We start from the raw sequence: 230,686 nt of genomic DNA on the forward strand, positions 1-230,686 counted from the left end.
TTTTTCGTCGTGGTTTTGATTTCCTGCGTCACTTCATCTTTGACCTTCATCTCAATTCCGAGGCTTTCTTCAACTCCATTAAATTTTTGTCCTGTACTTAGCATCCTAGGTTAAAAAGTCGTTCTGTTTTTTGACCAAGTATTCTTCCTTCCGTTGTACCACTGATAGTCACAATATCCTTCCCAATCAGCTGGATATCCACAGCACTAATTGAAGAACGATTAGTTTCTAAAGTTTTACCATTAATATTACTGGTGCGTTTGCCATTGGCAGTTAAAGCCCACAGCTTCGTTTGTCCATCGTCACCACCACTAACTAAATAGCAACCTTGCGAACTGAAGGCAACCGATCGCACAGGTTTAGAATTATGAGCATCTTTCCAGCCATCAACTAATTGACAAGGACGATCGCCTTGCAAACAGGTACTGAGATCCCAAACTGACATATAGCCCTGATTGTCGGCTGTAGCCAGTAAATTGCGCTTGAGATCTGGTACAGAAATACTTTGGATATAGTCATCCTGTCCACCGACATTAGGATAGGCGATTTGCTTAACTGTATTGTTGACCCAATTCCAGAGGACAAGTTGGTTATAACGACCAGCGATCGCCAAAGTGCTGTCATCTTGTCCAACTAGAGCGATCGCAATAACCGCAAAATCAAATTTCTTAATCTGACTCGGTTGGGTGGGCGGATTGGTAAATAGACTTTGAAGATCCCACCGTAATACTGTGCCACTCCCATGACCACTAAATAAGGTTCTCGCGTCGAGGGTGTACTCTAAACCAAATACGCGATCATCCGACTGATTAGTAAATGTAGCGATCGGACGTTTATTGTCGGCTTGACTATCCAAAATCTGGATTTCCCCATTTTCTAGTCCAGCCGCTACAAAATTATTATTAACAGGACGATAGCGAACTGTGCGAATAGCTTTTTGAGCTTCCGTCAAAGTACCTAGATCAAAACCGCCAAAGGGTCGATAAAATCCTGATACATTCCACTTACGGATTGTGCGATCGTTAGAACTACTAATCGCATGACTACCAATACCATCATATTGAACAGATGTAACAGCTCCCTGATGCGGTGGAAATGGATTATTAGGATTAAAGCCAGACAACCAACCCATGACAAAGAGAATGATTGCTAAAATCAGGATTATTAAGAAAAGTGGAACTACTGGCTTAACAACAACTTCAATAGCTTGGACTTCATCAATGGTGTTAACCCTTGTATCTAGCCAGTTTGCCTTAATTAAAAGATTTAATTTCTGAGATGCTCCTAGCCAAGGTCGCGGTTTATCAACTTGAAGCTGAAGATCATTTTTACTGAATGGTTCAATTTCTGCATCATTGGGTGACACTTCAAAGGAAAAGTCTTCATAATCACTAGAGCTAACATTCTCTAGATCAAAACTAATTTTTTGCGGAAGGTTGCTGGCATTGTCGGCTGTGAGCGTAAATATGGCTGGTGATGATTGCCAAAACTTCCACCACAATTTCCACGATCGCTTAGCAGGAATAGTCTGTGATCTTGGTGAACAGACTACTGCTAATTCACCTTTTGGCAATACTTCTAAGCTCGATGTTAATTGCGAAGGTAAGCCATTGGTATGGGAAATATCGATGGTAAAAGGATAGGATTTGGCGATCGCATCATGATCAAATGGCAAATTACATATAAAGGAAGCCCGAAACTGCGCCCCAGCCTTGACTGTAAACTGTTGAGTATTGCCCCTAGGAAACCATGAATCTGGCAGATCACGGCAGGTTAAGGTTACATTTGTATTTTGCTGACTGGGATTTCCAATTAAGATGGGAATTTCTAGTTCATCAAGGGGCATAGCTTGAAGTTTTTGAGCAGGTATTTCAGCCTTTAAAATTGATCGCCCTGCTCCTTCTTGGAGATTGATGCGTAATACTTCACGATTTTCTTCACGTAACTCGATTGAAAAAGCCCGAACTGTAATATTCATAATCCCCGTAAATCCTGAGATCGGGGTTTCAATAATCGAAACCACAAACTCGACCAAATCTCCTGGAGGGATCTTCACACTCACATCGGGTGAAATCGTATACCACTCATAGCCAACTTCTTGAATGTCTGCACCTGCGGCAATGAGTTCAATCTGAAAGCTAGAAAACTGATTGCTATCATTAACGACAACTACAGGAAAAGAATTTTTTGCTGAACCAATTTTAAAATTTAGTTCTTTTTGAGGTATCTCTAAGCCGATTTGATTTGCGGACATCGCCGTATTCTCCTAGGTTTCTCTGATAGCGTTTGGCAAATGCGTACTTGTTCATTTGCTAAATCTAAAAATAACTACAGTAAAGGTTTGCAATTTTCATTTTGTCTACGACAAAATGAAAATCGTTATAGTTTGGGACTAAGAACGACGCGAAGCATCGCCCATCCTTAATGCTCTAGCACGGCTTAGAAGTGATTCTACTGAGTTAGACTGTCCCATTTGGGATGCGATCGCCGCTTTTTTAGCTTCATCCTTTTCGGCACGCAGTTTACTGAGTTGATTCTTCATCCCATTTTGGCGTTCCGCAATGGTACTTCCCATCTCTTGAAATACTCGCGCCATTTGCCCTAGTTCATCTTGACGCTGAGCAACTGAATCTAATTCTTCAGCATTAAAAGATTCTTCTTCGATTCCTTTTGCCGCAGTCATCAGATCTTTAATTGGTCGAAGTAGCCATGAGGCGATCGCCAAACCGATCAAAATATTTACCCCCAACATAATCACAATAATAATTAAAGTAACTCGGTTATTGGTATCAATCTCCTGCATGAAAATTGACTTTGGCACGATAATCCCCACTGACCAATCTAGCTGTAAGCCCTGATTCAATTTATGCGTGCTAACAATATATTTCTCACCATTTAACTCAAATTCAATTACTTGAGCATCTTGAAGACTTTGAAAGCCTCCGTACTGTTTTTGAATAGCTAGCCCAGCATTCTGTAGCTTTGGATCTTGACTTTGAGAAGCCTCAAAACGCTTAACTACATTGCCATTTTTCTCAAAGACTGGAGCTTCGGAAGTAGATGCAACCAATGTACCGTTGCCCTCAACTAAAAACACATTCCATCGATCGGAAGGGCGAGTTTGTAACATGAACTGCTTAATTTGTTTTAGTGAAATGTTAATGCCTACTACGCCCTGTATACCTCCACTAGAATTATAAATTGGGGTAGCTTTGGTGGTAGTTAGTTCGCCATCAGTGGTACTAACAAAAATCGAACTCCAAATTGCTTTGCCAGACTGTTTAGCGGCAATATACCACGGACGGGTTCGATGGTCATATACTTCATTTGTGACCAATTTCCCTCGTACTCCATCACTACTTAGCACATAGGTCGGACGATTAAGACTATTAGCTTCCTCGCGAATACGCAGCAAAAAATTGGAGCCAGTATAGCGCTCAATACCAACCATCGTTCCACTTTCATTGCCATAAAACAAAATGTTTTGGATATTTAGTTCCCTTGCTTTATTAAAGACATCTTTTTGAACTTGACTAATATCATTGGGGTTAATACTGCCGTTGCTAAGGGCGGTAGTCAAAGACTGATTGATTCGTACTGACTCTTCTAGATAGGAAGTAATTTGTTGTTCAACCCGTAAATTTAAATTGTCACAAAGTTGACGAGTTAGCTTCTGGATAGCTCGTTCACTACTATTAAATGAAATCCAACCCGTGATACCAACTGCTACCGTAATTTGAATGCTCAAAACAATGGGAAAAACTTGACGAATCGAAGACATAGATAAATAACCTTGGATAAATGTGAATGTCTAGATGCTTTATGGGAGGGTGTCAACCATATTGGTGATGCGGCGTTGATCAGATTCTGGTTGCAGATTAAGATTGTTTTGGTATTGAGGATTTACTTGCATGGCTTGATACATTCCAGAACGTTGAGCAGCATAGTTGAGAATATTAATCCCCAATTCTTGGCAATTGCGAATGGTTTCTCTCGTCAGGGCTTGATCGGATTGACCACTCCAGATCGGTAATAGCTTGCCTAGTATGACAATTAAACCTCCATTCGTGACTATCTGCATTGGTTGCTCAGTGATTGCTGATAAATTTGGAAATAGAAATGGCTGGCTACGGAGAGGATGAGTTCTCTCTAAATCGGAAAATGCTTGCATCGGTGTTTCCATGGGAAGCCGACTGCGAAGGGAATCAAGAAAATCTTGGGTAGAGGAATTGATCTCAATGGCGATCGCTTCTAACTCAGACAGTAGTTCTGATTGAATACTCGACTGATCAGCTTGTTGAGCCATTGATAGCGATTGGCTAGTTTTTTTGAGCTTATTGCTAGCATTTTGGAGTTCATTATAAATTCCTAATAGATTTTCTAACTGGCTATTACGAATTGAGGCTTCGATTAGTACGACCCCACCCATAGCAATGTATTCTCGTAAAGCTAATTGTGTAGCATCATTAATGGTTAAAACTTGGGCATGGGTCAAACAAATGAGATGGTAGGTACTGAGATGACTCAATGTCAGTTCAGCATTAATATCTAGCTTACTGATTGGCTCAATTATGCTCAAGCTCGGTGCAAGACTGGATAAGGATTGTCCGAGAAAATGGAGATTTTCTTGAATGGAGTTTTGTTGATTGTCGCTGAAAGTTGCTACTCGAACCAAGTTTTTGGGACGAATTTGAGCTTGTAAGCGGTAGCGCATATCTAATTGCGATACTTGGGGAGAAAATATATCTATTGGTTTCTGGATTTCCAACTTCCCTTCAGCGATCGCTATCCGACAGATTTCAATATCCGTTTCAAGTGGTAAGTCAGTTTTCTCATTGACTCGAAAGGTTTCTACCAGTATTTCATTGCCATTGGCTCGCTTGAGTTTAGCAGGATCGACATAACTAAGAACTAGATAAACGATCGCAATCTCAACATCATAAGCAGTCGTGGAAATCCGAAAATCGAGAGGAGTTGGCACAACAATAAAATTACCTTGCAGATCGATCGCCATGCCTAGCTGAATTTGCACCCAACGCCCATCCCGAAATTTGGCGGGTAAGTCATCAGGCGCAGCGATCGGAGCAACGCCTAAACCACAAATTATCCCTGGTAAAAATAGAGACTGATACTGCACATTTTGGCGATGCTGATGATATTCGTGAGCGAGTCGCCATCGTTCACTATTGATCATCAATCCATCTGATACTTGTAACCTTTCAAAGGATTTAATTATGGGATAGGGAAAGTCATTCATAGGTTTTTAGTGATTTTTTCTCAATTATTTTTATCAGTACATTTTTAGGATTTAAAGATATCGGCGCTTCGTAACGAGATCTTTAAATGACTTCTAGATCGTAGGTACAACAAACAGGCTTTTCACGTTCGATAATTCGATGGATCAGCGGCAGGTCAAGACTATTCTGTAAATCGTTACGAATTCTCACCACAAAATGAAAGGGTCTACCACCACCCGTGGAGGCACTTTGTCCGAGGATTGCTTCACTAAGCACAAAACCCCGTCCTGTGATTTCAAAAATACTAATGTGTTTTTCTGTCTCAGGTAAATGTTCGTCGAGGGGTAATCCTGTAAACAAATGGATATAAAAGCGTAGCCCCCGACGAGTTCCCCGCCAGCGATAAATCTGCATGGCTTGCTTGATCAAGTAGCGTTGTCGCTCAACATCAAGATTTGTTGCTGTTTCCCATCCCACCCAATGGGCAAGAAACGGCAACATAGTTTCAGGAGCTAGCATTGGGTCGAGATAAGCCCAGAGTGAGTCTAAGATCTGCACATCGGGTTCTAGGGCTTCTTCAAAGATCTTTAGCAAGCGTCCTACAAAATCTACTTCACGGTAAGTATCAGGTAAGAAGTCCAGATATAAACTAGGCGGACGCACATACAGCCGGAATGGCTCAACATCAAATAATTCTAGTCTGGGAGAGAATTCTGAATTAGAACTCGCATAACCACCATAAATTTGTAACTGCCCCTGATAATTAATCGTGAGGGGCTGACCTTGCACGATCGCCTCTTGTTTCTCAAAAAAGTCCGCAGGAACTTGGAAATAAAGAACAGCTTCCATCTCTGCATAGGGCGGCAACTCATTCCCTTCCATCCCAATTTGCAGCCAATCCGTTGGGAAGTCCCCTTCAACACGCAAGTTAGTCAGTAGCGATCGGTTACTGGAGTTTTTGAGCTTGACTACAATCTCACTCGGTTCATGGGGATGGATCAGCAGTTTGCAATTAGTAGGCGATCGCACACTATCACCCGTGGCTCGCAACAGATTGTCCTGTGGACTACCCAAATTATCGGCACTGGCTAAAGTCTCTTCAATGGCATCAGGAGACTTCATCGAAATTAGGCGAATGCTTAGTGCTTGGAGCTTACTTTTTTGAGTCATAGGAGGTGGTATTTAGATGCTGTCATGCGGGCTTAACTGACTATATTAATCACATGGCTAGAGCGTAATCTAGGACTGCGCCAAGAGCAGATCAATCCAACTGAACCGGGGTCAATCATTGGTTGTGGCGCAAGTCTTCTCATCCATTCGCCGTTTTCATAGCGCAACTCAAATAGTTGTACTGTACCTAAAAAGCGCACACCTTGAAAGTTTTGTAACAGTTTGACAATATCAGACGGATAAACAGGACGACCAAACTCCCAACCTTGTCCGCTAACTCCACCCGTAATCGGATTAAGAAACCGATAGAGCATCACCTTAAGCTGTCGCACAATATCTTGCTGCACCTGTGGATTACTGTAGGAAGCTTCGAGAGCAATCTCAGTCTGTACACAGACTCCCACATATTCGGGTTGGTCTAGTTGAATTTGGATGCCTAGCATTTTCCGTTCATCAAGATAGCCTAAGACTCGGTCAATGAGGGGCTTGGTTAAAATGAACTGATCAGGAGCAATTCCTTGACCTTGCTCAACGCTTTCCGTGCGGACTCTAGGGACAACTAGCAACTTCACAGTTCCTGCTTCTTGTTTCCTCCGAGTGGGCGCACACATGACGCGAGCTACTGCACCATCCCCCGCAATCAGAGTCAAATATTCAAAATCAGTTTGGGTAATTGCGCGATCGCGAGTTCGGAGCATCTTAGGAACTCGCACAGCCACATCATCAAGGGATTCTGCGTCAACACCATTACTTGCCGAAATGTGATTGGTTAAACTAGCTACATAGGGGATAGCATTTTTGGCTATTCGCAAACTTCCGCGCTGCACATTACCGCGAAAGCCTCCACCTGTGCGATATTTCACCATTTGGATAATTGCGCCTTTAGGTGGAACTGCTCCATATTGAGTACCAGTTGACTTCGTATTCATAGCGATCGCCTTAGTTTGATCCGCCACGACTCTTTGCATTGGTTCACCTTGAATCCGTAGACGTTGCAATGTATGCTGACTCTGATAATTAGGCGTTTGCACAAAGGGACCAAATTGAACTTGTCCTGAAGTGGAATCGATAATATAGTGCAAATCACTTTCCGTAGATTCGGAAAAATCGGCAACTTCCTGCCATATTTGTGGCAGTCCGACGGGTGGGGTGATTAGTAAATATTCATCTGCTTGGCGCGGCAATATTGGTTGGTGCATTAGCTGAAAGACCTGTCCTGATTTGCCATTGCTCTCTCCCAAAACCTCATTTACTAAAGCATGACATTGAGTAGCCTTAACTGTCCCACCGATCGCTCTCGCACCCATGCCAATAATATGTGGCGATCGGTTATAGGCTAACTGATTAGCTGTTGGTTCGACATAGCTACAGCGTAACCACCGCCCTCGATAAGTCGAAAACTGTGTCACTTCCCATGTAAGTGGTAAATGAAAGATAACTTCTGCACCCTGTAAAGGATTTGTCCCCTCATTGGCTAATTCACTAAAACTAAATCCTTTCGTGCGATCGTCACTCTCTTTTTGGAGTACAGGTTGCCATGCATTGCCATTCCATGCTTCCCAAAATCGAGGTGGATTATTCGGATTAATCCCTGTGGTTGTTGCCGATTCTCCCTTCAAGTTGAGGGCTATTACATTGCCATTGATCGGTTGTTCTCCATCAAACACCACATAGAAACAATTATTTGGTTGAGGCGGTTCACTAAATAGAGCTATTTCCTGTCCTGACCATCCCTCTTCACGATCTTCTGTCCATACATCTAAGAGTAAATCACGTAAAAATTCAGGGTTTTCTTCGGCTCTAGGTGCAGCAAGTAAATGTAAAATTCGGGGATTCCCAATTATCAGAGGTTGATCGGTACTAAAGACGATCGCCTCTTCAGTTTCAGTTCGCAGTGTAGCAACCTCAATCCCCGCAGGAATTGTGTAGGGTTCTGGCAAAGACGCACTCAGATAAAAAGTTACCTCTGTTTGAGCAGGTGCTGGTGGCTGTAAGCGAATCCCTAACAATTCTAAAAAAGCAACATAATTACGTCGCGGTACTTGGTTAAACCGCATCAACATCTGATCGGTCAACCAAGCAAATAATTCAATTAGGGTAACCCCTGGATCGCTAGGGTTATAATTTGTCCATTCTGGACAGTAGCGCGGGATTCTGAGAAGACACTCATTCACCAATTCTGCAAAGGTGCGATCGTCAAGATCCGATTTGGGCAAATTGGGAAGAAAATCAAACTCTTTCGTCATTACACAATGCTCGCAAGTGAATTTGGCGATGTTTTGATTTTACTAGCTATGTTTACCCTTCGCGATTAAATACCAAATTATTTCAAAAAGTTAAAGCTAATTTTTGTGGCACGTCTTTGCCGTGCCACAAAAATTGCTTCTTTAATTGCCATTGGGTGGTAGTAAATAAAACGGATAAACCATGCTACGACGGTCATGGCTTTCTTTTATTTCATAGAGAATTTTTAGATCTAAACGTCCTCTAATGGGATCAGGCTCTGCATAAACGCCCGTAACTTTAATCCTAGGTTCCCATCTATTCAATGCTTCTTCAACATAGATTCTGGCTAGCAAAATTGTTTGCGGATTCATCGGCGCAAAAGTGAGATCCGATAAGCGACTGCCAAAATTAGGGCGATACACCCGCTCGCCTAATTTGGTATTCAAAATTGTAGCGATCGACTCCTCTAAATTGCGATCGCCGTCTTCAGTTTTTAGTTCACCTTGAACATTAATTCGCAAAGGGAACGAAATTCCCCTACCCAGATAATCGCGATCTAAGTTACTCATAGTTAGTAATACATACTTATGGAATTTGTCCCGTTACTTGTCCAGCAAAATTAATGGAAATCACACCGCCCCAAGCACACATACATTTTGAGGAGTTGTTAAGCGCAGGAAAGTTGTTGATTAATACAGTTGGAGAGCCTGGAACCCAAGGGGCGACGGTCACAGGGATACAAGGCATAGGTGTAAATACACCTAAAGCTGCGGCTGTGGCGGCGATTACCATTGGATTAGCAGGCGAGTTACACATCCCAAAAGGAGGGATATTTACGATTGGGGCAAAATCCATAATTGACGCGGCGAAAGGTCCTCCTGTCATTACAGGCATCCCCTTAGGGATCACAATCAATGAACTTGGTGCAACTCCAAAACTACATTGAAGCATTGCTCCCATAACAACTTGCTGTCCCATACCTGATCTCCTCCAATTTTTTAATTTTATAGCGACTTGCGGTAGAGGTAAACCCAGACTCGATATCATCAGCTATTCTCATTATAAAAATCGTTTTTTTGAAAGTCCGCCGTTGGCGGACTTTCAAAAAACCGATTTTGGTGTTTCCAGCGCCGAAGGCGCTGGAAACACCAAAATCGGTTTCATAATGAGAATTGCTGCGATATCATACTCCTTATCCAGTGAATAATTAGTGGTGCTCAGCTTAGCTGAGCACCACTAATTATTCACTGGGCGATCAATTAATCTTAACTAAACTACCTTTAATCACAGCTATTCCACTTGCATCCACATTAACCATTGCGCCTTTAATTGTATTAGCTCCAGTCGCCTCAACATTGATCAAGGGTGCTTCCATTTTGGCTGAACCAGTACCTTTTACCTGTACTTGCGCTCCTTCAATTACTACACCTGTGTTAGAAATCACTATTTTGCTACTACCTACTTTAAGCGTAATGTTGGTAGTTGCGGTTAAGGTCATATTAGCTGCATTAATCATTAGATCTTTAGTTGTACCAGATGTCCCAGTTTTAATCGTGATGTCTCCTGTGGAAGTTAGGCTAATTACCTTAGAGGTGTCATCAGCACGAAATTTATGCCCACCTGTTGTTTCCAGTTCCGCAAACTTGTCGCTGTCATTTAATCGGAGATTATGACCACCGATTGTATTCAAGTAAACTCCTTTTTTTGTAGGCGCTTTATCTTCTTCAACAAACTGCAATTTATGACCGAGGCGAGTTTTAAATGTCCGTAAACGCACCTTACCGTTAACGACGCTGTCAGTTACCACTTCAGGAGGTGCATCTGTTCCATTCCATACACCACCTATCACATAGGGGCGATGAATATCCCCATGCTCAAAGGCTACTAAAACTTCGTCATTAACTTCTGGCAAACAATCAAAGCCTCTAGCTGCACCTGCTCCAACACTCACGACTCTCGCCCAATTACTTTCATGCTCTTCTGTGAGCGTGGGAAATTTAACCCTAACTCTTCCCCATTTCTTGGGATCGTTGTTATTGCTCACTACTCCCACCATCATCGTTTGTCCAGGTTGTAGATGAGTTTTAGATGACAATATGGAGAATAAATTTCCTCCACGCAAACCACGCACACTGAAATGAGTAACGTACTTGCGCTCCTGAAAAGAGTGATGGGTTTCGGTCACATAATAACTGCCACTATAGTTACCGATGCCAGACAAAGTGATTACTTTTCCCGGTCTAATCGCAGGGTTGCCTTCTCCTTTAGCATCAGCATTAACAAACTCACCACCTAACTCTTTATATAATGACTGAGCCATTTTTAAAGCTTCATTAGAACTAAAAACTGGCTGATCAACCACGATCATTTTTGGTGAGCCACTAAATTTAGTGCTGGAGGCTTTCCCTGTACCGCTATCAGTTGACGTAAGTATTGTTGCTGTTGATGCTGTAGAGACGATCGCTTGTTTTTGCTGATAGTCCCAACCTCTCACTTCCACAGAGCTAACCTGCTCAGCACTCGTAACCCTCACTCGAAAACTATGGATATCCTCTAACCAAGTGAGTGTCAGTGCTGCATCTTGAGTTGGTTCCCGAAAGTTTAGCTTTCCATTCTGAACATATAATTCAAAGCCATTGCGAGCAGCCCTTTCTTGCAAAAATTCCATGTTGGTCTGATTTTCTTGGAAAGCGTATTCATGGACAACCGTAGTTGCAGTGATAGTCCCTGACGCAATACCCGCTTCACCAATTATTTGGGAGACCATATCGCTATCTTTAACATTTTGGAAAGATCGGTTATAACGTCCTCGATGTAAACGATGCGAGACATCGTAGCCACGAACGATGATCGGAGCCTGAGATTTTTCGTTAAGCTCTGTTTCTATAGCTGTAATTTCACCTTCTAAGACATACCCAGTCGCTTCTTGTGAAAAATCAGTATCTTCAGTGGTACTAGAAGTGAAACCAATATTGATTTTCTTGCCGATCGCAAATGTAGCTTGATGCTTCCAAGTTGTATCTGAGTTCCCAGGAAAGTAATCATTATTGATAATGAGAGTGAACATCCCTGGCTGATGTAGACTTTCCTCAACAGATATTTGCAAAATATCATTAAGCAAATCTGCGGAAGCGGTAACTCCATCAATTTTAAGTAATGGTGCGGGTATATATTTCGGCATTAGTGACTCTAGCTAGTTTTTTGTATGTCAGTAAAAGTGGCACTTCGCAATGCTTTTACTTATTTTAGAGTTGTGTGGCATCAACTTCTTCTAGGGACATATCAACGATCGCTCGAACAGGTGTACCATCAGCCAAAAACATGGTTAGTTTATAGCTAACAGATTTGACAAAGCATTTAAGATACTGGTTCTGTCCCCAAGCAAAAACATAGACTGGCGGTCGTTCTAATGATCCTGTAAAGTCTGTAGATTTAATAATTGGGTCAATCAATGTTAGAACGCTTGTTCCAGCTTCGTAAGTATCAAACGTTAAATTGCTAAGAGAGAGACTAACAGGCTCTGGATAGGCGAAAGTAACTTTGGGTAACCCTGAGGCAGTCCGCGCACCTGCGGATCGGTTGAGACTTACTGATCGCTGAAATTGAAGCTCGGTGGGGTTAAACTGAAAATTTATGGCTGCTGCTCCTGCATCAGTGGTAGTGAGCATTGCTTTAACCATTGGGCCTGCTGTCATAATCTATCCTCCATAATAATTTTTGGATGTTTTGGATAATAAAGTGCTGCGCGGAGCGCAGCACTTTATTACTTATATTCTGCACTATATATAATCACCAAGGTAATCGCCCTTGATATTTACCTCCCTGTCGTTCTTTTTCTATTTCTAAACGTTGCCTCAATAAAATATATATCTCTTGAGCAAGGGTTTCAAGATTTTTATCAAAGTTCTCTTCATCATAACTATCATTATTTTGACTGGGATTGACGGAGACTTTAGCTTCTGGCAAAGTATCGGAGGTAAGTTCGCGTTGAATTGTATTAGATCGAATATTTGTATTTGTAATTTTGTTGGGATTTCCTTTTTGCAATCCTAATGGCGTTAAGTATAAGTCTTGTTCAATATCATTATCCGCATAGGTAGTTTTATCTGGCGATCGCTGAATGGTTGTTTGATTGCTAGAAGAACTTGTGGATGGATTTGAGGAGCTAGTTGCTAGAGAGCTGCGATCGCTAGTACTAGATGTTTGTTTGTTAAGAGAGCTTGTGGTTGAACTAGCCTTTGGAGGCGGCAAGTTAGCTAACAATTCGGATATATTTGACCAGCCCATAGAATTTGTCTGGCTATTGTCAGAGTTTTTGTCTTGCTTAGGTTGAATTGCTTTAGCTATGTTATTTAAACTATTGGGAAAATTGCTTTGAGCTGGTCTATCTTGTCGATCTATTTGCGATCGCTGGACTGTTTGCGATGTCATCATAGCGCTAGAGATTGGAAGTGATGGCAGCAATGAAAAATTACCTAAGTAATCACTATGAGCAAGATTTTCAATAGTTTTGGGAAGTTGTAAATCTTTGGTATTACTAGGATCAGCTAGCATTTGAATAATTGTTTGATTGTCATTTTGCTCTAAAGAAGCTTTTTTATTGATAGCATCATCTTTTTTTGGATCAGAATTCGGGTCAGATTTTTTCTGTATTTGCTGAGAATTATTATGCTCTAAATCATCTGATATCTGAGAACTTACTTCAAAATCTAGAGCAACTAAATCGGTGTCTCTTTGGATGACATTATTATGATCAATTGCTAAGGTACTATCGATATTTTCTGAAGCATCTAAATTTCTTTGAATTTGTTGAATGGGTTCAGGTGGAGAGATATTACCTATTGTCGAATCACCAGTTTCTCTTTGTAATTTACTCTGTATGTCATTATTTACAGAAGATTGTGTAACATCAATAATTGATAAATCAGGTTCTCTTGGGATAACAGAATTGTTTTGATAAACGTTATCTACTGATGAAATATCAGGATCAAATTGTCTTTGGATTGTCTCATTTTGAGGGGAACTTGTAATATCACTTTTATTAATAATCGTTGACCCATCAGATTCTTGTGGAGAAATGTGAGCGCTCTGAGAAATATCTATTGCTGAAATATCAGATTGTCTCTGTATTGCATCAATAGATGAATCAGTTTGCTGGATTTGTTGGGTAAGATCTTCTTGAGCGATATTACCATCTACAGAAATATCTGATTGTCTCTGTATTTCATTAGTTTGCTGTGACTGTTTTATATCAACAGGCGACAAATCGGAATTAATATCTACAGCAAAAATGTCATCATCACCAAATCTTTGAATTTGTTGTGACGCTCTATTTATAGAAATATCAGAAGTCGATATATCCGCTTTTGTTTGAATTTGTGAGGTGTGCTCGCCTTCAGAGATATTAGCGTCTAATGTAGAAATATCAGTTTGTCTCTGGTTACCCTCAGTTTGAGGAGTTTGTGTAATATCAGCAGGTGATTCAGAATTTCGTTGAAGAGTGTGATCGCTTTGAGAAATACTATTTGCCAAAGAAAGATCAGGTTGTTTCTGGACTTCATTAGTGCGATCGCTTTGATAGGTATTATCTACAAAAGATTCTCTCTGAACTGATTCAACAGCTTTGCCGATAGGATTACCATCAGAAATAGATGAATCAGTTTGTTTTATTTGTTGAGTCAGATCTCCTTCAGTAAGACTATTTAATGACACACCAGATTGTTTCTGTATTTCATTAGTTGGGGGTGATTGTGTAACATCAACATTATTGAATAAGTCAGCTTCTCTCTGAACAGTGCGATCGCCTTGAGACATATTATCTACGGCAGAAATATCAGATTCTTGTTGTATAGCATCAGCGATGCTATCTACAGTAGAAATATCAGCATCACCAAATCTCTGAATTTGTTGTGAATCACTATTTATAGAAATATCAAATATTGATAAATCAGGCTTTGTTTGAATTTGTTGCGGGAAATTATCTTCAGCACGACTATCTAAAACAGGAGATTCATCAGATTGTCTCTGGATACCATCAACTTGAGGTGGTTGTTTACTATCAGCAGGTGTTAAACCAGAGTTATTTTGAATTGTTAGACGATCACTTTGAGCAATCCTATCTATATCTGAAAAGTTAGGTTGTCTCTGTATTTCATTAGCCTGTGAATCTTGCTTAATATCTAACGCAGATATATCTAGTGAACTAGATATATTGCGATCGCTTTGGGAAATATTATCTACTAAAGATTCTCTCTGAATTGATTGAGCAGAATTATTTGTAATAGCTCTATCAGGAACAGATGAATTAGCGGGTTGTGTCTGTTGAACAAGATTTCCTTGAGAAATCATTTCAGCAGCATCTACTGGAAGATTAGATATCTCTTGGTTGTCAGTAGTTTGAAACAATTGAGGGCTATCAATATTATTGAATAGGTCAGTCTCTCTCTGAATATTTTGCTCAGTTGGTGAAGTATTATCTGCCAACGCAATATCAGGCTGTCTCTGGATTGTGTCAGGTTGAAATTGTGTAAGTTCAACTGGAGATGAGTTGGTTTTTCTTTGGATGTTTTCAGAATTAATGTCTACATCAGAAATGTCAGCATCAACAAATCTTTGAATTTGTTGTGATTCTCTATTTATAGAAATATCAGCAGTTGACAAATCAGATTTTGTTTGAATTTGTTGCCTGCTGTTATCTGCTAAAAGTCTATCTAAAGGTGATTCAGTAGCTATGTCAATTTGCTGGGTGTTACTAGAAGCATCACTATTCGAGTTAGGTAAATCAGATGTTCTTTGAATTTGTTGAGTGTGATTATCTCCAGCAATATTATTGTCTACTGTAGAAACATCAGATTGTCTCTGTAGTTCATCAGACTGAGTGTTTTGCTGAATGTCCACATTAGAAAAATTAGTCTGAAGTGACTGAACAATATTTTTGCCAGCGTTACTATCAGAAATAAACGGAACAGTTTGCTTTATTTGTTGAGAAACATATCCCTCAGTAAGACTATTTAATGACGCATCTGATTGTCTCTGTATGTCATTACTTTGTGGCGATTGTTTAATATCAACATTATTGAATACGTCAGGGTTTCTTTGAATAGTGTGATCGCCTTGAGAAATAGTATCTACATCAGAAATATCAGATTCTTTTTGTGTGGTATCAACGACACTACCTACAGTAGAGATATCAGCATCAACAAATCTTTGAATTTGTTGTGAATCTCTGTTTGTGGAAATATCAGAGTTCGATAAATCAGATTTTGTTTGGATTTTTTGTGTGCGATTTCCCCCAAAAATACTATTGTCTACTATAGAAATATTAGGTGTAGAAACATCAGGTTGTCTCTGGATATTCTCAACTTGAGAAGCTTGTGCACTATCAGCAGATGATAAATCAGGATCTCTTTGAATAGTGCGATCGCTTTCGGCAATACTATTCACCTCCGAAGTATCAGTTTCTCTCTGTATTTCATCAGTATGGAGAATCTGCATACTGTCAATAGGAGATAATTCTGATGCTTTTTGAATGGTGCGATCGCCTTCGGGAAAGTTATCAAGAATAGGAGATTCAGAAAATCTTTGAATGGACTGAATATCGTTGTCAATAAAACCGCCAGATTGCTTCTGAACTTCATTAATTTGAGCATCTTGCTTATTATCCACAGCAGATAAATCTGGTTCTCGTTGAATAGTGCGATCGCTTTGAATAGGACTATCTAGTAAATTAAGATCAGGTTGTCTCTGGACTTCATTGATTTGAGCATCTTCGCTAATATAAGGAGGAGACAAATCAACTTCTCTCTGAATTTGTTGAATATCGTTACTTGCAGTAGCCTTATCAGTAAACAATGCATCAGTTTGTTGTATTTGTTGAGCAAGAGATTCTTGATTAATACCATTGACAGAGACATCACCTTTCCTCTGTATAGCATCAGTTTGGGCAGATTGTGGAACATCATCATCTGATGTATTAAATTCTTTCTGAATAGTATGATTGCCTTGAGAAATGTTGTCTACTGCCGTAACATCATCAGTTCGTAGAGTTTGGGTAAGATCGGGAGACAAGTTGGATTTTCGTTGAATATCTCCAGAGATACTATCTACTGTAGAAATATCAGCATCACCAAATCTTTGTTGTGGTGAATTTCTGTTGCTAGAACTATCAGAAGTGGATATATCAGGTTTTGTTTGAATTAATTGAGGGCGATCGCTTTCAGAAAAACTATCTAAAACAGGAGATTCAGATTGTTGCTGTAAAGAATCGGGTTGAGAAACTTGTGAAACATCTTTATCTAATGAATTAGATGCTAGCTGAATAGAGCGATCGCCTTGAGAAGGGCTATCTATTGGGTTAATCTCAGTTTGTTTTTGGACTTCATTCGTCTGAGCATTTTGCTTAATATCAACAGGAGATAAATCTGGTTCTCGTTGAATAGTGTTGCTTTGAGAAGTACTCTCTACTGCTGCAACATCGAATTGTCGTTGTATGGGATCAATTTGGGGAGATTGTGCAATATCAACATTATTGAATAAATCAGGCTCTTTCTGAATAGTGCGATCATCTTGATCGATATTATCTAAAACAGGAGATTCAGAAGTCTTTACAATTGGTTGAATCTTGTCATTTGTAGAAGTGCTATCAGGGACAGATGGAGCAGGTTGTCTTTGAATTTGTTGAGTGAGATCGCTTTCAAAGATATTATCGACCACTAAAACATCAGGCTGTCTCTGGATTTCATCAGTCGGGGGTATTGCTCTATCAACAGGAGAGAAGTCAGAAGGAGCCAAGTCAGATTTCCGTTGAATAGAGAGATCGCCTTCAGGAGCATTTTTTAAGATCCCAGATGCCAAAGAGCTTCTAATTTGCTGAGAGTTATTACTTGTAGAAGAACTATCCGAGTCAGGTAAGTCTGCAATATTAGCTTGATCCGGTTGCCTCTGAATACTATTAGTCTGGGGTGATTGACCAATATCAATATTTAAAAAAGTAGATGATTGTTGAATAGAGCGATCGCTTTCAGACACAATCGTAGTTTCAGAAGACCTTTGAATTGATTGAGTGCTGTTGATTGCAGGCGTACTATCTACCGTAGAAAGATCAGGTTGTCTTTGGATTTCATCAGTCTGAGCAAGCTGTGTAGGCTCAATAGTAGTTAATTCAAATTCTCGTTGAATAGGGCGATCGCTTTCGATAAAATTATTCGCAATAGAAGATTCAGAAGATCTTTGAATTGGCTGAGTATTGCTGATTGTAGAATTGCTGCTGTCTATGGAACTATCAGCAGTAGCAAGATCAGACTGTCTTTGGATTTGTGGAGTGTAGTCTGCTTGAGAAATACGATTAACATCTGTTTGGCTCTGTACTTCATCAGATTGGGTAATATCGGTAACTGTTCCTAAAGGTTCTCTTTGAAGAGTGCGATCGCCTTGAGAAATATCATCCACTGAAATATTAGGTTGTGTTCTTATCGCGTCAGTTTGAAGAGATTGGGTAATATCAGTAGCTGCTAAATTAGGCTTTCGCTGAATAGCAGGATTAATTTCAGGAATAGTATTCTCATTAGAGATACTAGATTGTGTCTGTAATGGATCTAATTGAGAAGATTGTGTATTATCGACACTAGATAAACTAGGTTCTCGCTGAATAGTGCGATCGCTGTCAGCAACACGATCTAAAACAGGAGATTCAGCAAATCTTTGAGTTTGTTGTGCGTTAATACTTGTACTAGTATTTTCAAGGAGAGATGAATCAATTTGTCTATGAGTTTGTTGAGTGAGATCACCTTGAGAAATACTATCTACTGAAGAAATATCAGGTAGCCTCTGTATTTCATCAGTTGGGGGAATCTGTATTCTATCGACAGAAGATAAATCAGGTTCTTGCTGAATAGTGCGATCGCTTTCAGCAATATTTTCTAAAATACTAGATTCAGAAGATCTTTGAATTGGCTGAGTATTTTTGTCTGTAGAAATCCTGCTATTAGAGATAGACAAATCAGGCTGTCTTTGGATTGGCTGAGTAAGATCTACTTGAGAGATATTATTTACAGGATTATTTACAGGATTATTTACAGGTGCAGTATTAGCTTTTTTCTGTAAAGCATCAACTTGAGGAACTTGAGACACTTGAGGAATATTATCGGTATCAACAAGATTAGATTCTTTTTGAATAGTGCGATCACTTACCAAAGAATTACTAACTGTATCAATGCCTGTAACTGGTAAATTAGAATTTAATTGAATTTGTGGATTTTGAATATTGGTTGTAGAACCATCAGAAATTCTTGGGGTTTTCTCAAAGTAATCGCCCTGAGAAATATTATCTGCGACAGGAGATCTTTGTATTTGTTGAAAATTATCACTGGTTAAATTGACAGCAAGATTAGGCAAATCAATTCCCGAATAGTTTTGCTGAAGGTCTTCACTCTGAGTAATATTGTCTACATTAGAAATCTCAGACTGTCTTTGTAATACATCAGTTTGAGCAGCTTGAGTAGTATCAACCGTAAATAAATTAGATTCTGTTTGATTAGAGCGATCGCCTTCTAAAAGATTATTATTTGCAAAAGCTAAATTAGCTTCATCTGTCTGCCTTTGAAGTGGCTTATCTGGATTACTTTGATTACTTTGCTCAATACTTGTTTCTAAAACAGGCGAATTAGAATTTAATGGCAGTTGTGGGTTTGGGGTGTTTGCTGAAGAATGATCAGAAGTTCTTTGAATTTGCTCAGGGCGATCACTGTTTGAATTATTACTGTCAATAATCGACAAATCATCAGATCTTTGAATAGCTATATTTCCTGATGTATCTACTTCTAAACTTGGCTGAAAATCATGATTGGGTGAGGGATTTGCACTCAATTCTTGACTGGATAAATTCAGTGGAGAATTCTGAGGCTGTGCTTGAGAAGAATCGACAGTTTTCCTTTGTATTGAATCATTTTTAGGAGAATCAATTGGCGATCGCTCAGTTTGTACTTGCCTCTTTAGATCGTTTTTAGAAGCAATAGCCTTTGTTTGGATATCAGGTTGATTTGTTGCTTGACTATCAAACCCACTTAGAGAATCTGATTGTAAAGGTTGATCAAAAAAAGAAAAATCATTAAAAGCATTATTCAGTGGCTCAAAATCATTTTCAGCCGCTAAATTATCGGGATTGACTAATGAGATGGCTCCTAGGGGATATATGAATTTTGGCTGTAAAAATGACTGCCCAAGCGATGGCGGCACAAGCAAAGGAGTGTAATTACCTAATGGAATATCATCAGATAAATCATCACCACCAGCATCAAAAGGAGTTGAAGTATTTTCTGTCACTGTTTAAGAACTAGGGAAAGAACCATTTGTTGTATCTCTTGTCACTACGGTAGCAGCACCACCACCTGTCGCCGCTACGGTGAGTCCTTCAATTGCCAACGACAACTCCTCGATCGCCACAGCATTACCATCAGCTTGCAGGGATGGAGCTTGCCAGCTAACAGGAATTGCCCCGATTAGAGTCCAGCATTGCCTCGTTTCACCTGCTTGGTTAAATAGCAAAATCCGAATATTGCGTCGCCGCGATGTCGTAGCTGTAAACCAATTCCAGAAGCTCAGATCATTAGTTACCCCACGTTTAAGCGTGACTTCGGAAAACTCCGTGTGACCTAAAAGAATTTTTTGCTGATTGTTATTGCCACCCTCAAAATAGGTGTCATACTTTACCTTGGCGCTCAATCCTCCACATTCAGTAAAACACGCCACAATTGTCGAATCAGGTGACATTTCTACATAGAAATGATTGGTGGTGACATAGGACTCGGCTCTTGTAAATCCACTAGCGGTCATAACCTACCCTCATAATTTCGACCCGCCCGTTCTTTTTGTTGTCGCAGATCGTTGCTCAGGAGTTCATGAACCCTCTCGCTTAATAATCTAAGCTGTAAAGGCTCCTGTAACACTTGAGCCGCAAACTTGGCAAGTTCAGCACGTTCTTTTGCTTCGTCAGAGTGATTAGCCATAAACGTTTTGCCACGTATATGTACATGTATAAAATGTATATTTAAGTGTATATCTAACCTACAGTATAGCTCTAGTCAAGTTTATTAAAATCCACAAAGCAGTGACAATATATAAATTGTCACTGCTTTGTTAAATAGCCAATAGGCTATTTAACGTGAGTTCAGGATAAGCTACAAAATTCTAAAAGCCAAAACAGTCAAATCCTCGCTTCGCGAGGATTTGACTGTTTTGGTATTAGAGAGAGTTCGCGTCGCGAACTCTCTCTAATACCAAAACACAAAATGGCTACGCCATTTTGTGTTTTTAAAACTCTTACTGGGTTTGGTTTTCAATTCACAAAAGTGTTGCCACACTTTCGAGAATTGGTATAAAAGCTAGTTTAAAATCAACTCGAACTAAGGTTATTTAATTGGGAATTTTAAAGGGATTAGCCCAGTTTGCTTTAGTAAATTTTGAGCTTCCTCAGTTCGCATGATCGAGACAAAACGCTCAGCGATCGGTATTCGGCGGTTATCGCGGGTATAAACCACCGAAATGGGATAGGCAAGGGGATAAACTTGATTGATAAAAGCACTGTAGTTTTGGCTATAGCTACCTTTCTCATTACAAAGATCAACGTCGGGAGTAATATTCTTGCCAGTTTGCCAAACTAGTGGTGCAACAAAGGATTTATTATCATCGGCTAAGGTGAGTGGATAGACGGAGCATTGCCCAAAAACCTGACTAATTGAGCCAAAGGAAATACTGCCAATGTTGCGCTCCTCAAAGTCTTGAATTACCCGCCGCAGTGAATCAAAAATAGATAGTGAAGTAATGCCATTATTTCCTTCTTGAGCAAGTTGGCGGAAAGCAGCGATCGCGGCTTCATCTTTTAGCACCCGTTTCTCAAAAATTCTGATTGATTCATCATCTAGGGGCATGTAGAGTTTTACAGGCAAGTTAGGTCCTCCCAACTGTCGCCAATTAATAATCTCTCCTGTATAGAGTTGGTGTAATTGGGCGAAGGTGATTTTACCTTGCAGTGCCGTTGGTAAGCTGTTATCGCGTTGGGCATAACTAAAAGCGACAAACACCGATAAGCCATCATAGGCAATATCTTGAGTTATAAAGTTACCACCAAGATTATCAGGCAAACTAGAAATAGCAAAATCGGCTTGGTTAGATTGTAATTGAGCGATCGGAAATCGATTAGAAGTCTTATCGATACTCTTATCAACAGTTACGGGCTGATAGTTAAGCTGTAGTTTTGGCTGACGTTTTTGCAATTCTTCTTCGAGAGTTGAACCCTTAGCAATCAAGTTATTTTGTAAGAGTGTGTAATTCCAAGTGCCATTCTTATCAGCCGTATAGGTAAACTTACCTTCAGGAATGTCAGATATTTGATTAATGCAGCAAGGAAAATTGAGATTGGCGGCTTTTGGTGGTTGAGTCAACCAGAAATATAGCAAGAAAAGCAGTAGCAATAATAGAATCACCCCGATCGCGATCGCAATTACTTTCTTGGTTAGCCATCCCCACCAATTTTTCTTAACTGGTGCAACTTCCTCTTGGTCAATAAATTCTAATAGATCCTCGCGTTCTATTGGTATACGCAATAACGCTCGCCTTGCCACTTCTGCACTGTTATAACTAGTTTCGCCAAAACCAATTAAGTTTTGGATAAACTTTTTCAGTCTTAGATTAACCTTGTCACCCCAATGATTGAGGTCATGGGGATTTAAACAAGTACGATTTTCTAAATCGATGACCCCGCCTTTTAAGAGATAGAAAGCGATATAGCCCAAGTCTTCAAGATCGCGATTGATAGAATAGGCAGGTGTTTGCACATCGGGTGGATAAAAGCGATCTTCCCAAAGCGCCATATCATTGAGATAGACCGTAAATCCCTGAAAATCTGTTCGGATTGCAATGCTATAAAAAGTTAAGTTCCCGTGAGGCAAGTCTGAAGTTACCACCCCAGAACGCAATCGATATTTTTGTGAATGTAATGACTCAAGGGTTTGTAAAGCTTGATTGAGAAAAGATTTGACCTGCCAGTTACTCATCGCACCATGTATAGCCAAATATTCCGCTAGGGCGATCGCTTCATCATTTTTTTGCAGGATCACATAACAACGCTCTTCACGAGCATCTGCGATCGCCTCTATTGGGGTAATCAACCGCGAGTCTTGTTTTCTTCCGTCTGAGAGTTTCAGTTCTGACGAGGTTTCAAAGTTACGTTTGCAAGCTCTAGTTTCCTGCTCATTAAAATATTTTTTGGGAATTACATATTCTTTCAATAAAAATGATTCCCCGTCTGTGAGTTTAGTCGCACTATAGATGCGACCAGTGCCACGAATGCCAATATAGTTATCTACTTCATAAACACCGTTTCTACCACGAATTTTGACTTCAGGTGGTAAGCTGGCTGGGAATTGACATTTTTTACAATATTTATTATTAGGGTTATCGGTGACGGTTTCGTGGGGATATTCGCACCGAAATGGATTTGATTCTTGACATTGATAGCGCAGAAATTGTGGCTTAATCTGCCAAATCGTCCCTACCCTTTGATCAACTGCAATTTCTTTTAAGACTTCCTTAGTCTCAATCTTTTCTGGCAGTCCTATACCTTTAAAAGAAGTAATTGAAGGTGGCTCAATGCCCAAATCATCCTTCAGAAAAGGAATTAGAAATCGTAAGGGCGTAGGAACGTTTTTGTTTAAAAATTCAACAAATTTATTACCAATCAGCCCATCAATAGTGCTAAGAAACTGCCCCCAAACGTCAGTGATGCGTTTCCAGAATTTTTGCCAAACATTTGGAGCTTTCCTAGCCATAGATTGCTTGCCTTATTCTTGCTAGACTATTATCGATTACACAGGTGTGATTTGTGGCAAAGTTTGCATTGTTTATACATTCTTGTCCAAAGCATATCCCACCACTTTACTCCTAATCAAGGTTATGGCAAGAGAGCAAGTGGCTCGTCTCTATCGAGCCGCCAAAACAGATTCACTCCTCAAAGCAAAGCTAAATCAAGCACCTGATCTTGAAAGTTTTGTGGAAATGGCAAAAGCCGAAGGGTATGACTTCACAATCGAAGAATGGCAACAGATGACTAATTTTGAGGTCGAAGAATTAAAGTGTCATCTTTCAGAAATCCCAGGTATTTAGCTTGTAGCGCGTTGCGATCACAGGTATAGATGGGGCGCGAAGCGCCCCATCTATACGCTATGGCTTTACTGGCTTAGGTTTTAAACGCTCGATCGCGATCGCCTTATTGATCGTGGCTTGAGTTTGATTAGGATTAAGTTTAAGAGCTTGATCAAAGGCAACCAGTGCATCCGCATTACTATTTAGAGCTAGTAAAGCCAATCCTCGACCTGTCCAATAGTCTGAATTTTTGACATCGATCGCGATCGCCCGACTATAGGCATTAGCTGCTTCAGCATTGCGACCAAGTGACATAAGCGCCAAGCCACGATTAAACCAAGCTGTGTCTGATTTAGGATTGATCCCCAATGCTTGTTGACTTGCCATCAAGGATTCCTGAAACCGATTGAGCCGCCATAGTAAAGCTGATTTATTCGTCCAAATATCAGCCAGAAAGATTTGACTACCAATATTGGCATCGCCTTCGATTGCTTTGTCATAGGCTTTTAAAGCTTCTTCGGTACGTCCTAGGGAAGCCAGAATGCGCCCATGATTGAACCATGCTGTGGATGAATTTTGATTGAGGGCGATCGCTTGATTCGTCGAGGAAAGAGCTAGGTCAAAACGTCCCAACGCCCAAAGAGTAGCCGCCCGATTGCCCCAAAAACTAGCTTGACTGGGCTGAAGTGCGATCGCCCGATTTGCGGAAGCAAGAGCCTCTTCATACTTGCCTAGCCCATTAAGAGCATTAGCTCTCTGATCCCAAGCCCAAGCAGGACCCAGATAGTCCCACTGTTGATCACCTTCTTGGAGCGCTGAGTTACAGGCTGCTAGAGCCTCTTTATATTGGCGAAGTTGGTTGAGTGCTGCACAGGAATTAGCCAAGGCGAGGGAATATTTCTCTTTAGCCTTAAGCGCCCATTCCTGTGAAGCCAAAGCTTCGGCATAACGTCCCAATCTCCATAAAATCATCCCCTGCTCAGCCCATGCCTGAGCATTGGTTGGCTCGATCGCCACAGCCTTATCGTAGGAAAAAAGGGCTTCATCAAAGCGTTTTAACTGATTCTGGACTTTCCCCTTAGTTTTCCAAGCGATCGCAGGTGTCGCCTTGCCCCAATTAGCATTTACCTTGATGGCGCGATCGCAGTCTTGGATCGCATCGGCAGCTCGATCAAGCGAGACAAAAATATCACAGCGTTCGGTTAAGGCTAGCGAATAATTAGGATTTGAGCGAATGGCTAGTTCAAGGGATTCTAGAGCCTCAGCAAGTTTTCCTGCCCGTTTTAATAAAGCCCCTTGGATATACCACACCATTGCGGGTGAAGCATCAGCCCAGTTTTGATCAAGACGTAAAGCCAACTCACAGGAGGCGATCGCATCTTCATAGCGTTCTAACTCATTCAAAGCGCCACAACGCTTGGCTAAGGCTCCTGAATTATCTGGTTGCAACTTAATAAAGCGATCATAGGATACGACTGCTTCGGTATACATCGCTAAACCAACCATCGCATCACCACGTTCTAGCCACGCGATCGGCTCATTAGTATTTAAAGTAATCGCCTGATTGCATGCCTCAACCGCCTCCTTATATTTACGCGACTTGACCAAAGAACTACAAAGCGAAGCCCAATAGTCAAAGTCCTGTAACTTTTCTTGGGCGATCGCTTTTGGAGCAATAAATACAGAGGCGATCGGTAAGTTTAGCAGCACAATCATGAGCAACCAAAAGCGTTTACCTTGCTTGACTGACTGAAAGAAAGAACGCAAAATCATTGGTAATCCCAAGTTTTCAATCACAGATTAAAAAAAGCTGCCATAGAATACATGAAGTAAGTACTTGGGCAAAATAAATTACCAAAGCCCATAAAGTTGAACCCCTGCGGGGTTCAACTTTATGGGCTTTGATTCGTAGTTAATTATGCTCATTTACTTAATGTGATGACAGCTTTTCATATCTACATTAATTTATCATTATATTTTGATGGATTTCTTGCTGTTTAGAATAGGTCATAAAAGCCTAAGCAAATGAAGGCAATGCTTAGCGCTGCCTTCATCTGCTTAGGCTTAGTGGCATTTCCAAAGAATGCGCTAGCAAAAATTCGCGATCGCTAAGAACTTGTTTCGTATTTCCATCATAAACAACTTTCCCCTCACTCAATATGATCGTGCGATCGCACAATTCCAACACGAGATCAAGATCGTGGGTGGCAATTAACTGGGTTTCTGGCAAGGTTTGCAAAAGCTGGATTAATTGCCGACGCGATCGCGGATCGAGTTGGGCGGAGGGTTCATCGAATACTAAGACCTGTGGTTGCATCGCTAATACTCCAGCGATCGCCACCCGTTTTTTTTCCCCACCAGAAAGATTATGGGATAGACGTTCAGCATATTTAGTGACATCAAGCCCGACTGACACTAGGGCTTCCGATACGCGAATTTTTAACTCAGTTCCTTTCAGTCCCTGATTTATCGGACCAAAAGCAACATCTTCCCAAACTGTAGGCATAAATAGCTGATCGTCTGGATTCTGAAACACCAGACCAACAAAATTCCTGACTGCCATTAAATTATGTGGTGTTACCAGCATTTCACCAATCACAATTTCTCCATGCTGAGGCAGGAGAATACCATTGAGATGTAGTAATAATGTTGATTTTCCCGAACCATTCGCGCCCACGATCGCCACTTTTTCGGTTGCCTTAATCTGGAGATCGATCCCATTTAAAGCTTGAATACCATCAGGATATGTATAACTGAGGCTTTCAATAGAGATAGGATTATGGTGCATATTATGTTTTATCTAGAGCACGCATTACTCCAAGTAATAGACAGATTTGAGCATAACGTATCCAATAGTAAGGCGATCGCACTAGATTTTTGGGGTTTAATGATAGTGGCGATAGAATGTCACTACTTAAGATTGGGAGCCTAAAAATGAGTATTGCCTCTACAACATTATTTTCAGGAGTGTTTATACTAATTGGGGTTGCATTTTCCTCATCATCATTGGCTGATCCTAGTAGCGATCGTATTCAAACTTTGAATCGTCAACGCTTGATTGAAACCAATCGTTGTCAGGGTTGCAATTTACAAAATACAGATTTGAATGGGCTGAAACTAATTGGTGCAGACTTAAATAAAGCCAACCTCCAAGGTGCAAATCTTCGCAGTGTCGATCTTAGAGGAGCCAATTTACAAGAAGCAAATCTTACCTATGCAGACCTTAGTTATGCAGATTTACGCCTTGCTAAATTTGGGCAAGCAAATTTGCAGGGTGCAAACCTTAGCAATACACATTTGCTTGAAGCCTCCTTTAAGCAAAGTAACCTTCAAGAGTCGAACCTTACTGACACATATGCTGAGGGCTATGTTGATCCCTTTACTTCAGTTCGTCAACTTGTCAATCTTGAGGGAGCAAATTTACTCAAAGCAAATTTGACTAATGCCAAGCTAGGTTTTGCCAATCTCGATGGCGCAAATCTCAGCGAAGTAAATTTAGTTGATGCAGATCTCGAAAATGCCTCGTTAATCAATGCAAATTTAACAAAAGCAAAGTTATGTAACACGACTCTGCAAGATGGATCAGTAAATGATCAAAATTGTCGCTAAATTTTTTTGATTATGCGAGTATATGTAGTATCAAATCCATATGATGTCTCAGTAAGTAAATTTAGGGGTTAGTGGCATGTCGCGTACTTTCGATAACGAAAAAAAGCCTTCTCAATCCACGGCTTCTGTCCAACCCAAAGCAACATATTTACAAACTAGAGGCTTTGCCTCACTTCAGACGGACTTGGATGAAGATGCTCCAGTTCGACCATCTGGATACAGTGAGAATTTCCTAGAAAAAATAATTAATGAGGGCAGTACTGCGTCGTCTAATACACCAGTCCAAGCAAAACCAATGAACCGCTTGATGAAGCCGCTTCAAACTAAGCGAATAGCGATCCAAGCCAAGCTGAATATAGGTGAGCCGAATGATAAGTATGAGCAGGAAGCAGATGCCACTGCTGCTAAAGTCGTTCAAAAAATTAATTCACCAATACAGAATCAATCTGTCCAAAAACAAGAGTCTTTACAAACAAAATCTTTGGTACAGAGACGTGAAAATGTTGGTGGGGGAGAAGCATCAACTGATTTAGAGTCATCAATCCAAAGTGCGAGGGGTAGTGGTCAGCCTCTAGATGCTAACTTACAAGCCAAGATGGGGCAGGCAATGGGGGTGGATTTTAATGGAGTGAGAGTACACACGGACTCAAAGGCAGCCCAATTAAGTCAATCTGTCCAAGCCAAAGCATTTACAACAGGAAATGATATTTTCTTTAATAATGGTGAATATAATCCCAAAAGCCTTGGTGGTCAGGAGTTGTTAGCTCACGAGCTAACTCATACTATTCAGCAGGGAGCAAGTGGAACGAAACCGATACAAGCAAAATTTTCAAGTTCTCCAAATAATATACTCATTCAACGTAAATGGATGGGACTTGGCAATGAGCTATCCTCTTTGAAATCTAAAGCTAGGGTTGGCATAGGAGGTGGGCAGGTTAAAGCAGGTAAAACAGTGGATGAAGTCACTAATCCTGTAAATCCTATTTCAAAAAGGCTTAAAGAAGTGCTCAAAACACTAGGGCGTTATAACTTGCTTCAAGCTCTAAGAGATTATAATAGCTTGATTGCAGGCAATCAAAATGTAATTGACTTTCCACTTGTAGACAACTTTTTGAATTCCCATGCTGGAAACTTGAACTTTGAGCGTGACAAATTACCTCCAGGCATCAAGAGTGGAATTCCAAAAGCCGACGACAAAAACAAGAGAGATGTTAGAACTGCTGTACTAACATCTCGAATGCAAGGTTTTGTCGATACAGGGAAAAACATATTAAAAGGAGCGTTGGATGTCTACAACCAACAACATGCTCGACAGAATGTACCTAATCCCATCGTAACAGCTCCACAGACAGATGATGAGATTTTTGAGTCCCATGGAGTTGATTCTACAGACTTTAAGAGCCAGAATCTAGAATCAAGTAAAGTACTTGGGTCGGGCAGTGTAAATACAGTTTACAAGAACAAGTACAAGAATGATGACAAAGACTATGTCTTTAAACCAGATGATGAAGTTAATACTGCCTATGACCTTGATGCAGGAACGCAAGTTGGAATCCCTGAAGTTAATCCCGAATTTGCAAAGAGGGCAGTAGCCGCATCCAGAATTGACCAGCTTCTAGATGCCAATATGCTTACTAACACTGATTTTGCTGTTCAAGATGGTCAGTTTGGAACTGTTAGCGCCTTTGCGGATGGTGACCCGATGGAAAAAATTGACCCTAAGCTAAGAGACGGTATAAAGAGTGATCCTAAGTTTCAGCTAGCTTTATCTAAGCTACAACTTTTAGATATCATTTGTGGTCAAGTTGATCGTCATATTGGAAATTATCACATTGAGCTTGACACAAACGGGAACTTTGTCAAACTCACAGGCATTGACAATGATATGGCCTTTGGTTCTGAACATACAGATATTGATCAAAAAATTGGCAAAGGACGTAATGTATATGATTCTGCTACGCGAGATAAAGGAGGTAGTAATCCTAACCTAGGAAGGATGGGGGGATCGAAGCATCTTGAGCAGATAGGACGTATTGATCCCCAGTTTGCCGAGGTCATTATTAAATTGAATGTTCAATTAATCTCTGACGCTCTTAAGGATTTATTGCAGCCTAAAGAGATTCAGGCAACTATTATGCGCGTCAACCAACTCAAGCAATTCTTAAAAGATGCACAAAGACAAGAACTTGCTACAACCCTAAAGGCTCTGAATTCTAAAGACCCCCTAAAAGGTAAAAAGAAACCTAAAAAAGGTGAAAAGCAAACTATAGAGAATGCTAACAATTTAGTTGATCAATATAGAACTTTGAAAAAAGCTGGGAAGTGGGAAGAAGCATATGAGATATTACTTGATTTGAGAAAGCGGTTGAATCGTTTTGAATCTTCCGATCTAGATGACAAAGTTAAGACAGCAGCTATCGGAGACATGAAAAATGTCGATAACCTAACAAAAGAAATGCTATTTGTTAGCCAGAAGATGAATATCCCTGACTCTGTTGATGTTGTTTTAGATGTTAAGACTAGTGACTCAGCCGATAAGGCGAAAGTTTTATGGGCTTATCTTAATAAACCTTCTAAGGCAGGCGGTAATGTTGACAATGAAAAGCTGATTCTTAATCGTATTTGGAAATATGGCGATGCCACAATTAGACAGAATCTCATATCTGCTTTGGGTACTAGACAAGATCAGTTGAAGATGAGCACTTTTGCATACATCCTCGAAGCGATCGATCCAGATCATAGAATGCCTCTGAACGGTAAAGCAACTGAGTGGTATGGACAAAATAGTACTGAAAACTTCTTTACTTGGGTAAATTCAAACTCACCTACGAAAGATAAAGTTGCATACATGGACAATAATGCTCGTACATCTGCCAATGTCAAGTTTGAAGGAGGCAGGCTCTTTCAAATGGGCAAGCCAATCAATACTGGCAGTGAGGATTGGATTGTTGTTCAATCGTCTGACAACCAATTCTATAGCAAGCCTAAAGTTAGAGCCAGCGGTGGTAAAGACGGAACTCAGCATTCTAGTTTTTTGGAAGGCTTGCCAGTACAATCAGCAGGTATGCTCAATGTTAAGTCTGGTAGTCTAACAAAGGTTAAAAATCATAGCGGTCACTACGCTCCTCAGACTCGTCACCTACTAAAAATGTACTTAACACTGGAAGCTTTTGGAGTGAATATGTCTAATGTTGAAGTAGAGGATAGTGATAAATTGAAGGGAGTTAATGGTAGTTTGGGTGCTGGAAAATTTAAGGGTCAAGAATTTGTGGGTGAGGCTAAGAAGGTTATCTAGTAATTTTAGATCTAGATTAATGTCCGTTCGACGAAAGCTGAAAGTGGTGAAAATCGCAGAGCGATTTTCACCACTTTCAGCCATTTGTGCCTGTTAGGGCTGTAGCTAGCCTAATATATCTGTGGAATTGGAATATTAGAAGACAAGGGGATTAATCCCCTTGTCTCTAGGTATAAAAGCTAAATCTAGTTTGTTGATAGAGATGATTTCCATTGTACAAGACTGGGTGCATAGGGCAGTATTGTGGTTGTCAAGTCCATCTTCAAGAGAGAAAATGGGTTGTGGTCTGTGCTAGCAAGACAACTTTCTATCTCTCCAAGTTTTTTCTCCAAAAAAGGACGATTAACACTTGATAGTCTATTACCGCTAAGAATTGAATTCAACCTATTTTTGGATGATAAAATCCCTTCGCCATTAATTAAATTAGCTAAAATATTGTGCTTTACAATATCGTCTGGATAGTTTAGCCATCGAGACATTCTATCAAGTTCATGAGCTTCTTGGTATTGTGATAAAGCGATCGTACACCTTTGAACAATGATCAAAACTTCTGTTTCCATACATCCCAACAAAGCTTCAAAAACCTCAGATCGAGTTTCTTCTGACAATGAGTTAGGGGCAACTTTCTCTAAACCTAAGATAGCAGCTAAAGGATAGTAATCAACTTCAGGTGATTGTAATGCCCTAAACAAAGATGATAATCTAGAGTTCTCAGGAATTAGATTGGGATACATCAGCAAATTCGCAATTGCTTGAGGGGGCTTCCAACCCTGTAAAATTTCCTCTATTTGTTTTTTATCAGCATTTGATAAATCTAGTAAAGAAGAGTTGATTTCCAGTAGATCATCAAAGTCTTCGGCTCTCAAAAATTCACATAAATTGGTAGTCACTGGTTTTCCTACTGAACTAAAATGTCAAGGCTGTAGTTTAAGAATTCAAGTATTATTTTTTATCTTAAAGTATATATGTCATACAGCCTATTAATGCTTATCTAAAGATTAGATAAGCATTAATAGGCTGTAGCTATTTCCTCCAAACATAATTATTAATTTAGCCCGTTCGCCGCTTGTCTAGACTGTGATAAGAATATTAAGTAACTGGAGAGTAAAAGATGTATATCAAAAAGTATTGGCGAAGTCTTTTCATTTTTAGTGTTGCTTTACTCACTGCGATCGCAATCCCGACATGGCTTGACATATCTGCACAGGAAAACTGATTTGCAATACTCATTAAACTACAATAAACTAAACATACGTTGCACCTGCAAAGATTGATCTCAGGCAATTTATGGAATCTATTGCGATCGCTAGTATCCTAGAAACTTTTTTTCAGCAACCTAACGAGATTAAAATGCATTCTTATAAATTTCTTCGTTTACTTTTGCTGAAGCAAAAGTAAACGACAAGACGCATACTAAAAAAAGAAGCACCCAAAGGGTGCTTCTTTTTTTAGTATGCGTCTTGTAACTCGTAGAAGTCTGGTGTGACGTAATCCTTACGCATCGGATAACCGATCCAGTCTTCAGGCATGAGAATCCGTTTGAGATTGGGATGCCCTTCGTAGATGATGCCGTACATATCGAAGGTTTCGCGCTCTTGCCAATCAGCAGTTTTCCAGATCCAGTAGACCGATGGACAACGCGGATCAGTGCGTGGAAGAAATACCTTGATACGGACTTCTTCGAGGCGATCGCTTTTGTTGATACCCTCATCACTGAGTTTAGCGAGATGATAAACACTCACCAAACTATCACCAGCACCAGCATCATAACCACATTGCATCATCAAGTAGTTAAAGCCGTATGCATAAAGCGCAGTCGAAAATGGAAGTAAAAATTGACGATCAATTTTGAGAATGGGAACGCCTTGCTTATCCAAGCCCAAAAACTCATGATCAAAGCCATTACTCGTTAGCCATTGTGAAACTGGGGCAGTTACCTCAGTCGTAGCTAAAGCCGCTTCTTGATTATCTGCCAACGGTTTCTACCTCCTTCTGAGCCATTTGTAATGCAGGTAAAGGAATACCAGACTCAACTAATTCCTTAGGTGGAGCCATACGGCTAGGCATTTCTAGATATTGTCCAGTCAAAATTGGGCTAACTACCTTCATTTCATGCTTTACCGCATAGTAGCGATGGGTGCGATCGAGTGTAGCCCTTTCTTTAAATCCTTCAGTACCGATTTTTTTACGCAATTTAATGATCGCGTCCATGATTGCTTCAGGACGAGGAGGACACCCTGGGATATACACATCAACGGGAATCAGCTTGTCTACACCGCGCACTGTGGTATAGGAGTCGGTGCTAAACATGCCACCTGTGATGGTGCAAGCACCCATGGCGATTACATATTTCGGTTCTTGCATTTGCTCATAGAGACGCACTAGCGCAGGAGCCATTTTCATGGTGACCGTCCCTGCGGTGATGATCAAGTCAGCTTGACGAGGGCTAGAACGTGGCAATAGACCAAAGCGATCGAAGTCAAATCTGGAGCCAATCATGGCAGCAAACTCAATGAAGCAGCAGCTAGTACCGTAGAGCATCGGCCAGAGGCTAGACATTCTCGACCAGTTGTAAAGGTCATTGAGGGTGGTCAAAACGACATTATTAGATAAGTCTTGGGTGACTTGTGGGGTAGCGGCGGGATTGATGAGGCGTTGTGTTTGTTCTTCGATGCTGAAGTCCAGACCAACGTTTTCGGATTTCATGACCATTCTAAGGCTCCTTTTCTCCAAGCGTAGACTAGACCTAATACAAGAATGCTAATAAAGATTAATGCTTCTACAAAAGCAAGTAATCCTAGTTTACTAAATGCGACTGCCCAAGGGTATAAAAATACCGTTTCTACGTCAAAGATAACGAAGGCAAGTGCAAACATATAATAACGAATATTAAACTGTATCCAAGCTCCCCCAATGGGTTCACAGCCAGACTCGTAGGTGGTACGACCTGCGGCTCCAGACTGTTTTGGACTTAACAGTGCCGATAGTGCTAGCCCCGATAGTGGGACTAGCGTACAAACGATGATGAATACCAGTAAGTATTCGTATCCGCTTAAAACCAAAATTTATTACCTCTTCAAGCTAGCTTGACTAAATTCTAATTTGTCACGGTCAGCTTTCGCGATCGCTTCAAATTAGGAGATCCTAACTACATTATATGGGTGCAAGGGTAGATGAAAATTTGTAACAGACTAGAAATTTTTCTATACATTGACTTATATACTGGGATAAGGTCTCAGATGCAGTTGATTTGAGGCTTTAGCGGTGATCGCAGTTTTTTGGCTGACCCGCAATTATCCCGCAATTATATTTATTTATCCCAGCATATATTTCCATAATCGCTTTTATAGCTGTTTTTACTACTAATTTCAAAGTTCATGCTAAGTTGCCTTCGCAGTTACCTAGCGTGAGTGATACCACTATTTTTATTTAAAAAAGTTTAGGAGAATCCATGAGTCAAGGTTTAGCAACGCTTTTGCGTGTAGGTACACAAAAATCACACTCCGCAGCAGAGAGTACAGATTTTATTAAATGTTTTTTAAAGGGTGTAGTTAACAAGACAGCCTATAGCAGACTCGTCGGCAACCTTTACTTCGTTTACAAAGCGATCGAAGAAGAGTTTGAAGTTCACAAAAATGATCCTGTTCTCAGCAAGCTCTACTATCGTGAATTATGGCGTGAAAAGAGTCTTGAACTTGATATGTTGTTTTACTTTGGCTCCAATTGGCGCGAACAAGTGAAGCCTACTGCTGCTTGCGAAAAGTATCTTGCCCGTATCCGCGAGATTTCCGCTAATGACCCCGTATTGCTAGTTGCTCATGCCTATACGCGCTACATGGGTGATCTCTCGGGTGGTCAAATCCTCAAAAAAATTGCCAAGGAGTCGATGGGCTTGAATGAAGGCGATGGAACTGCCTTCTATGAGTTCGATGACATTCGCAATCATGGTGAATTCAAAAAACGCTACCGTGAAGCTTTGGATACCTTACCTGTGGATGCAGCTACGGCTGAGCGCATTGTTGAGGAAGCTAATGCTTCATTCCACATGAACATGGCAATGTTCCGTGAGCTAGAAGGTAACTGGCTACTTGCTCTAACTAAGTTTGGCTGGAATTCTCTAGTCACGAAGATTAAGGGTGAACCCACAAACACCTCTGTGCGTCGTGAATCTAAGGCGGCGAGCTAAGTATCAATAATAAAAAAGGGCGGCCCTTCGGGCTGCCCTTTTTTATTGGAAAATTTGTCCACGTCCTAGCCATAGCTCTAGTAGCAAAATTAGAAACCCTAGCATCGCTAAGCGTCCATTCCAAACCTCAGCAGATTGTGTCATGCCCCACTCCCAACGCTCTTGAGGATAGAGCTTGGTATTCTTTTGAGGCTGGATAGTTTCAGCAAAGGCTATGGGGCGATCGCTTAAAGCTTTCATCACTACGTTGGCTAAGGCTTGGATAAAAGTGGGGTCAGTGTCAGGGGCGGGAACTCGCGCAAAGGTCTCAATGCCAGCATGTTCAGCGATTTCACGATATTCCATGTCGATTTCTTCGAGGGTTTCGATATGCTCCGATACAAAACTAATCGGAACTACAACTAATTCCTTGACACCTTGTTGAGCAAGTTCCTTGATCGCCACGTCGGTATAGGGCTGCAACCATTCAACTGGCCCCACACGACTTTGATAGGCGAGCTTATAAGGATTGGAGCGATTAAGCTTCTGCATAATCAGCGCCGCACAATTTTCAATTTCCTTTTGATAGGGATCACCTGCTTCTTCGATGTAGCTGACAGGTACACCGTGGGCGCTAAAGAAGATATAGGCTTCGCTAGGATTCTTAACTTGATCGAGTTTAGTGGCAATGAGATTCGCCATCGCTTGCAAGTAGCCTGAATTGTCATACCAAGAAGGTACAACTGTATATTTGATTTTTTGTAGGTCTGGATCATTTTTCCAGATGCGATCAAGTAATCGGAAGCTAGAACCTGTAGTACTAATTGAAAATTGTGGATACAAGGGCAAAATCACTAATTCTTCGATCTGATCGCGTTTGATTTGGGCGATCGCTTCTTCTGTGAAAGGATGCCAGTAGCGCATTCCCAAATACACATGGGCTTCGTGACCATTTTGCTGAAGCTGCGATCGTAGGGCTTGCCCTTGAGCTTCAGTAATGCGCCGTATTGGTGAGCCACCACCAATTTTTTTGTAATTTTCTTGAGATTTTTTTGCACGTAGTGTTGAAATTAACCAAGCTAAAGGTGCTTGCAGTAATGGTGAAGGCAAGCGAATAATTTCTGGGTCAGCAAATAAGTTATATAAAAATGGGCGGACATCTTCTAATTTGTCTGGCCCGCCGAGGTTCAGCAGTAAAACGCCTAGTCGCCCCATATCAATCGCTATATCCCTTTATAATTTTGGATTTGTTATTAAGATCAAGTTTCATTAATTATAGCTAGGGTCAGGATCGTTATACCGTTTTGCGCTGATCTTAAACCTATATAGCAAAGCAAGTTTTGCTTAGGACATAAAACCCAAGAATCGAGTGGCGGCGCTTCGCGCCGCCACTCGATTCTTGGGTTTTGGTTTGTACTAGCTAACTACATAAAACCCAAATAAATGAAGGCAGCGCGAAGCGCTGCCTTCATTTATTTGGGTTTTATCTCTACTATAGGTTTAAAAAAAGTGTCTTCCCAAGACATTTTCAAAAATCTAAAGCAGATTTAACCATGCGATCGCCTCTTTGATACTGGTGACCTTTTCGCCTTCAGGCATGGCTGGGCGTTGCACCATCACTATCGGAATTCCCAATTCCCTTGCGGCGATAATCTTGGCATAGGTAGCATCACCGCCGCTATTTTTACTAACGATCGCCTGAATTTGATAGTCTCGCAATAATTGCCGTTCCTGTTCTAAACTAAATGGTCCACGATCAAGCAATACCTTGCTATTAGGTAATTCCAGATCGGGCGGATCGATGGAGCGCATTAAGTACCAAATATGCGGGCTAATATGCGATCGCTGTAAAAAAGGCTCTAGTTGTTGTCTCCCTGATGTAATAAATACTCGATTTACAGATTCAGGAATTTCTCTTGCTGCGGCTTCTACACTTTCTACTTCAATCCAATTGTCGCCAGTTGTCTTCTCCCATTGGGGACGAACGAGCATTAAGTGAGGAATGTTAACTGATTGTGAAGCGATCGCGCCATTAAGAGTAATTTGTCCCGCACAGGGATGTGTAGCATCAATGAGAATATCAATAGAATTTAACTGTAAATATTGCGCTAATCCCTCTGCACCACCAAATCCACCAATGCGAAATTGTCCAACTAGTGCGGCTGGTTTTTTGGTGCATCCTGCAAGGGAACTAATTACTTCTATTTCAGGAATAATAGCTAGGTTTGCGGCGAGTTTCACCGCATCGCCAGTGCCACCCAAAATGAGAATTTTTTTCATAGTTAGACCTTTTGCAGAACCGAAAGTTAAGGCTGTGAAGCCAAAGTATAGCAATGTAAGAGATAGCTAGGACATAAAACCCAAAAACATTCTAATCACAAGCATATTGTAGTAGTTGGAACAATAGCGGCTTGTGCTGTTAGTTGCAAATCATTCTAACTTTGTGTAAATAAAGCTGCAAGTTTGGCGATCGCAATGCCATACCATTTTTGCATTCTCAGCAACTCTCCATCAAGTGGTAATGTCGGTGGAAAATCGCAGATGTAGCCAAGTTCGCGCAAAGCCGAAACGATCGCACTAGGAGAAATCCACCATTGCTGAGAGATATCTAACAGGTTTAATTTTTCTATATTCTCTAAATCAAGAGATTGAACTTGAGCGCGAAATTGATCAATGGAAGGAACGGGTGGAATATGAGAACCAAGATAAATATAGTCAGGTTTGGCTGTGGCAATTAACCATTGCAGATGGGTGAAAGATGGCGGTAAAGTCCATAACACAACTGCATGATAATCTCGATCTCGAATGGGGCGATCGCAATCAACATCACCTTGAAACTTATCGGCAGGGCGATCGCATCCGTATAGCAATAATGGACGAGGCAATGGTCTGGGTGCTTCGCTGAGTTTTTGCCATTGGGGAATCTTGGTAATTACGGGCGCAGATTTATACTGCAATTGCAAATGCTTAGATGAATTTTGAGAACCTTCCATTGCTGTACCTGTAGCTTCGCGAATGCCAACTACTTCTAATTCTACTGAAGTTGTATCTTGCCACTGATTAGCGCGTAATTTGTAAGCAATATCCACATAATCGGGCACAGGACAATATTCTCCCCATCGCCATGCGATCGCTTTAATTTTGCCGTTACCTGTATCCAGTTCTAGAGAAAGATGTTTGACTTTATCTCTACCGCGAGTTTGTTGAGAAAGTACGCGCACATTTTCACTATAAAACACAGGATCGGGATTGCCGAGTCCACAAGGTTGCAGGCGATCGCATTGTTGTAGAAGTGTCATTGAGATATCACTGAGGTCAACACGCACATCAATATTAACTAGGGGCATGATGTGACTAGGTAAGATATTCTCGCGATCAGCAAATTCCCTTAGTCCATCTCGCAGTTTTTCTATATTTTCCGCAGGAAGTGTAAACCCTCCCGCCGCCTTATGTCCGCCGCCTTTGTTGCGAATAGTTTTAATCGGTTCATATTCAAGGGCTTGGAAAACATGAAATTCAGGAATCCCCCGCACTGAGAAGCGCACAGTGGCAACTTGTTCAGAATCATCATGAGCATCTTCATAACTGCCAATAAATACAGGTGCGCCATAACGTTCCACCAACCGCGAAGCGACAATACCAATCACCCCATGATGCCACCCCTCTCTCTTACTCTTCTCTCTCTTCTTGGGAGAAGGGCTAGGGATGAGGGCTTTTTCCTCTTGTGGATCATGCTCGCGCAAAAAACTAAAATTCGCTGACTGTATTTCCATTTGCTTCTAACTTAAGTTGCATATTTCTAAACTGACAAACTTCTCAATCTATATCGCTTGTTATCTCTCGTTAGAATTGCTTCATTAGCCATGCGGTGACGGTTGATTGATTTTCTTGGCGACTGCGTTCGAGAACTTGTTCTAAGATTTCAAGTTTGAGTCCAGATAGCACTAAAGATTGACGAATATGATGGCTGCTGCCATCTGGGGCGATCGCAAAGGCGTAGATTTTCATAGTTTGAACATTGACAATCCAATATTCTTTGATGCCTAGTTCTTCGTATTGCAGGCGTTTTGTGCCTAGGTCATCGTTGAAGGTGGTGTCAGATATTTCGATGACGAGATCGGGTAAGGGATATTGATCGAGGTCAATGATGCGCGTTCCCCAAGCGATCGCATCGGCATTGTCACCAATGTAATAGGAGACATCGGGCTGAAATTCAGTTTTTCCGCTTTGGCGATAGGAACAGCCATCTTTGGCAGTCATGGGAATTTGCTTTGTGGCAGCATAAAAGGAGAGGGCAAATAGAATTAATGCGTGATCGTTGGCATGATCGGAACCTGTGGACATATCCTCAAATCTCATCTGTTGTTTGTAATAGTAGCTTTTGCGTTTGTCGCTATCGGTTGCATCGGCGATCGCTACAAATTCTGACCAAGGTGCGCTAATCCATGTGTTTAGTTGGTTTGAGGCTGGTTTGAGTAATGTGTTCATAATGACTTTACCTAACTTAAACTTTATAATACCAATTCACAAAAGTGTGACTACAATGTTTGTGAATTGAAAACTAAACCTAGTAAGGGGTTTCAGATAAAGAAATGTCTACGACATCTCTCTATTTCCCTTGGAAGAAGGATAGAGAGTATCCTGCACCTCCCGATCAACTATTACTAAAACTCGCTCTTGGGTAATATCAAAACCCTCTGATTTGAGCTTTGACATATAGGCGATCGCTTCTTGTTCGATCTCTTTACAAAGATCTTGACGCTTGCGATTAGTTGCCTCGCATTCTTGTGCTAAAGCGATCGCTTCACCCATTTCCTCGCAGGTTAATAGATCGATAATTACTTGGGGATTGCCAATCCGCCCGATCGCATTAATGCGAGGACCCAGACCAAATCCGATCGCTTCAGGTTTTAGCCCAGTTTGTTTATCTTTAGCAATTCCTGTTTCGTTAATCAGCGCAATAATGCCAATTACTTTAGATTGAGATAACAAGCGCAAACCCTTTTTCACCAATCGACGATTGATACCAGTTAACGAGGCAAGATCAGCAATCGTGCCAAGGGTAAAAAGTTCTAATAAAGGATTTTCTAATTCGGCACGTTTGCCGAAGCGATCGCTTAATTCCAATGCTAAGACATAGGCAACACCGACACCCGCGATCGCTGCGTAGGGTGAATTGGGATCGACACGATATTTAGGATTGAGGATTGCGGTTGCTGGTGGAATTTTGGTGGGGTCTTCGGGGACTTCGTGATGATCGGTGACAATTACAGAAATATTTAAGGATTCGGCAAGAGCGATCGCATCATAGGCCGCAATGCCATTGTCTACTGTGATGATTAATTTCACATCGCGATCGCGACAATCCTGCACAATCCGCGCATTAATTCCATAGCCCTCCGTCATCCGACTCGGAATTTCATATTCCACATTGCCGCCTAGTAATCGCAAGGTACGAATTAATAGAGCCGTGCTAGTCATGCCGTCAACATCATAATCACCGCAGATCGTAATGCGATCGCCATTTTTAATGGCAAGCTCAATACGGTCAATACTCGCAATTAAATCTGGAAATTCTTGTTTGGGATCAGGCAGATCTTCCAGCTCAGGATCGAGAAAAATCTTTGCAGCTTCAGGCGTATCAATACCGCGATTTAGCAAAACCTGAGCAATTATGGGCGAAAGTCCCGTAGAATTAGCGATCTCTGCTGACAAATCTGGTTGTGGAGAGAAAATCTGCCATCGCTGTTGAGGTAAAAGCATGAGAACAATAATATAATTATTAAGAATGTCTTAAAAATCCGTTGCGAGTCCTAAAACCAATGAGGACTATTCCAACATTACCTGAATCAACACTACAACTTTTACTATTTATTGACGATCGCCCTAAGGCAAAGGATTTAGTCAAGGAGGTAGAGGAATTTTTGCAACGAGAAAGTGATTGCCGTTCCGAACTGCAAATAATCAATGTTGCTAGCCAACCACAACTTGCCGAACTCTTTAAAGTCGTCATGTCCCCAGCTTTACTCAAATTATCACCTTTACCACGTCAAACGATTGCGGGGAAAAACATACTCAAGCAGCTAGATAACTCTTGGGATACTTGGAAACAACAAGTATTGGACCAAACAACCAACCATCCCCCCGAACTTGCTCAAAATATTGACTATATGAACGAAGTTGCACATCTTGCTGATGATGTGTTTCGGTTGTCGCAGGAAAAAGCTGAAATTGAGGAGCAAATTCGTTTCAAAGATCGAGTGCTGGGAATGTTAGCCCATGATTTGCGAAATCCTTTAACTGCGATCTTGCTAGCGATCGACACCATCGAAAAAAGCGGCGACAAAATCGATCCCCAAATGGTTTCTCGCTTGCTCAAACATGCTCGTAATAAAGCGCGTGATGCTGACAGCATGATCACCGACATTCTCGAAGCAGGAAGGGGAGCTAATGCCCAATTTCGTACCCAACGCCAAAAAATTCAACTCGATCAGCTTTGTCATAGTGTCGTCAGCGATTTTTATTTTCACAAATGTCTAGAGGGGAAAATGCAAAAGTTAGTTAAAGACATCCCCACTGATCTCCCACCTGTATACATCGATCAAGAAAAAATTCGTCAAGTTTTAATCAACCTTTTGGGGAATGCCACAAAATACACACCCGAAGGCGGCAAAATCGAGCTAACAGTCATGCATCGCACTGCTCAAAAAATCGAAGTTAGCATTACTGACAACGGACCGGGAATTCCTGCGGAAATGCGCGATCGCGTATTTGAGGAGAGATATCGTCTAGAGCGTGATGATGAAGCTGATGGCTATGGAATTGGTTTATCCCTATGTCGCCGCATTATTACCGCCCATTATGGTCGGATCTGGGTCGATGACGCGATCGGCAAAAAAGGCAGTTGTTTTCGATTTACGTTGCCTGTGTATTAGACTCCAAAGGAAATCTGACGCTTCGCGTCAGATTTCCTTTGGAAAATAGAGATCGCTACAAGTTGCTAATTGCACTTCACATTGATGAAAAATGTAATTTACTGCTGCCGCCAACTTATCGATTTCTTGAATGCTGTAAAAAGTGCTGTTCTTTGTGAAAATATTCTGATCTAGCTTGCCAAGTTGCCAACGATCGCCATTAGATGCAATCCCAAAAACAATTACATTCAATTCAGCATTTAAACGCTGAGCAGCAATCATCTCCGCAATACATTGTCCCCAAGCCGCCTCAAAATTATCTTGCTTTGCCTCAACTAGCATGAGGTAAGGGCGATCAAATACAACTTTTCCCAGTGGCGATCGCCTCGCTAGAATATATTCAGGAAATCCTGATAGCTTTTCATCGTAGTTAAGAGACTGGTGACTCCATAGTAAAAACTTACTACGATAGTGTTTCCAAATTTCCTTGAGAACTGGATAGATTAAATTCTCACAGATTGCAAATTCGGAATTATCAACCACTCCTTCTCTCATCATTAGCAAGAGATCTTCACGAAAGTAATCAGAAATCTCAAATGGCAAAGTTTCCACAAAATCAGCTTCAGTATAGGTAATCTGAAACTCCTTGACCACTGCACCAATTGTCTTGTAACTGCCAAAAGCCATTTTTCTTGCCTCTTACATTTTGATGTATTCGTGACCTCTCGCTTACCAATTTACATTTGCAGACGCAGTAATCACGATTGGGTGTAACCAACGAAATAACACAATTGTGATGGCAACGCCTATATAAGCGGGGCGCACGAATTCTTGTAAAACTAATTGCTGGCGACCTTGGGCGATCGCCACAAACGGCCATATCGAAGTGCGTTCCTTAACCGCTAAGAAAGCATCGCCGTAGCGTTTAAATAAACGTTGATCGCCATGCCATACCGCAAATAAATGATAAACAACTAAAGCGATCGCCGTAACCAATGTAAAAGACGTTCCTAACCAAAGCGCATGGGCAATTCCCCATAAACATTGACCAATCATTTGAGGATGGCGACAAATACGGATGATCCCCGTTTCAAATAAATGGACTTCTGGCTTTTTGATCGCGGCAACTTCAGTTAAGTTAAACGTCGCAGGATAAAGGAAGAGAAAAGAAATTGCGGAAAGAATCAAGACAAACTCACTTACGCCTGTAACTCCCTTGACATCCCACAACTGCACACCGTCATAGCGATGGTTAAAGAAATAGATTAGTAACACTACGGCAAGCGGAATGCTTACTAATGCAAAAATCACACGATATAGCCTTGCTCCAATTCGTTCTTCAGCCCACATCCGTAATTCGGCAAGCCCACTATGGGCGATCGCAAAGGTCAAAATTAAGCCCAGCATTACAAAATGGGTAAAATAGGTCGAGAAAAAGGAGCTAAAGGAGGTCATATTAAAACTATTAACTTGATTGAGATTGCGGCAACGCAACACTCTCAATAGTTTAGCCATACTTGAGCTTGAAGCGCAAAATTGCCAGATTTAAACCCAGCGTAATCGCATTAGCCATATAAATTGGCGCAGCATTAACGAGTAACCCATAAATTAACCAGAGTGTAATCCCCGCAATAAAAGTAATTAACATTGGCAAAGAAATATCTCTTGTTGATCGCGATCGCCAAACTTGGATTACTTGCGGCAAAAAAGCAAGTGTTGTTAGGGATGCAGCCGTAAATCCAAGGAGATTAGTAAAGTCCATAGGGTACACAAATAAGCTAATTTGGGGATGTTTTGCTTAACAAGGCATCCCCAAATTAGAATTAAAACACATGAAACAACGCATCATCGGCATCACAGGAGGCATTGCTACAGGAAAAACCACGGTTTCCGATTATTTACACCATACCTATGGCTTGCCAATCCTTGATGCCGATCTTTATGCTCGCCAAGCTCTAACAGGCGATCGCATAGCAAAACTCCGCGATCACTATGGCAAATTAATTTTTGATGATCAAGGTAATCTGGATCGCCGCAAGTTGGGGGCGATCGTGTTTGATAGTGATATTGAGCGTCAATGGCTCGAACAGCTAATCCATCCCTATGTCCAAGAATGTTTAATTAGCGAAGCCAATCACCTCGCACCATCAACCGTAGTTATGGTGATCCCTTTACTTTTTGAAGCAAGAATGGAGAGTTTAGTGACCGAGACTTGGGCGATTGTCTGCGATCCCCAGCAACAATTACAAAGACTAATGAACCGCAATCATTTGTCAGAATCTGAAGCACTGCAAAGAATTGCTAGTCAAATGTCTCAATCTGAAAAAATAGAACTTGCCGATATAGTAATTGTTAATTCCGATAACACTGAAGAGTTATTCTTTCAAGTTGATAATGCACTACTTAACTCACAGTCAGGAGTTTTCTTGAATATGATGTGAGGTTGCCCATGCACGTACTTGCCTAATCAAAGCATTTTCCTTTAAGGTACTTTTAAATTCTAGAAAGTTCTGGAGATCGATTGTTCTTAAGATAGGGAAAGCAATGCTGCGATCGCTTGGAGAATAGTGATCCCCAACAAGTTGATGAATCGTAATCGCTTGACCGTCATAGCGCCACACTTCAGGAACTCCTAATTTGGCATAAATGGCGAATCGATTTAGCGAACTGCTTGTAATATCGATCTCAATTGCTAAATCTGGCGGTGGATCGATTTGTAAGTCTATTTTTTCCTTACCCCAAACCTGCCCCTCGTTTTGGATGTAATAGCATTGATCAGGTTCTAATCCTCGCGCTAAATCTTGGCGATCGCAGGTCATAGAACCTAAACTACGAATTTCCATCTCCAATGCCTCTGTTAAAGCCTCGACAATCCGACCTAAGAGCTTTTTATAATTTTCGTGTAGGTCAGAGGGCATCCGAATTTCTAAAAGTCCATTGTCATAGGTAAGTCGTTTACTGGGCTGTGCTTCTAAATCATCTGCGATCGCCCGATATGTTTCCCAACGTATTGATGGGAGTAATATCTGATTGCTAGTGCGATCGCTAAATTTAGTAACAGTAACCGTCATTTTATTAATGCGTAGTCTAATCTAACTAAATAGGCATATGTGACACTTAGTGTCGCATATGCCAATACCTATTGCTGAGGTTGTTCAGGAGTTGTCGCAGGTAAATTTAAGGGAATTGGTTGCGAATTAGGTACAGCATTAGTTGCAGGTGCTACTTGGGCTGGTGGTGGAGCCGTCACAGAGGGCGTTGTAAACCAACCACCACTAAGAACTACAGTTAATCCCAAAAAAGCAGCCGTTAAAAACCAAGTCACCCGATTTAGGGCTGTTTCTGCACTCTTGGTACTGGAGAATAGCTGAGCTTGACCACTAAAGCCACCTAAACCATCACTTTTAGGACTATGTAACAAAATTAAGACCACTAAGCAAATGGCAACAATAGACCAAACTATTTTTAAAGTTTCGTACATTTCAGATATTTTTCTTTATATGTTTTTTCTATAAACAGCTTAACGCATCAACAATTAGATTAGAAAGTAGATGTGTTGCAAATCAACACATCTGCTTTCTTTAAGCAAATTGTTGACCTAACTCAATCGGGTTATGGACTGTAATTCGTTTTTTGGAGATGGCGATCATTTTTTGCTTTCGTAAATCGCCAAGCAATCGTGTCACTGTCACTCGCGTAGAGCCGATCGCTTCAGCGATCGCCTGATGGGATAACTTCAAATCAATCGTCACCCCATCCGTTGAAGGCGTACCAAAATCACGACAGAGAATCAACAAAAAGCTGACTAGCCTTGATCCCATGTCTCGATGGGCTAGAGTCTCAATCATCATCTCCGTCTGTAAAATCCGCGATGACAATCCACGCAATAAGACCATTGGTAATTCGGGATCTTCTTTGAGAGCCTTCTCTACTTGATCGATAGGGACAGAGAGCAACTCCACAGGCGTAAATGCTACTGCATGATAAAAGCGATCGGAGCGATTGCCCGTAATCAACGACAAAACACCAAAAACACTATTTTCTCGTAATAGGGCAACTGTAATTTCTTCACCTGCTTCATAAACTCTAGAAAGTTTTACTGCGCCTTTAACTAGAAAGTAAAAACGTTCCGCAGGATCACCAGGGAAAAAAATTGTCTTACCGCGTTCAAACGTTTCCGTCATGGGTGGAAACATTCCCCCATTCATTTCGCGAAAGACTTCAACAAGAGCACGGTCTGCCAATCTTATATATCCTCTTTAACCAAAAATAAAACAATATATAAAGCATCATTTAGTGCTTATAGCTTTTATCAGTCTAGTGAAGTAAGGGTTTGTATCCTCGCCAAAGGTGGGGAAACAAACCTTTGTACCTCGCTTGCTTGAAAAGCGCCATATCAGCCTAAAGATATAGACAAACTCTCAAAAATTTAGATCACCAGTTCTCAAGAAAGTATGCCAGCACACAATCAATTTGAGAGACATATGTTAGCTTTCACGTAATGTACAAAATAAAAATATAAAAGCTTTACAGATGTACATTGCCTTCAAAGTTGTGACCTTAGAAGGCAATGAAAACTCTTTTAATACGTCAGAGCACATCACAATTTAGAAAGTTTGCCTAGAAATAGAGACGAGTATTCTCACTTAAACTTACTACATAATTGCAATTTGTATCATAGTGTACATTTTGTTGAATTAAGTATAAATGCGAAAATAATCACGAAGTGAAAACTGACTTGTTTAAGACTTGCAAGTATGCTCCCTACCGAAACATGCTGCTTACAGAAGTATCTTCGTGAACTCGCCAGATTGTCTCTCCTAGGAGGTCAGCAACCGATAGCACCCGTAACTGAGGAAAATAGTTTTCTTGCCTCACAGGAGTCGAGTTAGTCACAATTACTTCTTCAAATACGCCACTAGATAAGCGATCAATTGCTGGAGGCGAAAAAATAGCATGGGTTGCACAAGCATAAACCTGTCGCGCCCCCTCTTTTCTCAAGAGTTTTGCTGCTTCATAAATTGTGCCAGCTGTATCAATCATGTCATCAACAAGGACAGCAGTTTTACCAGACACATCTCCGATGACATTCATCACTTCAGCCACATTATGGCTTTGACGGCGCTTATCAATTATGGCTAGAGGAGCATCATCAAGTTTCTTGGCAAAAGCCCGAGCCCGAGCTACTCCCCCTACATCTGGTGAAACCACCACCAAGTCAGGTAACTTCTTCTCATTGAGATAGTCAAATAAGACTGGAGAGCCATAGACATGATCGCAAGGAATATCAAAATACCCTTGAATCTGAGCTGAGTGTAAGTCCATCGCAATCACGCGATCGGCTCCAGACTGCACGATTAAGTTAGCAACTAATTTTGCAGTAATGGACTCTCGTCCTGCGGTTTTGCGATCGGCTCGTGCATAGCCGTAATAAGGCATAACTGCGGTGATCTGTCTTGCCGATGCACGACGACAGGCATCGATCATAATTAATAATTCAGTCAAATGGTCATTAACAGGGCGACAAGTAGGTTGAATCAGATAAACATCACAACCCCGAATCGATTCCTGTACTTGCACATAGACTTCCCCGTCAGCGAAATTTTTTCGCACCATAGGCCCTAGTTCTATACCTAAATAACGGGAAATCTCTTGGGCAAGTGGCAAATTTGCTGAGCCAGCAAACAGCCTAAGTCGATCTTCACCGCTATTTAAAGAAGGTAGTCGGTGAAGTCCATGCCTAGTAGTCGTTAAGTGTGTCACTGCAATTTATCAGGAGGTAAGATAGCCATCATCATTCTATTGTCAGGCTTAATCCGCTATTCGTACTATCTGTTTATGATTAAATTAGATATTTTTTCAGTCAAAACAAAATAAAAGCCACAGATTGGAAGCATAGCCTCTAATCTGTGGCTTTTATTTTGGTGGACGGCGGCGCTGTAAAAAATCTGGAATATCTAGTCCTGGCTTACTAAGCTTGATCTCAGACTGAGACGTAGTGGGCATAGCAGAGGTTGAGGCTCTAGTTGTCGGGCTAGGGGGTAGAGGCTGAACTTTTTTAGAAATTTGGGGTGGGATCGCTGGATGCGTTTTAGGAGCAAATCCTGTAGCAATCACTGTAATCCGAATCTCTCCATCTAACTTGGGATCAATTACTGCCCCAAAAATAATATTGGCATTTTGATCCACTACCTCATAGATAGTCTCGGCAGCAGCATTTACCTCATGTAGAGTCATGTCTTCACCACCTGTAATGTTAAAGACAACCCCACTTGCTCCTTCAACAGAGGTTTCTAGTAAAGGTGAGGAAATCGCGGTCATCGCTGCTTCTCTGGCTCGGGATTTGCCTGAACCGATGCCAATACCCATCATGGCTGAGCCTGCATCTGCCATAACGGCGCGAATATCGGCAAAGTCAACATTGACTAAACCAGGGATCATGATGATGTCCGATATGCCCTGTACCCCCTGACGCAGGATGTCATCAGCGACTCTAAAAGCTTCTTGGACTGGGGTTTGCTCAGAAATTACGGAGAGTAGCTTATCGTTGGGGATCACAATCAGAGTGTCAACGCGACTCTGTAAACCAGCTATACCCTCTTCAGCTTGTTGTCCCCGTCGTCGTCCTTCAAAGGTAAACGGACGTGTAACTATACCAACTGTTAATGCGCCTGCTTCTTTGGCGACCTCAGCGATGATTGGTGCGGCTCCAGTGCCAGTGCCACCCCCCATACCTGCGGTGATAAATACTAAGTCGGCTCCTTCAACGGCCGCAGCGATATCATCACGCGACTCTTCGGCGGCTTTCTGTCCGATCGCAGGATTACCGCCCGCACCTAAACCTCTGGTCAGTTTTTGACCCATCTGAAAGCGTTTAGAAGCAGATGATTGAAGTAGTGCTTGAGCATCGGTATTAAACGACCAGAACTCCACACCCACTACATCACTCGCAATCATGCGATTTACAGCGTTGCCGCCGCCACCACCAACACCAATTACCTTAATTTTTGCAACACTGCCCAACATGATATTATCCGCTTTTGTATCAACGCCTAACTGCTGCTTCATACGATTGTGAGAGTGACTTAGGTGTAGTCTAGAGTTATTTGAAAACCCAGAAAGTTCATCCATTTGCAAGTCTACTTCTCCGTTTTCCGAACCATTTGAGTCCAAATCTGACCAGTCATTTTGAGATGTCATTTATCAAGGGATGTCATAAATAGAATCGTTTTACTGATGCTCTCTAGATTTTGCTAAGCTTAAACCTCATTCGAGTCAGTAGTTCGAGTAACAGTTTAAACCTACCAGAAAAAAATAATAATAGCCTTAAAACGACAATTTAGGATTTTGTTTCTGAAGATTTATCTTTTGTTGGCATGTTCATTTCTAAAATTGGATTGCTAGGTTGGCTGATATCGATGTGTCTAAAACTTTTGGATTTCAGCTTTTCGGGCAAAGTCCTGAGCCGATCAAGTGTCTCTAACTGTGTAGTAAAGACTGTTGGATTGTATGTGCCAAAATATACCAGCCCTAGCTCTGTAGTCAAAATTAGATTTGATTCATCGCGGGCATCAACTTGGGAAATTTTGATCTGACTCTGACTAATTTGGCGATACAGCGTTGACCATTGACTAATTGATCGATTATTTGGTTCTAAGATCACGAGGTTAGGTTTAGTAATATTTGACGGATAAGCCTTCGTAGGAACCCATATACCTTCGGCATCTAGGAAACCTTGCTGACCCTTGCGTGTAGAGTTCGCGATCGGCAAGCGCTCTTGGACTTGGATAGTTAACTTGGACGGAAAAATAGTGCGAGAAACCAAAACTTTAGAAACTGGGGCATTGGCTTCTAATTGGGTAGCGATCGCTTGGGGTTGAATTTGAAAAATCAACTGGGGATATTGAATCGCCAAAGATCTCTTGATGGTTTCTTTAGAGAGCAGATTATTGCCCTCTATTTCAATTTGATTGGCACTGCGTAATTGCCACTCTGGGAGCATGGCAATCCAAAGCATCGCGCCCGTAAGCCCCGTGATAAATGTTAACTGCCAAATACGTTGAAAGATGCGAAGGCGGCGTTGTTTTCGCAGTTGTTTGCGGCGGGCCACATAGTCTGCCTCTCCAGCGGAGATAGGGAATTCAACCGTCATCTTTGCTCCTACCTGTTCATAATGCTAGGAGTCAGATGATGGGCTACTAGCAAATTGTCGTTCCAGCATAGCAATGATTTCTTCGCGTCGGTTGGAAATAGCTAAAGGATCGTTGGATGTGGGGCGCAAAAACATTACTTGCTCTGTACGCTTGTAATTTGATGGTTGTTTTTTGTCTATTAAAGACTGGATAGCCTTAACAAAAAATATACCTGCACTTATTACTAAAAGTACAGACACTGAGATGTAGATAACTGCTGCGATCGCCATATCTGTAAATGTTTTGATTCAAAAGTGCTGATATCACAATAGAGGAGCAAATCAGGTTTTTCAACTAGAGTTACAAAAATGTATAGATTTGCTTTGCAAACCTTCATAAACCCATGTAAAAAGTAACCCCTTTGCGTCGATTTTTTACAGCAAAGGTACGGAGAACGCGACAACCCTATGAGATTTGTTGTTGCTATTGGTTCTGTATAATCAGGCTTGATTAACAATTCAGCAACATTTAGCAACACATTTAGTAATAATTAGGAGCTTTGCGCGATATGCAAGAGCAGGGAACGATCAGCATTCATACCGAGAATATCTTTCCCATTATCAAGAAGGCTTTATATTCAGAGCGAGATATCTTCTTGCGGGAATTGATCTCTAATGCCGTAGATGCCATTAGCAAACTCAAGATGGTTTCTTACGCTGGCGAGACTAATCACTCCGCCGATCCCGAAATTGTGGTCACAATTGATAAAGAAAAAAAGACGCTAGCGATCGCCGATACGGGCATCGGCATGACTGCGGATGAAGTAAAAAAATATATTAATCAAGTTGCCTTTTCTAGCGCCCAAGAATTTGCCACTAAGTACGCTAGTAGTGGTACAGGTGATCAACAAATTATTGGTAACTTTGGTTTAGGTTTTTATTCGTCATTTATGGTGGCGAGTAATGTTGAAATTGATACGAAATCCTATAAAGAGGGTGCTGAAGCAGTCCATTGGTCCTGTGATGGCTCGACCACATTTACACTTGATGACAGCGATCGCTCAGGTGTAGGTACAACGATCACCTTGACCTTGCAAGAAGATGCTGAGGAATATCTAGAAGAAGCATCGATCAAGCGGATGATTCGCAACTATTGCGACTTTATGCCCGTGCCGATCAAGCTAAATGATGAAGTCATCAACAAGCAAACCGCACTTTGGGACAAGTCTCCAAAATCAGTTACTAATGAAGAATATTTAGAGTTCTACCGTTATCTCTATCCTTACCAAGATGATCCACTGTTTTGGATTCATCTAAATACAGATTATCCATTTGTGATTAAGGGAATTCTGTATTTCCCCAAAATGAAGGCGGATATTGATCCCAATCGTGGACAAATCAAATTGTTCTGTAATCACGTTTTTGTGAGCGACAATTGCGACGATGTGATTCCTAAGTTCTTGATGCCTTTACGTGGGGCGATCGATAGTACTGACATTCCTCTGAACGTATCACGCAGCTTTTTACAAGGTGATCCTAAGGTTCGCAAGATCCAAGACTTTATTGCGAAGAAAGTGGGCGATCGCCTAACGGCTCTTTACAGCGACTCCCGTGAAGAATTTCTAAAGTGTTGGCAAGATATCAGCATCTTTATGAAGTTTGGCTCGATGAATAGCGATAAGTTCTATCAGCAAGTGAAGGAAATCCTAGTGTATGCCACCACTAGCGAATCTGAGGAAGTCAAGAGCGAAAGCGGTAACTACACAACCTTGCAAGCTTATCTAGAGCGTAACAAGGCAGAACACGAAAACCAAGTGTTCTACACTTCTGATCCGATCGCCCAAGGTACTTATGTGGAATTGCATAAAAATCAAGGGCTAGAAGTACTGACTTTTGATGCATTTATTGATAGCCACTTCATTAATTTCCTTGAGCGCGAATTTAAAGATATTAAATTTGCCCGTGTTGATGCTGAAATTGACGATCGCCTAGTTGACAAGGAATCAAAAACCGAAATTGTCGATCCGAAGACCAATAAAACTAAGAGCGATCATCTCCAAGATATCTTCCGTGATGCATTGAATAAACCTAAATTGGTAATTCGCACTGAAGCTATCAAAGCGGAAGATGTGGCTTCTGCCCCACCTGCAATCATTCTGCTGCCAGAATCAGCACGTCGGATGCAGGAGATGATGGCGTTGATGCAACAAGGTACGGTGAGCTTCCCTGAAGATCATGTGTTGCTGGTAAATACGGCTCATCCGCTTATGCAGAAGTTGATTGAGCTTGATAGCAGTCAAGTTTTAGTTGATGGTAAGTCAGAATCTGCGGATCTCGCTAACTTGATTTGTACACATGTCTACGATTTGGCTCTGATGGCTCAGAAGAGCTTTGATGCTGACAGCATGAAGGGCTTCTTACAGCGCTCTAATCAGTTGCTTACTAAGTTGACTAGCAAAATCTAATCTAAAAAAGAAAAGACGCAAAGCGTCCTTTCAAATATAAAAAGGAGATAGTGGCGCTTAGCGCTGCCATCTCCTTTTTATGGTTTGAGTTGTCTTGATACAAGTTGTGGCTATATAGCGCTTTTCAAGCAAGCGAGGTGCAAAGGTTTGTTTCCCCGCCTTCGGCGGGGAAACAAATCCAGCAAGGGTTTTCAAAGCACAAAATGGCAAAGCCATTTTGTGCTTTGGCATAAATCTAATTTATGGGATGTAAAACAACTATTGGTTGCATCGCAGCTTCGACAACTTCGCTAACACCTAGAAAATTCTGATTTGGGTCGCACATTCGTAAATAAATATTTTCTGCGCCTAAGTTAGAAAAATTATCGGGAATCGTGATCGCCTGTCCCATACACCAAAGTTTTGTTTTATTCTCGTCAAGAGTCACCATTGGTAAAAAATGCAAGCCATGATCAGGTGCAAGTACTTCGAGACTATGCGATCGCAAAAGCTCCTCAACCTGATCAAACGTCAAACTAGAATCTAAGTCAAAACCATTGCTATAAGTGCGAACTAGCCCCGATAAAGTCGCCCCACAACCCAGCTTTTCTCCTAAGTCCCGCGCGATCGAGCGAATATATGTACCTGACCCACAGGCGATCGCTACATCTAATTCTGGATATTCCCCTTCAGCCCAATTTAAGATCCGAATTTCGGTGATTTCTACCTCACGCATTGGTACGTCATCTAATGTGATCTCCCCTCGACGCGCCAAATCGTAAAGACGTTTACCATTAACTTGAATTGCACTAAAAGCGGGTGGACGCTGAGTAATTTTGCCTTGAAATGAAGGTAAGAATTTTTGAATTTCGGTAAGCGTTAAAGTTGGACAGGGGCGATCGCTAATTACTTCACCTGTAATGTCATCGGTATTGGTAACCAACCCAAAGCGAATTTTGGCAACATAGGCTTTGCCCTCTGGTAAAAATCTTAAAAGTCGTGTGGCATTACCAACGGCGATCGGTAAAACTCCTGTTGCCATTGGATCAAGAGTACCACCATGACCAATTTTCTTTTGTTTGAGTAACTTGCGTAACCGACTCACGCAATCATGAGCCGTAATAGATGCTGGCTTATTGATACTAATAAATCCATTGAACATAAAAATAAAAAAACTGTGCCGCTTGTTAATTAAACCCTACAAATTAGAAATAAGTAGCATGTCGCTCACAAGACCTACTTATTCCAGCAGACGAATGGCGGCGCTTCGCGCCGCCATTCGTCTTCTAATTTTTAATTCACAAAATAGCTACTCCCCTTCTATAGCAAAGCTTAAATTGCTATATAGCAATCCTAAATGGTTTGTGGAAGCGCACCCCTTCGGGGTGCGCTTCCACAAACCCCAAAAATCTACAAATGATTTAGGACTGCTATAGGCTAAAAATAAACATTAAAACTCAAGTATTAGCAGTGTGGCGCGAAGCGCCGCACTGCTAATACTTGGGGAAGGGAGTAGAACAAATCAAAACCCAAAAGAGGCGGCGCATTGCGCCGCCTCTTTTGGGTTTTATGTATTAAGCAAAACTGACATTGATATAGTAATTACCTCACAAAGCTTTATATGTCATAGATTGTGATAAATTACGAAATTCCCGATTATGACAAGAGACAAAATGAAGCGAAAGCAAGGAAAATCTGTCCTAAAATATAGACAGTAGATGTGAAGATAAAGTTTCTTCTAAGTTGTATCTGTCTTGAAAAAAATGCTAGACCGCTACATCTCATGCATACCAGTCGCTAGACTTCAATACTATGTGTTTTTAGCTTCACCATTTGTGATATGGGGTGAGATAAGTTGACTCGATTTGTATTCGGCGATATTCATGGTCAATTTGATGGCTTAATGAAGTTAATTGACTTTATTAAGTGCAGTCATACTGACAAATTGTTTTTTTTGGGCGACTTAATCGATCGCGGCGAGCGCAGCGCCGATGTTGTCAACTGGGTAATGAGCAATAATCACATTTGCCTCAAGGGAAATCATGAGCAAATGTGTCTTGATGCTTTTGGCAGTAGCGAAGAATCTTTGATTTGGAAGGGATGGATACTGAATGGTGGTTCTAAAACCCTAGAAAGTTATGGAGCTGCTAATCTGCCAGAAGCACATTTGGCATGGATGCAGCAATTGCCACTTTATATGGATTTAGGTGACGTATGGCTAGTTCATGCTGGCTTAAATCCAAGTTTACCGCTTGAATTACAGGGTGCGGCTGAGTTTTGTTGGATTCGTGAAGAATTTCATAGTGCGACAGAACCTTTCTTTGAAGACAAAATTATTATCACTGGACATACGATTACCTTTGTTTTTCCAGGAGTGAAACCAGGGAATTTAGTGCTAGGTAAGGGATGGCTAGATATTGATACTGGTGGTTATCACCCTAAAAGTGGATGGTTATCGGCTCTGGATATCGATACTGCCACGGTCTATCAATGTAATACCTTTACCCATGAGTTGAGGGTCAATTCACTATCAGATATTACGACTGTGATTGAGCCAATGCCGACGCGATCACAAAGACTGGAAATTGGTAAGACCAACGCTCAAAAGCGACGTTGGTCTTGGGTTTAAAAATAGAGATGTCGCAAAGCGACATCTCTATTTTTAGGGGGACAATAAAACCTGATATAAATCTGGGCGGCGATCACGGAAAAATCCAAAGGATGCGCGATTAAGTCGGACTTGATCAAGATCAAAACTAGCTAAGATCACACCTTCTTCAGTGTCGTTTAACTCGGCAACCTTATCGCCGCGATGGTTAGCAATAAAGGAATGACCATAAAAAGTTTGATTTCCCTCTAGCCCAATCCGATTTGCCGCAGCTACAGGAATTACATTGCTGACGGCATGACCGATCATCGCTCTCTGCCAAGGATCTTTCGTATTTAGATTTGGCTCCTCTGGCTCGGAACCGATCGCCGTGGGGTATAACAAAATTTCGGCTCCCATCAATACCATTGCTCTGGCACATTCGGGAAACCACTGATCCCAACAAATGCCCACGCCAATTTTTCCAAAAGCAGTGTCCCAAACTTTAAAGCCTGTATCGCCACCACGAAAATAAAACTTTTCTTCGTAACCAGGTCCATCGGGAATATGACTTTTGCGATAGACTCCCAGCAATGAGCCATCAGCATCAACCATAGTGAGACTGTTGTAATAGACCTGTCCTGACTTCTCAAAAAACGAGACAGGTATGACTACATTTAGTTCTTGAGCTAGCTTTTGAAAATGGGCGATCGTTGGATGGTTTTCTACAGGTTGCGCCCAATCAAAAAAATAATCGCGCTCTTCCCGACAAAAGTATGACCCTTCAAATAATTCTGGTGGCAAAATTACCTGTGCGCCTTGATAGGCTGCTTTGCTAACTAAGTCGGATATTTTAGTGACGTTAGTAGCGATATCAGCATTGAGAGATGCTTGAATAACAGCGATCGTGACAGTTTTAGAGGATGACATCAGAATATTAGGATAGAAACGTTAAAATGGAGCTACATAGCTGCTGTGCTAAACCCTAAGAAGCGTGAGGCATTGTATAGCGCCGCATCACGCTTCTTTGAAGTTGGGTGGCGACAGCTTTATCAATAGCCTAACGCAGTCACGAAAACATTCATGAAAAAACTTGTCATTTTATTGATTCAGTTTTATCGATTATTTATTTCACCATTATTTCCGCCGAGATGTCGGTTTCAACCTACTTGCTCGCAATATGCTTTGACAGCGATCGATCGCTTTGGTTTATTTAAAGGTGGTGGACTGACTATTAAAAGAGTATGCAGTTGTCATCCTTGGAATATGGGCGGATACGATCCTGTACCAGAACTACTAGTTCATCAAGATAATCCAACATCATTGCCTTGATGCAGATTGACATAACAATAAGTCTTGTACAATCGCCACAACATTATGCAAAGTAATATCATTGCGTCCTAATAAAGTCCGTAAATCTAAAATTGCTTGTTCGTATTCTTGAGTAAAGCGATAAGCAGCGATCGGTTGCAACTCTGTATGAGGAATCTTCAGGACTTTCATGATGCCAGTCCGCACATTGCCAATGAGTTCGCGAGAAAGCTCAGAAATAGCTTTTTGTCTTAAATGCTGAAATCCACGGACACTGGTAGCATACATAACTGGCAGTCGATTGAGTGCGTAGGCAGCTACCTCGCCTTTGTTAAATTGTTGATCTAGGTCGGGAGGTGTGGCTTTCCCTATTATTAGAAACACAAGATGTTCTAATACATTTATTATTCCTAATTGAGCACCTAAAGTATAGGATTCTAAAGCTCTATATTCCATTTCTAAAGCATCCTTAGCTCGTTTATCGCTAGACCATGAACCTTCGGAGGTTTTTAGATGAGAATCCCAAGCTTTTTCCAATTCTAGGCGAAAGGCTTCCTGCTGCTTTTGAACAAGCTGCTTTTGCATAAACCGTTTTGAGCTAGAAAGTACCGCTCGATGTTGGTGATTTAAATGACTAACATCTTGTAATCGAGTTTCTTCAAGCCCTTGAATTACTGTTTGATCCTCTGAATTATTAATTTGGCTAAAGTGCGAACATTGTTCAGACATTTCTCTAACAATGATGGGGACATCACGCCATCGTAAATATTTGCGCTTGAGTAGTTGATTAAGTTGATGTAATACTCCTGCGCTATTTAGGAATAAATGCTTAGGTAAAGGCGTAGAGTCATGTAATGGATCGCCAAATAAAATAGCCTTAATACCATGCGTGACTGTTTGAGAAATTTGAGGATGGAGTTCATTTAAAGCATAGTCATATTGATATTTCCAGCCAATCATTGACGTGGCAAATAAAGGTGGAAGTCGATTAAGTGTGTAGGCTACAGCTTCGGCAACTTTGACTTTTGGTTGTATCTCTGGGCGTAGTTCTTCGATTTGAATTCTAACTTCTTTAACAATTATCTCTTCTAAGACATTGATAAATATATGCATAACTTTCTACTTACTTAGAATTCATACTAAATTAGGGTCTTAGCACTTAGTAAACAACAAAGTTTTTAATTTAATTTTCTGGATTAATTAATATGATTATCGCTAAAAAAAATCAATTACCATATTAATGATATTTTTGGTATTCCCCTCAGCCATAATATGTTATATATTTCAGAAAATTTGCTGATTAGACTTCATTGTTAAGGTTTAATTTATCAAACAACTATTGATAAACTAACCGTACAAATCGCTTAACTTGTTTAGTAGAATAAGAGCTTAAAAAGTCAGGAAAGCCACAAAAAAGTAGAAAAATTATAAATATTTTGTATTTAATTAGTTAGAAAATCAAACAGCAAAAAGAGAAAGGTGGCGCAATGAACCACCTCTCTCTTTTTAGTGTAGTTATACCAATTCACAAAAGTGTTGCCACACTTCTGCGAATTAAAAAACAAACCCTGTAAGGGTTTTAAAAGCACAAAACAAAATGTCTACGCCATTTTGTGCTTAGGTATTACTTATTGAAAACGAGTGGCGGCGCATTGCGCCGTCACTTGTTTCTTAGGTTTTATAGCAACGCAAGTTTTGTTTAGGACATAAAACCCAAGAATCGAGTGGCGGCACTTCGCGCCGCCACTCGATTCTTGGGTTTTGGTTTGTACTAGCTAACTCTTTTTTTGCTATATAACCTACAGTTAGTTACCAATCAAACGAACCACAAGAAACTATTTGAAAGCGTTGCTTTCAAATAGTTTCTTGTGGTTCGTTTGAGCGCAAAACGTAGGAACAAAGACTGGCGACAGCTATAAAATAAAGGGAAGGGAGTCAAAGACTCCCTTCCCTTTATTTACCCTAAACGATAGCCAAAGCCTCTGACAGTCACAATATGCTTAGGATCACTAGGATCAACTTCGATTTTTTCACGTAACCAACGGATATGTACATCAACAGTTTTGCTATCACCCACAAAGTCCACTCCCCAGACTTTTTCTAGTAGCTGCTCTCGTGACCACACCCGACGCGGATGACTCATAAATAGATCAAGCAACCGAAATTCCTTTGGAGAAAGATTGATTTCCGTTTCGTTAATCGTAACCCGACACTCATCGGGATACATGGTGATATCTCCAAACTTATAAACCGTGGCATTAGTTGCCACAAAGTCACGACGGCTACGGCGTAACAAAGCGCGGCAACGGGCTACGAGTTCTCTCATCCCAAATGGCTTACTGAGATAATCATCAGCTCCAACCTCTAAGCCGACAATCCGATCAGATTCATTACCCCTAGCACTAATCATCAATACAGGAACATTATTGCCTTCGTGACGCAAAATGCGGCAGAAGTCTAATCCATTTATTGATGGCAACATCACATCCAAAATCACTAAATCCAGTCTTGCCGCAGTCTTCGCAACTTGCAAAGCACTGTAACCATCTTCAGCCAGTAAAACACTGTAACCTTCTTCACGCAAAGATAATGCGATCGCCTCTTGAATAATCGCTTCGTCCTCCACCACTAAGACACAACCGAGAGTATTTTTAGGAGTCGAGGGAGCTTGTTCTGTTAAGAGCATAAAAAAGTTTTATTAGGTTGGTCTAACCGTATCCAATTTTACATTGATTACAAGCTAATTATGTAGGCAGGTTTGAATTTTGTTGCACCTTAGGCACAGCAAAATTCAAACTTAATTATGGCAGTGAGAAATTAGGAATCAAGGATTTTGCCATATTTCTTAGGGTTTGATTGAGCGATCGCGCAATCTGGATATGAGGTTCATCGGATTCAATCGGCAAAATCTTAGTCATGTTGCCATGACTAAATTGTTGAATCACTAGATTTGCTGCTTCTAAACCTGTGACATAGGCTTTTTCCTGTGACCATGAGCCATGATTGGTAATTACCCAATCCCCACTCATATATAAATTTGGGAAACTGGTAATGGCTCTAAGCAAATGCTGATAACTGCCAGGGGCAAAATGGGTCACTGCACGAGGCAAGCGAATTACACTGCTATCGATAACTTTAGCTGTTTCAAATTCTGGTAAACAGGAAACAAGATATTTCTGGACGATCGCCACAATTTCTTGATTATCGAGGGGCAAGAATTGATTTGCATGATAAAAATCGACTTCGATCACGGAGCCAGTTTCGTCAGCATATTCATCTTGCAGCGCATTGAGATCAAAAAATGTCCAGCCTGTAGTCACATCAAAGCCAAAGCAGGCATTGGATGGACGGGGAATATTGATTTTGCGATCTAACCATAGCCTTACCGCCAATACATCGATCGCACCTAAGTTCATCAAGTTACGGAATTCTCTACGTTTTTGTAAAGCAGGGCTACTAGAGACAATTTTCTGCATTCCCGAAATGCCTACGGAAAAGATTACAGCATCGGCTTCAAAGCTTTCATTGCCACAAATTACCCCTGTAACTTTGCCAGAATCATCAACTTGGACATCACTGACGCGGCGATCAGTGAGGATTTTGCCACCAAGACTTTTAATGCGATCGCACCAAGGTTTAAAGATTTTTTCGCCAACTGTGCCACGACACCAAACCACGTCAAAATCTGCTTGATGCGCCAAGATGAAGTAATACAGCATTCCTAAGGCTGCTGCTGCCGAGCATTGTTCTCCTGGAGCAAATAAACCAACTAACAGCATTGGCTCAAAGGATTCGCGATAAAGCCGTTCCGATACGCCATATTGACGGAATAGTTCGCGGGCAGTGATACCGTCGTAACGCTTCCATGCATCGTCAGAGTTATCAAAATCTACAACTGCATACATTAATGGCAGTGCAGAAAGGCGATCGCTTAATGGCAATCTTTTAAACTGCGTATAAGCAAATGTGCCAAGGGGTGAAGGTAATCGTGGTAAGTCTTGAAAAATTGGGGATTCAACTTCTAAACCTGCGGGAGAGTATTGCGCTGATCGCGTCCAAGGCGTGAAGGGATCAAGCTCTAATTCTTTGACTAGGGAAAAAATATTACGGTAGGGATACCAAAATCCATGAATTCCTGCTTCGACCGATCGCCCCTTTTCGGTTTTCCATCCTGCAACCAATCCCCCAGCTTGCGATCCCGCCTCTAATAAGGTTACGTCATAGCCTTGTTTGGTGAGTTGATAGGTTGCGCCTAGTCCCGCCCAACCTGCACCAACGACGATTACTTTTGGTTTTTCGGTCATTTTTCCCTTAACGATAATTCTGATTGTTTTGCTGTCGCCTGTCTTTTTAGTATACAAACCCAAGAAGCAAGTGGCGGCGCGAAGCGCCGCTACTTGCTTCTTGGGTTTTGATTTGTCCTAGTAGTTATACTTTAGCCATAGGGGAAAAGCAGACAATGCAACAAATAAGAAGCCCTGCTTAGCAGGGCTTCTTATTTAAAGTCTTTTACTAATTTTAAACCCGTGGGAGTCAGTTCCACAGGTATGCATTAATCCGTGAGATTCAGCAAGATGACGAATTTCTTCGGTCTGGCGCGGACTTGGTTTCCAAGGATCACTATTGTCATAGCCATAATAAGTCTCTACACCATCAATGCCTAAGGCGGCGGCTGCTGGGATCAAGTCCTCAGGCGATCGCCGATATCGTGCAGGGTGAGCTAATACTGCTAAACCTCCAGCCAAATGCATTGCCTTAATTACACTAATTGCTTGATAGTCTAAACCTGCGGTAGTTTTACCCTGCAAATAGGGAAGCATCGCCTTATGTTCGGGATCAAACCCATAGCCCAGAATATGCACTTGTGTAAAAATTAGGCTGGCATTTACCTCAATACCTGACCAAAGTGTTGGCAAAGACTGGGGATCGCTAGATTGACTGATTGATCGATCAAGATATTTTTTGGCAATGTAATATCCTGCGATCGCATGGTGATCGGTAATGGCAAGATCAGAGACCCGTAAAGCGATCGCCTGCTGAATCAAATCCACTGGCTGCATTTTTCCGTCAGAATGCACCGTATGCAGATGAAAATTCAGCCTATGCGGACAGCTCATGGCATCAACGGACGCAAAAATATTTCGCAGCCTTTTAGTTGCGCTCGACTCTGATATCAACAGGGGAGTTTGAATCACCATGGCAAATCTCTACATAAGCAAATCTTTAACAATTCTTAATTTCTTGATCACAATTTTACCCAGAACAGGGCAAGCATCTTAACTTTATTGAAATAAATTCTCAAACTAAAGTAATTGGCTTGCCAATTACTTTTACCTGTGAGTGCCTCAATCATTGCTATCGAGAAAGTTCGCAAGACTCAAGCAGTAGGTAAATTCAATAAGTTTTAGAAAACATTTAGGTTCACTAATACAACCTAAATAGCACACGTATCTACAGCAAATTAGGGTAATTGATCATACTGAACTTGCTCGATCGCATTGCGGTCAAGATTTTGTCCAGAGGTCTCGTAATAACTGGATAATAATTGGCGAGTTTCGACTTTCCCTAAATTCGACTCAATTTCAGCAGTGATTGCAACGCATTCACTGCCAGATATGTCAATCGCTCGCTCAACGATTTTGCCATCTTTCCCGATTAAGTACTCGATACGTTGATACTGCGACATAATCTATATAATTTTCTCAACAATAACAATTGCTAATATTCTAGCGTCTCTATATCAAAAATTGCAAAATGAAAAGCGTGGCTTTTCATTTTGCCCAAAAGCAGGATAGCGGCACTTCGCGCCGCTATCCTGCTTTTGGAGTTGCACTGGAAATGTAGCAATGTAAGTTTTGCTAAGGATGTAAAACCCAAATAAACTAAGGCGGCGCTTTGCTCCGCCTTAGTTTATTTGGGTTTGGACTTGATACGTGAGATATAGACGAAAGCGAAAAATAGGAAGAATCGCTTAGCGATTCTTACTTTTTTTCGCTTTCGTCGTGATGCGCCACTAATTCTTGGGTAAGAGGGTAGTCAAATAACTAACTGACCAAGAGATTTTAAAATTTGTAGTACCTCGTATAACTGATTTTCTGACTCAGACAAGGAAAAAACTTTGGATAGGGTATAAATTGGTTCAGCTTCAGAATCTAGCTTGATAAAGCGAAATTCTCGTCCATTAGTAATCAATCCAAATCTTGTCTTGGTAGCGTTAGGACTAGAAATCATATAAGTTAAAGCCTGCGGCAAAGCCACCATCACATCATATTGAATGCTTTTAGCTTCGATTACCAATATCCAGATTGATTGTTGTAGTACTAAGACATCAATTTGCCCTCGCACCACTTCCACTCCATCCTGAGACACTAACTCGATCGATTCTTCTAAGGTTGTATAGAAAGGCGGATCATAAAAACCTGCAAGGGAAAGCAATGGAGACAAAGTAACCATCTTGACTGTTACTTCTAGCAGTGGTCGATCCGCAAGATAAAGGTATTGTTGCCTTGTGCGATCCAGTTGTTGTTTCTCAAATTCACTAAGCGCAGGAGCCGAAACTAATAAGTCAGTAAAAAATGTATCGTTTCTATCTTGATGTAAGTGAAATTTGTTTTTGACATCATATAAGCTGAGCTTTGAAGCCTGTAAGGTTTGAACCATCGCTTTTCTCCTGTGTCCATAATTTTAATTATCTATCAGTTTCTAAGACCTTACTAACTGAGAGACCATCCACCGCAGTACCAAAATACCAGAGTGAGGCAGCCGCCTCAGCGCGAGTAACGGGTTTCTGCGGTTGTAATAAGGTCGTAAAGCCAAAGCTACGTCGAATGTTAGAGAGATCGCGGAGTTGAGCATCGGCAAAAATTGCATTCAAAGCATTTTCACTAATGCGATTGCTATCTTTAAATCCCCATGATTTGCTGACAGACTCTAAGGTCGCGATGGGCAATGGTTGTCTCAGATCGAGGGGGATTTTCCATTGCACCAGTTCTTCACGGAGCAAAGGATCATTGGGACGAAAACTATCGCCTATTCCAACAATTAGCCCTGCATTGGCTAAACCTTGAATGATGCCAAAGTCAGGATGATTATTAGGAATATCAGTAAAACTAGCGCTATCGGTTGGTTGTGCAAGACGAATTTGGCGACTAGGTTGATTTTTATAGAGACGATTATTGGTTTCTAATAACCATCGTGCATATTCACGACGAGCTACTAAAATATTTGGCTTAAATTGTTGTCCAGTTTTGGGAGTGATTGTTCCTAATTTATTTAAGTCTTTAATCCAATTCTTAAGTGGAGCAGGTGCTGCGTCCAAATCACTAAATTCACCAGATTGCTTTTGGGAATTAGTAAAGTTTATAAAAAATAGTTCTTTGAGGGAGTTTGTCTCTGAGGTTGCTTTTTTCGGTAAGGATTGTAGAGCGATCGCCTTCATTGGACTAGACCAACGATCACTATTAACAGGATTAACTAAACTATTAGGAGAATTAGTTGGTTTTATTTCAGGTTTTGGTTCAGAGTTTGTAGTTGGGGTTGGACTGGGTGATGTGGCGATCGGTGTTGGTTGATTGGGATTTTCGGCGATCGCCTCAGAAGAAGATGGACTAGCGGGAGCGATCGCATTTTCCAATGAACTGCCAATATATGAACCTTGGCAAGCCGTAAGGAAATAAGTGGTAAGACCAAGCAGCAAAAATTTGAAATTTTTAGCAATTAATCGAGAATTGAACTTTATCAAAATTCCACACCAATATCATCAGGAAAACTCAAGTCAAGCAACTGCTCAAGGCTATAGGGACATTCATTGGGCAAGATACTTTTCTTGATTGGGGTTTCCGCCAAAATTAGCGCTAATCCTAAGCGATATCCCTTAAGCAGGGCTTTATCTAAGTAAGATTTTAAGCTAGGGTTATCCGCTAACAGATCTTGAATTTCTTCTCTTTGTAACTGAATTGTGACCTGCCAACTGCGAGATCGCTTTGTGGGTTGATACTGCCATTTCAAAAGATGTCCAATCAATACCCCCAATCGATTCGATAATTCTTGCTGCTTTAGCTTACCCAAAGCCCCTATTTCCTCAACCAAATTCAACAAATCCAAACTATCTAAATGCCCTAAGGACAGAAGCTTGGACTGCTCCAAAGTCCAGCCATAAAAGTCTGTCTCATATAATCCTGTGTTCATAGCATTTCTTTATTTGTGTTTTTTAGCTGTTAGTTCAAGAAGCATTGCCATCAATCTCAACAAGATTGGTGGTAGGTGGCAATAGAGGGACTATTGGTAATGCACAGGCAATTTCAGGACGGAAATTTGCATATCGGCTACGACGTACCGCAATAATTTCTGTCTGGATATCTTGAGTACTTTCACCTAGACATAGGAGTAGATGTGTAGTCAACTCCAAACTTGTCTCAAAGGTGGGATGCACTACTTCCTTCGCACCAAGTTGGTAAAGAGTATCGATATCAGCATCTTTTTCAGCTCTGACTACAATATCAATTTCTGGAGAAATAGATATTGCTCTCTGCACAGCCAATCTCGTCGCGATCGGGTCAGAAATTGCGATTAACATTGATCGCGCATGGTCGATTTCTGCTTTTTCGAGAACGAACGGACTGGCGCAATTACCGTATAGATAGGGAATATTTCGCGATCGCAGAATTTCCACCTTAGATTCTGCATCTTCAATTACCAGCACAGGATAGCCCTTAGACTGCAACAAAGTGACAATCCCTTGACCGATCCGACCGTAACCACAAACCACCACATGATCATGGAGTTCCGCATTTGCCGCAAGTTCTTGGGGCATATCCAACTTATTCATCCAAGCTTGAAGAAATGGCACTTTTTCGAGCAATTCTAAGATCTGTGGTGTTGCCTTGAGCAAGAATGGCGTAACCATCAAAGTTACGGCAGTTGTTCCTAAAATTAGTAGATATACCCGACGCGATACTAAGCCTAATTTCTGTCCTTCACTAGCTAGTACAAACGAGAATTCTCCAATTTGGGCTAAACCTAATCCCGCAAAAATGGCGACTCGTAAGGGATAGCGGAAAAAGCTTACTAAAGGTACGACGATTAAAAATTTACCGATCATCACGATCGCCACAAGGCTGAGAATTAATTCCCAGTTTTGGATCAGAAATACAGGATCGATCAGCATCCCGATCGCTGCAAAAAATAAAGTCGCAAACACATCTCGCAGTGGTTCAACATAGGTGAGTGCTTGATCGGCATATTCCACCTCAGAAATCATCAAACCTGCAACGAACGCGCCCATCTCAATCGATAAGCCCAACTGCTCAGTCAGAAGTGCAATCCCTAAGCACAGCACGATCACGCTTAGCAAAAATAATTCGCGGCTCTCGGTACTCGCTACCCACCGCAAAAACGGAGGAATCACCCAGATCCCTGCGGCGATCGCGCCACCAGCAAATAAAGCTGTTACCGACAAAGCTTTGATTACTTCGATCCCCACTGACTCAGGATGATCCAATGCGGGCAACACCGCCAGCATCAAACCGAGTGCTAAATCTTGGATGATCAACATCCCCAGTGTTACCTGTCCCTGTGCGGACTCAGTGGCATTGGTTTCCATCAAACTGCGTAGCACCACTGCCGTTGATGACAGCGACAAAATTCCACCGAGGAAGATTCCTTGGGTTGGGGTATCCACCCATCCTACAAATACTGATACGGCTGTAGTGAGAGCGATCGTCAACAAAACTTGTAAGCTACCACCACCAAGGGCGATCGCTCTCACCTTATTTAATTGCTTCAGCGAAAACTCAACACCAAGGGCAAACAGCAAAAAGGCAACCCCAAACTGGGCAAGGGTTTCTACCTGAATCAATTCTTTGATCAGCCCTAAACCCGTTGGACCCACAACAATGCCACCAAAGATGTAGCCCAACAAAACTGGTAATCGCAGAGCCGCCGCCAGTAATCCGCCAAACGAGGCTGCTGCAAGAACAGTTACTAAATCAACAATTAACCGAAAATCTTCTTGCACAGAAACCAACTAAAGAACGTTGCCATCTATACTTTAGCTTGGATTTTGCTAAACCTAAAAGAGAGTTCGGCGCTCCGCACCGAACTCTCTTTTAGATAAACTGGCAAGTGTCATCATCGCTGCTGCGGAAGAGTAAACTTGGTTGAGTAAAATCAGTATCATCGGATTGGGATAGGTTACCTTCCGCAGGATGCAACATTGATTTAGCCTCAATCTGGTCATATAAAGTCTTGACAGCCTGAAGAATATAACTAGCTGACTGATCGTAAGCACTGGGTTCACTTAGCGATCGCGCTGTTTGCCAGATCTCTTTTTCAGCTTTCTCGTAGGATGAATAAGCATAAAATAACTGTCGTAGCAGTCCATCAAGCCCATGAGTTCTCAAATCATGCCAATTATCGCGATCAGGATCGAAGGGATAGTACAGCACAGAAAAAAGTAAAATCTTTGCCCGCATAGAACTTGTAAATCGCATCAGTTCCAATCGCAAGTCAAATAGATCAACTGCAATTTGAGGATCAAAGGGGATTTTACTGCGGATTTGATGATTAGGTTGGCTGCTAATGGGGGCGCTTGGTGGGGCGATCGCAGGATTGACTACTGCCAAATTATTTTCATAACTGCGATCGGGATAAAGAGGCTCTAACTTGCTAAGTAGCAAATTACCGATAACAGCATATTCCGCAGGTTTGGAAACCCTCTGAACTGACTCATGGAGTAGAGCTGTCAATTGCTGAAAAGTAGGCATGAATGAAACTAACTCTCTCAAAAGACTTGCCCAATCAACGCTATTTAATTGACGCAGATCACTCTCCCAAACATCTTGATAGGTATAAAACAAGAGTTTTTTTAGACGCATTTGCTGAGCATCTGTATCAATGCTATGGGACACCCATGCATAAATATCAGAGTCATCGTTGAGGTATGGATCTGGTAATTCATCTTCAGTAAAGCTGAACTGTTGATCCGAGGAGGCTTCTGCAATAAGTGAGTTGAGAGGTTCTTGAATGGAGCTATGTGGAGAAGAATCAATCGGCGCAATCAGTTGTGCGGAGCCTGCATTAATTACTAGATGGTTTACTGAATAAGCGACTGGTTGACTAACTGTTTGAGAATTTGGTTTGAATTGAGAAGAACTTATTGGTTCTGCAATTACTGATGCTGGTGTTTGTTGGTAAAGTTTAGAGGCTGCATTAAAAACTATTTTGGCAACAATCAAGTATTGACGCTGTTTTTGGACAGCGATCGTCCTCACAGATTTTACTAAGTTCTCTTTTAGAGCATCAATACTTGGATATTGTTTATATAAGTCTTCCAATAGTTCTACAAAACTAAAATTATTGAGACGAGTGAGATCGTTTTCCAGAATACCAGTACATACCAGACATACTAGCTTCTTAGCTCTTACAGGATCTTCGCTCATTTCCAGATCATCAGATACTTCATCAATTAGCTGTTCTAGATGACTCTTATTAGTTTTTTCAGGAGGATGAGGAACTGGTGGTAATTCAGAAAGAATTAGGGGTATAGCTTCGCTAAAAACAGTCTGGGCTTGGGACTGCATTAGTAAAGGTTGTAGTGCTTCCAATACATCATTTGCTGATTGATAGCGTTGGCGAAAATCAAAGCGAACCATTTTATCAATTACATCTGCCAATGTAGGCGTGACTTTTGCGCGATCGCGCCAACAAAACTCGCTAGTACGTGGATCTTCAGGAATCTGATTCGGTAATACTCCCGTAAGGGCTTGGATGGCAATTACACCGATCGCATAGATGTCACTGGCAAACATGGTTTTGCCACTATATTGCTCATTTGGCATATATCCAGGAGAGCCAATTACCAAGCTGGAAGTATGTCCTAGCTGACTAATTGGCTGAGTGCTAACTTCTTTAACTGCCCCAAAATCAATTAAGACAATTTTTTTGTCACTAGCCCGACGGATCAGATTACTGGGTTTGATGTCACGGTGAATTACTTGTTGATGATGGACAAAATCGAGGGTCGGCAAAATATCAGTGAGAAAATCAATCGTATACTGCTCTCCCAAACATTGACCACGCTTAATTTCTTGGGTCAAGACATCGCCTTCAATCAATTCTTGAGCGAGAAAAAATTCTTCGTCTTCTTCAAAGTGCGCTAATAAACTGGGGATACATTCATGCCGTCCCAATTTATAAAGCACTTTTGCTTCTTTATCGAATAGTTCACGGGAGATTTTTAAAATTTCTGCTTGTGATGACGCAGGCTTAAGCTGCTTGATCACACAGGTAGGGCGATCGGGCAGATATCCATCTTCTGCAATAAAGGTTTGGCTAAAGCCGCCGCCGCCAAGTTGTTTGACGATTTTATAGCGCCCAGTCAAGGTTTTACCGAGCATAATCATTTCAGTCACTGCTAACGTCAATATTTTTGCATTTCCTTAACGTCCTAGCAAGTTAATTTTCGTCTTCTCGCAAAATAAGCAATGAGTGGCGGCGCTTCGCGCCGCCACTCATCTTCTGGTTTTAAGCAGTTTTGTTTAACCAAGCCGCTTAGAACGATTGGCTTGCAACTCTTGCTTTCTCTTTCTCACTTGAGTGCGGCGCTCACTAGGTGTGGGCAGTCCGACAGGAGGCTCAACAATTTTGACCTCATTGATGAAAACCAATCTGGCATCAACGGGTTGGTTGAGCGTGTCAGTAATTTTCACAGCTTCAAAATCAGCATCGATCGCTGCAAATTCTGTCTCATTTAACCAAGCATGGTATTTCTTGCGAAATTTGGGTTGTTGCTTCAGTTCCTGTTGCAACTGTTCGAGAGAACCTTCTGTCCATTGGTAATAGAGGTTTTTGCTGCGGATTTGGGTTTTGGATTCGGAAGTTTGTTGAGCGAGGGGATTATTTGCCCAAGGAATGCGGTGATCCCATGTAGCAAGTCCACCAGCGCGATCGCTTTCGAGCAATCTCTCTAAAATTTGTAGATCAGAATGCTCAGTTACCCGTTCAGGGAAACGACAAAAGCTGTTGGTGAGATCGGTTTGCGAAGCACGCAACAGATTCATGATATTGCCTTGGGCATAGCCGATCGCTGTTTGGTGATCGCGTAAAGTCTCAAGCAAGCTATGTAATTCACGTTGCAAAGTATCAACGCTGCCATAGTGCGCCAAGAGACGATTGGTTAGAGGTTGCAAGATGTGGCGAATCTGGGTTTCTCGAATATAGTCTTCGGCACGGTGTTGGACAAGGGCATAGCTCATTAGGAATTCGGGACTACGCTCAATCGCCGAGTTGTAAGCCATATCGATCAAGCGATCGGTCATATATTCCATTACCACAGGCTGCTGTGTGAAGCTATTGGCATTCTTCTCAATTAGCGATCGCCAGCGTAGAGAAATCACTGATTCCAGAATTTGGGACTTAGAAACCATTGGTACGATGTCTTGACGTAGATTGTCGGTGGTGATCGGTTCGCGCTCAATCGCTAGCCAATACATGACCTGTTGCTCACGTTCCGAAAGGCGACCATATTGTTGATCGAGAAGATAACGAATATCGCCGAACACATTTGCATCTTGATCGAGAAACTCTTGAATATCACCATCGAACATGCTGTTAATCGAACGTGATACCACTGTCAGAGCGAGAGGATTTCCGCAGTAGAAATCGATCAGCTTGCGAGTTGCAGGGGCAATCGCCAATTCTGGTTGAAACATTTGCCGCGCTTCTTCCTTCAATCCAGCCAATTGCAGAGAACGTACCATGCGATCGCTACTATCGGGAGGCAAAACATCATGGGGTTTTTCGCGACTGGTCAAAATCAAGCAACTTTGATGACGTACTTCACCAACTTGACGGAACATTTCACCATAGCCTTCATAGCCTTCACTATATTGTCCTGTGGTTTCACCACTGCGAAGGATTGATTCCACATTGTCCAACACGATCAAGCAGCGTGATTGTTTTAGGACAGGAATGAACATACCCAAGAGACTGTTTAAATCTGGAGGCAAAGTGGCGATCGCTTGGTTGGTCAAAAAGCTGACCAATTCGGCAAGCATTATTTCTACGGTGGGCGCATTGCGTAGGGATTTCCAAGCAATCAATGTAAATTCTGATTGCACCTGTTCAGCGAGTTTAGTAGCAAAGGCGGTTTTACCGATACCGCCCATACCAAATACTCCCAACAGACGGCAGCGATCGCTAATCACCCAATTTTTAACTGTGGCTAGTTCTTCGGTACGACCATAAAAAATTGAAGTATCGATCGCATTACCCCAGTCACAGCGTTTGATATTGAGATCCGTAGCCTCAGGATTGTGAGGATTGACGAGACTCAGTAGATTGTGAGCGCTCGGCTGATTTGACTCCTGTTGAGAGGGCTTAACCTGAAAATTATTGGCTTGAGTCCGCACCACGACTTGGAGATTATGCTTAGTCACTCGCTCATTAAAAGCATCGGACAAGATCTTCCAAAGACGATAACCCACGTCACGAATATAAGAAGAATCGTATCCGCAAGTCTCAGCAATCTCAGCGTAAGTCTTGCCATTCCATGTTTGGCGAAATACTTGCTCCTGAATATTACTCAATCGCTTGTGCTGTAGGACTGCATCAACAATTGCGATCGCATCTTCAATAGTCATCGTAGTCATGGTCGTAACTCCTCTCAATGTAATGTCTCGGTATCGGATTAGTAATGCAAAAGTTGGGATTAACTTTAGGATTCAAATTTTAGAATTCAAATAAATGTTTTGCATTTGTTTGAATTTGTCTTGCGATCTACTTGCTATCTAAATTTATCTAGCAAACTAATGAGTCACATTTTTATAATGACTAATTACAGCAATTGCAGATAATTAAATCAACATATTCTTGTTTTTTCACGTTAGATAAATAACATATATTTTTGTATTTGCAATGGATTTATCCAGCTTTTTTCTAAATCCTGATTTAGTCTGACATTGGCTTGGATATGTACCAATTTTTTCTTGTCTTTTCTGATATATCTACATAAATAAAGGCTTTCAGGTATTAGCTAATCCATACTCGCAGACAAACTCATCTTAAAATCTTGTTTTTGCAAACAAAATATTTAAAAATCTTGTTTTATTTTTTTGCAACATACTAGCGACTTCATCAAGGTCTTTTAAATGAAAATAATTTTCAGCCTAATACAATTTGAATCTCTAAATTACTAAATAAGTAGTGAACTATCTTTGTATTTAACTAATGCAAAGAATTGAGTATCTTACTAATTAGTATTCTTGGTTTTATTCATGTATTTACTGACAAAAAATACTATTTTTTCTGGTGTGCAAATTGAAATTTGAATTGTATTGTGTTTGTCAACAAGGGCTATTGCAGTTGATTTATACAACTTCAAGCGACCTGTGACCGCTAAACTCACTTACCCTCACATAAAGAAATATTTAACTCTTGTATCACTGGTAAGTGCATATAGCAATAGGGAAATAATGTTTTCCGACAAAAAACGACTTTTCCTCATATAACCTCACAAACAGAGGCCTTGAAACATGAGCGCACCCCATCATTTGCCCCAACGTCACCTTAAATTAATACCGAGTCACCCAAACGAAAGATCACCCCTAAGATCACAGTTTGCGATTCGACCCAGTATTGCCGATCGCTTTTCGCAACTACTGCACGAAATCGAAGCATTTTTATTGGCTTGTACCTATGAGGAAATGTGTAGCTTTTGGAATGCGATCGCCAATCTGCGTCAATACTTACAAAAAAGCTCCAATTCATCGGAAATGCCGCATTTCCTCAATGGAAGAAGGCAGCAGCGAGATTTTTGCCGCATTTTAGAGGTGCTAGCGGATTTACCGTACCCCAAGCTGCACTTATCTAAGCATTTGGCTGAACGTGTAGGCGATCGCCGCACGCATCATGTTTATCCACACTTAGTAACACAGCGATAAGGGAGGAAATATGCAAAGTGATGCCTTCCCCACGCCACCGATCTATGTCCATCATTTTCAGCCTCGGTTGGTGCAGCAACCTGAAGACGATCAACAGCAAGACAGCGATCGCCCTCTAAATCATTTACTGGATAAGATCGAACTGTTGATGACTGACTGCTCGATTGAGGAGTCTCAATCCTTTTGGTCAGCCACTGATCGGATCAAGATCAAACATCGCGTCATTGAGTCAATGCAGATGATCGAGAGCTTGTTTCTGGACTTAGCAAAAGTCTCAACTCAAGACCCAGAACTAATCTCTGCTGTTTCTGAAAGTCTTCTCTACACAGGCCATTCGCAGGATATAGGCAATTCGCAGGTTACTCATCAAGCTGGGCTTGAAATCCCAAATTTTCTGAAACAACGAGCTTGTTGATTTCTCTAAATATTTAGACTCTATTCCAATTAATTCATTTATAACTAAGGCTAATCCCATGAAGTTTTTACTCTCTGTTCTTTCTGCTTCCGCTTTGCTAATTCCCTTTGCTTCCAGTGCATCAGCCTACTCTCAAGATCCCCGCAGTTGCAATGACCCCAGAACTCAATATCCGTCAAATCCCCCTTGTCAAAAACCACTAAATTTACTTAACGTTTATTACAACAAGGTCAACTATTAATTTAGATAGAGCAGAACAGTTATGAGAAGAAAGCAGTTTCTTCAATTTGGGGCTGGGGCGATCGCATTGTTTACGTTGGATCGTCTCGATCAAAATTCTGTTCAAGCTCAAAATGCTTTAGGAATTGCCCAAGTATCTGGACGCGAAAAATTATGTTCTCGTGTCCTCACGGGTAGCATTGATCGGATCATGGGCGATGGGGCTACCTCCGAAGTCCAACTTTTACGACTCCTAAGGCTCAATAAAGCACCTCTAAATCTCTATGGTGACTTACCAGCGATCTATCGCGAAGAAGCCGCGATCGAGGGCGTTAACTATGACATCGCATTTTGTCAGATGTGTTTAGAAACTGGGTTTCTCCAATTTGGTGGGGATGTTAAACCTGAACAAAATAATTTTGGTGGTATAGGGGCGATCGGTAATGGCGTTAGGGGTGATAGCTTTAGCGATCGGCGCATTGGGGTAAGGGCGCAGATCCAACATCTCAAAGCCTATGCCACCACCAAACCCTTAGTACAGCCGCTAGTTGACCCAAGGTTTAGTCTTGTCAAACGTGGTACTGCACCATTACTGAGCCAGCTTTCAGGACGATGGGCCGAAGATACCAATTACGACAAAAAAATTATGGCAATTCTTCGCCGTCTCTATGATTTGTCAGGATTCTTCACATAAAAAAGGTTAGCGCTGTAATATAGCAAAAAAAGAGTTAGCTAGTACAAACCAAAACCCAAGAATTGAGTGGCAGCACGAAGCGTCGCCACTCAATTCTTGGGTTTTATGCCCTAAGCAAAACTTGCTTTGCCATATCAAAAGCAAAAGCAAGGCGCAGGTATCTCGTTATGTAGCGGCGGATAACTGCGCCTTACGACCTGCTTCATTTTCATGGGGGAGCATGAATAATGAAGCATTTTTAAAATATGCAGAGGTAATGCGATCGCCAAATTCAATCTATAAAATAGTTGGCTGTGAAATCTGATACGCATATTCCCTTGCATATATATTTTTTTGTGCAAAACATTACATTGAGAAAATAGTCACAAAAGACTACTTCTGAGAACATATTTGTTCGATTTGTGAAATTTTTTACCTATTCCCACAAACACAATACCATACAGCGCAAAGTCCACCAGATATTTTTTGAAAGTGTTGCAAAGCAACACTTTCAAAAAATATCTGGATTCGGACTTTAACGATTAGGTGCGCCCCAATGATAGCCATTTTAAGAGCTTGGGTTGGCAATACAAGGACTGATTCTTACAGTATGTAAGCGATTCTTTGTTGTAAGCAATCACAGAATCGGGATTGATCGGAGCTATGAACTTCAAATTTGCTTTGACGTAGCATTCTCCTAATTGCTCAAAACTTGCTGGTTTGACTGGATAGGCTAATTCATTCTGTGACCCTTGAACACGCAGCCAAGGAGAACCTTCGCTATCTAAAACGATCGCATCGGTAGCAGCATCAGGAGGCTCTGCTCGACCTAAATTGATCGGTTCCTTAAAAACCGCAGTCATGATCGCTCCTCTGAGGATTTGCGATCTAATTTGTCCATTCGGTGTATAGCGACAATTTAAGGCATAGTCTTCTGCACCAGATCCTGCTGACTGCACGACTAACCATTTATTAATCGTATAGAAACCTCGATTACCACGTTGAAAGGCTGTGCTAAAGTCGCCATTGGACTTAGGGTTGGGGACTTCGGCAACTTGAGCGATCGCAGGATGAGCCAAAAATACTGAGCTAAGAGAGCTACCAATCATCGACAAGAGAAAGAGTTTACACGAATTTAATCTCATGTTTTTTATCCTGTTTAGCGTTTACACCAGTTCACAAAAGTGTTTTCACACTTTTATGAACTAAAAAACAAACTTTATTCCCAAGAATTAGCGGCGCGAAGCGCCGCTAATTCTTGGTTTTTGTAGTCATTTTATGTTTTGAACTAAGACGAGCATCGATAGAGCGTAACCATGCGCTCTAAATTTTTGTTGGGATCGCGTAGTAAAAATGGCAGATGACCAACGGGCGGAGACTTGAAATTAGGTTGACGACCTTCGATATATTCCCAACGCGCAGTTTGGCGATCGTAGGCTGTATCGATCGCAAGTTCACCCGTCGGACTCAGCCAACCAATATTTTCGTATGTTTTACGAATATCTTTAGCAAAATCTTCGTAAATCTTTTTCTGAGCAGTTAATCCCTGCTTGCCATTACTTGCCTGTGTCCATAGTTGATCGACTAAAACCAAATCCGCGCAACTAATCCGATTAAATTCATCGGGGTGAAATGTCCCATCACGATCAGATTGACTGCCAGCAGCCTTGAGAAGCAATAGATAGGTTTCTTGATCGGCAGCTTTCCAATTTTTTGCTTGGAGATAGTTACTTAGTTGAGCATAGCTGATTTTGCGATCAGGAACAGGGGCGACAGAAGGCTGAACTAAAACAGATGGGGAGGGAGTGATCGTCGGTGCAGTGTTAGGTGTGGAGATAGAAAGACTAGGGGGGGAGCTCGGTAGGATATTGCTTTTAAAAGGATTCCATCCTGTAATCAACAAATAAGTCCCGCCAGCTAATGCGAATAAAGCGATCGCTGATGGCAACAACCAAGGATTGGGCTTAACATCTCTATCGTCAGTAATTCTAGGAGAATCTGTACTTAATTTCGGGAGTTTTGCCATATCCCTTAAGACTTCATCAACAGTCTGATAGCGATCGCGAGGATTGCATCGGGTCATGCGATCTAAAACTGAAGCAAATTCGCGGCTGACTTTGGCATAGCTACGCCAGTTAATCTCATAATCACGATCCCTCGGGAATTGACTAGGATGTTTGCCTGTCAGAGCTTGTAGAGCCACCATTCCCAAAGAATAGATATCACTACAGGATACGGATTGACCCCGCTCTTGTTCGTAGGACATATATCCAGGCGTGCCAATGGGTAAGGTTACCCTTGCTTTGTGGTGAGCGCTAGCAACTTCCATTTGTACTTGTTTGACAGTACCAAAATCAATCAACACTAGCTTGCCATCACTATGACGACGGATTAAGTTGCTAGGTTTAATATCTCGGTGAATGACATTGTATTTATGGACAAATTGTAGGATTTCTAGAACTTCTTTGACGATTTGGGCAACTCTCGCCTCTGCCATTTGGCTACCTGGGGACATTTCCTTACTGAGTGGATGTCCTGCAATAAATTCTTGAACAAGATAGAATTCTTTGTTCTCTTGGAAATATGCGTAAAGTTGCGGAATTAGATCATGCTTTCCCAATTCTTGCAAGGTTTCAGCTTCAGCTTTAAATAGTTCTAGAGCCTTTTGGGTAAAAACAGGATCGTCAATGGTGGGATTAAGATGTTTGACGACGCATTGGGGATTTTTGATCTTCCGCAAGGTAAGTTTGCGAAAAACCTCCTTCAGCGAGTTCTTTGACAATGCGATAGCGGCGATCGAGTAGCTTGCCTAACATATTGGCATTATAAGTTTAGAGAGTCTTTAAAACACGTTCACTATTTTAACGTCAGTTCGCCGAAAGCGAAAAATGGTAAGAATCGCTAAGCGATTCTTACCATTTTTCGCCATTTGCGTCGTGCAAATCATGATTTAAACCCAAGAGAGAATAAGCAGCACGAAGTGCTGCCATTCCCTCTTGGGTTTTAGAGTCTTAAGATTTTGCGAAAGCTTCTAGTGATAAATTTAGGTCATGGTAACCAAACTAAGAAGCCAAGTTCTTGGCTAAAAGCTCAAGTCCTGCTGAAGCAGACTCAAGGATATTTTTTAAGCTTTATAAATAACCCATTACAAAGGGTTTGAGTTTTTAGCTATGCCAACAATTCCAGACTATCAGTGTGTAGTCTTCACTACAGGAGTAGACGAGCATGGCATCACTTCATCAACCACTATGGGCTTTGTCCTTTGAAGAGGTATATCAATCTTTAGGTACTACTGCTAATGGACTATCCCAAAACGAAGCACAACAGAGACTAGAAAAATTTGGTGCAAACGAATTGCCTGAACCTGTACAGCGCCCATTGTGGCTAAGGTTTGCCGATCAATTGACGCATTTTATGGCTCTGTTGCTATGGGTAGCAGGAATTCTTGCCTTTATTTCGCGTACCCCTGAATTGGGCTGGGCAGTATGGGCGGTAATCTGGATTAACGCGATATTCAGCTTTTGGCAAGAGTTTCAAGCAGAGAAAGCACTATCAGCTTTGAAAAAAGTCTTGCCGATGCAAGTAAAAGTTTATCGAGATGGAGAACTCAAGCAAATTCCTGCGAGAGAACTGGTGCGCGGCGATGTCATGCAATTGGAAGAAGGCGATCGCATTTCCGCTGATGCACGGTTAATCTCTGTCGAAAGTTTATATCTGGATGTCTCCGTGATGACAGGGGAATCCTTGCCTGTGGCTCGAAGTCCTTACCCTGTGAGACTGCGTGAAGCAGTTTCCATTCGTGGCGGTAAAACCATGCTGCGTCAAGGCGAACAACCGATGCAAGAAAAGGTAAATCCCTCGGAAATCGCTAATCTTGTGTTGGCTGGCTCGACCGTAGCCGCAGGTCGGGCTGTCGCCGTGGTTTATGCGACAGGTTCCGAAACTGAGTTTGGACAGGTGGCGCATTTAACTACGGTCGTAAAGCGCGAACCCAGTACGCTAGAAATCCAAGTGGCGCGAATTGTAAGGCTGATTACCGCGATCGCCCTCGGCATGGGAGCAACTGTATTTGCCCTGAGCTACTTGCTGATTGGCATGGATGTGACTGAGAGCTTTATCTTTGCGATCGGGATTATCGTCGCGAATGTCCCTGAAGGTTTATTGCCGACGGTAACCCTTGCTCTAGCCCTTGGTGTAAAGAGAATGGCGCGACGTAATGCTCTTGTCAGAAGACTTTCGGCTGTTGAGACTTTGAGTGCGACTACTGTAATTTGCACTGACAAGACTGGGACATTAACTAAAAACGAAATGACCGTGCGCTATCTGTGGCTACCTACAGAACCAACGCAAGCTGATCATCCAAATCCCAAGCCTGATGATGCTAATGATGTACTCACTAACAGGCTAATTGAAGTTACAGGTGCTGGTTACGATCCCAGCAATGGCAAGGTGAATATTCCTCCCGATTCGGAAACTGCTTGGAAAGCCAAGGTTTTATTAATTGGTTCGGCGCTTTGCTCTAATGCCCGTCTGGTACATCTCAACGCGCCGAGTCGTTGGCAAGAAATTGGCGATCCCACCGAGGCAGCTCTCCTAGTGGCGGCAGGAAAAGCAGAACTAAACTTAAAAGAGTTACAAAAGCAATATCCACGCTTACGGGAACTTCCATTTGATTCGCGCCGCTTAATGATGACCGTGGTTTTGCATTGGCAAGATTCAGAACTATGGTCAAGTCCATCTCCCAATCTTGCTTTTACTAAGGGCGCACCATTAGAAGTTCTCAAACATTGTCATTGGATTTTGCGCGATGGCAAATCTCAGGAATTGACCCATGACTATTGGGATGAAGTTGTTAGAGCCAATGATGACTTGGCAAGGCAAGGATTTCGAGTGTTAGGTTTGGCCGCACGTCAGGGAGGACAGGAACTGCTTGATCTCAAGGCTCAGGATTTAGAACAGGATCTGATCTTCATCGGATTAGTTGCTATGTTCGATCCACCGCGTGACGAAGTACCCAAGGCGATCGCCCAATGTCATCAAGCGGGGATCAAAGTAACGATGGTCACTGGTGACTATGGACTGACCGCCGAAGCGATCGCCCGTCAAATCGGATTAGTCAGCGATAAAGTGCGGGTGGTCACGGGTGAAGTCATGGGACATCTCTCGGACGCACAACTAAAACAGGTAGTGAAATATCGCTTTGGTTTGGTATTTGCGCGGATGTCGCCTGAGCATAAATTGCGATTGGTGCAAGCGTATAAAGATATAGGTGAAATCGTGGCGGTAACAGGGGATGGGGTGAATGATGCTCCTGCCTTACGAGCCGCGAATATTGGCATTGCGATGGGACAAAATGGTACGGATGTGGCGCGGGAAGCTGCGGATATTGTATTAACCGATGATAACTTTGCGACGATTGTGGTGGCGATCGAGCAGGGGCGGGCAATTTATCAGAATATTCGCAAGTTCATGACCTATATCCTTGCCTCAAACGTGCCAGAAATTGTGCCGTTTCTAGGAATGGTCGCCTTTAAGATTCCCCCTGCGCTCACGATTTTACAAATTCTGGCGGTGGATTTGGGTACTGATATGGTTCCTGCTCTCGCGTTAGGAGCAGAAACTGCCGAAGCAGGAATTATGGATCGTCCACCCCGTCCTAAACAGGAGTTTCTGCTCAATGTTCCCTTACTAATTCGCGCCTATCTATTTCTGGGCGTAATTGAGGCAGTTCTCTCAATGTTGGGTTTCTTTATTGTCTGGTGGAGTTATGGCTATTCGCTAGCAGATTTACAACAAGTAACTCCGATGATTCTCAACCATACTGCTGATCCGACGGTGACAGGCATCTATCGCCAAGCAACGACCATGACTCTAGCGGCGATCGTCGCTTGTCAAGTAGGTAATTTATTCGCGTGCCGTTCGTCTTGGGGTTCTATCTTCCGTCAGTCTTTAGCAAATAATAGTTTGATCTGGTTAGGAATTAGTGTGGAATGCGTTGCACTCTTTGCTTTTATCGACTTCCCTCCCTTTAGACAAGTATTCGGAACTGCTTCACTAACTAATTGGCATTGGTTGTTGTTGCTAGCCTGTGCACCTATTTTGATTGGTTTGGAAGAATTGCGTAAGTTGTTCCTGCGTGCTAGAAGGCGGAAACATTTGCGATCGCTATGATTTGGAATGCGAACGCCTATTGGTTAAGCACATAGGCGATCGTAATGGCACTCATGGCTAGTCTTTGCCAAGGTTGAATAGTTGACGAAGAAATGCACCTAGCCCTGCGAGGACAATCACCGCAGCTAAAGCGTAGCTGATTGGGATTAGTAGGCTAGCCATTGGTGTTGATTGATGAGAGAGATTTGTGGGTTGGCTAGTGACTTGTTGTGTTTCCATGTGTTTGTTTGGTATTAGGTACATATTTAGATTGACATTAACCATCAGAAAGCAAGTCACAGTATGATGTTCTGTTAATGTAAGGGTTATGTAATAGTTACAAATACATGGCTAAACCAACACTTTGCGCTTCAGAAATTGGTAAGAGTAAGGCAAGTAATGCTTTTAGGTTTTCTGGGAAAACGCAGGAGTTTATTGCAGGCAAAGCAGGCACAACGCGCCAAAGAGTTGCTAATTTTTTAGATGGGGCTAATGTCGATAGGCAGATTTTCATTGATATTTGTGCTGCGTTGGGACTTGATTGGCAGGAGATTGCGGGAATTGAAGATGAGGTAAATAAAGATGATTTACCTAAAGATATTGAGGCATTTGTAAAACTGGCGCGGGAGCGATGTGCGGAGGATATTCAGAAGCGGTGCGGGACGATGCGGGTGTTGGATATGGAGCAACCTGTCGCTTTGAGTGATATTTATACGGATGTAAATATTTTGGAGAAGATAACCCGCAATCAAAGGAAAGAACTCGCAGAGTTAAGGGCTGTATGTGGATTTGAAGAGTTTGATCGTTGGGGATTGTCAGGAATAAGACAAAAACGGGTTGAGGGGATCGAAGCAGTTAGAAATCATAGTAAGTTGATGATTTTGGGTAAACCGGGGGCAGGGAAAACTACGTTTTTGAAGTTTCTGGCAATGTCCTGTATTAACGGAAATTTGTTTACAGATCGTGTACCTGTATTTGTAACCTTAAAAGATTTTGCTGACGCAGAAAATGTAACAAGTCTATTTGGTTTTATTTCACGACAAGCTGAACAATATGGCATTGCAGAAACGACTCAAGTAAATAGAGGATTTCTTGATTCATTAATCAATAGTGATGAAAATGCGGCAGAAACTTTGTTGCGAAAGGGAAAAATGCTGGTTTTGTTGGACGGGTTGGATGAAGTAAGAGAAAAGGATGATGAGAGGGTATTACGTGAGATTAAAGAATTTTCTCAACGCTATAGCCAAAGTCAGATTGTAGTGACTTGTCGGATCGCTGCAAAGCAATATATTTTTGAGCAGTTTACTGAGGTAGAAGTTGCAGATTTTGCCCAGCAACAGATTGTTACTTTTGCTGGGAATTGGTTCCGTAAGAAAGAAATTAAGGCTGAGGATTTTTTAGAAGAACTGAAGAAATATCGTGGTGTGCAGGAATTAGCAACAAGTCCGCTATTGCTAACCTTATTATGCTTGGCTTTCGAGGAGTCGGGTAGTTTTCCTACAAATCGGGCGGAGCTTTATAAGGAAGGCTTGGATGCGTTATTACGCAAATGGGACTCAAAACGAGGAATTAGGCGAGATAGTGTATACAAGGATTTGTCGGTGCAGAAAAAGGAGGATATGCTCTCGCAAATTGCTTTGACTACCTTTGAGAAGGGAGATTATTTCGTTAAGCAACGGCAACTTGAGGACTATATTTGTGACTATATTCGTAATACTGCCAATGCAAAAACTAATGATGAAGAGTTGTATTTAGATAGTGAAGCTGTACTGAAATCAATTGAGGCACAGCATGGTCTATTTGTGGAACGTGCTAGAGGAATTTATTCTTTTTCCCATTTAACTTTTCATGAATATTTTGCGGCGCGACAGATTGTGATATCTAATAGTCCTAGCAAATTAGAAACTGCTCTGCAAAATCTAATGACTCATATTACTGATAAACGCTGGCGAGAGGTGACTTTGCTATCGGTTGAGATGGCAAGAGAAGCAGATGAATTATTGCTTCTAATGAAAAAAAAGATTGATAGTTTATTAGAAGGCGATGTGGAGTTACAGAGCTTTTTAGGATGGGTAGAAGAAAAATCACGATCAATAAATATCTCCTATAAACTTGTTGTCGTTAGAGCCTTCTACTTTGACCGCACGTATGCTTTGACCCTGCCTGTCCTGCCCCGTTCCAATGCCCGCCCTCGTACCTTTGATAACGACCTCACACGCTATAGTGATCTCTCCCGTGACCTCGCTCCTACCCACACTCTCGAACGTGAGAGTGATCTTTCTCTCACTTCTAACCTTAAACGTACTCACGCTCTAGCCCGAAACCTCACCCAAGAGCTTACCCAAGACCGCGTTCACGACTTGGACTATGACCTTATCAAAGTCTTCGTATTCGCCATCCTGCTCGCTAGCCCCTTCTACTTAAAACACTTCTTCGCCCTCAAACATGCTCGTGATTGCGAGAGCGACCTTGCACGCACTCTCTCCAACCCTCGCCCTCGCCTTCGAGCTCGCGAACTCGCAAGCGAATTCACACTTGATCTCGAACGTGCTAAGGAAATCGGTGACGAGAAACTATACCAACGTCTGCAAGATCTAAAAGAGCGTTTTCCCGACCCTGATCTCAATTGGAGTAATTTTAAAGAATGGTGGAAACAGAATGGGAAAGAATGGATTGAAGAATATCGCCAAGTGCTAATCGAATATCGCAATATCGGTCATAATTGGAAATTTACTAATGAGCAGCACAAAAAAATGGAGCAATATTATCAAGCGAATCGGCTTTTAGTGGAATGTCTTAAGAGTGACTGTTATGTGAGGCGTGAGACGAGACAAGAGATTGAGGAAAGTATGCTGTTGCCAAGCGTGGCAAGTAAAAGGTAAAAAGGAAAAAGAGATTTATTTTTAATGATTTGGTGATTTGATAGCCAAAATTGAATCGACTAACTAAAATAGGCGATTTAAGATGAGGCGCGATCGTTGGTTTGTGGAATGAGAGAGCGATCGCTTTGAACGTTTATTGTGTCTGAGAAAATAGGCGATCGTTGTTTGATTTGAGGTGATTTGCGATCGCTGGCTTGTGGAATGAGGGGGCGATCGCTTTGAACATATAGCGTGCCTGACAGAAGTAGGCGATCGCTGTTTGACTGGGGATGAGATGCGATCATTGGTTTGCGGAATGAGAGGGCGATCGTTATGAACATTTAGTTTGTCTGGCGAAAATAGGCGATCGCCACAAAACAAACATTGAAAATATTCCATGCATAGAATACAATGAAGCTATGGAATGGAATATCATATTCGACCCAGATTTTAAAATCTGGTTTTACCAACAAGAACAAGGACTTCAAGACGAAACATTTGCAGTGCTAAGTGTATTGGGAGAATTTGGACCAAAACTTGGTAGACCGCGAGTTGATACCCTTGAAGGATCTGCATTTCAGAATATGAAAGAACTTCGTATTCAATATCAAGGAGAACCTTGGCGTATTTTATTTGCCTTCGATCCTAAACGACAAGCCGTGTTGCTGGTTGGTGGCAACAAAACAGGAAACAAACGCTGGTACAAGGAAAATATTCCGATCGCAGATAAACGGTACAGAAAATATCTGGAAATACTGAAGGAAGAACACAAATGACCCAATATACAACCCTATCCGAAGAATTAAACAAACTTCCAAGAGAGCGTCAAGAACTTATTGAAGCAAGAGCCTCTCAAATTCATCTTGAAGAAATCACGCTTAGACATCTGCGTGAAAAGCTTGGTTTATCTCAATCAGAACTAGCCGAACGTCTTGAAGTACAACAGCCAGCCATATCTAAGCTTGAACGCAGACAAAATCTAGAACTCAATACACTTAGAGCAGTAGTAAACGCTTTAGGTGGAACCATTGAAATTATCGTCAGAGTACCTAACAAAGAACCGATCCTTCTTAGTGATTATCAAGAATCGTGAAATGTGTTGTTTTGGAGAAATGTCTCACTGATTACAGCGATCGCTGGTTTGTGGAATGAGGGGGCGATCGCTTTGAACATTTAGCGTGTCTGATAAAATAGGCGATCGCTGTTTGATTTGGGATGAGTTGCGATCGCTGTTTGATTTGGGATGAGAGGGAGATCGCAAATTTGGGGATCTGTTAGAATTGCTTAGCAAATAGTCTTAAGCCATAGTTCCCATACACAAATAGTTAGATAAAAAACACCATGTTTTATCCACGACTTCGCGGCGATCGCTATATCAACCCACTCACGGACTTTGGCTTCAAGCGACTATTTGGAACAGAGCCAAACAAAAATCTATTGATTGACTTCCTTAATGTAATATTGCCACCCCAACATCGGGTCAAAGAACTCACCTACCGCAGTACCGAAAATCTTGGCAATACCCCAAACGATCGTAAAGCAGTCTTCGATCTTTACTGCCAAAGCGAAAAAGGCGAAAAATTCATTGTCGAAATGCAAAAAGCCAAACATAACTACTTTAAAGATCGCAGCATTTACTACGCCTCCTTTCCCATCCAAGACCAAGCAGAAAAAGGAGATTGGAACTATAAGCTTGCTCCAATTTATACCATCGGTATTTTAGATTTTATTTTTGATGAAGATAAAAACGATGACACTCTCTTACATATCGTTGAACTAAAAGATCAAGATTGCAAAGTTTTCTACGAAAAGCTGAAGTTTATTTATGTGGAATTACCAAAGTTTAAGAAAACAATTGAGCAACTAAACAACCATTTTGATAAGTGGTTATTTTTGCTGAAACATCTACCTGATTTAGATGAACCGCCTCTACCATTGCAAGAGAATGTATTTATGCAACTGTTTGAAGTTGCACAGATTACAAGCTTTTCCCAAGATGAGAGAGATGCTTACGAAAATAGCTTAAAGTACTATCGAGATATGAAAGGAGTTATAGAAACAGCACGACAAGAAGGCAGGGAAGAAGGCAAACGCTCGCTTTTGCTGAAACAACTTTCTCGGAAACTAGGAACCATCCCTGATGAAATTAAAGTTTTTTTGCATCAGCTAGTGCCAGAACGATTAGATGTATTGAGTGAAGCCTTATTTGATTTAGAAAGTTTGGAAGACTTACACAATTGGCTCAATAATATTAACGATTAGCAATTGATTAAAGGCGATCGCTATAAACTCTGACATTGAGCGCAAAAGTGCGTCGATCGCCCACCGAGCTTAATCCGTGAAATAACAGTGCCACAGACATTACAAGGCTGTCCCGTGCGCCGAAATACCCAAGCCGTATCAATGTAGTTTCCCTTCAAACCTGCTACATTTTGGAAAGAACTAAAAGTTGTTCCACCTTTGGCAATCCCATCACTAAGAGAACGAATAATTCCTTGATGCAGAGCCTTAACCTGTTCCGAATTAAGAGAATTTGCTGCTTTTTGAGGATGAATTTTACCAAGAAATAACGATTCATCAGCATAGATATTCCCAATTCCAGCAACAGTTTCCTGATCGAGTAATACTGTCTTAATCGGGCGACCACTTCGGCTAAGTCTTGCCCCCAAATGCTCTGGTGTAAACTCAGCGTCAAAAGGTTCCAGACCTAACTTCTGCAATCCTGTAATGATCGATTCCTTTGCTTGTTCAGATGGAACCCACCAAAGTTTACCAAAGGTTCGCTGATCATCAAACCTTAACTCCTTCAATCCTCCCTTTTTTTCCTTTTTCCCTTTTCCTTTTTCCTTTAAAAACAATCTCACTCGCGTATGCTTACCCACAGCCATATCGCGATCGCACCAGAGCAAACTCCCCGTCATCCGCAAATGCACACCTAATTGATGACCCTGTGAAAGCTGTGCAATTAAATATTTTCCTCGTCGCTGCCACTCGGTAAAATCTGTCCCAATCAGAGCATCTAAAAAAGCCTCTGGCTGATCAGGATAAGCGATCGCACGGGGCAGCAATACCTCACCCCCCTCAATCTGCCAACCTAACGTATTTTCATTTAAACCGATACGAACTGTCTCAACTTCTGGTAATTCGGGCATTATATGTAACGCTTTACGCTAAAACTAAAAAATTGCTAAAATCCACAGCGCTTTGCACTCAAATCCAAACCACAAGAAATTTTTTGAAAGTATTGCTTAGCAATACTTTCAAAAAATTTCTTGTGGTTTGTTTGTTCGGTAATTGCTGTAAAAAAGGAGAAGGGGCGCATTACGCCCCTTCTCCTTTTTGGTTTTTGAAGAATCTAGGCGACTTCTTCGACTTCATCGATCGCAAAGTTGTTGGTTGCGATGTTGGAGTAGTTAACGCTGTCGAAACGAACGATCACTGGGTAAATGATGCCGCTCTTATCAACGGAAGCCACAGTACCGACTTCGCGATACCAGTAGGACTCTTTACGCAAAATGCGAACCTTAGAACCACGTGCAACTGCCATAGTTTTATCCTTATTCCTAAAGACTGTAATGTGAAAAATAAAATGATTACAGATACCGTCTCTAGGTTACTGTGAGGCGATCGCCTCTGTCTATTTCTAGCTCGTTAAGTTTTATTTAGCAAAACCAAAAAAATGTATCGCCCGCGAAGCGGGCGATACATTTTTTGGTTTTGCTAACGCACAACTACGGGTGTACCCACAGAAGCCCATCGGTAAAGCCAAGCAGCGTGATCAGGCGCGACATTAGTGCAGCCATGACTGATCGGAATCCCAAAGCTACGATGCCAATATGCCCCATGAATGCCATAGTTGCCACTGTAGTACATCACATGAGGAACATCAGGTACGTTGTAGTCCTCACCTTGCATTCTCGCCGTAGGATGTTTAGTCTGAATGTTAAAAATACCTGTAGGAGTTGGTGTGGCGCTTTTACCAGTGGAAACCACTACTGCATAAACGAGTCGATTTCCTTGCCATGCTAATAGTCTCTGACTACGCAAACGAATTTCAATCCAGCGCTGACCTGATCGCTTTAGACGTTCAATGTCTTGAGTGCGTACAGAACGAGATGATGTTTGCGCGATCGCCACATCTGAGTTAATTAAGTTAATCCAGCCACTAAATGCCGACAGAAATAAAGTGGTTACGAAAACGCTGGATATAGTTTGCCAATACTTAAACATTTTGATTGCAAGTTGATTGCAAGGTTGCTTATCAGCAATTATGCCCAAGATTTGAGTTAAATACGCCAAAAGGCGGTAGATACTTGTCTTAGGATAAATCAAAACCCAAGAATTGGCTGGCGGCGCGAAGCGCCGCCAGCCAATTCTTGGGTTTTATGTCCTAGTAATTTGGCGACAGCTATAAAAGCTATTTGTTATAAAAATAGGCAATATCTTTTTCCTTCAATGGGGCAAAGCCTGCATCCAATAATTTTTGATTGAGTTCATCTTGAGGAATATGCTTTGCACCAATACGGACAATGCGCGATCGCATGGTGTTCGTTACGCCACTGCGCTGACGACCTGCTTCAAGAGCCATGACACTGCTATAGAGATCAAGCTTTTTAGGATCAATGGGTGTGCCATCAAAATCAATCCCTTGGGCGATCGCTACATCAATCGCATCAGCACCCGTTGTTTGAGAATTTTCAGACATAAATAAAAACCAAATACTTGTTGAGAGTGGCGCATTGTGCCACTCTCAACAAATTACCACTGAACGCGATACATACAAAATAGCAACCCATCTTTTTTGGCAGTAATTTTGCCACTCATCGACTGCACCAGCTCCGTAATTTCACTAAGTGGCGTAAGAAATACCTCAGCACCAAGATAGGTTTCTAAAATTGCCCAATTTTCTGCAAATTCTAAATCAGGGGCGATCGCATCAAAAATTAACATCCCATTTGGTTTTAATAACCGCTTTACCTCACGTAAAACCAGCTTCCAATACTCAATCGGATAATAACAACTAAACCCAGTGGCAATTATGCGATCAAAAAATCCATTCTCATAACCCAACTGGTGGGCTGCTCCATGCTGCACACCTTTAAATAATTTGGAGTTAAGCTGTGACCCTCGCGAGTTAAGCGCTTCCTTAGCCACAAAGCTAATTTCCTGTCCATAAAAGAATACGTCCCAATCACGCCAAGGATAGATTAAAAAGCTAACTCCACAGCCAATATCTAAACAACGCTGATTTTTTTGAAATTGGGCAAGTTCCCAAAACGGCGAGGCAATTTTACTAGACAAAGTATGGCTCACCCATTCTCGAAACAGTGGCATTGATTCCACCTCTGCTGGCAAATCAAATGCCTCATTACGATATTCGCGATCGTAGCGCTTCTGTACTGTGGCGATCGCCTCTGTCCATTCATCAGCATGAGAAGTAAAAGCTTTATTCATTATTTAAGGTCTATAGAAAATTAATGCCTGCTTGTTTCTCGATCGCTTTCAAAGTACCTATTGGAATCATTTTGCTGCTATGAACTGGAACAATAACAGTCCGCCGAGTTTCAGGATTAAATAATTTGAGATGCGATCCATTTTGAGACACTTCTAAAAATCCTGCTAATTTAAGTTGTTTAATAACTTGACTAGCCGTTAATCGTGGTGATTTAGGCATAAAAACTTACATAGCTAACTCAACTTCCCGCAAAATAAAGCAGAGGTCGTTTTTTGGCAAGTGATTTAGGCATAGAAATTTACAGTGCCAACTCAACCATTTCAGAACGAGGCTTTTTAAATAATAGATGATCTGGTAATGGCTCCAGCATTAAAGCAATGGCTTCTTTAAGGTTAGATATAGCTTCCTCACGACTATCACCACAAGAAGACACAAAATTTAACTCTGGGCAAGTTGCCGAATAAGATTGCACTTCCTCATCCCATTCTAAAATCGCACGAACTATCATAAATTTATTTTAAAACTCAATATTTTCGTATAGATCTGCCAAGCAAATTTCAACACCAATGGATGACAGCATAAATCGATCTTCATAAATTGTCATACTCGATAAACAACCATTGATGTTCCGATTGCTTAATATAACGCTCTACATGGGGTTTTACCTGATCGATTAACAAATTAGACTGCTTGTTGCTTTTGAGCTTTGAGATAGGCAAATACTGATTTATCTCCAATATCTGAGGGGATTTCTTGGCTTAATTTGCGAATTGCAAAGATCATAAATAAAACTGCCCAAGCACCCAAGAAAACCTGCTCGATCGCCAAAGTTAAAAAATTCACTAAATGTCCCAGAATTAGCGCAGGTACTAAAGGTACTAAAAACTTAGTTTCAAAGCGGTTAAAACAAAAAGTCTCTTTAAAAAATATGCCTGTTAGTGCAGCAAAACTAAAGCCAACACCAATCAATGCAATTGGATGCTCATAAACAGCGATCGCCAAAGGTTCGGGAAAATAAAGTGCTACACCTACCGAAGCGATCGCGCCGATCGCCCAAAAAATTTGTAAAACTCGATGTAGTAACTCCAGATAAATATGAATTGTCCAAAGCGCGACACCTAAGCCGATGGAAAACCCGAAATACAGCCAAGTCAACCAATTTAAAATACTAGGATTGTTGGGTTGCAATAGTACTAACATCACTCCTAGGCTAAAACATAAAGCAGCGATCGCTAAAGCACTGCGATAAATGATTACCCCAAGGCGATCGTCCTTCGTAATCTTAAACTCACCAAATTGACCTTGATACACTTCAGATGTAATTTCCACAAATTTCTCCACAAATTTCTCCACCAATGGCTATTACTAAAAGTATAGAGGACACAAACTGACTACTTATTTTACGGTTTTTTAAAAGCACTCCGTAGGCGTGCTTTTAAAAAACTGATTTTGGTGTTTCCAGCACCAAAATCAGTTTCATAACGAGAATAGCTGCTGGGGCTATAGAACCTATAGCAAAAAAAGAGTTAGCTAGTACAAACCAAAACCCAAGAATCGAGTGGCGGCGCGAAGCGCCGCCACTCGATTCTTGGGTTTTATGTCCAAAGCAAGACTTGCTTTGCTATACAATGCGACAACTCGTGCAGTTATGATGAAACTTGATGTTATCTCTTGTTAATGATTGCCAAAATTACCATAATGCTTTAATATCTTGCAGTCAAAATCGACAAAATTCGGATGACGCTGTACCGAAAACCAAGTAGGCAGCAGAGGAACTTTAATTATGCGTATTTATTACCTAGCTGGCGTGATTCTTAGCGTTACTACAATCCTTAGTGCTTGCGGTGAGGGTACACCAGTCCAATGTACGATCAGCACAGCAAGAGAAACCAGACAAGGCATCATTAAAACAGGTATGTTTGCTTCTGGGACAGATTGTGAACAAATGAGGTTACTTGCCGAATCAGGGCAGCCCTTGCCTACTCTTGCTGGTAGTGCGCCTATAAGTACTGCCCCCAAGGTTGCTGAAACCCCTGCCGCACCGACCTTTAACACTCCATTTGTGGCTGGGCAAAAAACACAGGAGCTTATTGCGATAACTGATAAACAAGCAAGAGTTGATGAGCTAGAGCAGAAAATTGGTGTTAATTCTAAGCAATCTCGCGATCCTTTCACTAGTACCGTAATTAATCCAGTACCAAAATTAGAAACTTTGCTGGAGAAGCCCAAAGCTAAACCTAATCTTCGTGCTGCCGTAGTCGTGAGAACATCAACCCGTCCGACTAGAGTAGTTATAACTCCACCTGATACCAAAGCTGCCGAGGGCACAAAAATCACTGGTACGGTTGAAGTCTCAGGTACGATTTACGCAATTATTGATGCTTTTGGTGAACCAACATCCCGTTATGTCAGAGCAGGTCAGATGATTTCTAACGGTAGAGTATTAGTTAAGCGAATTGACACCAACGCTGAGCCACCTATCGTAGTCTTGCAGCAAAATGGAGTCGAAGTTTTACGTGCTGTAGGCGCTCCTGTTGTTGGTGCTGTAGATACGAATCAACCTGCTGACTCCGCAGCCGCAGCACCTGCTGCAACTACACCTACCCCCCCTCAACAAACCACACCTCCATTTACGCTATTGCCTCCTGCTCCCTAGTTGATTCTGCCAATATAGCAATGCAAGTTTTGCTTTATGATCAAATCCAAAAGAGTAATGGCGGCACAAAGTGCCACCATTACTCTTTAGAAAAAATCAAAAGATAAGTGGCGGCGCTTCGCACCGCCACTTATCTTTTGATTTTTGGTATAAAACCATTACTGGGTTTGGTTTTCAATCCACAAATGGTAACACTTTCGTGAATTGGTATTATGTCCTAAACAAAACTTACATTGCTATATCAAAGCAAGTTTTGCTTAGGACATAATACCCAAGAATCGAGTGGCGGCGCGAAGCGCCGCCACTCGATTCTTGGGTTTTGATTTGTACTAGCTAACTCTTTTTTTGCTATATAATTTCTAAAAATTAGGATAAAAAAACAGGCAGTGAATAGATTTGCTATTCACTGCCTGTTTTGAGTTTTAAAAAGCCTCGTTTGACGAGGTTTTTTGGCTATTTTTTGGGAGCCATCAACATCGTGATGTTTCTTCCTTCGCGTTTAGGATATTGCTGAATCTCGGCAACAGACTCTAAATCGCTAGCCATGCGGTTTAACAAAACTTCTGCAAGATCAACGTGCTGAATCTCTCGACCACGGAACATCACGGTAGCTTTAACCTTGTCTCCTTCTTTTAAGAAGCGTTCAGCATGATTGATTCGCACTTTGTAGTCATGTTCTTCAATCTTGTAGCGCATCTTCACTTCTTTGACATCAGAGGTATGTTGCTTTTTGCGAGCTTCACGCGCCTTCTTCTCTTGTTCAAACTTGAATTTGCCGTAGTCCATGATCCGACAAACAGGAGGATCAGCTTTATCGCTGACCAGCACAAGGTCTAGCTCTTTTTCTTCAGCCATTTTCAAGGCTTCTTTGGGGGTTAGGATGCCGAGTTGCTCCCCCTCCATATCAATGACTCGAATTTTTGGATATCTGATGCGTTCGTTGATTTGGGGAAGGTCTTTAATTGGCTTTTTAGTCATGAAATCTCTGTTGTCTAGACTCTTGGGGGTATTGGTTTAAATTACTAGTGGTTTACAAATATATGCCTATGCTAAGCAATATATGCAAATTAAGTTTTGGATATATTGCTTAGCAGTTTTTTGCTTGACATAAACGTTTAAGTATAGTACGAACTACCACTTGATGTGTCAAGTGTTATGCCATCATTTTTCGTAAATTTTGGTTAACCATAGCTGAGGTTACTCGATCGCTAAGCGTTACTGATCCGATCGCCGTTGGTAAAATGAAGCGAACTTGACCAGCTTCGACTTTTTTATCAGTCGATAGGGACTCAATAATTGCATCTAAATCAATATCCGCAGGTAAAGTCTGTGGTAGTCGAGTTTTGGTGATCAGTGCAACCTGTTGAGCTTGATCTGATTCAGTCCATAGACCCAGATCGACAGCGATCGCACCAGCAATGACCATGCCTAACCCGACGGCTTCACCATGATTGTAAAGGCGATAGTTGGTAACTGACTCGATCGCGTGACCGACTGTATGACCATAGTTGAGAATGGCGCGAAGATTTCCCTCTTTTTCATCCTTAGATACGACTTCGGCTTTGGCTTTGGCACAACGATACAAAATAGTTTGCAGCAATTCTGATGAAATATAGCGTAACTGATCGAGGCGATCGCTTTGGGCTAATAAATCAAATAATTCACGATCCCAAATTACGCCGTACTTAATTACCTCAGCCATCGCTGAGCGAAATTCACGAGCAGGTAAAGTTTTTAACACTTCAGGATCAACCCAGACGAGCCGTGGCTGATAAAAGGCTCCGATAAGATTTTTGCCCTGTGGATGGTTGATCCCCGTTTTTCCACCGATCGCGGAATCCACCATCGCTAGAAGTGTAGTCGGCACTTGGACTAGATCGATTCCTCTCAACCAAGTCGCCGCCGCATAGCCTGACATATCGCCAATTACCCCACCACCAAGAGAGACAATCATCGATGAGCGTTCTAAACGATGAGTAAGTGCTGCATCATAAATTTTTTGGAGTGAATTAGCAGTTTTAAAGCGTTCACCTGCGGGCAATATTAAATGAGCAACATCAAAACCTGCATTACTTAGGGATGTCTGGACAGTATCGCCATAGTGCTTATAAATGACAGGATTCGAGACAATGAGGATTTTTTTGCTTTTTTTGCCTAAACCAATTTCTACTAATTTATCGCCTAAGTTTTTGAGACTATGCGATGCGATCGCAATGTCATAACTGCGATTAGGTTGGCTATCACTATTGAGTGCAACGGTAACTGTTGCGTAATGTTCGGACATACTTCTGATTAAAGGATCTATTTGTCATGTTAGCAGCGATCATGTTTTCAAATCTCGCAAATAAGAAAAATCAGCGCTTCGCGCTGATTTTTCTTATTTGGTCATTGCTTGGCATAACTCAATGATGGCTGTTTGCAATGTCGCAGTTTCATCTTTGCCATGTTTCAGATCGGCTTCTAGTCTCAACAAAATACTGAGCGATCGCATTAGCTTTTGACTATTTAACCCCTGTACTTCTTGCTTCAAGAAATATACGCGCTTAGGATTACCAATCTCCGCAGCATCGGCGATCGCCTTATCATCTCGCTCGCCCGATTCTTGCATCAGTTTAATCCAGAGCCATGTGCGAAACTGCCCTACCAAAGTTGCACAAATCCGCAAACCTACTTCATTATTTCGCAGTAGTTCTGCAATCAATGAGAGTGCTTGACTAGTATTAGCTGAGCGAATAGCACTTGCTAATTGCAAACTATTGTGAGCCGAAGCTTGCACTAATGGGGAAATCTCTTTAGCAGTAAGTGGCTTCGTTTTTCCATAATGTGATAATTGCAACTTTTGCAATTCCATTGTCAGGCGACGAGTATCATTGCCAATTGCATCAACTAGTAAATCTATGCCATCTGATGCTATTTTTAAGTCAATTTCTGCGGCAGCTTGTTTCACTAATTGAGCGATCGCATCGGTTTTCCAAGGAGGGATTAACGAAAACTCTAACATCTGGGCATACTTCTGCAATAACTTGGTAGATTTGGCTCTCCCATCAGGCTTATTTGATGATGTAAACAAGATGTAGGAGTCTACAGGTAAATGATTAAAAGTTCTTTCTAACTCTGCTAGTAATGATTCCGCGCATCGTTGGGCGATCGCAGTATCGGCAAGCCAAGTTAAACGACTACCCATACCAAAAGGCGAAGTCACAGCTTGGTTTAATCCGTCCATTACCTCAAGATCCCCCGTAGCATTGATTTTTGCATAATTAAAATCTCGCCACATCGGATCGGTATGGGTGTCTATCAGTTTTTTAACTGCTTGAGAAATTTGATAGTCGTCATCGCCCCAATAAAAGTAGACAGGCATTGTATGATTAGTTCAACTATGTGGTGTGGTGTAGAGATTTGATGATTACTAGAAGCAAAGCAAATAGTCAAGTTAGCCTCCGTACAAAGAAATCGGTTACAGATCGTACAGATCTCTATGCAACTTGGGGAAAAAGAGTCTTTGATATCGTATTTGCATCAATTGTTCTAACTGTGTTTTCGCCAATTTATCTGGCAATTACGTTATTGATTTTCATCAGTTCTCATGGCTCAGTTTTATATATTCATCCTAGAGTTGGTTTAAATGGTTCTCAATTTAATTGCATTAAGTTTAGAACCATGATTAATGGGGCAGATCAAGCACTAGAAGATTATTTAAATGCTTGCCCAATTAGCCGAGCTGAATACGAAGCATCTTTTAAACTCAAGCATGATCCTCGGATTACTAAAATTGGTAAGTTCTTAAGAACAACCAGTTTGGATGAGCTACCCCAATTTTGGAATGTGCTCATAGGCGATATGAGTGTTGTTGGTCCAAGACCACTAGTGCAAGCTGAACTTAGTAAATATGGCTCAGCAATTGATCGAGTCCTCAGCGTTCGTCCTGGTATTGCAGGGCTGTGGCAAGTTTCGGGTCGTAACGATATTCCCTATGCAAAGCGAGTCCAGATGGATGCCAGTTATGTCAAGCGCATGAGCTTTTGGCTCGACTTACATTTAATCTTTAAAACTATTTTAGTTGTGATTTTTCCTAAAGGAAATGGCGCATACTAAAAGAAAGGGTTGCTTAGCAACCCTTTCTTTTTGGGCTTAAAAACTTAAACATAATTGAATTGGTTAGAATTGCTTAGATTTAGTAATGTTGGTGCAACATTTTGGACAACCGCAATTAATTCGTTGTATTGAGTTTGCATTATACCCGTGGAAAGCTTTGCATAGATACCGATGCCAGAAATACCATTGTTGTTATAGTTCATCAAACTATAGTTACCGCTTGCACCTTTAAGTTCAATTTTATCTCCTGAGTTAAAGTCTGTAATTTTGGCAAATCCTTCAACAGAACCTGATAGACGCATATAGCCATCGTTGTAGTAGATTGCATTGGCATCTCCCAAGACAAACACATCATTCCCACCATTACCAGTAAGGATATCTACTTCTCCTAAACCCGGTTTTAAAAGACCACCAGTGATATCAACACCCGTCAAACGGTTATTGCCACCACTACCCACCAGAAGATCACTTCCAAAGCCACCAACTAGAATGTCAGAAGTTAACTGAGTAGCACTACCAGCATAGATTTCGTCATTGCCTGCACCACCAAAAATTGTATCAGTGCCACTACCGCCTTGCAGATTATCGTTGCCTGAACTACCTTTAATCGTGTCATTGCCGTCACTACCAAATAGAGTGACTCTCGCTCCAGCCAAGCCTCCTCCAGTAAAAGCACTAGCGTCTAAAATGTCATCACCACCACCACCAATGATAAACGCAGCCTCAATACTGGTGAGTGTGTCGGTTTCTTGATAGCTAGAAACAAGCTGACTGTTGGTTAAGGTGAAGCTACCACCATTAGCATACAACGTGTCATAGCCCCTGCCTCCGTCAATAAAGTCATTACCGCGACCTCCTGTAAGACTGTCATTCCCATCTTCACCATATAGCTCATCATTACCAGTACCACCATTTAGAGAATCATCGCCAATACCACCAACTAAGACATCATGTCCTCCTTCACCAAAGAGATAGTCATTGCCTGCACCACCATATAGTTGGTCTTTAGCTGGATTTATCGAACCTTCATCCTCATTACCACCGTAGATGACATCATCACCATCTTCGCCATAAATTCTGTCTACCTTTCCAGAAATAGGTGATAAACCTGTTATAGAATCACGTCCATCACCCCAAATAATATCGTTACCTGCGCCAGCATAGATTAAATCTACATTCAAAGAGCCAAAGATATCGTCATTCAGACTAGTTCCTTGAATAAAGCCATTACCGAAAATTGGATTAGGATTTTTTGCCATTTTTTTGCTTGATTAGGTTTGCTAAGTTGTTGAACAATTTTGATGATTGGATTTTAGCGTTCCCCAAAATTATTAGAACTATCGTTACCATTTTTGTAACTACAGCCTATTGAGGCTTTGAGTATAGCTATAGCCACCTGTATCAGGACAAATCAAAACCCAAATAGTGTGAGGCGGCGCTTCGCGCCGCCTCACACTATTTGGGTTTTATGTCCTAATAAGAATGGCAACAGCTATAGTACAGAGAAATTTTTGGAAGCTTTGCTCCGCGACGCTTCCAAAAATTTCTCTGGGGTTTAATTGAGCGCAAAGCGCTGTAACGTAAGTCCGAGATAAGCTACGAAATTTTAAAAAGCCAAAACAGTAAAAGCCTCGCGAAGCGAGGCTTTTATTAGAGACGATTAGCAGCGCTGCTAATCGTCTGTAGAAGATAGTTTGAAATTAACCCGAACTGATGTTGTTTAATTAAACTAGTTTCTACGGCTACGAGATGTGGGGCGTGAAGATAGATCAAACTCCAAAGCAGCAGCCATTCCCCAGAGAATAAAGGCAAGAATCCAGAAAAATTCGGCAGGTTCGCCGCTTTGATATTGCTTGCCTTCGCAAACTTTGCTGATACCAGTATTTATGCTGTAGTTAAACCATAAGTCACCAAAAAACATGGCAATACCAGCACTGCCGAGTAAGCGCCAAGATTGAGCTGCCTTACCACCCCAAAAAGCTAGTAATAGAATGGTCGCGACAATTAATAACCAAATATCACCAAGGGCATAAATAATATTGAGAATTTTCCCAGTATCTAGAGAAACCTCTCCACTTACGCCAAAAGTAACATAGGCCGCCACGACAATCCCCACAAATCCAACAGCACCAACGATCGCCCATTGTTTTGGATACAGATTTAGTCTTCGACCAATCACAGACATCGCCATTCCCCATGACAAAAACACGTAGGTTGCTGTGAAGAAAATATCGGCGATCGATGGAAAGGTTTGCACTAGATCATTAGCACCTTTGGCTCCACCCGCAATTAATCCACTTTGATATTGAAAATCTAGATAACCAAAAATTAAATTGCCGATACCCCAAGATAAGATCCCGATGCCTAAACCTAGCCAAACATTACGACCGCTAATGATTTTGGAGCTACGCCAGTTACGTAGACACAATAGCCCTGAACAAGCGATCGCCACAGTTTGAAAAATGTACGTTCCGTATCGATACCAGTTAGGTCTTACAAATAGATCTTTTACTGCCTTGGCGCATTCTTCAGGCTTGATTGTGTGTGGTCCATCGGTTGGGGCGTTAAAAAATAGGTAGAACATTAGAGCTAGGGCTGCCCATCCGATCGCTGCCCAAACAATAGATTGCGTGGAAATCCCTGATGGTGAGGGAGATTTAGCTCTACTCATGAATCTTGCACCTTAGCTACAACCATAAGAAATAAAGTATTTAAAGAAAGAAAATAACAAGTATTGTGCTACAAGCCATAACTTTAGAGGAAAACATCGAAATAATTTATTTAGATTACTTCCAGAGTTTACCCTTAGGAGTTTTTGCCAGCCAAGCTGTTACGGATGACGATTCAGGTAGTTCATTTAGAGCCTCGATCGCACTATCGACAAAACTATTATTTCCAAAATAGGAGGAGGCTAGTCGATGGACTTCGCCTAGAAGAAGTTGTAATTTGCTTTCATCCCAGTTGGGAATTTGCACACTATTAAGTGGATTAATTGACAAAACTTCTTCTAGGGCGGCGATGTTTTCGCTTTGGGCAAATTTACCCTGTTGCATAAACTTCAGTAAATCTTGCTTAAAAGAACCTGCTTGTCTAACGCCAAGGAGATCTTCAACCTCGATATATACAGCCTGCAATATCAGTAAACAACCTTGGACAAGGTGTGTACCTGCTGAAGAACTCTGGGTAGGTGCTGTAGGGAGTTGATCTAATTTAACTCGACCCCAAACGCTAAAACGTTGAGGCTCTTCTAATAATACGCAAGCTTTGCCTTTGTTATCAGTTAAGTCACGCCAAAGCGCTAAAGCCTCATCTCGATTATCGCCAAACATGTTGAGTAACCGAAATGTTTGCCCCTGATATTGCAAAATCGGTATTTGTTGATCTTTGTTTTGTGGGTTTTGGACGTTGACGATTTCAACGTCTTGGCGCTTCAGGATGAACATGTCTCTACTGCTGACTTAACTGATGTTACCAGTAGCAACAAATCGTGGCTACCTAATGCCAAGGTTAATGATAATCCCAAAATCACATTAAAGTCTTGAAAATTTAAAATAAAACATTAATTAAACTGCGGATACATTGTTAACACTCTCTATTTTTCTAAATTAATAATGACAAAGATGTTGCTTTGTAAATCCTTTAGCTTTATTACAGAACTTTGCGCTGACTTAAAACCCAGATTCATTTTTGAAAGCGTTGCTTCGCAACGCTTTCAAAAATGAATCTGTACTACTCAAAGACTCAATAGGTTGTAATTCATGTGGGTACAGGATAAGCAGCCTATTTGTCTTGTCTTCATAACAAGAGAGATTTTGGTATAGGCAGGATGATCAGTAAAGCGATCGCAATTAAAATCATGCCAATTAGATCGCGAGCCTTACCAATTTCAATACTTTCGTTCAAAATAAGTGGGCGTGGGGTGGGTAATAGAAATAATAAAAGACTATAAATTCTCAGCCAAGGCTGTGTAAGTACAGCGATCGCAAGTAATACTAGTCTGGAGATACGAGCAATCTGGACAGCTTGACGATGACCAAACATGGCGATTACCAAATTTCCTCCATCCAGTAAGTCAAAGGGCATTAGCTGTAAGGCACTAATTGCTAAGCCAGACCAACCAGCTAGAGTGAGGGGTGAAAAAGAGGTAATTGGGGCTGTAAGATTTGCTGCTTTGCCCATAGAAAAAATTGTTTGCAGTAAAGTTACCAAAATTGAATTTTTGAAGTCAAAGGCTGCGAGATTAGGAGTTAACAAGGATGGGGCGATCGCAGAGCCAGCAACCATTGCAGTTGAAGGAACTAGCAACCAGTTACCTAAAATTAATAAAACGATGGAAATTGCTAAGCCCACAATTGCGGGAATTACAGCTAGATCAAATAGGATGCGGCGTTGATGTGGGTGTCCTTGACCTGTAGGAAAGTTGGTGTTTAAGCTACCTAACAAACCAAAACCACCTAAGACTGGAAGGAAAAGTGGGCGAGCAAGTTGCACTCGATAATGTCTGGAGATGTAGTACTGCGCGATCGCCCTTGCGATAAAGATGCTCACTAGGCAAAGCAAGTAAGGAATTCCTTGCTGTAAGTTGCTAAAGTTTAAGTCTTCAAGTCGCTGATTTGCACCGACCACTAGCACTGTGAAGGTTGTGACTAAGATACTAATTGCGCTGGTTAACCAGCTTTGGTGATCTCTTGAAGCTGGTGGTGATTTGGCGAGATAGTTGGGGATCAAATAAAAGCAATAGTTTGTTGTGTTGTCTTGGCGATCTTGAGCATCGCCAAAACCTAAACCTAGGTTTTCTAAAGGGCTTTCTTGTAAATAACAAGTAAAGCGATCACCAAATACTTTTTGAATATTTTGGTTAATCGTTTCGTAAGCATATTTTGGGTTTTGTGATCGCAGATTACCCCGACAGAATATTTCGTGAGGTCGATATTCTAAACCTGTCAGATGATAAATATTTGAGAAAAAGCAGTCTTTGAGTTGTTTTTCTTCGGTGGGATCAAGGTTGATGGTTGCTAGATTAGAGTTGGAAGAGGCGATCAAGTTGCTATATATCCATACGGAAAGCAAAAATATTACAGCAACAAAAGTTAATGGTAAAACGGCGCGATTGATTGTTGTCAATGCGATCGCCAAGCTTGGCAAAGCAACTGCTAGAATCCACAAAACAAATATTTGGGTCTGCTTGTTTGCTTGTTGTTGCGAGCGCTGATGGTAGATTGCGACGCACCCCGCTACAGCAAAAACAAATACTTCCTCAAATCCCATATCAATTGCTCATTACTAACAGCACTATAGCAATCCTAAATGGTTTGTGAGAGTGTGTCCCAAAATAAGCACACTCTCACAAACCTCCCCAAATTAATTGATGGCGCGAAGCGTCACAGCAATTCTCATTATGAAAACGATTTTAGTGTTTCTAGCGCCTTCGGCGCTAGAAACACTAAAATCGTTTTTTTGAAAGTCCGCCAACGGCGGACTTTCAAAAAATGATTTTAATAATGAGAATTGCTTGAAGCGCCATCAATCACTTTTTTGGGATGTTCTTTCTAGGTTTTTGCAAATTTAAACCTAGAATTATGAATGCACTCAAACCTAGCCTCAAAATTTCTAGGTGCTTTTCCTAGGAAACAAACTAGTCAAAATTTATATGAGCAAAGACTTTGAATCTATCAGTGATCGCTTGCCACCCCAGAATATTGAGGCTGAGGAGGCAGTCTTAGGGGGAATCTTAATCGATCCAGAAGCAGTGTCGCGAGTTTTGGATACTTTACGTCCCGAAATGTTCTATGTTGCGGCGCATCAGGAGATTTTTCGAGCTTGCTTAATGTTGCATAACCTGTCCAATCCTACGGACATGATGAGCCTGACTACATGGCTCAGCGATCGCGATATGCTCGAAAAAATTGGTGGTCAGACAAAAATTGCCCAACTTTGCGATCGTACCGTTAGCGCAGTAAACATCGATTTTTATGCCCAGCTGGTGGCGGATAAATATGCAAGGCGTAAGCTTGCCGAAGCCGCTAGAGGTGTAGTTGAGATTAGTTACAGTAACGAAGTTGAATTAGCGCAACTCCTCGATCAATCGGAACAAAAGATTTTTGCGGTTACGCAATCTCGCGCCCAACAAGGACTTACTCCTGCTGCCGATATTCTCACGAAAACTTTTTACGAATTAGAAAATCGCTTTAATTCTCTTGGTACTGGTAACTCCACCGCTACAGGTTTAATTACAGGATTTTATGATTTTGATGCGATGACCAATGGCTTACAGCGATCGGACTTGATCATCCTCGCTGGTCGGCCGTCAATGGGGAAAACTGCCTTCGGTTTAGAAATAGCCCGAAAAATGGCGGAAATTCACCGCTTGCCTGTGGCTATTTTTAGCTTAGAAATGTCGAAGGAGCAGCTAGTTTACCGTCTCTTAGCCAGTCAATCCAAAGTTCGCTCCAGTGATATGGGCATCGATAGTAATCGCCTCCGCACTGGACAAATTAGCGAAAATGAATGGGGAACGGTGGCAATGGCGATTAGTGGACTTTCGGAATTACCCCTATTTATCGATGACACTCCCAATCCTCCTATCACAGAACTACGCTCTAAGGCTCGTCGGTTGCAGTCAGAAAAGGGAGGCGTGCTGGGTCTAATTTTGATTGACTATTTGCAATTAATGGAAGGATCTGGATCTGATAATCGGGTGCAGGAAATATCGAGAATTACGCGATCGCTTAAAGCTTTAGCCCGTGAATTAAATGTGCCTGTAATCGCGCTATCCCAATTAAGTCGTGGCGTAGAAGCGAGAACTAACAAACGTCCGATGCTTTCCGACTTGAGAGAGTCAGGCTGTCTCAGTGGAGACTCGTTAATTACAATGGCTGACACAGGAGCCGAAATACCGATCCGTGAACTTGTTGACAAGTCAGGTTTTGCAATTTGGGCGGTGAATCCTCAAACGCTAAAAATGGAACGTGCGATCGTCAGTAATGCTTTCTGCACGGGATCTAAACCTGTATATCAATTACAAACTCAATTAGGTCGTTCTATTAAAGCGACTGCAAATCACAAATTTCTGACAATTCAAGGATGGAAAAGACTTGATGAATTACAAATAGGCGATCGCATTGCTATGCCTCGATATATTCCCAGTTCAGAATCACAAACAATCGGTGATGCGGAATTAGGATTACTTGGACATTTAATTGGTGATGGTTGCACCTTGCCCCGCCATGCCATTCAATACACAACTAGAGAGTTAGATTTAGCAGAATTAGTATCTAATTTGTCAACTGAAGTATTTCGCGATCACATTATACCGAGAATTAAAAAAGAGAAAGATTGGTATCAAGTTTATTTGGCATCCTCCTGTCATCTAACTCACGGTGTTAAAAACCCTATTACTAAATGGCTAGAAAATCTTGGTGTATTTGGTTTGCGATCGCATGAAAAATTTATTCCCAATCAAATTTTTGAACAACCTCAAGAGGCGATCGCTATATTTCTACGTCATTTATGGGCTACAGATGGCTGTATTCTTTCGAGTAAAAAATCCTACTACCCAGCAGTCTACTATGCTTCTAGCAGTGAAAAGCTATCAAGAGGCGTGCAGTCTCTGTTACTCAGACTAGGCATTAATGCAACTTTAAGAATTGTCTCCCAAGGGACAAAAGGTCGTGACCAATATCAAGTTGTCTTAGGAGGTAAGCCAGATTTAGAAAGATTTATTAATCTTGTGGGTGCGGTTGGTAAATATAAGCAAGAAGGATTAAAAGCTGTCAACTTATATATAAATAACTCTGGAAAAGCTAATACTAATCGAGATGTTATACCTAAAGAAGCTTGGGCAGTATACATTAATGTCGCCAGAGAAAAAATAGGATTAACTACTAGACAAATGCAAGCTAGCCTCGGCTCGAAATACTGTGGCACTAGCTTGTATAAAAATGCGATTGGTAGAGATAGAGCTTATAAACTAGCTGAGATTCTTAAATCAACAGATATCCTCAATCTCGCTACTAGTGATATTTATTGGGACAAGATCGAAGCTATCAATTTGCTAGAGGAGGAAATGGTATATGACTTAACTGTTCCCAGTTTGTCCAACTTTACAGCCAATGGATTTTATGTTCATAACAGCATTGAGCAGGATGCAGATTTAGTAATTAATTTATATCGTGATGAATATTACAATCCTGAAACTCCCGATCGCGGTGTTGCTGAGATTATTATCGCTAAACATCGTAATGGGCCCGTTGGTACGGTTAAATTACTGTTTGAACCACGCTTAACTAAATTTGAAAATATGGCTTCTAGTCGCAATTAAGGGACGCACAGTAAAATTAATAAGAGCTTTTATGTGTCGAGGCTTCACCTCGACACATAAAAGCTCTTATTAATTTAGTGGTAAATCTATGCAGCCATTTGGACAACAAAGCGATCCAATTACCTTAGTCATATCCGAAGTTGTTGAGCCAAACCTCATAGAAGAATATGAAGCTTGGACAAAAGGGATCAATTATTCCGCCCAACAATTTGAGGGATTTATAGGGGTTGAAGTCATTCGTCCTCGCGATCATCAATATCCTGAATATGTGGTCATCGTTAAGTTTGATAACTATGCTCATTGTAAAAATTGGCTTGCTTCACCTGTATATCAACAATGGATGCAAAGATCTCAAGAATTTATATCTAGGCGATCGCAACAACATCAACCAAACGGATTAGAACTATGGTTTACACTGCCTAAAAGTAAGATCGGAACTCCTAAAGAACCTCCATATTACAAACAGGTAATTATTGGTGTGATTACGGTATATCCCTTGATCTTGCTCGCTAACTTGATTCTGACTCCATTTCTACAGGGACTACCTGCGTTATTGGGCTTACTCATTTCTGTAATCTTTGTATCTGCTTTACTAACCTATCCAGTTATGCCATATCTAACCAAAATATTAGGCTTTTGGCTCTACCCCTCACCATCTAAACGAACTAAGAAAGCCAGAAAGTAAGGGCTAACTAAAAGATTAGGATTAGGGTAGGCGGCGCAAAGCACCACCCACCCTAATCAAGGGGTTGTATGCTTCATTGACTTTCTTATTTTTTATTAGCGATCGCTATATTTCGGCTTTATAATTGCGATGTAATAATCATTAAATTGCGATCGCGATAATTTCAAGAGAAATAAATGGTAAATATTGGTTATCATTCAGCAAAACTTCAAGGTAATTTTTTTCGATCGATCTACAAATCTAGTCTTCCAAGTTTAGTCAGTTTTCCGATCGCCCAAGAGCGTCAAGTCCCGATCAAAGTTTATGCGCTATCCTGCGAAAGAGACCTGCCTGAGCAAGTGGCAAGTCTGCGCTCCTTCCTTCGTTATGTGGGAATTCCTAAAGCATTTACGATCATGTCTGATGGAAGTTACACTGAAAAGAGTATTCAGTTACTTAAACGAGTTCATCCCTGTGTAGATGTCCAGCTATTAACTAAATTTCAAAGAGATGATTTACCTCAATCAGTCTATGAATACGCATCACAGCAAGCTATGGGCAAGAAGTTAGCAGCCCTGATGTCCATTCCCATTGATTACGCAACACTTTACACAGATTCAGATATTTTGTTCTTTCAAGGGGCTTCTGATTTAGCTGATTTAGCAACTTCTGGAGATACGCATACGTATTATTTGCCTGACTGTAAAAGCTCCTTAGATAAGCGACTTATTTATGAGGATATCGAACAGCAGGAGCCAATTAATGCTGGATTTATTCTATTCAAGAAACCTTTAGATTGGGATGAATCTGTACAAAGATTGGCAAAACTACAAGAACTTCCCAACTATTTTTCTGAGCAAACCATTGTTAATTTGACCATCAAACGCAATCATGGCAATGCTCTTGCTCGTGACAAATATATTATGAATGTTGACGATCAGTTTATCTATCCAGACAAGTTTGCATCAAAGCAAATTGCTATGCGACATTATGTCAGCGATATTAGACATAAATTTTGGCAGTCAGTTTTCTCTAAGCCATAGCTGCCAATTTTTTGATAGCTTAGCAAATCCGTGTCATCAAAAAAGACGGATCTTTGATCCCTTAACCAATTAACAATTCTTTATCTCATTTTTTACATGCCACAAATATCTAGCTTTGATATCTTTGATACTCTGCTCACCAGAATAGTAAGCGACCCTTCAGAAATTTTTAGAATCTGTGGTGATCGCGCTGTGCAGTTTGGTTGGATTAATTTTTCGTCTGAAACTTTTCGTATAGTCAGAATTGAGGCTGAATGGCGATCTCGGATGTTTTATGAAGATGGTGAGGTTAGACTAGACGAAATCTATCGAGAGATGGCAAATACTCTAGAAATTGAGATAGAGACTATCGATAAACTCAAGAATTTAGAATTAGAGGTAGAAACGGAATACTTAATTGCTGTTCCTAGAGCTTATCAATTGATAGAACAGGCAAGGCGATCGCATCCCCATATTTTGTTCATATCAGATATGTATTTGCCTGAAGTCTTTCTGGAGGATCAACTAAAAAAGCATGGCTTTTGGCAAGAAGGCGATCGCTTATATGTCTCTTCACAATGGCGTAAGTCTAAAGGGATAGGGGATCTGTTTTTAAAGGTTTTGGAAGATCTGCAACTGAGTCCTCAAGATCTAACTCACATTGGTAATAATCATTCCTCTGATGTTGCTATGCCTAGTTCATTAGGGCTTAATTCTATCTATTTTCAGGATGCTAATCCTAATCGCTATGAATTAATACTGCAAAAGTATGCCAATGCTACAAATGGAGTTACTTCTATTTTGGCAGGTATATCTCGCTATACACGCCTAACCAAAGACACCAAAACAACAAAAGAGACAATCATTCGGGATATTGCGGCTTCAGTTGCTGCACCCATTTTAACAGCCTATACAATTTGGATTTTGCAACAGGCTAAAGCGAAACAACTTGCTCGGATCTACTTCTTAGCTAGAGATGGTGAAATGTTGCTGCAAATTGCCAAGGAACTTGCTCCGAAGATCTATCCAGAATTGGAACTACGCTACCTCTATGTCAGTCGTCAGGCTCTGAGAATGCCTGGGTTAACAAAGGTTAACAAGGCTTTTTGGGAATGGATGTTTGATGATACGACTATTTTTACGATTGAGGCTCTCATAGCTCGAATGTGTCTTGATCGCCAATCTGCCCAGCCAATTTTTGAGCCACTGGGGTATCCCGTTGAAACTTGGCAAAAAAATTTATCGACGAAAGAAAGAAGCTCACTACGAAATAAATTAGAAAAGAATGAATCTTTACAAGAATTAGTTCTCCAGATTGCTGAGCGAAAGCGCGAAGTTTTAAAGGCATATTTACAACAAGAAAAAATGCTTGATGGACTAGCCTTTGGTTTAGTGGATGTGGGTTGGCGTGGCAGTTTACAACTTTCTTTAGAAAATGCCTTTGAGAGCTTTGGCACGAGAATGCCTGTTGGTTTCTACTTTGCCTTGGACAAACCGACGGGCGGACTCAAGCATAAAGGAGAAGTACTCGCTTTTTTCTTTAACTTAAATAACTCTGTAGGACTTCGTGATGACATCGACTATCGCTATGTATCAGCGATGGAAGTTTTTTGTGCAGGTTGTGAAGGCACAACTCTTGACTATGCTTTGCAGACAGATGGTTCTGTGGTTCCCATGCTCAAGCATAATCACAATCAACCTGCTCTAGATTGGGGACTCAAAGCTTTTCAACAATCTGTAATTACTTTTGTGCGGCATCTGGTAGAGCGATCGCCTACAGATTTATCTTGCAATATTTCTCCAAAATTATTGCGGGAAGCCTTAGATGAGATGTTCCTAACTTTTAACAATTCACCAACTCAACAAGAAGCAGAAGCATTTATGGATTGTCCATTTTTCGATGATCCTAATGAGCTTTATCATTTTTATTGGGCGATGCCTGTGCGTTTAGTCGATGTTGTTAAATATGCGATCGGTAAAGGTGACGGCTTTAATAGACATCGCAACGCATGGAGTGAGGCAAGTCTGCAAGTCAGCTCTCCACTGGTCAAAAAATTAATACCCTTAGCAATTATCCAGCGCAAGCTGCTGAAGCGTTTAAAAAAATTGTTAAAACCCAATAAGTAAGGTGGACGTAGCCAACCTTACTTATTGGGTTTTAGAAACCATTTAAGAATTACTTTCTGCGGTCAAAAGCTCTAAGAGATCCCCCTCAATCCCCCTTAAAAAGGGGGGAGAATTCAAATCCCCCCCCTTTTTTAAGGGGGCTGGGGGGATCTAGACAATCCTTACATGGTTTCTTAGACAGAAGCATTGTAAAATTTGATTATGAGTGTATTGAGTCAAAATAAAACTATTGAACCAGCCCTTGCTGCGGTAAAGCATCGCCTAGAATCAGGTGGTGCATTGCTTCCAGATTCTCCTGAAAACTTGCTAGAGGTTGTCGGTATCCTCAAAAGCTATGGTGTGGTGCTGGGTGAATATTATAGGAATCTTACCTATATTTCTGAGCATCAGTTTCTTGCTTTTTTACCATTCTTTAAGTTCTTTAATGGAGACTTCTCCTTAAATAAACTTGGTCGTCATTGGTGGCACGATCGCATCAATTTTGAATTTGCTGAATATTGTATGAAAGCGATGTTTTGGCATGGTGGCGGTGGTTTAGATGCCTACTTGGACTCCGCAGAATTTAAACAACGCGCTCAATTAGCGATCGCTGCCAAGTCTGCACGTAATCCATTGATGGCGGTAATGCATCCACTATTCCCAGATTTCTTGGTAGAGCAGGTGCGTCTGATGACCTACTACAGCGCTCTAGGATATTTCTGGTCGTTTATGTCGCCAATGTTTTTAGAATTAAGCGATCGCTATGATCGTGGTGAAATTAAAAGCATTCCTGATGTTGTCAAACATGTTCAAGATGGGCTAGTTGCTGCTGCTGGCGTACCTTATGTCTATAAAGTCACGATCAATGCTGAAGATTACGAAATCGTTCCTGCGTCGGCAAACCTCACCTTCTTAATGGATACGGCTGTTCCCTATGTGGAGGCGGTATTTTTCCGATCCTTCCCATTCCGTGGCACAGTTTCCTACAATGCACAGGAACATCAAATTTCTACAGAAATTTCGCAATTTAATTATGGTGTTCTCTATGCCGATCCTTTGCCCGTAGGTGGTGCAGGGATTCCACCTACATTACTCATGCAAGATATGCGACATTTTCTGCCCAACTATTTGCATGAGGTTTATCAACAAGGCGATCGCGGCGAAGAGGATTTGCTCGTCAAGATTTGTCTGTCGTTTCAAAAGTCGATGTTTTGCGTAACTACAGCCGCTCTGCGTGGTTTAGCGCCTCATCCTTTTGAAACTGAAGATCCGCAAGAAAGACAAGCTAATGATAAATTTCTAGCTCCTTGGTTAGCACGTCTATCGCGATCGCAGTTATATACATTGCAATAAATCCAATTTCTGCAATAAATCCAATTTCAAAGATGCACGGCAAAGCCCCGCAACTTAAAAGATAAAAGCATCGCTTCGCGATGCTTTTATCTTTTAAGTTTGTATAGGTAACAAAGCAGGCGATCTCATGATCTCTTGACCTTCGATAATTGTATGTACCTGCCAACTCGGATCAGGATCAGGAAAATCAGAACGAAAATGTGCGCCACGACTTTCGGTACGAAATAGAGATGATCGCACCAATAGATAAGCATAGTCAGCCAAGTTTCGGGTTTCAATCCATAAACGTGACGGTTCGGCAAGTTGAGTTAACTCAGCTTGCCATGAGCAGATTTGAGTTAAGGCGATCTCTAAGTCCGATTGAACTCGACTGATGCCCGCTGCTTGCCAACTTAGATTTTGAATTGCCGATTTAATATTTTGAATAGTTGCTGAATTGCCACGATCTGCTAATTTAGGAGCGATCGCCTTTGGAGCCTTAAAAATCTGAGTTGGTTGAGAACACACCTGTTCAGCTAAGCGTTCACCAAAAACAAAGCATTCTAATAGAGAATTACTTGCCAATCGATTAGCACCATGTACGCCCGTACTAGCGGCTTCCCCGACTGCATATAGCCCCTCAATGGAAGTAGCTCCATAAGAGTCCACAACTATACCTCCCATGCAATAGTGAGCAGCGGGAGTGACAGGTATTGGTGTGGAGAAAATATCAATTTGCCACTGTTGACAGATTTTGATGATATTTGGAAATCGATGGGCAATCCTCTCTCTAGAAATTGACTGTAAATCCAGAAATACTGTGGGTTCTTTGGTCTTCTGGAGATGGTTAAATATGGCGCGACTGACCACATCACGAGGTGCAAGTTCACCTTGAGGATGATAATTAAAGGCAAAGCGATCGCCTTGATGATCAATCAAATGCGCTCCTTCACCCCTTACCGCCTCACTGATTAAAAACCTTGGAGCATTGGGTAAAGCAAGGGCAGTGGGATGAAACTGCACAAATTCCATATCTCGGATTAAAGCTCCTGCTCGCCATGCGATCGCCACACCGTCACCTGTACTTGAGGGCGGATTAGTATTTTGTGAAAACACCTGAGCACCGCCGCCTGTTGCCAAAACCACTACTGGCGAAATTAAGCAGCCTATTTCTTGATTTTCTTCTAGATAAAAAACACCACCGCAGCGACCCTGTTCCATATAGAGATCTAAAACTAGGGTTTGGCTTAAAACCTGAATACTGGGATTTTGTAATACGGCTGCTGCAAGCTTAGATACTAGCGCTCGTCCTGTAGTATCTGCTGAGTGCAATACCCTGCGTTTGGAGTGAGCCGCTTCTAAAGTTAAGGCAAGGCTACCGTCTTCTGTGCGATCAAAATCCACACCCAAGGCGATCAGGTTCTGAATTTGGCGAGGAGCAGCATTAACTAATACATCTACTGCCTCGACTTCACACAAACCCACACCAGCCATTAAGGTATCTTTGCCATGAAATTGGGGAGCATCATCTTTATCTACGACTGCCGCAATTCCACCCTGCGCCCAATCACTAGCTGAAGTTGACAAGTTATCTTTAGTCACTAAACCAATCCGCCAGTTTGGTGCTAAGTCAGCAAGCCGCAAGGCAGTATAAAGTCCAGCAGCACCGCTGCCAATGATCAAAGCATCAAACCTTGTTTGGTTCATTAAGTAAAGCCAACTTATCAATTAATGAATATTATCCCATTAGATCTCGGACTTACGCAGTTCTGCACTCAAGTGCAACACCAAGCTCAAATGAAGCAAGAAATTTTTAGAAAGTATTGTGAAGCAATACTTTCTAAAAATTTCTTGCTTCGGGTGTCATTCTCTAAATCCACCAAGTTGGTAGGATGCTATAGGCAGAATAAATTACCCAAACCCATAAAGTTTCGCTCCTGCGAAACTTTATGGGTTTGGGTAATTTATTCTGCAAAGTTACTTATCAGTTGTTTTTCTTCGAGAGTAGCAGATTGTAAATCAGGTAGGGGAATAGCTTGGGAATTGTCAGCGATCGCAGGGACAACATCTTTTGTAGGTAGCGTTATTTCTGTGACTGGATATAGCCACCATGCAAATAACCTCGTCATTTGCGGCATGAGGAGATAAGTCATAGTTGGCACAGCGATCGCTGTCACAAAGGCTACGCGCAAAACTAAAGGCAATACCCCCAAAAAATGTTGAAAAACCACCGAAATACCCGTAATTAAAGGGAACACAGCCAACCAACTTACTAAAGCCATTTTGTACCTAGGCGGCGGCGTAATCGTGGGTTTTCCTGGTAGCGTAAACCAAGTTTCTAAACCAGTTAACACCTGAATTTGAGGCAGACTAATCGTAAGCGGTTCGGCGATCGCAAACCAGTACTGACGCTCGGCTGAAGATTCCCATAGTCGTAAATTACTCAGACGATCAAACTTAAAAATGATGCGATACTCTGGATCATCAGCATTAACAGGACGAAAAATATTACTGCCGAGATAGCCAGAAAATTGTCCACAAGCATTGGTAACTCCAGTTAAAAAGGCTTCAAATTCTGCCCTGCATTCTGGTTTAACTTGTCGAGCGATCGTTACAGTAACGGAAGGATCAATAAGTTTTTGCTTAATTTCCGACACGATCAAACTTCTCCTTTCTATGAAATCTTATACCAAATCACAAAATGGCTTCGCCATTTTGTGATTTTAAAACCCTTACTGGGTTTAGTTTTTAATTCCCGAAAGTGTAGCCACACTTTCGGGAATTGGTATTAGTAGCAAAACATATAGCTGTAGCCACTTGCCTTAGGGAAAATCAAAACTAGAAGGTGAGTGTCGGCGTTTCGCGCCACTCACCTTCTAGTTTTATGCCCTAACAAGGCTGACTAATGCTATAAATATGAGTTTTGATTTGCCGAATCCTACTATCCACAATAATTAAGTTGATATTTCCGGCCATAAAGACTGACTTTTTTGTTAAAAAACTGTGATCCCAAATTGCTAAGGAGCTAGGTGCAATTAAATATAATCCCCCAAAAACTGTGGCGATCGCAGCGCGATCGCCACAGTTTTTGACTCTGGATTTTAATTATGCCCAGCTACTTATCGCGCAATATTAAGTTTTGCTTAGGACATAAAAACCTAAATATAAATGACGGCACAAAGTGTAGTAATTTATATTTTGATTTTTCTTAGCTATCTCTTGTATTGCCCTAACAAGTTTAGTTATTTCATTCAATCATGAATGTTTTAAAAATGCATTATCTCAGAAAAGCAATGGTCAAAAAAAGTATCCTGTGATACAACCCGTTGAGGTTAACTATATCAGGATTGTGAAGCTATCATCTTTGATTGATTAGTGTGAGAGGAGTGAGGTTCAACCTCCATCCCAAGATTGTTAAGTCAATTTTTTAAATAGAATTCAATAGTTTGGAGGCGTTAAAGGTTAATGAGTAAGAGAATGAATCGTCGTAAGTTCATCGTTTATGGCTCTGCTGCACTTGGAATTAGTAGCCTAATCAAGGCTTGTGCCCCAGCTACCCCAACAGCCACCCCAACCACCGCTGCAACTACTGCTGCAACCACTGCTGCATCACCCACAGCCACAAGCACAGCCGCAGCTAGTGGTGGCACAATTAAGGTTGGTATTTTGCACTCTTTGAGTGGCACCATGGCGATCAGTGAGAAGAGCTTAGTTGACTCAACTCAACTTGCGATCGAAGAAATTAACAAGGCTGGCGGTGTACTAGGCAAGCAAATCGAAGCGATCGTTGAAGATGGAGCTTCTGACTGGCCTACATTTGCTGAAAAAGCTAAGAAATTGATTGACCAAGACAAGGTTGTAGTTGTCTTTGGTTGCTGGACTTCTGCAAGTCGCAAGGCAGTATTGCCTGTATTTGAATCCAAAGATCATTTACTATTCTATCCTGTCCAATACGAAGGACAAGAATGCTCGAAGAATATCTTCTACACTGGTGCTGCACCAAACCAACAGATTGAACCTTCTGTAGAATGGTTACTCAAGAACAAGGGTAAAGAATTCTTCTTGGTTGGCTCTGACTATGTATTCCCTCGTACTGCTAATACAATCATCAAGGCTCAATTAGAAGCATTGGGTGGCAAGGTAGTTGGTGAAGATTATTTGCCACTGGGTAACTCAGAAGTAACCCCTATCATTTCCAAAATCAAACAAGCTTTGCCAAATGGTGGCGTAATCTACAACTCACTCAATGGTGATAGCAACGTTGCCTTCTTCAAACAGATGCAAGGTGCTGGTCTAACTGCGGATAAATATCCATCAATGTCCGTCAGTATTGCTGAAGAAGAGGTCAAGGCAATCGGACCTGAATTCCTGAAGGGTCACTATGCAGCTTGGAACTACTTCATGACCGTTGACAACCCTGCCAACAAGAAGTTTGTAGAAGCATTCAAGGCTAAGTATGGTGCAGATCGTGTTACCAATGACCCAATGGAAGCTGGCTATATTGCCGTTAATATCTGGGCTCAAGCTGTCAAAAAAGCTGGTAAAGCTGATGATCTTGAAGCGGTAAGAATGGCTGCTCTAGGTCAAACCTTTGACGCTCCAGAAGGCAAGGTGACTATGGAAAATAGCCATCACCTTTCCAAGTTTGTACGTATTGGTGAAGTTACAGCTGATGGTCAGTTCAAGATTGTCAACGAGACCAAGGAAGCAGTTGCGCCATTACCTTGGAACCAATTTGTAGCTGAAACCAAAGGTTACTACTGCGATTACTCTGATAAAGCTAAAGGTGGCAAATTTAAGAAGGCATAAGCTTCTGTTTGCTTAAGTTTTTGAAAGCTTAAGAAGTATGCATTAAGTACAAAGTGTAGAGGCAATTCATGAATTGCCTCTACACTTTGTACTATTGATTTTGATACCAAATACCGATAAATAATGTTGATAGAAACATGACAGAGAATCTTCTCCAACTTCTTCAAGGAGTATTTAACGGCATCAGTACAGGTTCTGTTTTGTTGCTAGCTGCACTAGGTTTGGCGATCGTATTTGGTTTGATGGGCGTAATTAATATGGCTCATGGCGAACTGATGATGTTTGGAGCTTATACAACTTTTGTAGTGCAGAATGGCTTCAAAAAGTTGGGAGAACCTTGGACAGATTTCTATGTTTTTGCCGCACTAATTGCTGCTTTTCTGGTAACCGCAGGGATTGGATTTCTTTTAGAAAAAGGAGTGATCCGTCATCTGTATGGACGACCGCTTGAGACGCTTTTAGCGACTTGGGGCGTGAGCCTGATTTTTCAACAATTTGTCCGTAGCGTCAACTGGGTAATCCTAGTTGGTCTAGTAGTTTTTAGTATTTTGTATTTCGTCGGTGTCTGGATTCTTCAGAAAAGACCAAATTGGGAATCAATTCGTAACTGGGCGATCGCGATTCTCTTACCTCTATCTCTAGCCATTTCAGTTACTGTAGCTGTATTAATGGCTCAGACCTATAAGATTGCGGTAACTCAACCTTGGTTTGGAGCGCAAAACGTCGATGTAACTGCTCCGAAATGGTTGCGTGGCGGTATGGAGATTGGCTCAATCCAGTTTCCTTATGTGCGTCTATTTATCATCGCCTTAACCATTGTTTGTGTAATTAGTATTTATCTGTTTTTAGAGAAATCGCCTTGGGGGTTACGCATCCGTGCTGTTATGCAAAACCGCCAAATGAGTTCTTGTTTAGGAATTCCCACTAAAACTGTTGATGCACTTACTTTTTCCCTTGGTTCGGGACTTGCTGGGGTCGCCGGCTGTGCAGTTAGTTTCCTTGGATCAGTGGGTCCTAATACTGGTCAAAACTACATTGTTGACACTTTTATGGTGGTTGTGGTTGGTGGTGTTGGTAAGCTTGTTGGTAGTATTGCAGCAGCCATGGCGATCGGCATTACTAGCTATCTATTTGGATCGCAAACCTTTGTTACTTTGTTTGGTCCACAAAGTCCTGTGGCAGGATTTTTCACTTTCTTTGGTACTACCAGCATGGCAAAAGTATTACTTTTCCTTGCGATTGTTGCCTTCTTACAGTACAAGCCTGCGGGCATGTTCCCTCAAAAGGGGCGATCGGTAGAGTTGTAAGTGTTCTGAACATCAGTATGTAATAGACAAATGAGCATGATAGAAGATATTTCTCAAAATATTCCAACTCCATCGATATCTCAGAAAAATTGGCGATCGCTAGGGATTGAAGTTGGTGTCGGCTTAGCGATCGCCGTGATACTGATTTTTGTGATCCCCCAAATTTTTAGTGCGACGGGACAAGCTTTTAGAATCACGATGCTAGGTCGATTTTTAGCTTTGGCGATTGTTGCCCTAGGGATTGATCTGATCTGGGGCTTTACTGGACTTTTGAGCTTGGGACATGGAGTCTTTTTTGGTTTGGGTGGATACGCCCTTGCGATGCACTTAAAGCTGCAATTTCCTGCTGAGTCCACCCAAAAGTTGCCTGAGTTTATGCCTCTCTATGGCATTAATAAACTTCCTGCTCTTTGGGAACCTTTTTACTCTTTCCAATTTACAGTTTTAGCGATCGTGCTGATCCCTGCGATTGTGGGCGCAGTCTTAGGTTACTTAGTATTTAGAAATCGCATTCGTGGAGTGTATTTCTCAATTCTTACTCAAGCCACCACGATTATCTTCTTTAACTTTTTCAACGGTCAGCAGCAACTGATTAATGGCACAAATGGACTGACTGATTTTAAGACCATTTTTGGCTACGATATCAATGCTCCTGAAACCCAAAGAGTTTTTTACATCTTAACTGTAATCTTTTTAGGATTAGCCTATGCTCTATGTCGCTGGCTGACTAGTGGTAGATTCGGACGCTTATTAGTTGCTTTAAGAGATGATGAAAACCGCGCTCGATTCTCTGGCTATGATCCCACAGGCTTTAAGGTATTGGTATTTGCGATATCAGCTGTTTTGGCTGGTATTGGTGGTGCATTATTTACACCTCAAACTGGAATCATTTCTCCAAAATCAATGGATATTGCTCTTTCCATTGAAATGGTAATTTGGGTAGCTGTGGGTGGTCGAGCTACACTAATCGGTGCATTAATCGGCACAATTTTAGTCAACTTTGCTAAGAGCTTACTGAGTGAGCAATTCCCCGAAATTTGGCTATTCTTTCAGGGTGCGATGTTCTTGATTGTCGTCATGGTACTGCCCGATGGTCTAGTTGGTTGGTGTCGCACTAGTGGCGTATTGCTATTTAAGAGAATCTTTTTTGGCAGACCAACGGTTACATATCCCAGTCTTGAGTTAGATCCAGAGGTACAAAGTGAAAGGGAAAATCCTAGAAATTGAAAATGTCACGGTTAGTTTTGACGGCTTTAAAGCCATTAATAACTTGAACTTTGATATGGAACAGGGTGAGCTAAGGGTAATCATTGGACCTAATGGTGCGGGTAAAACAACATTCTTAGATGTGATTACGGGCAAAGTGAAACCCACCGAAGGACAGGTGAAATTTAAAGGTAGAAATACGCGATCGCTTTCTGAGCATAAAATAGCCAGAATGGGAGTAGGACGCAAGTTTCAAACACCGCGTGTATACCTCAATCTCACACCAAGGGAGAACTTAGAGTTAGCGAGTAATCCTAATAAGAATGTCTTTTCTACATTGTTTAAGCCACCAACAGTGGTAGAGAAGCAGAAGGTCAACGATCTTTTGAAAACCATCGGACTCAGCCACAAATCAGGAATGAAAGCAGAGTTTCTCTCCCATGGAGAAAAGCAATGGTTAGAAATTGGTATGTTAATTGCTCAGTCTCCAGATCTGTTATTAGTGGATGAACCCGTAGCAGGTTTGACTGATGAAGAAACTGAAAAAACTGGTGAGCTCTTGATGTCTTTGGCAGAATCCCATTCTATTATCGTCATTGAGCATGATATGGAGTTCGTGCGTCAAATCGCACGGAAGGTAACCGTCTTACATCAAGGTAGCGTTCTTTGTGAAGGCAATTTTGAAGAAGTGCAGAACGATCCAAGAGTAATTGAGGTTTATTTGGGGCAGCAGGAAGAGGAGCATTAGCGATTGGCGATTAGCTTTTAGCAATTAGCTTTTAGCTTTTGGTGATTGGTAATTGGTAAGTTTGAATGCTAATAGCTAACAACCCAAATTTGAAATAGAGGTGATTTATGGAAGATACTTACGATCCGATTTTACAAATTAATAATCTCAATGTTTATTATGGTGAAAGCCATATTCTACGTAATGTGGATATGGGCGTGGCTTCGGGCAAAATGGTTTGTCTAATTGGTCGTAATGGAGTCGGTAAGACAACGCTGTTAAAAACGATTATGGGTTTGCTAAAACCTAGACAGGGAGATGTTTCTTTCTTTGGTAAAGATATTACTCAACTCACGCCCGATCAACGCGCTAGAATGGGTGTGGGCTATGTGCCTCAAGGGCGAGAAGTGATGCCCCGTATGACCGTCAGAGAAAATCTCTTACTTGGTTTAGAATCTAGACCTGTTACTCCTGCGGTTCGCCAAAACCTCTTAGATATGGTGTATGAGCTATTCCCAGTATTAAAATCGATGCTCAATCGTATGGGGGGTGACCTTAGTGGCGGTCAACAACAGCAATTAGCGATCGCCCGTGCTTTGATGGGACAACCCAGATTATTAATTCTCGATGAACCAACAGAAGGAATTCAGCCATCAATTATTCTAGAAATTGAATCGGCAGTTAAACATATTGTGGCAACCACTGGGATTTCAATCCTGCTTGTGGAGCAGCATTTGCACTTTGTCCGCCAAGCAGATTGGTATTACGCCATGCAAAAAGGCGGTATTGTCGCCTCTGGTAAAACTTCAGAACTAAGTAACGAAGTAATTCAGAAATTCCTAGCAGTTTAAAAACACAAAAATAAGGGGGAGTGCGAAGCACTCCCCCTTATTTTTGTGTTAGCCTCAGTCTATTAAATGCTATGTTTCCTATTACACAGAATTAACTGGATATTCCTATGGCTTCACCTTGGGCGGGAGAATTAGAATTAGAATTTGCGAAACGGAATCAACAAACTGTGTTAACCCGAAATTACACCGTAGCACCTTGGAAAATTCAGCGATCGCTTTATCCTGAAGGTAACGAAGTTTGTCATTGCATTCTCTTACATACCGCAGGTGGTTTAGTAGGAGGCGATCGCCTATCCGCCAAAATTCATTTACAGCCGAAAGCTCAAGCCCTAATTACTACTGCTGCTGCTAGCAAAATTTATCGCAGCACAGGTGCAGAATCCTTACAAAATGTCCACATTTGTGTTGATGAAGGGGCAAATTTAGAATGGTTTCCACAGGAGACAATTGTTTTTTCCGAAGCCCAATATCGTCAGCAAACTAGAATTGAACTAGCACCAGCCGCTACCCTTACGATGTGGGAAATTATCAGGTTTGGGCGTACAGCTAGGGGAGAGAGATTTCTAGATGGTAATTGGCGATCGCACACGGAGGTATGGCGCGACCAAAATCCGCTATGGATTGATCGACAATATCTCAATGGAAATACAGAAATGTTAGGGAGCCCTAATGGATTAAATAATTATGCGATCGCCGCAAATTTTATCTTTGTCGGTGCAACCGTAGAACCTGAATTAATTACGCATATTCGCTCTACTTGGGAACGGGGAAATTATCAAGGAATGTCAGGAGTTACGCGATCGCTGTCAGGTTTAGTATGTCGTTATTTTGGAGACTCCTCTAGCGATGCGCGTAAATGGTTTCAGCAAATTTGGCAGCTTTTGCGTGTATCCTATAGGGATAGAGCAATATGCGTACCTAGGGTTTGGTGAGTTTCTAGTTTTGACGAAGCCAAAACTAGAAACTCAATAAATGTATACCTAGAATTTGGTGAGTTTTTGTTTTTGGCAAAGCCAAAATTAAAAACTAAGTAAATGCTTACCTAGAGTTTGGTAGATATTCATGCAACTTACGCCTCAAGAAAAAGATAAATTATTGATTTTTACGGCTGCATTATTAGCAGAGCGCCGTAAAGCTAAAGGTTTGAAGTTAAATTATCCTGAAGCGATCGCCTTTATTACTGCGGAGATTTTAGAAGGTGCGAGGGAAGGTTGTACAGTTGCCGAGTTGATGTCCTATGGCGCAACTTTGCTCACCCGTGATGATGTGATGGAGGGCATTCCCGAAATGATCCATGATGTGCAAGTGGAAGCAACTTTTCCCGATGGAACGAAACTTGTAACAGTACATAATCCTATTCGCTAACCAGCAATCCAAATACTTTATGGAGGTCTGAGATGATTGCGATCGCAGAAACACAAAACAAACAAAATTTGGCAGAAGGGAAACCAAAATTAACCTTTGATCAGTTTTTAGAAATTTGTCCAGAATATGGTCATTTTGAACTAATTGATGGCGAGATAGTTGAGATTTGTGAAATGGCATTTACACGCAATCACGATGATGTTGGTGAATTCATTGATAGACGATTTTATCGAGAGGTAGAACGTTTATCTCTTAACTATGTGGTCAAAAGAGCAATTCCTATTAGAACTATTGACCAACAGGGAAATGAACGTGGACGTGTACCTGATTTAAGTGTAATCGACGCAACTATTTGGCGCTCTAATCGGGGAGACTACAAAGGATTGCGTGACAAAATTCAGTTAGCTGTCGAGGTTGCTTCAAACAATTGGGATGACGACTATATTGATAAATTTGATGAATATCAGCGTTTAGGTATTCCCGAATATTGGATTGTGGATTATTTAGCGATCGCCAGTCGTGAATTTTTAGGTAATCCCAAAGTACCTACTGTATTCGTCAACCTATTAGATGAAAATGGTAAATATCAAACAACCAGATTTACAGGAGATGACAAAATTAATTCGCGGACTTTTCCTGAACTAGACTTAACTGCTGCTCAAATTCTCAACATTTAGGATGTAGCGCTTCGCGCTACATCCTAGCAATTAACAATGGAGGTAAATCTATGATTGTTGGTGAAATCATTACTCAAGAAGGTAATATTGAATTAAATGCTGGGCGCGAAGTAATTACGCTCAAAGTTGCTAATTCAGGCGATCGCCCGATCCAAGTTGGTTCCCATTTCCATTTCTATGAGACCAATCGGGCTTTGATATTTGATCGCGATCGCGCCAAAGGTACACACCTTGATATTCCTGCGGGAACTTCCATCCGCTTTGAACCGGGGGATGAGAAAGAAGTAAATCTAGTTCCCTATGTGGGTACTCGCGAGATTTATGGATTTAATGCTTTAGTAGAAGGCAAATTGGAGAATTAAACAAATGAGTTATAGAATGTCGCGCCGTGCCTACGCAGAAACCTACGGCGCAACCGTTGGTGATAGGGTTCGCTTGGCTGATACCGAATTATTTATTGAAGTGGAACGCGACTACACCACCTACGGTGATGAAGTTAAATTTGGTGGCGGTAAAGTAATCCGTGATGGCATGGGACAATCACCGATTACCAATGCTAATGGAGCCGTAGATGCCGTAATTACTAACGCACTGATACTTGATTGGTGGGGTGTCATCAAAGCCGATGTGGGCATCAAAGCAGGCAAAATCGTAGCGATCGGTAAGGCGGGAAATCCTTACATTCAGGATAATGTAAATATCATTATCGGACCTGGCACAGAAGTCATTGCGGGAGAAGGACGCATACTCACAGCAGGAGGAATTGATACTCATATCCATTTTATCTGTCCACAGCAAATTGAAGTGGCGATCGCCTCTGGGATCACGACCATGATCGGTGGTGGTACTGGACCAGCCGTTGGTTCTAATGCAACGACTTGTACCCCAGGACCTTGGAATATCCATCGGATGTTGCAAGCTTCTGATGCCTTCCCTATGAATATAGGATTTTCAGGCAAAGGGAATAGCAGTAAACCTGAAGGGTTAGTCGAACAGGTGGAAGCTGGAGTCATTAAATTAAAGCTGCATGAGGACTGGGGAACCACTCCTGCGGCTATTGATAATTGTTTAAGCGTTGCTGATGAATATGATATTCAAGTCGCAATTCACACGGACACACTAAACGAAGCAGGGTTTGTGGAAGATACGATCGCTGCCTTCAAAAACCGAGTCATTCATTCTTATCATACTGAAGGTGCGGGCGGAGGTCACGCTCCTGACATCATCAGAATTTGTGGTGAGGCAAATGTACTTCCCTCTTCTACTAATCCCACTCGCCCCTATACTCTCAATACCTTAGATGAACATCTCGATATGCTGATGGTTTGTCACCATCTTGATCCTAGCATTCCTGAAGATGTCGCCTTTGCTGAGTCGCGTATCCGCCGTGAGACGATCGCTGCTGAAGATATTCTTCACGATCTCGGTGCGTTTAGTATGATTTCCTCTGATTCGCAAGCAATGGGAAGAGTCGGCGAAGTGATTATCAGAACTTGGCAAACTGCTCACAAAATGAAGGTGCAGAGAGGAGTTCTTTCTAGTCCTGAAAGTACCAGAGCCGATAATTTCCGCGCTCAGCGCTACGTCGCAAAATACACGATTAATCCTGCAATCACGCATGGTATTTCCGAATATGTCGGTTCGATTGAAGTTGGTAAAATTGCTGACCTCGTTCTCTGGCATCCTGCCTTTTTTGGAGTCAAACCTGAAATGGTGATCAAGGGAGGATTTATCGCATGGGCGCAGATGGGCGATGCCAATGCCAGTATTCCCACCCCGCAACCTGTGTATATGCGTCCGATGTTTGGCAGCTATGGCGGTGCGATCGCGCCTACATCCTTTACTTTTATTTCTCAAGCTGCGATGGAGCGAGATATTCCTACCCAATTAGGCTTGAAGAAGCAGGTACTTACAGTTAAAGGAACTCGTAATATCAGCAAACGTGACTTAAAGCTCAATGATGCTTTGCCAGTGATGGAAGTCGATCCCGAAACCTATGAAGTTCGAGCTGATGGCGAATTATTGACCTGTGAGCCTGCGTCAGTATTACCAATGGCTCAGCGATATTTCTTGTTTTAAAATTATGGCGATCGCTTTCACAGTTATAAACGTCCTTTATCAAAAGGCGATCGTCTAGCCTTTCCCCACTAATTCTGGCGTAGAAAGGGAGTATCAGCAACAAATCATTAAGCAAAATTTAGCCGTAGGGGCAATTCATGAATAGCCCCTACAATTTGTTTTTTATGGCTGTCGCCATTCTTGTTAGGGTACAAACCCTAGAAGCAAGTTGCAGCGCAAAGCGCCGCAAATTACCAAAGCCCGTAAAGTTGCACCCCTGAGGGGTGCAACTTTACGGGCTTTGCACAGCTAGCTATAGACATCTAGTTTATAGGCATCTAGTCGAACCTATAGCAATGCAAGAAATAGATAGGAAAATCAAAACGCAAAAGATGGGTGGCGGCGCTTCGCGCCGCCACCCATCTTTTGCGTTTTATGTCCTAAGCAAACTTACATTGCTATAGGTTGGCTTAGATTCAATGCATAAAGATAGCTCCAAGCAAATCCTTTGCTATTTTGATGATAAGCATCGAAAAGAATAATGCTTAAAACTTTGTAAAGTTTAGTACAATACTTCACATTCCCTAGAGTAAGTATTTATTCTCATTGACATGACATCAGCCCAATTTCCTTGGCTTACCGCGATCGTCCTGCTGCCCCTCGTAGGTTCCTTACTCATACCCATACTGCCCGACAAAGAAGGCAAAACTGTACGTTGGTATGCATTAGGCGTAGGCATCGCTGACTTCATTTTGATGTGCTATGCCTTCTGGAAGAACTATGATCCGAGCAGCGCGACATTTCAACTCGCGGAAAAGTACACTTGGATCCCCCAATTAGGACTTAGTTGGGCAGTTTCAGTCGATGGCATCTCCGCACCTCTAGTGCTGCTGGCAGGACTTGTCACCACACTCTCCATCTTCGCAGCATGGCAGGTAAATATCAAACCACGCCTGTTCTACTTCCTGATGTTAGTGCTGTACTCTGCACAAATCGGCGTATTTGTTGCTCAAGATTTACTGCTGTTCTTCATCATGTGGGAGGTGGAGCTAATTCCTGTGTATTTGCTCGTTTCGATCTGGGGAGGTCAGAAACGCCAGTATGCAGCCACCAAATTTTTGCTTTACACTGCCGCCGCATCTATTTTCATCCTAGTTGCGGGCTTAGCGATGGCTCTCTACGGCAACAACCTTACCTTTGACATGGCTGAGCTAGCCCTCAAGGAGTTCCCTCTTGCTTTAGAACTTCCTCTTTATGCAGGTTTATTAATTGCCTTTGGTGTCAAACTCGCAATTTTCCCTTTGCATACTTGGCTGCCTGATGCTCACGGCGAAGCATCTTCTCCTGTATCGATGATTTTGGCAGGTGTATTACTAAAAATGGGTGGCTACGGTCTAATCCGTCTCAATATGGGATTACTTGACCATGCCCATGTTTACTTTGCTCCAGTTTTAGCGATGCTTGGTGTAATTAATATTGTTTATGGTGCGGTGAATTCCTTTGCCCAAGTCAATATGAAGCGCCGCCTTGCATTTTCATCGGTGTCGCACATGGGATTTGTGCTGATCGGGATTGCCTCGTTTACTGACTTGGGTATCAGTGGCGCAATGTTGCAAATGCTTTCTCACGGTTTAATTGCTTCTGTATTGTTCTTCCTCGCAGGTGTCACCTACGATCGCACCCACACGATGTTAATGACCGAGATGGGTTATATCGGTAAGGTAATGCCTAAGGTATTTGCGCTATTTACTGTTGGTGCGTTGGCTTCCCTTGCCCTTCCTGGGATGAGTGGATTTGCTAGTGAAATCTCGATCTTTGTCGGGATGACTTCCAGTGATGTTTATAGCTCTACTTTCCGAACAGTGACGGTATTTTTAGCCGCAGTTGGAGTGATTCTTACACCAATTTATTTGCTGTCGATGTTGCGTCAGATTTTCTACGCTTCCGATGCAAATCCCACCTGTGATATCAATCCATCTTGCGATATTTCGGACATCAGCCTCAAGGCTCAAGGTAACCAAGATGTAGTTTGTTTCGGTACAAATTGCGTTTTGCCTAGTGAAGCTGAATTTAGTGATGCCCGACCTCGCGAAGTGTTTATTGCAGTTTGCTTCTTAGTACCAATTATTGCGATCGGTGCTTATCCTAAAATGGCAACTAATCTCTATGATGCAACGACAACTGCGATCAATTCGCAGATGCGTTTTGCCCATGAGCAAGTTGCTTTGTTCAGGAATAAGGAGACTTTTGCTGAGCAATCTTCTTTTCCTACATTGTCCGAAGTTAAAAGCAAGACAGTTGTAGCAAACAAGTAAAAATTCTCTAATTTAATTTAACAAGCGATCGCCTTAATAAGCGATCGCTTGTTTTTTATAGCAAAGCAAGTTTTGCTTAGGACATAAAACCCCAGAATCTAGTGGCTGCGAAAAGCGTAGCCACTAGATTCTGGGGTTTTGGTTTGTACCAGCTAACTATTTTTTTGCTGTAGTATGCCGAATTATAGCTGTCGCCAGTCTTGTTAGGATACAAACCCAAGAAGTGAGTTGCTGCGCGAAGCGCCGCAATTCACTTCTTGGGTTTTGATTTGTCGGCGACAGCTATAACTACAAGTCAAGCCCCACACTTGCGTAGTTTCTTAAAATGGCTAAGTCTTTAGCCGATTCATTTTTGAGATAGGCGATCGCTAGTTTCTCTCCCCTTTGTTTATTACTGCTTCATTAAAACCATCACGCGATTGACAGCATCTTGCACAAAGACTTTGAGAAACTCATCACGGCGATTTAGTTGAAACTGACGCTGTACTACTTCCGCGATACCACCATCACCCCAATCGCGATCACGACTGAAATACTCGATAAAACTCTTGCCAGCAATGCGTGTGAGATAGGCAGCCGTCACTGATTGTATCGTCGCCTTGAGAACTAGTCCTACGACCGTTACGGAAATGACTGTGGAAACAATTTGGACTACGCCTTTAACAATACCGAGACTAACGAGAGTGCGGGTGAGAGAATTCGCTAATTCTTTACCGCGATCAATATTGATTTCACAGCCGTAGACTTTCCCAATTTCTACAACCATTTGTGCGTTAATTGCGGCTGTAGCAAGGAGATCGACCACGGGCAGAGGCGTAGCAAATACCACCCCAACTACTAACCATTGGAACTTCTCCACTACTTTTTCGGCTTCTGCTTGTTGTTGTTGAGATAAAGCTTCACGAGTTGCTTCCGTAAGTCTTTGCGATCGCAATAACACATTATCCGCTACCAGTTCATCGCCTTCATAGCTAAGAATATCGAGCATACGAGCCAGCAAAGGTTGAATTTTAGGCTTAGGTGTAACGACTTCGCCAGAGTCGAGGGTAATCGCGGCAGGATTGGCAGCGATCGCGACCACATCTTCGGGTGCGATCAAGCTCAATACTCGCGATCGTAAACTAGTCTGAATGATTTCGCGATCGCTTTTGGTGAGCCGATCAATTTTATTGAAAGCAAGCACAGTCCGTTTGCCGATTTCCGTAAGCGCTTTGAGAACTTCATATTCTGAGCGCCGTAAGTCATCATCGACCACAAATACAATCAAGTCTGCTTCTGTGGCGATTTTTCGAGCTTCCTGTTCGCGATCGCTACCTAAGGCACTCGCCTCTAATATGCCTGGGCAATCAGTAATTTGCACAGGTACATCTAGATTGGGAAACTTCATAGGCATATAGACTTTCCCAAGTTGTGTGGTTCCCATAGTTGCACCGACTTCGCCTCTAACTTCAGAATCTTGAAGTGCTAAATCGAGCAATCCATTTACTAAGGAAGTTTTACCTGCGGAGCCAACTCCAAACACCACCACACGCAATTCCTGACGAATGAAATTCTTTTTGAGTTGTTCTGTTTGCTCAGCAAGCGATCGCCGCATCACTTCATCTTGGATTTGCTCAACTTGACGCTCTAGGGCTTCGAGGCTATCTTGGGCAGCTTCGATCTTATCGGTGGGAATTTCAGGAAGTGGTCGGGGTGGAGTTGGTTCTGCTTGAAATAGATTAAGATATCGCCAGATTACAAAAAACAATCCTGCCAATGATCCCATTACTAACAGCACAACGAAGCCGCCTAAGATTGGCGATGAGGTGGCGACAAGTTGATAGATTTGAATAATGCGATCAAGTAAGGGAACGACAAACGAAATCACTAGACCAAAGCAGCCTAAAACAAGTAGCGATCGCAACCAAGGAAATTTTCTTTTCATTGGCTTAGGACTGAGGTTTTACAGGAAATTTTACAGGGTGAGACTTACGCCACCACCTTAAGATAATTTTCTCTGATTCCACCCACAAAACCAACAGCATACTAAATCCAAAGCATAAGCCCAACTCTGAAGCCGAAAGAGCATCTGTCCCGAAAAATTGTCGTAGGCTTGGCACATAGAGCAAAGCAAGTTGCAGGATCGTAGTAAAAATCACGGAAACCAATAAATAGGGATTGGAGATAGGATTTAACTCAATGATCAGTTTGGAATCAGATCGACAGGCGAGGGCATGACCCATTTGAGCAATACAGAGAGTTGTAAATGTAATAGTTTTCCAATGCTCTTGCCATGAAGGATTACCAGAGTTATAGACAAGTTCCATTAAGGAAATAGTTTGCAAACCAAAGACAACGCCAATTCGCAGGATATACCAACCTAATCCCCTCGCAAAAATATTCTCTTTGGGGTTAAAAGGAGGTCGTTGCATTACATCAGCTTCTGATGGTTCCACAGCTAAAGCTAATGCGGGTACACCATCAGTAACGAGATTCATCCACAGGATTTGTAAAGGGGTGAGGGGAACTGCATTAACGCCTAAAAATGGAGTCGAGGCGATCGCAATCACTTCACCGACATTACTACCAAGAATATATTTAATAAAGCGGCGGATATTCGCGTAAACCGTGCGTCCTTCCTCAGTTGCCGCCACAATCGTCGCGTAGTTATCATCCAGCAAAATCATATCGCTAGCTTCTTTAGAAACATCTGTTCCCGTGATTCCCATCGCAATTCCGATATTCGCCTGTTTGAGTGCAGGGGCATCATTCACACCATCACCTGTCATCGCCACCACTTCACCACATCGTTGTAATGCTTGGACGATTCTTAGTTTATGTTCAGGTGAAACTCTGGCATAGACAGCGGTTTGTCGAGAGAGCGACGTGAGTTCATCATCGGTCATCAATTCAATTTCTTGCCCCGTTAAAACGCGATCGCTATCTGGATAAAAAATATTTAAGTCACGAGCGATCGCTTGAGCTGTGAGTTGATGATCGCCTGTAATCATCGTCGTGTGAATCCCAGCTTGGCGACTGATTTGCACAGCCTTAGCAGCTTCCGCCCTGAGCGCGTCTCGAATCCCGATTATGCCTAACCAAACGAGATTATTTTCTATATTGGCGAGTTCTTCCTCTGTCGGTAAATTTTCTAAGGGCAAATAGGCAAATCCTAATACGCGCATTCCCTTAGAGGCAAGCAGAGTGTTTTGGATGTTAATCGCTGTTTTGTAGGAAGTTGTAATTAAACCAATTTGTTTATCTATTTGAATGCGATCGCAGTGACTTAAAACTAGTTCTGGAGAACCTTTGCAAAATAGGAAGTAAGGCGTATTCGGTAACAGTGCAGCGATCGCTCGTAGGGCTTCGGGTGTATCTTCGGCATTCATACTGTTAATGGTAGCGATCGCGCTCATCATTTTCCGCTCAGACGTAAAGGGAATCTCTGCAACCCTTGAGAAATAATGCGTAAAGTGTGACTGCCAAAGATTAGCTTTTCCTGCCAAAGTTAATAACGCGCCTTCAGTAGGATCGCCGATTATTTTCCACTGTGAACTATTTGTAGGCACAGGCAAGGGGCTTAAGTTTCTTTTTCCTTTTGAGGTTTGGCGATCGCTTATTTGTTCAACAGTCTTTTTCTGGAGATAGGAGTCATTGCAAATTACACCTGACGCTAGTAAAAGCTGTAATTCTGCACATTGATAAATACTAAGATCACTGGCTAGCATATCTCCCGCTAGTCGAGAGAGCGAAAATTCGCCAATTGGTTCATAGCCAGTTCCATTGATTTGGGCAGCATAGTTCGTAGTAAAAATATTTTCGGCTACCATTTTGTTCTGGGTCAGCGTTCCTGTTTTATCGGAACAAATCATGGTTACCGAACCAAGGGTTTCCACCGCAGGCAATTTGCGAATCAATGCATTACGGCGTACCATTCTTTGCGTGCCAAGGGCAAGAGTCACTGTAATCACCGCAGGTAAACCTTCAGGAACTGCGGCAACCGCCATACTTAAGGATGTATTGAGCAACTTCACAAAGTCACCATTTCGCCATAGCCCTATGGTAATCACGATCGCTACTAGCACCAAAGAAGCGATTACCAAAGCCTTAGAAAGTTCTGCCATGCGTCTTTGCAAGGGAGTTTCTTCCAATTCCACATCTTGCAGGAGATTGGCAATCTTCCCTAACTCTGTTTGCATTCCTATCGCTGTGACCAGCATCATCCCTCGTCCTTGCAATACCTCAGTTCCCTGAAAGAGCATATTGCGGCGATCGCCCAAGGATTCGTCTTCATGAAATACTTGATCGGCAAATTTATTTATGCCTTGCGATTCTCCCGTCAGCGCTCCTTCTCTGACTTTCAGCTTGATCGCCTCTAATAAGCGTCCATCCGCCGCAACTTGCATCCCTGCATCCACAAACACAATATCCCCTACTACCAGTTCTGAGGAGAGGATTTCCGTAACTTTTCCTTCGCGAAGGACTCTCACATTGGGAGCCGCCATCCGTTTTAAAGCAGCAAGTGCTTCCTCGGCACGACTTTCTTGGACATATCCCAAAATGCCATTGAGAATCACGATCGCGGCGATCGCTACCGCATCTTTGGGAAAATTACCCACCCGTAAATCTAAGCCTGCCGAAACTACCGCCACACCCATCAGCATCAACAGCATGATGTTAGTAAACTGATCGACAAAAATACTGAGCTTAGAGCGTCCTGCCTTGCCAGTTAATTCATTACGTCCATAGATAGCTTGGCGATCGCTTACTTGCCACGACTCTAGCCCCAACTCTGGATTTGTATCCAAAGCCGCGATCGCTTCATCAATCGTTAAAGTGTGCCAAACTGGCTTTGTCGGTAAATTGTTCATTGTTTTTTGCCAACAATCAGAATGCTAGAGTCTCAGCTTAAGCCTATCAGAGTCTATGCCCTCTCTAAGCTAAGATGTATTGAGAGATTGTTACGACTGACATAAGCGAGATCGCCATACTAGATAGTGCTAATGCAATTCTGAGGGAATATCAAGAACGCTTACCTGCTGTAAATCCATACCACTCATCTACAATGGGATAATATTTATAAATATCAGAGCCAAAGTGATAGTTGCCATAGGGGTTGGGCTGATAGGCAAATCCATAAAAGTCAGAGATATCAATAAAGCGAAAGTTCGCAGTACTAAAATAGATACCACCACGGCTATCGCGATCGCATTCTATGACGCGATATAGACCTAATCTTTGGTTAACTGGTTTGCTATTACAGATGGAGTTGAGCTTATCCGCATTAGTAACAACCGCCTCAAAGGCAGGGCGTGATACTGAAAAGGCTATTGTTTGGGGCAGATTAGTTTTTAATAAAATTACTGTTAGCCCTAAAGTTACTGCGGCAGAGATTATTAAGGTTTGAATTGCAGGGAAAAAATTTATCTTCTTCAAGATTTGCATCCCAACTACAACTATCACTACAAATGCAATTAAAAGCGGGATTCCATAAATATACACAATCAAAAGAAGAATAAAGGTCAGATCGGCAAGCTCTCCAGGAAAGCAACTAATCCACAGTATTCCCAGACAAATTAGTTGCAAGAGAAACAAAAGTATAAGTAGGAAACGATTCGCCATTCTTCAGCACCTTATTTAGAAACTTGCCGTAGATTATAGCGAGCCTAAATAGGTGAGAGTGCGCCCCTTCGGGGCGCACTCTCACCTATTTATAAGTATTGGTAAATAGATCGAACAAAGAGATCGCAATTTAAGGTTACAGTGTAGTAAATCTGACACCTTACAACCTTTATCAATTCCGCTCCGCTATGTCCTACGATACTCCTCGCATTGCCAAAGTCCACCGCAAAACTGGCGAAACCGATGTCACTGTGGCGCTAAATCTTGATGGCACTGGTAAAGGCAATATCAATACTGGTATTCCCTTTCTTGATCACATGCTGCATCAAATTTGTTCCCACGGATTGATTGATCTTGATGTGCAAGCAACAGGTGATTTACACATTGATGATCATCACACCAATGAGGATGTGGGAATTGTATTAGGGCAAGCACTAGGGCAAGCATTAGGCGATCGCAAAGGAATTGCAAGATTTGGGCATTTTGTTGCGCCCCTTGATGAATCTTTAGTACAGGTCGCCCTCGACTTTTCGGGTCGCCCCTATTTGGTATATGGCTTAGTAATTCCCAATCAGCGCGTAGGAACCTATGACACAGAACTAATTCGTGAGTTTTTTCAAGCTGTGGTTAATCACGCGCAAATGACACTGCATGTGCGCCTCTTAGAAAGTGGCAATTCTCATCACATTATCGAGGCTGCTTTCAAGGCTTTTGCTCGTGCTTTACGCATGGCAGTAGAAGTCGATCCGCGTCGTGCCAGTATGATTCCTAGCTCAAAGGGTGTTTTGTAGCACTAAAATTCCAAGATGAGATAAGTATCTGGGCATAATTACTACCCAGAGCCAAAGTCTGTGGCGCAGCCTGCGCCACAGGCTTTGAGGTTTTATATTTAATTGCTTTAGGAAAAAGTAATACCAAAACACAAAATGGCTATGCCATTTTGTGTTTTGGTATTATAGCTGTCGCCATTCTTGTTAGGACATAAAACCCAAATAGTGTGAGGCGGCGCTTCGCGCCGCCTCACACTATTTGGGTTTTGATTTGTCCTGATACAGGTGGCTATAGCTATACTAGAAAATTTAGAAAAGTACTTATGCTAGATTTACAGAAGTTGATGGGACAGATGCAAGGAATGTCTGAACAATTGCAGAAGGAAGCCCAGCAATTGACAGTCAAACTCGATCGCGCTGAAACTATATTTCATCAAGCCTCTGCCAACCAAGCTAATCTTTGTAAACACAGTGAAATCCTGCGCGATCGCTTCATGTTTAATTGCGCGGAACCTGTTGAACCTCTGGAACAAGTTCAAGCAATATCACCCACAACCACACCACATATTGTTCTCGCCACCGATGGCTCACAGATTGCCCCTAGTCGCCATGAAATTGCCTACTGCTATTTGATTAATATCGGTCGAGTTGCCATTTACTATAATTCTGGCATCTATCCTTTACTTGATAATGTTCCTGAAGTCTTTTATAAAATGGAAGACCTCTATAAAGCTCGTCAGTGGGGAATTCAGACAGAGCAATGGATGACACTCAAACGTACTGTTGCTGAAAATGTGGCTCTAGCCAATTTAGCGATCGCTACACTTGCGAGTTATCCTCATTCGCCAATGTTAGCTTTTAGCGATGGAGCCTTAGTCCATTGGGAACTTGATGAGATTCCCGCCGATGCGCGATCGCATCTTTTGCCAGATATCCTTGCCGCATGGGATAACCTAAAAACTCAAAAGATTCCCTTAGCAGGATACATTAGCGCTCCCCGCGCCGCAGAAGCAACTAATTTTTTGCGTTTGCAGCTCTGTCCCTTTGAGGAGCCTGATTGCCATACCCATTGCTCTGATAAACCACTAGATGCTGCACCCTGTAGCCAAATCCAACCTTTGCGTGACGGAACATTATGGAGTCGTTTACTGAAAGCAGGTGAATGCAGTCCTATCTGGAAAAGTCAGGCGCGAATTTTGCAGGAATATGGCGAACATCAGATTTATTTTTGCTACCTTCATGTCGGTACAGAAATCGCTAGAATCGAGATGCCAGCTTGGACAGCTCTGGATACAGAAATGCGATCGCAAGCTTTACAAATCATTCTCGCGCAGGTACAAAAAGGCTATGGCTATCCTGTGGCACTTGCGGAGGCGCATAATCAAGCAGTGGTCACTGGTAGCGATCGCCGCCGCTTTTTTGCAATTCTAGAGCAACAAATGGTGAAGTCGGGGTTACGGAATGTGACGACTTCTTATAAGGAATCTCGCAAGCGCAGCAGCATTGCCTAATTCCTCTAATAATTTTGCTATAGCAAAGCAAGTTTTGCTTAGGACATAAAACCCAAGAATCAAGTGGCGGCGCAAAGCGCCGCCACTCGATTCTTGGGTTTTGGTTTGTACTAGCTAACTCTTTTTTTGCTATACATTGACCGATCTGCCCAAGCCGATCGCGGTAACCACCGCCAGCCAACAGGATGAAAAGCAATACTTGATTTTCGCAAAGGCTTACTAGGCAAGCTTTTGTCAAAATCAAGTAATATGGGTATATTATGGCGCGATCGCAATTTCAAAATCTCACAAATTATCTCCGTCCTTACTGGAGTGACTTAGCCGTTGGCACGGTTGCCCTTCTAGTGGCAAATATGCTTGGCACATATATTCCTTGGCTGATCAGAGTTGCAGTTGACGATCTTAGTAAGATTCAGGCTATTGATTCTTCAAATCTGATGAATTATGTGTGGCTAATTGTTGGGTTGTCATCACTGATGTGGGTCATCCGTATGACCTCCCGTGTGTGGATTTTTGGGATTGGGCGCAAGATTGAGTACAGCCTCAAGCAACAAATTTTTGAGCATTTACTCAAGCTGCCACCGAGCTATTTTGCCAACAATTCCGCAGGTGAGACGATCAGCATTGTCACCAGCGATGTGGAAAATATTCGCCGCCTGATGGGATTTGCCCTTCTCAGCATCATCAACTCAGTATTTGTGTATAGCCTGACTCTGCCAGCGATGATCGTGATTGATCCGATGCTGACGTTGTTATCAGTTTCTGTTTATCCAATCATGTTGGTGATTGTGCAGAGCTTTAGCGGTCAGTTGCGTGATGAACAGTTAGAAGTTCAAGAAGAACTATCAAATGTCAGTTCGCTTTTACAAGAAGATCTCAATGGCATGGCTTTGATCAAAACCTATGCTCAGGAGGAGAACGAACGAGGAGCCTTTAGAAAATTAAACGATCGCTTACTGGATGCTAATCTGCGAATGGCTCGCAGTCGAAATATCTTATTTCCATTACTAGGTGGAATTGCCAGTATTAGCTTTTTAGTATTGATTTGGTTTGGTGGCGAAAAATTAGCAAATTCAGCGAATACAACATTCAAAATAGGTGATTTGCTGACCTTGATCATTTATGTAGAAAGACTAATTTTCCCAACGGCGATTTTAGGCTTTGTGATGGTGACTTATCAACGTGGATTGGTGAGTATCGGAAGGATTCAAGGCATTCTCGATCTGCCCCCAGCGATCGCCGATCAAACAGATGCGATCACTCTTTCTAAGGAGAAAGTTACAGGCAAAATTGAAGCGAGAGATCTCACCTTCACCTATGACGGAGCTAGTCACCCTGCGCTCAATCATGCTAACTTCACGATTTATCCAAGTGAAACCGTTGCTATTTTGGGAACAGTTGGTTCTGGCAAATCTACTCTTGCTAGTGCTTTGATGCGCTTAGTTGAAGTTCCATCGGATCAAATTTTTATTGATGGCGTAGACATTACAAAAATGCGGATTGCCGATCTCCGCGAGATTATTTCATTTGTACCGCAGGATAGTTTCTTATTTAGCGCCACGATGCGCGACAACATTCGTTATGGAAAGCCCCAAGCTTTTGATCATGAAGTGGAGAATTTTGCTAATCAAGCGCGTATTGAACAAGAGATTCTTAAGTTTCCCAAACAATATGACACCTTCGTTGGTGAACGGGGAATTACCCTTTCAGGTGGGCAGAGACAGCGCACTGCTCTAGCGAGAGCTTTGTTAGTAGATACTCCAATTTTGGTGTTAGATGATGCGCTCTCTAGTGTGGATAATCAGACAGCAACAGGCATTTTAGGCAATTTCCCTAAAAACAAAACCGTGATATTTATTACACACAATCTATCGGCGGCTTCAACTTGCGATCGCATTATTCTGATGGATGCAGGCAAAATTGTCCAAGTGGGGACTCATGCTGAGTTACTAACTGAGTCTCAACTTTATCAAAAGCTCTGGAATCAGCACAAACTCGAAACGGCTATCAAGTAGTTCGATATAGCCATTTGCGTCGTGCGAAGCACGACAAATCAAAAACACAGAAATGGCGGCGCAAAGCGCCGCCATTTCTATTAGATTAAAGCATCAAAAACTTGATAGCATGACTTACCAAGGGATTTAGCTTGATACATAGCAATATCAGCGTCAGCAAGGATATCTTTTGGAGTTTGATAGGTCTCAATACTAAAAGCCAAGCCCATACTCATGGAAATACTGATCTCGTTGCCCTCAAGACAACAAGTGGGAGCCATCGCCGCTTGAATTCTTTCAATCGTAATGATCGCATCTTGCTTTTCCTTGAGATTATCTAGCAAAACCACAAACTCATCACCACCAAGCCTAGCAGCAGTATCACCTGAGCGAATTGAGGCACTTAAGCGTTTTGCCACTTCGATCAATAGGCGATCGCCATTCAAATGTCCTAGGTTATCGTTAATAGATTTGAATCCATCCAAATCCACTAAAATAACTGCAAATAGATAGCCATGTCTTTGATAGAGAGAAATCGCATGATTAATGCGATCGGTGAGTAAAATGCGGTTAGCTAAGCCCGTAAGATGGTCATGAAAGGCTTCATAGGTAAGCTTAGAATTTATTTGTTGCAAATGTTGCCTTGATTCGATTTGATTTTGAACAATACTGCATAGTCCAATTGATAGAAGTAAGGAGATCGGCATAGCTACTGGTAGCCAATAGCCAAATGTATAAAATCCAAAAGCACAGACTCCCCAACCACCAGAGATGACTAGCACAATTACTATTTGTTTAAAAGTTTTACTTTGCCCAAGTATCCAAGCTAGCGCCATGCCAACTAAGAGCATTAATCCCCAAGTCCAATGTATTTCAGGAACTCGCAACTGATTCTGCTGCAAAAAGTTTTGCAGAATATTGGCATGTAAATGCACGCTGTGAGCAGGATCATTTCCATCAAAAGGGGTAACCAATGCATCATTGCCTGTAGCAGTTACACCTACAAGAACAATCTTGTTTTGGAAAGTATTTAGAGGAATACGCTCTTCAATCACATCGACAAAGGAATATTGGCGCATTTGTTGAGGGCGAAATGTCCAGTTGATGCAAAATGTCACATCTGGATTTGGCATTGGCACATTTCCCCAGACGAGGTTATAGGCTTGTAAGGTAGCCATTGCTAGAGAAGGTGTATCATCTTTGTATAATTCTGTCCAACGCACGATCCCGTCACTACTTTTAAGATCAAGAATATGCCCTGAGCCGATCGCTACTTCCGCTAGTTGTGGAACTGGCAGTAACTTTTTACCCTGAGCATTCCATGCTTGAGATAAAACAACTTGTCTATTGTCGGACATCACTCTGGCTAACAATACATCAGCAGAACTAGACTCTGACCAAATTAAATTAATTGTAACTGTACTCGCTTTAGCTTTGGTGAGCTTTTGGAGTAATGGGATATAGCGATCGCGCGTCCATGGAAAGCGTCCTAATTTTTCGATGCTGACATCATCGATCGCAATAATTACTAAACGCTCATCCCAATTGCTATCAATGCGCCAATTTGTAAACCGATTATAGACAAAGTATTCAAGGGGTTGAAAAGCGCCCAAGTTAGATAAAATGGCGGTGATCACCATCGAGACTGTCCAAGGAATAGACTTCTGTACTATGCGTTTAGAAAATAACCAGTTCATAGATACGTTGTTTTCCCAAAGGATTGGAGACGATGACATTGATCTCAGCTCTGTATATTGAATTGGTGGTTAATACAGCCCTGAATTGACCATTTCGATCAACAACTTGCTCAACTCCATCAATTGTTACTGTATTAGCAAAATCAACCTGTCCAACTAGAATCACTTGGCGATCGCCATTTTCAAACTGCTTGAAGACTTGATACTGCAAATCATTATTGTCCTGAATAGGGACTGGCTGCGAAGGTGGCTCTCCTAATATGGTTTGATTTTGAAATCCTTGCTCCACTAAAACCTCTGTGTTTTGGGCTTCAGTCATTACTGAACCCTCAAAGGTAGAAAGGATCGTGCGACCATCATTCTTTACATTTAATACATACTCTGTGCCTCTAACTCCTGTAACGACAGCAGGAGTCTGAATATTAAATCGTGAACTAGGATTAGAGAATCGTCGAATTTGTAAACGTACTTGTCCTTTAGGTACTTGTAAAATCGTAATTCTTCCATCGTCGCTAGTAACTTTTAGCGCATCTATACGAACTACTGTCCGCTCAGCAACATTAACAAAGCCGATACCTGTATCAACACTTAACACAGCCGTTGATTTTCCATCTGTGACAATTTCATCACCAATTATCGAAAGGCGATCGCCCCTTCGCGCAGGACGATTAGTATTTTGATTACGTAAAAAAACTTTCCCACGCACTTGCTCTACTTGTAAATATCGGTTTGTTTTTACTTGCAACTGAGATTGAGCAACACTTAGGTCAACTTTTACGAATAGTCCTAAAATTAAAGTTGCACTACCATAGCTAAAAATGCTAAGAAACTTTTTGTTCCATAAGTTTTTGGTAGGGATAGTGTTTATCATCTGTTGTAAATGAAAAAATTAAATGTAGTGAGGAAGTGTAAATCACAAGAAATCTGAGAGCTAATCCACCTTACTAAATAAGACTAGAAGCTTTATTAAATTCTTAATCAAATTAGTATATTTAAGTCTTTATAATGAAAACCATTATAAAATCTAGACTTGCTTTGTAGACTTATTTGTCAATTTATTTAATATACCAAACTAATGTATAAGTTGACTACATTTTCTAGTCTGTTTTGGTATAGGAATGTAGGTTTTGCTTAGGACATAAAACCCAAAAGATGAGTGGCGGCGCGAAGCGCCGCCACTCATCTTTTGGGTTTTGATTTGTCCTAGTTAACTCCTACATTGCTACATATGACAATGAAAGAGGTAGTTACACTTTTATGGATTAGTATTACATGGCTTTGCCAACAAAAAACAATCAAAAAATTTCTTGATTGTTTTTTGTTTGTAAGAATTAAATCTCACAGAACGATGATCATGTTGTTTGAAAGATTGCTTCGATCGCAACTACATCAAGAGGTCGGAATAGAAAATAACCTTGCCCATCCCCTTCTTCACTCAACAGATCTTGTAAATAGTTTAACTGAGCTAGGTTTTCAATCCCTTCTGCGACAATATGCGCCTTGACACTCTGCGCTAAAGAAATGATGGCTTGGAGAATTTCCATACCATTTGTATTGGCATGAATATTATTAACAAAGGAACGATCTATTTTTAAGCCGTCAAAAGGGAATTTATGTAGATAGGCAAGCGAAGAATAACCTGTGCCGAAATCGTCGATATAAATATGAATTCCTGCTTGCCGCATCTGATTGAGAATACCTACTGCAAAATCAGGATTTTCCATGATGGCACTTTCTGTCAACTCGATTTTGAGGTACTTAGGATCTAGTTGCGTTTGTTTAAGGATACTCAGACATTTTTCTAGTACATTATCTTGTGCCAATTGTTTAGTAGATAGGTTGACACTAACGGTAATGTCTTTAGCCTTAGCAAAGCGCTGATGCCAAGATTTGATCTGTAAGCAAGCATTTCGCATAATCCAATCACCTATGGGAATGATAAGCCCAGTCTCTTCAGCAAGGGGAATAAACTGAGTCGGTGATACCAATCCACGCTCAGGATGTTGCCAACGAATTAGAGCTTCTAATCCTACGATCTGCATATCGTTAAGCGAGAGAATCGGTTGATAGTAAATTAGAAACTCTTGTTGCTCTAGATTATACGGATCTTGACAAAGAGCTACAGCTTTGCGGAGATCCTTTTCAAGTTGTAAGCGTTTGAGAACCCGTTCTCGCATAGATATATCAAAGACTTTATTGCATGAATTGCCTAGTTTTTTGGCATAGAACATGGCTGTGTCTGCATCTCGCAATAGGATTTCTGGAGAGATTATTTCGGGAGCGTCGATATTGTCAAGCCCATTAACTAAATGGAACTTAAGCCCAATATTAGCGAAGACCTTAATGTCATGATCATTAATCTTAAATGTTTGTTGAAGATTGATTTGAATGCGATCGCCAATAGCGATCGCCTCTTGTTCATTCTGCAAATCTTCCAATAAAATCACAAACTCAGCACCACCAAACCGCGCAATTGATGAAGTATTGGGAACAGAACCCTGCAAACATTTGCTGACTTCAATTAGTAATAGATTTCCAATCGGATGACCAAAGGTATCATTAATAGTTTTAAATCGATCTAAATTGATCCAAAGAATCGCAATCAGATGTTGACGATTTTCGCTTTGAGAAGATGTATCTTGGGAATAGAGCAGATTTTGTAGACGGTTCTCAATTAATGCGCGGTTGTACAATCCTGTTAAGTGATCATGGGTGGATTTATATAAAATTTGAGCATCGGCAATCTTCAGAGAACGATACATCTGCCAACGCTCTTGTAAAGCGATCGCAAAACCTGTAAGGAGAAACATCAAGATCGGAACAGCTAGATCGATCAAGTAGTTCGCTGTAAAAGCACCAAACGCAATGACTAGCCATAGCCCAGACAGCACAAAAGCACTGATACTACCAGTCCATAAATTCTGTCTTGGTAAAATCAAACCAATAAATAGACTCCCCAATAACGCAAAACTCCAGATATAAGATGGTTTAACAACTGTAAGCGCACTTTTTTGGAGTAGATTTTGCAAAACCATAGCGTGTAAATGCACGCCACTAGCAGGAGGATTCCGATCAAAAGGAGTTGCTAAATTATCAATTCCTGATGCTGTGACTCCTACTAAGACAATTTTGTTTTGGAATGCGGAAGCAGGAACTTTGCCATCAATGACATCACTGAAAGAGACTTGAGGAATGTCACTGATCCGCTTAGTCCAATTAATCAATAAGGGCTGGTTTAACTCTGGCAACAGGGTGACAGCAGCAGTCGTCAGATCATAGGCTTGCAAGATCGCCACCCCTAAAGTAGGGATATCTTGGATCTGTAAATCAATCTGACGTACAACACCATCAGTATCTTCACGTTTAAGAATATGACCAATTGCTACTCCTGCATTACCAATAGGTGCGATCGGCAGTAGGGGGCTTCCTGACTTATCCCAAGCCATAGCCAGAACCACCTTCTGATATCTGGCAAGGGCTGCCGCTAATTGCTGATCCGCAGGAGTTGCTTCAGACCATAAAATATCAAAACCAATGACACTGGCTTCAGTTTGTTCAAGTTTGGATAAAAGCTGGACATAGCGATCGCGTGACCATGGAAATCTGCCAACTTTACTGACACTCTGATCGTCAATGGCAATAATTACCACGCGCTCATCCCAAGGGAGATCGCCTCTCCAATTAGTAAAACAGTTGTAAGTCCAAAATTCGATTGGTTGTAAAATCCCTAATTGAAGCAGGGGGATCAAGACCATTGTGGCAAATATCGTGGGTAAAGCTTTGAACAGCAGACTAGCTAAACGCGATCGCAGTCGTTTAGAGCGATAATTTGTTACTAATTGGGGAAATAATCGAGAAATAAACTTAGAGAATGGGGATCTCATAATCTTGTATCTTTCCCATAGCGGTTTCCACCGTTACTTTCACTTTTAGACTTGAAGTTGCAGGTAATTGTAAAGAAAACTTTCCACTACGATCTAAAGACTGTTCTAGCCCGTCTACCTTAACGGTATTAAAAGGATTAGTGTACCCCACAAAAACCACAGAGCGACCTGAACCTGAAGTTTGTCGATTAATGGTATATCTTAATCCTGCGTCATTACTAATCGGCACAGGAATTGAGGGAGATTCACCAACAATTGTGATATTTTGAAATCCTCCATTGACCATTTGTGTCTGATTTTTAGCAGTCGTCGCCACACTCCCATTAAAGGTGGTAGTGATCATATTGCCATTTGGTCTAGCAATCACGATAAAATTTGTCCCTCTCACGCCACTTATACCCGCAGGGGTTTGGATATTTAGCTGAGAACCACGATTGGTAAATTTACGAATCTGCAATCTTGCCTTACCGCGTGGTACAAACAAATTGGTAACTCTGCCATTATCAGAGGCAATCCGAAAAGAACGAATTTGGATAGTTGTATTTTCAGATACATTGATAACTCCCACACCTGTGTCCACGCTCAAAACTGCCGAGCTGTTTGCGCCTGTAGAAATTTCGTCACTGGTGGTTTGCAGGCGATCGCCAACTCTTGCCGCACGATTTTCATAGTTGTATAAGTTGCGATATTTAACAGTTCCCATAACCTTATCAACTTTTAACCATTGGTCAGTGCGAACTTGAATAGCTTTTTGAGCTTCAGTTTTTTGCTGATCTTGAGGTAATAAAGTATTTCCTAAGACATTAATTAAAATACCTAGACAGGTAATAAAAGTTAGATTGAGTCTTTTTCGTTTTTGAAGCATTTTGAATGCATTGTGCTAATTACTAAAAATTTACCATGTATAGCAATCCTAAATAGTCTGTGGAAGCGCCACCAACAACTCTCATGCTGAAGCTCAGTCATTCAGCATGAGAGCTATAGCCACCCGTCTCAGGACAATAGTATGAGGCGGCGCGAAGCGCCGCCTCATACTATTGGGGTTTTATTGTTGACCTTATGTTAATTGGCATAAAACATGAAAATAAAATATAAGGAATCAAAGGGTGGGGATTTCCCAAATATTTATATTTTTATCTTGTCCACTGCTGATCAATTTCAGACTGTCAGCAGAGATGACTAGAGAAGTTACCAAATCTGTATGACCAATCAAATTCCAAGTTGAAGATTGCGTTTGGAGATTCCATAAGCGAATGGAATTGGGACTATCTTTGCCACCACTAAACAGATACTTACCATCCTTAGTAATCGCGATCGCACTGATCACATCCTCATGACCATTCAATGTAAATAGCTGTTTGCCTGAGGCGATATCCCAAACCCGAATCGCTTTATCATTGCCTGCACTAATCACTTGCTTTCGATTAGGAGTGATCAATACGCAAGTCACACCTGCCAGAGAACCTGACAAAGTTTTCTGGTTCTCGCCTGTATTCACATCCCAAATCTTTAAAGTCTTATCACGACTAGCACTAACAACTTGCTTGCCATCGTTGGAAATCGCGACACCCCAAACTCTATCGGTATGCCCCTTGAGCGATCGCAGCAGCTTACCTGTCGAAATTTGCCAAAGATTAACAGTATTGTCATAGCTCCCACTAACTAACAGATCATTAGCAGGAGAGATCGCTAAACTATTAATCAGGTTTGTATGACCACTCAGGGTTTTGACCACTTTGCCTGAAGTGATATCAATAATCTTAATATTTTTATCTTGACCTGCGGTGATAATTTGGCGATCGGATAGGAAGACTACTGCTCTTACCCATCCGCCTTGATCTTTGATTTCTTTAATAGGATTAGTCTTGTCCCCATCTAATTCCCAAAGTTTGATGGTTCCATCATCACTAGCACTAGCGATCATCTTGCCATTAGGGCTAAGTGCTACACTTTGCACCGCATCTGTATGATGACCTTGCAAAAATTTTATCGGATTCAGACGTTTCTTTTGAAATACTGGTATTTGAAAAGAAACGTCTTCAAAATTGCCGATCGCCGAAACCTTAATCAACGTGCCAATACTCAGCCCCATACAGGCAGCAATTATCACCGATACTGTTAGCAAAATCGGTGAAGTGGGTTTACGGGTTGATTCTTTGATTGCCTGTTTGATCGCTTTCCGCTTAGCCTTAGTTTTGTTATGGGGTGCAAGTCGATCAATCTGTTCAATTTCTCTAAGAATACTTAAAATTGCTTCGCAGTTAATGGGGCGATCGCTGGGCTTGCGGGCAATCATTACATCAATTAAGTCCGCTAGCTCCTCAGAAATTTCAGGTGCGTAGGATCGCCACTCAAACATATCGCGATCGGGATTGTAAGTATCAAGGGGATATTTGCCTGTGACCAAATGGATCATTGTGCAGCCAAGGGCATAAAAATCTGACTGTGGCACAGCAAACCCTTTTTCTTGCTCGGGTGCAGTATATCCAACAGAGCAAATACTAGTCACGCCTTGTAATCCACCAACTTTGGCAAGATAGGTATGTGTGGCTTCGCGAGCAGTTCCAAAATCAATGAGCACTAGCTGCCCCGAAGGAGACAACATAATATTTGCGGGTTTAATATCGCGATGAAAATATTTGTTTTGATGGACTACGGTAAGAATATCTACCAATTGCCTGAGCCATGCGATCGCTCGTTTTTGGGCGATCGGTTTTCGCTCACGTTGATTGATCCATTGTTCGAGGTTTAGCCCCTCGATTTTTTGCATGACAATACCGTGCAGCATTGTCCCGTTTTCGAGTTCGTGATGCACATAGGTTTCAATTTTTGGTACCCCCGCATGATCGATCTGTCCTAATACAAAAGCTTCTTGCTGAAACAGTGACACAGCCTTACTATCAGTATTCAATTCTTGTTTCAAAATCTTCAGAATTTTGGGTTTGCCTGCGGGGTCGGTGGCTTCATAGACCACTCCGAACCCACCCGCATCGCTTAATAATTTGGTGACTGTATAACAATTATCAACTAATAATTCAGAGCCACATCCTTGACAAGTTGGGTAATTGTCATTGTCAGGATGGTTAGGAAGGGGACAACTAGGATTAATGCATAGACGCATGGTGTTTTAAAGCGTACCAGTCTAGACTTACTATATCGCTAGCGCAGTCAATTTATAGCAAACCCCTCTACTTTTATGGTTGAGTCAATTTATTTATGATCGAATACATCTCAACACTTTTTATTAATGCGGCTATCTTTGCCCTGTTTAGTTTAGGACTAAATCTACAGTGGGGATTTGCAGGGCTGGTTAACTTTGGGCATGTGGCGTTTATGACGGTCGGAGCCTATACAACCGTATTGCTGACCCTCAATGGTGTGCCTTGGTTTTTAGCCTTTCTAATTGCCGCCGCGATCGCAGGTTTACTCGGTATCTTGATCGGCAGCACAGCGCTCAAATTACGCGAAGACTATTTGGGGATCGTCACCATTGGCGTATCGGAGATGGTTCGCCTTTTTGTGAATAACGAAGAATGGCTGACCAAAGGCACAAGAGGTGTTCAAGATTTCCCCTTACCTCTAGTTAATATCGTTTCGCGCCAGAACTATTCCTTTGTTTTAGCTGCTCTTTTACTAATTGTTGTGGCAATTATTTACTGGCGATTGGAATGGCTTGTGCGATCGCCTTGGGGGCGAGTCCTCAAAGCCATTCGCGAAGATGAGGAAGTGGTTAAGGCTCTAGGGAAAAATGTATTTTGGTATAAATTACAAGCCTTTGCGATCGGTGGAGCGATCGGCGGTCTAGCGGGTTCCTTTTATGCATGGCAACTAACCACCGTCTATCCTGATAACTTTGTGCCGTTAATTACTTTCCAAGCATGGACAATTGTAACTATTGGTGGGGCAGGCAATAATCTTGGCGTGCTCCTCGGTGCAGCGTTATTTCAGTTTTACAATGCGATACCCCGCTTTTTACCTGAGCAAATTCGGAGATTTGAAGCTTTGTTCGACTCTAGTAGGCTTGGCTTTAGCATTGCTGAGCAAATTCGGGCTGATGGTGGCAGATTTGAAGCGATTCAGCTAATTCTAATCGGCTTAACCTTAATCATCTTGATGCTATGGCGACCACAGGGACTTTTAGGAAATAAAAAAGAACTGACGTTAAATAGATAAAAAAAAGAGAGTGCAAAGCACTCTCTTTTTTTTAGTATTTCGGAACAGAAGGATCGATCTGCTCACTCCATGCATTAATACCACCCTGTACATTGATCCCATCAACGCCAGCTTGCTTGAGAATGCCAAGAGCCTTCATCGATCGCCCACCCATCTTGCAATGCGCGATTAACTTTTTGCCATTCAGCAAAGACTTCACCTTCTCAACACCATTACCATTCTCGATCTCTGGTAAAGGCACTAATACAGTATTCGGAATCTTGCCAATTTCCCATTCATTAGGGTTACGCACATCAATGATCACATAATCCGATGCACCCGCATCAATGATCTCTTTAAGTTCTTTGACGTTAATTTCGGCGATCGCTTGTTGAGCTTCCATTTCGTTTGCTTTTTGTTGAGGAATACCACAGAACTGCTGATAATCAATTAACTTTTCGATTACAGGACGGACAGGATTGGGGCGCAGTTTGAGTTCGCGGAAGGACATCTTTAAGGCATCGTAAAGCAGTAGCCGCCCACTGAGCGTATTTCCTTGTCCTAAAATGATTTTGACCGTTTCCGTTGCTTGGATCACACCAATAATGCCGGGCAGAATGCCGAGAACACCACCTTCTGCACAGGAAGGCACTAGCCCCGGTGGTGGTGGCTCTGGATAAAGATCGCGATAGTTAGGACCATCTTGATAGTTAAATACCGTTGCTTGCCCTTCAAAACGGAAGATCGATCCGTAAACATTGGGCTTATTTAGCAATACACAGGCATCATTGACGAGATAGCGTGTAGGGAAGTTATCCGTACCATCCACAACAATGTCATAGGGAGCCATGATCTCCAAAGCATTTGCTGAAGATAGCTGCGTATTGTACAAATCAATTTGACAATGGGGGTTGATTTCCAAGATCCTCGCTTTCGCCGATTCGATCTTGGGTTTGCCGACCCAGCTAGTGCCATGAATAACTTGACGCTGAAGATTGGAGGTATCCACCACATCGAAGTCCACGATGCCAATACGTCCGATCCCTGCGGCAGCAAGGTATAACAACAAGGGCGCACCCAAGCCACCCGTACCGATGCACAGTACGCTGGCAGCCTTGAGGCGCTTTTGTCCTTCTACGCCAACCTCAGGCAAGATCAGGTGACGAGAGTAGCGCTCATAGTCATCTTGGGTGAGTTGAATCGAATTTGGGTCTGGGTTGAGCATGATTAAATAAATCGCACTTTGAATGCGTAAGCGATCGCTTACGCTGATTTGGCGTGTTTTTGTATTTCTATTGTAGTTTCCTAGTTTACGCTTTAAGTAGCTAGACGCAATTAAAAAACTATGGCGCACGCTGCGCGTGCGCCATAGTTTTTGGCTCTGGTTTTTAATTATGCTCAGCTACTTAATGCAATGTTGTATCTTTGTTGCAGTTGGTTTAACTGCCATAACTACGATCTAAGATTTACAAAAGTTTAGATTACAAAAAATTAAAGTGTGACTGAATCCACGCATTATTATGGAGCTTATGGATACCCCTTACATTTATTACATTCCGATTTACCCTGATGATGATAATTGCGAAACGCTCATGCACTTATTCATCGGTAAACCCGGACTAGACAACGAAATTCTTACCCTATTAGAAACCCTTGACAATCGTGAACATGAGGGCGAAGCCGTAGACTATGTGCACGAGTTGGAAGACAAATTTGACTTAAAGCGAGTTTCAGTTAGATTTTTGCCGCGAAAACGCGATCGCGCAGTGCCAATTATGACTTAAACCATAAAGTTTTTGCAAAGCAAAAACTTTATGGTCAACAAAGCCCAAAGAGTATGAGAGTGCAAAGCACCGCCATACTTTTTGGGCTTTTTATAGTGATATCCCCACATCGGTTAATTTCTGTAAAGTTGACCTAGCTTGTAAAATTAGAATGGATGTAAGAAAAATAAATGTAAATAAAGCAGAGCATTAAAATGGCATTTTTTGATTCTGAAATTGTTCAACATGAAGCCCGCAATCTGTTTCAAGATTACCAAGCCTTAACTCAGCTTGGCGGTAGTTATGGCAAGTTTGATCGCGAAGGCAAAATTCTCTTTATTGAAAAGATGGAAGAGATGATGGATCGCTATAAGATTTTTATGAAGCGGTTTGAATTGTCCGATGACTTTATGGCGCAGATGACCCTCAAGCAATTGGAAAACCAGTTAGGCAATTTTGGCATTACACCCCAGCAAATGTTTGACCAGATGAACATCACTCTTGAGAAGATGAAATCTGAACTGGAACTTCATAATTAGCTTTTGGCTTTTAGCTTTTGGCTTTTAGCGCTTAGCTTTTAAATTGTGGGCGTGCAATCACAATTACACCGCACACTGTCATTTTACTGGTAGCAAGAGTGGCGATCGCTTCGCGGATAGTTGCACCAGTCGTATAGATATCATCAAATAGAATTACTGATCGCGAGTTTGTCTGCTTAGAAACTTGGGTTGAGGGAACTGTAAAGGCTTTAGATAAATTTTGCTCACGCTCTTGGATAGTCTTGGTTTGCATTTGCGCCTTAGTATCCTTGACCCGTTGCAACAGTTGGGGAGCGCATGGCATTGCAGTCAGATCACAAAAACGACGGGCAACAATTTCAGCTTGGTTAAATCCCCGCGATTTTAATTTGTTGTCATGGAGAGGAATCGGAATCACCGTAATTTTTTTATGATTTTGAGTAAATTCCCTAGCATCTGGCGATCGCTTCCATCTTTCAGCGATTTTTTCGGCAATCAGTTCCATAATTTCAGGATGATTTTCATATTTGCTAGCAGCAATGCCCCGCTTCAATGTGCCATCGTAAACTCCCCAGCTATAAAGTGGAATCTTTGGTGCAATAGGATGATCTTTTTGCAAAAATTCTGGTAATTGATAAGCAGTAATTTGCCGATCGCAGTCTTTGCATAAAATGAGATCGGCAGGACGTTGACATAACGGACAATTGGCTTGCCAAAGGGAATCTGTAACGACATTTGCTAAGCGATCAATCCTTAAACCTTTGCTAATTGATGTGAACCAGTTCATGATTTTTGGATAATCGCTTAATAGAGAGTTGCGGCGCTTTGCGCCGTAACTCTCTATTGTTTTTTAACTAAAAAGTTAGGCAGCAACTGCTTGTTTGAGCGGCTGCCAAGTAACTTGGCGATCGCTCGCTGTTTCAATCACGATTTTTACACGCGGATCGCGATCAGGGATCTGGCTGAGTGTCTCTAGCTCTTGCTTGGAGAGATACTTACCTTCGATTAGCCACACAACTAGCCCCTTAGATTTTGCGGGTAAAGCATTGAGGCGAAATTGGATCGCAGGTGGAATGAAATATGTGCGGATTTCAGTTTTGCCAAGGTGAGAAGGACGCACACCATGAACATCCGTCAGATAACTACTTATATCGCCTAAACCACGCGCCGTAATAAAGAGAATTTCATAACCTGCATTCTTCAAGCGCAGTTGGTAGCGACCTTCATAACCACCTTCAGGAGGGACGCGCATTGCTAAAGCACCTGCTTTCTCTAGGTCTTTTACAATTTTATCGGTTGCAATCAAGGGCATGGTGACATCCTAGGCTAAATCATAAATATACAGCTACCAGTATTTTATACCAAAACACAAAATGACTACACCATTTTGTGTTTTTAAAACCCTTACTGGGTTTGGTTTTTAATCCATACCTATAGCGCTCCTAAATGAGTTGTATAGCTATAGCCACCTGTATCAGGACAAATCAAAACCCAAATAGTGTGAGGCGGCGCTTCGCGCCGCCTCACACTATTTGGGTTTTATGTCCTAACAAGAATGGCGACAGCTATAAGATTTTGGGGGTTGTGAGAGTGCGCCCCGAAGGGGCGCACTCTCACAACCTATTTAGGATTGCTATAGAAAGCAAAAGGATGCGCTTCGCGCATCCTTATTGCTTTTTAAAAATTTGTTCAGTGTAAAACGCTGATTAGTCAATGACTTGAACATCAATATCAATCGTGCCTGGTGGGGTAAGCCGTACAAATTTATTTTGCTGTTCTTGCAAGGGTTCGCCACAGCTAGGGCATTGAAACTGACTGGACTTTGAAGCATTAAAAGTCGCAGCACATACAGGACAATCTGCGGTAACAATGCTGCGCTTAATCCACCATTGCAAACCCAAAAAAGCAACTACAGGGACAACTGTAACTAAACCAATCAAGATGAAGAAAGAGTTAACTAACCAGCCTAGCCCGATCGCACTAAAAGCCCAAAAAACAAGCATAGTCGTCAGCCAAAAGCGCACACCTGACCAGCGATCGTCTCCACCACCGCCATTGGGAAAATTATTGCCAAATGTGTAGTATTTCATGAGTTTCAGTCCCTGTATTTACCCTTTATTTGCATGTAGCGATCGTAACACTCTTATCTGATCTTGCCCTTCGGTTATTGGGTATGGTTAATACCAATTCACAAAAGGGTGACTACACTTTTGTGCTTTTATAGCAACAAATCAAAAACCAAAAGATGAGTGGCGGCGCTTCGCGCCGCCACTCATCTTTTGGTTTTATGTCCTAAGCAAAACTTACATTGCTATAGAATTAATTTTGTAAATTCTGGATCTATTTGCGGAATCAACGTGAACCCTGCTAGAACTATTTGCCTTGGCTTTTTTGCTGTAATCACTTTCGGGGCATTTTTACTAATGCTACCTATATCCTCTAGCAGTGGTACTTGGTCTAATCCAATAACTTCTCTGTTTACATCCACCTCTGCGGTATGCGTAACAGGGCTATCGGTCGTGGATGTGGGTAAATTTTATTCCTTCTGGGGTCAACTATTTTTAGTGATATTAGTCCAAGTAGGTGGTTTAGGCTACATGACGGCAACTTCCGTACTAATGATACTGATAGGACGTAGGTTTAGTCTGCGCGACAAAGTAACCTTGCAACAGTCCCTAGATACCACTGGCATTCGTGGAGGACTGCAATTGGTGAAGTCAATCATTGCCGTGACCATGCTATTTGAATTAACTGGAGTATTGGCTCTAATTCCCATCTTTAATCAAAAGATGAGCTTTATCGATAGCGTTTGGCAAGCGATTTTTCATAGCATCAATGCTTTTAACAATGCGGGATTTAGCCTCTTTACCGATAACTTAATGAGTTACGTGAATACGCCAGTAGTCAGCATTATTATCGGCTTACTGATTATTTTTGGTGGCATAGGCTATCAGGTAATTTTAGAAGGATATCTATGGTTAAGAACTAAATTTTCGCGCGATCGCGAATATATCTCCTTCAGCCTAACTTTTTGTGTTGCCATCAGTACGACGATCGCCTTGCTATTGTTTGGAACTATATTTTTCTGGTTAACAGAGTTTAATAACGGTGAAACTTTAGGCAAACTACCACTATTTGATCAGATTATCGGTGCTTGGTTCCAGTCGGTAACTACGCGCACGGCTGGTTTTAATACGATTGATAATGGCAAAATGACTGTCACTGGGATATTTATCACGATCGCCCTGATGTTTATTGGGGCAAGCCCTGGTGGTACGGGTGGAGGCATTAAAACCACGACAGCAAGAATTTTAGCTAGCTGTACGAGTGCCGCTTTGCAAGGTCGGGATGAGGTGACAATGTTCAAACTTCAAGTCCCCAATGGTCTGATTCTAAAGGCTGTCGGGGTAGCGGTAGGTTCATTGTTTACCGTGATTTGTTCAACAGGGTTACTATCGCTGACCGATCGCAATATCAGCTTTATTAGTATCCTGTTTGAAGCAACTTCCGCCTTTGCGACAGTGGGATTATCCACAGGGATTACAGCCTCTTTGTCTTGGGCAGGACAACTTGTAATAATTGCAACCATGTATATTGGGAGAGTTGGCATATTACTACTGATGGCAGCGATCTTTACTGATACTCGGCCGAGTCTGATTAAATATCCTAAAGAGTCAATGCTCGTCGGTTGAACTCCTAAAGGGCTCTCTACGCGCTGTTTTTAGTAACATATAAAATTAAAGCAGCATGAGATTTTATACCAAAACACAAAATGGCTACATTTTGTGTTTTGAGAACCCTTACAGGGTTTGGTTTTTAATTCACAGAAGTGTCGTAACACTTTTGTGAATTGGTATTACTAGAGGCTTTGCTAGGTGAGGTTTCTAGTAAAATCTACCATCACAGCACAATGCAGAATATAGGAAAATTTTGTGGATATATCTTCTTTGAGTTTTTTTCGCAGCCTACGCCATGAGAATAAGCAATTTGCCGTGATTGGCTTAGGTCGATTTGGAAGATCGGTATGTTCTACTCTTGATCGATTGGGGCATGAAGTATTGGCTGCTGACAAAGATGAAGAGAGTGTTTCTAACGTCCGAGCCAATAACCTAGCAGCCCATTGTATTCAGTTAGATTCCACTAATCCACTTGCTCTTAAAGAATCTGGCATTCTCGAAATTGATACGGTGATTGTGGCGATCGGTAATTTTTTAGAAGAGAGTATTATTACCACCCTCAATGTCAAAGAAGCAGGTGTAAAACATGTAATTGCGAAGGCTTCATCAGAAGTCCATGGCACATTGCTCAAAAAAGTAGGAGCCGATCTTGTTGTTTATCCTGAAGCAGAAATGGGAAGAGCTTTGGCGCGATCGCTCACACAACGAGGGATTTTAGAACGCTTTGAACTTGATCCAGATAATAGCATTGTCGAAGTAATGGTTCCTGAAGAATTTGATGGTAAAACGATTCTCGAACTAAAGTTGCGGGGTCACTATGGTGTAAATGTGATCGCGGTTAGCCATGATCAAAAATTTGAAATTAACCCCGATCCTAATCAAAAGCTCCTCAAAGGATCAGCGATCGTGGTGATTGGTAGTAACAAAAATATTAGTCGTCTTCCTATCTCCTGCGATTTGTTTAATACCGATGGAACTTCCGTAACGACTCAGCTACCATTTCATCAATCATCAGAAGTCAAACTTAAGTAGAAAGAATTACGCCAGTAGTTCTGCACTTAAGTGCGATACTCAAAGCTCAAACCCGTTGCAACGGGTTAATTAATATAATTACAAAGCAAAACCCGTAAGGTTGCGCCCCTGCGGGGCGCAACCTTACGGGTTTTGCTTTGTAATTAGTATTCTGTAGTCCACTTCAGTGGACTTGAGCTTTTAGCCAAGAACTTGAGTTCTTGGTTTATTTGCTTCGCGATCGCTAGACGTAGTTTATGCTCAAATTTTAATTAAGTGGAAATCTAATCCTGATAAGTATTTTAACTAAATCTTAACTATTTTGAACGCACGAAATATAATGTGAATAATTTTATAATGTGAATAATTTTAAAAAAGTTTTTACTTTCGGAGTCTAAATGATCAGACATACCCTTGTAGATAATCTAGCGGAAGATTTTCACAATGTTAGCAGTGCTTCTGTTCCGACTCTCGCGAATATTTGGGCAAAGAAGTATATTCAAAATCTGCAAGCGGATTCACCAAAGCAAGATATTAAATCTAATAATTTGGGGGAGATTCTCTCACCAGAGAGACGTAAAACTACTGCGGCAAATTTATTACAGTCTTTGCGGTTTTCCAGCGCTCAAGCATGGGCGAAGACCGAAAATCTGCTGATGGGGCAGTTGCAAGCCCACGGTATTTCCGCAGATCTGATCGATCCTTGGCAAATTGCCACAGATTCTCGTTTTTTATTGGAACAAGCTCTCAACATATACACAGAGAATTCGCATTCTCGTCTAGTCCAAATAGAATTGAATACCGATGGGCAGAATCTAAAGCTAGAAAGTTACACGCAACTTCCCACAATTGGACAACTTTCAGTAGCGATCGCCCAAAGTGTTGGGAAGATTCGCAAAAAATACACATCAGTTGATCCAAGGGCGATCGGGTTTGTGAGTATGCAATTTCATTACAGTGGACAGCTACTGCTCGATTCACTGCCACCCCTAGAAAAACTCATGGTGAACTCCTACTTCAAAGTCATTGACGATCATCTCTACATGCCCTTGCAAAGATGTTACGAAGCGGCTGGAAATTTGGAATATGAGGATAACGCTTTGGAATCTGTGCGTCATTTGCTGACATTAACCAGTGAAATCGCGCGGCAAGTTTCTCAGCAAACCCTGATTATGCATTCTGACTATCAGTGCCATAGCGGCGTGCTGAGTTCGCCTCAAGTTCGTATTTCCAGCTTGAGAGATATTGAGATGTTCCAAGTTTATCTTTGTCTATGCGTACTGGAAAAAAGCGTTTCTTCAATTCAGCAAGAGCTTTTTCCCCTCTGTATCATGCTTTATCCACCTTTAAAAGTTAGATGGGAACTAGTCCGCACTCTATTGAGATTACTTTCTCAAGAAATGTATAGCCATCTCGCCAAAGAGCATGTTCAGGAGTTTGAGCCTTATCTCACAATTTTGAATGAAATGTTTGGTGATGATGTGCTGCCCGAAGCCTGATAATAATAAAGCTAATGATATTAAGCCTACCAACCTAACAAGAAAGCCATGCTTTGTATGGCTTTCTTGTTAAGTTCAGGCTTTCCATCCTCAGCTTAGAACAGCTACGAACAGAAAAAATTAAGCATGACCTGTATTTGTACGATTAGCCAAGCGATCGCCATCACATCCGCAACGGTTGCCAATATTGACGAAAACGCGCAAAACAAAGAGATAAGGGGCGTTATTTCCGATAGTCGCAAACTCAAAGCTGGTGAGTTGTTTGTGGCTCTAATAGGCGAAAATTTTGATGGTCATGGGTTTGTGGCTCAGGCGATCGCTCAAGGGGCTGTGGCGGCGATCGTTAGTCGTGAGTGGGCTAGCTCTAGTGCTGCTACAGGTTTGCCTGTCCTAGCAGTTGACGATACGATCGCAGCCTATCAAGATCTAGCGCGTTGGTGGCGATCGCAGTTTTCAAGCCCAGTAGTAGCGATTACTGGCTCTGTAGGCAAAACTACTACTAAAGAAATTATTGCGAGTATGTTGGCTTGCTACGTCACTACAGCCGATCATCGAGTCCACAAGAGTCAGGCTAATCATAATAATGATATTGGTGTGGCACAAACCTTGATGGCGATCAACCCAGATCAGGATGATTTTGTAGTCGTAGAGATGGGAATGCGTGGTTTAGGTGAAATTGAGCGGCTTGCGAAAACGGCTCTGCCAACAGTAAGTGTAATTACCAATGTTGGGACGGCGCATATTGGGAGATTGGGATCAAGGGAAGCGATCGCCCAAGCTAAATGTGAACTTTTAGCGGAAACACCTGTCACTGGCACAGTTGTTTTGAATGCTAGTAACCCCCTTTTACTAGAGACTGCGAGCAAAGTTTGGGAGGGTAAAACACTTACCTATGGTTTGGGAACTGGTGATATCAATGGAGAACTAATTGATAATCAGTTACAGGTAGAGGGTTTAACATGGGAATTACCTTTACCAGGTCGGCATAATGCTTTAAATTTTTTGGCTGGTTTAGCCGTTCTCAAAGCGTTAAATCTTGACTGGGCTAGAACAACGCAAGGATTAGGGAAACTCGATTTACCCTTTGGCAGAGCGCAGTTATACGAGTTACCTCAAGATGTGATCATTCTCGATGAGACTTATAACGCTTCTCCTGAAGGTATGTTGGCAGCACTAAGACAACTTGCGGATATGCCAGCCAAGCGCCATTGGGCTGTGTTGGGAACGATGAAGGAATTGGGAGAAATGTCTACTCAATTACATCGTCAAGTTGGTGAAGCAATTAGTAAATTGGGAATCGAAGGAGCGATTATTTTGACCGATGGTGAGGCGGATGCAATTTTAGCAGGAGCCAATGGATCGTTAAAATATGCGATCGCCTGTCAGTCCTATGAAGATATCACGCAGACACTTTTACAAAAAGTCAAAAGTGGCGATCGGATTCTCTTCAAGGCTTCGCGATCGGTGGGTATGGATCAAGTGGTCAAAGCATTTCGCCAAACTTGGCAATAGATTGCTTTAAACCCAAAAGAATAATTGGCGGTGCTTCGCACCGCCAATTATTCTTTTGGGTTTATGTCCTAGTTTTGCGCTCAAACCCCGCACTACCATTAATTACGTTTTTTCTGGAGTTGTTGTTGAATAATTTTAACTAGATGAGATAGTTTCACAGGTTTGGTCAGATATTCATTTGCACCAACTGCTAAACATTTTTCGCGATCGCCTTCCATGGCAAGAGCAGTTAAAGCAACAATCGGAACATGGCTAATGTTGGGATTTGCTCGAATCTGGGCGATCGCGCTAATCCCATCGAGGACTGGCATTTGAATATCCATCAGCACTAGATCAGGGTTTTGGTCAATAATCATATCAATGGCTTCTTGACCATCAGTTGCAAAAATTAGCCGATATCCGCGACTAACTAAATAATTAGAGAAAGTTTCAATATTGCTTGGATTATCATCTGCTAGCAAAATCAAAGCATTAATCGATGAACTGTTTTCTAAACTGTTTTCCAAACTGTTATCTAAATTGTTTACACAGTGATGATTGTCATCTACATCATGCTTTGAACTGATGTTATTTAAGTTAACGCGCTCTCTATGGGGCAGAACTATCGTAAAACAACTTCCCTCTCCGACTTGACTAGTGACATTCACAGATCCACCATGTAGTTCCGCAATCTGTTTAACTAGGGTAAGTCCTAGTCCTGTACCTGTATATTGTCGGTTTAGACTACTATCAATCTGGACAAAAGCTTGAAATAATTTACTAATATCTGCTGGAGAAATACCAATACCTGTGTCAATAATTGAGAAAACTAGAGCATAGGAACATTCGATAGTTAGTTCTGATAATATTGATGCTTCTATCTTCTGAAGCTTGACTTCTAAGGACACCCTACCATTTTTAGGAGTGAACTTAACTGCGTTACTGAGCAGATTAATTAAGGCTTGCCTCATGCGACGCTCATCAATTAGAACAGTCAGGATATTGGGTGCGATCGCTAACTTAAGCTGAATGTTTTTCTGGTTGGCAACTTGCTTTACAAAGTTGAGGCTAGATTTACAAAGATACTCGACTTCTACAGAGCTAAGTTCTAGATCTAATTTCCCTGCCCCAATTTTAGCAACATCCAAAATGTCATTAATTAAAGCCAATAGATGCCGACCACTATTTTCAATTAGAGATAGCGATCGCATCTGTCGTTCATTTAGCTCCCCAAATACTGCCGTCATCAAACCTTCAGACATTCCTAAAATTGCATTGAGCGGTGTGCGAAGTTCATGGCTCATATTGGCAAGAAACTCATCTTTAAGCTTAGTTGCTCTCGCTAGCTCAGCATTGGTTTCTATTAATTGTTGATTGGCAAACTGAAGCTCCTGAGTACGTTGCTCAACTCGAGACTCTAATTGCTGATTGAGTTGATAGAGAGCTTCGATCGCTTCTTGACGTTCAATTTCCGCACTAACTCTAGCGGCAAAAACCTGTAACATCGCATTGGCTCGTTGCACATTAATAATGGGTTTGTCATCAACGATACATAGACTACCAATCTGTTCTTCTTTAGTATTAGTAATCGCAATTCCTAAATATGACTCCGCATCCAACTCTTGTATAAGTGGGGAATTAATAAAATGCTCCTTTAAATTGTCAGGACAGAAAAATATCCCTTCTTTCATTGTTATAGCCGCAGGAGAATCTATCAGAGGAATTATAAATGGAGGATACAGTTGTCCATCAAGACATGCCACTTTAGTCTTAAGAGAATCTTCATGCTTTTCCGTAACAAATACATAGCGCACTTCTAGAGCCTTAGCAATATACTGTGCTAGCGCAGGCAAAAAATTCTCTCCAGTTTGAGCAGCAGTTCCCTCCGCTAAACTTTGCAAAGATTCTTCAGCTTGTTTGCGATCGCTAATATCTTCAATGACACCAACAAAAAGTGGCGGCTGGCCGACTTCATCTAAGATTTTAGAACTAGTTGTTCTCACCCATAGCATCTTGCCATCTCGATGTAAAAGCCGTTTTTCCATTTGATAGCCTTCACTTTCTCCAGATAAAACTTGAGTACGCAACTTCAAGTTATCTTCGATGTCTTCAGGCAGCATATTGTCAGTAAATCGCATTAATTGTAATTCACTTTCAGAATAGCCAACCATTTGTTGATAGAAAGGATTAGCCCTCACAAATCTACCATTAGCATCAGTAATCGCCATACCCACAACTGAGCGCTCAAACATAGCACTTAAGAGAGATTCGCTGGCTCTCAAGCGTTGTTCACTCTGTTGTAAAGCTATGGCTGCAATCTTGCGATCGCTAATATCTTCGGCGACCGCCGCAATTTGCTCAATGTACCCTTGGGCATTTTTTAGAGGGAAGCAGCGCCCCCATATCCACCGAATTTCTCCATCAGGACGCACAATTCGATACTCTTCACTAAAGGCTCCACTATCAGCAGTTAAAGCATGAGCTTGATTAATTCTATCTATATCTTCAGGATGAATTGATTGCATCCATATATTAGGATTTTGATATAAATTCTCACTTGGTTGTCCCCATATTTCTGAATATCTAGGACTCACATACACAACCTTATTAGATCGAGCTTCACGAATAACGATCACCGCCCGATTATGGTCAGCAAATTGACGAAACATATCATTACTATCGGCTAGTGCTGATGTCCTTTCTTGCACTTGACTCTCTAATAACTTGTTCTGATTTTGGAGTAGTTCTAGTTTCTCTTGCTCTAGTCGTGACATTTTTGATTCGAGAAAGGAGACTAATCTATAAATTTCATTTGGTTGCAGGGTCTTCAACAGATCACTTTGAGCAATGATTCCCTCCATTTGACCATCGGCATTAGTAACGATTAAATGATTAACCATCCGCTTTTGCATAGTCTCCCGCACAGTCCACAATGTCTCGTCACGACTGACTGTTGCCACAGGAAAATTCATAACTACCTTTACAGGTGTTGTCACTAGATCTAGCTCTAGGGCAAGATATTGAACGATATCGCTTTCCGCAACAATGCCTAGAGGACATAAACCGTTACCGCAGTCTTCAGCAATCACCACTGAACTAACTTTCTGCGCTAGCATCAAGTTCACAACTTTTGCAACTGAAGTCGTAGGCGGAGCGTAAACTACCTTGGTAATCATTACCTCTCTAACCTGACGCAAGCGCAACATATCGACGGGTCGCAACAATTGCCGCAAACTCTCATAAGTAAGCAACCCAACAACTTCGCCATGATCATTTACTAATGGCAAATGTCGAAAGTTATAGCGATGGAAGCGATTGATCGGCACAAGTATATCGGTAAATTCCCATTCCAATAGTGACTGAACGGGATAGGTCATCACCTCAAAGATCGCTGTTTCAATTAGATTGCATGTTAAATTTGGGGATGGATTTAGATTTAAACTTTGATCTAAATTTTGATCTAAGTTGTCAAGATGAACATTTTGTCCACAAAGCTTAATCAGATCACGTTCTGTCAAAATCCCAATGAGCTTTTTTCCTTCGGTTACTAAAATGCAACTATTGCGAGCATGGGCTAGTTGTAAGTTTATTTCTGAGTCAATTTCACATAAAAGATCGCAAGTTTGACTACCAACACTCATCATCGCGATCGCATCTGCAACTGTTGCACTTGCTGAGATCGTTAAGGGAGAGCGGATGATAGCATGTTCAAGCGAATCTTCCTGACTATTAGAATACATAAGTACAACCGCAGAATTTTATAAAATTTATATCTAAACATCCCTTAGCCAAATTCTACTTTAAGTTCATAAGTTTTTGTTTGGTAATTTTAAAATTGCTACTAATTTTCGGTACAGACAATTTTTTAAGATATTTGTCAACTATTTTGTTGTACTGGGCATCCCTCTTGTTTGCAAGGGTTATATAGCAAAAAAAGAGTTAGCTAGTACAAACCAAAACCCAAGAATCGAGTGGCGGCACGAAGCGCCGCCACTCGATTCTTGGGTTTTATGTCCTAAGCAAAACTTGCTTTGCTATACCAATTTACGAAAGGGTAGCAACATTTTTGTGAATTGAAAACCAAAACCAGTAAGGATTTTAAAAACACAAAATGGCTAAGCCATTTTGTGTTTTGTTATTACCCAGAACTAGAGATTGTATTTATGGCAATTTTTATCTTGAATTATGGCAAGATAAAAGCCTAAAAACCTTACGGTAACTTTACTATAACTGTTTTTTATAGTTTATGAATATACACATAGGCAATTAATCTAAGCGATAAATTATTTTTTGTTGCTTATAGCAACTCTCAGACAATACTGTTAACTATTACTAAATTAAAGTTAATAAACTAATCAATGCTGAAATCCACAAATTAACTTTGGTTAAATACTTGAATACTGAATACTATCGGTAAATCTACTAGAAAAAATAATTACTAAGATATTTGATGTAGCAACAAGTATCTAGTTATATAGCAATCCCAAACAAATCACCAAGACCTAAATTTCACAACAATAGACTTAAATAAATTGTGTTTCTTACAAATGAATTAGGATTACTATATAGCAATCCTAAATGGTTTATGGAATCGCACCCCTTCGGGGTGCGATTCCATAAACCCAAAAACATTCAAATGAATTAGGACTACTATATAGTAATCCTAATTCATTTGAATGTTTTTGAAGTTTGGATTTGGGGAATATCACCACCAAAGGAATGTCAATTCCTTCAACTATTTAGAGTGGCTAAAGTGATTGGCTATGTTTAGTCAATCACTTTAGATAGGATACATAAAAGAATTACGACCTCTAAAAAACTAATGAAGCCAGCTCTTCATACTTTAAAAGCTAAAAAAACACAACGGTTTTTATGCCTGTATTTAGTAAAAATTTGATTTTAATTATGGGTTATGCAATCAATACGCCATCCTACATTTAATTCCAACAACTTAGCTTAGAAATTAATTTCGATAGGAAGTGATAACGAAGAGGATTTCCAAATAATTGTTTAACAGAGAGCTAAAAGCCTAATTCCTATAGTATGATGATAGTCCTGAAATTAGTCTTTTAAAGCTCCCTCAATCTCAAAAAGTTACTTTAAAGTTATCTTTGTAAATATATCTGTAATATTCTATAGTTGACTAATAATTGTTTTGTGATTGCCTATTAAATAAACACCTATGATGATAGGTAGTAAAAGAAGATGAATATATTCTAATTGCCAGAGATTTTCGTGACCGATTGTACATGTTACTTACCCGACCTGCTCAAGTGGATACATCAGCCCAATTACAACCTAAATTTATTCAAGATTTGAAGCAGATACATGTTCTGTTCCAGCAGGCTACAGGTGAATTGTTGGTAACTGGGGATCAAGAATCAGATCCTGATTGGAATGTATATTTTTATTTGGGGCGGTTGGTGTATGCAACAGGGGGAAAGCATCGAGTTCGACGATTAGCTAGAGCAATTCGTCAGCATTCACCTCACATAAATATTCAGGAATTGCTTGCACAAGCTCAACCAACTAATGAAGCTTGGGAGCTAAAGCTCATCGAACAGGCTATACAAGATCATTTACTGACAACTGAACAGGCGCGTGCAATCATCCAAGCCAGTATTCATGAGGTTTTTTACAGTTTAAGTGATCAAAAACAGCCGAAATCATCTTGGAAACCACTAGAAGCACTCGCATTTAAGCCGATTGTTGCTTTGTCTACGATGCAGACTTTAGATAATATTGTTGTTGCCCAAATGAAATGGCAACAGGCTGGATTATCCCATGTGCAGAATATGATTCAGGGATTTTCCTTTGACTTAGCACCCTATATAGCTAATCCAGAGCAGTTAGATGTGATGCTCAAAGCTGACGCGATTACTATCAAAACCTATAAAACTCTTAAGAAAATTTTAAATGGCAAAAATACTCTCTGGGACATGTCGATTATCATGCACTGCTCGATGATTGCCGTGATGCGATCGCTGTTACCTCTGGTAGTAGATGGAATTGTTGCTTTTCAGGAAGTTGAGGATTGGTCATCACCAAATTGGAAATTCCCCAATAAGCCCCATGAGGTTCCACTTCGCGGTTTAATAGCTTGTATTGATGACAGTCCTCAAGTGGCGATCGAAATGCGTCGCATCCTTGAACCATTAGGCTATGAAGTTCTAGGGATTACTGAACCATTACAAAGTGTAAGTACCTTATTGCAACGTAAGCCTGATTTGATTTTTCTGGATTTGGTTATGCCTAATACCAATGGCTACGAACTATGTACTTTTCTCCGAAAAACTACAACATTTCAGGAAATCCCTATTGTGATTTTGACGGGACGAGATGGAGTGATTGATCGGGTACGTGCGAAGATGGCTGGTTCTTCGGACTTTTTGAGCAAGCCACCCGATCCTGCAAAAGTTCTGCAAATACTGCGAAAGTTTTTGCAAGTACCTGAAGCTAATTAGTTTGTGGAAGCTCTCACTTAGCTCATCAATTAACACAGTAAATAAAACATTCAAAACAAAGGAAAAATTTAGATATGAGTACGATTTTAGTGGTTGAGGACACAATGACCCAAGCGGAGATTATTACAGGCAGTCTTAAAAATGCTGGTTTTAATACGATCTTGGCAATGAGTGGCGCTGAAGCCAGAGCAAAGATTAGTCAACAGAAGCCTAGTGCCATTGTTTTAGATGTGGTGTTACCAAATGAAAGTGGGTTTGAGTTGTGTCGCGATCTCAAAGATAAACCTGAAACAAAAGATATTCCGATCATCCTTTGTTCAACTAAGAGTGGTGAGATGGATAAGTTTTGGGGCATGAAACAAGGGGCTTCGGCTTATCTAACTAAGCCTGTAGATGTTACGGAACTGATCCGCACGATTAAATTACTAGTAAAAGATTAGGAAGACGATCACCATGACAAATAAGATGGTTGGCAGTCAGAAAAATTTAACTCAGCTAGCTAAATCCCAGACTAAAACTGAGCAATTTCTGTCTTTCCCTTTAGAGCCAGAGCAGCAAGCCTTACTGCCTACCCATCAGCTATTAGAAATTGTTAAGGCTAGTTTGTCGCAAATAACGGCGATCGCAGGTTTAGACAAAAGTGTCATGGGGATATATAACTGGCGGGGGGATGCGATTTGGGTTGTTGATTTGGCTAGCCTGTTGGGATATAAGCCTCTCTACGCACAAGAATATGAGCAGGAAAAATTGCAGGACAAGTGTCATATCATATTTATGCGGAGTCAAGATAATGTTATTGGGTTTGCAGTTTCACATGTAGGGCAGATGCTGAAATGTGAGACTTCTAAAATACAAACTTCAGCATTGATATTTCCAAATTCAGTGATGATGCAAGTTTGTCGGGGGTATTGGTTGAGTAGTATTAACGAGACATTTTTTGTGCTTGATGGCGATGCGATCGCGCAGATTATCTAGACATAGATAAAGTTTTATTTGTTTTGATATTTTTTAAAATTTTTTAGATTATTACGGAGAATTAGCAATGTTGACACAAGATAACCAATCCAAAAACCAACCTCAAGCATTGAACAATAATAGCGACAACACTAATGACAATGCTGAAGTTATTAGTCAGCCAGAGGTGATTTCCCTAGAAAATTTACTAGAAGAAGTTCCAGCCAATCCGCAAGATCAAAAGCCAAAAAAATGGGGATGGGGATGGCGATCGCTATCTTTGCGATCTAAATCCACAATTCTGGCGATTATGATTGGCTCATTTCCTGTATTGCTGGTCGGAATTGCAGGATATTTAATTGCTGACAATACTGTGACAACAAAGGTGAGGACTAGTCACACACAGGCTTCTATTTCAACGGCAGACAAAATATCTAGATTTATGTTTGAACGTTATGGTGACGCACAGGTGTTGGCAAATCTTCCAATTTTTACTGACCCTAGGGTGCGAAAAATTTATAGTACGGCTGAGCGTTCAGAAATCCTAACAAAATATGCCGAGAACTATGGAGTTTACGACAGTATTGCCGTATTTGATTTGCAGGGTAATACTCTTGTACAGATGCGTGGTGGAACCCCTATTAGTAACTACAGTGATCGTCCATACTTCCAAGAAGCAATCAAGACTGGAAAGGCGGTTCTCAACCCACCCACGGTATCGAAGTCTTCAGGCAAGGTCTCTATTGAAATTGCTGCCCCAATTAGAGATACTGAAACTAATCAAATCATCGGGGCGTTGCGAACTCGTATTCCTGTTAAAGTCATTGAGGATCTAGTCTCTGCGGCTGATAAGGATAGTGGATATAAAGTTGTTGATGCCAAAGGCATAATTTTTGTCTCTCGCGACAAAGATGTAGTTGGAAAACCTCTAAGAGAAGCCTTTGAAGGGATTGACAGTTTAATAGCCAATAACAAGGCGGATTCTAAAACTTCTGTAAAGGCTACCGATGGGAGTTTAAAATTAGTTGGCTATGCTCCCACAAAAGAACTAACTGGATTGCCTAGCCTGAATTGGAAATTTATATTAACTGTTGACGAGGATGAGGCCTTTCAAGCAGTATCAGAGTTATCTTTGGTGTTTTTACTTGGTGGTCTAATCTCGGCTGTAGTTATAGGTGTAATCGCAGCTTGGTTAGCTAATCGCGCCGTGAAACCAATTCAAAATGCTGCTGGTGTCGTAGCTAAAATTGGAAAAGGGGATCTTGATACTCGTCTAGAAGTTTCCAGTGAGGACGAACTAGGGATACTGTGTAGCAACATCAACAGGATGACAGAACAACTGAAGTATCTGAGTGAAGTACAGCAACAAGAAGCAGGAAGATTAGAAAATGCTCGTCAAGAAGCAAGAGCCGAAGCAGATGAACGAGCAGAACAGCAAAAACAAGAAAAAGAATTTTTGCAACGCCGTGCATTAGAGCTATTGATAGAAGTAGATCCTGTGAGCCGAGGTGACTTGACGATTCGGGCAAACGTAACTGCTGATGAGGTAGGGACGATTGCTGACTCCTACAACGCCATTATTCGTAACTTACGGAAACTGGTACTAGATGTACAGGGTGCATCGCAGTCCGTAACCCAAACCGCTACAAGTAATGAAATGGCTGTGCGATCGGTATCTAATGAAGCTCAGAAGCAGTCAGAGTCAATCAACTCGGCGCTACAGGAAATTCAAGTCATGGCTAAGTCAAGTCGAGGTGTAGAAACTAGAGCCAAACAAGCAGAACAAGGGATGCAGATGGCGGTGGCAGTTCTCCAAGAAGGAGACGAAGCTATGAACCGCACTGTTGAAGGGATTTCAGAAATTCGTGAGACTGTCTCGGAAACTGCGAAAAAGGTCAAACGTCTGGGTGAGACTTCGCAAAAGATTTCACGCATTGTGAACTTAATTGGTAACTTTGCAGCCCAAACCAACTTGTTAGCACTGAATGCGGCGATCGAAGCAGCCCGTGCTGGAGAGGAAGGACGAGGTTTCAGCGTCGTTGCGGAAGAGGTACGCGATCTTGCAGAACAGTCCGCAACATCAACTGCTGAAATTGAACAGTTGGTGGAAGAGATTCAAACCCAGACTAATGAAGTGGTTGCCGCGATGGAGACTGGTACAGAGCAAGTTGTCACAGGGACAAAGCTTGTCCAAAATGCCCGTGAAAAACTAACGCAAATCGCAATGGTAAGTAAGCAGGTCAACACCATTGTTCGGGAAATTGCGATCGCGGCGGATAATCAAACCAAAACCTCCGATCGCATGGGTCAGACGATGCAAGAAGTCTCGGCGATCGCTAAGGATACATCGAAACAGTCTGAAGATGTGGCGCAATCATTCTCTGAGCTTTTGCAAGTTGCTCAAGATTTACAGGTAAGTGTATCTCAGTTCAAAGTCGCTTAAGTTTAGTCTATTCAGTGCTTTGCACTGAATAGACTAATTAAATATTGATTCTAAGATTTAAAGAAGACTATGTTAATTAAAGACAAACCAGAAATCCCTCCCTCCGAAAATCCCGAACAAATCCTACCCAAAAGATCAATTACCCACATCTCTTTGCCAGAGAGAACTACATCTATATCTAAGCCCAAAGTTCCTTTCTGGAAATTACCAGCCCAAGCTTGGAATAACTTGAGTGTAAGCTGGAAGTTATCGATTTTGCTATTATTAGCTTCAGGTTTACCAGTATTTGTCGTCACTCAAATCCTCGTTACATCTTCAGAACAAGCTTCTCTTAGAGAATTACGAACTTCAGTAAAGGAAAAAGGTTCGTTCTTTGTTTCAGAATATGTACTTTGGACAAACAATGAGGCTAAACAAGATGCGGAAGCGATCGCCAAAGCGATCGAGTCAAATAGTTTTGATCTCAACGATGCGACAGAGTTAGCAGCCAAACGAGCTAGCCTACAACCGTTACTGCAAGTAAGCGGCGAAGATGTTGATCCAGAATCCATTAAAAACGTGAAACTCGTTACTGATAGCCGTGGGCGCAGTATTGAAGGAAATACGCTTATTCTTGACGAAGATTTTACTAAGTTCCCATTGCTTGCACCCAAAGATCAAAAAGGTCAACTAGAACTAATTCCTCAGTTATACAAACAGGGATCAATCCCCTCTGGCAGTAATTTGGCAAATTTACCAATTGTCAAAAATGCGATCGCTACAGGTAAACCCATGTATGGCATCGAATTTGTAAAATTATCGGATTTGCAGCAATTAGGACTAGAAGCCCCTGCGAATATCGGCATTCGTGGTCAATCCACTCAAGGACTTGTGGAATCTAAGCAGCCAGCGCCCTTAGGAACTTACGAAATTGAGCAGGGTAAGTCTGGGTTGATTAGCATGGCAGTATATCCAATCAAAGTCAAAGGACGAATCGTTGGTACGGCGATAGTGGGATCGTTGCTCAACCGTAACTATGGCATCGTGGACAAATTTTCCAAACGCTACAATATTCCCACTGCAACGATTTTCGCTCAGGATTGGCGCATTACCACTAACATTCCTTACGTCGATCCCACTACCAAAAAAGCAGACAATACCAGAGCGATCGGCACGCGGTCAGCCCGTGAAGTTTCTGATGCTGTCCTCAAACAAGGAAAGGAATATGTTGGAGACACCAATATCACAGGTGTCAACTACCTGACCTTTTACGCTCCTCTTTATGATCACCGTAAACTGATTGATGAAAATGCTAAGCCAGTTGGTATGGCTTATGTAGGTCGTCCGCTATCAGAAATTCAAGAACTTGTTGATAGCCTATCCAATGCAGGTTATACGATCGCAGGGATTTCCATTCTTATAGCTGGGGCGATCGGCATTATGGTAGCTATTTCCTTTGCACGTCCTTTACGTCTTTTGTCTAGTTTCACCAAAAAGATTGGTACTGGAGAAATAAGCGAACGTCTAACTGATGGCGATCGCCGTGATGAAATCGGCACATTATCCCAAGAGTTAAATAACATGGCGGAACAGCTAGAAGTTCTAATTGCAGAAAAGCAACTAGAGGCAGAACGCATTGTTGAAGCCAAACAGGAAGCTACTCAGACTGAAGCAGAGCTACGCATACAAGAACAGAGACAAGCCACAGAGTTTCTCCAAAAACGAGCTTTGGAATTGCTGATTGAAGTTGATCCTCTCAGTCGAGGTGACTTAACAATTCGCGCTACGGTAACAGAAGATGAAATTGGCACAATTGCTGACTCCTATAATGCCACCATTAGAAACCTTCGTAAGCTTGTAATAGAAGTTCAATCCGCCTCTCAGTCTGTATCTCAAACTGTTTTGCAGAATCAACCGACTATGCAAAACGTATCCGATGCAGCCACAGAGCAGGTAGTGGCGATCAATCAAACCCTTGAACGTATCCAAATACTCACCGAATTGATCGCAGGTGTAGAGATGCGTGCTGTTCAAGCTGAAGCACAAGTGGAATCAGCAAACCAAGCATTGCTTGAAGGTGATGCGGCTATGAATAGTACCGTTGAAGGTTTCACCGCAATTCGGGAAACCGTGTCAGAAACTGCCGAAAAAGTGCAGCAATTGGGAGAAGCTTCACAGAAGATCTCCAAGGTCGTCAAACTGATTAGTGGCTTTGCTAGCCAGACAAATATGCTCGCACTAAATGCTTCCATTGAAGCTGCAAGGGCTGGAGAAGAAGGTCAAGGCTTTGGAGTAGTTGCCAACGAAGTACGAGCGCTTGCTCAACGCTCAGCAAAGGCTACCACTGAAATTCGGCAATTGATCGAAGAAATTCAAGCGCAGGTTAATGATCTGGTCAAAGCGATGGCTATCGGGACAAAACAAGTGAATAGTGGTTCACAATTGGTTGAAGAAACTCGCCAAAAACTGACCGATATTTCGGCATCCAGTCAACAGGTTAACCAACTAGTAAAAGAAATTGCTCAAGCCGCCGCTTTGCAATCACAGACATCGGATCAAGCCACCCAAACAATTCAAAACGTGGCAACGATCGCTACTTCTAACTCTAGTTATGCCCAAAACCTGAATGACGCTTTTAGTGAGTTACTCCAAGTTGCGGAAGCATTGCAAGTGAGTGTCGCTCAGTTTAAAGTCAACGCTTAGAATCTATTTAAAAGAATCAGGACAAAGAATCAGCCCAAAGCAGCAGGATAGCAGTCATGTACAGTACAGAAACAGAAATTCACGATCAAGCCTATCAATTTTTCATGCAAGAAGCGCCTGAATTTTTGCAGACAATTGAGATGGGGTTGCTTTCTCTACGTGAAGACCGAAGTACTGCGAATATTCACGCGATTATGCGTGCTGCTCACTCCATTAAGGGAGGCTCAGCAAGTCTTAACTTTGAAGGCATTAAAACCGTCGCCCATCAATTAGAAGATGTCTTCCGATCGCTATATCGTTTTGAAGGCGAGATTGATGCGGATGTAGAAGGCTTGTTGTTACAGGCTTACGACTGTTTGCGTCTACCATTAATGGAGCAACTGCAATCAGGGCGTTACGATTCGGCAGAGGCGATCGCTGCTGCCGAACCTATATTTGAAGTGCTGAAGCTCTATTTGGGTGATACGGATGAAGATGTTGAATTACCGACAGCAGCCGAGTTAGGCGTAGATATCGTGCAGATCGTTTTTGAAGGCGATGTCCAACAGGGAATTGTACGGTTGCAAAATGTCCTTGCTAACCCCGAAGGCGTACCTGTGACAGGGGAAATTCGAGCGCAAATAGAAGTATTTAGCGGCATTGGCGAACTGTTAAATTTATCTGGATTTAAAGCGATCGCCCAAGCGACATTAGAGGCTCTCGAACATAATCCTGATAAGCCCATCTTGGTAGGAAAAGTAGCGATCGCTAATTTTGAGACAGCCCGTGCTGAAGTTTTGGCAGGCGATCGCGCTCAAGGTGGTCAACTTAGTCCAGAGTTAATCGCCCTAACAAAATCCCCATCTCCCCATGCTCAAACTGATAAAGCTCAAGCAAATCAGACGTTAAAGATAGCAACTTTATCCGAAGAATCTCCTTTTGAGATGGAGTTTGATAATGCTGATGATTGGTTTCTATCTTTAGAACAGGAACTAAGTGAAACTAAATTTCCAGATTCTCAATCAGAGCCGCAAACAGAAACTCAAAGCAAAATTCAAATAAATACTCCAGAAGATTTAATCTCAGATAGTTTAGCTGATGATTTTCTAGAAATAAGTCCAGAAATAAATATAGAGCCGAGCTTAAATTTGTTCGCAGATAGTCAAGGATTGTCTCGTTTCGATGATATTGATATTTCCTCAATTAATTCAGAATTATGGAATCCAAAAACAGAACCCGATAGCATTGATGTTGACATTGATGCCGTTGACATTGATGACTTTGCTGATGTAGATATTGATCAACTAGATCTACAATACTTAGATCAACTAGATCAAAATTTTGATATTTTTTCCACTTCATCAGAAGTACTATCAAATTTAGACGACGACACAGGGAACCTTGGAAAAAATGATTTTAATGATCTTGATAATTCCGATATATCGGAATTATCAAGATCATTAAAATCACCAAAATCTTCATTAACCGAATTAACTGATCAACAAAATTCTTTTCCATTGGCTAAGTCCGCCCAAGATCCCAAAGCGACATTAGCTAATTACGCTCCCAAAAAAACTGCCCCTATTCCTACAACCGTCACTCCTTCTATTGCCGAAACCATCCGAGTTGATTTGCCTAGATTAGACCGATTAAATAATTTCTCTAGTGAATTAGTAACGCAAGAGAATGCATCGATTCTTCAAAATCAGCAACTTCAATCTAAAATTGAACGCATTCAAAAGCAGTTCCAAAGCTTTGATCAACTTTCAAAAAATCTGCAAACTTGGCTGGATAAAGCGCAGCGATCGCAAGTTAGAACCCAAGAGCTAACTGTAGATTCTTCGCAACTTGATACTATTCCCACCAACTTTTCAGCTTCGGCAGGTCTACTAGCAGACTTCGATCCATTACAGATGGATTCCTATGGTCATCTGCATAGCTTTGTCCAAGAAGCGCTCGAAGATATCGCGCAAATGGATGAAGGAATGCGCGACATGAAGGTTTTAATGCAACAGACGCAGCAAACTCAAAGACGCAAACAGCAAATCCTCAAGCAATTACGGTATGACCTCTTGTGGTCAAGGATGTTGCCCTTGGGCGATATCCTTAGCAGCTTGCCGCGCATGGTGCGGGAGATGTCCAATAAATATAACAAGCAAGTCAATCTAAAACTATTTGGTACAGGTACATTAGTTGATAAATCTGTACTAGAAAAACTTTATGATCCCTTTGTACATTTAGTTCGCAATGCTTTCGATCATGGTACTGAGTCCACTCAAAAACGTCTAGAACTCGGTAAGCCTGTGATTGCAAGCATTGAAATTCGCGCCTATTATCGCGGTAATCAAACCTATATCGAAATTAAAGATGATGGTCAGGGGCTTAACCCTGAGAATATTAAAGCAAAGGCGATCGCAACTGGTTTATTGGAATTAGAAAAAGCAGATCAGATTACTAATGAAGATCTCTATCAGTTTTTATTCGAGCCTAGTTTTTCGACAGCAGAAGTCGTTTCGGAACTGTCAGGTCGGGGCATGGGGCTGTCAACTGTCCAAGAACAAGTCCGCAGCCTGAAGGGATCAATTGAAATCAAGTCAGAAGTAGGGCAAGGTACGACTTTTACAATTAAACTACCGCTCACTTTGAGTATTGCCAAGCTGATGATCTTTAGCATTCAAGAGCGATTATTAGCGATCGCGATCGATACTTTGCTAGGAATTATCCCCATTGATGCTAATGAAGTACAAATCATCCAAGGCAAAAAGTTTTACCGTTTTGAAGATCGGTTGATTCCCCTATATTCCACCGACCTCTTCGCAGATGGTTATCCATTACCCAAACAATCCCAAGACATATTTAATATCGAATCATTCACCGAAGAAAACCAGATCATTTTGTTGCTATTTGCCGATGGCGATCAAGTTATGGCGCTACCGATAGATCGTGTACTCAATGAGCAGGAATTGGCAATTAAGCCGTTTGGCAAAGCGATCGCGCCGCCCCCCTATCTTTATGGTTGTACCGTATTGGGCAATGGCACACTTGTACCTGTCATCGACGCTTCAGCTTTGTTTTCGCTTAAGCAATCATCCCATGAAGCTAAGGGAGAGTATTTGTCTACTAGTAATGCTAGTTCTACCCCAACATTAGTAGAGTCGAAACCAAAACTAATCCAAAGAAAAACGCTCTTGATTGTGGATGATTCGCTCACAGCTCGCCAATCACTTTATCTGACTTTAGAAAAGTTTGGTTATCAAGTACTCCAAGCAGGGGATGGACGTGAGGCGATCGAGCAACTTGCGAGATCCTCTGAAATTAAAGCTGTATTGTGTGATGTGGAAATGCCTAACATGAATGGGTTTGAATTCTTAGCATTCTGTCGTAAAGAGCCTCGCTACTTAAATATCCCCATTGTGATGCTTACTTCTCGCAGTGGAGCTAAACATCGTGGTGTTGCTCAAATGCTTGGAGCTTCAGGATATCTCACCAAACCCTATCTAGAGCAAGAACTAATCAAAACTATTCAAACTCTCCTCGTATAGCTAGATGAACAAGGGGCTTAAGCCCCTTGCCTGTGACCCACCATCCTGAGACTCGCGATATACGAAATTATAATTAACTACAATGCTTAGCAACAAAAAGAAAGAAGAAACACTTAAATTCCTGATCTTCTCAATGGGAAATCTCAATTTAGCGATGGGTATTGATAGTGTAGTGAGGATTATTCCTTTACCCCAAATTCATCGCAGTGGTAATAAGTTACTGGGAATAACGACCTATGAAGATCAAGAAGTTTTAGTGATTGATTTATATAAGCAAATTTATAATCAAGAGACCAATCTAACTAAAGGTTTTTTGGTTATTTTTGCAGGTAAATATAGCTTGTATGGTCTTACAATCACAGCTTTACCCAATGTAGAAGATGTTCCTGTGCATAAGTTACAACCAGTGCCAGCCGAATATCGCGATCGCGACACGCTCGGCATAGCTAGTCACATGATGCAAGTTTCTATCAAAAAGTCTGATCCGCAAACTGTGTTTTTACTGGATTCAGAACTATTACTAAAAATGGCAAGTTAGAGACACTTAGTCAAATTCAGAACCGATTTTTGGTAGCGCGGCAAAGCCTCGCTACCAAAAATCGGTTCTATAATTAAAGTTGCGGCAATAATGGAGATTTATGCGAATCCTATTGGTAGATGATGAAGAAGAACTCGCCGAACCATTACAACGGATTTTGACAAATCAGGGTTATGCGGTTGACAGTGCTAATAGTGGCGATCGCGGATGGGAATTAGCTCAGATAGGTGGTTATGACCTATTGATTTTGGATTGGATGATGCCAGAGAAATCGGGAGTTGAGATTTGCAACCAATTGCGCCAAAAAGGAGATAGCACCCCAGTTCTGATTCTTACAGCCAAAGATACTCTCGATGATCGCGTGACAGGGCTAGATAGTGGAGCCGATGACTATCTGGTTAAACCCTTTGAATTAAGAGAATTGCTAGCAAGAGTAAGAGCTTTACTGCGCCGTGCGCCATCACCGATCGCCTTAACTAGTGAACCTACAAAATTAAGTTATGGAGATTTGGAACTTGATCGCGATAATCAAGTCGTATATCGAGATCAAGTGGCGATCTCTTTAACCGAGAGAGAATATCAACTCTTAGAGTATTTTATGTTGCAACCCAATCAATTACTAAGTCATGATCAGATTTCCCAACATCTTTGGAAAGAAGGAGAAGATATTCCAACTAGCAACGCTCTCGCCGCACAGATCAAGTTATTGCGCCGCAAAATTGATCGCGATCGCCAAATTTCTTTGATCAATACGGTATATGGCAAAGGCTATCGTTTTGGCTAAAGCTTATTCCCGCACCTTCGGCGTAGGAATAGGCAATACTGGCTTTTGAGTTACTAGACTGTAATGATTGAGCTTTACTTGGTAAATAAAAGCTGATATTTTTTAAAAGCTTTGCTTAATAGCGCTTTCATAGCTGCCGCCAGTCTTGTTAGGATCAAACCCCAAAAGACGAACTGCGGCGCTTAGCGCCTCAACTCGCTTCTTGGGTTTGGATTTGTGCTAATACAAATGGCGACGGCTATAAAATTGGCAAACCGCTACAAGGCGAACATATGTAAAATGGTGTCGTGAGGGCATCAATGGAGTGAAAAATTGTGGGACAGGCTCAACTACCGCCGCAGAGACCAACCAACTCTACATTCGCCAAAAATTTAGGGCGTGTAGGTGTGGGACTTGCGATCGCATTTACAGCAACTAGCTTAGGTGCTTTTTGGTATGGACGCTATTTTCTAAATGAGCAATTGTCGCCGCTATTACAAACTGAGCTTACTAAGTCTCTCAAACGTCCTTTACAGCTAGGAAAAGTTGAGCGAGTTAGCTTTTCGAGTATCAGGTTTGGCAAATCTCTGATCCCGCCCACTGCTCAAGAGTCGAATTTCTTGGCAGTTGAAGCGATCGAAGTTAATGTTGATCTCTGGAGCTATTTGACCCGTCGCCAAATTGGTATTGATGCGATCGCGGAGCAGCCACAGGTATTTTTAAAGCAGGACGTTACAGGTTTACTGCAATTACCTAAACTCACACCGCCCGATCCACAGACAAAAGAAGGATTTGTTGATCTGCGGACGCTTACTTTTCGGGATGCTCAGATCACCATCCAAACGATCGATAAAGGAGAGCTAGTGTCTCTCAGTCAAGTGCAGATCGATAGCAATTGGAAGATCACCGATCCCAACAATCAAAGTTTGAAAATGAATGGTAAGGGGCGCGTAACTTTACCAAATCTTGCGGCGATCGCTACACCACCAAATCCTGAGCAGTTAAAAAAAGCGATCGAGACAGCCAGCGCTGACAAGGAAGGCGATAAAGGTAGCGTCATTTTTGCGGTTGATTGGGATTTGACCAAAGGACAAGGTACGGTTGATCTCAAGTCTCAGAAATTACAAGTTGCCGCAGTTCAAGGGTTTGCAGTTAACTTGCCCGTAGAAATTCAGCAAGGGCTACTTGATGCCGAGGCGACGATTTCTCTAGTTGCCGAGAAAGAGAGTCCTACTATATCGGTTACCGCCCAACTGAGTGATGGAGCCATTAAGTCTCCACAATTAATCAAACCAATTACCGAAATTTCAGGACAGCTTAACTTTGATGGGAATGATGCGACCCTTAAGGAATTTTCCGCAAATTATGGCTTGTTGACCACAACTGTTGATGGCACATTTAATCAACAAAAGGGCTTTAACTTGAATTTTACCAGTGCCATACTGGATCTCGCGAAAGGGCTTGAAAGTTTTGATGTCAAGACTCCCGTGGCGATCTCAGGTGAGGTGAAGCTAGCAGGCAAACTTACGGGAACAGCCCAAAAACCATCCCTATCGCTCAACATTACTACCCCCAAAGCCGTTACCTTTGATCGAGTGACTGTCGATCGCTTCTTGGCGACGATTGAACTCAAAGATCTCAATACACTCCAAATCAAGAAAGTCCAAGCTGCATCCACAGGCGCAACTCTCACAGGTGAAGGACAGATCCGCTTACCTCAAAAAAATCAACCTGCGGAAATTCTATTTACCTCCAACCTCGTGGGAGTTGCCGAAGAATTTACCAAGCTATATGGCGCGAAACTGCCCGTTACCATTGGTCAAATTACGAGTTCCTTACAAGTTACTGGAGCTTTAGCAAATCCGCAAATTTTGGCACAGATTGAGGCTCCTAATGCCACCTATCCTGCCAGAGGAGAGGTGTTTCTGGCGGATGGATTAGCCACAATTCGGAATACAAGGGTGCGTTTTCCCATTGGCGAGATTGGGCTAGCAGGTACTTACAATATTGTTAGTGGTGCATGGAAATCCCAGCTAAATAGCAATGGTATTCCGTTATCCGCTTTCCTAATGAATCAGAAAGGTATTCTCGAAGGGTTGATCAACTTGCGAAGCGATCGCGGTGGTTTTTCCTTAGCTGATATTACTGCTGATGGCGTTGTGCGATTACCACAAGGGTTAACCGAAGTTCCTGATGCGATCGTTGCTAATCTGACATGGGATGGTAGGAATTTGCTTGTCCCATCCTTACAAGTGGGTAACTATCTAACTGCTAATGGTAAAGTCGATCTTGCTTTTCCCAATAGTTCACGCAATGAATTCCCTACAGGTATCGCAGGAATTAACCTAGATCTGATTTCCCGCGATGTGAATATCAATCGCTTGGCAACTCTCTCTAACGCCATACCTGCTCAAGCATCAGGCATCTTCAACTTTCGCGGCAACCTCTCTGGAGCGATCGATCGCCTTAAGATCGCGGGAGCCTTACAACTGGATAACGTCGATCTAGCTTCTTTGGGTTCTAGCTTTGCTAAACAAGGGGTAGTGGCTCCATCACGCGGCTCATTGGATTTTGATGGCACGATTAATGGTGACTTGGCGGCTCCCAGCCTAGTAGGTAATCTGCGTGTAGCCAGTTTAAAGGTCAATCAAATCGAACTTGATAAACTCACTTTTAACGGTGCTTTAAATGGAATTGGTAGCGTTATCCAAGCTACAGGTGATTTGCTACTAGCAGGACTGAGAGTTGATAAATTAGCCTTCGATCCACGTTTAGAAGGCAAACTCAATTTTGATGGCAATCAAGGCTTAAATGTTGACTTACGCGGAAAACGCGATCGCATTGCTGCGCGTCTAGATAGCGCTTTCCGTCCCATTGATTTTAATGTGAACTTAGGAGAATCGACGGCGACAGGTAGACGTTTTGAGAATAATCCCCGTCGTTTACAAGTAGCGATCAATAACATCCCCCTTGCGCTAGCCGCTTCTCTCGCAGGACAAAATGATGTCAGTGGCAAGCTATCCAGTAATCTCATTGTTGATTTTACCAATAATCCCTCGGCGACAGGTGAGATTACGGTAGAACGCCCTCGCTTTGGTCGAGTGTTGGCGGAACGAGCGATCGCTAAAGTCACCTATGCCGATGGTATTTTGAATGTTAAGGATGGCAACTTAAGTATTCGGCAGGGAGAAGTTAGTAATGAGTATAAATTCAATCTGACCTACAATCCCGAATCCGAAAATCCGATCGCTGGAGCCGTCGAAATTGCTCAAGGTCGAGTTCAAGATGTATTTGCCACATTGCAATGGGCGAACATTGTCGATGTTACCCAAGGGCTTACCTTTGCTAAAAATAGAGCAGCAGAATTACAGCCCCTAGAAGCAATCAGATTAATGGGAGAGCCTCTATATAAACAGTTACAATATCTCACTCAGATCGAACTGCGACAGGAACAACAGGAAACCGTGGCTTCAGCCCGCAATTTTAATTTACCACCGCTTACGGATTTTCGTGGTGATATCAAAGGTAAAGTCACTTTTGGGTTTAACAAACGCAGGGGTATTCGTGTCGGCTTTAATCTAGTTGGCAAAAAATTTGAGTATGGAAAATTTGCTGTTGACGACATTCAAGTAGAAGGAAGATATGCCTTTGGTGTTTTCAATATTACCAATGCAAATTTCCAGTCCGACAAGAGCTATGGACGCATTACCAAGGCAAGAATCCGAGTTACTCCTTCGTCAAATCCATTATTCCGATTCCGTGAACAAAGTGGTGAAATTGAATTAAAGGATTTTCCCATTGAATCTTTGAGACCATTGCCATTTTTTAGCGCAATCCCCTTTGATTTGACAGGAAAAGTTAACGGCAACCTCTCTATTTCTGGTACTAATTTGCTGGATTTAGGAGTTAAAGGGCAGTTGAGCCTGACCGATGGCTCCGTTAACCGTCAACCAATCGATTTTGTGGCGGTGAAGTTTAACTACGACAAGTTAAATATTAACTTCAATGCCAGTATGAAGGTGGCAGGCAAGGATTCTGTTGTCGCCTCGGGTAATTTTGGAGTTTTTGGTATCTTTGACGTTAAGCTCGATGTTAAGGATGAAGGTATTGCTTTTATCAATATTTTCAATCAACCTGTACGTTGGGTCAGTGGTAAAGGCAATATCAATCTCACTGCAAATGGAACCTTTAGAGATCCCAAAATCGCTGGAAAGATGACGGTCGATAACGCCAAGGTCAAGATTGCAGGTTTACCAGGAGATTTCACCGAGGTTCAAGGTGTGATTGACTTCACTCGCGATCGCTTGATCAGTAATATCACTAGCAACTTTAGCGAAGGCAAACTCGCTTTAACAGGCATTCTCCCCATTAGTAATCCTAATCTAATCCCAACAGATAGTCCCGAATATCAACAAGCCCTTGCCATCAATGCCGATAGGCTCAAACTGAACATTCGAGATATTAGTTCTGACAACTTCAATACGCGAGTTATCGTTAGAGGCGCATTATTAGCGCCAATCATTACAGGGGAAGTGGCGCTAGGCGACGGGCGATTTGTCATCGGTAATGATGCTGATCCCAATAGTTCTGCTGCTCTAGCTGATGACAATAGCAATTTAGCAGATGTTGCCTTTGATCGCCTCTCGGTTAAATTGCAAAACATGCAAGTGACCCGCTTTCCCATATTTAATTTCTTAGGAGAAGGAACATTAGTCGTAAATGGAACCTTCCTCAAACCAGAGCCAGAAGGTAAAATTAATATCTCACGCGGACAGTTCAACGCAATTTCGACAAGGTTCCGCCTTGATCGCGCCTATGAAAACTTTGTCGAGTTTAAACCCGTTCAAGGACTAAATCCGACCCTCAATGTCCGTGTTTCTGGCGCTGTTGCTGAGATCACCCGCGTACCGATCAATTCCAATCGTCCCGACGATCTGTTCCGTCCCAATGAAGTACCTGTGAGCAATTTGGGAGCGCAGAAGACCCTACGAGTCCAAGCTAGTGTTACGGGTACAGCCCTTGCCCCCGATATCCGTCTCTCTAGCAGCCCACCACGTAGCCAAGCCGAAATCATTGCCCTCATAGGCGGTGGCGTTTTACAACAACAGGGTGGATCTGATCCTGCTTCAGCCCTTGCGAGTTTCGCAGGTGGTACAGTTCTCAACTTCCTCCAAGATGCGATCGGTGATGCGTTGAATCTCGCCGAATTTAATCTCAGTCCAGTTACTACGACTTCAGGCACTAGCAGTACAGGAACATTAGGACTGTCGGCTGAGGCAGCGATCGATGTCAGTAATAGTTTCTCGGTCGCCCTCCAACGGATTATCAATGATTCCACCCAACCAACTAATTTCTCGGTGCGTTATCGTGTTGATCCAAATATTCTATTGCGCGGTAACTACGGGACTGATGGCAGCACGGGTATCTCGATCGAGTATGAAAATCGTTTTTAAATTCAGCATGGGTGATCTTATACCAAAACACTAAATGGCTAAGCCATTTAGTGTTTTTAAAACCCTTACTGGGTTTGGTTTTTAATTTCCGAAAGTGTGACCACACTTTTGGAAATTTGGTATTAGCGGACAAACGCAGGCATCACTTCGGCAGCAGTCATCAAACCGTAAATACCGCGTTGATGGAACTGCTTACCAGCCTTAAGATAGCCAAAAGCGGGGCCACAAACATTTGCCGCCATGCTGGTTTCATCGCCAAGGGTGAAAGTATGCGTCGAGATTTTGCCCTCAAAGGTGCGTCCTGTCAGCTTCATATTGGTGCTGAGGGGCTTCTTAGGGTTGCGGGTATCGACTACGCCGCCAACGGTCACGCGATCGCGATCGCAAATTCCGACACGTTCGAGCATGATGTCATCGGCATGTTCCATGTTTTCCAGAGAGATTAAGCCATTGGTCTTCTCCAGCAGTGCCTCTACTTCCGCATCGGTCATCGCTTGAGCCATATCGACGGTATAACCCGACATATGCGCGATATCTTCGCGGATGGTGGCACGGTAAGCATTCCAGTTAGCAATACCGACCCCGAAGGTAATCTCGACCTTGTGGACTTCCGCAAAGCTCTGAGCCGCGATCGCGGCGGCGGCTGTCAATAATCCAGGGGTTGCGCCACAACCAGACATATAGGTAATCCCTGCGGCTTCCAGTTCTGGGGCAAGGGCAATCATTTGCTCAACGGCGCTAGTGCGTTTGATGGCATCAACTAGCACACCCTTCCAGCCTGAAGCGATGAATTGCTTAGCCACGCTTGCCATGAAGGTATTGGGCAGGTTCGGCAATGCGAGAAAATAACCATCGACATCCTTGGCGGTAGCGATCGCCTTAGCAATGCTGTCCTGTGTGAGAGTACCCGATCCTTCGAGATGGCCCAGTGAGCCTTGTTTTTGGTAAGTGGCGATCGCTTTGTTAGCATCTAGCCCCTGTGGGTCATAGGCAAAGCCTTCTTTGTCGGCTGCTACGACTAGCTGCATTTCTTGCTTAGCGCTAAGCAATTTCGCCGCCGCTTGCCCTAATCCACCAAATCCTAAAATTCCAACTTTTAATGTCATTTAAGTTTAACTTCGTTTATCACTATGGGAGTTTACAATTCTGATGCGATCCCTTAATGTGCCATATTTTCGGACGCAATAGCACATTAGAGTCCTGTAACTTAATAAAGAACCAAATTTTTGAGGGTGTAGCAAAGTCCATCCTCAAAAATCTGGTTCTTCTTTTGGGCTTGGCTTATGCGTGATAAGCTAATCAGCGATGAAAACCGATACCCTCTTTTATCAACTCTTCCAATCATTCCATACGCTACTCTTTGAGCTAATCGATCGCCCCATTTCAGATGCAGAAGGCTATCAATTCAGCACTGCCGAAGTCAGATAGATTTACAAGACCAAGTAGTAAAATTTATAGAGACGGTACTTGTCTATAAGTTCCCCAAGTTAAGTCGTCAGGAGATCGAAGCCATGTTTACATACAACGATTTAAAAAATACCCGCGTTTATCAAGAGGCGAAGGAAGAGGGGTTGCAGCTAGGCAAGCAGGAGGGTTTGCAGTTAGGTAAGCAAGAGGGCTTACAGTTGGGTGAGCAAAGAGGTTTGCAAAGACAAATTGCGATGCTGCTAAAAATGCTAACCCGCAAGTTTGGGAAATTAAGCCCTAGAACCAAAAATCGGATTACAAAATTATCGGTGACGCAGTTAGAAAACCTTGCTGAAGTTATCTTTGATTTACAAACTGTTGCTGATTTAAATACTTGGTTGCGTAACAATGGATAAAAATAAAATCTAACATTTTAGTTTTAGTAATCGAGAGCAGTAAGTTATGGCAAATGGTGACGATCGCACTCAAAATATTCCTGTCAAACTTAAAAATGGCAGAATCATTCGGGTTGAAGTAACGCAGACTGGGCGTGAAGATGTGGCACTTGGAGCAGCCAGTGAGTTTGAGGAAGTAACTGATGCGTTAGAGGGGATTGTGGAAGCGATCGCTGAAACGATTAATCAGGCAAATCCCACTAAGGCAACTGTAAAGTTTGGACTGGAGATTGCTGTGGAGTCGGGCAATTTGATTGCGATTTTGGGCAAGGGCAGCACTAAAGCAAATTTAGAGATCGCGCTGGAATGGACAAAAGAAGAAGGATCAGGAAAAATCATTGGCTAGTCTAAGTCCAGACAATCTCCATACTTGTACTGTGAAGCTGAGCATTGATAATACTCACGGTACAGGTTTCTTTGTGGCGGCGGGGCTGATTTTGACCTGTCATCATGTGGTTAAAAATGCTGGCGATCGCCCGATTAAGGTGAGATGGCAAAACCAAGAGGATTTTGCAGTGGCGACGGTTTTGCAGTCTTTTCCCGATCCTATCGATCTGGCTCTGTTGCAATTTGAGACGGTAGAAGCTTTAGCCTCTGTGGAGTTGGATGGGGCGATCGCTGCTTTTGATGATCTCTTTGCCTATGGTTATCCTGAGCGTGACCCGAATGGTGCGGGTGTGGTGTTGCGATGCGATGGGCTGAATGGTGATGTGCCGCCGAAGATCAAGTTTAGTGATGGCACTGCGCGACTTGGGTTAAGTGGTGCGCCGTTGCTCAATCCTGCTACGGGCAAGGTGTGTGGTGTTGTTAAATATACTGAAGATCGCAATTTCCCTTTAGGTGGCGGTGGGATTCCGATCGCGACTGTTTTTGAGTATTTTCCCGTTCTCAACACTCCTTATAAGGGACTTGCCTATTTTAAAGATGACGATGCACGGTTCTTTTTTGGGCGGACAGGACTAACGGATTTATTGCTTGATCGCCTACAGCAAAGTAATTTTCTAGCACTATTAGGGGCTTCGGGCAGTGGCAAATCTTCGGTATTACGGGCGGGACTACTGAACCAATTACGTCAGGGGCGATTATCGGGTAGCGATCGCTGGGAATTGCGGGTGATGTTACCGACTGAGCATCCACTTAAAAGTTTGGCTAATGAGTTTATCGATCAAAAGTTAGGGAATATTGATCGCGCTGCACAGTTGGCAACAGCCGAAAAGCTACTTGCTGAGGGCAAAGATGGTTTGCGGCGTTTGGTGGAAGCAACGGCAAAAGCAACCCGCATGGTGTTGGTGATCGATCAGTTTGAGGAATCCTTTACGCTCTGTCAAAATCTGGAGGAAAGGGAACAGTTTTTTGCTTGTTTGATTGGGGCGCTAGAGATTACGGCGGATAAGTTCTGTCTGGCGATCGCTATGCGTGCGGATTTCTTTGGGAAATGTGTGGAACGGGAATATGGGGGACTATCAAAACGAATTGCGGCGCATTTGGTGGCGGTGACACCGATGAATGATGATGAGTTGCGAGAGGCGATCGCTAAACCTGCGGCGATTGTTGGTTGTGAAGTGGAGCCAATTTTGATTGAGGAGATTGTGCGGGATGTGGCAGGTGCGCCTGCGAATTTGCCATTGATGCAGTTTGCGCTCTCGGAATTATGGCAGTTACGGGATGGAAATCGCTTGACTTTGCAAGCCTATAAGCAGGAGTTGGGAGGGATTACGGGGGCGTTAGAGAAACGCGCAAATGCGGTCTATGCTCAATTTACGGATGAGTTAGACAAGAGGGCGGTGAAGCATATCTTTTTGTCGCTGACGCAGTTGGGTGAGGGTACGGAAGATACGCGCCGCCGTGTGGAGATGTCGAATTTGGTGACGGCTAAGTTGTCGCTGGAGGCGATCGAGCGGGTGGTGCGGAGGTTGGCGGATGAGAAGTTGGTGGTGACTGATGATCGCGAAAAGAGAAAGGTGAGTGGTGATGCGATCGTGGATGTGGCGCATGAGGCGTTAATTCGTGGTTGGAAGTTGTTGCGCGGCTGGTTGGATGAAGATCGCCAGAATTTACGGCAACAGCGATGGATTGAAGATCGGGCGATCGAGTGGCAGAGATCTGGGAAAGTGAAGGAGTTTTTGCTGTCGGGGAAGCAATTGAAGGAGTCACGGAAGTTTCAACAGCAAGAAGTGGATAGATTTCCTTTGCCTGAATTAGCGCAACAACTTCTTAAAGTGAGTAAGCGCCAAAGAGTAAAGGAAATAGCTTTTGTGGCGATAATCTACATGATTGTTCCTATTGTCTTTGGAGGATTTTCTATTCGTTGGTGGTATTTAGAAACAAAATGGGCTGTATTGCGACAATGCGAAAAAGAACAAACTAAAGATGGTAAATGTGCGGGTAGAGTAGAAGCTCTTAAGTCATTAATCAATGCTAACGCTAACCTTCACTCCATAGACCTTAGCGGTGCTAACCTCAGTAGTATTGATCTCAGTAAAACTGACCTGAGCCGAGCTAATTTGAGCAGAGCTAATCTCAGTAGATCTGACTTGAGTAAAGCCAAGCTCAGTGAAGCAAACCTTAATAGTGCAGACCTAAGTAGGGCAAATCTCGCAGGAGCCAACTTGAGTAGAACTGATATGAGCAGAGCAAACCTCAATAATGCAAACCTCACTAGTGCAGACCTAAGCAGGGCAAATCTGACGAGCGCTAGTTTCATTGAAACGAACCTCTTTAAAGCAGATTTTTTCAGTTCTAACCTTAGCAAAACCAATTTCAATAATGCTTACCTGATCGAATCCATACTTGTTGGAACAGATCTCACAAGAGCAGATCTCAGCAAAGCCCAACTCATCAAAGTCTCTCTCGAAAGATCGAATCTAGAAGAAGTAAACCTAAGTGAAGCTAGTCTGGTGGGTCTAGACAAATCCAACTTAGAGATAATCAAAACAACCTGTAATTGGGAAAAATCTAAAATAAGCGAAGAGTTACGCGCGAGTCTTACAAAAGCTCCCAATCCCAAAGAAAAAACTGATTGTAGTCAATGGAATAAATCATCCTGATTTACTCTCATCTTATTCTCCATCACCCACCCGTCCCAAACGGAACACCCCTCTTCCCATCAACCTTAATCCCCTACTCCAGCATCACCTTACTCAAATTCGCCACAGCCACATTCCTCAGAGCATCCAGTACCCCATTCCCATAGAACAAAGTCATTTAAGCAATATATAGCATGACATCCGTGTTACCATGCTACAATGATTATCTCATTCAAAAATCAAGGTACACGCGATATCTTTGATGGCAAAAACACAAAGGAAGCTAGAAAAACTTGTCCCGCATCGCTTAATCGAGTCGCCACCCGTAAACTCGACCAAATCAACGCCGCCATTAGCTTACAAGACTTGCGAATGCCGCCTAACAATCGACTAGAAACATTACTAGGCGATCGCGCTGGGCAATATAGTATTCGCATCAACGCTCAATATCGCATTTGCTTTATCTGGACAGAAACTGGAGCCGAACAGGTCGAAATCATCGACTACCACTAATTGCCAATAATTAATCAAAAACTCATTCACAAAACCAACCCAAAAAAATATGCCTTACATTCCCACCCATCGTCCACCAACCCATCCTGGGGAAATGCTCCTCGAAGAATTTCTATCCCCATATAGCCTAACCCAGCGACAACTAGCCGACGCGATCCATGTCCCATATCAAAGGATCAACGAAATCGTCAACTGTCGGCGCGGCATTACCCCTAGCACAGCCCTACGCTTAGGAAAATTCTTCTCCACTTCACCAGACTTCTGGATGAACCTACAACAATCTTGGGATTTGTATCACGCTCAATTAGCAGAAAGAACTGACTTATCGGCTATACAACCTTTATCATTAGCCGCCAGTTAACAGCGATCGCCTGTGGCAAAATATGAAAGTAGCGATCGCGCAATTTTGGAGGTTAACCCATGCTCAAAACTGTACAGGGAATTTATAAAAACGGGCAAATTCGTCTTACAGAAGTACCACAAGGTATCCTCGAAAGCACTGTATTTGTTACCTTTCTAGAAAATAAGATCGCTACTTGGTCAGATCTCATTTTGCAACATCAAGGTTTTGCCGAAAGTATTAACTTTGAGTCCTATCGAGAGGAGCTAAGGCCACCCCAAGAAATAGCACTTTAAATTCACAAACTTGATTTATGCGATATTTACTAGATACTTGTGTAGTCAATGACTTTGTAAAGGTTGATGCAAATACATCACAGCGATTAAAGACAATTTATCGTAAGGGCTAAAAAACTATGACTTGGAAAATTGAAGAAGCACAAGAACAATTTTTGGAAGTTGTTAATGCTTCTGGACAAACTCCTCAACTAATTTATCAGCGCGATCGCTTTGTTGCGGCGGTAATTCGTGCTGACCTATTTCAAGAATTTCTTACATGGCAACAACAGCAAAAACGAACTTCCCTAGCCGATACCTTCGATGAATTACGACAGATTTGTATTGCAGAAAACTATACCTTCGAGATTAGCCCACGCTGCGATCGCCCTAATCCATTTTTAGAAATGCTGCCATGACCTTTCTCTGCGATACAAATATTATCAGTGAGCTAGCTAGACCTCGCCCAAATTCTGGGGTGATTGATTGGAGTCAAAATGTTACGTTCATAGCCATAAGTGTAATTACGATTGAAGAAATCACTTACGGGCTAACAGCAAAGCCAAATGCAAGGATTCAAGATTGGTTTCAGCATTTTCTTGCCAAATATTACCAGTAACACCTGAAATAGCTCAATGTGCAGGGCTAATGCGTGGCAACTTCAGAACAAAAGGTATTTCTCGCTCTCAAGCTGACATTCTTATTGCTGCGACTGCTGAAGTTCACGATCTAATTCTGGTTACGCGCAATAATCGTGATTTTGAAGGTTGTAATATTCAAATCTTGAATCCGTTTGTTGAATGACACTTCTGGCGCGTTCTCGGGTAAATTTGCATACCATACTGCGTTTTAGGAGACACAGGTATTATCAGCTACAGTCACAATGTCATCGATAGCTCACAATAGTTACGATAGTCCTATGGGTAGCGATCGCCATCGCGCATAAGCAATGAAACCCCGCATTATCATCTGTGGTCTGGATCGCACGGGTTACAAAATTTTGGGTTTGCTGAAACAGCAAGGTTGTCTTGTTGTGGGCATACACGATCGCCCGATTCATCAAGCTGATGCTGAAATTATTATTGGTGATTTGGCGGCAGCGGAAACATTGCTTGCCGCAGGAATTCGCGATGCTCAGACATTGATTTTGGCAGGAGCCGACGAGACCCGCAACTTGTCAATTTTGATGCAAGCAAGGGTTCTTAATCCCCATGTCAGAATTATTAATCGGTTGTTTAACTCCAGTTTGGGCGTGCGTCTAGACTTGACTTTGCCTAATCATTTGACCATGAGTGTCGCAGCTCTGGCTGCGCCTGTATTTGCCTTTAGTGCAATGGGAAGTCAGGCGATCGGTCAATTGCGCCTATTTAACCAGACTTGGCCGATTCATGAAGAATATATTGATGATCATCATCTTTGGTTTGGTAAACCTCTGTCCGATTTTTGGGAAGATCGCTCAAGGATGTTGATTTATTACCTACCCTACGACGAGAGCAAAGTTGATCTGGTCAGTGCCGTGCTAAATGGTCGAACTTTGCAAATAGGCGATCGCCTCTTACTTGGCACTCAGCCCAGTGTCAGAACGGCATCGCGCCCAATCTTGCAGAAAATATCTAAACTCTTTATGAGCTTTCGCCATTTTCATGAACATGGACGAGCTGTCCTGTTTACCGCGATCGCTCTATTGGTGACAATTTTTTCGGCAACGGTGGTTTATACCAGCTTCCAAATGAATATTTCCCTAGTGAATGCCCTCTATTTTTCGGTGGGGATGATTACGGGAGCAGGTGGCAACGAGCAAGTTGTAGAACATTCCCCTGATAGCATCAAAGTTTTTACAATTATCATGATGCTGATTGGTACAGCGGTAATTGGAATTTTCTACGCGATTTTAAATGATTTTATTCTGGGTTCACGACTGAGGAATTTCTGGGATGCGGCTCGAGTTCCCCAACGCAATCATATTGTTGTGTGTGGTTTGGGAAGTGTCGGTGTGCAGACAGCGCTACAACTGGTTAGCTATGGCTATGAAGTTCTAGTTATAGAACGCGATCTCAATAATCGTTTCTTAGATACGGTGCGATCGCAAAATATTCCCGTCATTCATGGTGATGCGAGCCTACCCACGACTCTCAAGGCTGCCAATCTTGAAAAAGCTGAAAGTCTGCTTGCTGTCACCAGTAACGACACGGCAAATTTAGAAATTGCGCTGAATGCTAAGGGAATTGCGCCACGATGTCGGGTGGTAGTGCGTTATGACGATCCCTACTATGCCAGCATGGCACAGGAAGTATTTGATTTTGAAGCAGTTCTCAGTCCTCCCGAAATTGCGGCTCCTGCCTTTGCTTCTTCGGCTCTAGGTGGACGCATTCTCGGCAATGGCATTGTTGCTGATAGCCTCTGGGTAGCGATCGCCACCATGATTACGCCCAATCATCCATTCTGTGGAAAACCTGTCTGCGAAGCCTCTATGACCGCAGATTTTGTGCCACTTTATATTGAGACTTCCTGCCAAACCATACATGGATGGAACTTATTGGAAGCATCTCTAAGTGCAGGTGATATTCTCTATTTGACGATGCCAGCGGCAAAATTAGAACAGCTATGGCGGGTTGCTCCTTTTCAAGTAGCGGTTAGCTAGATAGCTTGTATTGTCGCTGCCACATTAACTTTCTGTGATTTTGGATGCGAAATTAGTCAAATATCTTTATCATAATGATGGGCGGTACGAAGTACCGCCCATCATTATGATAAAGCTCAACTTATGGAGTGTAGATGTTTTCGCTTCCAATTCATTTAGCAATGCATATTCCCGATGGCTACCTCAGCTTGCCAGTGAGTTTGGTTACAGGAGGTATAGCGATCGCCTTAATTGCTCTCTCTCTTAATCGTGTGCAATCAGAATATAAAGAACGTACTGTGCCTCTGATGGGTGTAAGTGCCGCTTTTATTTTTGCCGCGCAGATGATCAACTTCCCGATTGTCGGTGGTACATCTGGGCATTTAATGGGTGGAACTCTAGCAGGGATTTTGCTTGGTCCTTGGGCTGGCTCGTTAGTTATGTCGGTAGTCTTTATTGTGCAGACCATCATGTTTCAGGATGGTGGTTTGACTGCGTTAGGAGCCAATATCACGATCATGGGACTAATGGGAACCTTTGGTGGTTATTATCTTTATCGAGTGATTCGGTTTTTGATTGGGCGCAATACTTGGCTAGGTATGAGTGTCAGCACGGCGATCGCTTCATGGACAAGCGTAGTCGTGGCAGCCGCAGTTTGCGCGGTGCTTTTAGCACTTTCGGATACAGTTCCCTTAGCTTTAGGAATGACGGCAATGCTATCTTGGCATTTCATGATTGGCATTGGTGAGGCGTTTATCACCCTTTCCGTAACTAGTTTTATCTGGAAGACTCGCCCTGAGCTAATTTATGATGCTCCCCATACCCTCACCCCTAGCCCCTCTCCCACTGGTAAAGGCGAATAAAATATTTCTGTAATTAACATAAACAAATGCCCAAAAAAAATGTTTTTATATTCTCAGGATTAGCCTTAGCTCTGAGTATTGCTGCATTACTCTCACCCTTTGCTAGCAAAGATCCAGATGGATTGGATCGAGTTGCTCAAGATTTAAAATTTGAAGAAAAAGCGACTGAAAACCCACCTACAAAACAACTTCCCTTCTCACAGGTTTTTGAAGAATATTCGATCAAAGCAGTTTCCAATGAGAAGGTATCGACGGCTCTCGCAGGTATCACAGGTACATTAGTCGTATTTGGCTTAGCGTGGGGAATTGGAAAGCTCGCTGTACGCAAATCTGAACCAAAATAAAAGCTGGATCTATGCTGCTCCATATTCATCTAACTGAATCAAGCGATCGCCTGTCTCTATCCCAGAGCGATCGCCTAAATATATGGAATCACTTAGCTGTGCATACACGCTTGCTCTGTATATTTCTATTGGTATTTGCGATCGCTTTAACGCCCATGGGTAGATGGTGGACTTGGGCGCTATATGCAACTGTGACTTTGCCAATTCTCTATTGGAGCAAAGTCGATTTAGGAATATTAGCCAAGCGCATGGCGATCGAGTTAATGTTTATGGGTGTCATTCTTTTAGGGACTCTATTTCGGGGCGGTGGAAACGTACTCTGGCAATGGGGCTGGTTACAAATTACCACGAATGGATTAATGATTTTAGGAAGTGTAAGTATCAAAGCTTTTCTATCTTTACTTCTCTTAAATATTCTTACCCTCAGTACTTCCGTTCCCTTATTACTACAAGCTCTAGTTACTCTCAAAATGCCTCCTTTGCTAATTAGCATTCTTGCTTCCATGTATCGCTATATTAATGTGCTAATTAATGAGTTTAATGCCATGCGTCGTGCAGCTACTGCTCGGAACTTTGACCCGCGCAATCTCTACAACTATCAACGAGGCGATCGCGCATGGCAACGACAGGTATTAGGTAATATGCTCGGAGTCCTGTTTATTCGTACCTACGATCGCGGCGATCGCATTTATCAGGCGATGCTAGCACGCGGCTATCAAGGCACACCGATGATCATGGAATCAGCTACAGGCAATTGGCGCGATCGGCTAGCGATTGCTTGCGTTCTGGTCGTAATTCTATGTGGGACGCTAATTTAAAAATGTGGCTTCGCCACATTTTTAAAAAGTTTCTATGGCAGCTTGGAATATATCATCAGTCATCAAATTTAGTTCGGGCAAAATATCAGATTCAATCCTTTTACCCGCAGTAAATAGAAATAGCTGATATTCCCCTTCGATCAATTTGCAAACTGTTACCGTGGGCTGCTTTGGCTTACCAATATGTCGTACTGCTCCTAGAGCTAAATAGTCTACAATCCAATATTCAGCAATTCCCATAGCTTCATATTCTGCCAATTTCACCGCATAATCATTGCGCCAATTGGTACTTACCACCTCAATTACTAAAGGCACAGTCTTGCCATTTTGAATTACCGAAGACTTTTGCCAGAGAGGCTCATTGCCTAATTCTCGCCGATCTATAACCACTACATCAGGAGTAAAACCTGTCTCCACCATTTCTGGCTTTAATAGACACATTCTACTAACCCGATAGTTAGAATGATTACTACGAACCTCTAAAGTTAGCTCCTCAGACAAAAAGCTACTAGCTAATTCATGATCACCTATAGGCATCATTTCTCTAACCACTCCTCTATATAGCTCATAGCGCCTACCATCTTCGGGATACCAATCGATAAACTCTTCAAAAGTCATGCGATCGCAGTCAACTAGTGCTTGTACCATCCCCATACCTCTAACTTTTGGGTTTTGACTTGCCTCGATTATAACTGGTATAACTAAGTTCAATTTGCTGAAACGCTAGCAAACTATGTAATCAAGACATACAGTGAAAAAACACATTCTCTTCATTTTGCCTTACCTTAATCAAGGTGGTACAGAAAAACAAGCTCTTAGTCTGATCAAAGGACTTGGCGATCGCTACAAAATATCGCTATTAGCCCCAGATGGTAAAGGCGCACCCCAATTTCGAGCTTTACCAATCTTGCAGCGTGAATATACCAAGTGGGAGATCAATTTTTTTAAAGGTTTTCCCGAACTGATCTCAGCAATTAAGGAAATCCAAAAAGAACAAGCGATCGATCTTGTGCATATTCATGGTGCTCATGAATTAATGTTAGCTGTACATTTAGCATTAAGCAAAGTTCCAATTCTCTTTACGGTGCATGGCTATCATGGAGCAGGAGCAAAATTTAGTTATCAAATGTCCTGCTGGTTTAGTAATTGGTTAGCCGATCGCGTAATTTGTGTTTGTGAAGCTGAATATAATCTTTTACGCGAATTAGGACTAAATAAAAAGAAGCTCCATTTAATTTATAACGGAGTCCAAGAGCCGATTCTCGATTTGGACAAGTCATTGGAACTGGCTCAGAAGTTTCAGCTAGACCCTGCTAATCAAATCATTCTAGGATCAGCCGCGCGACTAGATGAGGCAAAGGGTTTAACCTATTTACTTCAGGCTTTTGCTAAATTGCAAGGAGATAACCTGCGCCTAGTCATCGCTGGGAATGGTGAGTTAGAAGCTTCTCTTAAACAAGAAGCTCAGGATTTAGGGATCGGCGATCGCGTGATTTTTACAGGCTATCTCGAAGACTTGCCTAACTTGATGAAACTGTTTGATATTTTTGTACTGCCGTCGCTGCAAGAGGCTTGTAGTCTTGCCTGTGCAGAAGCGATGTCTCAAGGCAAGCCCGTCGTTGGTACTTGTGTAGGAGGCATTGCTGAGCAGGTCAGCGATCACCAAACAGGTTTTATCGTCATGCCCCGCGATCCTGATAGTTTGGCAGCTAAGCTTGCGGAACTGATTGCTGATCGAGATTTACGCGATCGCTTTGCGAAGAATGGGTACAGTCGCTATCGACAGCTTTTTTCCAATGAAATCATGCTCGAAAAGACTGCCCAACTATACGATCAGATGATCGAGAAATAAAAAAGAGGAGAGATAATGCTTCGCATTATTTCTCCTCTTTAAGTAGGGATAACAATAATTAGCCACAAGGCGATCGCTAAAACTAGGGTACTCAAATGTTGAGGAAGTAGCGATCGCCAAGTTTGTCGCGCAATCTTTTGGGTCAAAGCCCATGTTAAAAGTACGGAAAAAATTAACGTTGTTCCTTGCAGAAACTCAATCACCGCAGGATGAGCGATGAAAATTGGTAGATTCGAGCCATCTAGCCCAAAAGTTGCCCAACTAACTGGCAATATTCGCCCCGCTTCTTGAAGAAATAAGCGTAGATAATGCGCCAGATTTGCTCCCAATACTAAGGGCAAATATCCATAGGCGAGCTGAATAAATGGTCTAGGCTTACAGGTAGTAATACCATAGGGAAGCTGATAATCTTCGCAATTCTTTTTCCAGATGATCGTAAGCCAATAGAGCGATCGCATAATTCCATGAGCAACTAAGGGAATTAGCGCCGCAACAATTAAAATGAGTAGCGATACGGCTAAATGGGGCAAGAGAAATTCGTTACTAGTCGGCAAACTTAACGCTGTTTCGATTTCTGGCAATCGATGCAAAAATGCGCCACCAAGCAATAACAATAGCAAGGCAACTTCATAGTTACGTGGAACATGGGTTGTCCATAATTCGATCGCAGGAGGTCGGAGATTGAACTCCACTGATCGGTGGGGACAAGCTTTAAGGCAGGTCATGCATAACACACAGTCTCGATTATCTTGCAGTTGAGCAGGATGGGAATACAGTGGACATCCATTGGTTTCTAAGCCTTCGCCTTTTTGAACGCCGCCTTTATAGCATTGATAGGTTGTACATTCGGCTGAACAGGTTCCCTGCTGAGCGCGTAATTCTGTCATGGAGAGTTTGGCAAATAATCCATTCATGCCACCAATCGGACAAAGATAGCGACACCAATACCGACGCTCAAAAATCAGGGAACAGATCATTGCGCCAGCCGTAATCAATAGTAATAAATATGCCGAGAGATAAGCCGTATTTTGTAAGTCCCAAAGTTCTTCCCAAAGATAAATCAATACGAATAGACCGAATAAGAACCATCCACCCCAACGTTCAGCCCAATCACGATTCCAAGATTTAAGTTGGCGTGGAAACAGCCACAAAGAGAGCTTCTGCACAACTTCACCGTAAATCATAAATGGGCAGATGGAACACCATAGTCGTCCCACAAAAGGAAAGCTAATTAAGATTAATGGCCACCACCATGCCCAAAAAAAGTTAAGCGCAATATTGCGATCGCGGGTTTGAGGTGCTAAAAATAGCGTTGCGACAACAATTGCAAAAAAGGTGAAGGTAAATCCATAGTTAATGCGATCAGGAAACCAGTCACTGCGTAAAAATCGACGTAGATCAGGAAAGGCATTGAGCAGATTAAACCGAAACTTTTTGCCCTTGGGTTGAGTTGACCAAAATACTGATTCATCTAGCGATCTCGCACCCTGTGACTGCAATATCGCCCGTTCCACCAATAATTGCAGTTCTTTGAGATTGCCAGTGAAGTCATAGCTTTGGAGACTGCGTAGAGCTTCAGCAGTGATCGTGGGCTTGGGAATCCCGCGATCGCGACAAAATAGACTGATGTAATATTCCACATGGGGTTTAATATCGACTTTTCGCACTCTCAAGGATGGAACCTTAATCGAATGTTTAATATGGGATGCACAAGCTGATTGACGTTTCTCGGAAACCATGATGATCCTTGCTTCGCAGATTAGAGGTGGATCAGTTTCATCACTGCCGACTTGCCTAAAGATTCCCTTTTCTAGAAGTTGGACGATTTTAGGAATTAGTTCTTTCGGTAACTCTTGAATATTATTTAAGACGAGAGTTCCCTTTCCCAAATACGTTAATAAGCCGTGATTTCCACCTGCACGCCCAAATAAATCTGCGCCACTGGTTTGGACAACACTACAATTCACTTTTGCGATCGCTTCTCGTCGTTGTGCCGAATTAAAATGAATCAGAGCCGCAATATTGTCTTTGTCTAGTCCTGGTTCGCCCAGAATCAATACTGATTGTCGATCTTCACTCGCTTTTTTAATCTCTTGCCGTAATCTGGTGGCATAGCGACTCTTGCCGATAATTCCCCGTTCAGCCTTAGTAATCAGATAGGGTTGCAAAACCTGCGATCGCTCTTGCATCCACTCTAAAGAAGTCTCAGAATAATTGGAAGACATAATTCTTAATAGGCTCATGCTATTGCCAATTAGAGTATACTCTCTCGGCTGAAACATAAAACTGTAGGCAAAGTTGGCGCAAAACACCACCAAAGACAAACCCAGCAAGCACCAAAGTGGCGGCGCTTGCTGAACCAAATCATATCTTCATTATTTCCTCATTTTCTTTGTTGATAATGTTGAGACAGCCAATAGATAAACTTAGGAGCGAAGGATTGGGTGATCTCTAATACGTTTAGCATTTTGATAGGAGAGAACTTTGAAGATTTTACTGGTTGAAGATGATTTGCACTCAGCGGCAATACTCTTGCAACTACTGGCAGAATCTCATTACACCATTGATGCAGTAGCCGATGCAAAAACGGCTTGGCAATATGTGGAAACCTACGACTATGACTTGATCATTCTCGATGTGCCTGATAGTAATGGGCTGGGGCTATGTGCCAAGCTTCGCAATGAGGGCTATACCACTCCTGTGTTGTTACTGACGGCTAAGGATAGTACTAGCGATCGCGTGATGGGGTTAGAAGCAGGAGCCGATGACTATGTGGTGAAGCCCTATCACTTTCAGGAATTGGTGGCCAGAATTCGGGCGCTATTACGTCGCTACCATGAAGGCGATACACTCATTCAGGAATTCGGGTGGGAGGGCTTGCGGCTGGATCTCAAGACGAATACTGTTACTTATAAGCAACAACCTTTACGGTTAACTCAAAAGGAATATGGATTATTAGAAATATTTCTTAGACATCCACAACAGATATTTAGCCGTAGTGCTTTGATTGATCAGGTATGGTCGGCGGGAGAGTTTCCCAGTGAGGAAGCCGTAACTACGCATATTAAGGGATTACGCCAGAAGTTGAAGGCGGCGGGATTGCAGACAGATCCCATAGAGACTTTATATGGATTGGGTTATCGGCTCAAATCGGCTCCTGTACAAGCAAACGCTGAGCCTGTGGTGATCAGTCCTCTAGCTGACAAACCTGTAATTAACAAAGACATTTCGCCACTCGATAAGGCGCGAATACAGGAAGTGATTGCGGTTATGGCTCAGAAATTAATCGCGAGTTTGCCAGAAACGATCGCTATGTTCCGACAGGTAGCGATCGCTTTAGCGCAGGACGAGTTGGGTTCGGATCTGCGTTATGAAGGATATATGCAAGCACATCGACTGATTGGCTCTTTGGGTTCATTAGGATTTCCTGAAGGATCAGCGATCGCCCGTCAGCTTGAAGTGATGCTACATCGAGATTTTTCTTTGTCTATCTTTGATGCGGAGTTGCTACAGCAATTGGTTACCAAGCTCGAAGAGGTTACCCTAAATCCTTCACCACCAATCGCTGCGGAGCCAACCATACTCCTATCCAATTATTCACCATTACCTCTATTATTAATCGTTGATGATGATGTTCGATTTATACAGGAGATTCAACTAGAGGCGGGAACTTGGGGAATGCGGGTACAAGCAGCGGTTGATCTGAAAACTGCTAGAGAGAAAATTGCGAAGGAAGTACCTGATGTAATTCTGTTAGATATTATGTTTCCTGATTCTAGTGAGAACGGGCTGAGTTTTTTAGATGAACTGGCTCAGAGAGAGACGCAAATTCCGACGGTGATGATGACTGCTGCGAGTGGATTGAGCGATCGCGTGATGGCAGCACGTAAGGGCAGTTGCTCATTTATTGAGAAACCTGCTTCTACAGAAAAAATCCTGAGTACGGTGTCGCAGGTCTTATCTCAACGGCATATGGGTCGCCCCAAGGTGATGATTGTTGATGACGACCCAAATTCGCTCAAAGTCTTGCGACAACTACTAAAACGTTATGATGTTAAGGTGACGACTTTGCAGGATTCTAAGCAGTTTTGGCAAGTTTTAGAGTCAACTTGTCCTGATCTGTTAATTTTAGATTTTCTCATGCCTTACTATAGTGGGCTTGATTTGTGCCAAGCAGTGCGAACGTCTTCTCGCTGGCATGATTTACCAATCGTTTTTTTATCGGCTCAGAGCGATCGCGAAACAATTCGGCAATTATTTATCGCGGGTGCTGATGATTATCTGAATAAGCCAATTGCTGAGAGTGATGTATATACACGCATTCTCAGTCGTTTAGCTCGGAGTCGCCTGTAGGTAAAGATCAGATTGCGACATCAGATTGTCCTCATTTTTATATTTTATGATCAACGAATTATAGTCAGAGGTAGCTTTATGGCTCAACCTATAGAGACAGTTACTAATACCAAAACCATCCTGTTAATTGATGATGATGAGATGAGTCGCTGGTTGGTGCAGTTATGTTTAGAAAATTTTGTTAATTGGCAAATAAAAGTTGCGATCTCAGGTAAAGCAGGGATATCGGCGATCGCTAAGGCGAAACCCGATGCGATTTTATTAGATATTATGATGCGAGATATGGATGGGTTTACTTTTATGGAAAAATTAAGAGCTGATAGACTAATCCCATATATCCCTATAGTTGCGCTGACATCCTGTACTAACAGGTTTAACTATCAGACATTTATCGATTTTGGATGCCAAGGTGTAATTAGTAAACCCTTCAATCCACTCACCCTTGGTTCAAAAATTTCTCAGATATTAGGTTGGTCATGAATACATTTTTACAGCAGCTCGCTCATAATTTCGATGAATCTGAAGCGGTTAATCTGACTAACTGCGATCGCGAGCCGATTCATATTCCTAGCTTGATTCAGCCCCACGGACTATTGATGATACTTACCGAGCCAGATTTGCGGATCGCTCAGGTGAGCGCCAATGCCCTTGAGGTTTTAGGAATAGCGACCGATGATTTACTCGATCGCCCCTTAGCAGAATTTGCAGGCGACGAACTGATTAAATCAATTCAAGCTTGTCTCGAACACAATTTTGAATATCCCAATCCTCTACGAGTTGAGTTTGACGATTTGGGCGATCGCTTACCTCTGGTTTTTAATGGCATTGTGCATCGCGCCCCCACAAATGAAATTGTCTTAGAATTAGAACCTTGCGAACCATCGGCGGGAAGTGATTTTTTTCAGTTCTATCACCAAATCAAACATAATCTTGCCAAAATCCAGACTGCAAAAGACTTAAGCGCATTATGCGATCTAGTAGTACAGGAAGTACAAGCCATAACAGGATTTGATCGCGTGATGATCTACCGCTTTAGTGAGCAGGGGGATGGAACTGTGATTGCTGAAGTTAAACAGCCTGATCTAGAGGCTTTTCTAGGACTACGATATCCTGACACAGACATTCCGAAACAGGCGAAACATCTCTACACCCTCAACTGGTTGCGCTTAATTCCAGATGTAAATTATCAACCCATAGGTTTAGTTAGTCATGAAACGGAATCACCCATTCAAAAAGCTCCCCTTGACATGAGTTACTGTGCCTTGCGATCGGTTTCACCAATCCATCTTGAATATCTGCAAAATATGGGGGTGACAGCTTCAATGTCTATTTCTCTAATTCAAAACAAAAAATTGTGGGGATTGATCGCCTGTCACCATTACACGCCTAAATTTATTCCCTATGGGACTCGGACTATCTGTGAATTTTTGGGACAGTTGATGTCAACGGAGTTAGCCAATAAAGAAGCTAACGAAAATCTGGATTACAAACTCCAACTCAAAACAATTCAAGGTCAGTTTGTAGAACGTTTGACCAAAGCCACGGGATTTGTGGATGAACTCGACCATGATCACGAAGCGTTATTGAGTCTTACGGCTGCTCAAGGTGCGGCTATTTGCGATGGCGATCGCCTGATTTTGATTGGTGAAACTCCTGATGAGCTAGCCGTGAAATCTTTGCTAACTTGGCTAGAGGCTCACTTAGAGCAGGATCTTTTTGTTACCGATGCTTTGCCCAGTATCTATGCTGAGGCGTTGGAATATCAAACGATCGCTAGTGGCTTAATGGCGATCGCCATTTCCAAAATCCAGCACCGCTATGTTCTTTGGTTCCGTCCTGAGCAATTGCAAACTGTGACTTGGGCAGGCGATCGCGATAAACCGACCCAAATAGCTGAGGATGGTAGTATTCGTCTCCTTCCGCGTCAATCTTTTGCAGCTTGGAAAGAAATCGTAAGCGGCAAGTCTAACCCTTGGTTGTCCTGTGAAGTAGACAGCGCGATCGAACTACGACAGGCGATCGTTGATATTGTCTTGCGACAAGCCAATGAACTCGCCAAGATCAACGCAGATTTGGCGCGTAGTAACAGCGAACTTGATGCTTTTGCCTACATCGCTTCCCATGATTTAAAGGAACCTTTGCGCGGAATTCATAACTATGCCACTTTTTTGTTAGAAGACTATGGCGAAATTCTTCAGAGTGATGGAGCCGACAAGCTGCATACATTGGTAAAACTGACTACACGGATGGAAGCATTGATTGAATCTTTGCTGAAATTCTCACGGTTAAGCCGTCAGGATTTACAAATGGAACCCCTTGATCTCAATCTCTTATTGCAAAATGTGAGAGAACTATTTGCGATGAATCCACAATGGCAAAACTGCAAGATTCAAATCCCGCGATCGCTACCGATGGTAATGGGCGATCGCCTTTTAATCGAAGAGATTTTTATTAATTTAATTACCAATGCCTTTAAATACAATGAAAATCCTGAAAAATTGGTAGAAATTGACTGGCTTACGGAGCAGCCGAAATCGCCTTTCGTAACGATCTACGTGCGTGATAATGGCATTGGCATTCGCGAGAAGCATTTGGAATCAATCTTTCAAATCTTCAAACGGTTGAATTCACCTAACAAATATGGCGGTGGTACGGGCGCGGGGCTAACCATTGTCCGAAAGATTGTGGAAAGGCACAAAGGTAATATTCAAGTACAATCTAACTACGGACAAGGAACCACCGTTTCTTTTACGCTACCTGCAAGTGATTCAAGTTTTCAATGAATAATCTCTTAACCTCTCCTTGGGATGACCTCACCCATCCCATCATTCTCATCGTTGAAGATAGCGATGAAGACTTCTATATGTTTATGAGAGCTACCCAAAATCTCGATGCATTAGAGCGATCGCTTTATCGGTTTTTACGATTTGACAATGGTGATGAGGTTCTTGACTATCTATTTCGACGAGGTGAATATCAAAACCTCAAGGCTCCTTTACCCGTTGCTATGCTGCTCGATCTCAACTTACCAGGAACCGATGGTCGAGACATTATTCAGCAAGTAAAGCAAACTACCCATTTACAAACTCTGCCAATTATCGTTTTGACCACATCCAGCAGTCAACGCGATATTCAAACCTGTTACGAGAACGGAACCAACAGCTATACACTCAAACCGATGGGCGTTACCGCTATGCAACAAACTATTCAGATCCTGTTTCAGCATTGGTTTCAAGTTGCGGTGCTACCTAGCTACGGACAGTTCCCCACCTGAAATCCCGCGTGAAATCTTATGATCTCGACATCATCTCCCTTAGACTCCGCCATTAGCATTTTGATTGTCGATGATTCGGCAGAAGATCGCGCTACTTACATTCGCTATCTGCGATCGGATACTCGCCACTATACTTTTTTGGAAGCTGAAACCCTAGAGGAAGGTATAGATTTATGGCGATCGCAACATCCCGATATTGTCCTCATTGATTATTTTCTGCCCGATGGTGAGGGTTGGGAGTTGTTAGCTGCAATGGGCGAAGGTGAGCTTATACCAAAGCTAGCGGCGATCGTCTTAACTGGGAATAATGGCGATGAACAGAAGATCCTCCAAACAATGCGGTTGGGAGCTGCCGACTATCTGGTTAAGGGAGAAGTTACTGCCATATCCCTATGTACCCGTGTTGGGCAGGTGGGCGATCACATCATGCTTACCCGTCAACTCAAGCGATCGCAAAATCAGGAACTTTTAGTTGCCAAAATATCGCTACATATTCGGCAATATCTTGGTTTGGAAGAAATTCTCTATGAGATTGTGCAGGAAGTCCGCAATTTTTTCAAGGCCGATCGCACCGTTGTTTATCAGTTCAATCCTGATTTCAGTGGCTTGGTGGTAGCTGAGTCGGTCTTTCCACCTTGGGAAACCTGTTTGCATCGACAACTCAGTGATGAATATTTTCCTGAAAATGTAGGAGGAGAATATCGTCAAGGAAGAGTCTTTGTGGCTCCTGATGTATATCAGGCAAATCTTAGTGAATGTCATTTGCAAATGCTAGCTAGCTTTCCCACAAGGGCAAGCCTAATCGTACCGATCCTTCGCCCCAATGACAAAGGTAATCCGCTGTGGGGTTTGCTCTGTACCTATCAATGTTTTGAGCCTCGTGTTTGGCAAGAGTCAGATATTCGCTTACTTCAGCAATTATCCGTACAGTTAGCGATCGCCATCCAACAAGCAGAACTCTATCGCGATGTCCAAACCAGCAATACCGAATTAGAAAATCGGGTTACAGAGCGCACTGCCGAACTTTTTAAACGTCAACAGGAATTTGTTGCCCTTGTTGAAAATTCTCCTAACGTGATCTTGCGCCTCGATCGCCAAATGCGTCACCTCTATATCAATCCAGTTGCTGAAGCGAGATCGGGCGTTCCTGTGTCTGCCTTTTTAGGTAAAACATTCCGTGAATTGGGATTGCCCAAAAAAAATGTGGATATGGCGGAAGCTGTTTTCAAAGAGTTATTGGCAACAGGTCAAAATCAACGGTATGAAATTGAATTTCCATCACCCACAGGATTTGCCTATTACCAAGTAGAAAACATTCCTGAATATGATCTTGATGGTGAAATTGCCACCGTACTGATGGTATATACCGACATTACCGCCAATAAAATTAATGAAATTGCACTCACCGAAGCAAACCGCCGTTGGCAATCCCTATTAGATAATGTGCGCCTCATTGTGGTGGGACTAAACTCTGAGGGCATCGTGGAATATGTGAATCCATTTTTTCTAGATTCCGCAGGTTATCAGTTAGAAGAAGTCATCGGCAAAAATTGGTTTTCTTACTTTTTACCCCACACTGAACAAGAGGCAGTAGAATCGGCTTTTTTCGGCTCACCCATCAGTTCCGATAACTTCTATAAATATTATCAAAACTCCATTGTCACCAAAACAGGTGAAGAAAGAATAATCGCTTGGAACAATACGCTCCTTCACAATCAAAATGAGGAAATTATTGGCTCAATGAGCATTGGTGAAGATATTACCGAAAAGTTAAAGGTTGAGCGCATCAAAGATGAATTTATTTCCATTGTTAGCCATGAACTACGTACACCCTTAACATCAATTCGGGGCGCATTAGGACTGCTTGCCTCAGGTGTATTAGCCAACAAACCCGAAGTTGCTAAGAATATGATCGATATTGCGGCGAACGACATTGAGAGGTTAGTCCGTCTGGTCAATGATATTTTGGACTTAGAGCGCTTAGAATCCAATAGAGTAAACCTTGATCGCCAATGGCACGATACGGCAGATCTATGTCGCCAAGCCGTTGAAACCATGAAAGAGATCGCCACCGCAAGCCAAATCCAAATCTTAGCTGAGTGTAAATCCTTTCAAATTTTTGCTGATAGCGATCGCCTTGTTCAGACCCTAGTTAATTTACTAAGTAATGCGATTAAGTTCTCACCACCACAAAGCCAAGTTGAAATCCAAATAGAATCTCTTGCGGAGGAAATTATGTTTCATATCAGCGATCGAGGTCGGGGCATACCCGAAAAGTATATAGAAAGCATTTTTGGGCGTTTTAACCAAGTCGATGCTTCTGATTCTCGACAGATGGGAGGCACAGGTTTAGGTTTAGCCATCTGTCAAAGTATTGTGCAGCAACATGGAGGCAAAATATGGGTTAAAAGTAAATTGTCAGAAGGAAGTACGTTCTCATTCACAATTCCCCACCAAAGAAAATAATAAATATGAGCAAATCGATTTTATTGATTGATGACGAACCAAATCTGGCTCAAGTCATAGCGGTTTGTTTAGAAAGCTTTAAAGGATGGAAAGTCCAAATCGCAAACTCTGGCAAAGCAGGGCTTAGCATTGTCGAATCCCTCAAGCCCGACGCAATTCTCCTTGATGTGATGATGCCTGAAATGGATGGCATTACTGTCTTTCAGCATCTCCAACAAAATCTCATTACACAAAATATTCCTGTAATTCTTTTGACAGCCAAAGTCCAAGCAAGCGATCGCGCCAGATTTGCTCAACTAGATATCGCAGGTACGATCTCCAAACCCTTTGAGCCACTCCAAATTGCCGATCAAATTGCCCAGCTTTTAAAGTGGTAATTGCTGAAATAAAGAGCCAGATTTTCTGTGGCGCGGCTACGCCGCGCCACAGAAAATCTTAAATCTCATCTCCCTCAGATTATCCTCACTTTTATTCCCTACAATCAATTTAACTTGTACATTAGAAGCCAAATTGTGCTTCAAAGCCCCAATGGAAAATATATCTAGAAAAACAGTTTTATTAATAGATGATGAGGAATATATTTGCGAAATCGTCGGGCTATGTCTAGAAATGTTCGGTGACTGGCAACCAGTAGCCGTCCCTTGCTGCGAAGAAGGTTTAGCCGCCGTTGAAAACATCAGACCTGATGCAATTTTGCTAGATATGATCATGCCAAACATGGATGGATTTGCTTTTCTTAAAACTTTGCAAGCTAATCCTGAATTTGCCGATATTCCCGTTGTCTTGCTAACTAGTCGCGTTGACCTCACCGAATCTCAAAAAATTGCTCAGTTAGGAGTCAAAGGCGCGATCGCTAAACCCTTCAATCCTGTTCAAATTGTTCCTCAAATTAAACGTATTTTGGATTGGTAATCATAATGAGAGATGACGCTCTGCGCCACCTCTCATTATGATTACCAGACTGACGATAGTTACACTTTAATTACTGATTTTTTCTTGTTTCGCCAAGTACTGATTAATGGGAGCATAACCCTCTAGATAACCGCTACATCCTTTAATACCAAAACACAAAAAGGCTACGCCATTTTGTGTTTTTAAAACCCTTACTGGATTTGGTTTTCAATTCACAAAAGTGTGGCAACACTTTCGTGAATTGGTATAAAGAGAACTGGCGTACAAGGGAGGAATTATGGGAAACTCAGAACATCTTGCAATACTCAAACAAGGAGTAGCCAGTTGGAATAGATGGCGATTAGAAAATTCTGAGATTATTCCTAATCTGAGTGGTACTAACTTGAGACGAGCCAATCTCCGCGAAGCAAATTTGAGTGGAGTAAATTTGCGTTGGGCAAATCTAAGTAACGCTAACTTATTAGGTGCAAATCTGAGTGGATCTGATCTAGTAAAAGCAAATTTGCGAGAAGCTGATTTGTATAAGGCAAATCTCAAAGATGCAGAGGTAAATGGAGCCTATTTGAGTAAGGCTCATCTACGAGAAGCCTCTTTGCAAAGATGTGACCTAAGTCTGGCAAATCTTCAAGGAGCCGATTTGACTAGAGCCTATTTTAATGGCGCAAACTTGAGTGGTGCAGACTTAGATGAAAGTGACTTGAGTAACGCTAGTTTAAGTGAGACAAACTTAAGTAATGCAATTTTAAGTAATGTCAATCTGACCAATGCCGATCTTCGTCGTAGTGATTTGACCAATGCAAATCTAGAATTTGCCGATCTCAGTAATACCAACCTATCAGACTCAAAACTATGTGCTGCAAATTTAAGTAATGCTAATTTGCAAGAATGCGACTTGAGTAATGCTGCTATTAATCAAGCTAATTTAAGTTATGCCAATTTATGTGATGCAATTATCAGCAATGCCAATCTAAGTAACACGAATTTAAGTCACACTAATCTCAAAAATGCGATTTTGAGTAATGCGATTTTAAGTAATGCTGACTTGAGTGATAGTAACTTAGAAGATGCAATTTTAAGTGATGCAATTTTAAGTAATGCTAATTTGAATGGAGCAATTCTCACAGGAGCGCAACTCATTTCAGCGAAATTAGATGCTGCTTTTTTGATTGGCACTAATTTAGTCAAAGCAAATTTGAGACTGGCTAATCTTAATGGAGTGAGTTTGTCTGAAGCAAATCTATTCGGAACAATTATGCCCGATGGTTCTGTACATAATCATTAATAAAGGCGATGGTGCTTCGCACCATCGCCTTTATTAGTGATTAATCCTTTGGTTTGCCAGCAACATCGCCATCGCCGTCAATGTCACGCCCAGTCAAACTTTCTAGAGCATCAACTGCCTTACCAGCAGAATCTTTAGCCATTGCACCGACATCTGTATTCAGCACATCGGAAACCTTTTTGGCATTTTCTTCACCAATAGCGCCTTCAACCTTGTCCTTGAGGCCTTCAGCTACTTCCCCAGCCTTTTGCTGTAAGCCACTTACAAATCCACCAATTCCAGATTTTTGTTCTTCGCTCATTTTCACTAACTCTGTAAAGAGTTTAAGTTGATTTACCCTAGCATTATAGTCATGTAAGTCTAAAAATTTATGTTTTTTGCAACACTATGTAAAAATGTATGGCGTGAAAAGTTTACAGAGCGAACTTTTCACGCCCCTTGGGGTTTAATATGCACCCTTGCCAAATAAAATTAAACGTAGAGTTTCAATCAATATTTCTAAATCGAAGTTTAATGACCAGCGATCTATATAAAAAAGATCTAACTTTGCCACATCATCAATAGTGTCTAAATCCGATCGCCCCGAAATTTGCCACAACCCCGTAATCCCTGGCATAACTAGATGGCGCGTATGATGCCAATTGGTAAATCTCGCCACATCGCGCACGGGCAAAGGTCTAGGACCAACAAGACTCATTTGTCCAAGTAAAACATTAAATAGTTGTGGAAGCTCATCAAGACTAGTACAACGCAAAAAATGACCAATTGGAATAATGCGTGGATCGCGTTCGATTTTGAACATGACACCATCGGAACTTTTATTGAGATGCTCTAATTCAGTTTGTCGGCGATCAGCATCCATAAACATGCTGCGAAATTTCCACATACGGAATGATTGTCCATGCAGTCCCACTCGATCTTGAGTATAAAATACACTCCCTTTGGAACTAGTTTTAATGGCGATCGCTATCCCCATAAATACAGGCGATAGGACAATCAAACCGATAAAAGCAGACACCATATCCAAGCAGCGCTTAAAGATATATTCCCAATTTGCCAGCAGTGACGACTCAATCCGAATCATCGGCATTGATGCAAAAATCTCTGGAGTACCACGCCGATGGAGCAGCATTAAGCTGGATGGAATTAACCTTAGCCCTATTCCTGCGTTGCGAAGTTGCCAATACAATTGAGAAGCTAGTTGAGTTTCGGGCAATCCTTCTGCAATTACTTCTTTTGCTCCAGAATTAATAATGCATTGCATGGAGTGTGAGGTATTAGCGAGGGAAGATGTAAGCACCCCAACCACTTTGTAGCCTGTTCTTTTTTCGATAATGTTGGCTAGGTAAGATAGGCGATCGCTTGGAGCAATGATAAATACAGGCGTGTGAATTCTGGCGATCGGAAACTGATCAAAAATCAAAGTCAAGAGCAATCGTAATCCGATAATCATGATCACACTACCAATCCAAGCTGGGAAAAACAGCGATCGCGGGGCATCCACTGTAGGGTCGTGAAAATAACTGATCACCAAGGAAGCCATGTAAACGCCGCTAATAACTTGCGCTTGTTTTACATAGTTACGCCATTGGGACTCACCCCGATAGAAGTTGTGATAAGCAAATCCCGTGACGATCGCCGCCGCAAAAGCCCAAAATAATCCTGTTAATCCTGCAAATTCTCCCCAATTAAGTTCTGGCGGCAAAGGTGAAAAGCCTTGATTAAGGTTCCAAGATACTCTCCAAGCTATACCTAAACCTAAGATATCGCTAGCAATTAGTAATAGCGATCGAAACCAATTGAACTCGACCATAGACCATTTGATCTGATTGCCAGCCCGAATGTCATGTTTTTTGACATGCTTATCGGGTTGCTTCTTAGTTGGTTGGCGATCGCTACTCACTCTCATATCCCTCTTCTGTTCTTAACCTGATTGTGCATCACAAATTTTTCTTATTAAGTCTCAGTTAATTTATCTTGCCCAAACTCGGAATTAGTTAAGACATCTACAGAAATTACGCAAGGGGTGAGAGTAGGGGCAATTCATGAATTGCCCCTACTCTCACCCCTTGCATATTAAGACAAAATCCAAGAACCCAAAAGATGAATGGCGGCGCTTCGCGCCGCCATTCATCTTTTGGAGGCTTGAAAAATTCGGCGTAAGTGTTGGAGGCAAAACAAAATTACAAAACAGGGATTATTGATCAAATAACGCTGCCATAAACGCATCGGCTCTTGGCTAAAGCGATACAACCACTCCAAGCCGATCGCCATCATCCAACGTGGAGATTGTGAAACCTTGCCACTATGAAAATCAAAGGCTGCACCAACCCCAATCATCACAGCTGACAATCGATTTTGGGCTTGGCTCATCCAAAGTTCCTGTTTAGGGCAACCAAGCGCAATGAATACAACTTTTGCCCCCGATTTTGCAATAAGTTGCATATCTTCATCTAATTGTGATTCAAAATCAGAAGCATTAATCTCAAAATATGGTGGCGCGTGTTTACCTGCGATCGCCAAATCTGGAAAGCGTGATTTTAAGTTCTGCTCTAATTTGTTAAGTGTTTCAACCGTTGCGCCAAATAAATAAATAGGAATATTTTCCTGTGCTGCGCGATCGCACATCGCCAGCATCAGATCTGGCCCATAAACTCGCTGTTGATCTTTAGCACCTAGCGATCGCAAACCCCATACAAGGGGCATTCCGTCAGGAGTGACGATTTCCGCATTAGCCAATACTTGGCGATAGGACTGGTTCCAGTAAGCTGTCATTACCACATGGACGTTAGCCGCCACGATATAACCAGATTTATTTTGCTGAGCAAGAAGTGCAATGCGATCGCAAGTATCGGCATAACTGGTCGTGTCAATTCCCACATCAATAATCGATATACGCTGGCTCATAGGTGAATGAATGTAATTGGTTGCAAGCCTAAATTTGTAACGTGTAGCAAAATAAGTTTTGTTTAGGACATAAAACCCAAGGAGCGAGTGGCGGCACTTCTTGCCGCCACTCGCTCCTTGGGTTTTAGCTGTAGTTTTTTAATTATGCCCCGATACTTATAACAAAAATAGAAACCCCACAACAACTAACAAGCTAAAAATAATTTGATTAAACATTGGCTGTGGAATCCATCGATTTACTTTGCCACCAATGTAAACTCCTAAAAAAATACTTGGTAAAGACCATAAAAATAAATTCCAAACTGTGGGAGTCCATAGCCCGACGATACCATGCCCTGCAATTGTGGCAACCCCTGAAAATAGAAAATAGCATTGCATCGTTGCTCGAAAATAGTCAGGTCGCCAACGGCGCAAAGTTCCATAAATGGCTATTGGGGGACCATTAGTGTTGTATGCACCTCCGAGAATACCTGCGATAAATCCAAAGATAAACGCATATTTTTCATTCTGGAGGCGAGGCATTCTTGGCGTAACAAGGTTACCCATCCCATAAAGGATTAGCAGCAACCCAAGAATTACTTTAACTAATCGTTCAGGAGCATAATTGAGAAGTAATAGTCCAAAGGGAACGCCGATAATCGTCGCAATAATCAACCTCCAAGCTGATTTAAAGTCAACGGATTTAGGATCACTGATCAGGATCGTGAGACTAATCATGAATCCCATAAAAGCAACGACTGGAGAAGCAGTCTGGAGGCTCATAATTAGTCCCAGCAATGGCATAGCAAGTAAAGCATCGCCAAACCCCACAGCAGAACGGACAAATGTACAAGCAAAAAGAATAAAAGCTGTCAAAACTGTCAGGGTTGGTGATGTCATGAATTCACTATTCTGCAATAGGTAAGAATAAGCATCGCTCATTCTTATCATTTAATAAAATATCTTGACTAATCCATAGCTAAATATAGAGATAAACAACCAAGAACCTGCACCTAAATATAAAGGTTTAAGTCCAGTTTCACGAAGCTGTTGTAACTTTGTTTCTAAACCCATTGCTGCCATTGAGATTGTCAATAAGAACTTATTGATTTGCTCGATCGCATTTTTAAGCTCAGCTGGGAAAATATTTAGGCTATTGAGGATAATCAATAGAATGAAATAAAAAATAAACCAAGGAATTGCGATCGCAGTTGGTGATAGATGATTATAGTTTTGCTTACTCTGGGAATATAGATAACTAATGCCAAGAATGACAGGTGCTAACCACAATACTCGTGATAATTTAGTAATACTCGCTAGTTCACCACTAATTGGACTGACTTGGTAACCTGCCGCCAAGACCTGCGCCACCTCATGTATTGAAGCTCCACACCAAATACCAAAGGTTTCAGGGGTCAGACTGAGCAAAGTTGGTAATAATGGATAGAGGAACATTGACAGAGTTCCAAATATGGTGACGATTGCTACGGCATAGGTGGTATCGCGATCGGAACTATGAGTAGCGCTACTAGTGGCAACCACGGCAGAAGCTCCACAAATGGAAGTCCCTGATGCGATCAAATAGGTTAAGTTCTTGCTAACTCCTAATTGTTTTCCTAGCCAGTAGGTAAAGCCAAAGGTGCTAAATAATGTAAATATAATCAATCCAATTCCTTTGACTCCGATTGCCAAGACCTGCACAAAGCTGAGTTGCATTCCTAAGAGAATAATTGCAAATCGCAAAATCCGCTTCATGGAGAAGGTTACGCCCACTTGGCAATAAGCTGGCATTCCGATGATGTTGCGGAATAGAATGCCAAGCATAATCGCGATAATCAATGGACTAAACAGAGCAAATATTGGTAGATTTCGCAATAAATAGGCTATTCCCGCTAAAGCGATTGTTAGGTAAAGTCCATAGATATGTTGAGATAACCATTTCCAAACTTGAGAAGGTGAAGATGTATTCATCATTTTTCTCTAAAATATTGATGCTATTGCTGGAATGGAATATGTCAGTTCCATTCCAGCAATCAAAAAATCTTAAATATTTCAATTAGATCAATCAATTTAAGAGCAATTTATGAATTGCTCTTAAATTGCCATAAGGTTGTTAAGATGATTTTGCGTAATTCCTAATTCAGTTATAAAAGCCTTCACTCCTAGTCCGTCTCCAACAGGATCGGAAAAATTTGCATATTTTAAGGTGTTGATTTGGCTTGACTTTTTTCTATGGACAAAATGAAAGAAGCTAGAGGTAATGACAAATATAACTTAGGAAAACTGAACAATTTCAAGAAGGTGTTCGATGGGCTTACTTTCTGCAAAACTATTGTCAAGTGCGATCGCAATTTTGGTAAACACCTCTGCAACTGCCGAATGAGGATCGCTAAGAGTAAGCGGAGTGCCGATATCGCCACCTGTGCAGATTTTTGCATCAATGGGAACCTGTCCTAATAAGGGTGCTTGTAGTTCATCAGCAAGTTGTTGACCACCACCACTGCCAAAAATTGGATTTGGTGTTCCACAATGTCCACAGAGTAGGTAACTCATATTCTCGATAATACCGAGAACGGGAATGCCCACCCGACGGAACATGTGAATGCTGCGACGGACATCAGCAACAGCGACTTGCTGCGGAGTCGTGACCAAAATCACGCCACAGATCGGACTCTCTTGCACAATCGTAATTTGAGCATCACCCGTGCCAGGGGGCAAATCAATCAAGAGATAGTCCAAGTCTCCCCATTCCACTTCTTGAATGAATTGGGTGATGATCTTATGGAGTACTGGTCCCCGCCATGCAAGGGGATGATCGGGCGCGGCAAGTAACCCTACTGACATTACCTTAATCCCATGCGCTTCAAGAGGGATAAAGCGTTGACCTGTAGGTGTGTCCATCACCTTTACATCCTCTTGAGCTAGTCCTAGCATCTGCGGCACATTGGGTCCATAGACATCAGCATCTAGTAAACCCACCTTGTTACCTTGCGATCGCAAAGCGGCGGCTAAATTTACGGCTGTTGTCGATTTGCCTACGCCACCCTTACCACTGGACACGGCGATCGTGGTACGAACTCCTGCGATCGTGCAAACCTCCACATAGGACTTTTTGCACCAATCTAGAGAGGATGACAAAAGCTCCATGATTTGAGCTTTGAGAGCAAATTGATGTTTACCCACATAGAGGCGCAGGTACACATAGTCATCAACAATTCGCAGATTTCGCACCATGCCCAAACTGACAATATCCATGTTCAGAATTGGCTCGATTACCGTTTTGAGCAGAGATTTTACCGCTAGCTCCTTGACCTCAACTTGAGGATCGGTCGGTGTTGGTACAGGGTGTTCTGCTCTTTGGAAGGGGGAAGCATGGTTAGGCATTGGAAGTCTCTTGAATGCTATCTTGGATGCTTTGAATGGCGCGTTGGGCAAAGATACACACATCGCGATCAGGGTCATCAAGGGCTTGCTGTAAAGGTGTAAGCGCCACAGGATTATTTAAAATCCGCAACGCAATTACACCTTCACGGCGCACATCTGAATATTCATCGGTTAGAGCTTTGATAAATAGAGGCAAGGTGCGCTCGGCGGCGATTTTTTGTAAAGCTTGGAGGCTAAACTTGCGGACTTGCCAATGCTGATCTTCGGCGGACTTTTCCAAAGCGGCGATCGCATCGGGATGAGCATGGGTAGTTAGAGACTTTGCCACATTGCGGCGTACTTCCCAATCTGGATCATCGGTAACAGCTTTGCAGAGAATGGGTACAACTTCGGCATCCGCTAAATGCCCAAGGGTTAGAGCCGCCGCCCGACGGACTGTTGCTTCAGGATCGGACATCAACGCGAGGGCAGGCTCACAGCGCTCCACCTGATTTAAGTATCTGAGGGTGGTGATGGCTGCTTCCCGTAATTCTGGCAAGGTTGAGTCAAAGAATGGCATCACATAGGGTAAGCACTGAGCATCATGAATCTTCCGCAATAGAAACAGAATATTCAGTTGAAGATTGATGTCATCGCGCAATAGTGCATCTAGCAATAGCAACAGATGATCGGGCGCAACCAATTCTCCTAAAGCAGATCTTGCTTCTTCGCGAATATCTTCTACTGGTGAGGCAAGACATTCGACTAGTGCTGGTACTGCCGCAGGGTTAGCGAGTTCCCATAAGGTGGTAACTGCCAACTTTTGGACGAGGGGGCTTTCATCCTTGACGGCTTCAAGTAACGGCGCGAAGATTTCTTCATCACCGATATGTTGTAAGCTTTTAACTGCTACGAGGCGATCATCCACATTCGGCGATCGCAACATTTCTAACCATTGATCCATTTCACTATCCATGATGCGTGCCTCCCTTAGCGTAATAAGAATGGAATTTGGACGGTGATCGCATTGGTTGGACATTCCTTTTCGCAAGGAAGACAAAACCAACACTCATCGTATTTCATATAGGCTTTACCCGTTTCAGGGTTTTTCGCCAATACATCAAGGGGGCAAACTTCAATACAAGCCACACACTTTTCCAAGCATTTAGACTCATCGACGATTACAGGTACGTCAACTCGTTGAGTGGTTAAAGCCATAATGATTTCTGATACTCCAAACTTTGCATATTGTGAACAAACCTTTGTGGATAAGGCTGAGATGTAATTTTAATTATGATTTTAATTAACGCACAGCCACATCATAAACTTCTGTTTCAACATTCACATCTACAATGTAAGGCTCAATCGGACGCTTGAATAGCACCATCTGATCAGATTCATCCTTTTTGAGATGCACATGGCAGAACCATTCTTCATTATTCTTTTCAGGATAATCGACGCGATAGTGATACAGACCCCAGCGGCTTTCTTTGCGAAAGAGTGACGCTCTCGCAGCCATTTCTGCACAATCGCGAATGAAGTGAACCTCCATGCAACGCATCAGTTCGTGGGGATCTTGTGCGCCCATTTGATCGAGGCTAGAGTGGTAATTCACGAAGTTGCTCAAGCCAATTTCCATGCGGTTAGCCGACTTGGGGGGCTGGAGATAGTCATTGACCAAGCGGCGCAACTTGTACTCAACTTGAGTATGGGGAATACCATTAGGGCGATCGAGTGGCGCATAGATGCGGGCTTTCTCATTTGCTACAAATTCAGGATCGGGATCGAGATGTTCTAAACCTTGGACATATTCCACGGCGTTCTCACCAGCGATGCGCCCAAAGACAAAGGCTCCAATCATGTAGTTATGGGGAACACTTGCCATGTCACCAGCAGCATACAGCCCTTTAATGGAGGTTTCAGCTTTCTCATTGACCCATACGCCCGATGCGCTGTGACCACTACAGAGACCAATTTCGGAAATGTTCATTTCCACGCCCTTGGTGCGATAGTTCTCGCCGCGCCCTTGGTGGAATCTACCACGGCTAGGACGTTCATTTGCCCAGAGAATTGATTCGATTTCCGCGATCGTATTCTCGTCCAAGTGCGTCATTTTAAGCTGAATTGGACCTTTGCCAGAGTTCAATTCTTTCCAAACCTCTAGCATCATTTGTCCACTCCAATAGTCACAGCTAATGAAGCGGTTGCCTTCTGCGTTGGCAGTGTAACCACCAAAGGGACTAGCAACATAGGCACAGGCGGGTCCATTGTAATCCTTCATTAAAGGATTGATTTGAAAGCACTCAATGTTACTCAGTTCTGCACCTGCATGGTATGCCATCGAGTAGCCATCACCTGCATTGGTTGGGTTTTCGTAGGTTCCATAGAGATAACCAGAGGCAGGTAGACCCAATCTGCCACAGGCTCCTGTGCAGAGAATCACAGCTTTAGCTTGGATGACTACAAAATCACCATTGCGAACATCAAAACCAATTGCCCCGATCGCTCGACCATCTTTAACCAATACACGGGTTGCCATGACCCGATTGGTCACTCTTGCCTTATGGCGTTTGACCTGACGCGCCAAAATCGTTTTGAGATCCTTACCCTCTGGCATTGGCAATACATATTTACCAACTCGGTGTACCTGTTTGAGGTCGTAATCTCCCTGCGTATCCTTTTGAAACTTTACGCCCCATTGCTCAAGTTCTTGAATCACCGAAAAGCCGAGTTTACCAGTCTGATAGACAGCATTTTGGTTGAGAATGCCATCATTGGCGATCGTGATTTCACGGACGTATTGCTCTGGAGTGGAATTTCCGGGGATAACTGCCGTATTAACACCATCCATACCCATGGCGATCGCGCCGCTACGACGAATATTGGCTTTCTCTAGCACCAGAACATCGCCATCTGGATTGGCTTGTTTGGCTTTGATGGCTGCCATCGTTCCTGCTGTACCACCACCAATCACCAAAACATCTGTCTTGAGCCATTGAGTATTCAATTTGAAATCCTCCTCGTTTCTAAAGAAAGTCGAACCTGAATCATGGGAAAAATCACTTGAATATTTGTTCATAAAATGTTGCTAACAATACAGACAAAATGACTGCAAGCGAATTTTAGAGAACTATGTTCATTGAGATCTATTTAATCCCTTTCAGAAATGCAACAATACAGTTTGTGTTGCATTTCTTGACTTCATTATGCAATGGATTTCAGGGTTAGTTTATCGAGGTATTTTATAGACTGATAAATTCATTGAATCAATAGAATGTACCATTAGGTAAAATCATTACAGATAGATCATCCTACTTTTGTTGTAACTACCATGGAAGTTTATCAAATCCGTGTATTTCTTGAAGTGGCTCGGCATTTAAGTTTTACGGAGGCATCTGATGTTTTAAACCTTACGCAACCAGCAGTTAGCGCTAAAATCAAATCTCTAGAAATGGAGTTGGGTACTCCATTATTTCATCGACTGGGGCGCAAAATCCAGCTTACAGATGTGGGAGAATTCCTTCTTGAAAATGGTCCTAAACTAATCGATCTAGAAAACGATTTATTGCAGGAAATTGAGCATATAAAAAAGGGTAAATCTGGAATAATTAAAATTGGTTGTACTTCAGAAATAGGTAATGGATGGCTGCCAACAAAACTATTTGCGTACCGACAAAAGTATCCAAATTTACAAATTCAATGTAATATTTTTGATTCTGTCGAGTTGTTATATCGGAGCATCATTAATAATGAGATTGATATTGGCTTCTCCGATATTAATTTTGCCGATGTTGCCGAAATTTCTTCGATCTCAATTGCATCGATCCGCTACTCGCTGTTTGTGTCTGCTCATCACCCCCTCGCCCACAAAAAGTGGCTTAGCCTTAGCGATTTAAAGCATCATCCTTGGGTGTTAATGAATTCTGAAGCCCCTAGCCGTAAGGTTTTGGAATCACGCTTGACAGAAATTGGGCTATCTCTTAGCGATTTTTCTAATGTGGAAACCGTAGACACATCAAGCCTCATGCGAACCTATATGACTCAAGGAGCATATTTGGGCTTTGCTTCTAATTTGGAATTTCAGTTGGAATGTCAAGCGGGAAATTTGGTCGCGATTTCTTTGCAAGAATTTGCTTTGTCAGGCAGTATCTTTTTGCTAACTCCTAAGGGAATTAACGAGATTAATGACTTAAATGATCATAAATTACCTAAATTGTCACGGGGGACTGTAGATCTCACACCTACACAAAAATTAGTAAAATTACTTCAAGAACATCAACATCAACAAGTAGATGTCAATACTAATGTTAATAATGCGATGCAAATGCGATCACCTAGTTTTGCACTACGTACCGCTAATAGCAATCGACCTGAAACGCTCACCCTCTCGATTGGTATTCAAAATGGCACAATTCCCTCGGTGACGGCAGGATTAATTATTCAGCGTTTGCAGTTGCTGTCTCATTTTTTACCCAAAGATGGTCGCTACAGTGGCATCCAGTTTCAGATTGAATGGCAAAATTTTGCGACGGGTTCACCAATTGTGACGGGGCTAGATTCTGGAACATTGAATATTGGCATTTTGGGGGACTATCCATTACTACTGAGTGCTTTGCCAAATCCTGAGACAGCGCAGTACAACACTCGTTTAGTCAGCTTTGTGTCTAGTAATCCCGATGGTTCTGGCAATGCCTTCATCGTGCCACATCAATCAAAAGTAGAAACAATCGCCGATTTGCGGGGGCAAAATATTGCTGTGCCATTACGGTCTTCGGCACATGGCATGGTGATGAGATCGCTCCAAGCGGCAAACCTACTGGATCAGGTGGAACTCATCTCCCTTGAGCATATCCAAGCGATTCGGGGCTTTAACTTTCCCCTGCATTTAGCCGATAGCTATGCTCATTTCGCACCTTTCCATGATGTCGCTTGCCGTTGTGGAAAATTTCGCTATCTCGCTGATGGCAATCTCGATATTCTGCCATCCTTTTATGGTGTTGTTGTTAATCATGACCTTGCCGATCGCTATCCTGAAGTGGTGATTGCCTATTTACAATCCCTTAAGGCTGCCCAATATTGGTATGACAATACGCCTTCGGCTCCTGCTCAGGTTGCCCAATGGACTCGTTTAGACCTAGATTTAGTAACCGAGATCCTCAATGGTTCTTACCAGCCCGAACAAACGGCTCGTTTCTTTTCGGAAACTGTAATTCGTCCCGACTGGCTGAAACTACACATTGACCACTTGAGCAAGATTCCTAATAACGAAAACCTCACCAAAATTAATCTTGATCGCTGGATTCAGCCAGAATTTCTTAAGCAAACCTACCACTCTTGATAGTAAGGAAATGACAGAGCTTCGCGCTATCATTTCCTTACTATTTTAAGTCTGTAATACCAATTCTCGAAACTGTTGTCACACTTTTGTGAATTAAAAGCCAAACCCAGTAAGGGTTTTAAAAACATAAAATGGTATAGCCATTTTGTGTTTTGGTATAATTGAATATACTGCTCTTGTTGTTATCAAGAAATGAAAAACAGACACTTTGCTCCCCTGTTTTTATGTAAGAACGATATAGCGATCGCGATCGACTTTTAACCATCCTTCATCTTGTAATAACTTCATGGCTCTAGTGACTGTGACACGGGTGCTGCTAATGGCACTAGCAAGGTGCTGGTGCGTAAAACGTACAGTCAGGCGAGTTCCACCATCAACAGGAATGCCAACTTCCTGCTTGAGCAGAAGTAGGATTTGGCGGAGACGCTCTTCTACCCGTTTGTTACTAACTAGCGCTAGCATAGCTTCCGTTTGCTGAAGACGACGATTGAGATGTTGCAAAATGCCATGATAAAGTTGCGGCGATTGTTCTAGCTCAATCAAGGTAAACTGTATCAAATCAACATCTGATAATGAAATCGCTTGATAAGGTTCTAGATTAGTTAATGGTAAGCCAAAGGGCATAGCTTGCATTGCTAAGCCAACCAAAACTTCATCACCTGATGGATGCAAGGTATTTAGTTGCACAACACCACGACAAACCACCCAAACTTCATGAGGATACATGGGAATAATTTGTCCCCTCTTGTAAGTGTGCATGGTGTGACCACGATAAATTTCTTCGAGCGATCGCCGCCAATCGGTTATAGAATTTGTGTAATTAAGATCAAAGCTTGAAAACGTATATGCCATAAAATCGTAAGGTACAAATAGACCTGTGGGGGTATAAGCTCAAGAAGTCTTTTAGTCCAATCTAGGACTATCAACTATTTTAGATTGGAAGCCTTAAAGGTTACTCTGAGTATAGATTTTAGTAATTCTATCCATTGTTTCCCAACAGAGTTAATATTCAAATTAGCCAATTAATCTTCAAATGCCATACTTTTTAAAGTCTCCTCACGAATCAGGTCGAATACATGACGATTGAGTTGCATAAATTCGGGAGTGAGCATTAAATCGACATGGCGGGGACGTTCTAGATCAATATTAACCATCGTTTTAATATGTCCAGGATTAACCCCCATCACAAAAATGCGATCGCTTAAAAATACAGCTTCCTCAATATCATGGGTCACAAACACCACCGTAGATTTTAAATCTTGCCAAATATCTAGCAATAGCTCCTGCATCATGTGACGGGTTTGGGCATCTAGGGCGGCAAAAGGCTCATCCATCAGCAATACCGAAGGCGAATTGACCAAGGCACGAATGATACTCGCTCTTTGTTGCATCCCCCCCGACATCTGATAGGGAAAGGCATGGCGATATTTGGACAAGCCCACTCGATTTAAATAGTAATCAACAAGTTCTTTGCGTTCATCTTTAGGTACACCCCGCACCTTCAGCCCAAATTCCACATTTTGGAAGGTTGTTTTCCAAGGTAAGAGCGAATATTGCTGAAATACAAAACCGCGATCAGCTCCTGGTTTAGTAATCCTTTGGTAATCAACTAACACATTACCCACAGAAGGTTTTATAAATCCTGCGATCGTATTCAAGATCGTTGATTTACCACAGCCAGAAGGACCTAGCAGACAAATAAATTCCCCAGGTTGAATCGTAAAGTTGACATTATCTAAAACCGAAGTAAATACTCCCTTGCGGCGAAAACCTACCGATAGATTCTCAACCTCTACTAATCCTTTAACCTGCGATCGCAGATTATTTTCGAGCAACTTTGCCATCAACGTAAATCCTTACTATATATCAGTTACAAAAAACTTGAAACAAAATTAAATCCTTAATACTAAGCAGTTTTCTTTTTGGTAACGCGCCAAGGCATCAGCAAATGAATTAAACGCTCAACTAAACAAGAACTAAGAGAACCCATCAAACCAATCATCAACATACCCATCACAATTGGTGGATAGTTGGAGGTAACGTAGGATTCCCAAGTAATATAACCAATGCCATAACGACCTGCCAAAATCTCCGCCGTTACCAAGCAAAACCAGCAGTTCCCCATGCCGATGACTAAACCACTGGCAATACTAGGCATCGCCCCTGGCACAACAATATCTTTAAACACATACCATTGTCCTGCCCCTAAACATTGACCAACCCGTAATAGCAGCATATCCACTCCTTCTACTCCCTTGATCGTACTAATCAAAATCGGGAAAAATGCACCGATAAAAGTAATGTAAATCATGCCCGACTCAGCGTCAGGAAACATGAGAATTGCTAAGGGAATCCAAGCTACCGCAGGAATCGGACGTAGTAATTCTAATGGCAGAAATACGAGATCCTCCAATTTCTGAAACCAACCAATCAAAATTCCTAAACCCACTCCTAAAATAGTGGCAAAGAAATAACCAGCCAAGACCCTAATCACACTGGACTGGATATGAATCATGGCATTGGTCGAGAAAAACTTGACTGTTGCTTCTGATACTTCTATCGGTGATGGTAGGAAGGAAAAGTTAATCCAGAAATTAAACTTCACCATACAGAGGATTTGCCAAATGCCAAAAAATAGAATAATTGATAGGATTCTTCTGAACAGTTGATTACGTTTGCGTGCTGAAAATGGCTCTTTTGAAACATCCGATGAGCGCCCGAACAAACTTTTGATGGACATGCTAAAACTGTTCCAAAATTCCATAGATAGCGATTGCTCAGAAGGTATGTTAGACATCGATCATCTCCACAAAATAGGTTAATTGAGATGAGTATGTAACGAACCTTGTACGTTACATACTCATAAATTTAGAAGCAAGCCTAATATAAACATCACCAAGTTTCTGTTCCGCTGTAGCAGATTATTAGAGCGCGTTAAAGGTGAGAACTTGAGCGCCCCCTTGACTTGCTGCATAGGCTTGAGCATCCTTTTCGGTCAGGAATGCAGCGATATCATCACCTTTACGCACAAAGAAGGAATTTGCAGCTAGTAATTTCCAGCCTTTGTTGAAATCATGCACAAACACAGTGCTTTTGGTTTGTTTGCCTTCAGCCTTCAGTTTTGACACCGCCGTTACCATATTTTTGATAGAAGCGAAGTTTCTAATCTTCTCTTCACCATCAACCCAAACCTGTGCCGCCAGCTTCGGCTCAGTAATTGCTTGCTTGGTTTCTGCATCTTCACCAGAAATTGGGAACTTTTCTGCCTTGGCAATCATTTCGTCATAGTTCAGCCCCATCTCTTTGGCAGCAAGTTTTAAGTAGCTGTCATCGGCGAGTTTTGTGATTTCCGCAGCATCAACTTTGGCATCTAATCTGCCTAATTGCTTGAGGGTATTGACGCTGTTAGTTAAAGCTTCTAAATGGATAGGAAGAATTGCAGGACTGACTTGCTGTAAGCCGTTGGGGCCAAGGAACATATAGACGGCTTCTTTCTCCACACTCGTCCACTTTTCCATTTTTGCCGCGATCGCTTCAGGCTGTTCACGCACCATTTGATTAGCTTCCAAGAGAGCCTTTAGATAGGCAACAACTAGTTCAGGATGCTCTTTAGCAAAGTCGGAACGTACTACGACACCGTGAAATGTGGGTACTCCCAACTCAGCACCATCAAAGATCTTACGGGCAAAACCGCGTAGAGGAAATAGCTCGCCAAAGGGAACAAAGTTGGCATGGGCATCAATCTGATTTGTCTTCAAGCTTGTGCCACCAACTTCAGGCGCTTGACTGATTAGTTTTACTTCAGTCTCAGGATTAATGCCTTCCTTCTTTAAAGCCCTCAACAACATACCATGCGCTGCCGAGCCAAAAGGAACAGAGACTTGCTTTCCTCTTAAATCCGCAATGCTCTTGATCGGACTATCTTTGGGAACCATGACCGCATTACCCGCTCCAGTTGCACCATAGGATAGGGTAGCAATATAAATACTATTAACTCCAGCACCTTTGTCTCTGAATGTATTCATATTGATGGTTAAGGGAAAGTCCCCCATCATGCCAATGTCAACTTGATTAGCTAACATCTTGTTATTGATTGGTGGTCCAGATGTATGACTTGACCATTCAATTTTATATTCGACATTCTGATATTTACCTGTCTTTGGTAAATGTTTCTCCAGAAGCTTTTCTTCGCGAATAATTGGACCGCCTGTTGCCGTATTAATCGTTTGATCTTGAGTCGCAATGGCAATCCGAATTACTTTCTTATCACCTGAAGGACTAGATGGACTAGAAGGATTACCAACAACAGTACTGCTACAAGCAGTTATCAAACTCAAAGAAAATAATGAGATAGAAAATAAAAATCTTCTACGAGAGGGTAGCTTTACATTCATAACAAACACTCTTGTATTTCTTTCTTCTCTATTAATTCAGTATGACCATGCCCTATCTGTAAATGTAGATACAAATCCTATTCTACAAGGGTTTTGACGTATAAGAGAATTCATTTGACTCATAAAATAAATTTGTGAGTCGCTCAAACTGTTATCCTAATTACTAAATTTAGATACTATTGTCTATTGATTTTAATAGTCAAAACTCTAGAGGGGATTTGTAAATTATTGTTTACCAAGCTAATCAAAAGTAAGTTCACTATTCTAGTGATGTCAATGATGAGTTACTAGATTACAACTCTGTTCTTTTTTCTTTTTCTCAAATAGTGTGAAGAGATTGTTTGAGAAGTTAAGCGAGTCCTGTCAAAAGAATCTGAATCTTGCTGACACAGAAAGCTGAAGTTTTTAGTTGATGAGTTTTGCGCCCACTTTATGCTAGTATCACTAAGGCAAAAAATACGGCTTTGGAGTTTTGATTCGCTCAATGAATACAGAAATTGCAGAAGATTTATTCACTCAAGGTTTAGAACGCTACAAACAAGGTGAATCTGCGGCGACCTTAATTCCTGTGTTTGAAAAAGTATGCGATCGTCAGCCCAAAGTTGCTAGCGGCTGGATTTGTCTATCTTGGTTATATTTGCTAGACAACAACGCCAAACTTGCAGTCAAAGCAGCCCAGAAAGCCGTCAAAATTGCCCCAGAAGATCCTCAAGGACATATTAATCTGGCGATCGCAATGTTAGAGCTATCCCAGAAGGGTGTGCGTGAGCAAGTTGAAGCTGCTCAAAACTGGTTAATGATTTTGAAAGATATTAAGCCAGAAATTGTTGAGAATTTTGAAGAAGGTTTGCGCCGCCGTCCAGACTGGAAAGCTCTTGAAAAGGTTAGAGATTGGGTACTGAGTTAATCGACAACTAGTGTTTTCTTGTTAATTTCTGTTTATTGTCAATATTTGTGAATGGCGATTTAGGGGATTTAATAGATAACTTTATCTAACATTACAGAACTTCATAACTACTGCTTTTATGTCAGAAAAACTTAACAAAGGATTTTTGTCAAGAGTGTTAGGCTACCTAAATATAAATAACTAAAGTTGCTAATTTTTTAATTACAGCTAAAGTGTCAATTTTTTATTTAAAAGGAAGTTAATAAAATGATCTTAGAAAACGTTAGAGTAAAGCCCGATACCCGCAACCACAAAGGCTTCTTTGTTCTAGAGGCTTCCTACAAACTGGTTAATATTGACGGGAATGGCTGGGCTTTGATTTGTTTGGATGACTATGCTTGTCATTACGTCGATCCTGATGATCTGAAGTTGCCTAGAGGCTGGAAAAAAACAACTAGTAATGAAGTTGTGAACTCTTAGCGATCGCCTTCTTGAGTTTTCCTCTATGCTTGACTGTGAAGATCGATCAACTAATGATTTAAATAAACCAAATTTTAAATAAAAAAGAGCAAACCTAGGTTTGCTCTTTTTTATTTAAAATTTAGAACAAATCCAAACCTAAAATCAAGAAGCGGTGCAAAGCGCTGCTTCTTTTAGCTGTCGCCATTCTTGAACCCAAAAGATGAGTGGCAACGCGAAGCGCCGCCACTCATCTTTTGGGTTTTATGTCCTAGGCAAAACTTACATTACTATACCAATTCACGAAAATGTAGCAACACTTTTGTGAATTGAAAACCAAACCCAGTAAGGGTTTTCAAAACACAAAATGGCTACGCCATTTTGTGTTTTGGTATTAATTTACTAAGTCAAACAAAAAGCAGATGAATGCTTGACGCTCATCTGCTTTTTTGTCGAAATATTAAAAATCCAAAAGTAGAATGAAATGCCACTTCTGGAAGATGTAATAAAAGAATTCAACAGTTAATATCTATATCAACAAAGAAAATCCCCATTTTTCAGTTACCTAAGTAACTATAAAAACCTTAAGTATATTTAATAAGACAACTAATCAAATATACTTACATGCATATTTACTCATACATAATTACCTTTTACAGCAATTTACAGATAAACCCTAAACTCTTCTAACTTTTTTACGATGAAAATCGTCTCTAGAAGATACAAGCGTTCATAAACATAAAATGCTGCAAAAGTGATACCAAAGAAATGAGATTTTTTGTTGCTCAGCAAGACTGATAAAAACTTATCTACATCCAGCGAGTGCAACTTCTCTCTCTTCGGGTGGCTTTAGGCTAGGGAACAAGAAGTGATTTTCTTCAACATACTGTGCTCCGAATAGTCCTTTTTCTGCCCAGAAGTATCGATCTGTTGTATGTTCGTTACGTCTTACAAGCAACAGTGCTGGAGGAAGAATGCCATGAGTATGGATGTACTTACGTGCAGCCGTCACAGGCTTATCCTCACCGCTATCGATACTAAATTGAGGAATATGTTCTAGGATTTTGCGCCCTTCTTGGCGACGTCTACTCTTCCGCTTACGTCTCCTTGCCAAATCAATACCTCCTAATTTAGACCCTGAAATGCGATCGGGATTACAAAAACATTGTTATTATAGCTAGGGTAAATAAGAAATTTCAACTTTTCTTTACAAATTTTTGTCAGTATCGTTTTTGTGTACCACAGCTTGATACAGTATTTGACCAATTTCCCGTAAGTAAATCTAAAAATATTGTTAATTTGCGGCAAAATGATTTAAAGCTTCAGCAAAATCTCGTACCCCCTTAAACTGTCGATACACTGAAGCAAATCTCACATAGGCAACTTCGCTAACATCTTGTAAATATTGCAACACCATTTCTCCAATTTCTACGCTTGATACTTGATGGCGATCGCGTACTTGTAGTTGCGCTTCGATTTCGTCAATGATTGATTCTAGTGCAGTTTGTGATACCCCTGTTTTCTCACATGCTCGAATCATGCCGCGCAAAAGCTTGGAGCGATCAAAGGATTCACTGGCTCCATCTCTTTTCAGCACTGTAATTGGTACAAACTCAATGCGTTCGTAGGTGGTAAACCGACGCTGACAATTAAGACATTCGCGCCTGCGTCGAATACTACAGCCTGCCTCTGCCGAACGAGATTCTAAAACGCGGCTATCGGTATGCTGACAAAACGGGCAGAGCATGACATATCTCAAAATGTAGTGTGTAACTATAGAGCGGTAGCAAAGCTTCACCCTATCTATATAACTGTAAATTATAGTGGGCAGCAATTACCTATAAAAAGCACAAGAGATTTTTTGAAAGCGTTGCAAAGTAACGCTTTCAAAAAATCTCTTGTTACAGGTTTGAGTAATACTGTCTTGCCAACCTCAAAGTATAGCTGTCGCCATTCTTGTTAGGACATAAAACCCAAATAGTGTGAGGCGGCGCTTCGCGCCGCCTCACACTATTTGGGTTTTGATTTGTCCTGATACAGATAGCTATAGATAGTAAAGCCCAAAGATTTTACCAATTCAAGAAAGTGTTGTCACACTTTCTTGAATTAAAAACTAGACCCAGTAAGGGTTTCCAAAACACAAAATAGCTACGCCATTTTGTGTTTTGGAATTAGTGGTGCGGCGCAAAGCGCCGCACCACCAGCAATTCTCATTATAAAAATCGGTTTTTTGAAAGCCCGCCGACGGCGGGCTTTCAAAAAACCGATTTAGTTGTTTCCAGCGCCTTCGACGCTGGAAACAACTAAATCGGTTTCATAATGAGAATTGCTGCCGCACCACTAATTCTTGGATGGGAAAGGAGTAATTGCGTTAGAATACAAAACGTTACAAAAATTGCATGATCTGCATAGGCTAAGTTTTTAGGTAATTATAAATATGGCGGTCAAACCAGATTGGTTGCGAGTAAAAGCCCCACAGTGGGAGCGCGTTGGCAATGTTAAAGAAGTCTTGCGCGACTTGGGGCTAAATACTGTTTGCGAGGAAGCATCTTGTCCAAACATCGGCGAATGCTTCAACCAAGGTACTGCCACATTTTTGATCATGGGGCCAGCATGTACTCGCGCTTGTCCTTATTGTGATATTGACTTTGAGAAAAAGCCTCAAGCTCTCGATCCGATGGAGCCAATTAATTTGGGTGAAGCAGTGCGACGGATGCAGCTTAAGCATGTCGTCGTTACTTCTGTTAACCGTGATGATCTGCCTGATGGTGGTGCTTACCAGTTTGTGCGATGCATTGAAGAAATCCGTAAGTTAATGCCACAAACTACTATAGAACTTCTCATTCCCGATCTTTGTGCTAATTGGGAAGCTTTAGAAACAATTTTGGCAGCACATCCCCATGTGCTTAATCACAATACAGAAACTGTACCAAGACTATATCGGAAAGTCCGCCCACAGGGAGAATATCAGCGTAGTTTGGAACTATTACGTCGCGCCCGTGAAATCGCACCTTGGGTCTATACTAAGTCAGGAATCATGGTAGGTATGAGTGAAACCCATGAAGAGGTTTTGGAAGTGATGCGTGATCTGAGAGCAGTAGATTGCGATATTATTACCATCGGTCAATATCTTCAACCTTCAGCGAAGCATTTAACTTTGCATGAATTCGTTACACCTGAGCAGTTTGAATCATGGAGAACTGCTGGGGAAGAGATGGGATTTTTACAAGTAGTATCTTCGCCGCTTACCCGTAGTTCGTATCATGCAGAACAAGTACAAGCATTAATGAAGTCGCATCCTAAAACCTAAGTAGTTAAGCATAAGTAAACTTATAGCTGTCGCCATTCTTGTTAGGACATAAAACCCAAATAGTGTGAGGCGGCGCTTCGTGCCGCCTCACACTATTTGGGTTTTGATTTATCCTGATACAGGTGGCTATAGCTATAAAACCAAGATTGCTGTGCCGCCCGCGTAGCGGGCGGCACAGCAATCTTGGTTTGGTTTACAACTATGCTTAACTACTTAGTTAATGGAGAATAACTAAGTCTTGGGGTTTAGGAGGCTGTGCTAAAAGCAGGCGAATTTTATCAGCCAGTTGCTTTAACTTAACAGGCTTGGTTAGATATTCATTAGCCCCTGCTTTTAGACATCTTTCGCGATCGCCTTCCATCGCTAGCGCAGTCAGGGCAATTATGGGAATCGTCGCAGTTTGAGCATCAACACGAATCAGACTAATCGCCTCTAGTCCATCCATCTTCGGCATTTGAATATCCATGACGATAATATCGGGGCTTTGATCTTTTGCCCTAGCAACTGCTTCTTCGCCATTTCTGGCGATCGCTATACGGTAATTGATTGCAGTCAGATAGGACTTGAATGTTTGGATATTTGCTTCGTTGTCTTCCGCAAGCAAAATAAGTGGCGCGACTTCATTATCAACATTTACCTTGATGGGCGATGAACTGCTTGCCACTAGCTCAGGGATGATCGCAGTACTAGACAACTCCATTTCATAGGGCAGAGCTACAGTGAAGCGACTACATTCTCCAACTACGCTCTCAGCGATTACCTGACCACCATGAAGTTCAACAATTTGCTTGACTAGAGCAAGTCCTAAACCAGTGCCTTCGTACTGACGGTTGAGACTGCTACTAACCTGTATAAAGGGCTGGAAGAGACGTTGCAAGTCTTCAGCGGCAATACCAATGCCAGTATCTAATACTTGAAATATGATCAGCGGCACATTCATTGTCCTGATCCGTTGCGGAATCACAGCTTCTCCTTGCCATGTATCACCTTGACCGAAGGCGACTAGAAGACTTATATGTCCTTCGCTAGGAGTAAATTTGACAGCATTGGTGAGCAGATTAATCAACACCTGTCTGATCCGACGCTCTTCGACCATGATATTGTTTACATTCTGGGGAATGCTACAGCCAATTTGTATTCTCTTTTGAAATGCTAGCTGTTTGACAAATACCAAACTGGAATTACAGAGATTTTGGACTGATACTAATTCAACATTGAGTTCCATCATTCCTGATGAGATTTTTGATAGATCGAGAATATCGTTAATCAGGGAGAGGAGATGCGTACCACTTGATTCCACTGTGCCGATCGCACTTAATTGCTTTTCGTTTAGTGTCCCCAGAAGTTGTTCTTTCAAAACCTCTGATAGTCCTAATATAGAGTTGAGAGGCGTGCGGAGTTCGTGGCTCATGTTGGCAAGAAACTCGTCCTTGAGCTTAGTAGCTTTAAGGAGTTCATCATTGACTCTGAGTAGTTCTGCTTCAGTTTGTTTGCGGATCAATAAATCAGCTTGAGTCTGCTGATAAAGATCCGCTTGTTGAACAGCGATCGCTAGTTGAATGGCTATTTGTTTTACGAAATCAATTTCCAGATCTTCCCATGTGCGAGGACTGTCACATTGATGAATGCATAGCAATCCCCATAATTTATCAGCCTTCAGCAAAGGAACGACTAGGTTAGCCCTTACTTGAAATTGTGACAAGACCTGAATATGGCAATCGCTTAGCCCTGCATTGTGAATATCACCAACAGCCTGTATTTTTCCTTGCTCATAGAATTTGGCATATTGCTCTCCAAAACAATGATCGTGGATTTTGACTGTCATCGCCGATATAAATTTAGGCAAGACAGATTCGGCTACGAATTCTCCATCATTAAATTTATTGTCAGGATAGAACTCGAAAATACCAACGCGATCCGCCTTCAGAAAGTTTCTAATTTCCTCCACAGCAGTCTGAAAAATAGTTTGGAGATCAAGAGTCCTCCTTATATTTTGGGTGATTTCTCGGATCACAACTTCTCTTTTTGCTTGCTTACGAATTAATCTTTCCGCTTGTTTAATTTCCTCAATATCAGTAATTGTGCCGATCGCTCCGATTACTTTGTTTTGATCATCTAGAACTCTCTCCCCGCGTGATAAAAACCAATGGGGCTTACCATCAGCATTCAGAAGACGATGTTCACAAGAGAACTCCGAAGTCTCTCCTTCTAAATGTATCTGAAATGTATTTCTAAAAAGTTCGCGATCGTCAGTATGAATATTCGTTAGCCAATCATCAAAAAGAATTGGGTTTTGGCAACTCTCATAGCCAAGCCATTCTCTAACCCCTCGCTCTAAAACAAATATACCTGTTTGGGTATCCCAATCCCATATCCATACTTTAGCCGCATTAGTGGCTAATTCATAGTGTTGAGCAATCTCTGCATATTTTCTCTCAGCAATATCCAACTCCAATTGTTTGTAATCTTTTACTTCCGCCAAGACTGAATCTAACGTCGATCCTAAAAAACCAATTTCGTTGTTAGGTAAAACTGGCAAAACAAATTTTTCCTGCTTTTCACTATCCGCGATCGCCAACTGAATCTTTGATAAAGGGCTAAGTACTAACTGGCGAATTAACCAACCCATAAATAGCAAAATTACTACGCCACTAAATGACATCGCTAAGATCGCCCATAAAGCATTTTTCAACGCTTCATTTTCCAATGCTTGGAGATCCATCGCTACGATCACCACGCCACGATATTTATTTGATTGTGATGGCTTTTGGGAAGGATTTTCCCTTAACTTATTAAATACAGTGCTACTAAAAGGCAAAAATTGAACTATGACTGGTTTGCCTTCTAAAACAGTATGCATATTTACTGCTATGCCATTACGAGATGCTTGCAGCAAAGAAGGAACAAACGTAGGGTGAATATCTGCATAGTCTATATTTGCCAATGTCAGATCTAGCCTACGACTGTGAGCAAGTAAATTACCCTGAGGATCAACTATTGATATCTCTACTACTGCTGGCAGAGTGGCATAGTTCTGGATAAGCCTTTCTAAGAGAAAGGTTTCATCGTCTTCAATCAACCCTTCACTAGCAAATTCAATCCCCTGAGTAATCGTTCTGGCGCGTTGATGTATTTGCGTATCTAAATTAAATCTGAGAGACGCATAAATAATAGATAAAGCAGTAACTCCTATCACCGCTAGGGATAGACCAAACCCAAGCAGTAGTTGCTTAGAGATTCTTTGCTTAGGGGATTGAATGAGTTTTTTCATGATTATACAAAGCAGATATCTCAAAGATAGACAGAGAATTCGTGCACTTTATGGCAGCTTTCATGCCAATGATTTACAGGCAAGGGGCTTAAGCCCCTTGCTTAGTCAAATTTGGTGAAGCCATCTGTACATCACTTGACCAAAATCGTTATGTTTTACGACCCTGCCAATTAATACTAGCTTTTTTGACTGGCTCACCATTAATCTCTATATCGTTGCGAATATCTCGACCATGTCGAGGATCTGACAACAATAATTCACGGGTCTTTTGATAAGCATCTCGTAAGCGACCTCCTTCAAACATGCGCTGATTCATCTCTAGGTCACCTTTTTTCAGCCCTTTGTAGTCTTCAGCAAATGCTTCGGTTGTCATACCCAGTTGTTTGGCAACTGAGGCAAAGACTTCCTGTGGTTTAGTCTCCACCGCCGCGATCGCATCAAACCAAGTCTCAATAAAACGCACTAGCTCATCCTGTTTAGTGGTGATGAGACTAGCTCGGGTTGCTAAACCGTCTATCACCAGACTATCTACATCGGCTGTAGTGTAAATGACCTTACCTCCCACAGCTTTAGCAGTGCTTTGCATTAAAGGTTCCCATAGGGTAGCTGCACTGATCTCCCCTTTTTTAAGCATGTTTGCCGCACGTTCATTGATCACATCTAGAACTTCTACTTCTTCTGGTTTTATTTGATTTGCTTGAAGGGCTTCGAGTAAAACCAAATGCGAAACAGTACTGAATTTGGCACTAACTTTTTTGCCTTTTAAATCTTTTACGGACTTAATGTCGGGACTTGCCGCGATTCCATCGGAGCCAGCAGAAATATCAACAACCATCACAACGACAGGCTTTTCTTCAGAAGAATCAACCTGCATTACTTCTGGCAAAGGCACAAAGCTCACATCTTGACTACCACGCATCGTGGCGCGGATGTTATCTTGCTGATTGAGAAATTTAACAAACTCTACATCCAAACCATGCTTGCGAAACAGTCCTGCTTCTTTGGCATACAGAGCAATTTGATAACCAGCCCAACTATTTAGCCCTACCTTGAATGGTTTTAATGCTCCTGCTTGATTCAAACTACAGCCTTTGATGGCGATCGCTGTTAAGGAAGCTATCAGAATGATGACTACCACTCTAAAAAAATTATTTATTCTCACGATTTTTTGTTCCTAGCTAAATTTAATAATTTACAAATCTTCTTCTCCCATGGAAACTACGGCTGTGTAATTGTCCAGATCCCTGCCCCCCTCATACTAATTAATGATAACAAGGGATGGTTTTTAAAACCTGTTTGAGAAGTATCTTAATCTCGTATATTTTTTTGTTTTTACCCCTCCCTCAAGCCCCCTTGCAAAAGGAAAAGAATTTTTAGAACAATGAGGAATTTTACTGCTGTAGTTCATTCAATCAGATTCAGCGCTAAGGGCTGAGTTAAGACCCAGTCGCCCTGAGAAATTGTTGAAAGTGAGGTGACCCACCGCTTTCAAAAGTTTCTCTGTAATACTTAAAGTTTCTACAGCCTGTCATGCAAATTGCCTAAACAAAAAAATGAATGATTATTTCTTTTGCAAGTTAATCATTCATTATAAGTTTTATATAGGAATGCATAACCGCGTTTAGGAATTAGCGTCTCCTAAACTATACAAAAGCGCCTAATTGAATACGACATATCTACAGAAATTCAACCCCACACTTAACCCGATTTAGTACATAAAATGTAGGTATAAATAAGAAAAGTTATGAAATGGCACTGGTCAGCTAATCGCAATAGGTACTAAAGTTCCTATTGCACAACAACTAAAAAGACGCAAATACGTCGATCACGCTTAACTTTCCAATGCCAATAGGATCTCTTCTATTATAATCATTCAATGTATCCTATTCCCTATCATTACAATAACATAGATAATCACAAAAGATCTACACAATATAGCAATCCTCAATAGTTTGAGAGAGTGCGCCCCGCAGGGGCGCACTCTCTCAAATGCAAATAAAGACAAATGGAGGCGCAAAGCGCCTCCATTTGCCTATAATTTTACGCTTAATGTCAAACGAATAGAACCTTTGGCTGTCGATGGCAAAACAACATTTTGTAGCGATCGCTTAATGATCTCCACAAGATTTTTATCTGTCACTGTCGAAGCAACATCATCTAGGACAAACCTTGTCAATCGACCATTTTGGACGGGAATCTCTAAAACTACAGTACCTCTGACACCAGCAGGAACATTAATTGACTGCAATTGTTGAGCGATCGCTTGCTGAGCAGCAACAACATCCATACCTGCAAGCCCCGTAATGCTCACCACTTGAATTTGGGAGACAGGAGCTTGTTTGCTTACCTTCGATGCTTCGCTAGGACTGTTTACACTATCAACTTCAGTTCTGAGTCTAGTATTAAGCTGATCCATGCCAGTAATAACTGTTCCTTGCATTTTTCCAGAAGTGCTAAAAGATTGTCGTGGTAAAGCTGAAGGACTTGGAGCCGCAGGCTTGAGATTTTGATTGTCTGCCATCTCTCCTGAAGTCATGCCAAAATCGACACCTTGAGGCATCTCTACGGGAACTTGGACTGTCATCTTGCTGCCATCAGGATTGACGCGCACTTCATCACTTACGGCAACAAAGGCTGTGTATTGCGATAGCAAGCGATAGTTGAGTGCCGTTTGAGTGACTGCATCCACTAGAGATTTGACTTCACCACCAAACATTTGATTCATCAAATCTTTAATGCGAGCGCGTCCCCATAGTTGGGCAATACCCAGATTACCGCCGCGATTACTATTGACACCATCAAAGTTTACATCAAGGGTTTGTTCATAACGTTCGCCACCTGCGGCAATACCTGTGATTTTGAGCTTGCCATTAGCGCGATCGCCCTTTTTGCCAAATAGAACAAGTGGCTGCTCTGCAAATAGATCAGGAGCATTGCTAGGATAGATTTCGGGAGCCGCTCCATCGCCTTCCCATTTCACTTGGATATTTGTGAGAACAGGATTATTGATCTGACGGAAGAATTTTTCGGCAACTTCTTGAGTTGGCTCATCTTGACGCACTACTCGCGTTGTACCTCGCCCCATTTCCGCAACGCGCTCTAGCAAGTAACGATTGACAGAGCTACCAACACCAAAACTATAAAGACGGTTACCTGGTTTGAGATTTTTCTGCACTGCCGCGATCACTTCATTATCGTTGCCAATGTATCCATCCGTAATCAAGACCACGCTGCGAATCCGTCCATCTGATGCAGTGGGAAATTTCGTCACCGCATTGATGCCATTCATGAGTTCAGTCCCACCGTTCGCATCGACTTGATCGATATAGTTCATCGCTTTCTGGCGATTAGTGGCGTTGTTTTGTAAGGGATAGCTAGAAAGCTGGCGGGTGGTGTTCGAGAAATCGATAATTGTAAATGTGTCGTTAGGATTCAATCCATTGATAAAGCGACGCATCAGTTCCCGTGATTTGACAATCGGATCACCTGATTGAGAACCCGATGTGTCCATCAAGAAGACAACATCCTTCGGCACGATTTGGTCAACGCGATAGGCGATCGCTGGAATCAAATAGGTAGCAAAATGTGAGCCTTGATCGGTATTGGTAGTCAAAATCGTGGGTTCGGTGCGATCACCACTGACTTTGTAGCGCACAATCAAGTCTTTGTTGGGAATGTTATCGCCAGTCGCTAGTTTAAGCTGGACTGTTTCACTATTATTCTGAACATCAATGCGATGGGAAGTAGAATAAAGATTGCGAATGGGAACACCTGCATCAATTTGCAGACTGACAGTAATATCATTACCCGATCGCGTTTCAGGACGCAGGACAGGCGGATTAATCCGTGAGGCATCAGGAACTTGGATTGTATTTCCCTTAGCATCGATCGCTTGTCCTGGAATATAGCGAGGGCCTACCACCATCGGAAATACAAATTCATAATCACCCTCCTCAAATTTCAAGCTTTCGGTATAGCGAATCGTCACCTTGATTTGTTCCCCAGGTTTAATATTCGCCAAAGATTGAGTGAAGATATTATCACGTTCTTGTTCTAGTAGACCTGCGGTGCGTCCTTCTTTTCTAGCCCGATCATAGATTTCTTTGGCTTCTTCTCGTTTTTTGATTTCGCCTTTAATCACGCGATCGCCGATCTTAATTTCCATATCATCCACAGCCGCTTGATCGGGTAATGGAAATACATAGATTGCTTCTAGTGGTTTGTCATAGGGATTCTGAAAAGTTTGGGTGACTTCCACTCGCGAAATATTGCCTGATATTTGCCCTTTGACATCGGTGTTGGTCAGGGTAAAAGCTTGTTGTTGGCGATCAGGTGTTTGCACATACAGCCCACCGACGGGACGATCTTTGGTTGATTCATTGCTAGAACTGCGATCGCTGACTGGTTCTATAACTCCTGATTTAATCATGGAGCTAGGAGTTGACAAAGGTTGATTCATCGGGTTGGACTGAGCCAATGTGCGGTGGGCAATGACACCTGCAAGGGCGATCGCCAAAGGGACGGCAATGTAGATGGGCTTGATTGATTTCATGGTGATTCGCTCCTCATTGCCTAATGCATTCTTAAACTCAGCAGTTCGGCAACCTGTTAATGTTTCCTGAGATTGAGTCTCTCATCATTACCAATGGTTAGTTGCTCAGTTGCAATTTTGGTAACGACAAAAGTCAAAACGGCGACAACAAACTTTTGTTACTCTTTTCCAAACCAAGAAATAGCTGTGCGCGGCGAAGTCGCGCACAGCTATTTCTTGGTTTTATATACCAAAAAGCGCTTGATTCTAGGCATCAAGCGCTTTTTAGCTTTTACGGAGAGGGGGAGATTCGAACTCCCGTTAGGTGTGACCCTAAATCTGATTTCGAGTCAGACGCATTCAACCACTCTGCCACCTCTCCAAATATGTCTTGTAGGTTCTTAGGCTAAGCAAAGCAATTGTTATGATATCACGGTATGTGTGCTTTAAAACCAAGAAAGTAAAAGGCATCACTTCGTGATGCCTTTTACTTATCGAAACCCTCTGCCCTGTGAAGATTCAGTCCAGAGCATTATCTCTCCATCAGCATTAGCGGCGGCTAACTTTTTGCCTAATGGTTGCCATTGCAAAGCCGTAATCTCACCCATTGGCGTTTCTAAAGCCTGTACCCAATCCTTCGCATCTTTCCAAATTGCAATCCTGCCATTCTCATCGGCAGAAACCAGAATTTCTGATTTAGGCTTGAAAGCAACAAAACCCACAGTGCTGTTGTGCCCTTTAATCACTTCACCTTCCCAACCCACATTCAGGTCAGCATGTTTTTCCCACACAACTACATCCGAACCGCTAGAGGAAGACAATAGCGGCGAAGTTTTGCTCGCAGACCAATCAAAGGAGCGAATCTTTCCAGGGAAGCCCTGCATCCGCCAAGGTGAAGCGTCAAAGTCAGAACCTAGCCATTGCATCACCACCACCAAATTGTCTAGAGTACTTGCCACCAGATATTCTCCTGCGCGATCCCAAACTAGTTTGGCGGTCGCAGTTGGCATTTCAAATAGAATTGGATCTTCATACCAATCTTTTGCTGACCAGACTTTAATTCCACCATCACCACCGACCGTAAGAAACTCGCCACTTGGATGCCATGCGATCGCCAAAACCGTTGACTGCTCAAAATGCAAAGTCGTGACAATATCCAGAGTCTCCGCGCTCCAAATCTGCACATATTTGCCGAAGCTAAAGGCAAATTCGGGACGAGTGGGATGCCAGACGAGATACTCGATCCATGTTTTGCCAAGATCGAGGGTTGCGGCGATCGCAGGTTGCTCTCCATCTAACTTCCATACGCGCACCTTCCCATCCTGTCCCCCCGATGCTAGCCATTGCCCATCCGCCGAGAATCCCAGACAATCTACCGAAATTTCTGTTGGTGCTTGTAATTCAATCAGTTTTTGCTGGAGATTGTTACCCGCCTTTGCTTCATCAAATAGAGCTAGCTCTCCTGCGGCGGTAGCGGCGGCGAGATATTTACTATTGGGTGACCATGCGATCGCGGTGATATATTCACTGAGAGTAATTTGCGATTGGGGTTTGGGGTTAAGGATTAGAGTAGTCTTCGGCTTGGGCATAGTGATTGTTTTTTGTCTGCATATGGAT

General features: G+C 42.0%; 184 protein-coding genes, 1 tRNA gene and 2 pseudogenes. 82 read left to right on the forward strand and 105 right to left on the reverse strand.

Features of this window, described 5'->3' with window-relative positions:
* Positions 1 to 97: 97 nt before the first annotated feature.
* From H6G05_RS01500 to H6G05_RS01560, 13 genes are all read right to left on the reverse strand, one after another.
* Positions 98 to 2,254, reverse strand: a complete 2,157-nt coding sequence (locus H6G05_RS01500; RefSeq protein WP_190575707.1) for a WD40 repeat domain-containing protein — start codon at positions 2,252 to 2,254, stop codon at positions 98 to 100.
* Positions 2,255 to 2,392: 138 nt separating this feature from the next.
* Positions 2,393 to 3,781 carry a cache domain-containing protein gene (locus tag H6G05_RS01505; RefSeq protein ID WP_190575709.1) on the reverse strand — a complete coding sequence of 463 codons (1,389 nt, stop codon included), beginning with the start codon at positions 3,779 to 3,781 and terminating at the stop codon, positions 2,393 to 2,395.
* A gap of 39 nt (positions 3,782 to 3,820) precedes the next feature.
* The gene (locus H6G05_RS01510) at positions 3,821 to 5,257 is read right to left on the reverse strand and encodes a hypothetical protein (protein ID WP_190575711.1); all 1,437 of its coding nucleotides are present in this window, start codon (positions 5,255 to 5,257) and stop codon (positions 3,821 to 3,823) included.
* Positions 5,258 to 5,339: 82 nt separating this feature from the next.
* Positions 5,340 to 6,407, reverse strand: coding sequence for a phage tail protein (locus tag H6G05_RS01515; protein WP_190575713.1), 1,068 nt, complete (start codon positions 6,405 to 6,407; stop codon positions 5,340 to 5,342).
* A gap of 32 nt (positions 6,408 to 6,439) precedes the next feature.
* Complete coding sequence (locus H6G05_RS01520) at positions 6,440 to 8,653, reverse strand: putative baseplate assembly protein (RefSeq protein ID WP_190575715.1); 2,214 nt, start codon at positions 8,651 to 8,653, stop codon at positions 6,440 to 6,442.
* 141 nt (positions 8,654 to 8,794) lie between these two features.
* Positions 8,795 to 9,202 (reverse strand): GPW/gp25 family protein, encoded by a 408-nt coding sequence (locus H6G05_RS01525; protein ID WP_190575718.1) that lies wholly within the window; start codon positions 9,200 to 9,202, stop codon positions 8,795 to 8,797.
* A 16-nt stretch (positions 9,203 to 9,218) separates the two neighbouring features.
* Positions 9,219 to 9,611 carry a DUF4280 domain-containing protein gene (locus H6G05_RS01530; protein WP_190575720.1) on the reverse strand — a complete coding sequence of 131 codons (393 nt, stop codon included), beginning with the start codon at positions 9,609 to 9,611 and terminating at the stop codon, positions 9,219 to 9,221.
* A gap of 277 nt (positions 9,612 to 9,888) precedes the next feature.
* A complete protein-coding gene (locus H6G05_RS01535) occupies positions 9,889 to 11,814 on the reverse strand; it encodes a VgrG-related protein (RefSeq protein WP_190575722.1) in 1,926 nt (641 codons plus the stop codon).
* Between the two features lie 64 nt (positions 11,815 to 11,878).
* Positions 11,879 to 12,328 (reverse strand): CIS tube protein, encoded by a 450-nt coding sequence (locus tag H6G05_RS01540; RefSeq protein WP_190575724.1) that lies wholly within the window; start codon positions 12,326 to 12,328, stop codon positions 11,879 to 11,881.
* Between the two features lie 94 nt (positions 12,329 to 12,422).
* Entirely contained in the window at positions 12,423 to 19,952 is a 7,530-nt protein-coding gene (locus H6G05_RS01545; protein ID WP_190575726.1) for a hypothetical protein, read from the reverse strand.
* Between the two features lie 3 nt (positions 19,953 to 19,955).
* Entirely contained in the window at positions 19,956 to 20,462 is a 507-nt protein-coding gene (locus H6G05_RS01550) for a phage tail protein (protein ID WP_190575728.1), read from the reverse strand.
* On the reverse strand, positions 20,459 to 20,635 hold the full coding sequence (locus H6G05_RS01555) for a hypothetical protein (protein WP_190575730.1): 177 nt from the start codon (positions 20,633 to 20,635) through the stop codon (positions 20,459 to 20,461). The genes H6G05_RS01550 and H6G05_RS01555 overlap by 4 nt, the downstream gene beginning before the upstream one ends.
* 402 nt (positions 20,636 to 21,037) lie before the next feature.
* Positions 21,038 to 23,455, reverse strand: coding sequence for a PstS family phosphate ABC transporter substrate-binding protein (locus H6G05_RS01560; protein ID WP_190575732.1), 2,418 nt, complete (start codon positions 23,453 to 23,455; stop codon positions 21,038 to 21,040).
* A gap of 124 nt (positions 23,456 to 23,579) precedes the next feature.
* Here H6G05_RS01560 and H6G05_RS01565 point away from each other — a divergent pair, with 124 nt between their 5' ends.
* A complete protein-coding gene (locus H6G05_RS01565) occupies positions 23,580 to 23,789 on the forward strand; it encodes a Nif11-like leader peptide family natural product precursor (protein ID WP_190575733.1) in 210 nt (69 codons plus the stop codon).
* Positions 23,790 to 23,846: 57 nt separating this feature from the next.
* Here the strand turns inward: H6G05_RS01565 and H6G05_RS01570 are convergent, their stop codons facing one another.
* The gene (locus H6G05_RS01570; protein WP_322096308.1) at positions 23,847 to 25,565 is read right to left on the reverse strand and encodes a tetratricopeptide repeat protein; all 1,719 of its coding nucleotides are present in this window, start codon (positions 25,563 to 25,565) and stop codon (positions 23,847 to 23,849) included.
* A gap of 253 nt (positions 25,566 to 25,818) precedes the next feature.
* Positions 25,819 to 26,556, reverse strand: coding sequence for an energy-coupling factor ABC transporter ATP-binding protein (locus H6G05_RS01575; RefSeq protein WP_190575734.1), 738 nt, complete (start codon positions 26,554 to 26,556; stop codon positions 25,819 to 25,821).
* Positions 26,557 to 26,702: 146 nt separating this feature from the next.
* Between H6G05_RS01575 and H6G05_RS01580 the strand changes: the two genes are divergently transcribed.
* Together H6G05_RS01580 and H6G05_RS01585 are read left to right on the forward strand one after the other, a co-directional pair.
* Positions 26,703 to 27,377 (forward strand): pentapeptide repeat-containing protein, encoded by a 675-nt coding sequence (locus tag H6G05_RS01580; RefSeq protein WP_190575735.1) that lies wholly within the window; start codon positions 26,703 to 26,705, stop codon positions 27,375 to 27,377.
* Between the two features lie 76 nt (positions 27,378 to 27,453).
* Positions 27,454 to 30,672, forward strand: coding sequence for an eCIS core domain-containing protein (locus H6G05_RS01585; RefSeq protein ID WP_242025183.1), 3,219 nt, complete (start codon positions 27,454 to 27,456; stop codon positions 30,670 to 30,672).
* Positions 30,673 to 30,857: 185 nt separating this feature from the next.
* Here the strand turns inward: H6G05_RS01585 and H6G05_RS01590 are convergent, their stop codons facing one another.
* The 4 genes from H6G05_RS01590 to ndhC all read right to left on the reverse strand — a co-directional run bounded on the left by H6G05_RS01590 (position 30,858) and on the right by ndhC (position 33,737).
* A complete protein-coding gene (locus H6G05_RS01590) occupies positions 30,858 to 31,562 on the reverse strand; it encodes a hypothetical protein (RefSeq protein WP_190575736.1) in 705 nt (234 codons plus the stop codon).
* Between the two features lie 558 nt (positions 31,563 to 32,120).
* Positions 32,121 to 32,648, reverse strand: a complete 528-nt coding sequence (locus tag H6G05_RS01595) for an NAD(P)H-quinone oxidoreductase subunit J (RefSeq protein ID WP_190575737.1) — start codon at positions 32,646 to 32,648, stop codon at positions 32,121 to 32,123.
* The gene (locus H6G05_RS01600; RefSeq protein WP_094533116.1) at positions 32,638 to 33,378 is read right to left on the reverse strand and encodes an NADH dehydrogenase subunit K; all 741 of its coding nucleotides are present in this window, start codon (positions 33,376 to 33,378) and stop codon (positions 32,638 to 32,640) included. The genes H6G05_RS01595 and H6G05_RS01600 overlap by 11 nt, the downstream gene beginning before the upstream one ends.
* Positions 33,375 to 33,737, reverse strand: coding sequence for an NADH-quinone oxidoreductase subunit A (gene ndhC, locus H6G05_RS01605; protein WP_094533114.1), 363 nt, complete (start codon positions 33,735 to 33,737; stop codon positions 33,375 to 33,377). Before ndhC ends, H6G05_RS01600 begins: the two co-directional genes overlap by 4 nt.
* Before the next feature lie 386 nt (positions 33,738 to 34,123).
* On the opposite strand from ndhC, the gene H6G05_RS01610 reads away from it, so the two are divergent.
* A complete protein-coding gene (locus H6G05_RS01610; RefSeq protein ID WP_190575738.1) occupies positions 34,124 to 34,858 on the forward strand; it encodes a biliverdin-producing heme oxygenase in 735 nt (244 codons plus the stop codon).
* A 42-nt stretch (positions 34,859 to 34,900) separates the two neighbouring features.
* Here the strand turns inward: H6G05_RS01610 and hemH are convergent, their stop codons facing one another.
* The 5 genes from hemH to H6G05_RS01635 all read right to left on the reverse strand — a co-directional run bounded on the left by hemH (position 34,901) and on the right by H6G05_RS01635 (position 40,600).
* The gene (gene hemH, locus H6G05_RS01615) at positions 34,901 to 36,052 is read right to left on the reverse strand and encodes a ferrochelatase (RefSeq protein WP_190575740.1); all 1,152 of its coding nucleotides are present in this window, start codon (positions 36,050 to 36,052) and stop codon (positions 34,901 to 34,903) included.
* A 321-nt stretch (positions 36,053 to 36,373) separates the two neighbouring features.
* Positions 36,374 to 37,117 (reverse strand): cobalt-precorrin-6A reductase, encoded by a 744-nt coding sequence (locus H6G05_RS01620; protein WP_190575742.1) that lies wholly within the window; start codon positions 37,115 to 37,117, stop codon positions 36,374 to 36,376.
* Between the two features lie 155 nt (positions 37,118 to 37,272).
* Positions 37,273 to 38,610: a DHHA1 domain-containing protein gene (locus H6G05_RS01625; RefSeq protein ID WP_242025184.1), complete on the reverse strand. Its 1,338-nt coding sequence runs from the start codon at positions 38,608 to 38,610 to the stop codon at positions 37,273 to 37,275.
* A gap of 70 nt (positions 38,611 to 38,680) precedes the next feature.
* The gene (locus H6G05_RS01630; protein ID WP_142655029.1) at positions 38,681 to 39,325 is read right to left on the reverse strand and encodes a Uma2 family endonuclease; all 645 of its coding nucleotides are present in this window, start codon (positions 39,323 to 39,325) and stop codon (positions 38,681 to 38,683) included.
* Positions 39,326 to 39,433: 108 nt separating this feature from the next.
* Complete coding sequence (locus H6G05_RS01635) at positions 39,434 to 40,600, reverse strand: single-stranded-DNA-specific exonuclease RecJ (protein ID WP_242025185.1); 1,167 nt, start codon at positions 40,598 to 40,600, stop codon at positions 39,434 to 39,436.
* 59 nt (positions 40,601 to 40,659) lie between these two features.
* Between H6G05_RS01635 and H6G05_RS01640 the strand changes: the two genes are divergently transcribed.
* Positions 40,660 to 41,772 carry a histidine kinase gene (locus H6G05_RS01640; protein ID WP_190575744.1) on the forward strand — a complete coding sequence of 371 codons (1,113 nt, stop codon included), beginning with the start codon at positions 40,660 to 40,662 and terminating at the stop codon, positions 41,770 to 41,772.
* Between the two features lie 27 nt (positions 41,773 to 41,799).
* Here the strand turns inward: H6G05_RS01640 and H6G05_RS01645 are convergent, their stop codons facing one another.
* From H6G05_RS01645 to H6G05_RS01655, 3 genes are read right to left on the reverse strand one after another with little or no spacing between them, the layout of a single operon-like run.
* Entirely contained in the window at positions 41,800 to 42,438 is a 639-nt protein-coding gene (locus H6G05_RS01645; protein WP_190575746.1) for a hypothetical protein, read from the reverse strand.
* Between the two features lie 42 nt (positions 42,439 to 42,480).
* Entirely contained in the window at positions 42,481 to 43,206 is a 726-nt protein-coding gene (locus H6G05_RS01650; protein WP_277874734.1) for an NnrU family protein, read from the reverse strand.
* Positions 43,207 to 43,258: 52 nt separating this feature from the next.
* Entirely contained in the window at positions 43,259 to 43,513 is a 255-nt protein-coding gene (locus H6G05_RS01655) for a SemiSWEET transporter (protein ID WP_190575747.1), read from the reverse strand.
* 70 nt (positions 43,514 to 43,583) lie between these two features.
* Here H6G05_RS01655 and coaE point away from each other — a divergent pair, with 70 nt between their 5' ends.
* Positions 43,584 to 44,192, forward strand: coding sequence for a dephospho-CoA kinase (gene coaE, locus H6G05_RS01660; RefSeq protein WP_190575748.1), 609 nt, complete (start codon positions 43,584 to 43,586; stop codon positions 44,190 to 44,192).
* Here coaE and H6G05_RS01665 read toward each other — a convergent pair.
* From H6G05_RS01665 to H6G05_RS01695, 7 genes and pseudogenes are all read right to left on the reverse strand, one after another.
* Positions 44,166 to 44,822, reverse strand: coding sequence for a Uma2 family endonuclease (locus H6G05_RS01665; protein WP_190575750.1), 657 nt, complete (start codon positions 44,820 to 44,822; stop codon positions 44,166 to 44,168). The genes coaE and H6G05_RS01665 overlap by 27 nt on opposite strands.
* A gap of 194 nt (positions 44,823 to 45,016) precedes the next feature.
* Positions 45,017 to 45,232, reverse strand: a pseudogene (gene secG / locus H6G05_RS25770) (preprotein translocase subunit SecG); the annotation flags it as partial.
* A 100-nt stretch (positions 45,233 to 45,332) separates the two neighbouring features.
* A complete protein-coding gene (ntcA, locus tag H6G05_RS01675) occupies positions 45,333 to 45,959 on the reverse strand; it encodes a global nitrogen regulator NtcA (RefSeq protein ID WP_052017741.1) in 627 nt (208 codons plus the stop codon).
* Between the two features lie 556 nt (positions 45,960 to 46,515).
* On the reverse strand, positions 46,516 to 47,514 hold the full coding sequence (locus H6G05_RS01680) for a ribose-phosphate pyrophosphokinase (RefSeq protein ID WP_094529663.1): 999 nt from the start codon (positions 47,512 to 47,514) through the stop codon (positions 46,516 to 46,518).
* A 153-nt stretch (positions 47,515 to 47,667) separates the two neighbouring features.
* The gene (gene ftsZ / locus H6G05_RS01685; RefSeq protein WP_322096316.1) at positions 47,668 to 48,819 is read right to left on the reverse strand and encodes a cell division protein FtsZ; all 1,152 of its coding nucleotides are present in this window, start codon (positions 48,817 to 48,819) and stop codon (positions 47,668 to 47,670) included.
* A 271-nt stretch (positions 48,820 to 49,090) separates the two neighbouring features.
* Positions 49,091 to 49,903 carry a cell division protein FtsQ/DivIB gene (locus H6G05_RS01690; protein ID WP_190575756.1) on the reverse strand — a complete coding sequence of 271 codons (813 nt, stop codon included), beginning with the start codon at positions 49,901 to 49,903 and terminating at the stop codon, positions 49,091 to 49,093.
* A 24-nt stretch (positions 49,904 to 49,927) separates the two neighbouring features.
* A complete protein-coding gene (locus tag H6G05_RS01695) occupies positions 49,928 to 50,173 on the reverse strand; it encodes a hypothetical protein (RefSeq protein WP_094529658.1) in 246 nt (81 codons plus the stop codon).
* A 278-nt stretch (positions 50,174 to 50,451) separates the two neighbouring features.
* Here H6G05_RS01695 and htpG point away from each other — a divergent pair, with 278 nt between their 5' ends.
* Positions 50,452 to 52,347 (forward strand): molecular chaperone HtpG, encoded by a 1,896-nt coding sequence (gene htpG / locus H6G05_RS01700; protein WP_190575758.1) that lies wholly within the window; start codon positions 50,452 to 50,454, stop codon positions 52,345 to 52,347.
* A 235-nt stretch (positions 52,348 to 52,582) separates the two neighbouring features.
* Here the strand turns inward: htpG and truB are convergent, their stop codons facing one another.
* Entirely contained in the window at positions 52,583 to 53,488 is a 906-nt protein-coding gene (gene truB / locus H6G05_RS01705) for a tRNA pseudouridine(55) synthase TruB (protein ID WP_190575760.1), read from the reverse strand.
* Between the two features lie 693 nt (positions 53,489 to 54,181).
* On the opposite strand from truB, the gene H6G05_RS01710 reads away from it, so the two are divergent.
* Complete coding sequence (locus tag H6G05_RS01710; protein ID WP_190575761.1) at positions 54,182 to 54,955, forward strand: metallophosphoesterase family protein; 774 nt, start codon at positions 54,182 to 54,184, stop codon at positions 54,953 to 54,955.
* Positions 54,956 to 54,988: 33 nt separating this feature from the next.
* Here H6G05_RS01710 and aguB read toward each other — a convergent pair whose 3' ends face one another.
* Positions 54,989 to 55,843, reverse strand: coding sequence for an N-carbamoylputrescine amidase (gene aguB, locus H6G05_RS01715; protein ID WP_190575763.1), 855 nt, complete (start codon positions 55,841 to 55,843; stop codon positions 54,989 to 54,991).
* A 153-nt stretch (positions 55,844 to 55,996) separates the two neighbouring features.
* Between aguB and yidD the strand changes: the two genes are divergently transcribed.
* Positions 55,997 to 56,245, forward strand: a complete 249-nt coding sequence (gene yidD, locus H6G05_RS01720; RefSeq protein ID WP_190575765.1) for a membrane protein insertion efficiency factor YidD — start codon at positions 55,997 to 55,999, stop codon at positions 56,243 to 56,245.
* Here yidD and H6G05_RS01725 read toward each other — a convergent pair.
* The 11 genes from H6G05_RS01725 to H6G05_RS01775 form a co-directional block, all read right to left on the reverse strand.
* Positions 56,234 to 57,337, reverse strand: a complete 1,104-nt coding sequence (locus tag H6G05_RS01725; RefSeq protein ID WP_190575767.1) for a late competence development ComFB family protein — start codon at positions 57,335 to 57,337, stop codon at positions 56,234 to 56,236. The two genes, yidD and H6G05_RS01725, sit on opposite strands and share 12 nt — an antisense overlap.
* An 844-nt stretch (positions 57,338 to 58,181) precedes the next feature.
* On the reverse strand, positions 58,182 to 58,910 hold the full coding sequence (locus H6G05_RS01730) for a winged helix-turn-helix domain-containing protein (protein ID WP_190575768.1): 729 nt from the start codon (positions 58,908 to 58,910) through the stop codon (positions 58,182 to 58,184).
* 115 nt (positions 58,911 to 59,025) lie between these two features.
* Positions 59,026 to 60,528: a hydroxysqualene dehydroxylase gene (locus H6G05_RS01735; RefSeq protein ID WP_190575770.1), complete on the reverse strand. Its 1,503-nt coding sequence runs from the start codon at positions 60,526 to 60,528 to the stop codon at positions 59,026 to 59,028.
* Between the two features lie 195 nt (positions 60,529 to 60,723).
* Positions 60,724 to 61,422: a PHP domain-containing protein gene (locus tag H6G05_RS01740; protein ID WP_190575772.1), complete on the reverse strand. Its 699-nt coding sequence runs from the start codon at positions 61,420 to 61,422 to the stop codon at positions 60,724 to 60,726.
* 263 nt (positions 61,423 to 61,685) lie between these two features.
* The gene (locus tag H6G05_RS01745; protein WP_190575774.1) at positions 61,686 to 61,910 is read right to left on the reverse strand and encodes a DUF2997 domain-containing protein; all 225 of its coding nucleotides are present in this window, start codon (positions 61,908 to 61,910) and stop codon (positions 61,686 to 61,688) included.
* 350 nt (positions 61,911 to 62,260) lie between these two features.
* The gene (locus tag H6G05_RS01750; RefSeq protein WP_190575776.1) at positions 62,261 to 62,884 is read right to left on the reverse strand and encodes a type I restriction endonuclease; all 624 of its coding nucleotides are present in this window, start codon (positions 62,882 to 62,884) and stop codon (positions 62,261 to 62,263) included.
* 28 nt (positions 62,885 to 62,912) lie between these two features.
* On the reverse strand, positions 62,913 to 63,920 hold the full coding sequence (locus H6G05_RS01755) for an S-layer homology domain-containing protein (protein ID WP_190575778.1): 1,008 nt from the start codon (positions 63,918 to 63,920) through the stop codon (positions 62,913 to 62,915).
* A gap of 41 nt (positions 63,921 to 63,961) precedes the next feature.
* Complete coding sequence (locus tag H6G05_RS01760; RefSeq protein WP_190575780.1) at positions 63,962 to 64,411, reverse strand: DUF29 domain-containing protein; 450 nt, start codon at positions 64,409 to 64,411, stop codon at positions 63,962 to 63,964.
* A 34-nt stretch (positions 64,412 to 64,445) separates the two neighbouring features.
* Positions 64,446 to 66,239, reverse strand: coding sequence for a cation:proton antiporter (locus tag H6G05_RS01765; RefSeq protein WP_190575782.1), 1,794 nt, complete (start codon positions 66,237 to 66,239; stop codon positions 64,446 to 64,448).
* 91 nt (positions 66,240 to 66,330) lie between these two features.
* Positions 66,331 to 68,625, reverse strand: coding sequence for a serine/threonine-protein kinase (locus H6G05_RS01770; protein ID WP_242025192.1), 2,295 nt, complete (start codon positions 68,623 to 68,625; stop codon positions 66,331 to 66,333).
* Positions 68,626 to 68,760: 135 nt separating this feature from the next.
* Entirely contained in the window at positions 68,761 to 70,872 is a 2,112-nt protein-coding gene (locus tag H6G05_RS01775) for an NB-ARC domain-containing protein (RefSeq protein WP_190575785.1), read from the reverse strand.
* An 882-nt stretch (positions 70,873 to 71,754) separates the two neighbouring features.
* Here H6G05_RS01775 and H6G05_RS01780 point away from each other — a divergent pair.
* The 4 genes from H6G05_RS01780 to H6G05_RS01795 are packed head-to-tail and all read left to right on the forward strand — an operon-like array spanning position 71,755 to position 73,490.
* The gene (locus H6G05_RS01780) at positions 71,755 to 72,162 is read left to right on the forward strand and encodes a hypothetical protein (RefSeq protein ID WP_190575787.1); all 408 of its coding nucleotides are present in this window, start codon (positions 71,755 to 71,757) and stop codon (positions 72,160 to 72,162) included.
* Positions 72,163 to 72,172: 10 nt separating this feature from the next.
* Complete coding sequence (locus H6G05_RS01785; protein ID WP_190575789.1) at positions 72,173 to 72,577, forward strand: hypothetical protein; 405 nt, start codon at positions 72,173 to 72,175, stop codon at positions 72,575 to 72,577.
* Between the two features lie 58 nt (positions 72,578 to 72,635).
* The gene (locus tag H6G05_RS01790; protein ID WP_190575791.1) at positions 72,636 to 72,818 is read left to right on the forward strand and encodes a hypothetical protein; all 183 of its coding nucleotides are present in this window, start codon (positions 72,636 to 72,638) and stop codon (positions 72,816 to 72,818) included.
* 21 nt (positions 72,819 to 72,839) lie between these two features.
* Complete coding sequence (locus H6G05_RS01795; RefSeq protein WP_190575793.1) at positions 72,840 to 73,490, forward strand: glucosaminidase domain-containing protein; 651 nt, start codon at positions 72,840 to 72,842, stop codon at positions 73,488 to 73,490.
* A gap of 521 nt (positions 73,491 to 74,011) precedes the next feature.
* Here H6G05_RS01795 and H6G05_RS01800 read toward each other — a convergent pair.
* Positions 74,012 to 74,614: a hypothetical protein gene (locus H6G05_RS01800; protein ID WP_190575795.1), complete on the reverse strand. Its 603-nt coding sequence runs from the start codon at positions 74,612 to 74,614 to the stop codon at positions 74,012 to 74,014.
* Positions 74,615 to 74,757: 143 nt separating this feature from the next.
* Entirely contained in the window at positions 74,758 to 76,209 is a 1,452-nt protein-coding gene (locus H6G05_RS01805; protein WP_190575797.1) for a serine/threonine-protein kinase, read from the reverse strand.
* Positions 76,210 to 76,694: 485 nt separating this feature from the next.
* Here H6G05_RS01805 and H6G05_RS01810 point away from each other — a divergent pair, with 485 nt between their 5' ends.
* A complete protein-coding gene (locus H6G05_RS01810) occupies positions 76,695 to 79,640 on the forward strand; it encodes a cation-translocating P-type ATPase (protein WP_190575799.1) in 2,946 nt (981 codons plus the stop codon).
* A 57-nt stretch (positions 79,641 to 79,697) separates the two neighbouring features.
* On the opposite strand, the gene H6G05_RS01815 is transcribed toward H6G05_RS01810, so the two are convergent.
* Positions 79,698 to 79,859 (reverse strand): hypothetical protein, encoded by a 162-nt coding sequence (locus H6G05_RS01815; protein WP_190575801.1) that lies wholly within the window; start codon positions 79,857 to 79,859, stop codon positions 79,698 to 79,700.
* Between the two features lie 107 nt (positions 79,860 to 79,966).
* Here H6G05_RS01815 and H6G05_RS01820 point away from each other — a divergent pair, with 107 nt between their 5' ends.
* Positions 79,967 to 82,501 (forward strand): NACHT domain-containing protein, encoded by a 2,535-nt coding sequence (locus H6G05_RS01820; RefSeq protein WP_190575803.1) that lies wholly within the window; start codon positions 79,967 to 79,969, stop codon positions 82,499 to 82,501.
* A 77-nt stretch (positions 82,502 to 82,578) separates the two neighbouring features.
* On the opposite strand, the gene H6G05_RS01825 is transcribed toward H6G05_RS01820, so the two are convergent.
* Positions 82,579 to 82,821: a hypothetical protein gene (locus H6G05_RS01825; RefSeq protein WP_190575805.1), complete on the reverse strand. Its 243-nt coding sequence runs from the start codon at positions 82,819 to 82,821 to the stop codon at positions 82,579 to 82,581.
* Between the two features lie 78 nt (positions 82,822 to 82,899).
* Here H6G05_RS01825 and H6G05_RS01830 point away from each other — a divergent pair, with 78 nt between their 5' ends.
* Positions 82,900 to 83,256, forward strand: coding sequence for a type II toxin-antitoxin system RelE/ParE family toxin (locus H6G05_RS01830; RefSeq protein WP_190575807.1), 357 nt, complete (start codon positions 82,900 to 82,902; stop codon positions 83,254 to 83,256).
* The gene (locus H6G05_RS01835; RefSeq protein ID WP_190575809.1) at positions 83,253 to 83,573 is read left to right on the forward strand and encodes a helix-turn-helix domain-containing protein; all 321 of its coding nucleotides are present in this window, start codon (positions 83,253 to 83,255) and stop codon (positions 83,571 to 83,573) included. Before H6G05_RS01830 ends, H6G05_RS01835 begins: the two co-directional genes overlap by 4 nt.
* A gap of 24 nt (positions 83,574 to 83,597) precedes the next feature.
* Here the strand turns inward: H6G05_RS01835 and H6G05_RS01840 are convergent, their stop codons facing one another.
* On the reverse strand, positions 83,598 to 83,741 hold the full coding sequence (locus H6G05_RS01840; protein WP_190575811.1) for a hypothetical protein: 144 nt from the start codon (positions 83,739 to 83,741) through the stop codon (positions 83,598 to 83,600).
* Between the two features lie 80 nt (positions 83,742 to 83,821).
* On the opposite strand from H6G05_RS01840, the gene H6G05_RS01845 reads away from it, so the two are divergent.
* Positions 83,822 to 84,742: an Rpn family recombination-promoting nuclease/putative transposase gene (locus H6G05_RS01845; RefSeq protein WP_190575813.1), complete on the forward strand. Its 921-nt coding sequence runs from the start codon at positions 83,822 to 83,824 to the stop codon at positions 84,740 to 84,742.
* A 20-nt stretch (positions 84,743 to 84,762) separates the two neighbouring features.
* On the opposite strand, the gene H6G05_RS01850 is transcribed toward H6G05_RS01845, so the two are convergent.
* The 8 genes from H6G05_RS01850 to H6G05_RS01885 all read right to left on the reverse strand — a co-directional run bounded on the left by H6G05_RS01850 (position 84,763) and on the right by H6G05_RS01885 (position 89,264).
* Complete coding sequence (locus H6G05_RS01850) at positions 84,763 to 85,632, reverse strand: DNA-formamidopyrimidine glycosylase (RefSeq protein ID WP_190575815.1); 870 nt, start codon at positions 85,630 to 85,632, stop codon at positions 84,763 to 84,765.
* Positions 85,633 to 85,835: 203 nt separating this feature from the next.
* Positions 85,836 to 86,027 carry a photosystem I reaction center subunit IV gene (locus H6G05_RS01855; RefSeq protein WP_009626231.1) on the reverse strand — a complete coding sequence of 64 codons (192 nt, stop codon included), beginning with the start codon at positions 86,025 to 86,027 and terminating at the stop codon, positions 85,836 to 85,838.
* 173 nt (positions 86,028 to 86,200) lie between these two features.
* Positions 86,201 to 86,710: a L,D-transpeptidase gene (locus tag H6G05_RS01860; protein WP_190575817.1), complete on the reverse strand. Its 510-nt coding sequence runs from the start codon at positions 86,708 to 86,710 to the stop codon at positions 86,201 to 86,203.
* 187 nt (positions 86,711 to 86,897) lie between these two features.
* Positions 86,898 to 87,185, reverse strand: a complete 288-nt coding sequence (locus tag H6G05_RS01865) for a small RNA NsiR4-regulated ssr1528 family protein (protein ID WP_094535497.1) — start codon at positions 87,183 to 87,185, stop codon at positions 86,898 to 86,900.
* 53 nt (positions 87,186 to 87,238) lie between these two features.
* The gene (locus H6G05_RS01870; protein ID WP_190575819.1) at positions 87,239 to 87,934 is read right to left on the reverse strand and encodes a class I SAM-dependent methyltransferase; all 696 of its coding nucleotides are present in this window, start codon (positions 87,932 to 87,934) and stop codon (positions 87,239 to 87,241) included.
* Between the two features lie 10 nt (positions 87,935 to 87,944).
* Positions 87,945 to 88,154 (reverse strand): type II toxin-antitoxin system HicA family toxin, encoded by a 210-nt coding sequence (locus H6G05_RS01875; protein WP_190575821.1) that lies wholly within the window; start codon positions 88,152 to 88,154, stop codon positions 87,945 to 87,947.
* Positions 88,155 to 88,233: 79 nt separating this feature from the next.
* A complete protein-coding gene (locus H6G05_RS01880; protein ID WP_190575823.1) occupies positions 88,234 to 88,443 on the reverse strand; it encodes a type II toxin-antitoxin system HicB family antitoxin in 210 nt (69 codons plus the stop codon).
* A gap of 173 nt (positions 88,444 to 88,616) precedes the next feature.
* Positions 88,617 to 89,264, reverse strand: a complete 648-nt coding sequence (locus H6G05_RS01885) for a DUF2301 domain-containing membrane protein (protein WP_322096309.1) — start codon at positions 89,262 to 89,264, stop codon at positions 88,617 to 88,619.
* Between the two features lie 454 nt (positions 89,265 to 89,718).
* On the opposite strand from H6G05_RS01885, the gene H6G05_RS01890 reads away from it, so the two are divergent.
* Complete coding sequence (locus H6G05_RS01890) at positions 89,719 to 90,591, forward strand: hypothetical protein (protein WP_190575827.1); 873 nt, start codon at positions 89,719 to 89,721, stop codon at positions 90,589 to 90,591.
* Between the two features lie 453 nt (positions 90,592 to 91,044).
* On the opposite strand, the gene infC is transcribed toward H6G05_RS01890, so the two are convergent.
* From infC to holA, 3 genes are all read right to left on the reverse strand, one after another.
* The gene (infC, locus tag H6G05_RS01895) at positions 91,045 to 91,569 is read right to left on the reverse strand and encodes a translation initiation factor IF-3 (RefSeq protein WP_009627301.1); all 525 of its coding nucleotides are present in this window, start codon (positions 91,567 to 91,569) and stop codon (positions 91,045 to 91,047) included.
* A gap of 175 nt (positions 91,570 to 91,744) precedes the next feature.
* Complete coding sequence (gene aroB, locus H6G05_RS01900; RefSeq protein WP_190575829.1) at positions 91,745 to 92,875, reverse strand: 3-dehydroquinate synthase; 1,131 nt, start codon at positions 92,873 to 92,875, stop codon at positions 91,745 to 91,747.
* A gap of 93 nt (positions 92,876 to 92,968) precedes the next feature.
* The gene (holA, locus tag H6G05_RS01905) at positions 92,969 to 93,952 is read right to left on the reverse strand and encodes a DNA polymerase III subunit delta (RefSeq protein ID WP_190575831.1); all 984 of its coding nucleotides are present in this window, start codon (positions 93,950 to 93,952) and stop codon (positions 92,969 to 92,971) included.
* 41 nt (positions 93,953 to 93,993) lie between these two features.
* Between holA and H6G05_RS01910 the strand changes: the two genes are divergently transcribed.
* Positions 93,994 to 94,686: a sugar transferase gene (locus H6G05_RS01910; RefSeq protein WP_190575833.1), complete on the forward strand. Its 693-nt coding sequence runs from the start codon at positions 93,994 to 93,996 to the stop codon at positions 94,684 to 94,686.
* A gap of 44 nt (positions 94,687 to 94,730) precedes the next feature.
* Here the strand turns inward: H6G05_RS01910 and H6G05_RS01915 are convergent, their stop codons facing one another.
* The 4 genes from H6G05_RS01915 to H6G05_RS01930 form a co-directional block, all read right to left on the reverse strand.
* Positions 94,731 to 95,945: a calcium-binding protein gene (locus tag H6G05_RS01915; protein WP_190575835.1), complete on the reverse strand. Its 1,215-nt coding sequence runs from the start codon at positions 95,943 to 95,945 to the stop codon at positions 94,731 to 94,733.
* Between the two features lie 470 nt (positions 95,946 to 96,415).
* Positions 96,416 to 97,357, reverse strand: a complete 942-nt coding sequence (locus H6G05_RS01920) for a hypothetical protein (RefSeq protein WP_190575837.1) — start codon at positions 97,355 to 97,357, stop codon at positions 96,416 to 96,418.
* Positions 97,358 to 97,472: 115 nt separating this feature from the next.
* On the reverse strand, positions 97,473 to 98,129 hold the full coding sequence (locus H6G05_RS01925; protein WP_190575838.1) for an Npun_F0813 family protein: 657 nt from the start codon (positions 98,127 to 98,129) through the stop codon (positions 97,473 to 97,475).
* A gap of 352 nt (positions 98,130 to 98,481) precedes the next feature.
* Entirely contained in the window at positions 98,482 to 99,954 is a 1,473-nt protein-coding gene (locus H6G05_RS01930; protein WP_190575840.1) for a zinc metalloprotease, read from the reverse strand.
* Positions 99,955 to 100,336: 382 nt separating this feature from the next.
* Between H6G05_RS01930 and H6G05_RS01935 the strand changes: the two genes are divergently transcribed.
* From H6G05_RS01935 to H6G05_RS01955, 5 genes are all read left to right on the forward strand, one after another.
* The gene (locus tag H6G05_RS01935; protein ID WP_190575843.1) at positions 100,337 to 103,006 is read left to right on the forward strand and encodes a replicative DNA helicase; all 2,670 of its coding nucleotides are present in this window, start codon (positions 100,337 to 100,339) and stop codon (positions 103,004 to 103,006) included.
* 88 nt (positions 103,007 to 103,094) lie between these two features.
* Complete coding sequence (locus H6G05_RS01940) at positions 103,095 to 103,691, forward strand: antibiotic biosynthesis monooxygenase (RefSeq protein ID WP_190575845.1); 597 nt, start codon at positions 103,095 to 103,097, stop codon at positions 103,689 to 103,691.
* A gap of 176 nt (positions 103,692 to 103,867) precedes the next feature.
* On the forward strand, positions 103,868 to 104,713 hold the full coding sequence (locus H6G05_RS01945; protein WP_190575847.1) for a hypothetical protein: 846 nt from the start codon (positions 103,868 to 103,870) through the stop codon (positions 104,711 to 104,713).
* A gap of 96 nt (positions 104,714 to 104,809) precedes the next feature.
* Positions 104,810 to 106,819: an HAD family hydrolase gene (locus H6G05_RS01950; protein WP_190575849.1), complete on the forward strand. Its 2,010-nt coding sequence runs from the start codon at positions 104,810 to 104,812 to the stop codon at positions 106,817 to 106,819.
* A 201-nt stretch (positions 106,820 to 107,020) separates the two neighbouring features.
* Entirely contained in the window at positions 107,021 to 108,151 is a 1,131-nt protein-coding gene (locus H6G05_RS01955; protein WP_190575851.1) for a CO2 hydration protein, read from the forward strand.
* A 93-nt stretch (positions 108,152 to 108,244) separates the two neighbouring features.
* Here the strand turns inward: H6G05_RS01955 and nadB are convergent, their stop codons facing one another.
* A complete protein-coding gene (gene nadB / locus H6G05_RS01960; RefSeq protein ID WP_190575852.1) occupies positions 108,245 to 109,837 on the reverse strand; it encodes an L-aspartate oxidase in 1,593 nt (530 codons plus the stop codon).
* A gap of 257 nt (positions 109,838 to 110,094) precedes the next feature.
* On the reverse strand, positions 110,095 to 110,787 hold the full coding sequence (locus H6G05_RS01965; RefSeq protein WP_242025186.1) for a hypothetical protein: 693 nt from the start codon (positions 110,785 to 110,787) through the stop codon (positions 110,095 to 110,097).
* A gap of 808 nt (positions 110,788 to 111,595) precedes the next feature.
* Here H6G05_RS01965 and urtA point away from each other — a divergent pair.
* From urtA to H6G05_RS02020, 11 genes are all read left to right on the forward strand, one after another.
* Positions 111,596 to 112,939, forward strand: a complete 1,344-nt coding sequence (gene urtA, locus H6G05_RS01970; RefSeq protein WP_190575855.1) for an urea ABC transporter substrate-binding protein — start codon at positions 111,596 to 111,598, stop codon at positions 112,937 to 112,939.
* A 137-nt stretch (positions 112,940 to 113,076) separates the two neighbouring features.
* Complete coding sequence (gene urtB, locus H6G05_RS01975; RefSeq protein WP_190575857.1) at positions 113,077 to 114,246, forward strand: urea ABC transporter permease subunit UrtB; 1,170 nt, start codon at positions 113,077 to 113,079, stop codon at positions 114,244 to 114,246.
* Between the two features lie 36 nt (positions 114,247 to 114,282).
* The gene (gene urtC / locus H6G05_RS01980) at positions 114,283 to 115,473 is read left to right on the forward strand and encodes an urea ABC transporter permease subunit UrtC (RefSeq protein WP_190576049.1); all 1,191 of its coding nucleotides are present in this window, start codon (positions 114,283 to 114,285) and stop codon (positions 115,471 to 115,473) included.
* Positions 115,448 to 116,200 (forward strand): urea ABC transporter ATP-binding protein UrtD, encoded by a 753-nt coding sequence (urtD, locus tag H6G05_RS01985; protein ID WP_190575859.1) that lies wholly within the window; start codon positions 115,448 to 115,450, stop codon positions 116,198 to 116,200. The genes urtC and urtD overlap by 26 nt, the downstream gene beginning before the upstream one ends.
* A 107-nt stretch (positions 116,201 to 116,307) precedes the next feature.
* Positions 116,308 to 117,030, forward strand: coding sequence for an urea ABC transporter ATP-binding subunit UrtE (gene urtE / locus H6G05_RS01990; RefSeq protein WP_190575861.1), 723 nt, complete (start codon positions 116,308 to 116,310; stop codon positions 117,028 to 117,030).
* Positions 117,031 to 117,137: 107 nt separating this feature from the next.
* The gene (locus H6G05_RS01995; RefSeq protein WP_190575863.1) at positions 117,138 to 117,962 is read left to right on the forward strand and encodes an urease accessory protein UreD; all 825 of its coding nucleotides are present in this window, start codon (positions 117,138 to 117,140) and stop codon (positions 117,960 to 117,962) included.
* 130 nt (positions 117,963 to 118,092) lie between these two features.
* A complete protein-coding gene (gene ureA / locus H6G05_RS02000; RefSeq protein WP_190575865.1) occupies positions 118,093 to 118,395 on the forward strand; it encodes an urease subunit gamma in 303 nt (100 codons plus the stop codon).
* A gap of 32 nt (positions 118,396 to 118,427) precedes the next feature.
* Positions 118,428 to 119,072 (forward strand): Uma2 family endonuclease, encoded by a 645-nt coding sequence (locus tag H6G05_RS02005; RefSeq protein WP_190575867.1) that lies wholly within the window; start codon positions 118,428 to 118,430, stop codon positions 119,070 to 119,072.
* A gap of 50 nt (positions 119,073 to 119,122) precedes the next feature.
* Positions 119,123 to 119,434 (forward strand): urease subunit beta, encoded by a 312-nt coding sequence (locus H6G05_RS02010; RefSeq protein WP_190575869.1) that lies wholly within the window; start codon positions 119,123 to 119,125, stop codon positions 119,432 to 119,434.
* 4 nt (positions 119,435 to 119,438) lie between these two features.
* Entirely contained in the window at positions 119,439 to 121,151 is a 1,713-nt protein-coding gene (gene ureC, locus H6G05_RS02015) for an urease subunit alpha (RefSeq protein ID WP_190575871.1), read from the forward strand.
* Positions 121,152 to 121,741: 590 nt separating this feature from the next.
* Positions 121,742 to 123,445, forward strand: a complete 1,704-nt coding sequence (locus H6G05_RS02020; RefSeq protein WP_190575873.1) for an NAD(P)H-quinone oxidoreductase subunit 4 — start codon at positions 121,742 to 121,744, stop codon at positions 123,443 to 123,445.
* 391 nt (positions 123,446 to 123,836) lie between these two features.
* Here H6G05_RS02020 and H6G05_RS02025 read toward each other — a convergent pair whose 3' ends face one another.
* The 3 genes from H6G05_RS02025 to H6G05_RS02035 all read right to left on the reverse strand — a co-directional run bounded on the left by H6G05_RS02025 (position 123,837) and on the right by H6G05_RS02035 (position 129,046).
* Positions 123,837 to 125,369, reverse strand: coding sequence for a YcjF family protein (locus H6G05_RS02025; protein WP_190575875.1), 1,533 nt, complete (start codon positions 125,367 to 125,369; stop codon positions 123,837 to 123,839).
* A gap of 4 nt (positions 125,370 to 125,373) precedes the next feature.
* Positions 125,374 to 128,295 carry a cation-translocating P-type ATPase gene (locus tag H6G05_RS02030; protein ID WP_190575878.1) on the reverse strand — a complete coding sequence of 974 codons (2,922 nt, stop codon included), beginning with the start codon at positions 128,293 to 128,295 and terminating at the stop codon, positions 125,374 to 125,376.
* Positions 128,296 to 128,446: 151 nt separating this feature from the next.
* Positions 128,447 to 129,046, reverse strand: coding sequence for a hypothetical protein (locus H6G05_RS02035; RefSeq protein ID WP_190575880.1), 600 nt, complete (start codon positions 129,044 to 129,046; stop codon positions 128,447 to 128,449).
* 188 nt (positions 129,047 to 129,234) lie between these two features.
* On the opposite strand from H6G05_RS02035, the gene hisB reads away from it, so the two are divergent.
* From hisB to H6G05_RS02050, 3 genes are all read left to right on the forward strand, one after another.
* The gene (hisB, locus tag H6G05_RS02040; protein WP_094536043.1) at positions 129,235 to 129,837 is read left to right on the forward strand and encodes an imidazoleglycerol-phosphate dehydratase HisB; all 603 of its coding nucleotides are present in this window, start codon (positions 129,235 to 129,237) and stop codon (positions 129,835 to 129,837) included.
* Positions 129,838 to 130,139: 302 nt separating this feature from the next.
* Positions 130,140 to 131,327, forward strand: a complete 1,188-nt coding sequence (locus H6G05_RS02045; RefSeq protein WP_190575882.1) for a DNA double-strand break repair nuclease NurA — start codon at positions 130,140 to 130,142, stop codon at positions 131,325 to 131,327.
* Positions 131,328 to 131,587: 260 nt separating this feature from the next.
* Entirely contained in the window at positions 131,588 to 133,342 is a 1,755-nt protein-coding gene (locus H6G05_RS02050; RefSeq protein ID WP_190575884.1) for an ABC transporter ATP-binding protein, read from the forward strand.
* An 80-nt stretch (positions 133,343 to 133,422) separates the two neighbouring features.
* On the opposite strand, the gene H6G05_RS02055 is transcribed toward H6G05_RS02050, so the two are convergent.
* From H6G05_RS02055 to H6G05_RS02075, 5 genes are all read right to left on the reverse strand, one after another.
* Positions 133,423 to 135,018: a diguanylate cyclase domain-containing protein gene (locus H6G05_RS02055; RefSeq protein WP_190575885.1), complete on the reverse strand. Its 1,596-nt coding sequence runs from the start codon at positions 135,016 to 135,018 to the stop codon at positions 133,423 to 133,425.
* A complete protein-coding gene (locus H6G05_RS02060; protein WP_190575887.1) occupies positions 134,999 to 135,889 on the reverse strand; it encodes a FecR family protein in 891 nt (296 codons plus the stop codon). The genes H6G05_RS02055 and H6G05_RS02060 overlap by 20 nt, the downstream gene beginning before the upstream one ends.
* A gap of 481 nt (positions 135,890 to 136,370) precedes the next feature.
* Positions 136,371 to 138,902: an EAL domain-containing protein gene (locus H6G05_RS02065; RefSeq protein ID WP_190575889.1), complete on the reverse strand. Its 2,532-nt coding sequence runs from the start codon at positions 138,900 to 138,902 to the stop codon at positions 136,371 to 136,373.
* Positions 138,883 to 139,767 carry a FecR family protein gene (locus H6G05_RS02070; RefSeq protein WP_190575891.1) on the reverse strand — a complete coding sequence of 295 codons (885 nt, stop codon included), beginning with the start codon at positions 139,765 to 139,767 and terminating at the stop codon, positions 138,883 to 138,885. The genes H6G05_RS02065 and H6G05_RS02070 overlap by 20 nt, the downstream gene beginning before the upstream one ends.
* 234 nt (positions 139,768 to 140,001) lie before the next feature.
* Positions 140,002 to 142,023 carry a serine/threonine-protein kinase gene (locus H6G05_RS02075; RefSeq protein WP_190575893.1) on the reverse strand — a complete coding sequence of 674 codons (2,022 nt, stop codon included), beginning with the start codon at positions 142,021 to 142,023 and terminating at the stop codon, positions 140,002 to 140,004.
* A 95-nt stretch (positions 142,024 to 142,118) separates the two neighbouring features.
* Here H6G05_RS02075 and H6G05_RS02080 point away from each other — a divergent pair, with 95 nt between their 5' ends.
* Positions 142,119 to 143,075, forward strand: a complete 957-nt coding sequence (locus H6G05_RS02080) for a branched-chain amino acid ABC transporter permease (RefSeq protein WP_190575895.1) — start codon at positions 142,119 to 142,121, stop codon at positions 143,073 to 143,075.
* Positions 143,076 to 143,106: 31 nt separating this feature from the next.
* Here H6G05_RS02080 and moeB read toward each other — a convergent pair whose 3' ends face one another.
* The gene (gene moeB, locus H6G05_RS02085) at positions 143,107 to 144,279 is read right to left on the reverse strand and encodes a molybdopterin-synthase adenylyltransferase MoeB (protein WP_190575897.1); all 1,173 of its coding nucleotides are present in this window, start codon (positions 144,277 to 144,279) and stop codon (positions 143,107 to 143,109) included.
* Between the two features lie 304 nt (positions 144,280 to 144,583).
* Between moeB and H6G05_RS02090 the strand changes: the two genes are divergently transcribed.
* Together H6G05_RS02090 and H6G05_RS02095 are read left to right on the forward strand one after the other, a co-directional pair.
* Positions 144,584 to 144,838: a hypothetical protein gene (locus tag H6G05_RS02090; RefSeq protein WP_190575899.1), complete on the forward strand. Its 255-nt coding sequence runs from the start codon at positions 144,584 to 144,586 to the stop codon at positions 144,836 to 144,838.
* A gap of 194 nt (positions 144,839 to 145,032) precedes the next feature.
* Positions 145,033 to 145,356 (forward strand): DUF1825 family protein, encoded by a 324-nt coding sequence (locus tag H6G05_RS02095; protein WP_094529010.1) that lies wholly within the window; start codon positions 145,033 to 145,035, stop codon positions 145,354 to 145,356.
* A gap of 31 nt (positions 145,357 to 145,387) precedes the next feature.
* Here the strand turns inward: H6G05_RS02095 and H6G05_RS02100 are convergent, their stop codons facing one another.
* The 3 genes from H6G05_RS02100 to H6G05_RS02110 form a co-directional block, all read right to left on the reverse strand.
* Positions 145,388 to 146,122 carry a ComF family protein gene (locus tag H6G05_RS02100; RefSeq protein ID WP_190575901.1) on the reverse strand — a complete coding sequence of 245 codons (735 nt, stop codon included), beginning with the start codon at positions 146,120 to 146,122 and terminating at the stop codon, positions 145,388 to 145,390.
* Positions 146,123 to 146,197: 75 nt separating this feature from the next.
* Entirely contained in the window at positions 146,198 to 146,647 is a 450-nt protein-coding gene (locus H6G05_RS02105; RefSeq protein ID WP_190575903.1) for an NAD(P)H-quinone oxidoreductase subunit N, read from the reverse strand.
* A 394-nt stretch (positions 146,648 to 147,041) separates the two neighbouring features.
* Positions 147,042 to 147,425 carry a hypothetical protein gene (locus tag H6G05_RS02110; RefSeq protein WP_190575904.1) on the reverse strand — a complete coding sequence of 128 codons (384 nt, stop codon included), beginning with the start codon at positions 147,423 to 147,425 and terminating at the stop codon, positions 147,042 to 147,044.
* A 267-nt stretch (positions 147,426 to 147,692) separates the two neighbouring features.
* Between H6G05_RS02110 and H6G05_RS02115 the strand changes: the two genes are divergently transcribed.
* From H6G05_RS02115 to H6G05_RS02130, 4 genes are all read left to right on the forward strand, one after another.
* On the forward strand, positions 147,693 to 149,027 hold the full coding sequence (locus tag H6G05_RS02115; protein ID WP_190575906.1) for a TrkH family potassium uptake protein: 1,335 nt from the start codon (positions 147,693 to 147,695) through the stop codon (positions 149,025 to 149,027).
* A 240-nt stretch (positions 149,028 to 149,267) separates the two neighbouring features.
* Entirely contained in the window at positions 149,268 to 150,044 is a 777-nt protein-coding gene (locus H6G05_RS02120) for a potassium channel family protein (RefSeq protein WP_094529025.1), read from the forward strand.
* Between the two features lie 377 nt (positions 150,045 to 150,421).
* Positions 150,422 to 151,522 (forward strand): hypothetical protein, encoded by a 1,101-nt coding sequence (locus H6G05_RS02125; protein ID WP_190575908.1) that lies wholly within the window; start codon positions 150,422 to 150,424, stop codon positions 151,520 to 151,522.
* A gap of 126 nt (positions 151,523 to 151,648) precedes the next feature.
* A complete protein-coding gene (locus H6G05_RS02130; protein WP_190575910.1) occupies positions 151,649 to 153,034 on the forward strand; it encodes a UDP-N-acetylmuramoyl-tripeptide--D-alanyl-D-alanine ligase in 1,386 nt (461 codons plus the stop codon).
* 98 nt (positions 153,035 to 153,132) lie between these two features.
* Here H6G05_RS02130 and H6G05_RS02135 read toward each other — a convergent pair whose 3' ends face one another.
* On the reverse strand, positions 153,133 to 156,753 hold the full coding sequence (locus H6G05_RS02135) for a PAS domain S-box protein (protein ID WP_190575912.1): 3,621 nt from the start codon (positions 156,751 to 156,753) through the stop codon (positions 153,133 to 153,135).
* Positions 156,754 to 158,262: 1,509 nt separating this feature from the next.
* On the opposite strand from H6G05_RS02135, the gene H6G05_RS02140 reads away from it, so the two are divergent.
* From H6G05_RS02140 to H6G05_RS25775, 9 genes are all read left to right on the forward strand, one after another.
* A complete protein-coding gene (locus H6G05_RS02140; RefSeq protein WP_190575914.1) occupies positions 158,263 to 159,477 on the forward strand; it encodes a response regulator in 1,215 nt (404 codons plus the stop codon).
* Between the two features lie 74 nt (positions 159,478 to 159,551).
* Positions 159,552 to 159,917 carry a response regulator transcription factor gene (locus H6G05_RS02145; protein WP_190575916.1) on the forward strand — a complete coding sequence of 122 codons (366 nt, stop codon included), beginning with the start codon at positions 159,552 to 159,554 and terminating at the stop codon, positions 159,915 to 159,917.
* 13 nt (positions 159,918 to 159,930) lie between these two features.
* Positions 159,931 to 160,452: a chemotaxis protein CheW gene (locus H6G05_RS02150; protein ID WP_190575918.1), complete on the forward strand. Its 522-nt coding sequence runs from the start codon at positions 159,931 to 159,933 to the stop codon at positions 160,450 to 160,452.
* Positions 160,453 to 160,519: 67 nt separating this feature from the next.
* On the forward strand, positions 160,520 to 162,874 hold the full coding sequence (locus tag H6G05_RS02155; protein WP_190575920.1) for a methyl-accepting chemotaxis protein: 2,355 nt from the start codon (positions 160,520 to 160,522) through the stop codon (positions 162,872 to 162,874).
* A 69-nt stretch (positions 162,875 to 162,943) separates the two neighbouring features.
* Positions 162,944 to 165,556 carry a methyl-accepting chemotaxis protein gene (locus H6G05_RS02160; protein ID WP_190575922.1) on the forward strand — a complete coding sequence of 871 codons (2,613 nt, stop codon included), beginning with the start codon at positions 162,944 to 162,946 and terminating at the stop codon, positions 165,554 to 165,556.
* A 56-nt stretch (positions 165,557 to 165,612) separates the two neighbouring features.
* Complete coding sequence (locus H6G05_RS02165; RefSeq protein WP_190575924.1) at positions 165,613 to 169,077, forward strand: hybrid sensor histidine kinase/response regulator; 3,465 nt, start codon at positions 165,613 to 165,615, stop codon at positions 169,075 to 169,077.
* Between the two features lie 82 nt (positions 169,078 to 169,159).
* Complete coding sequence (locus H6G05_RS02170; RefSeq protein WP_190575926.1) at positions 169,160 to 169,615, forward strand: chemotaxis protein CheW; 456 nt, start codon at positions 169,160 to 169,162, stop codon at positions 169,613 to 169,615.
* 100 nt (positions 169,616 to 169,715) lie between these two features.
* On the forward strand, positions 169,716 to 170,399 hold the full coding sequence (rppA, locus tag H6G05_RS02175; RefSeq protein ID WP_190575928.1) for a two-component system response regulator RppA: 684 nt from the start codon (positions 169,716 to 169,718) through the stop codon (positions 170,397 to 170,399).
* A gap of 314 nt (positions 170,400 to 170,713) precedes the next feature.
* Positions 170,714 to 175,831 (forward strand): translocation/assembly module TamB domain-containing protein, encoded by a 5,118-nt coding sequence (locus tag H6G05_RS25775; RefSeq protein ID WP_190575930.1) that lies wholly within the window; start codon positions 170,714 to 170,716, stop codon positions 175,829 to 175,831.
* A gap of 122 nt (positions 175,832 to 175,953) precedes the next feature.
* On the opposite strand, the gene bioU is transcribed toward H6G05_RS25775, so the two are convergent.
* Positions 175,954 to 176,937 (reverse strand): (S)-8-amino-7-oxononanoate synthase BioU, encoded by a 984-nt coding sequence (gene bioU, locus H6G05_RS02185; RefSeq protein ID WP_190575932.1) that lies wholly within the window; start codon positions 176,935 to 176,937, stop codon positions 175,954 to 175,956.
* Positions 176,938 to 177,136: 199 nt separating this feature from the next.
* Between bioU and H6G05_RS25780 the strand changes: the two genes are divergently transcribed.
* The 14 genes from H6G05_RS25780 (at position 177,137) to cbiQ (ending at position 186,492) form a co-directional block, all read left to right on the forward strand.
* Positions 177,137 to 177,259 (forward strand): DUF2887 domain-containing protein, encoded by a 123-nt coding sequence (locus tag H6G05_RS25780; RefSeq protein ID WP_322096311.1) that lies wholly within the window; start codon positions 177,137 to 177,139, stop codon positions 177,257 to 177,259.
* A gap of 83 nt (positions 177,260 to 177,342) precedes the next feature.
* Positions 177,343 to 177,654 carry a DUF4351 domain-containing protein gene (locus tag H6G05_RS25785; RefSeq protein WP_322096312.1) on the forward strand — a complete coding sequence of 104 codons (312 nt, stop codon included), beginning with the start codon at positions 177,343 to 177,345 and terminating at the stop codon, positions 177,652 to 177,654.
* A 46-nt stretch (positions 177,655 to 177,700) separates the two neighbouring features.
* Positions 177,701 to 178,039, forward strand: a complete 339-nt coding sequence (locus H6G05_RS02195) for a CU044_2847 family protein (RefSeq protein WP_190575934.1) — start codon at positions 177,701 to 177,703, stop codon at positions 178,037 to 178,039.
* On the forward strand, positions 178,032 to 180,740 hold the full coding sequence (locus H6G05_RS02200; protein WP_190575936.1) for an nSTAND1 domain-containing NTPase: 2,709 nt from the start codon (positions 178,032 to 178,034) through the stop codon (positions 180,738 to 180,740). The genes H6G05_RS02195 and H6G05_RS02200 overlap by 8 nt, the downstream gene beginning before the upstream one ends.
* 198 nt (positions 180,741 to 180,938) lie before the next feature.
* Positions 180,939 to 181,232: a type II toxin-antitoxin system RelE/ParE family toxin gene (locus H6G05_RS02205; protein ID WP_190575938.1), complete on the forward strand. Its 294-nt coding sequence runs from the start codon at positions 180,939 to 180,941 to the stop codon at positions 181,230 to 181,232.
* A gap of 49 nt (positions 181,233 to 181,281) precedes the next feature.
* Complete coding sequence (locus H6G05_RS02210) at positions 181,282 to 181,593, forward strand: HigA family addiction module antitoxin (RefSeq protein WP_190575940.1); 312 nt, start codon at positions 181,282 to 181,284, stop codon at positions 181,591 to 181,593.
* 59 nt (positions 181,594 to 181,652) lie between these two features.
* On the forward strand, positions 181,653 to 181,868 hold the full coding sequence (locus H6G05_RS02215) for a hypothetical protein (RefSeq protein WP_190575942.1): 216 nt from the start codon (positions 181,653 to 181,655) through the stop codon (positions 181,866 to 181,868).
* 119 nt (positions 181,869 to 181,987) lie between these two features.
* Positions 181,988 to 182,266 (forward strand): prevent-host-death protein, encoded by a 279-nt coding sequence (locus H6G05_RS02220; protein WP_190575944.1) that lies wholly within the window; start codon positions 181,988 to 181,990, stop codon positions 182,264 to 182,266.
* Complete coding sequence (locus H6G05_RS24950) at positions 182,263 to 182,466, forward strand: PIN domain-containing protein (RefSeq protein ID WP_199310274.1); 204 nt, start codon at positions 182,263 to 182,265, stop codon at positions 182,464 to 182,466. The genes H6G05_RS02220 and H6G05_RS24950 overlap by 4 nt, the downstream gene beginning before the upstream one ends.
* Positions 182,430 to 182,651 (forward strand): PIN domain-containing protein, encoded by a 222-nt coding sequence (locus tag H6G05_RS24955; protein WP_199310276.1) that lies wholly within the window; start codon positions 182,430 to 182,432, stop codon positions 182,649 to 182,651. Before H6G05_RS24950 ends, H6G05_RS24955 begins: the two co-directional genes overlap by 37 nt.
* Positions 182,652 to 182,796: 145 nt before the next feature.
* Positions 182,797 to 184,488 (forward strand): NAD-binding protein, encoded by a 1,692-nt coding sequence (locus H6G05_RS02230; RefSeq protein ID WP_190575945.1) that lies wholly within the window; start codon positions 182,797 to 182,799, stop codon positions 184,486 to 184,488.
* Positions 184,489 to 184,622: 134 nt separating this feature from the next.
* Positions 184,623 to 185,330, forward strand: a complete 708-nt coding sequence (locus tag H6G05_RS02235; RefSeq protein ID WP_190575947.1) for an energy-coupling factor ABC transporter permease — start codon at positions 184,623 to 184,625, stop codon at positions 185,328 to 185,330.
* A 26-nt stretch (positions 185,331 to 185,356) separates the two neighbouring features.
* Positions 185,357 to 185,674, forward strand: coding sequence for a PDGLE domain-containing protein (locus H6G05_RS02240; protein ID WP_190575949.1), 318 nt, complete (start codon positions 185,357 to 185,359; stop codon positions 185,672 to 185,674).
* 11 nt (positions 185,675 to 185,685) lie between these two features.
* Positions 185,686 to 186,492, forward strand: a complete 807-nt coding sequence (gene cbiQ, locus H6G05_RS02245; RefSeq protein ID WP_190575950.1) for a cobalt ECF transporter T component CbiQ — start codon at positions 185,686 to 185,688, stop codon at positions 186,490 to 186,492.
* A gap of 21 nt (positions 186,493 to 186,513) precedes the next feature.
* On the opposite strand, the gene H6G05_RS02250 is transcribed toward cbiQ, so the two are convergent.
* Positions 186,514 to 187,140, reverse strand: a complete 627-nt coding sequence (locus H6G05_RS02250) for a Uma2 family endonuclease (RefSeq protein ID WP_190575952.1) — start codon at positions 187,138 to 187,140, stop codon at positions 186,514 to 186,516.
* 103 nt (positions 187,141 to 187,243) lie between these two features.
* Here H6G05_RS02250 and H6G05_RS02255 point away from each other — a divergent pair, with 103 nt between their 5' ends.
* Positions 187,244 to 188,344 (forward strand): glycosyltransferase family 4 protein, encoded by a 1,101-nt coding sequence (locus tag H6G05_RS02255; RefSeq protein ID WP_190575954.1) that lies wholly within the window; start codon positions 187,244 to 187,246, stop codon positions 188,342 to 188,344.
* A 38-nt stretch (positions 188,345 to 188,382) separates the two neighbouring features.
* Here H6G05_RS02255 and H6G05_RS02260 read toward each other — a convergent pair whose 3' ends face one another.
* Positions 188,383 to 190,569 (reverse strand): sigma 54-interacting transcriptional regulator, encoded by a 2,187-nt coding sequence (locus tag H6G05_RS02260; protein WP_242025187.1) that lies wholly within the window; start codon positions 190,567 to 190,569, stop codon positions 188,383 to 188,385.
* A 259-nt stretch (positions 190,570 to 190,828) separates the two neighbouring features.
* Between H6G05_RS02260 and H6G05_RS02265 the strand changes: the two genes are divergently transcribed.
* The 8 genes from H6G05_RS02265 (at position 190,829) to H6G05_RS02300 (ending at position 200,631) form a co-directional block, all read left to right on the forward strand.
* A complete protein-coding gene (locus H6G05_RS02265; protein ID WP_190575958.1) occupies positions 190,829 to 192,697 on the forward strand; it encodes a response regulator in 1,869 nt (622 codons plus the stop codon).
* A gap of 78 nt (positions 192,698 to 192,775) precedes the next feature.
* Complete coding sequence (locus tag H6G05_RS02270) at positions 192,776 to 193,177, forward strand: response regulator (RefSeq protein WP_190575960.1); 402 nt, start codon at positions 192,776 to 192,778, stop codon at positions 193,175 to 193,177.
* Complete coding sequence (locus H6G05_RS02275) at positions 193,174 to 195,480, forward strand: ATP-binding protein (protein WP_190575961.1); 2,307 nt, start codon at positions 193,174 to 193,176, stop codon at positions 195,478 to 195,480. The genes H6G05_RS02270 and H6G05_RS02275 overlap by 4 nt, the downstream gene beginning before the upstream one ends.
* Entirely contained in the window at positions 195,477 to 195,971 is a 495-nt protein-coding gene (locus H6G05_RS02280; RefSeq protein ID WP_190575962.1) for a response regulator, read from the forward strand. Before H6G05_RS02275 ends, H6G05_RS02280 begins: the two co-directional genes overlap by 4 nt.
* A gap of 18 nt (positions 195,972 to 195,989) precedes the next feature.
* Complete coding sequence (locus H6G05_RS02285; protein ID WP_190575963.1) at positions 195,990 to 198,437, forward strand: ATP-binding protein; 2,448 nt, start codon at positions 195,990 to 195,992, stop codon at positions 198,435 to 198,437.
* 5 nt (positions 198,438 to 198,442) lie between these two features.
* The gene (locus H6G05_RS02290) at positions 198,443 to 198,814 is read left to right on the forward strand and encodes a response regulator (protein WP_190575964.1); all 372 of its coding nucleotides are present in this window, start codon (positions 198,443 to 198,445) and stop codon (positions 198,812 to 198,814) included.
* A 151-nt stretch (positions 198,815 to 198,965) separates the two neighbouring features.
* The gene (locus H6G05_RS02295) at positions 198,966 to 199,349 is read left to right on the forward strand and encodes a response regulator (RefSeq protein WP_190575965.1); all 384 of its coding nucleotides are present in this window, start codon (positions 198,966 to 198,968) and stop codon (positions 199,347 to 199,349) included.
* Positions 199,350 to 199,626: 277 nt separating this feature from the next.
* On the forward strand, positions 199,627 to 200,631 hold the full coding sequence (locus H6G05_RS02300) for a pentapeptide repeat-containing protein (protein ID WP_190575967.1): 1,005 nt from the start codon (positions 199,627 to 199,629) through the stop codon (positions 200,629 to 200,631).
* 40 nt (positions 200,632 to 200,671) lie between these two features.
* Here H6G05_RS02300 and H6G05_RS02305 read toward each other — a convergent pair whose 3' ends face one another.
* The 9 genes from H6G05_RS02305 to H6G05_RS02345 all read right to left on the reverse strand — a co-directional run bounded on the left by H6G05_RS02305 (position 200,672) and on the right by H6G05_RS02345 (position 209,959).
* A complete protein-coding gene (locus H6G05_RS02305; protein WP_190575969.1) occupies positions 200,672 to 200,932 on the reverse strand; it encodes a hypothetical protein in 261 nt (86 codons plus the stop codon).
* A 144-nt stretch (positions 200,933 to 201,076) separates the two neighbouring features.
* Entirely contained in the window at positions 201,077 to 202,540 is a 1,464-nt protein-coding gene (locus H6G05_RS02310) for a sugar transferase (RefSeq protein ID WP_190575971.1), read from the reverse strand.
* A gap of 221 nt (positions 202,541 to 202,761) precedes the next feature.
* Complete coding sequence (locus H6G05_RS02315) at positions 202,762 to 203,538, reverse strand: WecB/TagA/CpsF family glycosyltransferase (RefSeq protein ID WP_190575972.1); 777 nt, start codon at positions 203,536 to 203,538, stop codon at positions 202,762 to 202,764.
* 156 nt (positions 203,539 to 203,694) lie between these two features.
* The gene (locus H6G05_RS02320; protein ID WP_190575974.1) at positions 203,695 to 204,417 is read right to left on the reverse strand and encodes a sulfite exporter TauE/SafE family protein; all 723 of its coding nucleotides are present in this window, start codon (positions 204,415 to 204,417) and stop codon (positions 203,695 to 203,697) included.
* 51 nt (positions 204,418 to 204,468) lie between these two features.
* Positions 204,469 to 205,491 carry a YeiH family protein gene (locus tag H6G05_RS02325; protein WP_242025188.1) on the reverse strand — a complete coding sequence of 341 codons (1,023 nt, stop codon included), beginning with the start codon at positions 205,489 to 205,491 and terminating at the stop codon, positions 204,469 to 204,471.
* A 300-nt stretch (positions 205,492 to 205,791) separates the two neighbouring features.
* Positions 205,792 to 206,901 carry an Mrp/NBP35 family ATP-binding protein gene (locus H6G05_RS02330; protein ID WP_190575976.1) on the reverse strand — a complete coding sequence of 370 codons (1,110 nt, stop codon included), beginning with the start codon at positions 206,899 to 206,901 and terminating at the stop codon, positions 205,792 to 205,794.
* Positions 206,894 to 207,856, reverse strand: coding sequence for a HEAT repeat domain-containing protein (locus H6G05_RS02335; RefSeq protein WP_190575978.1), 963 nt, complete (start codon positions 207,854 to 207,856; stop codon positions 206,894 to 206,896). Before H6G05_RS02335 ends, H6G05_RS02330 begins: the two co-directional genes overlap by 8 nt.
* 14 nt (positions 207,857 to 207,870) lie before the next feature.
* On the reverse strand, positions 207,871 to 208,098 hold the full coding sequence (locus H6G05_RS02340; protein ID WP_036011745.1) for a 4Fe-4S dicluster domain-containing protein: 228 nt from the start codon (positions 208,096 to 208,098) through the stop codon (positions 207,871 to 207,873).
* A gap of 85 nt (positions 208,099 to 208,183) precedes the next feature.
* Positions 208,184 to 209,959 carry a fumarate reductase/succinate dehydrogenase flavoprotein subunit gene (locus H6G05_RS02345; protein WP_242025189.1) on the reverse strand — a complete coding sequence of 592 codons (1,776 nt, stop codon included), beginning with the start codon at positions 209,957 to 209,959 and terminating at the stop codon, positions 208,184 to 208,186.
* 252 nt (positions 209,960 to 210,211) lie between these two features.
* Between H6G05_RS02345 and H6G05_RS02350 the strand changes: the two genes are divergently transcribed.
* The gene (locus H6G05_RS02350; protein WP_190575979.1) at positions 210,212 to 212,218 is read left to right on the forward strand and encodes a LysR family transcriptional regulator; all 2,007 of its coding nucleotides are present in this window, start codon (positions 210,212 to 210,214) and stop codon (positions 212,216 to 212,218) included.
* A 222-nt stretch (positions 212,219 to 212,440) separates the two neighbouring features.
* Here H6G05_RS02350 and H6G05_RS02355 read toward each other — a convergent pair whose 3' ends face one another.
* From H6G05_RS02355 to H6G05_RS02370, 4 genes are all read right to left on the reverse strand, one after another.
* Positions 212,441 to 213,070, reverse strand: a complete 630-nt coding sequence (locus H6G05_RS02355) for a Crp/Fnr family transcriptional regulator (RefSeq protein ID WP_190575981.1) — start codon at positions 213,068 to 213,070, stop codon at positions 212,441 to 212,443.
* A gap of 170 nt (positions 213,071 to 213,240) precedes the next feature.
* Positions 213,241 to 214,062: an ABC transporter ATP-binding protein gene (locus H6G05_RS02360; RefSeq protein ID WP_190575983.1), complete on the reverse strand. Its 822-nt coding sequence runs from the start codon at positions 214,060 to 214,062 to the stop codon at positions 213,241 to 213,243.
* A gap of 62 nt (positions 214,063 to 214,124) precedes the next feature.
* Positions 214,125 to 215,015: an ABC transporter permease gene (locus H6G05_RS02365; protein ID WP_190575985.1), complete on the reverse strand. Its 891-nt coding sequence runs from the start codon at positions 215,013 to 215,015 to the stop codon at positions 214,125 to 214,127.
* Between the two features lie 127 nt (positions 215,016 to 215,142).
* A complete protein-coding gene (locus tag H6G05_RS02370; RefSeq protein ID WP_190575987.1) occupies positions 215,143 to 216,612 on the reverse strand; it encodes an ABC transporter substrate-binding protein in 1,470 nt (489 codons plus the stop codon).
* Between the two features lie 484 nt (positions 216,613 to 217,096).
* On the opposite strand from H6G05_RS02370, the gene H6G05_RS02375 reads away from it, so the two are divergent.
* Both H6G05_RS02375 and H6G05_RS02380 read left to right on the forward strand, forming a co-directional pair.
* Positions 217,097 to 217,519: a hypothetical protein gene (locus H6G05_RS02375; protein ID WP_190575989.1), complete on the forward strand. Its 423-nt coding sequence runs from the start codon at positions 217,097 to 217,099 to the stop codon at positions 217,517 to 217,519.
* Positions 217,520 to 217,765: 246 nt separating this feature from the next.
* Positions 217,766 to 217,978: a hypothetical protein gene (locus H6G05_RS02380; RefSeq protein WP_190575991.1), complete on the forward strand. Its 213-nt coding sequence runs from the start codon at positions 217,766 to 217,768 to the stop codon at positions 217,976 to 217,978.
* Between the two features lie 784 nt (positions 217,979 to 218,762).
* Here H6G05_RS02380 and H6G05_RS02385 read toward each other — a convergent pair.
* Together H6G05_RS02385 and nrdR are read right to left on the reverse strand one after the other, a co-directional pair.
* The gene (locus tag H6G05_RS02385) at positions 218,763 to 219,071 is read right to left on the reverse strand and encodes a DUF3155 domain-containing protein (protein ID WP_040689531.1); all 309 of its coding nucleotides are present in this window, start codon (positions 219,069 to 219,071) and stop codon (positions 218,763 to 218,765) included.
* Positions 219,072 to 219,266: 195 nt separating this feature from the next.
* A pseudogene (nrdR, locus tag H6G05_RS02390) lies at positions 219,267 to 219,704 on the reverse strand (transcriptional regulator NrdR); the annotation flags it as partial.
* 690 nt (positions 219,705 to 220,394) lie between these two features.
* On the opposite strand from nrdR, the gene lipA reads away from it, so the two are divergent.
* Entirely contained in the window at positions 220,395 to 221,267 is an 873-nt protein-coding gene (gene lipA / locus H6G05_RS02395) for a lipoyl synthase (RefSeq protein WP_190575994.1), read from the forward strand.
* 217 nt (positions 221,268 to 221,484) lie between these two features.
* Here the strand turns inward: lipA and H6G05_RS02400 are convergent, their stop codons facing one another.
* The 5 genes from H6G05_RS02400 to H6G05_RS02420 form a co-directional block, all read right to left on the reverse strand.
* Positions 221,485 to 224,538, reverse strand: a complete 3,054-nt coding sequence (locus H6G05_RS02400) for a hybrid sensor histidine kinase/response regulator (protein WP_190575996.1) — start codon at positions 224,536 to 224,538, stop codon at positions 221,485 to 221,487.
* A 148-nt stretch (positions 224,539 to 224,686) separates the two neighbouring features.
* A complete protein-coding gene (locus H6G05_RS02405) occupies positions 224,687 to 225,700 on the reverse strand; it encodes an ABC transporter substrate-binding protein (RefSeq protein ID WP_190575998.1) in 1,014 nt (337 codons plus the stop codon).
* Positions 225,701 to 226,570: 870 nt separating this feature from the next.
* Positions 226,571 to 229,090, reverse strand: coding sequence for a VIT domain-containing protein (locus tag H6G05_RS02410; protein ID WP_190576000.1), 2,520 nt, complete (start codon positions 229,088 to 229,090; stop codon positions 226,571 to 226,573).
* Between the two features lie 274 nt (positions 229,091 to 229,364).
* Positions 229,365 to 229,451 (reverse strand) — tRNA-Ser (locus tag H6G05_RS02415).
* A gap of 109 nt (positions 229,452 to 229,560) precedes the next feature.
* Positions 229,561 to 230,658 carry a WD40 repeat domain-containing protein gene (locus H6G05_RS02420; protein ID WP_190576002.1) on the reverse strand — a complete coding sequence of 366 codons (1,098 nt, stop codon included), beginning with the start codon at positions 230,656 to 230,658 and terminating at the stop codon, positions 229,561 to 229,563.
* Positions 230,659 to 230,686: the final 28 nt, after the last annotated feature.

This window comes from Phormidium tenue FACHB-1050 (assembly GCF_014696925.1).
In the GTDB taxonomy this organism is placed as follows: Bacteria; Cyanobacteriota; Cyanobacteriia; order Pseudanabaenales; family Pseudanabaenaceae; genus Pseudanabaena.

Bases quoted from the DNA above. Each gene is read 5' to 3' on its own strand.
- H6G05_RS01500 (WP_190575707.1), bottom strand. From the start codon at position 2,254: ATGTCCGCAAATCAAATCGGCTTAGAGATACCTCAAAAAGAACTAAAT.
- H6G05_RS01505 (WP_190575709.1), bottom strand. From the start codon at position 3,781: ATGTCTTCGATTCGTCAAGTTTTTCCCATTGTTTTGAGCATTCAAATT.
- H6G05_RS01510 (WP_190575711.1), bottom strand. From the start codon at position 5,257: ATGAATGACTTTCCCTATCCCATAATTAAATCCTTTGAAAGGTTACAA.
- H6G05_RS01515 (WP_190575713.1), bottom strand. From the start codon at position 6,407: ATGACTCAAAAAAGTAAGCTCCAAGCACTAAGCATTCGCCTAATTTCG.
- H6G05_RS01520 (WP_190575715.1), bottom strand. From the start codon at position 8,653: ATGACGAAAGAGTTTGATTTTCTTCCCAATTTGCCCAAATCGGATCTT.
- H6G05_RS01525 (WP_190575718.1), bottom strand. From the start codon at position 9,202: ATGAGTAACTTAGATCGCGATTATCTGGGTAGGGGAATTTCGTTCCCT.
- H6G05_RS01530 (WP_190575720.1), bottom strand. From the start codon at position 9,611: ATGGGACAGCAAGTTGTTATGGGAGCAATGCTTCAATGTAGTTTTGGA.
- H6G05_RS01535 (WP_190575722.1), bottom strand. From the start codon at position 11,814: ATGCCGAAATATATACCCGCACCATTACTTAAAATTGATGGAGTTACC.
- H6G05_RS01540 (WP_190575724.1), bottom strand. From the start codon at position 12,328: ATGACAGCAGGCCCAATGGTTAAAGCAATGCTCACTACCACTGATGCA.
- H6G05_RS01550 (WP_190575728.1), bottom strand. From the start codon at position 20,462: ATGACCGCTAGTGGATTTACAAGAGCCGAGTCCTATGTCACCACCAAT.
- H6G05_RS01555 (WP_190575730.1), bottom strand. From the start codon at position 20,635: ATGGCTAATCACTCTGACGAAGCAAAAGAACGTGCTGAACTTGCCAAG.
- H6G05_RS01560 (WP_190575732.1), bottom strand. From the start codon at position 23,455: ATGGCTAGGAAAGCTCCAAATGTTTGGCAAAAATTCTGGAAACGCATC.
- H6G05_RS01565 (WP_190575733.1), top strand. From the start codon at position 23,580: ATGGCAAGAGAGCAAGTGGCTCGTCTCTATCGAGCCGCCAAAACAGAT.
- H6G05_RS01575 (WP_190575734.1), bottom strand. From the start codon at position 26,556: ATGCACCATAATCCTATCTCTATTGAAAGCCTCAGTTATACATATCCT.
- H6G05_RS01580 (WP_190575735.1), top strand. From the start codon at position 26,703: ATGAGTATTGCCTCTACAACATTATTTTCAGGAGTGTTTATACTAATT.
- H6G05_RS01585 (WP_242025183.1), top strand. From the start codon at position 27,454: ATGTCGCGTACTTTCGATAACGAAAAAAAGCCTTCTCAATCCACGGCT.
- H6G05_RS01600 (WP_094533116.1), bottom strand. From the start codon at position 33,378: ATGAAATCCGAAAACGTTGGTCTGGACTTCAGCATCGAAGAACAAACA.
- H6G05_RS01610 (WP_190575738.1), top strand. From the start codon at position 34,124: ATGAGTCAAGGTTTAGCAACGCTTTTGCGTGTAGGTACACAAAAATCA.
- hemH (WP_190575740.1), bottom strand. From the start codon at position 36,052: ATGGGGCGACTAGGCGTTTTACTGCTGAACCTCGGCGGGCCAGACAAA.
- H6G05_RS01620 (WP_190575742.1), bottom strand. From the start codon at position 37,117: ATGAAAAAAATTCTCATTTTGGGTGGCACTGGCGATGCGGTGAAACTC.
- H6G05_RS01625 (WP_242025184.1), bottom strand. From the start codon at position 38,610: ATGGAAATACAGTCAGCGAATTTTAGTTTTTTGCGCGAGCATGATCCA.
- H6G05_RS01630 (WP_142655029.1), bottom strand. From the start codon at position 39,325: ATGAACACATTACTCAAACCAGCCTCAAACCAACTAAACACATGGATT.
- H6G05_RS01635 (WP_242025185.1), bottom strand. From the start codon at position 40,600: ATGCTTTTACCTCAACAGCGATGGCAGATTTTCTCTCCACAACCAGAT.
- H6G05_RS01640 (WP_190575744.1), top strand. From the start codon at position 40,660: ATGAGGACTATTCCAACATTACCTGAATCAACACTACAACTTTTACTA.
- H6G05_RS01645 (WP_190575746.1), bottom strand. From the start codon at position 42,438: ATGGCTTTTGGCAGTTACAAGACAATTGGTGCAGTGGTCAAGGAGTTT.
- H6G05_RS01650 (WP_277874734.1), bottom strand. From the start codon at position 43,206: ATGACCTCCTTTAGCTCCTTTTTCTCGACCTATTTTACCCATTTTGTA.
- H6G05_RS01655 (WP_190575747.1), bottom strand. From the start codon at position 43,513: ATGGACTTTACTAATCTCCTTGGATTTACGGCTGCATCCCTAACAACA.
- coaE (WP_190575748.1), top strand. From the start codon at position 43,584: ATGAAACAACGCATCATCGGCATCACAGGAGGCATTGCTACAGGAAAA.
- H6G05_RS01665 (WP_190575750.1), bottom strand. From the start codon at position 44,822: ATGACGGTTACTGTTACTAAATTTAGCGATCGCACTAGCAATCAGATA.
- ntcA (WP_052017741.1), bottom strand. From the start codon at position 45,959: ATGAATGGGGGAATGTTTCCACCCATGACGGAAACGTTTGAACGCGGT.
- ftsZ (WP_322096316.1), bottom strand. From the start codon at position 48,819: ATGAAGCAGCAGTTAGGCGTTGATACAAAAGCGGATAATATCATGTTG.
- H6G05_RS01690 (WP_190575756.1), bottom strand. From the start codon at position 49,903: ATGACGGTTGAATTCCCTATCTCCGCTGGAGAGGCAGACTATGTGGCC.
- H6G05_RS01695 (WP_094529658.1), bottom strand. From the start codon at position 50,173: ATGGCGATCGCAGCAGTTATCTACATCTCAGTGTCTGTACTTTTAGTA.
- htpG (WP_190575758.1), top strand. From the start codon at position 50,452: ATGCAAGAGCAGGGAACGATCAGCATTCATACCGAGAATATCTTTCCC.
- truB (WP_190575760.1), bottom strand. From the start codon at position 53,488: ATGTTCAATGGATTTATTAGTATCAATAAGCCAGCATCTATTACGGCT.
- aguB (WP_190575763.1), bottom strand. From the start codon at position 55,843: ATGTCATCCTCTAAAACTGTCACGATCGCTGTTATTCAAGCATCTCTC.
- yidD (WP_190575765.1), top strand. From the start codon at position 55,997: ATGAAAAAACTTGTCATTTTATTGATTCAGTTTTATCGATTATTTATT.
- H6G05_RS01725 (WP_190575767.1), bottom strand. From the start codon at position 57,337: ATGCATATATTTATCAATGTCTTAGAAGAGATAATTGTTAAAGAAGTT.
- H6G05_RS01730 (WP_190575768.1), bottom strand. From the start codon at position 58,910: ATGCTCTTAACAGAACAAGCTCCCTCGACTCCTAAAAATACTCTCGGT.
- H6G05_RS01735 (WP_190575770.1), bottom strand. From the start codon at position 60,528: ATGACCGAAAAACCAAAAGTAATCGTCGTTGGTGCAGGTTGGGCGGGA.
- H6G05_RS01740 (WP_190575772.1), bottom strand. From the start codon at position 61,422: ATGGTGATTCAAACTCCCCTGTTGATATCAGAGTCGAGCGCAACTAAA.
- H6G05_RS01745 (WP_190575774.1), bottom strand. From the start codon at position 61,910: ATGTCGCAGTATCAACGTATCGAGTACTTAATCGGGAAAGATGGCAAA.
- H6G05_RS01750 (WP_190575776.1), bottom strand. From the start codon at position 62,884: ATGGTTCAAACCTTACAGGCTTCAAAGCTCAGCTTATATGATGTCAAA.
- H6G05_RS01760 (WP_190575780.1), bottom strand. From the start codon at position 64,411: ATGAACACAGGATTATATGAGACAGACTTTTATGGCTGGACTTTGGAG.
- H6G05_RS01770 (WP_242025192.1), bottom strand. From the start codon at position 68,625: ATGATTATGCTCGGTAAAACCTTGACTGGGCGCTATAAAATCGTCAAA.
- H6G05_RS01775 (WP_190575785.1), bottom strand. From the start codon at position 70,872: ATGACTACGATGACTATTGAAGATGCGATCGCAATTGTTGATGCAGTC.
- H6G05_RS01780 (WP_190575787.1), top strand. From the start codon at position 71,755: ATGAGCGCACCCCATCATTTGCCCCAACGTCACCTTAAATTAATACCG.
- H6G05_RS01785 (WP_190575789.1), top strand. From the start codon at position 72,173: ATGCAAAGTGATGCCTTCCCCACGCCACCGATCTATGTCCATCATTTT.
- H6G05_RS01790 (WP_190575791.1), top strand. From the start codon at position 72,636: ATGAAGTTTTTACTCTCTGTTCTTTCTGCTTCCGCTTTGCTAATTCCC.
- H6G05_RS01795 (WP_190575793.1), top strand. From the start codon at position 72,840: ATGAGAAGAAAGCAGTTTCTTCAATTTGGGGCTGGGGCGATCGCATTG.
- H6G05_RS01800 (WP_190575795.1), bottom strand. From the start codon at position 74,614: ATGAGATTAAATTCGTGTAAACTCTTTCTCTTGTCGATGATTGGTAGC.
- H6G05_RS01810 (WP_190575799.1), top strand. From the start codon at position 76,695: ATGGCATCACTTCATCAACCACTATGGGCTTTGTCCTTTGAAGAGGTA.
- H6G05_RS01815 (WP_190575801.1), bottom strand. From the start codon at position 79,859: ATGGAAACACAACAAGTCACTAGCCAACCCACAAATCTCTCTCATCAA.
- H6G05_RS01820 (WP_190575803.1), top strand. From the start codon at position 79,967: ATGGCTAAACCAACACTTTGCGCTTCAGAAATTGGTAAGAGTAAGGCA.
- H6G05_RS01825 (WP_190575805.1), bottom strand. From the start codon at position 82,821: ATGTTCATAACGATCGCCCTCTCATTCCGCAAACCAATGATCGCATCT.
- H6G05_RS01830 (WP_190575807.1), top strand. From the start codon at position 82,900: ATGGAATGGAATATCATATTCGACCCAGATTTTAAAATCTGGTTTTAC.
- H6G05_RS01835 (WP_190575809.1), top strand. From the start codon at position 83,253: ATGACCCAATATACAACCCTATCCGAAGAATTAAACAAACTTCCAAGA.
- H6G05_RS01845 (WP_190575813.1), top strand. From the start codon at position 83,822: ATGTTTTATCCACGACTTCGCGGCGATCGCTATATCAACCCACTCACG.
- H6G05_RS01850 (WP_190575815.1), bottom strand. From the start codon at position 85,632: ATGCCCGAATTACCAGAAGTTGAGACAGTTCGTATCGGTTTAAATGAA.
- H6G05_RS01855 (WP_009626231.1), bottom strand. From the start codon at position 86,027: ATGGCAGTTGCACGTGGTTCTAAGGTTCGCATTTTGCGTAAAGAGTCC.
- H6G05_RS01860 (WP_190575817.1), bottom strand. From the start codon at position 86,710: ATGTTTAAGTATTGGCAAACTATATCCAGCGTTTTCGTAACCACTTTA.
- H6G05_RS01865 (WP_094535497.1), bottom strand. From the start codon at position 87,185: ATGTCTGAAAATTCTCAAACAACGGGTGCTGATGCGATTGATGTAGCG.
- H6G05_RS01870 (WP_190575819.1), bottom strand. From the start codon at position 87,934: ATGAATAAAGCTTTTACTTCTCATGCTGATGAATGGACAGAGGCGATC.
- H6G05_RS01875 (WP_190575821.1), bottom strand. From the start codon at position 88,154: ATGCCTAAATCACCACGATTAACGGCTAGTCAAGTTATTAAACAACTT.
- H6G05_RS01880 (WP_190575823.1), bottom strand. From the start codon at position 88,443: ATGATAGTTCGTGCGATTTTAGAATGGGATGAGGAAGTGCAATCTTAT.
- H6G05_RS01890 (WP_190575827.1), top strand. From the start codon at position 89,719: ATGCGTATTTATTACCTAGCTGGCGTGATTCTTAGCGTTACTACAATC.
- infC (WP_009627301.1), bottom strand. From the start codon at position 91,569: ATGACTAAAAAGCCAATTAAAGACCTTCCCCAAATCAACGAACGCATC.
- aroB (WP_190575829.1), bottom strand. From the start codon at position 92,875: ATGTCCGAACATTACGCAACAGTTACCGTTGCACTCAATAGTGATAGC.
- holA (WP_190575831.1), bottom strand. From the start codon at position 93,952: ATGCCTGTCTACTTTTATTGGGGCGATGACGACTATCAAATTTCTCAA.
- H6G05_RS01910 (WP_190575833.1), top strand. From the start codon at position 93,994: ATGATTACTAGAAGCAAAGCAAATAGTCAAGTTAGCCTCCGTACAAAG.
- H6G05_RS01915 (WP_190575835.1), bottom strand. From the start codon at position 95,945: ATGGCAAAAAATCCTAATCCAATTTTCGGTAATGGCTTTATTCAAGGA.
- H6G05_RS01920 (WP_190575837.1), bottom strand. From the start codon at position 97,357: ATGAGTAGAGCTAAATCTCCCTCACCATCAGGGATTTCCACGCAATCT.
- H6G05_RS01925 (WP_190575838.1), bottom strand. From the start codon at position 98,129: ATGTTCATCCTGAAGCGCCAAGACGTTGAAATCGTCAACGTCCAAAAC.
- H6G05_RS01930 (WP_190575840.1), bottom strand. From the start codon at position 99,954: ATGGGATTTGAGGAAGTATTTGTTTTTGCTGTAGCGGGGTGCGTCGCA.
- H6G05_RS01935 (WP_190575843.1), top strand. From the start codon at position 100,337: ATGAGCAAAGACTTTGAATCTATCAGTGATCGCTTGCCACCCCAGAAT.
- H6G05_RS01940 (WP_190575845.1), top strand. From the start codon at position 103,095: ATGCAGCCATTTGGACAACAAAGCGATCCAATTACCTTAGTCATATCC.
- H6G05_RS01945 (WP_190575847.1), top strand. From the start codon at position 103,868: ATGGTAAATATTGGTTATCATTCAGCAAAACTTCAAGGTAATTTTTTT.
- H6G05_RS01950 (WP_190575849.1), top strand. From the start codon at position 104,810: ATGCCACAAATATCTAGCTTTGATATCTTTGATACTCTGCTCACCAGA.
- H6G05_RS01955 (WP_190575851.1), top strand. From the start codon at position 107,021: ATGAGTGTATTGAGTCAAAATAAAACTATTGAACCAGCCCTTGCTGCG.
- nadB (WP_190575852.1), bottom strand. From the start codon at position 109,837: ATGAACCAAACAAGGTTTGATGCTTTGATCATTGGCAGCGGTGCTGCT.
- urtA (WP_190575855.1), top strand. From the start codon at position 111,596: ATGAGTAAGAGAATGAATCGTCGTAAGTTCATCGTTTATGGCTCTGCT.
- urtB (WP_190575857.1), top strand. From the start codon at position 113,077: ATGACAGAGAATCTTCTCCAACTTCTTCAAGGAGTATTTAACGGCATC.
- urtC (WP_190576049.1), top strand. From the start codon at position 114,283: ATGATAGAAGATATTTCTCAAAATATTCCAACTCCATCGATATCTCAG.
- urtE (WP_190575861.1), top strand. From the start codon at position 116,308: ATGGAAGATACTTACGATCCGATTTTACAAATTAATAATCTCAATGTT.
- H6G05_RS01995 (WP_190575863.1), top strand. From the start codon at position 117,138: ATGGCTTCACCTTGGGCGGGAGAATTAGAATTAGAATTTGCGAAACGG.
- ureA (WP_190575865.1), top strand. From the start codon at position 118,093: ATGCAACTTACGCCTCAAGAAAAAGATAAATTATTGATTTTTACGGCT.
- H6G05_RS02005 (WP_190575867.1), top strand. From the start codon at position 118,428: ATGATTGCGATCGCAGAAACACAAAACAAACAAAATTTGGCAGAAGGG.
- H6G05_RS02010 (WP_190575869.1), top strand. From the start codon at position 119,123: ATGATTGTTGGTGAAATCATTACTCAAGAAGGTAATATTGAATTAAAT.
- ureC (WP_190575871.1), top strand. From the start codon at position 119,439: ATGAGTTATAGAATGTCGCGCCGTGCCTACGCAGAAACCTACGGCGCA.
- H6G05_RS02020 (WP_190575873.1), top strand. From the start codon at position 121,742: ATGACATCAGCCCAATTTCCTTGGCTTACCGCGATCGTCCTGCTGCCC.
- H6G05_RS02025 (WP_190575875.1), bottom strand. From the start codon at position 125,369: ATGAAAAGAAAATTTCCTTGGTTGCGATCGCTACTTGTTTTAGGCTGC.
- H6G05_RS02030 (WP_190575878.1), bottom strand. From the start codon at position 128,295: ATGAACAATTTACCGACAAAGCCAGTTTGGCACACTTTAACGATTGAT.
- H6G05_RS02035 (WP_190575880.1), bottom strand. From the start codon at position 129,046: ATGGCGAATCGTTTCCTACTTATACTTTTGTTTCTCTTGCAACTAATT.
- hisB (WP_094536043.1), top strand. From the start codon at position 129,235: ATGTCCTACGATACTCCTCGCATTGCCAAAGTCCACCGCAAAACTGGC.
- H6G05_RS02045 (WP_190575882.1), top strand. From the start codon at position 130,140: ATGCTAGATTTACAGAAGTTGATGGGACAGATGCAAGGAATGTCTGAA.
- H6G05_RS02050 (WP_190575884.1), top strand. From the start codon at position 131,588: ATGGCGCGATCGCAATTTCAAAATCTCACAAATTATCTCCGTCCTTAC.
- H6G05_RS02055 (WP_190575885.1), bottom strand. From the start codon at position 135,018: ATGAACTGGTTATTTTCTAAACGCATAGTACAGAAGTCTATTCCTTGG.
- H6G05_RS02060 (WP_190575887.1), bottom strand. From the start codon at position 135,889: ATGATAAACACTATCCCTACCAAAAACTTATGGAACAAAAAGTTTCTT.
- H6G05_RS02065 (WP_190575889.1), bottom strand. From the start codon at position 138,902: ATGAGATCCCCATTCTCTAAGTTTATTTCTCGATTATTTCCCCAATTA.
- H6G05_RS02070 (WP_190575891.1), bottom strand. From the start codon at position 139,767: ATGCTTCAAAAACGAAAAAGACTCAATCTAACTTTTATTACCTGTCTA.
- H6G05_RS02075 (WP_190575893.1), bottom strand. From the start codon at position 142,023: ATGCGTCTATGCATTAATCCTAGTTGTCCCCTTCCTAACCATCCTGAC.
- H6G05_RS02080 (WP_190575895.1), top strand. From the start codon at position 142,119: ATGATCGAATACATCTCAACACTTTTTATTAATGCGGCTATCTTTGCC.
- moeB (WP_190575897.1), bottom strand. From the start codon at position 144,279: ATGCTCAACCCAGACCCAAATTCGATTCAACTCACCCAAGATGACTAT.
- H6G05_RS02090 (WP_190575899.1), top strand. From the start codon at position 144,584: ATGGATACCCCTTACATTTATTACATTCCGATTTACCCTGATGATGAT.
- H6G05_RS02095 (WP_094529010.1), top strand. From the start codon at position 145,033: ATGGCATTTTTTGATTCTGAAATTGTTCAACATGAAGCCCGCAATCTG.
- H6G05_RS02100 (WP_190575901.1), bottom strand. From the start codon at position 146,122: ATGAACTGGTTCACATCAATTAGCAAAGGTTTAAGGATTGATCGCTTA.
- H6G05_RS02105 (WP_190575903.1), bottom strand. From the start codon at position 146,647: ATGCCCTTGATTGCAACCGATAAAATTGTAAAAGACCTAGAGAAAGCA.
- H6G05_RS02110 (WP_190575904.1), bottom strand. From the start codon at position 147,425: ATGAAATACTACACATTTGGCAATAATTTTCCCAATGGCGGTGGTGGA.
- H6G05_RS02125 (WP_190575908.1), top strand. From the start codon at position 150,422: ATGATCAGACATACCCTTGTAGATAATCTAGCGGAAGATTTTCACAAT.
- H6G05_RS02130 (WP_190575910.1), top strand. From the start codon at position 151,649: ATGACCTGTATTTGTACGATTAGCCAAGCGATCGCCATCACATCCGCA.
- H6G05_RS02135 (WP_190575912.1), bottom strand. From the start codon at position 156,753: ATGTATTCTAATAGTCAGGAAGATTCGCTTGAACATGCTATCATCCGC.
- H6G05_RS02140 (WP_190575914.1), top strand. From the start codon at position 158,263: ATGTTACTTACCCGACCTGCTCAAGTGGATACATCAGCCCAATTACAA.
- H6G05_RS02145 (WP_190575916.1), top strand. From the start codon at position 159,552: ATGAGTACGATTTTAGTGGTTGAGGACACAATGACCCAAGCGGAGATT.
- H6G05_RS02150 (WP_190575918.1), top strand. From the start codon at position 159,931: ATGACAAATAAGATGGTTGGCAGTCAGAAAAATTTAACTCAGCTAGCT.
- H6G05_RS02155 (WP_190575920.1), top strand. From the start codon at position 160,520: ATGTTGACACAAGATAACCAATCCAAAAACCAACCTCAAGCATTGAAC.
- H6G05_RS02160 (WP_190575922.1), top strand. From the start codon at position 162,944: ATGTTAATTAAAGACAAACCAGAAATCCCTCCCTCCGAAAATCCCGAA.
- H6G05_RS02165 (WP_190575924.1), top strand. From the start codon at position 165,613: ATGTACAGTACAGAAACAGAAATTCACGATCAAGCCTATCAATTTTTC.
- H6G05_RS02170 (WP_190575926.1), top strand. From the start codon at position 169,160: ATGCTTAGCAACAAAAAGAAAGAAGAAACACTTAAATTCCTGATCTTC.
- rppA (WP_190575928.1), top strand. From the start codon at position 169,716: ATGCGAATCCTATTGGTAGATGATGAAGAAGAACTCGCCGAACCATTA.
- bioU (WP_190575932.1), bottom strand. From the start codon at position 176,937: ATGACATTAAAAGTTGGAATTTTAGGATTTGGTGGATTAGGGCAAGCG.
- H6G05_RS25780 (WP_322096311.1), top strand. From the start codon at position 177,137: ATGAAAACCGATACCCTCTTTTATCAACTCTTCCAATCATTCCATACG.
- H6G05_RS25785 (WP_322096312.1), top strand. From the start codon at position 177,343: ATGTTTACATACAACGATTTAAAAAATACCCGCGTTTATCAAGAGGCG.
- H6G05_RS02195 (WP_190575934.1), top strand. From the start codon at position 177,701: ATGGCAAATGGTGACGATCGCACTCAAAATATTCCTGTCAAACTTAAA.
- H6G05_RS02205 (WP_190575938.1), top strand. From the start codon at position 180,939: ATGATTATCTCATTCAAAAATCAAGGTACACGCGATATCTTTGATGGC.
- H6G05_RS02210 (WP_190575940.1), top strand. From the start codon at position 181,282: ATGCCTTACATTCCCACCCATCGTCCACCAACCCATCCTGGGGAAATG.
- H6G05_RS02215 (WP_190575942.1), top strand. From the start codon at position 181,653: ATGCTCAAAACTGTACAGGGAATTTATAAAAACGGGCAAATTCGTCTT.
- H6G05_RS02220 (WP_190575944.1), top strand. From the start codon at position 181,988: ATGACTTGGAAAATTGAAGAAGCACAAGAACAATTTTTGGAAGTTGTT.
- H6G05_RS24950 (WP_199310274.1), top strand. From the start codon at position 182,263: ATGACCTTTCTCTGCGATACAAATATTATCAGTGAGCTAGCTAGACCT.
- H6G05_RS02230 (WP_190575945.1), top strand. From the start codon at position 182,797: ATGAAACCCCGCATTATCATCTGTGGTCTGGATCGCACGGGTTACAAA.
- H6G05_RS02235 (WP_190575947.1), top strand. From the start codon at position 184,623: ATGTTTTCGCTTCCAATTCATTTAGCAATGCATATTCCCGATGGCTAC.
- H6G05_RS02240 (WP_190575949.1), top strand. From the start codon at position 185,357: ATGCCCAAAAAAAATGTTTTTATATTCTCAGGATTAGCCTTAGCTCTG.
- cbiQ (WP_190575950.1), top strand. From the start codon at position 185,686: ATGCTGCTCCATATTCATCTAACTGAATCAAGCGATCGCCTGTCTCTA.
- H6G05_RS02250 (WP_190575952.1), bottom strand. From the start codon at position 187,140: ATGGTACAAGCACTAGTTGACTGCGATCGCATGACTTTTGAAGAGTTT.
- H6G05_RS02260 (WP_242025187.1), bottom strand. From the start codon at position 190,569: ATGTCTTCCAATTATTCTGAGACTTCTTTAGAGTGGATGCAAGAGCGA.
- H6G05_RS02270 (WP_190575960.1), top strand. From the start codon at position 192,776: ATGGCTCAACCTATAGAGACAGTTACTAATACCAAAACCATCCTGTTA.
- H6G05_RS02275 (WP_190575961.1), top strand. From the start codon at position 193,174: ATGAATACATTTTTACAGCAGCTCGCTCATAATTTCGATGAATCTGAA.
- H6G05_RS02280 (WP_190575962.1), top strand. From the start codon at position 195,477: ATGAATAATCTCTTAACCTCTCCTTGGGATGACCTCACCCATCCCATC.
- H6G05_RS02285 (WP_190575963.1), top strand. From the start codon at position 195,990: ATGATCTCGACATCATCTCCCTTAGACTCCGCCATTAGCATTTTGATT.
- H6G05_RS02290 (WP_190575964.1), top strand. From the start codon at position 198,443: ATGAGCAAATCGATTTTATTGATTGATGACGAACCAAATCTGGCTCAA.
- H6G05_RS02295 (WP_190575965.1), top strand. From the start codon at position 198,966: ATGGAAAATATATCTAGAAAAACAGTTTTATTAATAGATGATGAGGAA.
- H6G05_RS02300 (WP_190575967.1), top strand. From the start codon at position 199,627: ATGGGAAACTCAGAACATCTTGCAATACTCAAACAAGGAGTAGCCAGT.
- H6G05_RS02305 (WP_190575969.1), bottom strand. From the start codon at position 200,932: ATGAGCGAAGAACAAAAATCTGGAATTGGTGGATTTGTAAGTGGCTTA.
- H6G05_RS02310 (WP_190575971.1), bottom strand. From the start codon at position 202,540: ATGAGAGTGAGTAGCGATCGCCAACCAACTAAGAAGCAACCCGATAAG.
- H6G05_RS02315 (WP_190575972.1), bottom strand. From the start codon at position 203,538: ATGAGCCAGCGTATATCGATTATTGATGTGGGAATTGACACGACCAGT.
- H6G05_RS02320 (WP_190575974.1), bottom strand. From the start codon at position 204,417: ATGACATCACCAACCCTGACAGTTTTGACAGCTTTTATTCTTTTTGCT.
- H6G05_RS02325 (WP_242025188.1), bottom strand. From the start codon at position 205,491: ATGATGAATACATCTTCACCTTCTCAAGTTTGGAAATGGTTATCTCAA.
- H6G05_RS02330 (WP_190575976.1), bottom strand. From the start codon at position 206,901: ATGCCTAACCATGCTTCCCCCTTCCAAAGAGCAGAACACCCTGTACCA.
- H6G05_RS02335 (WP_190575978.1), bottom strand. From the start codon at position 207,856: ATGGATAGTGAAATGGATCAATGGTTAGAAATGTTGCGATCGCCGAAT.
- H6G05_RS02340 (WP_036011745.1), bottom strand. From the start codon at position 208,098: ATGGCTTTAACCACTCAACGAGTTGACGTACCTGTAATCGTCGATGAG.
- H6G05_RS02345 (WP_242025189.1), bottom strand. From the start codon at position 209,959: ATGAACAAATATTCAAGTGATTTTTCCCATGATTCAGGTTCGACTTTC.
- H6G05_RS02350 (WP_190575979.1), top strand. From the start codon at position 210,212: ATGGAAGTTTATCAAATCCGTGTATTTCTTGAAGTGGCTCGGCATTTA.
- H6G05_RS02355 (WP_190575981.1), bottom strand. From the start codon at position 213,070: ATGGCATATACGTTTTCAAGCTTTGATCTTAATTACACAAATTCTATA.
- H6G05_RS02360 (WP_190575983.1), bottom strand. From the start codon at position 214,062: ATGGCAAAGTTGCTCGAAAATAATCTGCGATCGCAGGTTAAAGGATTA.
- H6G05_RS02365 (WP_190575985.1), bottom strand. From the start codon at position 215,015: ATGTCTAACATACCTTCTGAGCAATCGCTATCTATGGAATTTTGGAAC.
- H6G05_RS02370 (WP_190575987.1), bottom strand. From the start codon at position 216,612: ATGAATGTAAAGCTACCCTCTCGTAGAAGATTTTTATTTTCTATCTCA.
- H6G05_RS02375 (WP_190575989.1), top strand. From the start codon at position 217,097: ATGAATACAGAAATTGCAGAAGATTTATTCACTCAAGGTTTAGAACGC.
- H6G05_RS02380 (WP_190575991.1), top strand. From the start codon at position 217,766: ATGATCTTAGAAAACGTTAGAGTAAAGCCCGATACCCGCAACCACAAA.
- lipA (WP_190575994.1), top strand. From the start codon at position 220,395: ATGGCGGTCAAACCAGATTGGTTGCGAGTAAAAGCCCCACAGTGGGAG.
- H6G05_RS02400 (WP_190575996.1), bottom strand. From the start codon at position 224,538: ATGAAAAAACTCATTCAATCCCCTAAGCAAAGAATCTCTAAGCAACTA.
- H6G05_RS02410 (WP_190576000.1), bottom strand. From the start codon at position 229,090: ATGAAATCAATCAAGCCCATCTACATTGCCGTCCCTTTGGCGATCGCC.
- H6G05_RS02420 (WP_190576002.1), bottom strand. From the start codon at position 230,658: ATGCCCAAGCCGAAGACTACTCTAATCCTTAACCCCAAACCCCAATCG.